A 212,129-nucleotide genomic window follows, 5' to 3' on the forward strand; every position below is an offset into this window, starting at 1 on the left:
GCACCACATGGTCGAACACCAACGCGGAGGCGAGACCACACCATCCAATCTTGGGTGGTTGTGCAAGTACCACAACTCCCAGGCCGCACGCGGCACAAGGGGCCATACGGAAAGACGCGACGGGCAGATCGTGTATGTCTCACCCTACGGCAACGTCACCGCCACCGGCACCGACCACAAAGCCCGCGCCGAACACCGAAAACCACCCGACTAAAACCCCAGGCAAAAGCCCGCGCGCCAGCAACAACTGGGGCGCGGGCAAGCATGCCTAAAAGTGGCTAGACGAGCTCGGCTTCCTTCATCACGTTGCGCAGGGTCTCTGCGGAGTGGGTGAACTTCGCCAGCTCCTCCTCGTTGAGGTGGAGTTCGATGGCTTCGCGGATGCCGTTGCGGTTGACCACGGCCGGGGTGCCGATGTAGATGTCGGACTGGCCGTACTGGCCGTCGAGCTTGGCGGAGACCGGCAGGACGACGTCCTCGTTCATGAAGATCGCGCGGGTAATGCGGGCGAGGCAGCCGCCGATGCCGAAGTCGGTCGAGCCCTTCGCCTGGATGATCTTGTACGCGGCGTCGCGGGTGGCGACGAACATCTCGTCGATTTCCTTGTAGACGTCCGGGTTTGTCTCGGCCTCCTTGGCCAGGCGGTTGCGCAGGGCGATGCCGGCGATGGAGCCGGTGGAGATGACGGGCAGCTCGGTGTCGCCGTGCTCGCCGATGATGTAGGAGTGGACCGAGGTGGCGGACACGTTGTACTTCTGGCTCAGGTTGTAGCGCCAGCGGGCAGTGTCGAGCACGGTGCCGGAGCCGAGCACCTGGGATTCCGGAAGGCCGGTCTGCTTTTGGGTGGCGTAGGTGAGCACGTCGACCGGGTTGGTGGCCACCAGGTAGATGCCGTTGAAGCCGTTGGCCATGACTTCGTTGTTGATGGACTCGAAGATCTTTACGTTGCGGCCGACCAGGTCGAGACGGGTTTCGCCCTCGCGCTGGGCAACGCCTGCGCAGTTGACGATCAGGGCAGCGTCGCGGCAGTCCTCGTAGGTGCCGACGGTGACCTTGGTGTTGTGCCCGGAGTAGGGCACGGAGTGGTTGAGGTCTTCGACCTCGCCCCAGGTCTTTTCTTCGTTGATGTCAATGATCGCGAGCTGGTCGCACAGGCCCTGGTTGATCAGTGCGTAGGCGTAGGCCATGCCAACCGAGCCGGCACCGATGAGGACAACCTTGTTGCCTGGGGTGATGTTGTGGTGCGGGGTGGACGGGTTCGTGATGCTCACTAGACTCTCCTTTTACTCCGGCGGGTTGCCGGTAGAAAAATGCTTCCGCCTCCCATCATTGCACAATGTTATGACCATTGCTTGGATAGTCGGGCAAATTCGGAAAGAATTCGGGCGGAAGCGGGCGGGTCTGTGCGCCAAATGTGCCTACGGTGCTTACTTGAAATCGTCCTCGGTGTGAGCGGCAGCCACGGCTTTTGGTCGACCGGTGGCGAAATACAGCGCGGTCATGATGACCAGGAACGCTACGCCCACGCCGAGGGCGAGGTGGTACTGCGGCTGCCAGACCATGATGCCGAAAGTAAAGAGGATGAACGCCACGGCGAACCACTGCCCGTAGGGCCAGAAGGGGACGGGGAAGGTGAGGGCTTGGGCTTCGGCGGGGGACATGTGGCGTCGAGAAGCAAGGTGGCTGAGAAGGATCATCAGCCACACGAAAACGGTGGCGAAGGTGGCGAGCGCGGCGATCGTCTCAAAGACGTTGGGGAAAGTTGCGTTCAGCACCACGCCGACGACGAGGACGATGAGCAGCGTCACTGTGGTCATTACGGGGATGTCGCGGATGGTGCGCGCCATTGCACGCGGGGCGAGCCCCTCGCGTGCCAGCCCGGTGAGCACGCGGCCGGTGCCGAAGAGGTCGGCGTTGATGGCGGAGAGTGCGGCGGTGATCACCACGAGGTTGAGCAGGCCCGCGGCCCAGTTCACGCCCAGGGTGGAGAAGATCTGCACAAATGGGGATTCCTCGCCGGTGATGCTGCGCCACGGGTTGATCATGAGGATGACCAGGATGGCCAGGACGTAGAAGAGCAGGATGCGCACCGGCACGGTGTTGACGGCTTTGGGGATGGAGTGGTCAGGGTCGTCGGCTTCGGTGCCGGCAACGCCGATGATTTCGGTGCCGCCGAAGGCGAAGAGCACGAGGATGAAGGCTGCGATCATGCCTTCTGGCCCGTTGGGGAAGAACCCGCCGTCGTTCCACAGGTTGGAAATGCCGGTGGCCTCGGGCTGCGTGCCGAGCCCGAAGGCGAGGATGGCGGCACCGCCGACGATCATGGCGACCACGGCGACGACCTTGATCAGGGTGAAGGCGAACTCCAGCTCGCCGAACCAGCGCACGCTGGCGAGGTTCGCCCCGCCGATAATCAGCAGCGTGGCGGTGATCCACACCCAGGCCGGGGTGTCGGGGAACCAGAATTTCATGTAGATGCCGATGGCGGTGAGGTCGGCCAGGCACACGATGATCATCTCGAAGGCGAACATCCAGCCGGTGATGTAGCCGCCGAGCCCGCCGAGGTGTTCGCGCGCGTAGACGGCGAAGGAGCCCCGGACGGGGTGGCGCACGCTCATTTCGCCGAGCGCGCGGAGCATGAAGTAGACGACCGCACCGCCGAGCAGGTACACCAACAGCACCGACGGTCCGGCGGCCTGGATCGCGCCGGCGGAGCCGTAGAACAGCCCGGTGCCGATGGCAGAGCCGAGCGCGATGAAGTGGATGTGGCGGTGGCTTAAGCCGCGAGTTTTTCGTGCGGCGGTTGTGGACATGGTGCGTGGGCCACCTTCCATGGGAATATTATGCGGTTCGAGTGATATTACTACCTATAGCACCACATAATCTCAGGTTCAGCAAAGAGGGCCTATGCTTTTCGACGCCTCGCCACCGCCGCCGCGCCAACCGCCACCACACACAGCACCGCGATGGCGAGCACGTACGGCGCGGTGGAAGTATCGTCGTCGTCCTTTTCGGTGATGGTGTTGTTGATCCACTCGGCGGCGTCGCCAAGCGGGGCGGCGGAGGCGGCCGAGTTGGTGTCCATCGCGATTTCCTCCGGGTCGTCCGGGTTCATAAACAGCCCTGCGCTGAGTACACCGGTGAGCTTGCCGTCGCGGAAGACTGGGCCGCCGGAGTCGCCGCCGTGGATGCCGGCGCCTTCGGGCAGGGTGACGGTGAGGGCTTGGTGGCCGTCGAAAAGCGCCATGGGGTTGGGGCCCTCGATGGTGGCCTCGGTCATGGGCAGGCGGGTGGTGCCGCCGGAGCCTTCCGAGGACCAGCCGTAGACCGTGCCGGGGGTCTCGGGCTCGGGCACCTCGGTATCGACGGTGGCGTAGTGGTCCAGACCCATGTCTTCAGCGGTGTGCAGCAGGGCGATGTCGCCCTGCGGGGCGGTCTGCCAGCGATCGACGGCGACGGTGCGCTGGTTGTCGCCCTCGCCGACGCGCACCGAGCCGCCCGGGGTGGGCAGGTGGTCCATGCAGTGGCGGGCGGTAACGACCCAGTGCGGGGCGACAGCGGTGCCGGTGCACACGCCTTCGGCGGGGTCGTCGTTGGCGGTGCGCACTGAGACGACGGACGAGCCCTCAGGGGAGCCGTCGGCGAAGTGGGTGGATTCGAGTGCACCCGCGGGCGCAGCGATCAGTAGCGCGGCGGCGGTGGCTGCGGTGGTGAGTCGGATAGTGTGCATGATTTAAGCTCCTTTTACAGCGTGTCGTTGGGGGAGGTCTTGACGGGAGGCGGCGTGGGTGAGGCTGCGAAGTGCCTGCTCGAGCGGGCCGCGCGGGTACAGCAGCAGCCACACGGACGCGAGCGCGCTGGCGGCGGCAATGCTCAAGGCGGCTGAGAGCGGGCCGGCGGGAAGCAGCACGGCGGTTGCCACGTGCAGGCAGTACACAGTCAGCGGCATCCGGCCCAGCGCCTGGATGGGGTACGGGCACCAGCGTGCAAACAGCAGCAGGCAGAGGCCGAGAACGGCGAGCGAGCAGCCGATTTCGCTGATGGTGGCGATGAGGCCGCCGGTGTGGCCGTTGGGGTTGAGGAAGGGAAACTGGTGGGCGTCGAGAAGCGGGCGGGCGATAACACCAAGGGCTGCGCACGCGGCGCCGATGGGGGCGACGAGCGGCAAGCGCGGCAGAAAACGCGCGGCGACGATACCTGCGACCATCAGTGCGGCCCACTCGAACAGCGGGTACGGCGGCGCGGTGACCGACAGCGGCAGCTGCAACGCGGAGACCACGGTGAGCCCGGCGCAGAGCATCGCGAGCGTGCGCGTGCGCCAGCGCGGGGCGCAGGCGAGCGCGAGGTAGCAGGCACCGAACGTGCCCAGCACGACGGTGATCGAACCCGAAAGCGGGGTGAGCACGACGTGCAGCGTGAGCAGGGCTGCGCCGCGCATCATCGCCTGGTGACGCTCACGGGCCAACGCCGCCCCGCCGGTGGCGCGCATGCTCAGCTGCATCGACACGCCCGCCAGAAACGCGAAGAGCGCGGAGGGGAAGCCGTAGAGCCACGGCGAGGTCGAATCGGTCAGATGCGCCCACATCATGGCGCCGAGCGCGACCGCGCGGGCGGCGTCGACGCCTGCGATGCGCGGCGGAAGTCTGGAAGCATTCGTCATGAGGGTGAGACTAAAAACCGCCGTGTTGCGAGAGCGTTAACACGCTTAACCGCAGCGCAGCGCCGGTCTAAAATGACCCGCATGTCCAACGTTGTAGTTGTTGAAGACGAGGTCTACCTCGCCGACGCCATCGCCGCCGCGCTCACCGCGCACGGGCGCAACACCCGCGTGGCCTACGACGGCGCGGCCGCGCTCGAGCTGCTCGAGGACGCCGACGTGGTGGTGCTCGACCGCGACCTGCCGCGCGTGCACGGCGACGAGGTCTGCGCCCGCATCCGCACCGAGCACCCGCACATCCGCGTGCTCATGCTCACCGCGGCCAGCGCGCTCGACGATCGGCTCGCCGGTTTCGCGAGCGGGGCGGACGATTACCTCACCAAGCCTTTCGAGGTGCCGGAGCTGCTCGCGCGCGTCGACGCGCTGCTGCGCCGTCACACCCCGCCGAAGTCCGAGGTGCTGCGGTGCGCGGATGTGCGCATGGACACCGCGCGTCGCATCGTCACGCGTGCGGGCGAGCCGATCTCGCTGAGTCCGAAGGAGTTCGCCGTGCTCGAGGTGCTGCTCGCCGCAGACGGGGCGGTGCTTTCGGCCGAAGCGCTTCTTGAGGAGGCCTGGGACGCTTTTGCCGACCCCTTTACCAACTCGCCGCGCGTGACCATCTCGCACCTGCGCCGCAAGCTCGGCGACCCCTGGATCATCCACACCCAGCCCGGTGCCGGCTACTACGCCGCGGAGGAGGCCCGCCCATGACGCTACGCCTGCGCCTGACCCTCGTGCTTGTCGCCACCGTCTTCGGTGCCGGCGCAGTACTCACCGCGCTCGTGTGCGCCTACCTCGCGCTGACTCCGGTGCCGCTGCACGTGTCGTTGCCGGGCCCCGAGGGCGTGCTTATCGACGCCGCCATGCCCATTCCCGCCTCCATCATCACCATCGTGCTCGCCACGATGCTCGTCGCGCTCGTCGGCTTGACCGCGCTCGCAGGTTTGGTGGGCTGGTTCGTCGCCGGCTACGCGCTTTCGCCCGTGCGCCGGATCGCCGCGGTGGCGCGCGAGGTTTCGGACGGGGACGTCGCCAAGCGTATGCACTACGAGGGCCCGGCCGACGACGTGGGCGATCTTGCGAACGCCTTCGATCAGATGCTGGACTCGCTTGCCGCCTCGCTGGACGCGCAGCGCCGTTTTGCCGCCAACGCCTCCCACGAGCTGAAGACGCCGATCGCCACGATCCAGACGGTTGCGGACGTCGCGCTCATGCAGGCCGACGCGGCTTCCGACGAACAGCTCGTCGGCGCGCTTCGCCGCATCCGCGAGGTCAACGCGCGAGCCGGGCAGACCGTTCAGCGCCTGCTCGCTTTCGCTCGCGCGGAGGCGGCCCAGCCCGGCAGCCTCACCGGCCAGCCGGTGGACATGGTCGCGCTATGCGCCGAGATCTGTGCGCAGTACGGCGTCCCGCTGCGCGTGAGCGGTGCACCTGCGGCCGCCGCCGGCGATGAGGTGCTGCTGCGCCAGGCGGTAAGCAACCTCGTGGCCAACGCCGTCGAGCACGGCGTTGCGGGGACTGCTGTGGTGACGGTTGAGGGCGGTGCGGTGGTCGTCGAAAATCAGGGCTCCACACTTGACCCGGGCGAGGTGGAGCGGCTCAAGGAGCCGTTCGTACGCGGCGCTGGGCGGGTGGCCGGCTCGCACGGGCTGGGGCTTTCGCTTGCCGACGCCATCGCGCGCGCCCACGGCGGCAACCTCCACCTCGCGGCGCGCGAGGGCGGAGGACTGCGCGCCGACTTGGCGCTGGGCTAAAAGCGACCGACCGCTCCGGAGCGCAGCGCGCAGGCAGCTGACAACTTGCGCACCGTTTTTGCAGAATAGTGTTGTCGTCGCGGGTGGCGTACGCTGGTGAAGCAATGAGCACTTCCGAAAACGCGACCGGCAGCGAGAATGGGCCGGATATGAACTTGTCGGAAAATCAGCACTCCCCGCAGGATGTCGCGGCCGAAGAGACGGCCGCAGAAGACACCAGGGATGCGGGCAACGCTGAGGACACCGGCGCTTCGCAGCAGACTGACGAAGCCACCGAGAACACAGAAAATGAAACTACTGAGCCGGCACACGGCTTCGACACCCTCGACCTGCCAGACAAGGTCGTCGAGGCGGTCAAGAAGGTCGGCTTTGAGCGGCCTTCCGCCATCCAGGCCGAGACCATCCCGCTGTTGATGCAGGACCGCGACGTCGTGGGTCTCGCGCAGACCGGTACGGGCAAGACGGCGGCGTTCGCGCTGCCGATCTTAAGCCGCATCGACACCTCGAAGCGCTACCCGCAGGCGCTCGTGCTTGCGCCGACACGCGAGTTGGCGCTGCAGGTCTCCGACTCCTTCCAGTCTTTTGCCGACCACCTCGGTGGCGTGCACATCCTGCCGATCTACGGCGGACAGGCCTACGGCATCCAGCTGTCCGGGCTGCGCCGCGGCGCACAGGTCATCGTCGGCACCCCGGGTCGTGTAATCGACCACCTGCAGAAGGGCTCGCTGGACATCTCCAACCTGCGCTTCCTTGTCCTGGACGAGGCCGACGAGATGCTGAACATGGGTTTCCAGGAAGACGTCGAGCGCATCCTGGAGGACACCCCGGAGGAGAAGCAGGTCGCGCTGTTTTCGGCGACGATGCCGCGCGCTATCCGCAAGATCTCCCGCGACTACCTCAACGACCCGGTCGAGGTGACCGTCAAGTCGGAGACGCGCACGAACACGAACATCACGCAGCGCTACCTGTTTACCGCGCACCGCAACAAGCTCGACGCGATCACCCGCATCCTCGAGGTCACCGAGTTCGAGGCGATGATCGTCTTCGTCCGCACGAAGAACGAAACCGAGGAGATCGCCGAAAAGCTGCGCGCCCGCGGGTTCTCGGCCGCCGCCATCAACGGCGATATCGCCCAGCAGCAGCGTGAGCGCACCGTCGACCAGCTTCGCGACGGACGCGTGGACATCCTGGTCGCCACCGACGTCGCCGCCCGCGGCCTGGATGTCGAGCGCATCTCGCACGTGCTCAACTATGACATCCCGAACGACACGGAGAGCTACGTCCACCGCATCGGCCGCACCGGCCGCGCGGGGCGTACCGGCGAGGCGATCCTCTTTGTCACCCCGCGTGAGCGCCGCATGCTGCGCTCGATCGAGCGCGTGACGAACGCGAAGATCGAAGAGATGGACCTGCCGAGTGTCGACGAGGTCAACGAGAGCCGCAAGGTGAAATTCATGGATTCCATCACCGAATCCCTGGAGGCCACCGAGCTGCAACTGTTTAAGTCGATGGTTCGCGAGTACTCGGCGGCCAACAACGTGCCGATGGACGACATCGCCGCGGCCCTGGCCACCCAGGCGCTGGCTGGCGACGAGTTCTTGATGAAGGAACCGCCGAAGGACAAGCGCGAGCGTCGGGATCGTCGTGAGCGGTGGGACCGCGACGACCGCGGCAGGGGTCGCGGCAAGCGCCGCCACAACGACAGCGCGGACTTCGATACCTACCGTTTGGACGTGGGCAAGCGCCAGCACGTCCGCCCGGGCGCGATCGTCGGTGCGCTGGCGAACGAGGGGGGCCTGAGCTCCAAGGACTTCGGGCGCATCACCATCGGCGGCGATTTCACCCTGGTGGAGCTGCCGAAGAAGCTGGATAGGAAGGTGCTCGACCGGCTCTCGGACACGCGCATCTCGGGTCAGCTGATTAACATTCAGCGCGACCACGGCGCACCGCCGCGCGATCGCGGCGGGCGTGGGCGCCGCGGCGGGTTTGACGACCACCGTGACCACCGTGGCCACCGTGGAAACCGTGGTCGCAGGGACGATCGTCGCGGTCGTGGGAACCGCAACTGGGACTAGCGGCGAGAGCGAAATAACGGGCCTTTGTGGGCCCGTTTTGCTTTTGTGCCCCCGCAGGTGCACAAGTACAGTGAGGTGAGCTTTCCCACACTGGCTGCAAGGAAGGATGCCATGCAACAACTCCACCGAACCCTGACGATGGGGGTGCTTGCCGCACTGCTCGCGGCGCTGATGGTGGCGGCGCCGTCCGCGTCGGCCGCACCCCGGGTGAGCCAAGGGTCGGTGGTGGCGACTGACGGAGGCATGTGCACCGTGGGCTTTAGCGACCCGGCCCGTCAGCGCAGCCTGATCGCCGCGCACTGTGGGCGCGAGGGCGGCAGGGTCTCGGTGGTCGACCCTGCGACCGGTGCGCTGAGCCGGCCGATGGGCACGTTTCACCGCTCCAAGGCTTACGACCAGCGTTTGGGCAATGACTGGGCGGCGATTCAGTGGGATACCGGGGTAGCGATGGGTGGGAACCCGCACTCCGGCAACCAGTGGATACACCCCAACGACATCGCGTTGGGAGAGACGGTGTGCTACCACGGCAACGCCAGCCACGGAGCGCGCGGCGCTACCTGCGGGAAGTTTGCGGGTGCGGTCGGCAACACTTTCTTTGTCGACGCCCCGCTCACCCGCGCCGGCGATTCCGGCGGGCCGCTGTGGGTGCCCGGCCGCGGCTTCGTGGGCGTGATTTCGAGCCAGTGGGCAGCGCGCCAGCTGCCGGTGGTGGGCGGCGCGAACTTTGTCGTGGGCGTCGTGCCGCACGATGGGCCCGCGGTTACCGAGGTGCAGTTGATGGGGCTGTACATGGAGAACCTAGTTGCGCCAGTTTCGCGCGGCGGTTCCTCCGTGGGGCCCGCGGGCGAGGGAGTACGCCGGGTTGTCAGTACCGTGTTCGGGTTTTTGTCTCGTCTGGGGCTCCCGAACCTGTCTGCCGTGCACTATTCTTAAAGGAGTACGACAGCTTTTTCTCACCAAAGGTGAAGACACGTGAATACTTCCCGCGCGCTAACCGCAGTTGCCCTCGCTTCCTCTCTGGGCCTTGCCCCGGTGGCGGCGCACGCAGCGCCCGCGCCAGTCCCGGAGCAGGGGCTGGCCTTTTCCACGAGCATCGGTTTGTGCACGTTAGGCTACGTCGATACGGAGCAGCGCATTAGCTATACGGCCGCGCACTGCGGTAGGGAAGGCGACCGAGTTCGGCTCATTGATCGGAAGACGAAGGCGCAGACCCGGGAGCTCGGCACCTTCCACCCATCGACGCGCTACGACGAGCTGTTTTCCAACGACTGGGGCTTTATTCAGTGGGACCGCGACGTCGTCCTCGGCGGTAACCCGTACTCGGGCGACACCATCGTCGACCCCACCGACGTCAAGCGTGGCGAGGAGGTCTGCTACCACGGCGAGACCTCCCACATGGGCACGAGCGACGAGACGTGCGGGACGTTCTACCGGGCTGTGGGGCAGAGCTTTACCATACGCGGCGCGCACTGGCGCCCGGGTGATTCCGGCGGCCCACTGTGGATTCCGGGGCGCGGTTTTCTCGGTGTGGCCTCGATCGGGCCTGCTACGCCGGGCAACGTCGGCACGGCCACGCTGGGCCGGGTTCGCGTTGACGGCAAGCCGATGGGCTGGGCCGCAGCGCCGCGCGACGGCCGTCTGATTGGCAACGAGGAAGGCTCCCGGGAATTCCTCGCGGCTGCGGGCTTGGACACTGCGGGGGTGTACGACGAGCTGATTGAGAGGAGCTCGGGGTCTTCGAAGAGTTCCTCTTCCTCCGAAAAGGAATCTTCGAGCACTGAGATGACTCCGGGCGAGATTCTCTCGATCGTCATCCCGATTTTGGTTGTGCTTCTGCCCCTACTTGCGCAGCTCGCACAGCAGTTTATGCGCTAAAAAGCCCCGCACCAGCTCACAGGCGGGGTGCAGGGCAAGAAACGTAGTGGCTTTAGGCCGGCGTCGGCAGGAACATCAGGATGAAGGTGAGCAGCCACAGCAGGTTGAAGACGCCGGACCCGGCAGCTGCTTTCGCCTTGGCCTTTTCAAAGTTCGACGCGGCGTCGGAAACATCGCCTTCAGCGGGGGAGAGTGCCCCGAGCGAGCCCATGATGGCGCGCTGCTGCGGGATGACCATGAAGAAGAGCAAGCCCCACGCGATCACGGACAGGATGATCGCGGTGTGCAGGAAGTAGTTGGTCTTGTAGGTGCCCCAGTCGGTGGCCATGACCAGGCCGCCGAGCAGCGGGACCAGCACGGAGAGCATGCCGTAGGTATTTGTCACCTTGTGCAGCACGGAGGCGCGGCCGGTGGCCTCCTCGCCGCCGGTGCGGGCCTCGACGGCTTGCTTGGGAAACATGGAGGTGGACACGACGACGGGGCCGAGCAGGATGATGGCTGCGACCACGTGCAAAGCAGTGAAAAAGGTAACCATGCTGCACCACCTTACGGCAAGCGTGCAATATCGTCACAGTTCACATGGAGCGAGCGCCCAACAGTCCGGTAACACCGCTGCAGGCGCGGCGCATCTCGCGCAGATCGGCGCGCGGCAAGGCGAGCTCGTAGGCGCGGGCGATGTCGGCGAGCCGGTGCGCGTACGCGCAGCGCTGCCAGCGTTTGGGAGGCATCCATTCGCTGGGCAGTTGGTCGGATTTTTCTTGGTTGGCGGCCGCGGCGACGACGATGAGGTTGCGCGGGTCGTTGGCGAAGGCTTCGCGGCGGGGTTGCTCCCATGCGTGGGCACCCAAGTCCCAGGCAGCGGCCAGCGGCAGGACGTGGTCAAGCTCGACGTCGTGCGGGGTGATGGGGGCACCGGTGTAGGGCCCGCGAATCGGATCGTTGCGGGGTGCCGGGCAGGGGTCCGGGGAACCCGCGGCGGCTGGAACCGCGCCGAAGGTTGAGTGGAGGGCTTTTGAGCGGGTGGTGCAGCCGTCGGCAAGCGAGGCCCAGCCGGTGCCGAAGGCCTCGCGGCTGTAGCCGAGCACTGTGGCGCGCGGCGGGCCTGCGCTGATGCCTAAGACGGCGCGCGGGGTGGGGATGGGTGCGACGAGGATCGTCGCGGCTGTGAGGAGAGTGAGGTAGGTACGCATACGTGTTTAGACGCACGCGGACCTGCCGCGGTTCCCTTACTTGTTGTGTTCGACGGCCTCGAGCGAGTCGTGGAAGCTCGCCTTGGGGTGAGCGAACGCATAGTTGGTCACGGCGACTGCGGTGTCGAACTCCTCGGCCACGCCAGGCTTGGGCTTGGTGGCCAGGGAGACAAGCACCATCGCCAGGGTGGCGAGGAGCACGCCCGGGACGATCTCGTAGATCATGCCGGAAAGCGCGTCGACGGAGCCCCATACGAACACGGTGATGGCGCCGACGACCATGCCGGCGACTGCGCCCGGCGCGGTGAGCCTGCGCCAGTACAGGGCGGCCACGATGACGGGGCCGAAGGCGGCACCGAAGCCTGCCCAGGCGAAGCCGACGAGCCCCAGGATGGTGTCGGAGGGGTTGAACGCCATGAGCATGGCGATCACGGCGATGAGCACGACCATGGTGCGGGAGGCGACCAGCAGGGTGGTCGGGCTCGCGTCCTTGCGGAAGATGCGGAACAGGTCTTCCACCAGCGCGGACGAGGTCACCAGCAGCTGAGACGACATGGTGGACATGATGGCCGCGAGGACGGCGGTGAGCACCAAGCCGGCGATCAGCGGGTGGAAGAGGATGCGCGCCAGGTCGAGGAAGATCGTCTCGAAGCCTTCCTGATCGGTCACCGAGTGCGTGGTCTGGGAGAAGAACAGGGTGCCGACCAGCGCGGTGAAGATCGCGCCGAGGAAGCAGAAGGCGACCCAGATGATGCCGGAGCGACGCGCGGCGGTCGCCTCCGAGGGTGAGCGCAGTGCCATGAAGCGGGTGACGATGTGGGGCTGGCCAAAGTAGCCCAGGCCCCAGGCGACGTTGCCAATGATGGTGGCGGCCGAGACACCGGCAACCAGGTTGAAGAAGTCGGGGTTGCCCTCCGGCCACGGACCGTAGGAGTGGTCGGTGGCGTAGGAGAAGAGATCGCCCGGGTTGTCCACGGCGATCAGCGCCATGATTGGGACGGTGATCAGGGCGAGGAACATCAGTACGCCCTGCACCACATCCGTGTAAGAGACGGCCAAGAAGCCGCCGATGAAGGTGTAGAGCACGGTGATCGAGCCGACGATGAGCATGCCGACGAGGTACTCGCCGCCGAAGGTCGACTCGTAGTAGCGCCCGCCGGAGACCATGCCGGAGGAGACGTAGAAGGTGAAGAAGAAGATGATGATCGCTGCGGCGACGACGCGCAGCACGCGCGAGGAGTCGCGGGTGCGGTTTTCAAAGAAGCTGGGCAGGGTGATCGAGTCGTTGGATACCTCGGAGTAGGCGCGCAGGCGCGGGGCGACCCACTTCCAGTTGCACCAGGAGCCGATGAGCAGGCCGATGGCGATCCACAGCTCACTCATACCGGACACGAACAGCGCGCCGGGCAGGCCCATCAGCAGCCAGCCGGACATGTCGGAGGCGCCGGCGGAGAGTCCGGCGACGAATGGGTGGAGGCCGCGGTCGCCGAGTACGTAGTCGTCATACTTCTGTGTCTGGAGCCAGGAATAAAACCCGATGGCCACCATGACACCGAAGTAGAGCACGATGGCGACGACGAGCCAGAAACTGTCAGACATCTGCATCTCCTTGCGGGTACGGTGTGAATTGAGTTACAAAATCCGTAGTGTAACAGGGGGGCGGGTACGTTTGGGCGGGATCCAATCAGATGCGGGAATTTTTGGCAGTGGTATAAGGGTGGGTATGCCTCAATACCTGCTCCACGGACTTTGGTTGCCGGAGTCCGGGCTCAACATCTGGGTTGAGCAGGTCTCCGGTCACCGGGTGGTCACCTTCGCGGATGTGCCCGAGGGCACGTTCCCGCCGCTGGTCGCCGAGCTGTTGGCGGGCAATCACTTCCGCGGCCGCGCGCCGATCACTCTGCAGACCCCGAAGGGCAAGCAGGTCACGCTGCGCGCCCCCACGGCCACCTTTTCGCCCGCGCGCACCGTTGCGGCTTTAGCCAAGCTTTCGCTTCTCGACGCCCACCAGCGCGATACAATCGCGCCCGACCTTGTCTGGCTGATCCACGCCTACCAGGGCCTTGCCCAGTTCGTGCGCGCCGGGCGCGTGTCCATCCACGTACCGAAGCGGGACGCGCACTTCTACGCGCAGTTCAAGCTGGGCACCGGGGTGAAAGAGCGCGGTTGGCTCGCGCAGATGGTGGCGGCGGCGCCGGGGGTGCTTGTGCTCAATGACCCGAATATCAGCGAGGATATGGCGCAGACGCTCACGCACTGGATCGCCACCGCCCGGCTTCACGAGTTGGAGGTGCCCGCGCGGGTGCGGCCGTATCCGTGGCACGACTTTGTGGCCTCGCTGGTCTTCGGTACACCGCTGCGTCGGGGTGGCGCGTCGCTGGTGTCCAAGATCAATGACTGGAGCGGTTCGATCACCGCGGTGAACCTCCAGCTGGTCTTTCTCGTCGAGGCGCCCGAGGACGAGCCGGAGGACGCGGAGTCGGCCGAGTCGGCCGAAGCTACCGGCGAGCTCACGTGGCCGGTGCGCGTGCAGGTGCGCGCGGGCACGGATGCGCCGCGGCCGGTGCGTCAGTCGGACTACGACGCGCAGACGTCGCAAACCTTGCGCGATGCTTTGCAACGTGCCATCGATATCAGCGAGCTGGTGGATTACCGCCGCCACGGCGGTGTGCGCGACATGCGCAGCGGCGACTGGGACTGCTACCTCTCCACCGAGGAGATCGTGCGCTTTGTGGAAACGGAGGCGGCGAAGCTGCAGCGCGAAGGGTTTACCGTCATGCTGCCGAAGGCCTGGTCGCGGGCGGTGACCTCGGCGAAGTTGAAGGTGAGCAAGCCGGACAACCCCTACGATTCCTCCACGGTGACCCGGATCGGCTTCGACCAGCTGGTGCAGTACGACTGGCGGGTCTCGGTGGGCGATACCGAGCTGACAGACGCGGAGATGAAGGAGCTTATCAACTCCAAGACGGGCCTGGTGAAGCTGCGCGGTCAGTGGGTGCTGGCCAACGGGAAGGACCTGTCGCGTACCCGCCAGTACATGAAGAAGCTGCAGCGCAGCGCCCTCGAGGAGGCGAAGGCGGAGGTCGATCGGGCGGCAAAGCTCGCCGAACTTGCCGAGGCCGCCGGCTCTGACGACGCGGAAGCGCTGCGCGAGGCGGCCAACGAAGCGCAGCGACACTACGACACGCTGCTGCACGACGAGGGTGAGGGCGTGGTCTCCGCTGCGGAGTTGCGCCAGCTCGCGCTCGAGTCGCTGGCCGAGGAGCCGATCGAGTTTACGGGCTCGACCTGGTTTACCTCGCTGGTGGGCGGGCAGGACCGCCCCGCGCCGGAGCGGGTGGCAATCCCGGATACGGTGCACGCGCACCTGCGCGAGTACCAGCGCCGCGGCGTGGATTGGCTCGACTACATGTCGCGCAACAATTTAGGGGCCGTGCTTGCCGACGACATGGGGCTGGGCAAAACGCTTCAACTGCTGACCCTGCTCGCAGTCGAGCGTGAGGCCGGGCGAGTCCAAGGCCCGACGCTGGTGGTCGCGCCGACCTCGGTGGTGGGCAACTGGGCGCGCGAGGCAGCCCGCTTCGTGCCCGATTTGGACGTGGTGGTCCACCACGGCGCAGGCCGCGCGAAGGGGAAGCAGCTTGTAGACAAGCTCTCGCAGGCAGACCTGGTGATTACCTCCTATGGCGTGGTGGGCCGCGATGCGCGTGAGCTGGCCTTGGTGCAGTGGGACCATGTGGTTTGTGACGAGGCACAGGCGATTAAGAATGCGGGCACGCAGGCGTCGAAAAGCGTGCGGGCAATACCCGCACGACACCGCATTGCGCTGACCGGCACCCCGATTGAAAATAAGCTGGCGGAGCTGCGCAGCCTGCTGGATTGGGTGAATCCGGGGATGCTGGGCTCGCAGGCCTTTTTCCGCAACCATTTCGCCAAGGCGATTGAGTCGCGGCGCGACGAAGCGCTGGCCGATGAGATGGGGCAGCGGCTCCAGCGGCTGACCGCGCCCTTTATTCTGCGGCGGGTGAAAACGGATGCCGCGATTATCGACGACCTGCCGGAAAAGCGCGAGCACGTCATCGCCGTCGACATGACCGACGAACAGGCGGCGCTGTATACCGCGCTGGTCAACGACACGACGCAGGAGCTTGAGCGGCGCGAGGGCATGGCGCGGCGCGGGCTCGTGCTGGCCACGATCACGCGCATTAAGCAGGTGTGTAACCACCCCGCGCACTTCCTCGGCGACGGCTCGCCGGTGACCGTGCAGGGCACACACCGCTCCGGCAAGGTGGCCAAGCTGATGGACCTGCTTTTCCAGGCGGTGGAGCAGGACGAGCGGGTGCTGATCTTTACCCAGTACAAGGCTTTCGGCGACCTGCTGCAGCCCTACCTGTCGGACCAGCTCGGCGAGATGATTCCCTTCCTGCACGGCGGGGTGGGCAAATCGGCGCGCGACGCGATGGTGGAACGCTTCCAGCGCGACGACGGGCCGCGCGCGATGATTCTGAGCCTGAAGGCGGGCGGCACCGGGCTGAATCTGACGGCGGCGTCAGTGGTGGTGCACATGGACCGCTGGTGGAACCCCGCGGTGGAAAACCAGGCCACCGACCGCGCCTTCCGCATCGGGCAGCGCAGGGACGTGACCGTGTACAAGATGATTACCAAGGGCACGATGGAGGAATCCATCCAGGACATTCTCGACGGCAAGATGCAGCTCGCCGGCACGGTCGTCGGCGAAGGCGAGGGCTGGATCACCGAGCTAGACACCGAAGATCTGTCGCGTCTGATTAGCTACCGAGGGAGGCAGGAGTGATGGCAGAGAAGAAGCGCCCGCGGGAGGGCAACGTCATTTACGCCAACTTTGGGCAGCGCAAGCGCGTGTCCTCGGCCTCCGAGACTGGCGAGCGGGTAATGGCGGCGCGCGCGATGAACCAGCCCGCAATGCGGATGGTCAACGCGGCGGTGCGGCAAACGGATCTCGGCCGGGCGACGCGCGGGCGAGAGTACGCCGCCGGCGGGCACGTTCATGACCTGCACTTCGACCGCGCGCGGATTACTGCCTCGGTGGTGGGCAGCCAGAACTACCCCTTCGAGGTCTCGATCCTCTTGCCGTTTCGCTCAGCAGGGGAGGTCCGCGAGGCGATCGGCGAGCTCGCCCGCGAGGCCGGCGCGGTTGACCGGGCGCTGAAGGGCGACATCCGCGACCGCGTGCTCGACGTGTTGCTCTTCGCCGCACCGGATGAGGTGTATTTCTCCTGCACCTGCCCCGACAGCGCGCGGGTGTGCAAGCACGTCGTGGCGGTGGCGCAGCAGGCCGCGGAGAAGCTGGACTCGACGCCCTCGCTGGTGTTCAGCGTGCGGGATGTGACGATCGCTCGTCTGGAGCAGGTCGTGCGCGAGGAAGCGGCCTCCATTGCGCACGAGAGCACGGTTCCTGGCTCCGAGTATTTTTGGACGGGCCGCGATCTGCCTGACCTGCCGAACCCAAAGATCGCGCCGATGATCGAGGACTCCGACATGGACCTGCTGCAGACCGCGATGCAGTCCATCTCTTTTACCAACATCGACCAGATGCGCGCGGTGGCCGACATTGAGGAGCTCTACGAGGACCTCACGCGCGAGGACTAGAACAGTTGTGCGAGTGTGGCCGGGCGTGTGTGAGGTCGGCCTGGTAGATGTAAAAGGCATGACGAAAACTACATTCATCCACAGTTCCGATCTGCAGATCGGGATGACCCGAAAATTCTTAAGCCCGGAGGCACAGTCGCGCTTCGACGAGGCACGCGAGCGCTCCATCGACGCGCTCGGCACTCTCGCAGCCGAGCGTGGCGCCGCCTTTATCGTGATCGCCGGCGACGTGTTCGAGCACAACGCCTTAGAACAGCGCACGCTCGGCCGCGCGCTTGAGGCACTGCGCCGCTTACCCGTGCCCGTCTACTTACTGCCAGGCAACCACGACCCGCTGGTGGCCGATTCGATTTTTCGCCACACCGAGGACATCCCCAATGTCACAGTGCTTGCCGACGAGGCACCGGTCGAGGCCGCCGCAGGAGTCGAGGTAGTCGGCGCGCCGCTGTTGACTAAGCACCCCTCCGAGGACCTTTGCGCCCGCGTGGTGCGCGGGCTCGAGCCCACCGACAACGTACGCATTTTAGTTGGCCACGGCCAGGTCCAGGGCTTTGGCAAGGAAGGCACTGAGGCGCTGATTCAGCTCGACGTGTTAGAAGACGCGCTGGACCGTGGGGTGGTTGACTACGTCGCGCTGGGGGATTCGCACTCGACTGCGTCTTTAGGGACGAGCGGGCAGGTGTGGTTTTCCGGGGCACCCGAGACCACCAACTTTGCCGAGCACACCGGCCCAGAGATCGGCGGCGAGGCCGACTCCGGCAACGCGCTGGTCGTAGAGATAGACAAACAGGACGGGCGCGCACAGGTGCAGGTGGATAAGGTCCGCACCGGCACCTGGACCTTTGATGCGCTGTTTTGGGAGGTCGCTGACGCGGACGACGTCGACGCTGTGATTGCCCAGCTGCGGGAGTACCCGGACAAAGACCGCACCGTGATCAAGTACACGTTCACCGGCACCCTCGGGCTGGAGGCTACCCGCACCCTGGAGCGGGAACTGGGCGAGCTCGAGCCGGTCTTCGCCGCGCTGTACCCGCGCGAGCGGCTCATGGACCTCCACCTCGAGCCGGGGGAAGACGAGCTGGACAACCTCCCTCTGAGCGGTTTTGCCAACCAGGCCATGCACGAACTCATCGGCCAGGCCACCGCGGGCGACGCCACCGCCCGCGACGCGGTCAACCTGTTGTTCCGACTCTCCCAGGAGGCGAACTAGCCCATGCGCATCCACTCCCTGACCATCACGAACTTCCGCGCTATCGAGCACCTCGAGCTTAAAGAGCTGCCCGAGACCGGCGTGATCATCGTCCACGGCCCCAACGAGGCAGGCAAGTCCACCATCCTGGAAGGCATCGACCTGGTGCTCAACGAGCGCTACTCCGCCAAGGGCAAAAAGATTGCCAAGTACGCCCCGGCGAACAAGGACGTCGGCCCGGAGGTGGAGCTTTCCGCCACCGTGGGAGAGGTGGAGTTCACCGTGCGCAAGCGCTGGCTGAAATCACCCCAGGCGGAACTTACCGTGCGCGCGCCGCGCCGGGAGAACTTCACCGGCCGCAACGCCGACGACGAGCTCACCCGCATCCTGGATGAGCACCTCGACCGCACCCTGATGGAGACGCTGTTTCTGCGCCAGGGCGAGCTCGACCCGGCCGTGCAGGCCGCCGGCGTGCCCACGATCGCCACCGCGCTCGACGAGGGCGAGGGTCCCGGCGACTCCGGCGCGGAAGACACCCAGCTCATGCAGGACGTGGACGCGGAATACGCCAAGTACTGGACCAACGCCGCAAACCCGAAGCCGAAGGCGGGCTTTAAGAAACTCGCGACGGATGTGGAACAGGCCCGCGAGGAGTACGAGGCGCGTGTAGCCGACGTCGAGAGCCTGAGTCGCTACGTCGACGAAGTCGCCCGCCGCGAAGAGGAGATCGCGCAGGTCGACGCCGAACTGCCCGGGGCAGAGGAGGCGTTGGCGGAACGCGAGCAGGAGGCTAAGGCGGCAGAAGAACTGGCGGAAAAGCTCGGGCAGGCGAACGCGAAGCGCGAGCAGGCGAACAACGAGCTCACGCGCGCGGAGCAGGACCTCGAGACGCGTACCGCGCTGGCTGAACGCGTCGCAGTGCTACGCAAGGAGGAGTCGGACCTTCGCGCGTCGTTGGAGCCTGCGCGCAAGGAAGCGGAGAACGAGGAGACACACGTCGCGCAGCTGCGTGAGGACCTGGCACAGGCCAAGGAAGCCGTGTCCGCTGCTCGCGGCGAGGTGAAAGAGGCCGAGCATCGCCGCGACTTCGCGCGCGCCACGCAGCGTTTTGCCACGGTTAAGGCGCACCTGAAGCGCGTGAACGAGGCGGAGAGGGCGTACCGTGAAGCGCTCGATGCGACACCGACAAAAGAGGTCACGGACGCCGATGTGCGCGCGGCAGAGACCGCGGAAAACGAGGTCGCGCTGCAGCGCAAGCTACGCGACGCGGCCTCGTCCAAGGTGGAGCTTACCGGTAAGGACGGCACGGTCACCGTCGACGGTGAGCCGCTGGATGTGCACGCCACCGCATCTACGGAAGTCAACGTCTTCGATGGCACCCGGATCGACATCGAAGGCTTTCAGCTGACCTACCGCGCCGCCCAAGGCGCCCAGGACCCGCGCGAGGCGGTCCGCGAGGCGGAAGCGGCGCTCGCCGAGCTGCTCGAGGCCGCCAGCTGCGAGAGCCTCGAAGAGCTGCGTGACCTGCGCGATGCGCACAAGGCGCAGGCCGCCGAGGTGGAGGCCGCGCGCCGCCGACGCGAGGACGTACTCGCCGGTGCCGACCGTGAGGAACTCGCCTCGGAGCGGGAGCGCCTCGCCGCAACTCTCGAGGAGCTCGCCGAGGCGCTGGGTGTGGATGACAAGGCCGAGAGCATCGACGAGGCGGAAGCCGAAAACGCGGTCAAGGACGCCCACACCGCACTCGGTGCGGCCGAGCGTGAGGTGGAGCAGGCGGAGGCGGCCCTGAAGCCCTACGCGGAGCTCAAGGCGGCGAAGGCGCTCGCGGTGTTGGAGGCGCGCGTGGAGGCCAAGGCCACCGAGGCAGCAGGCGCGGACAAGGAGTTCGCAGCTGCGGAAGAGGCACAGCCACGCGAGGCGCTCGAAGCCGCGCACAAGGAGGCAGAATCCGCGCTTGAAACAGCGACGCAGGAGGCGGACACGCTCGCAACCGCGGCTGACGAAGCCGACGTGGAGCTTGCCCACACACTTCTCGGGGCGGAGCAGGCGCGCGTCGCGAACATGCAGCAGCGCAAGAACGAGGCGACCATCCGCATTACCGAGCTGCGTGGCCGCATCGAGCAAGCCACCGGCGCCGCCGAGCAGGCCGACAAGGCAGAGGCGCGTCTGGAGAAGGCGGAAACTGAGTTGGCGAAGGCCACCCGCCGCGCCGAAGCGATCAAGCTGCTGCGTACCACGCTCTATGCCTGCCGCGAGGAGGCCCGCGCGAAGTACACCGCGCCCTTCAACGCGGCCATCCGCAAGCGCGCCCGCGTCATCTACGGCAAGGACGTCGACTTCAACTTCGGCGAAGGGCTGCAGATTACGGACCGCTCGCTTGGCGACGTCACCGTGCCCCTCGATTCGCTATCCGGCGGCGCCAAAGAACAGCTCGCCCTACTCACACGCTTCGCCATCGCGGACCTAGTTACCGAAAGCGGAGAGACAGCGCCGGTGCCGGTGGTCGTGGACGACGCGCTCGGAGCCACCGACCCAGAGCGACTCGCGCTGATGAATACGCTGTTTACCCAGGCGGGCAAGAACGCGCAGGTGCTCGTGCTGACGTGCTTCCCGCAGCGCTTCGACCGCGTCGCCGCAGCAAAGACGGTGCATATTGATGAGCTGAAGCATGCAGACGAGCAGTGAGAGGTTTTACCTAAGGCATTCATTTCAGGCACCGTGACACATCCACTAAGGTAAGTACGCATGACACATGATCCTCGCTGGCTCAACGATGATGAGCAGGAACTCTGGCGGCTCATGCTTGCGGCGAGCAGAAAGATCTCGCGTGTAATCGACGACACGCTGCAGGCCGAGTCCGATCTTTCTTCATCGGAGTTCGCCGTGCTCGTGAGCCTATCCGAAGCCGAGGAACACGCGCTCCGCCTCCGCGACCTCTGCAACGCCCTGGACTGGGACCGCTCGCGGACCTCGCACCAGGTCACCCGCATGGAAAAACGCGGACTCGTGACTAAGGAGAAAAGCCCCGGGGATGCCCGCGGCGTACTCGTCTGCCTCACTGACGAGGGGATGCGCCGGCTCGAGGCGGCCGCCCCGGAGCACGTGGAAAGCGTGCGTCGCCTCGTGTTCGATCACATGGACCCGGAGACTGCTGCGCCGCTGCGCGCGTTTTTCACCAGCGTCTTGGGCGTGACCAATGTGCCGGGGCACGCGGATTACCGTGGCGCACAGCCAATGACGGACTCTTCGCACCGCTGACCCCTAGGGGTGAAAGATCAGGGTAGAGATCCGGGGAAACCCCGTTGTCGGCGTATGCGTTTTTCCGTTTAATGGGAACCGTACACACCACAGCGGCACATAAGGAAGGGGAGTCACCGAGATGACTTACCAGAACTACGACCCGAACAACGCACCGAAGCGCCTGACCCGTTCCATGACGGACAAGATGATCGGCGGTGTCTGCGGCGGATTCGCCCAGTACTTCAACATCGACCCGGTGATCGTGCGCGTGATCGCTGTCTTCCTGCTCCTGTTCGGTATCTTCCCGATGTTCCTGGCATACCTTGCGGCCTGGGCTATCATGCCGGCGGAGTTCTAGCGGGCACTACGCAGACAGGGCCAGCCACGTGGAGGTGGCTGGCCCTTTTGACGTTTATTGCGGCGGTTGGGGCTGGTGCTCGACAATGTTGAGGCGAGATGTCCAGCCGCCGTAGTCGGTAACAGGACCAACGGAGACGTGGACTGAGTTGTCGTCGTATACGCCGCAGCCCAGGTAGCGCTGATCGCTTCCTATTGCACAAGAAATCTCGTAGGTTTCCTTGGTAATGGGGCTGGCTACCGTAAGCTCAGCGCCGTATGCGCCATTGATGTCTGGGCGGAGCTGCCGCCACCGGTACTCGGCGTTGATGCCCGCCTCGTACATCGCGCCGGCGAACTCGCATGAGGTTGCGTCCCCAGCGCTTAAGGTAAGCCCATCTGCGGTCGTGCCGCAGTCGCCGCCGATCTGGCCAGGGTTGATGGTGTATCTAGCAGTCTGAGCAGGGGAAGGGGGTGCTACTTCCTGTGTTTCCTTCTCTTCGCTCTCTGGCTGCTTCTCGACGGGATCTTGCTGTTCTTCCGGTGCCGGGGAATCAGTCGGCGTCGTCGTCTGCGTCACCGTGATGGTTTCGGGTTGCTCTTGAGATCCTGTATCACTGCTGCATCCGCTCAAAATAAGGCAGGGGATTGCAACAAGCGTGAGGGCAGGGGAGATTCGCATATTCTGAGCGTAGCGTATCTGCTGGCCGGTAGTTGTATGTGTTTGACATGTAAACGGTGGGCGGTAGCGTACACGAAAATCTAGTGTGAGGGGTGACACACGTCGGGTGATGAGGGAGAAGCACACGCAATTCGCAATGTGCCGCTCAGACCTCACGTGGCTGATAGCGGCGGCGCTCCGCGGCGCGTAAACCATGACAGGTCCTAAGGATCGACGATGCTCAAAAGACTATTTCGAAAACCCCTCGCCACATGTGCGCTCGGTGTTTGTGCCCTTGCGGCTACTTCGTGCACGCACGAGAGCACTGCGCCCTCGCCTGACTCCACTTCGTGGCAGTGGGGCGGGATCGCTCGCGCCGTCTCGGCCGCCCCTTCCGCAGACAACCACAACTATGTGTTTGGGGCGAACCCGGATGAGGCGGGATCTCTCGCGGAGCTTGCATCGGTGTACAACCCATCGATGCAAAAACTCGGCGAGGGCTTTGTTGCTCCGGATAGGGACCAGCTCGTTGTGTTTGATTCGCAGTTCAAGAGACACCACGTGAGACCGGTTGCGGATCTGGGACTGCCGACTCAGTCAACGTCAGCTGGATCGGCAAACGCTGAAACAGCAGTTTTCGTTTTCAACGAAAGCGGGAACTCGAGCGCGTACGCGAGCCGCATCGTCATTGCCACCGAGGGTGCGACAAGCGTGGTCACGCGGGATATGCGGCCGGTTGCGCTGAGGGCGTGCGATGACAAGACAGCGGTCTGGCTAGAACGCGATGAAGATGACGGCAGTGGACTCGCGATTGTGCGGATGGGCGAAAGCGGGCTGCTGTCCGAAGCACTTATCGACGGCGGCCCGTCCGGCGTCGTCGCGTCGGAATTCTTCTCCGCCCTCGGATGTGGGGAAGAGATCTCCTACATTGCATTTCCCGATGATGCTGGCGGCGCAGATGTGTTTGCTGTCGATGACGATAGCGCGCAACACGAAGGGAATCTGGATTCGCTGCCTGAACCGGGGCTCAACAGGTCCTCTCGCTACAGGCAAGGCAACGTGTCGTTCGTTTCCGACCACGGCACCGTGACGGAAGTAGACCTGGAGAACCAGGTTACGAGGGAATCTGAGCCGCTCATTGGCGCGGATCGACGGGTCGTGTCTGTCACCGTCGACGGTGAGCAAGCACATGTGGTCACTCAGCCGAGAGACGGCGCGGAAAGCCTCCGTGTGCATTCCTTTTCGTTTGCAGATCCCCGCGTTGATGCGGAAGGGAAACGTATTGCAAAGCTCAGCGAACTTACGCGCCGTGGGGGTTCAGGCGGGGCGTATGTGATCCCGATGTCGGTTTTTCCGTTTGATGGATAGAGACAACGGCCTCCTGCGAGGCTCCGGTTTGGGTCTTGCACGCATCGGAACCGAGGTGGACGGTTTGGTCACGGCGACGTGCTCTTGGCTTGGGCGTGCTCATTCCGTTCTGCAACGCACGCATCCATAGCGACGCCTCTTCCGGTAAGCCAACATGTCCGAAGTCACGACATAGTTGATACTGCGTGCCGGGGAGAGGGGTCCTGAGGGTAGGCATCTCAGCCGATTTGCAGCACGGCGCGAAGTTCCTCGAACAGCTTCGGGCGCAGCCGGTGTATGACCGTCCTGCCCTGGCGGCTCTTTTCTACGAGACCGGCCTCGGTAAGCTTTTTGAGGTGGTGGGAGACGGTCGGTTGGCTTAGCCCAGAGCGTTGCGTGAGTTCGCCCACGCTCATCGGCTCGCAGCCCTCTTCGGCGATCCTGGAGAGAAGTTGTAGTCGCCCGGGGTCCGCCAAAACTTTGAACAGGTCCGCGTAACGCGTCGCGTCGTCTTCGGAGAGCAATCCGGAGCCCAGCGAGCAGCAGTCGAGGCCAGTGTTTTCTGTGGCGGTGACGTAGTTGTTCATGCTTCCTATCATGTCATATTGACAGTGATGAATATGCCGCTTAGGGTTCGCATTGATTGCTGTCAATAGACAAGGATTCTAGATGGAAGACACAACCTCTCAGCCAGTAGAGCGTATGTCATTTCTTGACCGCTTCCTACCGGTGTGGATCATGCTCGCCATGGCGGCGGGCCTCGCCCTCGGTCGGGCGGTACCGGGCCTTTCGGGCGCACTCGATCGCCTCGAAGTCGGAAGCATCTCGCTTCCGATCGCGCTCGGCCTTCTGGTGATGATGTACCCGCCCTTGGCCAAGGTGCGCTACGACAAGACCCGCGAGATTGCCACCGACAAACGGTTAATGACCGTCTCAATCATCTTGAACTGGATTGTCGGTCCCACGTTCATGTTTGCGCTCGCCTGGATCTTCCTGCCGGACGCCCCGGAGCTGCGCACCGGTTTGGTCATCGTCGGTCTTGCTCGCTGCATCGCCATGGTGTTGGTGTGGTCCGATCTCGCCTGCGCCGACCGTGAAGCTACCGCGGTCTTAGTGGCCATCAACTCGGTGTTCCAAGTGGTCATGTTCGGTGTGTTGGGCTGGTTCTACCTGCAAATCCTGCCGAGCTGGTTGGGGTTGGAGACCACCTCGGTGGAGTTTTCCTTCTGGGCGATCGTGTCCTCCGTGCTGGTCTTTTTGGGCATCCCGCTGTTGGCCGGGCTGCTGTCTCGCATCATTGGCGAGCGCACCAAGGGCCGCGACTGGTACGAAAACACCTTCCTGCCCCGGATCTCTCCGCTCGCGCTGATCGGTCTGCTGTACACAATCGTCCTGCTCTTCTCGTTGCAAGGCGACCAGATTCTCTCTCAGCCGTGGACGGTGGCGCGGGTGGCGATCCCGCTGCTGTGCTACTTCGTCGGCATGTTCATTGTTGCGCTCGTGGTAGCCAAACTGTCCGGTATGGACTACGCCCAGTCGGCCTCAGTGGCATTCACGGCCGCTGGTAACAACTTTGAGTTGGCCATCGCAGTGGCCATCGGCACCTTCGGCGCCACCTCCGCCCAGGCGCTGGCGGGCACCATCGGGCCGCTTATCGAGATCCCCGTCCTCGTCGGCCTGGTCTACCTCATGCGGGGGATTGGCCCGAAATTGTTCCCGGGTGACCCAACCCTGCCCAGATTGTCCTAAGGAGACGTTGTGAAGCCCTCAGTCTTGTTTGTGTGCGTCGGCAACGGCGGAAAGTCCCAGATGGCGGCGGCGCTCGCCGAGAAGTATGCGGGTAGCCGGATTGGCATCCACTCCGCTGGCACGAAACCTGGCACGTCGCTGAACCAGGAATCGGTCGAGGCGATCGCAGAGGCTGGCGCCGACATGTCGCACGGCACGCCCAAACCCATCGATCCGGAACTGCTGTGCAGCGTTGATCGCGTCGTGGTGCTCGGCGAAGACGCGCAGGTGGAAATACCCGACGACGCCCGCGGCACGCTGGAGCGCTGGCGCACCGACGAACCGTCGCTCCGCGGCGTCGAAGGCATGCAGCGCATGCGCCTCGTACGCGACGACATTGACACTCGCGTGCGCTCGCTTATCGACGAACTCCTGTAGCAGACCTCTAATACGCTGGGATCATCGGGATTCGCTGCTTATTGCGGAACCTCGTCGCCTGTGTGCGTGCCGGCGACGTGCCGCGGTAGTGGGTGGTGGAGGGGGAGGTTGCGTACTTCGGATTACTGGACGGTTTTCGGGAGCGTTGCTTCTCGATCCTCACACTGCCGCATTGTGGCACGAATGACACGGATGTGCTTTGCGAGTGGTTGTTTGGCGACGATGCACCACGCGAGACGTGCCACAGTAGGCATTCTGGCTCATCTCCTTATGCGGGTGAGGTACCCATACACAAACCATCAGACACTCTCGCAGTTTCTTGTCGCGGTATGGAGTCGGCCAAACACATCGAGCTCATTTTTTCGAGAGCGGTAGCTACGCTGGGGTACATGTTCACTTCACTCCACCGAGCTCTGGGTCTATCCGCAGGTCCTATTACTGACGAGATGGTTACTCAAACCGTCACGAACAGCATCCCGGAGTCCGAGTCTCTGGACTTCAAACGTTCGCTGCCCCCAAAGGAGTCGCTCGTCCAATCAGATGTGAAGAAGGACTTGGCGGCCATGGCCAATTATGGAGGTGGCGTGCTCGTCTACGGTGTGACGGACAATAACAGTCAGGCGGGCGATCGCTACGACATCGGCGAAGTTGATGACAACTACATCCAGGCGTACAAGCGTGTTGCCTACAACCATGTCACGCCCCCACTCCACAACGTTGAGCTCATTCCCCTCGGTTCGGAGGACGGCCCAAGAGCCCTAGTGGTCGTAGTTCCGACAAGTCAGCAAGTTCCTCACATGCTCTTTGACAAGGACAGGAAGTTTCGTGTCCCGGTTCGCCATGGGGCGGACACCGGCTGGCTTTCTGAGTCGGAGATTGCCCGTCTTTACCAGCAGCGGTTTGCAACATCCCGAAAACAGCGCGAGATGCTGTTGGACCTCTATGAACGGACCAACGACATGGCTGCATCAGATGGTTACTGGGCAGTAGCCGTCGCGCGGCCCGCCACGGAGACCGTGACGGACTCTATGGAGAGCCGGAATGTGACCCAATTTATGAACCGACTGGTGAATCAACGGGAAAATCTATTGGACTACTCTCGCCCCGAGACTCCGTTTGGTGCATACTTCCAAAACACCTATCCACGCCGAGGGTTTCGTAGCTGGCGGTACGTCTCATTGGCGGACGAAACGAAGCGTCCGGAGTCGTACCTAGGTTTCCACGATGACGGCTCGGTATCCGCATTGGTGAGACTGCCGGTGACAGAGGAAAATGGAGTGGCGATTGCTGCGTTCTTTATCGAGGCGTTCGTGGCCGACTTTATGCTCGCCACCCGCGGCATGAGTAAACGAAATGGCAGTGGCGCATATGATCTGAGGGTCGGGATTGAGTGGGAATGTAGTGAGCCGCTGCGCCTGCACAGGCCGCATGAGTTCGCTACCTTCCCCCCACTGCCCGTGTCGAGATTTATTCCGGTTGACGCGACGGTCGATTTCTCGGATGACGGCGTCTTCTTCGATCATGTCGAGGCGATTGGTCAGGACTGTCTCAATCAGGCAGGCATTGTCTCGCTCAACGTCATCCCGCGTGGGCGCGAGCGCTTTGCCCAAGTTCTGGAGTGGTTCCCGGACCAGCTCAGTTCCGAGGAATAATTAGTCAGCTAATACTTACACCTTGTGGGGTTGGTTGGCACTGCTCTTCGAATTAGCTGCGCAATTCCGGGAGCTTCAGGACGAGTTTTCTAGGCGTTGTACAAAGCCACGAGCGGTCCCCATCCATTCTTCGTGGCCTTCGTCCATAAGTGGCTTGTCGCCATTTGCCCGAGAGGTTACGAGGGGATCTGAGCCGCTCATTGGCGCGGATGGACGGACCGTGTCTGTAACCGTCGACGGTGGGCAAGCACATGTGGTCACTCAGCCGAGAGACGGTGGGAAAGCCTCCGCGTGCATGCATTCCTCTTCGTTTGCAGATCCCCGCGTTGATGCGGAAGGGGACCGTCTTGCAAAGCTCAGCGAACTTACGCGCCGTGGGGCTTCAGGCGGGGCGTAGGTGATCCCGATGTCGATCTTTCCCTTTGGCGGATAAGGGCAATGGCCTCCTGGGCAACTCCGACTTACGCGTGTCCCGGGAACTTTTGCTCCCGTGCCGTTTACCGTGGATACATCACGCTTTACCTGCCTACAAGGAGGCACACCCGCATGAGCACAGCGGAACTCAATCAATCCGTCGTGTGGAACACCGCAGACCGATTCTTGCGGTCCATTGTCGAACCGGAGGACTACGGCGACTACATCTTGCCGATGACGGTGCTGCGCCGTCTCGAATGTATCCTCGCGCCGACAAAAGACGAGGTCCTCGACCTCGTCTGGGGTCTGAAAGAGGAGGGCGTGAGCGACGAGATGATTGACTGGGAGGTGCAGAACCGATTCGGTCTGTCCTTCTATAGCTCCTCGCGGCTCGACTTGACCACCATTGCGAAAACCGACGACCACGTCTACGAGGCACTCATGGACTATGTCGGCGCTTTTTCGGCCTCCGTGCGCGACGTCTGGGACGCCTTTGATTTCGCGGTGAAGATGAAAACGCTCGACACCGCGAACCGTCTGTGGCCGGTCGTGAAGCACTTTTCGACCATCGACATGAGCATGGAGGCGCTGCCCGACGCCCAGATGGGCGACCTGTTCGAGCACGTCATGTATAAGGCGTTCAACACGAAGGGGAAGGCAGCGGGCGCTTTCTACACCCCGCGTGACGCTATCCGTCTCATGGTGGACATCTTGTTCGCCTCCGATGACGTGGGGCTGACCTCCGACGGCGCCTCGCGTACCGTCTACGACCCCACGGCGGGTACCGGCGGCATGTTGCTCGTCGCCGAGCGTGCGCTGAAAGAACTCAACCCCGACATCGAGGTTGTGCTCGCGGGCCAGGAACTTATGCCGACCGGGTATGCGATTGGCAAGGCGGACCTGCTTATCCAGGGCGGTGAGCCGGACGCCATCCGCCACGGCGATACGCTGCTGACCGACCTCTACGAGGGCGAGCAGTTCGAGTACATCTTGTCCAACCCTCCGTTCGGCTCGGACTGGGAGGTGCAGCAGAAGTCGGTGAAAGAGCAGGCCAAGGTGCCCGGCTCGCGCTTTAGCCACGGCCTGCCGAGCAAGGACGACGGCCAAATGCTGTTCCTGTCTCACGTCGCGGCGAAACTCATGCCCGCGGGCGAAAATGGGTCTGGCGGCCGCGGCGCCGTGGTCTCCAACGGGTCGCCCTTGTTCACCGGCGGGCCCGGCTCCGGCCCCGACCAGATTCGCGCGTGGCTACTCGAAAACGACCTGGTAGACGCGATTATTCAACTCCCCACCAACATGTTCTACGGCACCGGGATTAGCACCTACGTCTGGATTCTCGACACGAACAAGGAGGAGCATCGCAAGGGCTTTGTGCAGTTAATCGACGCCTCCGAGTGTTGGTCTGTCCCGGACAAGGGCCTGGGCGATAAGCGCCGCGAGATGAAGGAGCCCGACCGTAAGCAGGTACTCCGGGCGTACGCGGCGTTCGAGGACTCCGCGATGTCGAGGGTGCTCGCGCCGAACGACCTGGGTTTCAGGGACGTGAAGGTGACCAAGCAGGCCCGGCTGCGCGTCGAGGTCACCCCGGAGACGGTGGCGACGGTGCTCGCGCACAAGTCCGCAGTCCCGGAGCACGCCGACGTCCTGGACGACGTGAAGAGCGTGGCGTTTAACGACTTGCCAGAGGCGATGAAGGTGGCTGCGAAAACCTACGGGGTGAAAATGCCCGCCGGTGTTATCGACGCCGCGTTAAAGGCCGTCGGTGTGCCGGACGAGACCGCGGAACCCGCGGTGGACCGCAAGGGCAGCCCGGTGCTTGACCCGGCGTTTACGATGACCGAGCGTATCCCGCTGACCGAAGACGTCGACGAGCACATGGCGCGCGAGGTCCTCCCATTCGCACCCGATGTGACCTGGGACGAGGCCGCGGCGAAGGTCGGCTACGAGATTCCGTTTAAGCGGGTGTTCTACACCCCGGAGCCGGTTCGTCCGTTGGAGGAGATTGACGCTGATGTGTCTGTGGTGATGGGGCGTCTGGCCGAGAAGTTTGCGGAGGTGCGGGAGTGATCACCAGTTATCGAACCTGGGCGGGACGTGTCCCGTCTAGTTGGGGTGTAATTCCAGCCGGGGTCGGATTTTCCGAGTCAAAGGAACTCGCCAGACCAGACGACCCACATCTCACCCCGTCGCAAAACTACGGCGTCGTGACGCAGGACGAGTACCGGGATATTACCGGTCATCAACTCGTGAAGAACACAAAGTCTGCCGCCAATATGAAGCACGTCGAACCCGACGACTTCATCATCAGTATGGCGAGTCACCTGTCCGGGTTGGAACGAAGCCCGGTAGCAGGAAAGGTAAGCGGTGACTACCGTGTTCTGCGACCAAGTCCGTTGTACTCACCGGATTACTTGGGTCATTTAATGAAGTCGCGCGATGTTATTCAAAACCTAAGTCTCTTGACAACCGAGATTCGGGTGGGACAGAGAATTAGTTTTGACCGGTTCTCCCTTCTAGACCTACCGCTGCCACCGCTCGAAACCCAGCGCGCCATTGCGGACTACCTCGACCGCGAGACCGCCGAAATCGACGCCATGAGCGCCGACCTGGACGAGATGGAGGCGCTGCTCACGGAGCGGCGAAACGCGGGGTTCTCCCGCGCATTGAATCGGGCAAGAAACCTCGGGGTCGCTGTACCTAACGTTCGAGTGAAGTTCCTTTGTGGCATCGGTACTGGTTACGGCGACACCCAGGACGCAACGGAGGACGGTGAGTATCCCTTCTACGTAAGGTCGAACAACATTTTACGTTCGTCCGGTTGGGACATAGAGGGGCCAGCCGTGCTCACCGCCGGGGACGGTGCGGGTGTGGGAAAGGTATTCCACTATGCAGAGGGGAGGATGAAAGTCCATCAGCGTGTCTATGCACTTACCAACTTTAGAGGTGTCAATCCGCGCTATTTCTTTGAGGCATTTACCCGGATTTTTCCCGACACGGTGCTTTACGGGGGCGCGAGTTCTACCGTTGCGTCCCTCCGTATGCACATGCTGGCCGACCTAGAACTTCCACTTCCTCCGCTCGAAGAACAACTCCGCATTGCCGACGAGATTGACCGCGAGACCGCCGAGATTGACGCCATGCTCGCCGACATCACCGAACTGCGCGACCTGCTCGCCGAGCGCCGCACCGCCGTCATTGCTGCCGCCGTGACCGGCCAAATCGACGTCCCCACCACCCAGGAGACCAACAATGGTTAAGCCAAGTATCACCAGCGAACACGCGCACGAAACCGCCATCTGCAACGCGCTTTCCGAGCGCGGATGGACTTTCGAGGAGGACAAGAAGGACGACGGGTGGGACCGCAGGCTTGCGCTCTACCCAGCCGACGTCCTGGAATGGCTGTCCACCCAGTACCCGGACGAGTATGAAAAGGCAGTCCCGGCGGACGCGACCGAACCCAGCCGCCAGGTAGCCGAGCGCAAACTCCTGGAGTACATCGCAGACCGCCTCGAAACGAGGACTCGCAAGGACCCGCAGACGGGACGAACCCTTGGCGGGCTGCTCGGCACCCTGCGCGAGGGCCTCAAGTACGCCCAGGTGGGAGCGCGCTCCGCGTCCTTCGGCCCAATGGTGGCGTTCCCACCGGCGAACCCGCTGGTGAAAACAGCGACTGAACGAGCCGAGAAGAATATCCTGCGTGTGCTCCGCCAGGTTCACTTCGACCCAAAGACGAACGAGACCGTCGACCTCGTGCTCACGGTCAACGGTATCCCGGTCGTCACGATGGAACTGAAAACCGACCACACCCAGTCGGTCGCCCAGGCGCGCAAGCAGTACCGCGAGGACCGTATCCCCAGCACCGCGCGCCGTCTCCTGCTACCGGGGCGGTGCCTGGTCCACTTCGCCGTCTCCAACGCGGAAGTCTACATGACCACCGCACTCAAGGGCGCAGACACCTACTTCCTGCCGTTCAACCGCGGCGTCGACGGCGGCGCGGGAAACCCGCCGATTCCGGGCAAGTCGGAGACCTCCTACCTGTGGGAGGACGTGCTGGAGCGCGAAGCCTTCCTGCGCATTTTGCGCGACTTTGCCGTGTGGGAGCCTGACGCAACACCGAAGCGGGGAACGCCTGGCGGCAAACTCATCTTCCCGCGATACCACCAACTCCGCGCTGTCGAGCGCGTCACCAGGGACGTGACGCAGCGGGGACCCGGTGGGCGTTACCTTATCGAGCACTCCGCGGGCTCCGGCAAGACCAAAACCATCGCGTGGCTCGCTCACCGACTTATCCGGCATGTGGGACCCGACGGCGAGAAAACGTTTGACTCGGTCATCGTGATTACCGACCGCACGGCGCTCGATACCAATATCCGCCAGGACATGCAGATGATGGACGCCTCGCTGGGGCTGGTGGTCTCGGTCGGCGAGAACTCCGGGGCCAAGTCACCGCAACTGCGCAAGGCCATTGAGGACGGCGACCACATCGTTACCTGCACGTTGCAGACGTTCCCGCATGTGCTGAAACTGCTCGACGAAACCGACGAACTCGCTGGGCGTCGGTGGTGCGTTATTGCAGACGAGGCCCACTCCTCCCAGACCGGGTCGAGCGCGTCCGCGCTGCGCGAACTGCTCACGGACGTCGAACTTGACGAGGACGAGGAGTACACAGCCGACGACCTTTTGGAACTGCGGCAGGAGGCCATAGCGGTCGCGGCGAACCTCACGTTCATCGCGCTCACGGCCACCCCCAAGGGCAAGACGCTGCGCCTGTTCGGTACCGAAACCCCGGACGGGCATTACGTGGCGTTCGATACCTACCCGATGGGGCAGGCCATTCAGGAGGGGTTCATTCTCGACGTGCTCGGCAACTACTCGACCTACCAGATGTGGGCCGAGGTGCGCGACGAGTTGGGACGAACCGAGGAGGTGGACCAGTCGGCAGCAGTGACCGACATGGTGCGCTTCGTCCGGCTCCACCCAACCTCGATTGCGCAAAAGGTGGAGGTGGTCATCGAGCACTTCCGCCGCAATGTTGCGCACCATCTCGGCGGGGAGGCCCGCGCGATGGTCGTGACCTCCTCGCGCAAGGCCGCGGTGCGGTGGTCCGACGAGATGAACAAGTACATCGCGGCCCGGGGATACGACTTCCGCTCGCTGGTGGCGTTCTCTGACGCGGTGCGCGTCGACGAGGATTCCGAACCGGTCACCGAGGTCCAACTCAACGGGGTCTCGGACGTTGAGCAGGCGTTTAAGAACGATGATTTCGACTACCGCGTCATCATTGTGGCGAATAAGTTCCAGACCGGTTTCAACGAGCCGAGGCTGTGCGCGATGTACGTGGACAAGCAACTCTCCGGTGTCACCACCGTGCAAACGCTTTCACGTCTCAACCGCATTTTCCCTGGTAAACCCACGCCGATGGTGGTTGATTTTGTCAACGACCCGGACTTAATCGTCAAGGACTTCCGGCGCTACTACGAGGGCGCGGAGATTGACACCGACATCGACCCGAACTCCCTTCACACGCTTGGGGACGAACTCGACACCGCCGGGTTCTACACGCCCGACGAGATGGAGAAGGTCGCCCAGGCGTACATGGCGGGGTCTGATTCGGAGGCGTTGCGCGGTGCCGCCGGTGACATCATCAAACGATGGCGCACGCGGCGCGACTCCGGAAAGGAGGGACGTGAGGCCGCGCGGGACTTCAAGGCCAACGCGGAGAAGTACCGGCACGCCTACGAGTTCCTAAGCCAGATTGTCGCGTACGCCGACGCGGAGGTATCCAAGCGCGCCATGCTCGCGGCGGTGTTGGAGCGCAATCTCCACTTATCCGAACACGACGACGAGGACGAGGACTTCATCACCGGAATCTCGCTCGCCGGTGTGGCGATTACCCAGGGCGAGACGGAGGTTGACCGTTCGCTTACCGAGGGCGGCGGCGAGGCGTTGAAAGTACCGACGTTCGAGGTCGCACTCGGTGGGGACTCGACCCCGCTGCGTGCGGCGTTCGACGAGGCGGTGGAGAAGGTCAACGACATCTTTTCGTTGGCCGGTGTCGATGTGACCTCTGGCGAGACTGCGCAGATGATTGTCGCGGCGTGGGGCACGTTGTCGGAGCAGACGGAGGCCCGAAAACTGGGACGGACCAACAACAAGGAACAGTTGAAGCGGTCCAAAAAGTTCCAGGGTGAGGCGACGCGGGCGATTTTCTCCGGTATCGAGGAGCGCAAGCAGCGCGACGCGCTGCTTTCGAGCGACCGTGACGTGCTGCGCGGGGTCATCGGTGCGTTGGCGGAACTCATGGCGGCGGCGAAGGAGATGGGGGAGTTGGACGAGTAGCCATGAGTCCGCGGCACGCAGACTCGTGCATCTAAAGATAAAGACGAAGCAGACCTGCAAGCCTTGCGATTCGTGCAGGTAAAGGATCCGTTTGTTGGGAATTTGAAAAGTTTCCCCGGGGCTTCACGGATCCTCATGACTGACCAGTTAAATGGAGTTCGAAGCTACATCCAGCCCGGTTAACGACCGATTGCCACCACCCTCAATTACACAATATCCGTTAATTCGCCGTGTTAGGGGTTCGTGCTGCTGCCGCTGTGACGCACTTGTTACGGCCTGTATGGTGACCTCCACTTTCTTGACGCTGCCTTAAGTGATCACTAGCTCGTGGCACACAAAAGAGCGTGCGGCGATTTTGTGGGTAGAGGGCACCTCGGGGGATAGTGGTGGGACACCCGTCGCGGCTGCCGCTTGCACGGTGATGCGATCACGGGAAAGGCTCCTCCGCTGGCAACTTGATCATCATTGTGGGCTGCCTGGGGTGTGCGTGGTTTGTTCTAGCAGAGGTCAATCCGAGTTTGTACTGGTTCTGGTGGCGGTAGTGGTGGAGGCTCTGCAACAGTAATGTGGTCTATCCCTTGAGCATTCTTTATGAGTTGGGCGTCGTGGGTGTACAAGAAATCGCACTCTGCTTCAACAGCCGAAGCCAGGATTGTTGCATCTGGTGGCTTCAGTAGATAGCGATTGCAATAGTCCTGAGCCCGCAACATCACTCTTCGGTTCACTTCAACCCAGAGTGCACCGCAGCTATCGAAATACTCTTTAGCCGAGTCGATGTAACGGTTGCTTACAGGAGCTATGTTAGATCCGTTACGCATGGAGGGGGTCCCGACGGTTTCGATACCTACAAAAGTGGGGAGAACTAATTGAACATCAGGGCTGTTTAGAACTGCCTGTGTGCGATCGTTCAAATCGTCATCCTGATCCAGAAAAATGCTCACCAGTAAGTTAGTGTCGACAGCGACGCGTAAGACGGGTTTGTTTGACAGCATCTCTTACTTTCGTTTCCAGTTCACTTCGTCGTAGCCTTCGACGCGTATTGCAGCCATCATGCTCTCGGTTGTGGCACCTTCGTTGGCGAGGTCCCGCCAAATTCCCCTGGGGTTGATCTTATGGGCTGGGCGATTAAGCGACTCAACTGATTTCGCGTCGATTTCTTCCGCTCGGTGAGATTCTGGATGCCGAGTTAGGATTCCAGAGATCTCGACCTCTTGTCGCAAGTGGCTACGGACCTCTTCGTCTAGATCTTCCTTGAAATTAACCTTGACTTCGTTGCCGGATAACGACTCCCGCAACTTTGCAACCAAACCTCTCTGGGTTACGTGGTAACTGTATAGCTCGCCAATGACAGAGCCGATGGTGATGGCGGTTCTGTCAAGCGTCTCATTCACCGCAGAAATCAACTCCGGATCTAGAGGGGTTCTTGTCGATTGATTCGATTGTAATAGTTCAACTGATTCCACCCCAGCGCGTTTCGACAGTTGTGCCAAATCGCGGACAATCTTAGCCTCTCTAGAGGTCCAGCCAGATGGCATTGTCCTCTGTGAGCGGATGTGCTCTATGCCAGTCGATATACGAGCGGAGAGGTGGCCGGAAACTAGGACTCCGGTGACCGAGCTTCCTTCTTCCAGTTTCCCCATTTTGATTGGAGAACCCTCTGGGCTGAGACCTGCGACCAGCTTCCGCAAAAGATCTAAGCCTCTTATTACGGTCGTGGCGTCGATAGAGTTAAGATCTCCATTCAACTTTAAATCCAAGCTCAAATCGTTAGATACTGCTTTGTGGTTCATGCTCACCTCCTTTGGTCACTGACTGCCGACTATATAGTGGCTAGCTGACATTCACTTCATGAAGAATCGAACGCATGGGCGAATCTGTTGAATATGTCTAAGTTAGATATTATCCCTTATCGGCGGCATACTGCGGATCAATTCGTTTCATTCCTCCACTTAGAGTTTGGCTCGAGCTTTTTACATTGTGGGTACAGGAATGACGCGGAGGTTTTTGAAGATCTTAAACAGAACCGATGTCTCGGGAAACAAAAATCGAGGCACCGGTTTGTCGTGTATGTCGCGACATAGTTGACACCAACCAGCCACCGCGTGGCGCAAAGCCAGTCGGGGATCAGTCAGGCAAGACACCAGGCGGCCTTAGCAGCTTGCAGCGCACGATTCGACACATGGCGAGCGCCTGAGGCCCCGCCACCGGCGCATGATCGCATCCCGCGCAAGCGTCAGCGAAACCTGCACCGAGCACTACATGACACACCCCGCAGTTACCCCAAAAACCATCCTGGCGAAAAGGCCACCCCCCACTGGCCTAAAACAAAACCGGCACCTCGGAGAAACAAAAACCGAGGCACCGGTTTGTCCACCATGTCGCGACTGAGTTGTCAACTATGTCGCGACTGATGACAACAGTGTCCCCGACAGTGTCCCCGACAGTGTCCCCGACAGTGTCCCCGACAGGACTCGAACCTGCGACCTTCGGTACCGGAAACCGATGCTCTAATCCACTGAGCTACGGAGACATCGTTGCACTTCTTCCGCGGAAGTGTCCGCATGTGAAGACAACAGGATAGAGCGTAGCACCCGCCGGTGGTGGGGAGTTAATCGGTGTGTAGGTGGCGTCGAGAAGCGAGCGTGGCGCGGGGGAGTCCGGGAGTTCCTAGACACATCCATGGGTTGGGCCAGGGAGTTTTCACGGATTTGCAGGGCTGGTATCGCATGATGATTGTGCGCCTTTGAGGAGGCGTGACACGGGAAACAATGACAGCAAAGTGGCCGGTACCAAACTCGGTACCGGCCACTTTGTGTGTGCAGTATTAGTGGACGACCATCACGATCAAATCGCGGGGGCCGTGCACGCCCTCGACGCGGACCAGCTCGATGTCGGAGGTCGCGGAACCACCGGAAATCATGGTGGCCGGCTTCTCCGGATCGATGCGGCTGATCATCTCAGGCACGCCGTAGACCAGGGAATCCGGGCGCACGATCACCACGTGGCGATCGGGCACGAGCGACAGCGCGCGGCGGCCGCACACATCACCGGACTCGAGCACGATTGAGCCCGTCTGGGCGGAGGTCACCTTGGAGTCGGTGACGACGGCACCGACGTCGCCAAGCTCGCGCGGGTCTGCGGCCGGGTCATCGGCGCGGGAGGAGCCGTCGAACTCGGCGAAGAGCGACTCGTCCAGACCGGGGGCGTAGACGATGTCCTTGGCGCCGCGCTCGGCGAGGATCTTGGCAATGTTGCTTGCCAGATCCGCCTCGGAGGTCTCCACCACGGTGGCCTTGTAGTCCAGCAGGCGATCGACGAGGATCTCGCGCAGTTGCTCAGGGGTGTGGTCCGAGGAGGTGTTGTACTCGCGGACCGGCTCGACGTAGGCGGGCGCGTTGGAGAGCTTCTGCGCATTGCGGATGCGGGTCAGGATCTCCTTCTTCGCGTCCGCGTTACGGGAGGAAACATTGGCTGCCATGATTACTTATCCTCTCCGGTGTTTGGGTCGACAAAGTCGGTCTTGTTGGCCTCGGAATCGCGGCCGGGTACGCCGCGCTTGCGCTCTGCGGCGAGCAGGTCGCGCGCTTCATCCGTCTCCCACCACTGGCGGAAGGACTTCTTCGGCGGGACTGCAACGTCGCGGTAGTCGGTCCAGCCATTGATCGGCGCAGGCATCGAGGAGATCTCGCCCTTGAAGCCGCCAAGTACGCGGCCGAGCGCGACCATGCGCACTGCCTTGTCCCAGAGCTTCGGCTTGCCCCACATCATGGCGATCAGGCCGAAGGCCTTGGATTCGAGCGGCGGGTTGTGCTGCTCCACCTTCTGGTGGCGCATCTCCAACAGGATGTCGGTGATCGGGATCTTCACCGGGCACACCTCGTTGCAGCGCCCGCACAGCGAAGAGGCGTACGGCAGCGAGGAGTTCGGGTCGTTGAGGTCCTCCATGCCCGTCAGCTGCGGGGTGAGGATCGCACCGATCGGGCCCGGGTAGGTCGAACCGTAGGAGTGGCCGCCGGCGCGCTCGTAGACCGGGCATACGTTCAGACAGGCCGAGCAGCGAATGCACTTGAGCGCTTCGCGGCCGATCTCGTTCGACAGTGCGGCGGTACGGCCGTTATCCAGCAGGACGATGTGGAAGTTCTGTGGGCCATCGCCCTCGGTGACACCGGACCACAGGGAGGTGTACGGGTTCATGCGCTCACCGGTGGAGGAGCGCGGCAGCAGCTGCAGGAAGACCTCCAGGTCCTGGAAGGTGGGCAGCAGCTTCTCAATGCCCATGACAGAAATCAGGGTCTCCGGCATGGTCAGGCACATGCGCCCGTTGCCCTCGGATTCCACGATGGACACCGTGCCGGTCTCCGCGACACCGAAGTTCACGCCCGAGATGGCCACCTTCGCCTTCATGAACTGCTCGCGCAGGTACTGGCGGGCAGCCTCGGCTAGCTCGGCCGGGTCGGTGGTCAACGACTCGTCCGTGTTCGGCATCTTGTCGACGAAGATATTGCGGATCTCGGAGCGGTTGCGGTGAATCGCCGGCACCAGAATGTGGGAGGGGAAGTCCTCGCCCAGCTGCACGATCAGCTCGGCCAGGTCGGTCTCCTGCGCGGTGATGCCGCGCTTTTCCAGCTCCTCGTTCAGTGCGATTTCCTGGGTGGCCATCGACTTGATCTTGACCACGTCGGTCTCGCCGGTCTCCTCGATGAGTCCTGCGATGATCTCGTTGGCCTCTTTCGCGTCGCGCGCCCAGTGGACATGGCCACCGCGGGCGGTGACGTTGCGCTCGAACTCCTCGAGCAGCTCGGGCATCCGCGCGCCGACGTCTTGCTTGATCGAGGAGCCGGCGTTGCGCAGCTGCTGCCAGTCATCCAGCTCGTCGACAACGTTCTGGCGCTTCACGCGAATCGCAGTGGTGGCGTAATTCAGGTTGCGGCGCTTGGTGACGTTGTCGAGCTCGTGGTGTGCAGCCTTTTGGAACTTCTCGCTGCCACGCAGATGGTTCGGGCCCTTCGCGTGGGGCGGCATTTGGGGTTTACCGAGTGCGACTTTCACAGCATGCTCTCCTTCGAGTAGGCGGCTGATTCAGGGGTCCACGGGTTCGCCTTGGTGGAGGCGAGGATTTCAGCCATGTGCAGGGCACGCACACCCGTGTGCTGGCGGCTCATGGCGCCAGCGATGTTCATCAGGCAGGAAGAGTCACCGGCGGTGACGTACTCCGCCTTCGTGTCCTTGATGTGGCGGGCCTTGTCAGAGACCATCGCCGCGGAAACCTCGGACATCTTCAGTGCGAAAGTGCCGCCGAATCCGCAGCATTCCTCGCGGTTGGGCAGCTCCACCAGTTCGAGGCCTTCGACTGCGCGCAGCAGCTTGTAGGGGCGCTCGCCGACCTCCAAGAAGCGGCGCGAGTGGCAGGACTCGTGGTAGGTCACGCGGTGGGGGAAGAACGCTCCGACATCCTCGGTGCCTGCGACATCGATGATGAACTCGGAGAGCTCGTAGGTTTTCTTGGCGGCCTGCTTCGCGCCGTCGACAAGCGCGGCGCTGCCGTAACGGTCGGCGATAGAGACGTGCTGTTCGCGCACGGCACCCGCGCACGAACCGGACGGGGCCACCACGTAATCGATGGAGGGGTCGGCAAAGGCGTCGACGTAGGACTCGATGATGGGCACGGCCTGCTTCTGGTAGCCAGTGTTGACATGCATCTGGCCGCAGCACGTCTGGCCTTCGGGGAATACGACCTCGTAGCCGAGACGGGACAACACAAGTGCGGAAGCCTTGTGCGCGTCAGGGAAAAGAGCGTCGCCGATACAAGTAGAAAACAGTGCTACTCGCAATGTGGACTCCTTATTGTGAATTGCTAGTGACGGATTGCTCCGACAACCGGGCACTACCTTAACTAGTTTACGACCGGTGCCATGAAGCTGAGAATGTTGGTCTGCAGGAAGACCATGATGCAGACGGCGAGCAAGAAGACGAAGGAATAACCGACGACCCGCTTGAAGATCTCGGACTCCTTACCCTCCATATCTACCGCCGTTGCGGCAATCGCGAGCGACTGCGGCGAGATCATCTTGCCCACGACACCACCGGTGGTGTTGGCCGCAAGCATGAGATCCGGGTTGAGATTCAGCTGCTGGGCTGCGGTGACCTGCAGGTTGCCGAACAGGGCGTTGGCAGAGGTATCCGAGCCGGTCACGGCAACGCCGACCCAGCCCAAAATGGGGGCAGTGAAGGCGAAGAAGCCGCCGAGGTTGGCAAAGAACTCGCCGATGGTCACGGTCTGGCCCGAGTAGTTCATCACGTAGGCCAGCGCAAGCACGAGGAAGATCGTGGCTGCGGACCAACGCATGCGGTACATCGTGTCGGTCAGCTCCTTGCCCACCTGGCCCCAGGTCAGTGTGTAGCGGCCGTTCTCGTCGAAGATGATGTAGAACAGCGCCACCAACAGGCCAGAGATGACCAGCAGCGTGCCCGGGTTGTTGATGTAGGCGAAGGAGTAGTCGGCGCTGACTTCGGCGCCGCTGGCGTCGAGAAGCGAGCCCTGCGGCAGAGCCGGCCAAGCGAACTCGAGCTTGAAGGAGTTGAGCCACTCGGGGATGGTGCTGCCCAGGTTGGCCACGCCGAAGATCACCACGACGACGGCGTAGGGCATGAGCGCCATCCACACGCGGTGGCCCGGAAGCTCCGCGGTATCGGTGTGGGGAGACAGTTCGAGGCGCTCGCGCATCTCCGCGACACCCTTCGGCTGCCAGAAACGCAGCAGCGCAAAGGCGGCGCCGAGTGCGACGATGCACGCGACGACGTCGGTGAGCTGGTAGGCGAAGTAGTGGGACGTTGCCCACTTAGCAATGCCGAAGGTCAGCCCGACGACGAAGGCCGCCGGTGCGGTCTCGCGCATGCCGCGCTTGCCGTCGATGATGGCGGCGATGATGAAGGGGATGAAAAACGCGAGCAGCGGCGTCATGTTACCGATGATCGCGGCGATGTTTTCGGTCTGCTCCACGGTGCGGCCGCCGACCTCACCTGCGGTGGTAATCGGAATGCCGACCGCGCCGAACGCGACGGGTGCCGTGTTGGCGATGAGCACGATCGTCGCGGCCTTCAGCGGCGTAATGCCGAGGGCGAGGATCATCGTGGCGGTAATGGCCACCGGTGCGCCGAAGCCGGCAAGGGCTTCAAGCAGGCCGCCGAAGCAGAACGCGATGAGGATGGCCTGGATGCGCACGTCGCCGTGCCCCATCTTGTCAAAGACCAGGCGCAGGTCTTCGAAGCGGCCCGAGGCGACCGTGATTTGGTAGAACCAGATCGCGGTGAGGATGACAAAGACAATGGGGAAGAGGCCGAACAAGCCGCCGCGGAACGCGGAGGAGATGGCCATCCCCACTGGCATGTTGAAGCCGAAGACGGCCACCAAAATTGCTGCGCCGAGGGCGACGAGGCCAGAGAGGTGTGCGCTGGCTTTGACGCCGAGCAGCATGACGAAGAAGGTCAACAGGGGCAGCGTGGACACGAGCGCCGAGAGGCCGACGCTCCCGCCGATCGCGTCAGTGAAGACTTGGAATTGATCCATATTTGCAGTCCTTGGTTGGAGAAAAGAATGGCGAAAAGGCACACGAGTACAGCCTGTGTATGCGCCGTCATTCTAAAGGTATTATGACATGTAGTTAACGGTATTCGCAGGAAGAACCCGGACAAAGTGCATCACAGATGTAGCGAATCTGACCTGCGGAAATCAGCGTGGCGGGGGTGGCAGACGAGTGTGGGTGGGGGAGCGCACGCGCGGTGAATTAGACTTGCTCCCCATGACGCCAGCAGATCTTTCACAGCTCATTAGGCAAGCAGCCGTTTCCGTACTTACCGCGCACGACCTCGACGCCTCCGTGGTGCCGGAGACCGTGACCGTGGAGCGGCCGCGCAACCCGGAGCACGGGGACTACGCCACCAACGTTGCGTTGCAGGTGGCCAAGAAGGCGGGCACGAACCCGCGCGAGCTGGCGGGCTGGCTCGCCGACGCGCTCGCCGCCGACGCGGCGATCGACACCGCCGAGGTTGCCGGGCCCGGCTTCCTCAACCTGCGCCTGGCCTCTGCCGCGCAGGGCCAGCTGGTGGGCGAGATCCTCGCTGCCGGGACTTCTTACGGCGGCTCCAAGCGCTACGACGGGCAGAAGGTCAACCTCGAGTTCGTCTCGGCCAACCCCACCGGCCCGATCCACCTGGGCGGCACCCGCTGGGCGGCCGTGGGCGACTCGCTCGGGCGCGTGCTGGAGGCCTCCGGCGCTGAAGTGACCCGTGAGTACTACTTCAACGACCACGGCGGGCAGATCGACCGTTTCGCTCGCTCCCTGGTGGCCGCGGCGAAGGGCGAGCCGACTCCCGAGGACGGCTACGGTGGGGAATACATTAAGGAGATCGCGGGCGCGGTCGTCGAAAAGCATTCGGATGCGCTTGCGGGGAGCGACGAGGAGGTCCAGGAGACCTTCCGCGCTGCCGGCGTGGAGATGATGTTTGCGCAGATCAAGCAGTCGTTGCACGAGTTCGGCGTGGATTTCGACGTCTTCTTCCACGAGAACTCCCTGTTCGAATCGGGCGCGGTGGATGCAGCGATCCAGACGCTGAAGGACAACGGCAACCTCTACGAGTCCGAGGGTGCCTGGTGGCTGCGCTCGAGCGACTTTGGCGACGACAAGGACCGCGTGGTGCTCAAGTCTGACGGCAATGCGGCCTACATTGCCGGTGACATCGCGTATGTGGCCGACAAGTTCGACCGCGGCCACAACCTGGCCATCTACATGCTGGGTGCGGATCACCACGGCTACATCGCGCGTCTGCGCGCTTCCGCACAGGCGCTGGGCTACGACCCGCAAGCGGTCGAGGTGCTCATCGGCCAGATGGTCAACCTGGTGCGCGAGGGCAAGCCGGTGAAGATGTCGAAGCGCGCCGGCACGATCATCACCCTCGACGACCTGGTGGATGCGATCGGCGTCGACGGAGCGCGCTACTCGCTCGTGCGCTCCTCGGTGGATTCCAGCCTGGATATCGACCTGGACCTGTGGACCAAGCAGTCGAGTGACAACCCTGTCTACTACGTGCAGTACGGGCACGCACGCCTGTGCTCGCTGGCGCGCAACGCCGAGACCGTGGGCCTGGACAGCGCCGAATTCGAGGGTGTGGACTACTCCCTGCTTGAGCACGAAAAGGAGGGCGACCTGATCCGCACGCTCGGCGAGTTCCCGGCCGTGGTCAAGGCCGCCGCCGAGCTGCGCGAGCCGCACCGCGTCGCCCGCTACGCAGAGGAGCTGGCCAGCGCCTTCCACAAGTTCTACGACTCCTGCCAGGTGCTGCCGAAGGCTGACGAGGAGGTCGCGCCGATCCACCGCGCGCGCTTCGCGCTGGCGATGGCCACCCGACAGGTGCTCGCCAACGCCCTTTCCATGGTCGGGGTGTCGGCCCCGGAGCGGATGTAGTTTTCTCCCAAGGAGGGGTTCTTCACTCTATGCACACTCCAGAAACTGCACTGTTTAACCAGCTTCCCGCCCATGTGTGGCCGCGCAACGCCGCGCGCACGGATGACGGCGTGATCACCATCGCCGGCGTCGCGCTGCCTGAAATCGCCGCGCAGTACGGCACGCCAGTGATGGTGGTCGACGAGGACGATTTCCGCTCCCGCTGCCGCGACATGGCAGAGGCCTTCGGCTCGCCGCGCAATGTCCACTACGCCTCCAAGGCGTTTTTGACCCGCCACATCGCACGCTGGGTGGACGAGGAAGGCCTGGCGCTGGACGTCGCGAGCGAGAACGAGCTGCGTATCGCGCTGGCCGCGGACTTCCCGCCGGAGCGCATCACCGTGCACGGCAATAACAAGTCCGAGAGCTTCTTGCGCCTGTGCCTAGAGTCCAAGGTGGGCCATGTGGTCATCGACTCGCGCCAGGAACTCACCGAGCTCGAGGCCTTAGCCAAAGAGGCTGGTCAAGTCCAGGACGTGTTCGTGCGGGCGAAGCCGGGTGTGGACGCGCACACCCACGAGTTCATCGCTACCAGCCACGAGGACCAGAAGTTCGGACTCTCTCTGGCCTCCGGCACCGCCTACGAGGCGGCCGTCGCCGCGATTGCATCCCCGCACCTGGAGTTGACAGGGCTGCACTGCCACGTTGGCTCCCAGGTCTTCGACGCTGAGGGTTTCAAGCTCGCCGCCGAGCGCGTACTGGGCCTGTACGCCCAGATTTGGAAGGAGCAGCACGTCGCGCTGCAGTACCTGGACTTGGGCGGCGGCTACGGCATCGCGTACACCGACGACGAGGCGCCCCTCGACGTCGCCGCGGTCGCCCGCGACCTGCTGCGTGAGGTCCAAGAGGTTGCCGATGATCTTGGCATCGCAGCGCCGACCGTCGTGGTCGAGCCGGGCCGCGCGATCGCGGGCCCGTCGACGGTGACGCTGTATCGGGTGGGCGTGGTCAAAGACGTCCACACCTCGTACACCTCCACGCGCCGCTACATCGCGGTCGACGGCGGGATGAGCGATAACATCCGACCTGCGCTCTACGCCTCGCTTTACGACGCCCGCGTGGCCAACCGCCTGACCCACGGCACCCCGGTGCAAACGCGCCTGGTGGGCTCGCACTGCGAGTCCGGCGACATCCTGGTCGAGGACGGCAGCTGGCCCGACGACATTGCCGCCGACGATCTGATCGCGCTCGCGGCGACGGGGGCGTACTGCTACTCCATGAGCTCGAACTACAACTCTTTCGGCCGACCGGCGGTTGTCGCAGTGCGCGACGGGGAGATTTACCCCATGGTCCGCCGGGAGACGGTCGAGGACATTTTGGCCCGCGAATATTAAAACGGGCGCGAACTACGCAGAAATAGACTAAGCGGTACACTGAGCCGGGTACGCGCCGGGGAAGCCGGCTCACACGCATCAGATAGGAAAAGGAACACGCATGACTGTCGCAAGCGCCGAAAGCCGCAACGGGAATTACCCGGGCAAGGGAATTGGGCAAGCCGTGGGCGTTGCCATTCTGGGAAAGGGCACCGTGGGTACCGAGGTGCTGCGCCTGATCCAGGAGTTTTCTGACAACCTCGAGCACCGCATCGGTGGCCCGCTTGAGGTCCGCGGTGTGGCCGTGTCCAACGTGGAAAAGCACAAGGACGCCCCCGAGGTGCAGGGTATTTACCTTACCGACGACGCGACCGAGCTGATCAACCGCGAGGACGTCGACGTGGTCGTCGAGGTGATCGGCGGCATCGACTACCCGCGCAAGCTCGTGCTTTCCGCGCTGCAGGCGGGCAAGTCGGTGGTTACCGCGAATAAGGCTCTGGTGGCCGCGCACGGCTCCGAGCTGGCCGACGCGGCCAACGAGGCCGGGGTTGACCTCTACTACGAGGCCGCCGTGGCCGCCGCCATCCCGGTCGTGGGCATGCTGCGCCGTTCCCTGGCGGGCGACCAGGTCCAGCGCATCTCTGGCATTGTCAACGGCACCACGAATTTCATCCTCGACGCTATGGCCTCCACCGGGGCGAGCTACGAGGACGCGCTCGCCGAGGCGACGCGCCTGGGCTACGCCGAGGCCGACCCGACCGCTGACGTGGAGGGCCACGACGCGGCTTCCAAGGCGGCGATTCTTGCGTCGATGGGCTTCCACACCCGCGTGACCTTCGACGACGTCTACTGCGAGGGCATCACCAAGATCACCGCAGAAGACATCGCCGCGGCGAAGAAGTCTAACCAGACCATCAAACTTTTGGCCATCTGCGAGCGGCTGTACGACGACAACGGCAACACCACCGCCGTCAACGCGCGCGTCCACCCGACCCTGGTGCCCAACGAGCACCCGCTGGCCACGGTGGACAAGTCCTACAACGCCATCTTCGTCGAGGCGGAGGCTGCGGGCCGGCTCATGTTCTACGGCAACGGCGCCGGCGGCGCGCCGACCGCCTCTGCCGTGCTGGGCGACCTGGTCGGTGCTGCCCGCAACAAGGTCCACGGTGGCCGCGCCCCGGCGGAGAACCCCTACGCCAACTACGAGGTCGTGGGCTTCGACGAGGTGCCCACCCGCTACCACGTGAACATGACGGTCGACGACCGCGTCGGCGTGCTGGCTGACCTGGCCCGCAACTTCGCCGACGACGGCGTGTCGCTCTCCGCCGTGCGCCAGGAGGAGTCCGGTGACGAGGCCCACCTCATCGTGGTCACCCACAGGGCGCTCGAGCGCGACCTGCGCGCGATCGTCGAGCGCCTGGAGGGCCACGACGCGGTCAAGTCGGTCAACTCGGTCATCCGCCTCGACGCCTAAATCGCATAAATAGGGAAGGGTTGCACATGCCTACGGATCTACAAGTCGGGCTCAAAGCCACGGTCACTGTTCCCGGTTCCTCGGCGAACCTGGGCCCGGGTTTTGACACGCTCGGCATCGCGCTGAGCATCTACGACACCGTCGAGGTGGAGGTCATCGCCTCCGGCCTTGAGGTGTACATCTTCGGCGAGGGTGCGGAGGACTTGCCGCGCGACAACTCTCACCTGGTGGTCAAGGCGATCCGCTCGGGGCTGAAAGCCGCCGACGTTCAGGCCCCCGGCCTGAAGGTGACGTGCACGAACAACATCCCGCAGTCGCGCGGGCTCGGCTCCTCGGCTGCCGCCGCGGTCGCCGGCGTGGTGGCCGCGAACACGCTCGCCGGCAGCCCCTTGAGCACCGAGGAAGTCGTCCAGCTGTCCAGTGAGTTCGAGGGCCACCCGGATAACGCGGGCGCCTCCGTGCTCGGCAACGCCGTGGTGTCCTGGACCGAGATCCCCGTCGACGGCCGCTCGCTGCCGGAGTACCGCGCCGTGGGCGTGCCGGTGGACCCGCGCATCCGCGCCTACGCGCTCGTGCCGGACTTCCACGCCTCGACGAACGCGGTGCGCAAGGTGTTGCCCAGCCACGTCACCCACACCGATGCGCGATTCAACGTCTCGCGTACCGCGGTGATGACGGTGGCCATCCAGCACCACCCGGAGCTTCTGTGGGAGGGCACTCGCGACCGCCTGCACCAGCCGTACCGCTCGGACGTGCTGCCTGTGACCGCGGAGTGGGTCAACCGCCTGCGCAACCGTGGCTACGCCGCCTACCTCTCCGGCGCTGGCCCGACCGCGCTCGTGCTGTGCACCGAGCCTGTCGACGCCGCGATCTTGGACGAGGCCCGCGACGCAGGCCTCCGCGTCATCGAGCTTGAAGTCGCAGGCCCGGTCGAAGCCGAGCTCACTGCAGACTAGGGCTGACTACCGAGCGACGCGCTCCATCCCGCCGCGCAGGCTGGCTACCCCGCGCACGCCACGCTCTGCGAGGGCGGCGACGGCCTGCGCGGAGCGCACGCCAGATGCGCAGATCACCACCCCGCCGTTTTCGAGCTCCGGCGGGGTGTAGCCGTTTATAATCGTGCCCAGCGGCACGTTGATCGCGCCCGGCAGGTGGGAGGTGGCGAACTCGGCGGGCTCGCGGACGTCGATAAGCGTGGCGCCTTCGGTGAGCTCTGCTACTTCCGCGGGACCTCGGGGCGGGTCCTCGGTGAGCAGGCGTTTCGCAACCGCTGGATCGGCGCACAGCGGCACGTACTCCCAGGTGCCGGCGAGCCCGTCGTAGTAGCCCAGCTGGCCCACCAGCGGGGCGCCCAGGCCGGTGATGCATTTCAGTGCCTCCATCGCCATGGATGAGCCGACCACGCCGACAAGCGGGCCGAGCACGCCTGCCTGCGAGCACGAGGGCACCGAGCCCGGCGGCGGCGGGGCAGGGAAGAGGTCCTCGTAGACCGGGCCGTGGCCGGCCCAGAACACCGACATTTGCGCCTCGAAACCCAAAATGGAGCCCCAGATGTGCGGGATGCCCAACCGGGCTGCCGCGTGGGAGGCGATGTGGCGGGTGGCGAAGTTGTCGCTGCCGTCGAGGATGACGTCCGCACCCGCCAGCTGCTCCAGCGCGGTGTCCCAGGTCAGGCGCTCGGTCACCGGCGTGACTACGGTGTCGGCGTTGAGGGCGGAAAGCTGCTCGATCGCCGAATCCACCTTCGGCTCGCCGACGCGGCCCGTGGTGTGGATGACTTGGCGGTGGAGGTTGGACAGGTCGACAACGTCGTCGTCGAAAAGCGTGATGCGCCCAATGCCTGCGGCCGCAAGATAAAGCAGGGCGGGTGAGCCGAGGCCGCCGGCGCCGATGACGGCGACGTGGGCCGCGCGCAGTGTTGCCTGCGCGGCATCGCCGATCAGGGTGGTTTGGCGCAGGTAGCGATCACTCATCGATGCCCACCCACTGCGTTGCACCGCTAGTCAGCCCTTGTTTCTTCCAAATTGGCACCTCGGCCTTGACCCGGTCGGCCACCTCGGCGCAGGCGCGAAAGGCGTCGCCGCGGTGGGCGCTGGCCACCAGCACCAAGAACGCGAGCTCGCCGATGGGCACGTCGCCGGTGCGGTGCGCGGCGTAGATGCGAACGGGGTGCGCCGCGGCGACTTCGGAGGCCACGCGTGCAAGCTCGCTGGAGGCCGAGGGGTGCGCCTCGTAGGCGAGGGTCGCAACAGACTGGCCGCCGTCGTGGTCGCGCACGATGCCTTCGAAGCGCACGAGCGCACCCATCGCGCGGGTAAGCGTGTCCTCGCTGGCCTGCGCCGCGAGCGCCTCGAGCGGTGCGTCGGTGATCAGGGTGCCGGTGACCACACCTGTCTGCTCGGCCACGTAGGCGGGATCGAGGTCTTTAGTGCTCATGGTGTCCTTCCAACTGGTCGAGGAGGTGGGGCAGTATGGGCTTGAGGACGGCGCAACCGTCGCGGACCCCGCCGCGGGAGCCCGGCAGCGTCATGAGGAATGTGCTGCCGCGGATGCCGGCCACGGCGCGCGAGAGGACCGCGGTGGGCACGTGTGCACGGCCCTGCTCGTAGAAGGCGTACACGATGCCGGGCAGCTCGCGCTCGAGGCTGCCGCGCACCACCTCGACGGTGCGGTCATCGCTGGTGATGCCGGTGCCGCCCGAGGTGAGGATCACAGCGGGTTCGCGCAGCAGCGCGGCGCGCAGGGCCGCCTCAACATCCGCATCGGCCACGACGGTCGCCTCCGGGGTCTCAAGGCCCATCTCGCGCAGGAATGCCACGGCGATCGGTCCGGACTCGTCGGCGTAGATGCCTTGGGCCGCACGCGTCGACGCCACAATTACTTCAGCTTTTCTCATAGATATTCCACTCTACAGCGGGTAGACAGAAACCAGCTCGTCTGCGCCCAGCCGGGTACCTGCGGGCACGCGGATGAGGCACTGCGCCCCGGCCGCCTGCGCCAACAGGTGGGAACCGGCGCCGCCGATGGGGTGGGCTCGGCCATCAACGACGCGGCCGCGCAGGAACTGCTCGCGCCCCTCGATCCCTGCTGCCGGGCACGCCAGCGGCACACGCAGCATCGCTGGCGCGTGTCCGAGCAGCGGCGCGACGTAGAGGCGAAAGCTGACCAAGGTGGAGATGGGGTTGCCCGGCAGGCTGATGACCGGCACACCGTTAACCGTGCTTAAGCCCTGCGGACCGCCCGGCTGTTGGCTGACGTGGCCGTACCATCCCGCGGGGAAGGCGAGCCGTACGACTTCGAACTTGCCGTGGCTGATTCCCCCGGATGTCACCACTGCGTCGGGCCGGTGGCGCTCGACCGCAGCGCGTACCTCATCGCGCAGCGCTTCTGGCTCGTCGCTGGTGCGCACGTGCCCGGCCACCTCGATGCCGTGGCGGGCTGCCAGCGCGCGCAGCATCGGCCCGTTCGCGTCCGGGATGCGCGCCACGCCTGCCTGCTGCGGGGCATGGGCGATCTCCGCGCCGCCGGTGACAATGACGATCCGGCCCTGTCGTACCACGCAGACCTCGTCAATACCTTGGCTGGCCAGCGCGCCGACCAGTGCCGGGGTAAGCGCTTCGCCTGCACGGGCGAGCACGTCGCCTGCCGCGATATCGCTGCCAGCGCGCCGCACAAAGGCACCGTCTGGGGTCGCCGGGAGCTGCACCGTCTCGCCCTGGGCACAAAATTCGCCGGGTGTGCAGGCCTCGACCGGGATGACCGCGCGCGTGCCGCGGGGCAGCTTCGCACCGGTCATGATTGGGGCGGCGAGCTCGCCGAGCCCATCAGGGTAGGCATGCGCCGGGTCGTCGCCTGCGGCGATGGTCGCGCCGACGCGCGCTGCACGCGCCTCGGTCGACCCCACCGCGTAGCCGTCCATCTGCGAGTTATCAAAGGACGGCTGCTCGCGCCTCGCGGCGACGTCCTGGCCGAGGATCGCGCCGCGCGCGGCCGCCTCGAGCGGGGGAATCGTTTCGTGCCCGCGCGAGCCGAGCGCGGCTTTGACAGCGGCGAAGTGGGCTTCGGGGGTTCGGGTCATGGGGCCATGGTACGGCTTGCGCGAGTCGGTATGGTGAGGGCATGCAGATCCACTACTTCGCCGCCGCACGGGCCGCCACCGGCACTGCACACGAGCAGGTCGGCGAGTTCGACACCCTCGAGCAGTTGCTTGCCGACGCCACGTCGCGCCACACCGGCACCACCGACGCAGGCCAAACGCTCGCCGACATCGTGCCGCGCTGCACCTTCCTCGTCGACGGTAAGCGGGCGGAGCCTACTGCCGCGCTTGCCGGCGCGCAGCGAGTGGACGTGCTTCCCCCGTTCGCTGGCGGCTAGCACGCAGTTACCCGCACCTGCGCTGGATCGAGCGCGCACGAAAGCTGCGCCCCCGGCGAGACACTCGCCTGCACCGCCGTTGCGTGGTCGACGAGCAGGGTGAGCCAATACTCGTTGCCGTTGTCCTGCGGCGGGCGCAGTACCACGCTGGCCTGCCCGCTCGGCAGCATGCTGACGTGTGCCACCTTTGCCTCAATAGCGCTCTCAATGGAACTGCCGTGTGCAGGCACGTGGTCCGGGCCGACGAGCGTGAGCGCTGCCGGGGCAAATGTCGCCCGCGCCCGCGTGCCTGGGCGACACGGCGAAGCGTTGAGGCCGTAAATCGGGCCGAAGGCTGAGTCCAGCACGCCGTGTTCGTCGAAAGTCCCCGCGAGCAGGTTGGCACCGACCAGGCGCGCTGCAAAGCGGGTGGCCGGCGCCGCCACCTCCTCGGTGGCCGGGCGGAAGGTGACCACGCGCCCGCGGCGCATGACCGCGACGAAGTCGGCGAGCGCTACCACGTCGAGCGCGTTGTGGGTAATCAGCACGGTGGTGCGGTCGTGGCGCGCCGCGTGCAACACCTGGCGCCACTGGGCGGCGACGTCGACGTCGAGCGCCGCGAGCGGCTCGTCCAAGATGAGCACGGCAGGCCGCGTGGCTAGCGCGCGGAGGAGCGCAACCTGCGCGGCCTGCCCGCCGGAGAGCGCACGGACGGGGACGTCGGCAAGCTCGCTGAGCCCGGCAGCGGCAAGGAGCGCGGATGTCCGTTGCGCATCGCGCGTGACCATCGTGATGGCGGACGCTGCCGTCGCAGTGGGTGGCAGGCCCGGGTTCTGGGTGAGTAGGACCACCCCACGCTGGAACGCGGGGACCGGGCGGGTGTCGGGGCCGTCGACAAGCCGCTCGCCAACACGCACCTGCGTGCCGCGTAGCCGGCCGGCGACGCGTCCGGCAAGCGTCGTCTTGCCCGCTCCGTTTGGGCCGATCAGGGTGGTCAGCGCGTTGGCGGGGAAGCGCACGCCGCCGACCTCGACCGCGCTCCCGCCATCCGCGGGCCGGGTGAGCTCGCGCAAGCGCTCGACGTCGATGGCGCCGGTGGCGCGAGCTTGCTGCTCCGGGGCGCGCCGGGTCCACAGCGCGGGCAGCGCGGTGGCGGCGAGCGTGAGCACCGCCAGGCCAATGAGGACGGCGGAGAGCCCGTAGGCCAGCGCGGCGTCGACCTCTCGGGCAAGGTAGATCCCCAGCGGCATCGTGCGGGTGGTGCCCGGCATGGAGCCGGCGAAGGTGAGCGTAGTGCCGAATTCCCCGAGTGAGCGGGCAAAGGCGAGCCCCGCGGCCGAGACGAGCGAAGGCGCGATAGCGGGCAGGATGATCTGCTGCACTGTCTTGGCCGGAGAGATTCCCACTGCAGCGGCCGAGTAGGTGACCTCGGGGTCGAGCTGGCGAAGCGCGGCATCGAGCGTGATCACCACAAAGGGCAGCGCGATGAAGACGTGGGCGGCCACCACGCCTGGGAAGGCGAAGGCGAACTGCCACCGGAACAGCTCCAGCAGCGGCGCGGCGAGGCCGCGGCGGCCGAGAAATGCGGTAAGCGCGAGACCCGCCACCACCGGCGGCAGCGCGAGCGGTAAGAGCACAAGCAGGCGCGCCAGCCGTGCGCCGCGCTCAAGGCGTTGCAGCCAGAGCGCGAGCGGGACGCCGAGCACCATGGCGAGCACCGTGGCGCACACCGCGGAGCGCAATGTGACGCCCAGTAGGTCCCGGGTCTCGGGCTGCGCCAGGATCGCGCCGAGTTGGTCGAAGGGCACGCGTATGCCGAGTGCGATCACGGGCAGGATGATCAGCGCCAACGCGGTAGCCGCTAGCACCGTCACGATTGGTGTGTTCGGCTGCTTCAGCGGCGCAACCGGTGAGGGTGGTGTTCGCGTCATGCCGCGGGTGTAAATCCGTACTTCTGCCACAGCGCTGCGGTCTCGCTGCTGCCCAACAGCGAGACTAACGCGGCGGCATCTTCTGGGTGCTCGGTCGTGATGACTACGCCCGCGACAAGTGTGTTGGGGAACTCCTGGGCGTGTGGGATGTCGATGACCTCGACTGCGTCGCCGGCGGCTGCTGCGTCAGTGCGGTAGACAAAGGCGGCGTCTGCCTCGCCAGTCACCACCTTGCCCAGGGTGTCCGCCACGTTGTGCTCCAGCGAGACCGGGGTGAGATTGAGCGAGTTCGCCTCGATCAGCTGTGCCGAGACTGCGCCGCACGGCACCTGTTCGTCGCACAGCACCAGGTTGGCGTTCCCGCTTTCCAGGTCGTGGACGTTCTTGATGCCTGCTGGGTTGCCCTTCGGCACGACCAGCACCATGGAGTTGGTTGCTACGACCTGCGGGTCGCGCACCAGGCCTGCTTCGACGGCGTCGTGCATGTGCTTGGCGTCGGCGGTGATGAGCACGTCGCCCGGCGCGCCGTCGGCAAGCTGTTGCACGAGCGCCGAGGAGCCTGCGTTGACGAAGGTCAGCGACTCGCCGCTGACACGCTCCACGTCCTCGTTGAGCACGCGCGTCGACGCTGCCCCCAGTACTGTGAGCTCGGTAGACGCGGATGCCACTGGGGACTCCGTAGTCTCCGTAGACCCCGTAGTCTCCGTAGACTCTGCACCGCCGCAGCCGGCCACCGTAAGCGTGAGGATGGCCGCCGCAGGCAGCGCGAGGGCGTGGGAACAACGCACGTGGACTCCTTCGCACTGGGGGAACGTAAAGTGCCTACAGCTTAGAGCATCTTCTCTCGCTTGAGCTGCGCCGCGTTGGAGCGCACCGGGCTCCACTGATCCTCGGTACGTCGGCTTTGTACCTCCGCCCCGCGGGAGCGGTAGACCACGTACGGGCGCGTGGAGTAGCCAACCGGTGCCGAAAACGCGTGCACCAGGCGGGTAAACGGCCACACAGCGATGAGCGTGAACCCTGCTAAGACGTGAACCTTGAACTGTCACGGTGCCTGCACCATCAGCTCGGGCTGTGCGTTGAAGATGAGCAGCTGGCGGATCCACGGGGAGATGGTCTCTCGGTAGTCATACCCGCCGGGCTCGCCGAAAACCTGCGTGGACACGGTGGCGATGAAGCCGGAGAACAGGGCCGCGACCAGCAGGATGTACATCACCTTGTCAGAGGTGGCGGTGGACAGGAACACCGAACGGTTCACCACGCGGCGGTACAGCAGGCCGAGGATGCCGAGTACGACGGCGACGCCGGCGATGGTGCCGGGAATGGTGGCGATCAGGTGGTAGGCGTGGTCGCTGATCCCGATTGCGCGGGTCCAGCCCTTCGGGATCGCCAGGCCCATGAGGTGGCCGATGACCACGAAGACCATGCCCCAGTGGAACAGCGGGGAGGAGAGGCGCAAGAGTTTCGATTCGTAGATTTGCGAGGAGTGCGTCGTCCAGCCCATCTGGTCGTAGCGCCAGCGCCAGATGATGCCGATGACAAATGCGGCGATGGCCAGCCAGGGGAAGGCCACCCACAGGAATGCTTCAATGCCGGTCATGATGTAGAAGTCCTAACTGTGTTCGGGGACTGCGGTGGGAAAGGGAAGGGGTTGCGTTTCGATACCAACGAGCTCGGCGGGCGGGCCCTGCCGGATCAGGTTGATGTAGCTTTGCACCGTCTCCGGGGCCATCTCAGGCAGCGCCATGCACAGCGCGGTAATCACGTGCGCGTACGGCGAGCCCAGGTCGCTCAGCGCGCGGCGGAGCACCTCGATGCCGTCGCGGTGGCTGGCCACCATGGCGATGGCGTTGTCGGTCACGGAGGCGTCGGCAAGCGCGAGTGCCTCGAGCACGACACACAGGTGGTCTGGTAGCTCATCGGAGAGCTCCTCGACGCCGAGCGCGGCCAGCTGCTGGCGAAACGCCAGGATGGCGGCACCGCGCTGGCGGGTATCGCCCACGGCGTAGTAGCTCAGGTGCAGCGAGCAGCGCCGGCGCTGGTCGAAGGTCTCGACGTAGTGCTCCTCGGAACCGAGCTGGCCCAGCCTCACCGAGTGGGTGGGCTAACTAGAGCTCAACCTCACCCAGGGCGCGGAGTTGTTCGGGGGTGTCGTAGTCCTGCTCGTTGCCGTCGCCAAGCACCTGCACGATGCGGGAGGGCGGGGCGAGCAGGCGTTTGGCCGCGATATCGCGCGTGCCGGTGCGCGCAAGCGTTTCGACCAGCGCTGCGCGGCGCCATACCGCGCAGAGGGGCTGGAGGTAGCCGTCGGTTGCGAGGGTGACGGCGGCGTGCGCGCCGGATTCGCGAAGCAGCGCCTGTGAGAGCTCAGGCAGCAGTGCCCCGGACCGCGGCGCGTCCACGGCGATGATGCCGACCAGCTCGGTGTCGAGGGCGCGGACTCCGGCGTTGATGCCGGCCACCGGCCCGCCGAAGGGCGGATCCTCGGTGGTTTGCCTAAGGCGCGCCATCTCGGGGAGGCGCAGCGGGAAAGGGGAGACCACGACGGCCGCCTCGTACGGAGGAAGTGCGGCCAGGGTGCGGTCGATCAGCCGCCTGCCGTCGACTTTGACCTGGGCCTTTTCCGCGCCCATCCGAGTCGAGCGGCCGCCCGCAAGGATGACGACACCGAGTGTTGGGGGCTGCACGGGCTTAGGCACCCGGCAGCGTGCGCGACCAGTCGCCGGAGCGGCCGCCGGACTTGGCGGTGATACCGCAGCGGCGAATGTAGGCAGAGCGGTCCACGCCCTTGACCATGTCCACCACCGACAGCGCTGCCACGTTGACCGCGGTCAGCGCCTCCATCTCCACGCCCGTGCGGTCGGCCGTGCGGACGGTCGCCTCGATGAACACGTGGTCCGGCTGCAGCGAAAGATCGACCTTGCAGCCGTGCACGCCGATGGTGTGCGCTAGCGGCAAAAGCTCCGGCACGCGCTTCGCGGCGGCGATGCCGGCCACGCGCGCGACTGCGAGCACGTCACCCTTGGGCACGGTGCCGTTGGCGAGCGCCTCAAGCACCTCGCGCGAGCAGGCAACCTCGCACTGCGCCGTCGCGGTGCGTACCGTCGGCTGTTTTTCTGTGACATCGACCATGTAGGCCGCGCCGGAGTCGTCCAGGTGGGTAAAACGCATTGTTGCTCCTTAGAAGTAAACCTTGACGGGGCCTTGGGGCGCATCCACGATCGCCAGCCCGTCTATTCCCGTCAACGATGCCACGAAACTCGACCCGATTGCCGGGGCGAAGGATTCGGCGACCGTGCGGCCATCGGCGTGGTGCAGCCGAACCGGCACGGCGTAGGTCACACCCGGCTTCGCCGTGTTGACAAAATCTGCGGCGCGCTCGGCGAGTATGTGCGGCCGCTCCGAGAAGCGCAGGCCTCGCGAAATTCCTGCTTGCGCCGCGATGAGTGGGGCCCCGTAGAGCAAGAAGGAGACGAAAGCCGCAACCGGATTGCCGGGCAGGCACACAAGCGGCGTGCCGGCGAACGTCCCGGCACCTTGCGGGCTGCCGGGGCGCTGGGCCACCTTGCCAAACCACATGCCCGCATCTGTCGAGCTCACCGCGCGGACGATGTCGAAGGCACCGGCACTGACCCCACCCGAAGTAATGACCAGGTCGGCCTCGGCGGCGGCGCGGCGCAGCGTCGCCTCGGCCGCCTGATCGTCGTCGACGTGGTAGCGCACCACGCGGGCGCGCTGCTCGCTTGCCGACGCCGCGAGCTCGGCCACCATAGGCAAATTCGAATCCGGGATCTGCGCACCGGAAATCTCGCCGGGCCAGGCCCTAAGCTCGCTGCCGGTCGACACCACGGCGACGGTGGGGTGCGCGTACACGTCTACTGTGCGCACCCCGGTCGACACGCACGCGGCGAGCGTGCCCGCGTCAACGCGGAGGCCAGGGGTGGCAATGGTATCGCCAGGCTGGGCGTTTTCGCCGGCGGTCCGGATGTGGGTGCGGCCCGCCTCGACGCGCGTGATAGTCACCTCGGTGGGCAGCGGGTACGGTCCGCGGGGGATGTTTGTCTGCTCGACGGGAACAACGACGAGGTCGCCGTCGCTGTCGGCGATCGGCGCGCCCGTCATCACCCGAATCGCGCATCCCGCTGGGCAGTCAAGCGCCGCTGATCCCGCGGGCACGTCGCCGGCGACCGGGAGCGTCCACGGGCCCTCGCCGCGCACGTCGGCTGCGTGGACGGCAAAACCATCAACGGCAGAATTGGCAAAGGGCGGGACTGCGAGTCGCCCCCGCACCGGTGCGGCAAGGACGTGGCCGGTTGCCTGATCCAGCGGCACCTCGCGCTCGATGCGCGGGGAGGCGAGCGCGAGCACCCGGTCGAGGTGCTCGGCAATGCTCGGGCGTGCTGTTGGTTGCTCAGGTGCGTGCATGCTAGCCGCCGATCTCGCTCATGGTGCGCTCCGGTTGCAAAAAGCCGACGTCGTTAATGCCGTGCCCCGGCTTCTTCAACCACATCGCCTCCGCCCACGCGTCGGCGAGTGCTGCGTCGCTTGCGCCCGCGCGCATGAGGTCGCGCAGCGAGACCTCGTCGGCGGTCTTGGAGAAGAGGCAGGCGCGGATAGCGCCATCGGTGGTGAGACGAGTCCGATCGCACGCACCGCAGAAGGGGTGCGTGACCGAGGCGATCACGCCGAGTGTGCCCTCGCGCGTACCGTCAGTGATCTTCCACAGTGCCGCGGGCGCGGAGCCGCGCGGTTTTTCCGCCGGGGTAAGCCGGAAGCGAGTTTCCACCTGCGCAAGAATCTCGCTCGCGGTGACCATGTCGCCGCGCTTCCATTTCTCGCGGGGACCAAGCGGCATCTGCTCGATAAAGCGCAGCTGAAGGCCCTTGTCTAACGCGAAGTCGACGAGGTCAAGGATGCCATGCTCGTTGACGCCGGGCATCACCACCGCGTTGACTTTCACCGGGGTCAGCCCCGCGGCGAGCGCGGCGTCGATGCCGGCGAACACGTCCTGAATGCGGTCCCGACGGGTCAAGCGCGCGAAAAGGTCCGGGCTGGTGGTGTCTAAAGAGACGTTAATGCGGTCCAGGCCCGCCGCCGCAAGGGCGTCGGCGCGCTTGGCCAACCCGAGCGCATTTGTGGTCAGCGCAGTGGTCGGAGCGGTGTCGCCACCGTCGATACGCAGCTGCTTCGTGGCTGCAACGATGTCTTCGAGCGATTTGCGTAGCAGCGGCTCGCCCCCGGTAAATCGCACCTGGTGGATACCCAGTGATTCCACCGCAAGGCGAATGAGGCGGATCGTCTCTTCGTCGCTCAACGCCTGCTCCGTCGGCATCCACTCAAGCCCCTCTGCGGGCATGCAATACGTGCAGCGCAGGTTACACCGGTCGGTGAGGCTGACCCGCAGGTCGCGGGCGGTGCGGCCGTATTGATCATCCAGCGTGCGTGTGTTGGGCATAGTGTCCCCACTATAAGGGTTTGCCCCGCGCTTTCCGAATAATCACGAGAAGATGGGGCAAAAATTAGGAACGTTGACTTTCGCCGTCTGCCGGGTGGGCTGCCTCCACCTCGGCCGTCGAGGGGTTGCCATGCGAACGGTTGCCTGGCCCCGGCAGCGCGATGATGTCGTACTCTTCGCGCGCCAAGTGCTTGCGCAGGTCCTTCTTGTCAAACTTGCCCACCGAGGTCTTGTCAATGGATTCCACAAACGTCCAGTACTCCGGTGCCATCCATTTCGGCAGCACCGAGGACAAGCCCTCGCGCAGCCGCTCAGCCGTCCGGGCTGAGCCCTCGATCCCCTTGATCAGCTTGGTCACCGCGAGCGGACGCTCGCCCCACTTCTTGTCAGGGATGCCGATGACGGCGCACTCGATGACAACATCCGATTCCATAATGAGGTTTTCCACCTGGGCCGAGTAAATCCACTCGCCGCCGGAACGGATAACGTCACGGGCACGGTCGTAGAGCGTCATAAACCCGTCGTGGGTCACCGTGCCCACATCGCCGGTGCGCAACCACCCATCGGCCGTGAAGTGCTTCCTTGCGTCCGTGATGGTCTCGCCACGGAACTCAGACGCAAGCTCGCCTGCTTCCTGCGTCGGCGAGTGGTAGTAACCCTTCGCGACGATGTTGCCCCGCACCTGGATCTCGCCCTGTGTGAGGTCAGTAGATGCCATCACCTCGCCGTCGTTGACCACCCGGTACTCCAGGGCGGGGGAGAAGCGTCCCTGCGAAATGCGGTAGGCCCAGCGTGCCTCACCGGAGGCACCCGAAGGCGGGCGCGCGACCGTGCCCACCGTCGAGGTCTCCGTCATACCCCAGACGTGGACCACGTCCACGCCATAGCGTTCCTCCCACATCTTGATCAGCGCTGGCGGGGCCGGCGAGCCTCCCACAAACAGCTCCTGCAAACTCATGCGCTCCGGCGGATTGTGCAGGTAGTGCACCATGAGCTGAATCCACAGCGTGGGCACGCCGTGGGCGACACGCGGGTGCGTCGACGCGATGAGCTTGGCGAGCGTCGGCGCAGACATGTCAGAATCCGGCAGCACCAACGGCGCACCCGCGAGGAACGCGGCAAAAGGCACGCCCCAACTCAGCACGTGATAAATCGGAATGCAGCACAGGAAGGACTCGCCGTGCGTGACCGCCAGCGAGTCCATCGCGCGCAGGCTGGTTGCCTCCAGCCACAGCGAGCGGTGCGAGTACGCCACGCCCTTCGGCGCACCGGTCGTCGCAGTCGAGTACACCAGCGCCGCGGCCGTGTTCTCGGGCAGGGTGGGCCAGGGGAAGACGGTGCTGCGGCCGTCGAGAAGCATTTCATAGCTTTCCAACTTCACCCACTCGGGCATCGGCGCGGCATCCGCGGTGACCTCTGCGAGCGGATCCGCACCGGTGAAGACGACCGTTTCTACCAGCGGGCAATGCTGGAGCAAACGGCCCAGCTTGGGGGCAAGCCGTGGATCGGCGACGATGATCTTCGCCTCCGAGTGGTTGACAATGTAGGCGATCTGATCCTCCATCAGCTGGATATTCAGCGGGGTAAACACCGCACCCTTGGCCGCCACCGCGAACATCACCTCGAGGTGCTCGGCGCAGTTGTACATAAAGGTGGCCACCCGCTGATCGCCGTCGATGCCCAAATCATCGTGCAACGCATTGGCGAACGCACTTGCGCGAGCGCCGATATCTGCGAAGGTGCACTCCTCCGCACCGCTGGCGCGCCACGTGGTGCACTTCGTCGAGCCGTGCGTCTGCGCCCCATAGCGCAAAATCTGAGCGACAGAGAACGGCACTTCCTGCATCGTTGAAAGCATGCGCCTAAGTCTAGCCCGTGGCGCGCCGGGCGAAAGCGGGGCCAAATTCTCGCCGCGGCCAACGAGAAACGCGCGGCCCAACATTACGATCTGGCGAAGATGCGTTACACTAATTGCCGGGTTTGCAACCGTGCCCACATCGTGCCGTAGCACCACTAGAGTCATTCGTGGCTGTCTCGTGTGTGCTGCATGGCCGCACCGCAGATTCGCGGCGCTGGGCAATGCTGTAACGGGCGCGCCCACATACCCCGCTATCTCCCGAGACTTCAAGGCTTCAGGCACTGAAGCTGCGACGGGCCGCGAAGGGCTGTCGCCAGGAGCACAGGCCAGTACATCACCACAGTGCACGGCCATGGTGAGGGGTGCGAGTGTGGCGGCATCGCCCGTCATCAACAGCTTCACAGTTTTTCATACTGCACACGCAAGGCTTCCAGTACGCCCGCGCGGGAACACACCGCAGGGCGCGTAGACAACACTGGTCAAGCGACGAAAGGACATTCGTGACCGACACGGGTAACGCGGCAGCTAGCGGCAACACTGCCGAACTTTCCGCACTGAAAATCCCTGAGCTGCGCAAGATTGCTGCGGCACAGGGCCTCAAGGGCGTCTCCGCGCTGCGCAAGGGCGACCTCATCCAGGCGATCGTGACCGGCGAGGTGCCGCGCAAGGCACGCGCCGCCGCTGCGGAGGCCGCAGCGGCCAACGAGGGCAGCAACGACGCGCCTGCTTCCGAGGAGAAGGCCGGTCAGCGGCGTCGCGCCTCGCGTCGCGCCGCTGGGCCAGCAGAGGGGGAGCACGCTGCGCCCAACGCGGAGGAGAAGAAGGCCGAGAAGCAGGATCGCGAGCAGGGCGACAAAGCCGACCAGCACGGTGACGGCGACCAGGGCGGGCAGAAGTACGAGTCCCGTTCCGCAGCTCGCCGCGCACGTCGGAACCGGGCCCGCCACGAGGAAGAGCGCCGCGAGCACGGTAACGACCAGCACGGCAACAATCAGCACGGTGACGGCGAGCAGGGCTCCGACCGCGACGGCAAGCAACGCAACCGCGGCGAGAGGAACAACGGCGACGAGCAGGACAATCACGGCGGCCGCAACAACAAGCAGCACAACCGCGGTGGGCGCAACAACAACCGAGACAACAACGACGACGGTAACCAGGGCGGCCGCCGCGGCCGTCGCAACCGCCGGAACCGGAACCGCAACCGCGATAACCAGCACAACCAGCAGGACAACAACCAGCAGTTTGACCCGGAGGAGCTGCAGGAAGTCGCCGGCATTGTCGACATCGTGGACAACAACGCGGCGTTTATTCGTACGACCGGCTACCGCAAGAACAGCGCTGACGTCTACGTCAACCAGAAGCTTGTGCGCCAGAATGGCTTGCGCGCAGGCGACGCCGTGATCGGCCAGGTCCGCCAGAACGGGCAGGGCCACTCGCACGGTTCCGGACGCAACCGGCAGCGCTACAACCAGCTGGTCCGCGTCGACTCCGTCAACGGTATGAACCCGGAGGAAGCCAAGCAGCGCGCTGAGTTCCACAAGCTCACCCCGCTGTACCCCAACAAGCGCTTGCGCTTAGAAACCGAGCCGAAGATCCTGACCACGCGCGTGATCGACTTGGTCATGCCGATTGGTAAGGGCCAGCGCGCGCTGATCGTCTCCCCGCCGAAGGCTGGTAAGACGACGATCCTGCAGAACATCGCGAACGCGATCGCCACGAACAACCCCGAGTGCTACCTCATGGTGGTGCTGGTGGACGAGCGCCCCGAGGAAGTCACGGACATGCAGCGCAGCGTCAAGGGCGAGGTCATTGCTTCGACCTTCGACCGTCCGCCCTCAGAGCACACCGCCGTGGCGGAGCTGGCCATCGAGCGCGCGAAGCGTCTGGTGGAGATGGGCCAGGACGTCGTCGTCCTGCTGGACTCGATTACCCGCCTGGGCCGCGCGTACAACAACTCCTCTCCGGCGTCGGGCCGCATTCTCTCCGGCGGCGTGGACTCCAACGCGCTGTACCCGCCGAAGCGCTTCCTGGGTGCCGCCCGCAACATCGAAGAGGGGGGCTCGTTGACGATCATCGCCACCGCGATGGTGGAGACTGGTTCCGCCGGCGACACCGTGATCTTCGAGGAGTTCAAGGGCACGGGTAACGCGGAGTTGAAGCTGGACCGCAAGATCGCCGAGCGCCGCGTCTTCCCGGCCGTGGATGTCAACCCGTCCGGCACCCGCAAGGATGACCTGTTGATGAGCCCGGAGGAGACGCGCGTGATGCACAAGCTGCGCCGAATCCTGTCGGCGCTGGACCCGCAGCAGTCGATCGATATGCTGATTAAGCAGCTGAAGAAGACGAAATCCAACGGTGAGTTCCTCATGGGCGTAGCGAATTCTGCGCCGATGGTCGCTGACCAGGACTCGGAGGAGTACAAGTAAATGGCAAACGAAGTCTCACTGGTTGATGACTACGTCGCTGAGTACCAGGGCATCCAGGCGCAGATGAGCGATCCGGAGGTGACCTCCAACCAGCAGCTCTTCCGCAAGCTGTCCAAGCGCTACGCGGAGCTGCAGCCGATCATCAAGGCCAACGACGCCCTTCAGCAGGCGAAGGATGACCACGAGGCGGCCGCCGAGATGGCGAGCGAGGACAAGGAGTTCGCAGAGGAAGCCGAGCGCCTCGCCGCAGAGATCGTGCAGCTGGAGGAGCAGCTCGCGGACTTGCTCGCCCCGCGCGACGAGCACGATGGCGACGACGTCATCATGGAGCTGAAGGCTGGCGCGGGCGGCGAGGAGGCCGCACTCTTTGCCGGCGACCTGGCCCGCATGTACCAGAAGTACTGCGAAAAGCACGGCCTGAAGTGGGACGTGCTCGACGCAGCGGAAACCGACCTGGGCGGCATCAAGGACATGACGGTCTCGGTCAAGGCGAAGAACCCTTCGCGCGACGGAGCCTGGTCGAAGCTGAAGTTCGAGGGTGGCGTGCACCGCGTCCAGCGCGTGCCGGTCACCGAGTCGCAGGGGCGTATCCAGACCTCAGCGGCGGGCGTGTACGTATTCCCGGAGGCCGACGAGGTCGAAAGCGTCAACATCGATGAAAAGGACATTCGCGTGGATGTCTACCGTTCCTCCGGTAAGGGCGGCCAGGGTGTGAACACCACCGACTCGGCGGTGCGCATCACTCACCTGCCCACAAACATCGTGGTGACCTGCCAGAACGAGCGTTCGCAGATTCAAAACCGTGCGCGTGCGATGCAGGTGCTCCAGGCCCGCCTTGAGCAGCTGGAGCGCGAGAAGCTCGAGGCTGCGGAGGCCGAGGGCCGCGCGTCCCAGGTGCGCACCATGGACCGCTCCGAGCGCATCCGCACCTACAACTGGCCGGAAAACCGCATCTCCGATCACCGCATCAACTTCAAGGCGAACAACCTGGATTCGGTGCTCGACGGCAATCTGGACGATCTCATCACCGCGCTGCAGACGCACGAGCGCCAGGAGCGCCTTGAAGCAGAGTAGGCCCGCTATGCGCGAGGTGCTCTCGCGGGCGGCGGCCACGCTTGCCGACGCCGGCGTGCCCACCCCCGAGGTCGACGCCCGTCTCATCGCCGCCCACTTCCTGGGCACGAGCCCGATGGGCATGGCCTTCGCCGAGCCAAGCGACGAGTTTGCCCCGGCTTTCGAGGCCGCCATTGCACGACGCGCGACTCGAGAGCCGCTACAGCACATCACCGGCACCGCGCCTTTCGGCCCACTCGAGTTGGAGGTCGGCCCCGGCGTGTTTATCCCGCGACCGGAAACCGAGGTACTCGCCGATTGGGCGGTGCGCAGGCTCGCAGGCACGCCACGCCCGACCGTGGTGGACCTAGGCACCGGCTCGGGTGCGCTGGCGATCTACATCGGCCACCACATCCCAACCGCGCAGGTCACCGCGGTGGAGCTTTCGCCGATCGCGCGCGAATACGCCGCGCGCAATGCGGCCACCAACAACGTGCGCCTCACGCTTGTCGACGCCTCCATGACCGATCCCGAACTCCTGCCGGAGCTGCGAGGACGGGTCGACCTGGTCGTGGCCAACCCGCCGTACGTACCGGAGACACCCGACCTCGACCCGGAGGTCTACCACGACCCGCACGAGGCCGTCTTCTCTGGCGCCGACGGGATGGACGCCATCCGCGGGCTCGTGCCGGTCGCAGCGCGGCTTTTGCGTCCTGGTGGCTGGTTGGGCGTGGAACACGACGACGCGACGTCGGAAAGCACGCGCGCGGTGATCAGTGCCAACGGTGCCTTTGACCGCCCCGAGCCCTTGCGCGATCTCGCTGGGCGAGAGCGGTTTGTCTGTGCGAGTAAGCTGTAGCCGATAAGGGAGTAAAGGAGCCCAATGGGGAGCAAGATTTATCACTGTCTCGATCCGCAAGAGCGGGAAGCAGGGCTGAGCGCCGCGGTGGACGCGGTGCAGGCAGGGCGATGCATCGTGCTGCCGACCGATACGGTCTACGGCATCGGCGCAGACGCGTTTAACAACGACGCGGTGGCGAGCCTGCTTGCCACCAAGCGGCGGGGCCCAGATATGCCGGTGCCGGTGCTCGTCGGATCCTGGACCACGATTCAGGGACTCGTGCGAGAGTTTTCGGATACCGCGAAGACTCTGGTTGAGGCGTTCTGGCCGGGCGGGCTTTCCATCGTCGTGCCGGAGGCACCGAGCCTGCCGTGGAACCTCGGCGATACCCGCGGCACGGTGTTACTGCGCATGCCAAATCAGCCGCTCGCCCTTGAATTGCTACAGCGTACCGGCCCGATGGCTGTATCCTCGGCCAACATTTCAGGCAATCCGCCTGCGCTCAACGCCGCAAACGCCAAGCAGCAGTTTGGAGACGCCGTCGGTATCTACCTTGACGGCGGGGATGCGAAGGTGGGGGAACCCTCCACCATCGTGGACATCTCCGGGCCGCAGCCGGTCATTCTGCGCGAGGCGGCGATCAGCGCTGAGCGCATCGGTGAAGTCTTAAACCTTGACCCGGAGCAGTTGCGGAGGCGCTAGGAGATGACGGGAGCGGGAGTGCCGCTGCGCGAGCTCGGACTGGTGCTCCTGGTCGCGGCGGCAATTACCTATCTGGCCACGGGCCCGGTTCGCTCGCTGCTCGTGCGGACCGGGCGGGTCGCGGAGATTCGCAAGCGTGACGTCCACACGCAGCCCACCCCCTCGGTGGGCGGGCTCGCGATGTTCACCGGCTTCGTGTGCGCCGTCTTTCTCGCCGAACAGCTGCCCGCCCTGACCCGCGGGTTCGCGCCGATCACCCCGGAAATGACTGCTGTGCTTGCAGGGGCGTTCGCCATCGTGGTCGTCGGCATTATCGACGACCTCTACGAGCTCGGGGCACTAGCGAAGCTGATAGGGCAGTTTTTCGCCGCAATCATCATGAGCGTGTTGGGCATCTCCTTCACGGTGTTTTTCCTGCCTTTCGGCGAGGGCACAACGCTGATCCTGGATCAAGTGCAAGGGATGGCACTCGGGGCGGTGTTTACCGTGCTCCTGGTCAATGCCGTGAACTTTGTCGACGGCATCGACGGGTTGGCTGCTGGCATCGGCATGATCGCCGGCAGCGCGATTCTCGTCTTTTCGCTCACCGTCCTCCACGAGCAGGGCGGCGCGGTCTCGGCCTACCCGCCAGCGATTATTTGCGCTGCGCTCGTGGGCATTTGCGCAGGGTTTTTGCCGCATAACTTTGAGCCAGCGCGGATTTTCATGGGGGACTCCGGGGCGATGCTTATTGGGTTGCTGCTCGCCGCAGCGTCGATTTCGGCGTCGGGCAAGATCAACATGTCGCTGTATGGCACAGCAGACCTGGTCGCGCTGGTGAGCCCGATCATCGTGGTGCTGGCGGCGATCGCGTTGCCGGTGGCGGATCTCCTGTGGGCTGTCGTGCGCCGCACGGCGCGCGGCCAGAGCCCATTCGCTGCGGATTCCGGGCACATTCACCACCGGCTGCTACGCCTGGGGCACACGCACCGACGCACGGTTGTGGTGCTTTACCTGTGGGTGGCGGCAGTCGCCTTCGGCGCCGTGAGCTTTTCCGTGGTGCCGCCCCAGGTGGCAGTGGTGTTCACGCTCGCGTTGCTGCTCGCGGCCTTCTTGCTCACGCTCGTGCCCCTGCGGGCGGGCAAGATCGGACCGACGAGGGCACCAAAGTAGGCGAGTGGGCGCATAAGCGCCGGCTCAGGTTGGGTAAGATGGCGCAGCGTGAGTACTTCCACGCCGGACCCAAGCAACGCCAGCACTTCCAAGCCTGACCTGAACGTACGCGATACCGACGAGTTCACCGACCAGCGCTTGCCCATTATCCGCGCGCTGAAGATCGCGGCAGGTGCGCTTCTTGCGCTCACAGTTCTCAGCCTTATGGGGTGGGGCGCGGCGCGCGAGCTGCCGGGCATTTGGGGCGTGCTGATGGGCGTGGCCATTGGCGGCGGCTTCGTGCTTGCCACCGCAGCGTCGGTGCTGGCGACATCGAATTCCACGCCCAGTATGACCATGGCAGTGGTGCTCGGCGGGTGGCTAGTCAAGATGGTGGTCTTGATTTTGCTCTTCGTCTGGTTGCGTGGCTTCGAGTTTTATGACAACACCGCCTTTGCCGTCACGACGCTCGCAGCCCTCGTGGTCGCGCTGACTGCAGAGGCATGGGGCGTGATCACCTCGCGCACTGCCTACTTGGGGTAGCGCGCCGGTCGTCGACGATTGTCTGCGGCGTGCGGATGGTGCCTGAAAGTGCGAAAAACACTACCCCTGTTCGCGGTTGTGTGACAGACATTACAGGGGTGAAAACATGCCGTTTGTAGTGCAGCTTTACCCCGAAATCGGGTAGTGGTGTGCGCTGCATGTGTGACGCGGCCCCCAAAGTCCAGGAAACTCACGATGACCTGTTAAAGTATCCGACGGGCTTACTTGAGGCAGGGGACTGCCCAGCGCATGCTGGCTCACGCTGCCTTAAAGAGACTCCCCTGTCCCCGCGGTAGCAGATGTGCGACGGAGTCCGCCGTGGGAGACAGCCTTGATGAAGACGTCCATCGCACCGCATTCACCCGAATGCGGCCCGAGAACGGGAGAGAACGCTGAGCGTTACAACTTTGGCCATGAAGGGTAGTTTCCACGCACCCGAACTTGGTCCAGAAATTTTCCCGGGGCACACGTACGGCCAGTTCATTGGTGAAGACTTTGCCAATGGATGGTTCGCGCTGGATCGCATCATGATCGTCCGCCTTTTCGTGGCAGCGATCCTTGCGATCCTCTTTGTTATTGCCTTTAGGAAGCCTCAGCTGGTTCCTAAGGGTCTGCAAAACTTCGCAGAAATGGGTGTGGACTTTGTCCGCATCCACATCGCAGAAGACACGCTGGGGAAGAAGGACGGCAAGCGGTTCCTGCCGGTCATCGCCACCATCTTCTTCACCGTGCTGTTCATGAATGCTGCGACGATCATTCCTTTCCTCAACATCTCGCCTAACGCGCGCATCGGTATGCCGATCGTGCTGGCTGCTGTTGCATACATCGCGATGATCTACGCAGGCGTGCAGCGCTACGGAATTGCTTACTTCAAGCACTCCACCGTCATTCCTGGACTGCCGTGGTTCCTCCACATCCTGGTGGTACCGATCGAGATCTTCTCGACGTTCATTCTGCGTCCGGTCACCCTGGCAATTCGTCTCATGGCGAACTTCCTGGCCGGCCACATCATTCTAGTTCTGCTGTACTCTGCCACGAACTTCTTCTTCTGGCAGCTCAACGCATGGACTGGTTTCAGTGGCCTGACCATCATTGCAGCGATCCTGTTTACGCTCTATGAGCTGATCGTCATCTTCCTGCAGGCATACATTTTTGCGCTGCTGACGGCGGTCTACATTGAGCTTTCGTTGCATGCGGATGCGCACTAACAATGGCGCGACCACACGGCCTAACTGAATAACCCCTCCACATTGTCACTCGTTCTCCCGCACCAAGGACGCGGGGGAGCACCTAGAAAGGGAACGACTTTCACATGAACGACATCATCCTCGCCCAGGCAAACGAGACTGTCACCGCGTTCGACGGCCTGCAGTCCATCGGCTACGGCATCGCAACCATCGGCCCTGGCATCGGTATCGGCATGCTCGTCGGCAAGACCGTCGAGGGTATGGCTCGTCAGCCGGAGATGGCTGGCCAGCTGCGTACCACCATGTTCCTGGGTATCGCCTTCGTCGAGGCACTTGCCCTCATCGGCCTTGTTGCCGGCTTCCTGTTCTAAGAAGAGCTAGCGAACCTAGCGTTAAGAGTCCATTTTTTAGAACAGGAGCAACCAATGACTAACGTCAACGAATTTCTCGTGGCGGCTGAAGGGTCGGAGGACATTCCGTTTACGTCGGAGCCTTCCATTCTCTTCCCCGCTCCGTACGACGTGGTTTGGTCGCTTGTCGTCTTCATCATTATCTTCCTCCTCTTCTGGAAGTACGTGCTTCCGAAGTTCCAGGAAGTGTTGGCGGAGCGCGAAGACCAAATCAAGGGTGGCATTGAGCGCGCTCAGGCTGCCCAGGCTGAAGCGTCGGCTGCCCTGGAAAAGAACAATGCAGAGCTCGCTGAGGCACGCGCCGAGGCCGCTGCGATCCGTGAAGCTGCCCGTGCAAAGGGCAAGGAGATCGAGGCGGAATCTCGCGACCGTGCCGAGGCTGAGTCCAAGCGCATTGTAGAAGCTGGAGAGAAGCAGCTTCTGGCTTCCCGTGAGCAGGTCGTTGCCGAGCTGCGCAACGATCTAGGCCAGAACTCGATCAACCTTGCCGAGCGCCTGCTGGGCACCGAGCTGTCGGATTCGACCCGCCGCTCGAACACGATCGATTCCTTCCTCTCTGAGCTCGACAACGTCTCGACGAGAAAGTAGGCGAGATGAAGGCAGCGAGTCGCGAAGCACAAGCAAAGGTCTCGGAACAGCTCGATCAGCTGATCCAGAATTCCGACAACGCCGTCGCCACTGCGATGAACATCGGCGCGGAACTGTTCCTCATCGTCGACCAGCTCGACGGGGAGCGCGCGCTGCGCATCGCCGTTGCCGACAGCTCGGTAAGCGGCGCTCAGCGCACCGGCGTTATGCGCGACGTGTTTGGCGGAAAAGTCGCGGAGCCGACCCTGCAGATTCTGCTGGCAGCAGCGGAGCAGGAGTGGTCCACCCCGCGCGAATTCCGCACCGGGCTTGTCAACCTTGGCCGTCGTGCTATTGCGCGCGGCGCCGAGAAGGACGGCAAGCTCGAGCAGGTGGAGGAGGAGCTCTACCAGCTTTCCACCCTGCTGGAGCGCGAGAAGGATCTGACCCAGCTGTTGTCGGACCGCACTGCGGTATCCGAGAAGAAGCGAGGGCTGCTGGCTAACGTGATTTACGGCAAGGTGACGATGTTCACCGAGGCTTTGGCTTTGCAGGTCATCGGCCGCCCGCAGCACAACCCGGTGGACGATCTGGTGGCGCTGGCCACCGAGCTCGCCGGTCTGCGGGGCAAGACCGTGGCACGTGTCGCCACTGCTGAGGGGCTTTCTGACTCCCAGCGTGACGTCCTGACGCAGAAGCTTGAGAAGATTTACGGTCGTGAGATTGCTATCCACTCCGAGGTTGACCCCAGCCTCCTCGGTGGGTTGGTAATCCGTGTTGGCGATGAGGTAATTGACGGTTCCACGCGCGGCAAGCTAGCCCGCCTGCGTACCGACGTTGCCGCGAACGCGACCCTTTGAGAACGAAGATAATGCTGGAAGAAACTACCGAGAGCAGGAAGAACATGGCGGAGCTGACGATCTCCTCCGATGAGATCCGTAGCGCGATAGCGAACTACACCTCGAGCTACTCCGCGGAGGCCTCCCGTGAGGAGGTCGGCGTGGTGACTTCGGCTGCAGATGGTATTGCCCAGGTTTCCGGGCTGCCAGGGTGCATGACGAACGAGCTGCTCGAGTTCCCGAATGGCGTCATTGGCGTCGCACAGAACCTCGACACCGATTCCATCGGTGTGGTGGTCCTGGGTAACTTTGAGTCCCTGACAGAAGGCGACGAAGTCAAGCGGACGGGCGAGGTCCTGTCCATCCCCGTTGGGGAGGACTTCCTTGGTCGCGTAATCAACCCCCTGGGTCAGCCGATCGACGGCCTTGGCCCAATCGAGTCCAAAGAAGAGCGTGCCCTGGAACTCCAGGCCGCAGGCGTGCTTGACCGCCAGCCGGTCGAGGAGCCGCTGCAGACGGGTATGAAGGCGATTGACGCCATGACCCCGATCGGCCGTGGCCAGCGTCAGCTCATCATTGGTGACCGTAAGACCGGTAAGACCGCGGTCTGCATCGACACCATCCTCAACCAGAAGCCGTTCTGGGAGACCGGTGACCCGTCGAAGCAGGTGCGCTGCATCTACGTGGCAGTGGGCCAGAAGGGTTCCACCATCGCTGGTGTGCGCAAGACCCTGGAGGACCACGGCGCGCTCGAGTACACCACGATCGTGGCTGCACCGGCGTCTGACTCCGCAGGCTTCAAGTGGCTCGCGCCGTTCTCCGGCGCTGCCCTGGGCCAGCACTGGATGTACCAGGGCAAGCACGTCCTGGTCATCTACGATGATCTGACCAAGCAGGCTGAGGCCTACCGTGCGATCTCGCTGCTGCTGCGCCGTCCGCCGGGCCGCGAGGCATACCCGGGTGACGTGTTCTACCTGCACTCCCGTCTGCTGGAGCGTGCAGCGAAGCTGAACGACGAGCTGGGTGCCGGCTCGCTCACCGCGCTGCCGATCATCGAGACCAAGGCAAACGACGTGGGCGCGTTCATTCCGACCAACGTCATCTCCATTACGGACGGCCAGGTCTTCCTGCAGTCCGACCTGTTCAACCAGGGCGTGCGTCCGGCTATCGACGTGGGTATTTCCGTCTCCCGTGTCGGTGGTGCCGCACAGACCAAGGGCATGAAGAAGGTCGCAGGTAACCTGCGTCTGGACCTTGCTGCTTACCGCGATCTCGAGGCATTCGCTGCCTTCGCGTCCGACCTGGATGCTGCTTCCAAGAAGCAGCTGGAGCGCGGCCAGCGCCTCGTCGAGCTGCTCAAGCAGTCCGAGAACGCACCGCAGGCAGTCGAGTACCAGATTGTTTCTATCTGGGCTGCGAACGAGGGCCTCTTCGACGTCGTTCCCGTCGAGGATGTGCGCCGTTACGAGACCGAGCTGCAGGAAGCGATCCGCTCCTCTGCACCTGAGGTCTTCTCGCAGATCGAAGGCGGCAAGCCGCTGGACGATGCTTCGAAGGACGCCATCAAGCGCGTCAACGAAGAGTTCGCTCGCACCTTCCAGGCTTCGTCCGGTGAGCGCATCGTGCGCGAGCCGGAGGTCAAGCCCCTGGATGCCGGCGAAGTATCCAAGAACAAGCTCAACGTCAGCCAGTCCTAATTTCTGCCACAAGCGGAACTTTTAGGACCTACATAAAGGAAGGGAGGAACACACACCATGGCAACACTTCGCGAATTGCGTGACCGCATTAGGTCAGTCAACTCCACGAAGAAAATCACCAAGGCCCAGGAGCTGATCGCGACTTCGCAGATCACCAAGGCCCAGGCTCGCGTCGCTGCGGCAAAGCCGTACGCAGACGAGATGCAAGACGTCATGGAACGCCTCGCGGCTGCGAGCTCCCTCGACCACCCCATGCTCCGCGAGCGTGAGAACGGTCGAGTCGCAGCAATCCTCGTGGTCACCTCCGACCGCGGTATGGCTGGCGGCTACAACCACAACGTATTGAAGAAGGCGGCAGAGCTCGAGCGCATGCTTAGCGACGCCGGCTACGAGGTGGTTCGCTACGTCACCGGAAACAAGGGCGTGACCCACTACCGTTTCCGTGACATGGATGTCGCTGGTACATGGACCGGATGGTCGCAGAAACCGTCGTGGGAGGAGACGCACGACGTGCGTCGCCACATCATTGACGGCTTCATGGCGAGCTCCGAAGGCAACGCAAAGTGGCGCGAGGGGCTCAACGCCCCGGAGGGCCAGGCAGTGCGTGGTTTCGACCAGGTACACGTTGTCTACACCGAGTTCGTGTCCATGCTGTCGCAGGAAGCACGCGTCCACCAGCTGCTCCCGATCGAGCCCGTCCTCGAGGAATTCGAGTACGAGCAGGAGAGCATGCTGGAGCAGACCGGCACTGTGAGCCCGGATATGAGCTTTGAGCCGGATCCGGACACCCTGCTGGCAGAGCTGCTTCCGGCATATGTTTCCAGGTCGCTCTACTCGATCTTCTTGGAAGCATCGGCTTCGGAGTCCGCTTCTCGCCGTACGGCGATGAAGAACGCGACGGATAACGCCACCGACCTGGCGAACAACCTGTCGCGAGAGGCAAACCAAGCCCGTCAGGCAAAAATCACCCAGGAAATCACCGAGATTATCGGCGGCGCTGGCGCGCTGTCCGGTAGTGGAGAAAGTGACTAAATCATGACTACTGCTCAATCTTTTGATGAGCGCAACGATGAGCCAACGGGCGAGGCCGACACCCAGGCACAAGCCCGCGAGGCACAGTCCGCGCAGAACCCGGCGGGTTCTGACAACGGACGCGTCGTTCGCGTAATCGGTGCAGTCGTCGACGTGGAGTTCCCGCGCGGCGAGCTGCCCGCTCTGTACAACGCTCTCGAGGTAGACATCGATCTCGAGGGCATGTCCCGCACGATCATCCTCGAGGTTGCCCAGTTCCTGGGCGACAACCTCCTGCGTACCATCGCCATGGCCCCGACCGACGGCCTGGTGCGTGGCGCAAAGGTGCGCGACACCGGCAACCCGATCTCCGTTCCGGTCGGCGACCAGGTCAAGGGCCACGTGTTCAACGCACTCGGCCAGTGCCTGGACGACCCGAGCGTGGGCGAAAACGGCGAGCGCTGGGGCATCCACCGCGAGCCGCCGGCGTTCAAGGACCTCGAGGGTAAGACCGAGATCCTGGAGACCGGTATTAAGGTCATCGACCTGCTCACCCCGTACGTGAAGGGCGGCAAGATCGGCCTCTTCGGTGGTGCTGGTGTGGGTAAGACGGTGCTCATCCAGGAGATGATTACCCGTATTGCTCGCGAGTTCTCCGGTACCTCCGTGTTCGCCGGCGTCGGCGAGCGTACCCGTGAGGGCACCGACCTCTTCCTCGAGATGGAAGACATGGGCGTCCTTCCCGATACCGCACTTGTCTTCGGCCAGATGGATGAGCCGCCGGGGGTGCGTATGCGCGTCGCCCTGTCCGGTCTGACCATGGCGGAGTACTTCCGCGATGTGCAGAACCAGGACGTGCTGCTGTTCATCGACAACATCTTCCGTTTCACCCAGGCTGGTTCCGAGGTTTCGACCCTGCTGGGCCGCATGCCTTCGGCTGTGGGCTACCAGCCCACCCTGGCAGACGAGATGGGTGTGCTGCAGGAGCGTATTACCTCGACCAAGGGTCGCTCGATTACCTCGCTGCAGGCTGTGTACGTGCCGGCCGATGACTACACCGACCCGGCACCGGCAACGACCTTCGCGCACCTGGATGCGACGACCGAGCTGTCGCGTTCCATTGCCTCCAAGGGTATTTACCCGGCAGTGGACCCGCTGACCTCCACGTCCCGCATCCTGGAGCCGGGCATCGTCGGCGAGCGCCACTACGCAGTTGCGCAGAAGGTGATCGGTATCCTGCAGAAGAACAAGGAGCTGCAGGACATCATCGCCATCCTCGGTATGGACGAGCTGTCCGAAGAGGACAAGATCACCGTCATGCGTGCACGTAAGCTGCAGCGCTTCCTCGGCCAGAACTTCTTCGTTGCGAAGAAGTTCACCGGCGATGAGGGCTCCTACGTGCCGCTCGAGGAGACCATCGAGGCCTTCGACAAGCTCTGCGAGGGCGAGTTCGACGCCTACCCGGAGCAGGCCTTCAGCAACCTCGGTGGCCTTGACGACGTCGAGGCTGCTTACCAGAAGCTGCAGGGCTAGGAGGCAGACATGGCTGAACTTACCGCTCAACTGGTGTCGGTAGATCGAATGCTCTGGTCGGGTCCGGCCAGCATCGTCACCGCCCAGACCATCGAAGGTGAGATCGGCGTGCTGCCAGGTCACGAGCCGTTCCTTGGCCAGCTCAAGGAAAACGGTGTGGTGACCATCCGTCCCACCAGCGGCGACCGCATCGTTGCCGCTGTGCAGGGCGGGTTCCTCTCCGTGCAAGGCGACAAGGTGACTATCCTCGCCGACTACGCGATCTTCGCAGACGAGGTCGACTCCGCTGAGGCAGAGTCCGGCCTTCAGGCTCAGGACGAAGACGTGAAGCACCGGTCCGAGGCTGAGCTCGCTGCGGTGCGCCGCAGCGCGTCTCGCTAGGCAGACCCGCCTTTGAAGGAGGGGCGTCACACGCCCGTACCACCACAAGCGCCCCCGCGTACCGCAAGGTAGGCGGGGGCGCTTGGCATCTTGTGCACGCGGTTGGCAACCTTTGCACTGCGAAGTAGAATGTCAGCTAAGCGACGGAGCCTTGGGCGGCATCCAAGCACAATAACGGGATTTTGCAGGGAGGTTGGTTTGGATATCATCCTTTCTGCGCTGCTGCTCGTGATCATTGGTATCGCAGGTATTGCGTTGTGGCGTTTTGTCATGTTCCGCAACGCAGGGGCGCGCGGCCTGATTCGCAAATTGCCAGCGGCAGGGGTGCACGGCTGGCGCCATGGGGTGGTCAAATACACGGGTGAAGAGCTGCAGTTTTACAAGCTTCGCTCGTTGTCGTCGAATTACGACGTCTCTTTCGACCGTCGTGACCTTACATTCAATGGCGTGCGAGAGCTTTCCCCGGATGAGCAAGTGATTATGCCCGGGGTGACGACGGTACTGCAGCTTTCTTCGCCAATGGGGGATTTTGAGTTCGCCGCTGAGCGGCATGTGGAGATGGCGCTGATTTCCTGGGTGGAGTCGGCTCCGGACCGCAGGCAGGAGCGGGTGGATTTTCGCGCACTCGCCCAGCGGGTGCAGCGCGGTAAGGCCTAGCCTTCTTGTCACCTCGTGCTGCCCGGGCGGTAGTCTGTGGGGCATGCGTCTTGTCATAGCTCGTTGCTCTGTCGACTACGTTGGCCGTCTTGCGGCACACTTGCCGTCCGCGCTGCGCTTGATCCTGCTGAAGTCGGATGGTTCGGTCTCCGTCCACGCCGACGACCGCGCCTATAAGCCGCTGAATTGGATGACGCCGCCATGCACGTTGAAGGAAGAACCAGTATTGGACATTGACGGCGAAGACACCGGGGAAGCGCTCTGGATCGTGGAGAACCCCAAGGGCGAGCAGCTGCGTATCACCGTCGAAGAGATAGTGGCGGACTCTACCTACGAGCTCGGCGAAGATCCAGGGCTGGTCAAAGACGGGGTGGAGACCCACCTGCAGGAGTTACTGGCTGAGCACATCACCACGCTGGGCGAGGGGTACAGCCTGGTGCGCCGCGAGTACCCCACTGCAATTGGCCCAGTTGATCTGCTCGCCCGCGACGCCGAGGGCAAGACGGTGGCGGTGGAGATCAAACGCCGCGGTGGGATTGACGGCGTGGAGCAGCTCACGCGCTACGTCGAGCTACTGAACCGGGATGAGTTGTTGCGCCCGGTTGAAGGCGTGTTTGCCGCCCAGCAGATCAAACCGCAGGCGCGTACTTTGGCCGAGGATCGGGGGTTCCGTTGCCTGACCCTGGACTACGACGAGCTGCGCGGCATCGAATCCGACGAGCTGCGCTTGTTTTAAGGGGCGAGCGGCATGCCGAGGAGAAACCGTCGCCGCAACGTCACCCCGTCGTATGTGCTGCCACGCGACGGCTCAACCTTTATTGGCACCCAAGAGGAGGAAGGGCCGAGCTGGAGTAACGGGGAGGTGTACCTCGTGCGCCAGATTGGGTCGGGCGCAGCGAAGAAATTCTATGTGTGCCCCCGCTGTAACCAAAACATCCCGCCGGGTGTGGCCCACGTGGTGGCCTGGCCGCGCGATACCGGGGGTCGAGGTGATGACCGTCGGCATTGGCACAAGCACTGCTGGAAGAAGCGGTAGCCCAAGGTAGGCTGGGCGCATGATTGCTGCATTCTCAGTCGCGCCGACCGTCACCAACAACGCCACCGCAGAGATGTCCGAGGCAGTGTCGCGCGCCGTGCGCGTGGTGCGCGAATCTGGTTTACCCCATGAGACGACGGCCATGTTTACCACGATTGAGGGGGAGTGGGACGAGGTCATGGACGTGATTAAACGCGCGACGCAGGCAGTCGAAGCCGTGTCGCCGCGGGTATCGTTGGTCATCAAAGCGGATATCCGTCCCGGATACACCGACATGATGCACCAAAAGGTAGCGTCGCTGGAGAAACACTTTTCCGAAGAGCATGAGAAGCGATGAAAAGGAGAACACGCTATGCCGGATTTCGGCCCTGGGGCAGTAGATCTGAACAAGCTGGTCGAGCAGAAGGAAGCACAGCAGCAACTCAAGGAAGGCGGCTTCGAGCCCTTTATCACCGTCGATGAGAAAGACATCGAGGCGCGTGCGTTCCAGCGTTCGATGCAAGTGCCGGTTGTGCTGATGTTCGGCACGCAGCGCTCGGAGGACTCTGAGACGCTCAAGGAGACGTTCAAGACGCTCTCCGCCAACCAACGCAAGTTCATGGTCGCCTACGTTGACGCGGACGCGACGCCACAGGTGGCCCAGATGTTCGGCCTGCGCGCGCTGCCAACCGTTGTCGCGCTTGCGGCCGGGCAGCCGGTGACTAACTTCGAAGGCAACCAGCCTGTAGAGCAGCTCAAGCAGTGGGTTGATGCCTTGGTCACTAACGTGGGCCCGCAGCTGCAGGGGCTTGGCGAAGAGCCTGCGGCGGAGGACGCAGCCGCGGAGGACCCGCGCCTGGATGAGGCAACTGCGGCACTCAACCGCGGCGACTTCGACGCAGCCACCGCCATCTACGACGCGATTCTGACTGAGGAGCCGGACAACCAGCCGGTCAAGCAAGCAAAGGCGACGGTTGCAGTGCTGCGTCGTCTTGACCCGCAGAACCGCACGACTGACCCGATCGCTGAAGCGGAGCAGGCCCCTGAAGACGTGGACAAGCAACTCGCCGCCGCGGACGCGGAGGTCGTCGCGGGAGCACCGGAGAAAGCTTTCGATCGCCTGCTGCGCTACGTGAAGGCGGCACCGGAGGCGAAGGCACGCCTGCTTGAGCTGTTCACCCTGTTTGCACCCGATGACCCGCGCGTGATCCAGGCGCGTACCAACCTGGCCAGCGCGCTGTTTTAGCCTGGCTGACCGTTTGGGCGGGCGGAGTACGTGTTGCCCCGCTGCTGATTGCCCAGCTAACTCCCAGACTAATTCCGCAGGGGCGGAAAACGGCGCGCCGCGCACCCCGCCCCGCGGCACCGCTTCGCACAAACCAAGCCCGCCGCGCTACTCGAGCACGGCGGGCCAGTGATATTGGCTACTTCACTTACCTAGCCGCGCAGTGTGTACAGCTGCACACTCATAGCTGGGATGTGCAGGCTGAGCGACTGGTCGAACTGGTCCCAGACCGTGGGCTCGGTGTGCACCTCGCTGGCGAGCGGGTTATCGGCACCGCCGTAAATACCGGCGTCGGTATTGATCAAGAGCTCCCACGTGCCAGCCTTGGGCGAGCCGAGGCGGTAGTCCGGCTGCGAGGTGCCGGAGAGGTTGACTACGGCGAGCACCGCGGAGCCGTCCGCGCCCCAGCGGATGTAGGACAAAATGTTGTGTTGCGCGTCGTCGCCCTTGATCCACTGGAAGCCCATCGGGGTGTTGTCCTGGGAGAACAGCGCCGGGGTGTCGCGGTAGACCATGTTGAGGTCGCGCACGAGGCGCTGGATGCCGCGGTGGTACTCGTGGCCCCACCCGCTGTCGACGTTGTCCCAGTTGATCGAGTGCGACTCGTCCCATTCCGTGGTTTGGCCCCACTCGCAGCCCATGAACAGCAGCTGCTTGCCCGGGTGGGAGAACATGTAGCCGTAGAGGGCGCGTAGGCCGGCGGCCTTGTTCCAATCGTCGCCAGGCATGCGGGACCACAGCGAGCCCTTGCCATGGACAACCTCGTCGTGGCTGAAGGGGAGGACGTACTTCTCGCTAAAGGCGTAGACCAGCGAGAAGGTAATCTCGTTGTGGTGGTACGAGCGGTGCACCGGGTCGAGTGAGAAGTACTCCAAGGTGTCGTTCATCCAGCCCATGTTCCACTTGAGGGAGAAGCCCAGGCCGTCCGACTCGGTCAGGGCGGTGACCCCGGGCCAGGCGGTGGATTCCTCTGCGACCGTGACCACGCCCGGGTGGGTGCGGTGCACCGTGGCGTTCATCTCCTGGAGGAACTGCACGGCGTCCCAGTGCTCGCGCCCGCCGAATTGGTTCGGCAGCCACTCGCCGGGCTCGCGCGAGTAATCGAGGTAGAGCATGGACGCGACCGCATCGACGCGGAGCCCGTCGAGGTGGAACTCCTCGCACCAGTAGAGAGCGTTTGCCACGAGGAAGTTACGAACCTCGTTGCGGCCAAAGTTGAAGACGTAGGTGCCCCAGTCCTTCTGCTCGCCGCGGCGCCAGTCCGGGTGCTCGTAGAGCGCGGTGCCGTCGAAGCGTGCGAGAGCGAAGTCGTCCTTGGGGAAGTGCGCGGGGACCCAGTCGACGATGACGCCGATGTTGTTGGCGTGCAGCTCGTCGACAAGCGCGCGGAATTCATCCGGGGTGCCCCAGCGCGCGGTCGGTGCGTAGTAGCCGGTGACCTGGTAACCCCAGGAGCCGCCGAAGGGGTGCTCGGCGACGGGGAGGAACTCGACGTGGGTGAAGCCGTTGTCCACCAGGTACGGCACGAGCTCTTCGCGCAGCGTGTTGTAGTTCGCGCCCTGCTTCCAGGACCCGATGTGGCACTCGTAGACGCTCATCGCCGAGTTCGTCGGGTCGATGCCCTGGCGTTTCTGCATCCACTCGGCGTCTCGCCATTCGTACTCGCTCGGCCCTGCGACCACGGAGACTGTCTCCGGAGGAGCGAGGGTGGCCTTCGCCAAGGGGTCTGCCTTGTCCTTGCGGCCGCCGTCGGACGTCTGCACGGCGAACTTGTAGTGCGCGCCGGCGTTGATGCCGGGGATGAAGATCTCCCACACACCCGTAGAGCCGAGAGAGCGCATCGGGTACTGGTTCGGGTTCCAACCGCAGAAATCGCCCACGACGGCCACACCGAGCGCGTTGGGCGCCCACACCGCAAAGGCGGTGCCGGTGACCTGGCCCAGGTCGGTGGTGTAGGTCTTCGTATTCGCGCCGAGTACCTCCCAGAGGCGCTCGTGGCGGCCCTCGCCAATGAGGTGGAGGTCGAGGGAGCCGACCGAAGGCAGGAAGTAATACGGGTCCGCGATAATCTGCGGTTCGGCTTCGGGGTAGGTCACTCGGAGCCGGTAATCGCTTGCGTGCTCGCCTTCGAGCTCGGCGATCCAGATGTCGTCGCCGGTATCAACCATCTGGATCTTCTCGTTATGGATAAGCAGTTGCACGTCCGTCGCGCCGAGCAGGCGGGTGCGCACCACCGTGTTGCCTGCCACCAGGTGGCGGCCGTAAAAGTCGTGCGGCGCGTGATGCTTGCACTGGAGCAAGCGCGCGCGGTCGTGCTCCGGGATCAGTGCTGCGGGGGAGAGGTCGTGGCCGGTCATAATCGTCTTTCTTATCAGTATCCAGGTTGAGCTTTTTAGGGGCGGTAATCGTGGTCAGAGATCTGGCGGTAGGCCAATGCTTCTCGACGCTCCGTTGCCACCTCTGGCAGGCGGAAAATGTGCGCCACGTTATTTTGCGGTGTAAGCCGGACGTAGTTGTGCGAACCCCAGTTGTAGCGTTCGCCGGTGATCAGGTCGTGTACCTGGAAGGGCTCGCCTTCGTCGAGGCCGACCGCGCCGGCGTCGATGTGCACCATGCCCTCCTGGGTGTGCCAGGGATCCAGGTTCACCACGACGACGATGGCGTTACCGGTGACGGCGTCGACCTTGGAGTAGGCCAGAATCTGATCGTTGGTCACGTCGTGGAAGCGGATCTGGCGGAGCTGCTGGAGCGCCGGCTGCTGGCGGCGGATCGAGTTGAGCAAGGTGAGGTAGGGCTCGAGGGACTCGCCACGTTCCAGCGCCGCCTCGAAGTCGCGTGGGCGCAACTCGTACTTTTCGGAGTCCAGGTATTCTTCCGAGCCGCCGCGCACGGGGATGGACTCGTAGAGCTCGAAGCCCGAGTACACGCCCCACAGCGGGCTCATCGTCGCGGCGAGGGTCGCGCGGATCGCGAAGGCCGCGGGCCCGCCCTGCTGCAGCGAGGCGTGCAGAATATCCGGGGTGTTGACGAACAGGTTCGGCCGGGAGACGTCGGCCACGTCGACGCACAGTTGCGCAAAATCGGTGAGCTCTTCCTTGCTTACCTTCCACGTGAAGTGCGTGTAGGACTGGGAAAAGCCCGCCTTGGACAGGCCGTACATGCGCGGCGGGCGCGTAAACGCCTCGGCGAGGAAGATGACGTCTGGGTGGGTCTCGTGCACCTTCGCGATGAGCCAGTGCCAGAAGTTCACCGGCTTGGTGTGCGGGTTGTCGACGCGGAATGTGGAAATGCCCAGCTCCACCCAGTACATGATCACCGAATAGACCTCGTTGTAGAGCGTCTCAGGGTCATTATCAAAGTTGATGGGGTAGATATCCTGGTACTTCTTCGGAGGGTTCTCCGCGTACGCGATTGTCCCGTCGGCGAGCACCGTGAAGAATTCGGGGTGCGCCTTGGCCCACGGGTGATCGGGGGCGGCCTGTAGTGCGAAGTCTAAGGCGACCTCCAGCCCGAGCTGCTCGGCGTGGCGCAGCATCTCGAGGAACTCCGCCTCGCCGCCGAGCTCGGGGTGGAACGCGTCGTGGCCGCCGTGGTGCGAGCCGATGGCCCACGGCGAGCCGACGTCGCCGGGCTCGGCCGTGACCGAGTTGTTCCGCCCCTTGCGGTTGACCTCGCCGATGGGGTGGATCGGCGGGAAGTAGACGGTGTCAAAGCCCATCGCGGCGACTCGGTCCAGTGCGGCCGCGGTGGTCTCCCACGTGCCGTGCACCGGGCGGCCGTCCTCGTCCCAGCCGCCGGTGGAGCGGGGGAACAGCTCGTACCAGGAGTTGACCAGTGCCTCTCGGCGTTCGACGGCGACGTCGCAGGTCGGGCCGTGGGTGACGAGTTCGCGCAGCGGGTAGGCCGCCAGTACATCGAGGACATCCTCGTTGAGCCCGGCGTGGATGCGCTCGGCAAGTGGCAAGGTGTCGTCGGCAAGCGCGGTGGCGACATCGCGAAGCACCTCGCTGTCGGGGGCGGGGGTTTGGTCCGCGGCAGCGTCGAAAAGCTCGATGCCGTGGGCGATGTCGTTGGCCATCTCGGCGGCGGATTGGCCCGCATCGAGCTTCTTGGTCACGGCGTTGCGCCAGGTGGCCATGACATCGGACCACGCGTCGATGCGGTAGTTCCACAGCCCTTGCTCATCGGGTACGAACACGGAGTGGACGTAGTCCGGGCGGAAGGGCTCCGGGTGCATGTGCACCGAGTACTGGTCGCCGTCCGGGGAGGTGATCACGAGCGTGGCCGCGACCGCATCGTGGCCCTCGCGCCAGACGAGCGCGGAGACAGGGACCACTTCGCCGACGACCGCCTTAGCGGGGAGTGTCCGCCCGGAGACCTGGGGGCGAACGTCATCTATTCCGAACCTTGCAACCATGCTGTATCTTTACCTCGTCCGTCGCGTGTATGTCGTCGCGTGTATATCCGTGTATATCACTGCCAAGAGTAGCGAAAGACGCGGCGTTCTACTTGGCTAAGTTGCGCCTAACCTTTGGGGTACCTTTGGGGCACCTTTGGCACGCCGAATGCAACTTCCCCACGCGAGCGAGAAAATAGGACAGAATGGGAACCGTGAATGATGCACAAGCGACTGAACCAGGAACGGACCCGGACCTTCTGATCGACTTCCGCGGGGTGGAATTTTCGCGCGGCGGCGCGCGCCTCGTCGGCCCGGTCGACTGGCAGGTGGAGCTCGACGAACGCTGGGTCGTGATCGGCCCAAACGGGGCCGGCAAGACGACCCTGATTCGGATGGCCTCGGCGCTGGAGTTTCCCTCCAAGGGGACCGCGTTTGTGCTTGGCGAGCAGTTGGGGCGTACCGACATGCGCGACCTGCGCGCGGCCATCGGACTGACCTCCTCGGCGATCGCGACGCGCATCCCCGACGACGAGAAGGTCGGCGACCTGGTTGTTTCCGCCGGCTACGCCATCGTCGGGCGCTGGCGCGAGGACTACGACGAGATGGACTACGCCCAGGCGATGGACGTGCTCGAGCAGGTCGGCGCCATCCACCTGATCGACCGCAGGTGGGGCACACTCTCGGACGGCGAGAAGAAGCGGGTACTTATCGCCCGCGCGGTGATGATCAACCCGGAGCTGCTCATTATGGACGAGCCTGCCGCCGGCATGGACCTGGGCGGCCGCGAGGATCTCATCGCCTACCTCGGCGAGCTCGCCTTGGACCCGGACGCCCCGGCGATGGTGATGATCACCCACCACTTAGAGGAGATCCCGTACGGGTTCACCCACGCTATGCTCCTGGATGAGGGGGAAATCATCGCGCAAGGCCTCATCGACGACGTGCTCACCAGTGAGAACGTGTCCAAGGCCTACCACCAGCCCATCGAGGTGACCCGTGACGAGGGGCGCTTCTTCGCGCGCCGGGCCCGCGCAGCCCGTGCGGGGGCGCACAGGAAGTAGGGGCGGCGGGGCGTCGACAAGCAGAAGATGCCCCGTAGTCTTGAAAAGTATGGGTCAAGACATGCAGCGAAGCGTTGGGGCGTTTTCTGCTGACCGCGGCGACGAGATCGATGTCACCGAGGTCAGTGGCTTCCACGGTGCGCGCATGTCGGCCACGGTACTCCTGCTGCGCGATACCGCCGCAGGCATCGAAGTATGGATGCAAGAGCGCGTGCTCAGCATGAAAAACTACCCCGGGGTCACCGTCTTTCCCGGCGGTGGGGTAGACAGCCGCGATTTCCCGGGCCGCGCCTGGAACGACGGCGACCTGTGGCTCGGCCGCAGCGCGATCTCCATGGCCCGCCAACTCGGCGTGACCAAGTACAAGGCGCACGCACTCGTGTTCGCCGCGGTGCGCGAGCTCTTCGAGGAGACCGGCACGCTGCTCGCCGTCGACGACGAGGGCAAGCTGCTTGGCGACGCCCGCCCGTTCCACCACCAGCGCCTCCTTCTGGAATCCCACGACATCTCGCTGACCGACGTGCTGCGCGCCCACGACCTCAACGTCTGCGCCGACCTGCTCAAGCCTTTCGGCAGGTGGGTCGGGCAGTCCGAGCGCGGCAATTGGTTCGACACCTTCAGTTTCCTCGCCGCGAATCCGACCGGGCAGGAGCCCGACGGCAATACCGGGGAGGCCGACGACGCCAACTGGTTCCCGCCGTCGCTCTTGCTGGACGGCTGGCGCCACGGGCTGGTGCGCTTTGCGCCCGCGACCTGGGCGCAGCTGCGGTTGATCGAAGGTTTTCACACCGTCGACGAGGTGCTGGAGTCTGCGAAAAACGCCACGATTTCCCCGGTGATTGGTGACCCTGTGGACGACGAGCGCTTCACCGAGTTTTTCACCTTCACCCCGAAAGATCGGATTGGACGCCGCTATGGCATTTCACGCGACTGAGGTGGACTACCTCGCCGCCAACGCCGACCGCATCCGGGCGCTTGCCCCGGAACTCGAGCTGAGCAAGGCGAGCGTGTTCGCCGACCGCGCGCGCCTCGACGCCGAATTCGGAGAATACGCCCGCGCTGTCTCAGCACTGATTGCCGCACAGCGTCAGGCGGCGGGGAAGTTCCCCGATTGGTGGTTGACCGACTCGGACGCGGCCCAGCAGGCAACGCCCGCGCCGGTGGCTGCCCACCGCGCCCGCACGCTCGCCGCTGCGGGAGCCACATGCGTCCACGACGTGACGTGCTCGGTCGGCTCAGAGGCACCGCACATGATTGACGCGGGCCTTGGCTGGCTCGGCTCGGACCTCTCAGCCGCCCGGCTGCGCATGGCCAGATTCAATCTGGGCGACGACGCCTGGCTCCTGCGCGCCGATGCGCTCGCTCCCGCCACCACGGTCGGCAGGCTGCCCGGCGGGGTGATCGTGGCGGATCCTGCACGGCGCAGCAAGGGGCGCCGCATCACCGACCCAGCACAGCTGGAACCACCCCTGCCTGACCTGGTCGCGGCGTACCCGGGTACCGAGCTTGCCGTCAAGTGCGCGCCGGGCATCGACTACAGCGAGTGGGAGGGCTTCGTGAGCGTGGTATCGCTCGACGGCGGGGTGAAAGAGACCTGCCTGTACACCCCCGGGATCGGCCGCGGGCGGGAGGCGGTCGTGCTGCGCAGCGACGGTTTTAGCGAGACGGTGCGCGGCCACGGTGACGAGCATGCTGCTGAACCGGCCGAGGTTCGCCAGCCGGGCGAGTGGATCATCGAGCCCGATGGGGCGATCATTCGCGCAGGCCTTGTGCGTGCGTGGGCAGAAGCGCACGGGCTGTGGCAGCTCGACCCGCACCTAGCGTTCTTGAGTGGCGATACGATCCCGCCGGGCTACAGCGGTTTCCGCGTGCTTGATGCAGTCCCGCTTAAAAAGCTCAAGGCCGCGCTGCGAAACCACGATGCGGGCGCGGTAGAAATCCTTGTGCGCGGGGTCAATGTGGACCCGGATGCGCTGCGCAAGAAGCTGAAGTTGAAGGGGGCACAGCAGCGCGGCGTCGTCATCGCGCGTATTGGCGACGACGCGGTCGCCTACGTCTGCGGTGCCCGGGAGCACCGACCGCTACCATAAGCGGCATGGTGTATCTCGATCACGCAGCAACGACCCCCATGCGCCAGGCGGCTATCGACGCCTGGGTCGAACACGCCGGCGCGGTGAACCCGGGTGGCCAGTACGCCTCGGGGAGGGCCGCAGGCGCGGTGCTCTCGCAGGCGCGCGAGGATATTGCCGAGCTGCTCGGTGCCGACCCGGTCGAGGTCGTCTTTACCGGCTCCGGCACAGAGGCGGACAATATCGCGGTGCGTGGGCTTTACCGGGCGCGCCGCGAAGAGGCGGGCACGAACCGGGTTGTGGCGAGCACCATCGAGCATTCTGCCGTGCTGGAGACAGTCAAGTCCCTGGGCCAGACTGAAGGGGCCGAGCTCGCGTGGTTGGAACCGGATCGGGGTGGGCATCTCCGGAACTTGAGCGCCTTGGATACCCCGGCCGCGGTAGCCACGATGATGTGGGCGAATAACGAGACCGGCGCGGTACAACCCGTGCGCGAGGCCGCCGAGCGTGCCGCGGCGGTTGGCACACCACTACACATTGATGCGGTGCAGGCGGTGGGGAAAGAGGACGTCAACTTCCACGACAGCGGCGCGACCACGCTGGCCGCCAGCGCGCACAAGTTCGGTGGCCCGCGCGGCAGCGGCATTTTGCTCGCCCGTCGCTCGCCAGTGCCGCAACCGGTACTGCTCGGTGGTGGGCAGGAACGCGGGCTGCGGCCAGGCACAGTCGACGTGGCGGCGGCTGCCGCTACTGCCGCGGCGCTGCGCGAGGCGCTGGCTGAACGCGAGGCGGAAAATGCGCGCGTGTCGCAGCTGCGCGACGAGCTCATCGAGCGCATCGTCGCCGCCGTGCCGAACACGCTGGTTACCACCCCGGAACCGCGCCTGCCGGGGCACGCGCACCTGATGTTCCCGGGCGCGGAGGCCGAATCCATGCTCATGCTGCTCGACTCGCTCGGCATCGAGGCCTCGGCCGGATCCGCCTGTTCGGCAGGCGTGCACCGCTTGTCGCACGTGCTTGAGGCGATGGGCGTGCCTACCGGGGAAGGGATGGGCGCGCTGCGGCTGACGCTCGGCCGCACCTCCACCGCCGCGGACATTGACACGGTTGTTGCCGAGCTTCCCGCGGTGATCGAGCGCGCGCGCCTCGCCGGCTCACTGTAAATTCGGCCGAGCTTTTCGACGCCCACCGGTGTGTCTGGTGTGAAAGGTGTGACTCGAGTGCGCTAAAGTGCCGGATATGTACGCACCTCGGACGCTTAAGCACGCGCGCACCGCGCGCCAGAACACACTCAAGGCGCTGACCGCCGCAGTTGTTACCGCCGCCCTGACCTTCACGCTGCTGGTAGCCAGCCCGTTTGGGCAAAAGCCCGCCGACGCTCAGGCCTTGCCCGGCCTGATCAACGGTGTCGACGTCGCCGCGCACCAGCATCCCGGAGGCGGGCCGATCGACTGGCGTATGGTTGCCGGCCCGGGCGGCCAGCAGTTTGCCTTTATCAAGGCGACCGAGGGCACCGACTACGTCAACGACTTCTACGCCCAGGACGCGCAGGCGGCGAGCGAGGCCGGCGTCAAGATTGGCGCCTACCACTACGCACGCCCGGCAACCGACCCGATCGCGCAGGCACGCCACTTCGCCGACACCATCAACGCGGGCCCGCGCAACCAGCTGCCGCCGGTGCTCGACCTCGAGGTCAATGAAGGGCTCGGCCCGACCCAGCTCGCGGCGTGGACTCAGCTGTTTATGGGCGAGCTCGAGGCGTGCACCGGGCGCACACCGATGCTGTATACCTACCGCTATTTCTGGTACGAGCGCATGGACAACACCAACGCGTTCACGCGCTACCCGCTGTGGCTGGCCGCGTACCAGAACCAGCCGCCAGCCCCGGTCGGTGGCTGGGACCACCTGAGCTTCTGGCAGCGCTCTGATTCCGGGCGTGTAGCCGGTATCAACGCCGCAGTGGACATGAACCTGTTCAACGGCAACGCGGGCCAGTTCATGAGCTTCGCCGCCGGCAACCTCAATGCGGGCGGCGGCGTGCTGGAGAAGTTCCAGGCGTCCGACTCCGGCGAGTTGGCCGTCCTGGAGCAGGACAACACCGCGCTCGTGGTGGCCATCCTCGCGCTCGCCGGCGGTGCGCTCGGGGTCGCGGGCCTGGCCGATGCTGCAGATCAGGCCGGCTTTAGCGAGCAGGACGCGCGCAATATCGCCGCGCTGGTCGGCCAACTTGCTGCCGAGGGCGAGCTGCCGGTTGAGGACCTGCGCAACATGATGATCGGTGATTACCAGATCGGCGACCTGCTGATCTTACTGGACAACGCGACGAAGTAACGCGCGTTAGCGCTCCGAGCACCGGCACCCCACGTGGGGTGCCGGTTTTGCGTATGTGTACTAATCGTGGCGCGGGGTCGTGGCTAAGTTCCGGGCCCACTGCTCGCCTTTGAAGTGCGCGGGAACTGCGCCCTTGAGCAGGTCGCGCGTGAGCTGTGGGCTCGCCTCAAGCGGGGTGTTCGCCCCGATGAGCACGATGTTGCCGTAGCGCCGTCCTTTGAGCATCGGCGGGTCGGCGATCGCCGCGACGTACGGGAACACCTCGCACATCCCGGCCAGCTCCTCTTTCGCCTCTTTCAGGTCGGCGTGCGAGCCGCAGTTGGCGACGTAGACGCCGTTCTCGCTCAAGCACGTGCGCACCTGCTGGTAGAACTCCACGGTGGTGAGCTCGCGCGGGGTCAGGGCCTGCGCGAACACGTCGCGGATCAACACGTCGCGGGTTGCCGGTTTAAACGAGTCCGTGACTTCGCGCGCGTCGCCGACGCGGATCTTGACGGCGGGGGAGCGCGGGACGTCGAAAAGCTCGCGTGCGAGTTCGGCGAGACGGCTGTCGATCTCCACGACGGTGTTGCGCGAGCCGGGCCACGCGGCGGCGAAGTAGCGCGGCAGTGAGCAGGCTGCTCCGCCCAGATGGGTGAGGCGCGGCTTCAGCCAGCGGGGTGTATCGCCGAGCTGGAGCGAGTTGAGGAAGTCAGCGATCCAGCGCATGTATTCGAAGTCAAGTCGCTGCGGCTCGCCGGGCACGATGTGCGAGCTGGGCACCCCGTTGACCAACAGCACCATCGAGCCGTCGGGTTCGTGGTGGACCTCGGCTTCACCGGTATCGATCGGGTACGTCTCGCTTTTCGCAGCCATGCCTTGGCAGGGTACTCGCTAGGCTTTCACATCGACGAAGCGTAGGTACGCGAGTGATGCGAGCCAGCCTGCTGCGGCCAAGAAGAGGGCACTCGTGGTGAGATTGGTCAGCGTGCCCAGCGAGAGCGCGTTTGCATCCGCGACCGCGGTGCTGCCCATCCAGAGCGCCTTGGACACCCCGACGGGCGGAAGAAGGAACTGCGCAGCTGGGAAACCCGCGGCGATCGTGCCGAATGCAAGGATGCTCGCCACTACACCGATGGCGACTGGCATAGCGAAGCTGCGAATCACCATCGAGACGAAGCTCTGCCACGCGGCGACCGCCGCTGCCGGAACCACAGCGAAGAGCGCAGAGGCGAGTAGTGCTCGCGGAGGCAGACCGGGCAGTCCCACGAGCCATCCGCCGACGGTGCTGAAGAGGATGAAGACGAACTGCATGATCGCTGTAAGCGCCACAATGACGCCGAGCTTGGCGGTGACCAGGCTTGCCGCCGAACGGGCTGACGTAAGCAGGGTGTGCCAATTGCCGCCGCGGTGTTCCACGCGCCACGCCGCCGAGGCGAGAATCGCGATGCCGGCGACCATGAAAAGCATGCCGTAGAACAACGTTGCCTGGGACCAGTAAGAGTGCCAGCCGGAGTCCAGCGTCTCGGCATTTGCGGTGTAGTTGCCCGCGCCGAAAACGACTGCGATCAACGGCAGCGCAAGGGGGACGATAGCGACGTGTGCGCGTCGGAGTTTCATGAACTCGTTGAATAGCATGGCTAGATTTCCTTTCTGTTGAGCGCGCGCGTCGAAGCGAAAAAGCCCGCGCCAAGCAGCGCGACGTAGACGCACCACAGCGCCCACCCTGGCTGCGCCGGTACGGGTCCTGCATCCGCGAAGGTGTAGGGGAGCAGCACTGCGAAATACCCGAAGGGGTTGATTGCGGCGAGCCAGGCGGGAGACAACAGCGAGACGATGCCGCAGAACCCGCCGACCACGCCGCACGCGAGTACCCCGATCTGCGACTCGCTCACCGCTGCAAGCACGAGCATGGCGCTGGCGAGCGCGACGCTCGTAACGACAGCTGCGATTGCGAAGAGCGCCCAAGCCCTGGCGGTGCTTCCGCTCGGCAGCGGTGCCCCGAGCAGGATCGGGAACGCGATGCACCCGCCGAACTCGAGCAGCTTGAGCGCGGCAATCAGGGGCGCGAGCACGCACAGCTTGCGGCGCAGCAGTGATCCTTGCCGGGTGCCCGCTACCGCGTTGAGCAGCCAGCCACCGCTTGCGTGCTCGTTATCTACCGCGCGACTGGCAAGCAGCGCCATTTGCAACGGGGTGAGAAACGCAAGCGACATTGCAACACCGATGAGCTGCCCGGACCACGCCGCGGCTGGATCGGTGACAAACGTGTCCACCTGCCCGTCGGCGAACAAGTTCATGGAGGCGAACAGTACGATGCCGAGCGAGAGCGCACCGCCGAGCAGCAAGATGTGCGTGCGCCGCAGTTTCAGTATTTCGATGTTCATGCGCTTAATCCTTCCCGCCCCGTCATACCGATGAAGATCTCTTCGAGGCTGCGGCGCGCCCGCACCACCTGGTGGATCGGGACCCCGCGGGCGACAAGGTGTGCGCACACGGCGGCGACGTCGTCGTCGCTCAGCCCGGGCAGCTCCACGCCGCCGGACACGATGCGCGGCTGCCGCTCGCGTAAAACCGAAGCGGCCGCGGTGGCAGAAGGCGTTTGGATGAAGAGGTCGGGCAGGTGGGCGTCGAAAAGCTCTTGCTGCGAGCCCTGAAAGACCAGCTTGCCCTGGTTGATGATGCTCAGGCTGGTGGCCATTTTTTCAATCTCGGAAAGCAGGTGGCTTGAGACGAGAACGGTGCGGCCCTCGTCGCGCGCGAGGCTGATGATCAGTTCGCGGATCTCCTCGATCCCGGCCGGGTCGAGGCCGTTGGTCGGCTCGTCGAGGATAAGCAGCTGCGGGTCTCGCACGAGTGCGAACGCGATGCCGAGGCGCTGCTTCATGCCGAGCGAAAAGTTTTTCACTTGCTTGTCCATGTGACGTTCAAGCCGCACGAGGCGCACCGCGCGCTGGGCATGTGCTGGATCGGCCTTGAACAGCCTTGTGACGATCCGAATGTTCTCGGCACCTGTGAGGTGCGGGTACGCCGCCGGCGATTCAATGAGCGAGCCGATGCCGCTCAGCACCTCGCCGCGCGTGGCCCGCGTCATCGGCCGGCCCATGACGGTGATCTCGCCGGCGGTGGGGGTGGTCAGGCCGAGCAGCATCTTCATTGTTGTCGATTTGCCGGAGCCATTCGGCCCCAGCAGCCCGTGCACCGCTCCCTTGGGTACTTCGAGCGAAAGCTTATCGACGACCGTGTGTGTACCGTAGGCCTTCGTCAGACCCCGCGTAGTAATGATTGGTGTGTCCATGGCCTCTACTTTCGCGGGACGCGGCTGCGAAAGCATCGGAGCTGGGTACCATCTTTCGCGTCATACCTCGGGATGAGTGAGCAGATCGGCGCGGTCGACAAGGCTGGTGCGGTAGGCAAAGAGTGCCGCGTGGACGCGGTCGCGCGAGTGCGTCTTCGCCAGGATTCGTCCCACATGTGTCTTTACGGTGGGCATGGAGATGAACATGCGCTCGGCGATCTCCGCGTTGGACCAGCCGCGACCGATCGCGACCAGGACTTCGCGCTCGCGGGCGGTGAGCTCGTCTAGCGCGAGGCGGTCCTCTTTCGGGATGGTGTGTGCTATCTCCGTGTGGTTGGCCAGCCGGCCGATGATGCGTTTGGTGGCGCGTGGGGAGATGACGGCGTCGCCGGCGGCGACGGTGCGGATTGCGTCGAGAAGCGCTTCGGGCTCGGCGTCTTTGAGGAGGAATCCGCTCGCGCCGGCGGTGAGCGCGTTGACCACGTAGTCCTCGTCGTCGAATGTGGTGAGGATGACCACCTTGGCCGCGGGGAAGCGGCGGGCATACTCGGCGGTGGCGGTGATGCCGTCGAGCACCGGCATCTGCACGTCCATGAGCACGAGGTCGACCGGGCGCTGCGCGTGTTGTTCGAGCGCCTCGGCACCGTTGGCAGCCAGCCACTCCACAGACAGATCCGGCTGAGAGTCGATCACACGCTGGATCCCGTGGAGGAACAACGCCTGGTCATCGACGATACCGACGTGGATTGTGCTCATTTCTGCTCCATCGTGTCGGGTGCGGGGTAGGGGACGCGCAGCGCAGTGGTCCAGCGCTGCGGGCCGCTCGGTCCCGCTTGCACCGACCCGCCGATGAGCGAGGCGCGCTCGCGCATCCCCCGCAGCCCGTGGCCCGCGTGTGTCGCTGGCTTGCCGGAGACGGGGTTGTCCACGGTGACCACCAGCGCGTCACTGTGCCACGCTACATCGAGCGTGGCGGTGCCGTCGCCGTGCTTGAGCGCATTCGTGAGCGCCTCCTGCACCACGCGACTCACAGCAAGGGAGGTGGCCAGCGGCAGCTGCGCCGGGGCCGTGCCGGTGACCGTGTACTCCACTTCGAGGCCACCAAGCTGGCTCGTGCGGACGAGCTCGTCGAGATCAAGCGAGGAAGGCGAAGGCTCGACCGGCCGCGACTCGGGCGCACGCAACAGCGCGACGACCTCACGCATCTGGGTCAGCGACTCCCGGCCGACCTCGCCGATGGTGCGCAGCGCCTCGTCCTTGGCCGCTGGCTCGCCGTAACGCCCGCCGTCGGCTTGCGCGACGATGACAGCAAGGGAGTGAGTGACTACGTCGTGGATCTCGCGGGCAAGAAACGCCCGCTGCTCGGCCATCGTGCGCTCGAACTCAGCTTGTTGTTGCTGCAGCGCGTGCTCGATCTCGCGTGTTGCAGCTTCCTCCGCCCGGCGACGCAATTCACCCAGGAGTCCGGCAGAGACGAGTAGCGTGGCGCTCCACGCGAGGTAGGGGAGGCGCTCGTCGAGAGGCAGGCTCCGCAATGCTGGCGAGACGAGCGAAAGCGCGAGAATATCGCCCGCGACGAGCGCTGCAGCCATGGCGTCACGCACCCCGGGGCGCACATTGCGTCGAGTGATGTAGGCGGCGAACGTCGCCACCACGATCTCGGCGACAGAAAGCATGGGGCTGAAGGCCCTCACCGCCAACAACGCCACCGCGACAAGGACCGTGGACAGCGGCCACCGCCAGCGTGCGAAGGGCGCAATAGCCACCCAGGCAACGCACAGCAGTAACGGCCACACGGGGCCCGCGGCACTGATCACCCCGATTAAGGCGCATGCCACCAAAATAACGGCGACGCCCACGTCACGCGCGCGCAGCGGCGAGGGAAGGGAAGGAAGCGACATACGCCTCAACCTAGCCAAGAGGGACCGCGCACGCGTCATGCCACAGTATGATCCGGCATGATCCGGTCAGCGCTTTCCTCCGTTCGCACGCGAAGGGTACACTTCCGCCACATGCGAGTACTAGCAGCGATGAGTGGGGGCGTGGACAGCTCAGTGGCGGCTGCGCGCCTGGTAGAGCAGGGCCACGACGTCGTCGGCGTGCACCTCGCGCTGTCCAAAGACGCGCAGCAGACCCGCGAGTCGGCCCGCGGCTGCTGCTCGCTCGAGGATTCCGCGGACGCGCGCCGGGTGTGCGACAAGCTGGGTATCCCTTTCTACGTGTGGGACTTCTCGGATCGCTTCAAAGAAGACGTGATTGATAACTTCGTCTGGTCCTACGAGCACGGCGAGACCCCCAACCCGTGCCTGCGTTGCAACGAGAAGATCAAGTTCGCGGCGCTGCTCGAACGCGCCGTCACGCTTGGCTTCGACGCCGTTGCCACCGGGCACTACGCAATTATCGACGAGGACGGCAATCTGCGGCGCTCCACCGACCCCAACAAGGACCAGTCCTACGTCCTCGGCGTGCTCACCCGTGATGAGCTCAACCGCTGCCTCTTCCCGGTCGGCGATACGGAGAAGCCGCAGATCCGGGAGGAGGCCGCCGCGCACGGCTTTTCGACGGCCACGAAACCGGATTCCTACGACATCTGCTTCATCCCGGACGGCAACACGCAGGCCTTCCTCGGCCGCTCGATTGGCATGCGGCCCGGGCTGATCAAGGATCAGGACGGCACGGAGCTCAAGGAGCACGACGGGGCGTTCCAATACACGATCGGCCAGCGCCGCGGGCTGGATCTGCGGGTGCCGGCTGCCGACGGCAAGCCGCGTTACGTCACCGACGTCGATACCTCAACCGGCACCGTGACGGTGGGCCCGCGCGAGGCGCTCAAGGTCCACCAGATCACCGCAGACCGGCTCAAGGTGCTTCACCCAGCCATGGAGGGCGAGTTTGAGGCGAATGTGCAGATTCGGGCGCACGGTGGCGTCGTCAAGTGCACCGCGCGCATCGACGACGACTCGATGACCCTTGATCTGCACACCCCGCTCGAGGGCGTGGCGCGCGGCCAGGCCGCGGTGCTCTACCTGCCCGACCCGGACGGGCTTGGCGACATAGTGCTCGGCTCCGGCACGATCTGCGCGACCGCCTAGGAGACGCCGAACACGCAGGAGGCGATCAAGCGGTCGATGCCGCGGATATCGATCTCCTTGCCCAGGTTGATCTTGAAGTGGCCGACGTTGGTCCACAGCTCAAGCTCTGCGTTCCAGTCGAGCATCCTGCCGGCGTTTTCGGTCGACCACATGGTCACCGCTTTGAAGGGGATGGAATACATCTCGACCTTCTTGCCTGTCATGCCCTGCGCGTCGCGGATAATCAGGCGCTTGGTGGTAAACACGGCCGCGTCGCGGATTGTTTTGAACGCTTGGATCGGCTGTTCGCCGTGGGCGAGGATGTCCTGAATGTCGCTGGGGACAGGGCAGGGGGAGATGAAGGTCCAGCCCGTGAATTGTTCGAGAGCCATGCGCATAGCTTAACCGCACGTCCGTATCATCGGTGCCGTGAATGCAACTGCTTTTGGGCTTGGGCCCTTGCCCGGCACAGACCTCGCGCAGGCCGCCGACGTGGTGCGCTCCGAGTCGCCCCTGCCGCACATCCCGCAGCTGCCGGAGCGCGGCGTGGGCTCGGACGCGATCGGTCGCACGGCCGCGCTGTTGGAAATCCCGATCGCGCCCGGGCCCCGAGGTTGGCGCGTCGCAGCCCGCAAACGCGCCGACGCCGACCGCATGGCCCGCGACCTGGACGTGCTCGAGGAGGCGTGGCACGGCAAAGCGGATGCAGTCAAGGTGCAGCTGGTCGGCCCGTTTACGCTTGCCGCCGAGGTGGAGATGCCCAACGGGCACCGCATGATCACCGACGACGGCGCGCTGCGCGATCTCACCGACGCGCTGCTCGAAGCTTGTGATGAGCACCGCCGCGATGTCGCCTCCCGCTTCGGTTCAACCGTGCTGCAGCTTGACGAGCCGCTGCTGCCGGAAGTCACCGCAGGCACGCTTGAAGGCACGACCGATTACGAGACCATCCGCGCCATCCCCGAGCCGCAGGAAACCTTGCAGCGCTTCGGGGAGCACCTATTGCACACGCCGCAGCTTCTCGACGACACCCCGTGGCTCACCGTCGACCCCCGCGCTTGCGACAAGGACGCGCTGGCTCGCCTGCTGGATCAGGGCAGCCGCATCGCGATCCCGACGATGGCACCGCGCGAGCTCTACCGCGTCTTTGATGAGCTACAGATTGATCCGGCGCGCACCACTATCGACGTGTACGCGGAGCCAGCCGCCACGCTTGTGGACACCGCGGCGAACTACCGCGCCGCCCGCGAGATGGCGGAAGAACTTAGCGCGGAGCTTTAGCCCACCATCGGCCAGCCCATACTCACGGTGGAGGCATCGCGCCCGCGCGACTCCAGCCACTTCTTCAAATCCGTCTGGATGCGGTAGTTTTCCACGGCCTGGTACTCCATGAGCTCGTCGGTGTCCATCTCCGCGAGCTCCGGCCACACCTTGCGCACCTGCTTCCAGGCGATGCGCGCCGCGGCCATCGCGTCCGAGGTGGCCTCGTGCGCGTTGTCGAGCCGCACCCCGTAATGCTCGCACAGCGCGCCCAGGTTGCGCTTGCCCTTGCGGTATCGGTCGCGCGCCCGGTCGATGAGCAGCGGGTCGAACACCGGACCGGTGACGGTGAAATCACCAGTCAGCGCGCGCAGCACGCTCAAGTCGTATGGGGCGTTAAACACGATGAGTGTGAGCCCGTCCTCCCAGCCCTGTTTGATCGCGTTCACCGTCTCGCGCAGCACCTCGTCGTGGTCGCGGCCCTCAGCGCGCGCCTTTTCCGTGCTGATCCCGTGGACCGCGGCGGCCGCTTCGGGGATCTCCACGCCGGGGTCTGCCAGGGTCTCGTTGGCGGTGACCTCGCGCCCGTCGATACGCACGAGCGCGGAGGTGACAATGCGGGCCTCGCGCGGGTTGACCGAGGTAGTTTCCAGGTCGAAGGAGAGCATGCGGGACGCGTCGAAGAAAGCCATGACTGCATGATAGCGGGGGAGGCGAACACGCCGGGGCGAAAAGCTATGCTGGCAGGTTGTGAGCGATATTTCTGCAGATTTGCACCGTGAATGGACCGAGCTGGCAAACGAGGTGCGCACGCACCGCGACCTGTACTACAACGGGCAGCCGGTAATCACCGACGGCGAGTTCGACGCGCTCTTCGAACGCCTTAAGGCACTCGAGGCTAAGCACCCGGAGCTTGCCGTGCCGGATTCGCCGACCAAGGAGGTTGGCGCGCCGACCGCCGCCACCTCCGCGTTCGCCGACGTGACCCACCTCGAGCGTATGTACAGCCTGGACAACGTATTTTCTCCCGAGGAACTTGCTGAGTGGCTAGACAAAACGCCGGGGCCGTACCTCACCGAGCTGAAGATCGACGGGCTGTCCATCGACCTGATCTACCGCAACGGCGTGCTCGAGCGCGCCGCCACCCGCGGCGACGGCACTGTCGGCGAAGACATCACCGCCAACGCGCGCGTGATCGAGGACATCCCGCATAAGCTTTCCGGCGACGCGCCCGCGCTGCTGGAGGTCCGCGGCGAGGTGTTCATCCGCCCGGAGGACTTCCCCGAGCTCAACGAGCAGCGCATCAAGGAGGGTGGTAAGCCCTTCGCCAACCCGCGCAATACCGCTGCCGGCGGGCTGCGCCAAAAGGACCCCGCGGATGTGAAGAAGCGCAAGCTGCGCATGATCTGCCACGGCATCGGCGCCCGTGAGGGCTTCGAGCCGGAAACGCAGCACGAGGCCTACCTCAAGCTCGCCGAGTGGGGCTTGCCGGTCTCCGAGTACACAAAGCAGGCCGCAACGTCCAAGGACGTGCAAGACGCGGTGAAGTACTGGGCGGAGCACCGCCACGACGCGATCCATGAGATGGATGGTTTGGTGGTGAAGGTCGATAGCGTCGCGAAGCAGCGCCAACTCGGCTCCACCTCGCGTGCCCCGCGCTGGGCGATCGCGTACAAGTACCCGCCGGAAGAGGTCACGACCAAGCTCAAAGACATCCAGGTCTCGGTCGGTCGCACCGGCCGCGCGACCCCGTACGCGGTGCTCGAGCCGGTCTTCGTCTCCGGCTCCACGGTCTCCATGGCCACCCTGCACAACCAGCACGAGGTCAAGCGTAAGGGCGTGCTCATCGGCGACACTGTGGTGGTGCGTAAGGCCGGCGAGATCATCCCCGAGGTCCTCGGTCCGGTCGCGGACCTGCGCGACGGCACCGAGCGCGAGTTCGTCTACCCGAAGGAATGCCCGTCGTGCGGCACCACACTCGCCCCGGCGAAGGAGGGCGACGCCGACTGGCGCTGCCCGAACACGCGCTCCTGCCCGGCGCAGCTTGCGACCCGCCTGGAATACCTCGCCTCCCGCGGTGCCTTCGACATCGAAGCCCTCGGCGAGAAGGGTGCCCAGGACCTCATCGCCTCGGGCGTGCTTGTCGACGAAGCCGCGCTCTTCGACCTCACCGAAGAGGACCTGAAGAAGTCCACCGCCTACACGCGCAAAGACGGCCAGGTCAACGCCGCCGGCAAGAAGCTCTTGGCCAACCTCGAGACCGCGAAGCAGGTCGACTTCTGGCGCGTGCTCGTCGCCCTGTCCATCCGCCACGTCGGGCCGACCGCCGCCCGCGCGCTCGCCGCCCGCTACAAGAGCATGCAAGCGCTTCTCGACGCTCCGTTGACCGACCTCGCCGAAACCGACGGCGTCGGCGACATCATCGCCGAATCCTTCAAAGACTGGTTCACCGTGGACTGGCACCGCGCCATCGTCGACGCGTGGACAAAGGCCGGCGTGCGCATGGAGGACGACCAGGACCAAGATGCGACCCCGCAGACCCTCGAGGGGCTCACCGTCGTGGTCACCGGCACGCTCGAGGGCTTCAGCCGCGACTCGGCGAAGGAGGCGATCCTCGCCCGCGGGGGCAAGGCCTCAGGCTCGGTGTCGAAGAAGACCGATTACGTGGTGGTGGGGGAGAACGCCGGTTCCAAGGAACAGAAGGCGCGCGATCTGGGCCGCCCCATCCTCAACGAGGAGCAGTTTGTGACCTTGCTGGAGCAAGGGCCGGACGCGCTCTAGTGTGCCTCCGCCGCCGTGATAATCGCCATCAGCGGAATCACGCGCGCCGGGCGGAGCACGAATGCGCCGTGTTCTTTGTCCACCCAGCCGGCCGCCTGCAGCGCGTTGAGGTGGTGATACGCCGTGCCCGTGGAGGTGACCACCTCGGCGGCGACCAAGTTGGCGGCAGTCGCGGGTGCGGCGAGCAAGTGCCGCAGGATCTCGCCACGCACGGGGTGGGCGAGCGCTGCGAGTCGCTCGATTTGCTCCGACCAGTCGTGTGCTGACACCCACTCCGTCGGGCGGGCCCACTGGTAGTCATAGGTCCCGGAGCCTGTGGTCACCGATCCGCCGAAGGTCACCGCGCCGTTGTCGCAGCCCTCGAGCGCGCGCATTGCCGTGGGCAGGTCCGGCAGGTTCATGTCTCGTGAAGGGGTGTCCGAGCTGCCTGCGAGCGCTGATTCCAGGGCTGCCACGCGCGCTTCGAGTGCGTCGAGTCGTGATACATCAGAGGTCATGCATGTCTTCTTTCGAGAATGCTAAACACGCCGAAGTGCCAATCGCCCGGCGGCAACGCCCACAAGCACCGACGCCCACGCTACGATCGCCCACCACAGCAAAATCGGCAGCTCAGCGCTAAAGTCCAGCGGACTGGTCAGCAACCACACCACAACTGCGGTGAGGACCACGCTGAGCAGCGCGCGCCCGGGGCGCTTCGGTCCCCGCGTAAGTTTGATCGTTTCCCACGCCAACAGGGCGATGGAGACAACAATGAACGCGATCATTCTTCCTCCTTAAGCAGTTCGATGCCGATCTCATCGACCCAGGCTTCTGTGTCGCCGGCGACGTAGACCGCGCGGTGCGGCTTGTCCGGATCCCACACGAGCATGGTGCGAAAACCGCCGGTCCCGCCGTTGTGGAAGGTGTATTCGTCGAGAGTTGCCCAGCCGTAGTCGGGTCGGCCGTGCTCGTCGACCCATTCGATGTAGCGCGCCATGTCGGCCGCAGTCGAGCGGATAGCGCCCGCCGGTGCCCAGCCGTTCATGTCCCAGGGTTCGGCCGCGCGCCCGTTGCTGGCTAGGCCGCGCCCGAGCTGCTGCTTGTCGACGCCCCCTGGCCCCGCCACGTACGTATTCTTCATCCCCGGCGGCTCGAGGATCCGAGTGCGCACGAGTTCCTCGTAGGGCGTGTCAGTCGTGCGCGCTAGCAGCTGGCCGAGCAGCGCGTGCCCGTAGTTGGAGTAGGCTTCCTTGCCACGGTCCTTAAGCTCCATGTCCGGCGCAGCGGCGAGGATGTCTTCGGGGGAGTCGTTGCGGTACGCGTTGCCGCCTTCGGTGAGGTTGGCCCAGAGAATGTCGCCAATACCAAGCGGGCCCATCGCCTCAAGCCCGGCGGTGTGGTTGAGCAGCTCCTCGATGGTCACTGTATCGATCGGTGCCCCGGATTCGTCGAGAATGTCGCCGACGGTGGTGTCGAGAGCGAGCACATCCTCGTCGGTAAGCTGGCGCACCAGCTCCGCGTTGAATGTCTTAGTTACCGAGCCGATCTCGAACTCGGTGTGCTCGTCGGCCCCGAGCCCGCCGAAGGTGACCTCGCCTTGGTCGTAGACCAGTGCGGAGAGCGTGTGGTGGCCCGGCTCCGCCCTGGCTAAGCGTTCGAGGGCGGCGGCAAGCTGCGCATTGCCTGTGTGTTCTTCGGCCAGGGTGATCTGGCGAGGGCCGAAACCCAGCATGAGTGCAGCCGTGGCGAGCGCCGCGAGTGTGCCGACGCCGAGGGCACCGTATATGGAATTCCGCATGAATTCCATAATTCCAGAATTCTAAAATCCAAACAAGGCTCTAGCTCAAGATCGCGCCAATAATGCTGCCGAGGTCTCCGATCTGCGCGACCTCGGAGGCTAAGAAGTCCGGCCCGCCCACGCGTCCGACCACCAGCACCAGGTCGGTGCTGGGCAGGCGGGTGATCGACAGCGCGGTGTCGAGCAGCCACCAGGCCTCGGGGACCCACGTGTCGGCGTCGGGAAGCAAGATGCGCGCCTCGTCGACGTTGGCCATCTCGGGGTGGGACCCGTCGTCCTCCGGCGCGGCCTGTGACGCCGCGACCCTGACCAGACCCTCCTCGGTCTCGCGCAGGGCGACCGCCCACGACGAGGTCATCGAGCGCGGGATCGCGCCAACGAGTTCCTCCATGGCGCGCTGCTCGTCGCCGGCGGCGGACACGATGCGTGAGAGCATCTGGATCTGGCCGCGCCGATCCACGCGCCCGGTAAACGGCCGGATCGAATCGACTTCCGCGCCCTGCACCGAGGCGGCAGCGGTAATCAGCGTGTCCACCATCGTGCCCGTGGGCAGTTCCACGACGATGTCGTCGGTGACGAAGCCGCCTTCCCCTGACCCCGCCGCAGCCACGGTGTCCACAATGTCCACGGACTGGATATTGGCGTCAACCATGCCGAAGGCCTCCGCGAGCTCGCCGAGGCTGCCCGGGACGTCCGGAAGGGAAACGCGAATAAGGTAAGACATGCACCCAGTTATATCAGCCAGCCCGCACATTCTGGCCAGAAATGCACCGTATGCTGGCGAATCTTTACAGAAGGAAAGGGTTGAACGCATGGACACGAAGAACCTGCCATCCGCACCAACCGCCGATACCGACCCGCGAGCGTACGGCGACACCCAGCTCGCCGCAGGCCACCGGCTTGTACGCAGCGGCGACGAGGTCGTCGTGCTTGGCAATGCGCAAGCCCGCGCCGTCGCCGAGGATCCGGCCCACTATTCCTCCGGGGTGTCCCGCTTCATGCAGCTGCCCAACGGCCTCGACGGTGCGCAGCACGAGCAATTTCGCTCGCTTATCGACGCCTACCTCACCCCCGACGCACTCGAACCCTTCGAACCAGCGTTTCGGAAAGCCGCCCGCAGCGTGGCGGCCGATATTCGCGCCGGCAGGGCAGAAGGCATCTCACTGAGAGAGCCCGTCGACGCGGTCGCCGACATCGGCGCGCCGTTCGCGGTGCGCGCCATGCTCGCGTGGCTCGGATGGCCGGAGCAGATGGAAACGCGCCTTATCGAATGGGTAGCGGAAAACAACGCCGCGACCCGCTCCGGCGAGCTTCAGTGCACCGCAGCGGTTGCAGAGGCCTTCGACGACATGATCCGCGAAGTCGTCGAGCCCTTGAAGTCGGGTACAAGCAGCGTCACTACAGAAGCGCGTGAAGCGCTTTCCCCGTTGCTGGGCAAAGACCACGCCTTCCCGGCACCAAGTGTGACCGAGCAACTGGTCAACGACAGAAGCCTCGGTCGCCCCCTCGAATTCGAAGAGCTCGTCTCCATACTGCGTAACTGGACCGCTGGGGACTTAAGCTCGATGGCGTACTGCATCGGCGTGTTGATCCACGCGCTTGCCGGCAACGAGCCAGTGCGGCGTCGTCTACAAGCCGGGGTATCACACGAAGAGTTCACTGCCATCGCGGATGAGATTCTGCGCCAAGACTCGCCCTTTGTGAGCAACCGGCGCGTGACCACCTGCCCGGTCAACTTAGATGGTGTGGAACTGGACGAGGGCCAGCGCGTGCGCATTCACTGGACGGCTGCAAACCGCGACCCACAGGCGGTTGGCGATCGGACGCATTCGCACCAGGGGAAAGCGGCAACACGGGTGCAAACCTTGTTTGGGGCGCGGGCCCGCACGCCTGCCCGGGCAAATACTTGTCGATGCTTGAACTGAAGTGTTTTACCGAAGAACTGCTCGCTGTGTTTGAGCTGGTGCAGGTCGACGAAGGCGGAGCGCGCCGGGAAACCTACCCGGTCGGTGGCTGGGCCGAGCTACCGACCTACCTTAAAGTGCGGGAGTAGCGGTGCTCGCAGCTACCTCAGCGCAGTGACGTAAGATGAGTGTCGTTTTACTCACCACGTACATAAGAGATTGGAACCGTTTTGGCTGAGATTTCCCGCGAGGAGGTCGCCCGCATCGCCCGGCTTGCCCGGATCGCGCTGCAGGACGACGAGCTCGAGCAGATTTCCCAACAGCTCGACCAGATCGTCGACGCTGTCTCGAAGGTGCAGAGCGTCGACACGGAGGGCGTGGAGCCGATGAGCCACCCGCACTCCATCGAGGCGGGCATGCGCCCGGACGTGGAAAAGAAGACACTGACGCAGGCACAGGCGCTCGACCAGGCACCCGAGGTCGAAGAGGAGCGCTTCGTCGTGCCGCAGATCCTGGGGGAGGCTGACGAATAAATGACCCAGCAGACGAACTACACCATTCCCAGCGAGGGCCTTGTCTCCAAGCCCGCCCACGAGCTGGCGCGCATGATTCAGGCCGGCGAGGTCACCTCTCGCGAGGTCACCCAGGCGTTCTTGGACCGCATCGCCGAGACCGACGAGACGCTTGGTGCCTTCCTCCACGTCGGCGCGGAGGAGGCGCTTGCCGCCGCCGACGCAGTCGACGCGCAGGTCAAGGCGGGCGAGGAGCCGGCTTCTGCACTCGCCGGCGTGCCGCTTGCGCTCAAGGATCTCCTGGTCACCACGGATGCGCCGACGACCGCCGCGTCGAAGATGCTTGAGGGCTACATGAGTCCCTATGACGCGACCGTCGTGAAGCACTTGCGCGAGGCGGGCATCCCGATTCTGGGAAAGACGAACCTCGACGAGTTCGCGATGGGCTCTTCCACCGAGAATTCCGCCTACAAGGTCACCCGCAACCCGCACGACACCGAGCGCGTGCCGGGCGGCTCCGGCGGCGGCACTGCGGCAGCGCTCGCAGCGGGCCAGGCACCGCTGGGCATCGGCACGGACACCGGCGGCTCGATCCGCCAGCCGGCGTCGCTGACCGGTACTGTCGGCGTGAAGCCGACCTACGGCGGCGTGTCCCGCTACGGCGTCGTGGCCTGCGCTTCTTCGCTGGATCAGGTCGGCCCCTGCGCCAACACAGTGCTGGATACTGCACTGCTGCACGAGATCATCGGTGGCCACGACGAGTTCGACGCCACGAGCGTTGATCGCCCCGTGGGCTCGCTTGCCGACGCCGCCCGCGAGGGCGCATCCGGCGACCTCAGCGGCGTGAAGATCGGGCGTATCAAGCAGTTCGCCCGTCCGGGCACCCAGGACGGGGTCAACGCGCGTATCGACGCCGCGTTCGCCCAGCTCGAGGAGCAGGGCGCGGAAATCGTCGAGGTCGATTGCCCCCACTTCGACGACGTGATGGGTGCCTACTACATCATCCAGATGTCCGAGGTGTCCTCCAACCTCGCGCGCTTCGACGGCATGCGCTACGGCCTGCGCGAGGGCGATGACGGCAAGCACTCCGCCGAGCAGGTCATGGCCGCCTCCCGCGGCGCCGGCTTTGGCGACGAGGTCAAGCGCCGCATCATCCTGGGAACCTACGCGCTGTCCGTGGGCTACTACGACGCCTACTACCTGCAGGCGCAGCGCGTGCGCACGCTGATCGCGCAGGATTTCGCCCGCGCCTTCGAGCAGGTTGATGTGATCGCGGCACCAACCGTGCCGACCACCGCGTTCAAGATCGGTGAAAAGGTCGACGACCCGCTGGCCATGTACAACTTCGACCTGTTCACGCTGCCGCTGAACCTCGCCGGCCTGCCGGGCATGTCCGTGCCCGCTGGGAAGACCGAGGACACCGGCCTGCCGGTCGGTCTGCAGCTGATCGCCCCGGCCTTCGAGGACGCGCGCTTGTACCGCGTGGGTGCTGCTTTTGAAGCCGGCCGTTAATCCCTGGAATACCCTCGCAGCCCTGGCTGCGGGGTATTTTCTTGTCCTGATCGATCAGGGCTTCATGCCCGTGATCACGCCGCTTTTGCCTTTCGACGTCGGCTCCGCCGTGTGGCTCACCAGCATCTACCTGCTGTGCACGGTGGCCCCGATGCCGGCGACGGGCAAGCTTGGCGATACGTTCGGGCAACGCGGGGTTTTCCTCGTCGGCCTTGCTATTTATGTGGTCGCGCTGGTGTTCGCGGGCGTGTCCTGGTCGTTTGTGTCCCTGGTGGTCGCTCGCGGCCTGCAGGGCGTGGGTGCGGCGGTGTTCTTGCCGCAGGCGTTCGGGCTGATCCCGCGCGTGTTCTCGCAGGACACGCAGGGCCGGGCGTTCGCCGCTTGGGGCGTGATCGGCTCGGTGGCGTCGCTGATCGGACCGGTGGTCGGCGGGGCGGTGGCTGAAAGCTTCGGCTGGCGCGCAGCGTTTTTCGCCCAAGCCGTACTCGGGGCGCTGGCGCTCGTCGCCGGACTCGTTGCGCTGCCGCGTCTGCCGCGCAGCGGAGAGCGGGTCACCCTGCTGCCCGTGCTGCTTTCCTTCGGGGGGCTTGGGCTGCTTGTCTACGGCATCCAGTTCGGGCAGTGGCCCTCGATCCTCTTCGGCGCATTGCTGATCGGCGTGTTGGTGCTCTCAGCCCGCAACGGCACCGACAACGGGTTTTTGCCCGTGGAGCTCATGTTGGATCGTTCCTTCGCGCTCGGTGCCCTGGGTGTCGCCGCGATGGGCTTTACCGTGGCGTCGATGTTCATCCCGCTGATGTACTGGATGCAGACCGTCGCCGGCATCTCGCCGACGGCATCCGGCGCGATCACCGCGCCCATGTCCGTGTTCGCGCTTGTGCTGACCCCGGTCGCTGGGTACCTGACGGACCGGAGCGACCCGGGCAAGCTCTGCGCTGTGGGATTTAGCGTTTCCGCGGCCGGGCTAGCGCTCGCTATCGCGCTGATCCACACCGGGGCGGGTGTGTGGTGGTTTACCGCCGTGACCTCGCTGCTCGGCATCGGTGGCGCGTTCGTCTGGGCACCGAATGCGGCAGTGACCATGCGCGGCATCCCCGAGCACGAAACCGGTGCGGCCTCGGGGCTGTACAACACCGTGCGCCAAGTCGGCAGCGTGCTCGGCGTGGCGCTCGTCGGCGCGACGCTGGCGCGCGGCGACATCGAGCAGACCGTGCGCGCAGCCATGCTGCTGCCGCTGGCGGCGATGCTCATCGGCGCGGTGAGCTCTGTCGCTTTGCGACGCGACGTCTGAGTACCGAGCGGATCAGCCTCGCAGCCGCGAACGCGCTAGGGTGGACGGTATGCGACTTGCGACACTGACTTCCGGCGGCGACTGCCCAGGCTTGAACGCCGTCATTCGTGGAATTGTCCGCACTGCCAGCGCCGAGTACGGCTCGACCGTTGTCGGCTACCAGGACGGCTGGGTCGGTCTCATGGAGGACCGGCGCGTCGACCTGTACGACGACGCCTTCATCGACTCGATCCTGCTGCGCGGCGGCACCATTTTGGGCACCGGCCGACTTCACCCGGACAAGTTCAAGGCGGGACTGGACACTATCAAGGCCAATCTGGCAGACGCGGAGATCGACGCCCTGATCGCAATTGGCGGCGAGGGTACCCTGAAGGGCGCGAAGTGGCTCTCGGACAACGGGATTCCGGTCGTCGGCGTGCCCAAGACCATTGACAACGATGTCGCCGCCACCGACTACACCTTCGGCTTCGACACCGCGGTGTCCGTAGCCACCGACGCGATTGACCGGCTGCACACCACCGCAGAATCGCACAACCGCATCCTCATCGTCGAGGTGATGGGCCGCCACGTCGGCTGGATCGCCTTGCATGCGGGCATGGCCGGCGGCGCACATTACACCGTCATCCCGGAGGAGCCCTTCGACATCGCCGATATCTGTAAGGCGATGGAGCGGCGTTTCCAGATGGGGGAGAAGTACGGCATCGTCGTCGTCGCTGAGGGTGCCATTCCGAAGGAAGGCACCATGGACGGCAGCCTGGGCGAGGAGGACGAGTTCGGCCACATCACCTTCAACGGCATGGGCCAGATCGTCGCCGACGAGATCAAGAAGCGCCTCGGCTACGACGTGCGCACCACCGTGCTCGGCCACATCCAGCGCGGCGGCACGCCGACTGCATACGACCGCGTCTTGGCCACCCGCTACGGCGTGCACGCGGCGCGCGCGGCCCACGACAACAACTTCGACACCTGCGTGGCACTGCACGGCGAGAACATTGAGCTCGTGCCGCTGGAGTCCGCCGTTGCGCACCTGAAGTCGGTGCCGGAGCACCGCTACACCACCGCGAAGGCGATGTTTGGCTAGATGCGCGACCGCATCCCCGATCCCTGCCGCCTGCTGGTGGTGGGGATCAACCCAGGTCGCTTGAGCGACGCCTGCGACGCCCCCTTCGCACACCCCGGCAACCGTTTCTGGCCCGCCCTTGCACGCGCGGGCATCACCCCGCACCGCGTCGTTGCCACGAAGGGGATCTCTGAGGCGGATGCCACAATGCTCGCCGAGCTCGGCATCGGCTTTACCAACTTCGTTGACCGCATGACGCCGCGCGCTGCGGACCTGACGCGCGAGGAGCTCATTGCGGGCGGTGAGAAGGTTCGGGTGTGCGTCGAAAAGCATGAGCCCAACGCGGTGATGGTGGTGGGCATTGGGGCTTACCGCGATGCCTATCGACGGCCGAAGGCTACCCGCGGGCTGCAACCTGAACGCCTCGGCGGGGCACCCGTGTGGGTGGTGGGCAACCCGAGCGGGCTCAACGCGCACGAAACGGTCGACACGCTGGCGGAAAGTTACCGCGAGGTGTGGGAGGCGAGCGTCGGGAAGTAGGATGGAGCGCATGACTGCCTACGACTTGATGGATTACGACGAAGTACTGCAAAAGTACGACCCCGTGATGGGCCTGGAAGTGCACGTGGAGCTGGCGACGGAGACCAAGATGTTCTCCACTGCATCCGCGCACTTCGGTGCCGCGCCCAACACGAATATCGACCCTGTCTCGCTCGGTCTGCCGGGCGCGCTGCCCGTGGTCAACGCGAAGGGCGTCGAGTGGGCGATCAAGATTGGCCTGGCGCTGAACTGCAACATCGCCGAGAGCTCGCGGTTCGCGCGCAAGAACTACTTTTACCCGGACCAGCCGAAGAACTACCAGATCTCGCAGTACGACGAGCCGATTGCCTACGACGGTTACCTCGACGTGCAGCTGGAGGACGGCACCGAGTGGCGCGTCGAGATCGAGCGCGCGCACATGGAGGAGGACACCGGCAAGCTCACCCACCTCGGCTCGAGCTCCGGGCGCATCACTGGTGCGACCGCCTCGCTGGTGGACTGCAACCGCGCGGGCGTGCCGCTCATTGAGATCGTGACGAAGCCGATCATCGGTGCCGGCGAGCGCGCGCCCGAGGTGGCCAAGGCCTACGGCGGCGCGCTGCGCGAGCTGGTCAAGGCGCTCGGCGTCTCGGACGCGCGCATGGACCAAGGCTCGATGCGCTGCGACGCGAACGTTTCACTGCGTCCCGTCGGCCAGGAGGAATTCGGCACCCGTACCGAGACGAAGAACATCAACTCGCTGAAGTCCGTCGAGCAGGCCGTCCGCTTCGAGATGCAGCGCCAGGCCGCCGTGCTTGCCGACGGCGGCGAAGTCGTCCAGGAAACCCGCCACTACCAAGAGAAGGACGGCTCCACCTCGAAGGGCCGCCCGAAGGAGGAGGCCAGCGAGTACCGCTACTTCAATGACCCGGACCTGCCGCCGGTAATCGCGAAGCCGGAGTGGGTCGAAGAGATCCGCCAGACCCTGCCGGAGCTGCCGTGGGTGCGCCGCGCGCGTATCCAGGAGGAGTGGCAGCTGCCGGAGAAGGAGTTCCGCGACCTGGTTAACGCGGGCGCGCTCGACCTCGTTGTCGACACCGTCGAGGCCGGCACCACGCCGGACGAGGCGCGCGCGTGGTGGGTCTCCTACATCCAGGCGAAGGCGAACGAAGCTGGTAAGGATCTCGACGCGCTCGGCGTGCTGCCCGCAGACGTGGCCCGCGTGGTCGAGCTGGTCAAGGACGGAAAGCTGACTACCAAGCTGGGCCGCCAGGCGATCGACGGCGTCATCGCCGGCGAAGGCCGCGTCGACGAGGTCGTCGCCGCGCGCGGGCTCGAGGTTGTGCGCGATGACGGCGCGATCGAGAAGGCCATCGACGATGCGCTCGCTGCCAACCCGGACATCGTGGAGAAGTACCGGGCGGGCAATAAGAAGGTCACCGGCGCGATCGTCGGTGCGGTGATGAAGGCGACTCAGGGCAAGGCTGACCCGGGTGAGGTCAACAAGCTGATTGCGCAGAAGCTCGCTTAGCGACGAGAAAAAGGGCGCTCCCGGCCGGGAGCGCCCTTTTTGTGTGCGCGCGTTACTTCTTTACCGCGGTGCTGCCGCCGTCAGACGTATCGTCCGGCTTGACTGCGGGGAAGCTGCCGGTCTCGTAGATCTCCTTGTACGCGTCCCAGTCGATGCCGTCGCTGTCGGAGTCCGGCGAGCCGCTGTAGTCAGCGTGCTCGGGGTCGAGGGACGGGGCGTCCTCGAGGTTGAACTCGCTGTCGTCGTCGGCGTCGAGGTCGGCGGCGACTTCCTCCTGGACGGAGTGCCACAGGTTGGCGTCCTCGACGTGCGAGTCGGCGACGAGGGATTCGACCTCCTTGCGCTGCTTGGCAGAAAGGCGATCCTCGGTCGGGTCGAGCGCGGTCTCGGCCAGCTCGGCGAGGCGCTCGCGGCGCTGCGTCTCTTCCTTGATGTTGCTGCGGTCGCGGAACCAGCCGATGAGGATCGCGATCGTGAGGATAATACCCAGGTAGCCGATGGCCGGGTAGACCCAGCTGATCAGGTCGGCGAAGCCGACGAAGGAGAGGACAAAGCCGATGCCCACGACGGTGAAGTACACCAGGCGGAAGCGCTCCGGGTGCTTGTGGGTGAGGCGGCGCGCCATGGCGTAGAACATGCCGACGGCGGTGTTGTAGATCATCATGTAGATGATGATCGACACGATCACGCCGACGGTGGGGTGCATCGAGTCGAACACGGCCAGAAGCGGCATGTCCGCGCCAGCGACCTTGTCCATGTTGAAGAACAAGATGAAGTTCAAGATGACGAGCAAGATGGCGAAGATGAGGCCGCCGAGCAGGCCGCCGACGCCAGCGGTGCGCGGGTTCATCTGCGAACCGGCGATGACGAGCATCATGGACACCGCCATAATGTTGACCAGGGTGCCGTAGTTGACGGCGGCGAGCAGCCAGTTGTTAAACACGCCGTCGGCGGGGGATTGCTGCAGGGCGATCTCGTTCATCTCGTTCAGGCTGTCGGGCATGTTCATGATGGTGATGCCGAATGCCACGATGATTGCCACGATGAGGAACGGCGTGATCGTGGAGATAACGTCGGTGATGCGATCGACGTTGAGGAAGCCAGACAGGACCAAGAACACGGTCATGATCGTCGCGCCGACCCACGGCGCGAAGCCGAACTGTTGGTTCAGATTAGAGCCTGCGCCGGCAACCATGACGAAGCCGAAGGCGAAGAGGCTGAACATCGTGGCGTAGTCCATGTATTTGGACACGAGCGGGCTGGAGACGCGGTTGAACACCGCGGAGTGGTCGTCGGCAAGGTAGTAGGAGCCGAGCTGGAAAATGGTGGTGCCCACCACGAAGATGATGACGCCGGACACAACGGCACCAACAATGCCGATGTAGCCGAAGGACAGGAAGTACTGGATGACCTCCTGGCCCGAGGCGAAGCCCGCGCCGACCAGAAGGCCGACGAGCGCCATCGCCACTTTGATTGTTTGTCTCATAACGTTAATCCTTGAAGTTTCGATAATGTAAGAAAATGAACCGGAGGCGATGGTAACAAAGCGGGACACCGCCCGCGAACACGCATTCTTCGTGAGTACAGGGTATTTTTGCGCGTCAGACCGGGTGAAACACCAGCGTATCCACCCCACGTGCGCACCCAGACTGGCGTCAGTTTTGCACTCTGTTACTCAGCAAAACGTTATACGGTTGTGACATCGCGTGTCCGGATGTGTGGGTTTGGCGGCCCGTCCTTTAGACTTTCCACCCATGACCAAGATTCGCGCAGCCGTCGAGGCCGACACTCCCGTGATCTACGAAATGATCAAGGAACTCGCCCTCTACGAAAAGGAACCGGACTCCGTCACCTCCACGGAAGAGGACGTGCGCACCCACCTCTTCGGCGAAAACCCCAGCGTCTTCGCCCTGGTCGCTGACAATGACGGCGTACTCGAGGGCATGGCCCTGTGGTTTTTGAGCTACTCCACCTGGGAGGGCCGCCACGGCATCTGGCTCGAAGACCTCTACGTGCGCGAGGAACACCGCGGCAAGGGCCTGGGAACCGCGCTGCTGCAGGAACTTGCCCGCATCGCCGTAGAAAACGACTACCGACGCGTCGAGTGGACGGTGCTGAAGTGGAACACGCCGTCCATCGGCTTTTACCAGGCGATGGGTGCCGGCGACATGGGCGAGTGGTCCACGATGCGCCTCGACGGACCGGCGCTGCGCGTGTTGGGCACCGCCAAGGCATAAAGTCTCAGGGCGCGCCGAGGCAACTCACGGCTCAAGTGCCGCGTGTCGCATACATTGGCAGGTATGGACAAGAAGAATGCACGCGACGTCACCCCTGAGGATTTCGACCCTATCGACGGACTGCCGTACGCTCCGCTCGGCGACAAGGATGCTGCTGGCGGGAGCACGGCGGTGGGCGGGGCGTCGAGAAGCGAGAGCCCCTCGACGCTGACCGGCAAAGCGACGCCAACCGAGGTCTTCCCCGAAACGCAGACCGCGAGCCTCGCCGCGGAGCCAGCGCCGGCCCCTGCGCCGGTCGAGGCCGAGCCGGAGCCGGTCGCCGTGGAACCGCCCGCGAAGCGCGGCACGATGGATTTCGGCCTGTTGCTTTTGCGCCTGCTGCTCGGCGGGTGGCTTATCGTCGAATCCCTGACCACGCTGTTTAGGCTCGGCGGCTCCGAGGGCATCAGCGGGCTTCGCGACGCCTTCGACGCCTACGTCTTCGCCGGCGGGCTGTCCGTGGTCGTGCCGGTGCTGCAGCTGACCGCGGGCGTCTTCCTGGTGCTCGGCCTGCTCGCGCCGATCGCCTCGCTGGTCGCGGTCGTGGTCACAGGCTTTATGGCGCTGCACGGCATCGTCGACGGCACTGACAGCTGGAACGCCTTCGCATGGGAGGCAGATGTGTGGCTGCCGATCGTGATCTTCGGCCTGGCACTCGGGCTGCAGTTCACCGGTCCCGGCTTCTACGGCGTCGACGCGAAGCGCACCTGGGCGCGCCGCCCGCTCGGCTGGGCGTGGACGTGCGCGCTGCTCGGGCTGGTCATCGCCGGCGCCGTGTGGTGGTTCGGCACCGGCGTCAACCCGCTCGCTTAGTCGACCTGGCGGACAGCGCCCTTGTCGGCGCTGGTCGCCATCTTCGCGTACGCGCGCAGCGCCTTCGACACCTCGCGCACACGGTTCGGCGTCCACGGGCGTTCGGAGGCTTCCATCGCTTCTCGACGCCGCTCTAACTCCGCTTCCGGCACATCAAGCTTGAGCTCGCGGTTGGCCACCGAGATCGCGATCGTGTCGCCGTTCTCGATCAGGCCGATGAGCCCGCCGTGTGCAGCCTCGGGGGAGATGTGGCCGATGGAAAGGCCGGAGGTACCGCCGGAGAAGCGGCCGTCGGTAATCAGCGCGCACTTTTTGCCCAGGCCAGCGCCCTTGAGGAAGGAGGTCGGGTGCAACATTTCCTGCATCCCCGGCCCGCCGGCAGGGCCCTCGTAGCGGATGACCACGACCTCGCCCTCGAGCACCTCGCGGTTGAGAATCATCGAGACCGCCTGCTCCTGCGAATCGACCACGCGGGCCGGGCCGGTGAACTCCCACAGGCCTTCTTCGACGCCAGCGGTTTTCAGGATCGCGCCGTCGGGGGCGAGGTTGCCGCGCAAAACGACGAGGCCGCCGTCGGAGGTAATCGGGTGCTCCACGTCGTGGATGACGCCGTTCGCGCTGTCCGTATCGAGGGAGTCCCATCGCGCAGACTGGGAAAAGGCCTCGGTGGTGCGGGTGCCGCCCGGGGCCGCGTAGTAAAGCTCGATCGCCTCATCGCTCGGGTTCTCGCCACGGATGTCCCAGTCACCGAGCCATTCCTTGAGGGATGGGTAGGCGACCGAGTGGACGTCGTCAAGCAGCAGGCCCCCACGGTGCAGCTCGCCGAGGATGGCCGGGATGCCGCCGGCGCGGTGGACATCCTCGACGTGTGCCTCGCCGTTGGGTGCGACCTTGGACAGGCAGGGGATGACGTGCGAGAGCTCGTCGATGTCGTGGAGGTCGAAGTCGACCTCGCCTTCCTGTGCTGCCGCGAGGATGTGCAGAATGGTGTTCGTGGACCCGCCCATGGCCATATCTAGCGCCATCGCGTTGCGGAAGGCGCTCTTGGTGGCGATGTTGCGCGGCAGCACGGACTCGTCGCCCTCGCCGTAGTAGCGCTTGCACATCTCGACGATCGTCTCGCCGGCCTGCGTGAACAGCGCGCGGCGCGCGGTGTGGGTGGCCAGCGTCGTACCGTTGCCGGGCAGCGACAAACCGAGCGCCTCCGTGAGACAGTTCATCGAGTTCGCGGTAAACATGCCGGAACAGGAGCCGCAGGTCGGGCAGGCGTTGTTGGCGATGTCGTCGAGCTGCGCGTCGCTGACTGCGTCGTTGGCGGACAGCGCGATGGCGTCGATAAGATCCGACTTCGGCTTTGTCACGCCGTCGACGGCGAAGGCTTTCCCGGCCTCCATCGGGCCACCGGAGACGAAGACGGCCGGGATGTTCAGGCGCATCGCGGCGTTGAGCATGCCGGGGGTGATCTTGTCGCAGTTGGAGATGCACACCATCGCATCGACCGTGTGCGCGTTGGCCATGTACTCCACCGAGTCTGAGATAATCTCGCGGCTGGGCAGCGAATACAGCATGCCGGAGTGCCCCATCGCGATGCCGTCGTCCACGGCGATCGTGTTGAACTCCTTCGGCACACCGCCTGCTTGACGTACCGCATCTGCGACGATGTCGCCGACGTGTTTCAGGTGCACGTGACCCGGCACGAACTGCGTGTACGAGTTCACGATGGCCACGAGCGGCTTGCCAAATTCGTCCTCGCCGGTGCCCGTCGCACGCCAGAGCGCGCGAGCGCCAGCGGCTTGGCGGCCAACGGTGGTGACTCGTGAGCGGAGGGGGATCAACGGGTGCTCCTTTACGTATTGTCTTGCGACGGGCGCGGGCCCGGCGTATCTGGGTGTTCTCGAAGGTACTCCTCGTACTCCTCGCGCGAGAGCAAAACGTGATGATTGTTCTTGTCGATAATCTCGTACTTGCCGTCTGCAGCTTCCTGAGCACCAGTGATCACGTCGGTAATGCGACCGCGCGAAGCCTCGGCGAGATCGGGCAGTGAATTAAATGACACGCCCGGCATCATGTACTCCTTGCCGGCGGTGGTGGTGGCAAGCGCCCGCGCGCCTTTGAAGCCGATGCCCTTGAGCTCGTCCCAGCCGATGCGGGTGTTGCGGCGTGCGACGTAGCGCAGGCTGATGCCGCGCTCGTCCACGGTCGTCGACGCGAAGAGTACCCACACGAGCCATGCGAGCGGAATGAGGAGGAGCCAGCCGAGCACCAGCGGCGCCCAGGAAATGCCGATCAGCGCGATGCCGACCATGAGGACAACCCCCACGACGTGCTCACGGGACGGTCGAAATACTTTCTGCTGATCATCGGGCTGTGCAGTCATGCACCACATGCTAGTCAACGCGCATGCGTGACGGCGCCAGGGGTGCTGGCGCTTTTCGACGCTCCGCTTACCCCGGTGGTCCTGTTGCTGGGGTGTGTGCAAGCCGGGCGTGTCGGCGTGCGGGGTCGGTGTGGTGTGTGCCTCTGGGTGAGAGGTAGCCTTTGGGGCTTTGCCACATGATTTGTCCGCCGACGCGCTGCATCCGCCCGCGTTTCGGCCGCCCGTTTTGCCGATTGTGATACGTACACAACCAGCACATATTCCCAATCTCGGTCGCCCCGCCTTTCGACCACTCCGTGATGTGGTGCGCCTCGGAGAACTCCGCCGGCTGGTTGCACCCCGGCCACGCACACGTGGTGCCATCCGCGCTCATCAACGCGCGCAACTCACCGCTCGCGCGGCGCTCAAGACGCACCGGGTAGAGGTTCACCGGCCCATCCGTGGCGGAGATCAAAGCGATATAGCCGGTCGCGTGCAGCTTCCGGTTGACCAACTGCGCACCAGAAAGCCACTCACCATTAGTCAGCTCCACCTCGACTTCGCCGTCGCCGCGCATGCGCCACTGGGCGAAGTCGCCGATGTCCATATTCAGCACCGTGGTCAACGCAGCGTCCCCACCCGTGCTGCGGGTGTTGTTGAGCCAGGCTTGCGGGTCGTTGTTGGCAGCCCGGTAGACCGCCAGCACATCCGTGGTACGCCCGGTGATGTGCACCGTCGACCACCCTTGGTCGTGGAAGGTCACCGTGGCCTTCGGTACGCGCGGGGCCGCAGGTGTGAGTTGCTTTTTCAACGCTTTCGCCCGGTTGATCACGCGGCGCATGTCGCCTTGGGTTTCGCATAAGGTTTGGCGGTAGTGCCACCGGTCTGTATCCGTATCCAGTGAGCGTGAGGAGCGTGCGATGTAGGCCAGGGTGTCGAGGCGGTGCTCGTTGTTGCGTGCTGCGGCCACACACGCCGCCTGCGCCGCTTTGTTGCGCACCGGGCCGAAGAAGACTTCAGCGGCACCACAAAGTTGTTCGGCGCGGTCTGGGTCCATGCCGCGGGCAACGAGTTCGTCGACGCTTGCCGAGGCCGCGTCGGCAACGATGGCGATGCCGGCGCGGTCCTGTGCGATCAATGCGTCTACGAGTGTCATGCCACCCACGATAACCACCCGTGAGCTGCACAAACAAGCACATGTGAGAAGTATTGCACTTTCAGCCCAAAACGGAACCGACAGCGCAAAACGTGCGTCTAATAGAGATCGGTTGTTTTAGCGGCTGGCTCAGTGGGCTGTGATTCTGCGCTTTGCGGGGTTGCCTCGGAAGAAACCTCGGTCGTGCTGGGGACAGGAGCGTTGGTGGACGGAGGGGCCGAGTACGTGGGTTGCTCAGTTGCCTGCTCGCTGGGGTAGTTGGTCTCGCTGGCGTACGTCGGCGTTTCTGGCGCGTAGCTCGGTGCCACGGGGGGCTCGGTTGCGGAGGAAGTGGTACGGGCTGGCGGCGCAAGGAACCCGCTGTTGGCGTCGCTGTCCTCGCCTGGCTGGACCATAAAACCCCGGACGATGAGCAGTACAGCGAAGACCACAAGCAGTGCGAAGGTCGAGACGCGCATGAGCCCCTCGAGTAGGCCCTTGGGCTGGGGGTCGGCAGTGCTTTCCTCCACGACTTCCTCTGTTTCCTCCGTCTCTTCGGGGGCGAAGACGCGGGTGGCTGGTTGCTGTGCCGCTGGGTCTTCCTCCGGAGGCCGAGTCGGGTGTTCGGCGGGTTCTACCGCCGGTAGTACTGTCGTGGCTGTTGTGCGGGTGGTCAGCTCGGGGGTGAGCGTGCCGTCGATAGCCGCGGCGGAGCCGTACTCATCCCAGAACTCGTTGAGGATAGCGAGGCGGATGGCGCGCTCGACCATCCATTGGCTCAAGGGCTCAACCTGGACCATAAACCGCATGTCCACGGTCCACGGCGATCCGACGGTGGCGGGAGGGTGGATGTCCACAGCGGGGTGGACCTGCAGTTCTGCCTGCACCTTCGGGGCGATCTCCGGGGCGGCGAGCGCCTTTCTGGTGGCGCGCTCCGAGCGGGCAACCGCTTCTTCGGCTGACGACGAGCCAAGCAGCGGCACGGGGATGACTACGAGTGCGTTGGACCAGTAGTTGGACTGGTTGATGCAGACGCGCGCCGTAGAGTTGGGGATCGAGATCGTTGCCTGCTCGATGGTGCGGATTTGCGTGGCGCGCATGGTTAGCTGGATCACGTCGCCGGAGACATCGACACCGTTGCCTTGGAAGGTGACGTAGTCGCCGACGCCGTACTGCTTTTCGGTGAGGATGAAGAACCCTGCGAGGAAGTCCGCAATGATGTTCTGCGCGCCGAAACCGATGGCAGCAGAGACAACGGTGGCGGGGATCGCCGCGCCGGCGAGCGAGAAGCCAATCTGCTGAAGCGCGAAGATGAGCAGCAAGAAGTAGGCGAGGATCTCGCCGACGTAGACAGCCGCACCGACCAGCGCGAGGCGCGTCTTGCCCTCTTCGGGGTCGGCGCTTTTCGCGACTTGGCGCTCGAAGTAGCGGTTGATGAACCTGCCGGCGCGCGGAACGAGCAGCGCGGCCACGAGAAGGAGCGCGAGGTTGATGCCGGTCTCGGCAATCCAGTGCCACCACTGGAGGAGGATGTACTTGAAGGGCATAGTCCAGTCGAGTGTAGTCCTTCGGCCCGTTGAGGCTCCCGCGAAAAGCCTGCCAAATCGCCCCATGGAGTGAGACGTGAATTTTAATCAGTGAAATCGCCCCTCACGCCGCGGTCGTTGTGTAAGGTGAGCCACATGATCAATCGGCGACTAGTAGTACGAATTCCCACGCGGCGCTTGCCGTAGCGGGTTCGTTTTTCTACGCCGCTGACAACAAGCGCCCTCGACAGCACTCGTGCTGGTTCGGGGGCTTTTGTTTTGATCGACCCTCTGACCGACATCTTTCACCCAAGGAGCTTGGAATCGTGGCAGCCTCACAGGAGCCCCCGACAAAGAACTCGCAACCGGCCTCGCCAGTCGCGCCGGAGCGTATGACAGGCGCGGACGCGGTAGTGCGGAGCCTCGAGGAACTAGGGACCCGGGTGGTCTTCGGGTTGCCGGGTGGTGCGGTGCTGCCGCTTTACGACGCCCTGTTTGCCGCCAAGAAACTGCGCCACGTCCTCGTGCGCCACGAGCAGGGCGCCGGCCACGCCGCCGAGGGCTACGCGGTTGCCTCCGGCGAGGTCGGCGTCTGCCTGGCCACCTCGGGGCCGGGTGCGACGAACCTGGTCACCGCCATCGCGGATGCCTACCTGGACTCGGTGCCGATGATCGCGATCACCGGCCAGGTCGGCTCGCCCCTGATCGGCACCGATGCCTTCCAGGAGGCCGATATCCGCGGCATCACCATGCCAATTACGAAGCACAACGTCATGGTGACCAACGTCGAGGACATCCCGCGCGCCATCGCTGCTGCGCACCACCTGGCTACCACGGGCCGACCCGGCCCGGTGCTCGTGGACATCCCGAAGGACGTCCAGTCCGCGGAGTTCGAGTTCTCCTGGCCGCCGGAGGTCGACCTGCCCGGCTACAAGCCGAACGTCAAGCCGCACAACCGGCAGATCGCGCAGGCTGCAAAGATGATCGCGGCCGCAAAGCGCCCCGTGCTCTACATCGGCGGCGGCGTGGTCAAGGCGGGTGCCCACGAGGAACTGCTCGCGTTCGCGGAGCGGACCGGCGTGCCGGTGGTGACCACCTTGATGGCGCTCGGCGCGTTCCCGCAGTCGCACCCGCTGTACATGGGCATGCCGGGTATGCACGGCTCGGTGCCGGCGGTCGGCGCGCTGCAGGAATCCGACCTGCTCATCGCGATCGGCACGCGTTTCGACGACCGCGTCACCGGCGACACCTCGACGTTCGCCCCGCACGCAAAGACGATTCACGCCGATATTGACCCGGCGGAGGTGGGCAAGATTCGTGAGACGGATGTGCCGATCGTGGGAGATGCGAAGCGAGTCCTGGCGCAGCTGACTGAGGCGTTTCGGGATGAAAAGAGGAATGCGCCGCCGTCGATAAGCGAATGGCTCACGCGCTTGAATTCGCTGAAGGAGCGCTTTCCCCGCGGCTACGACCCGCAGCATGACGGTAAGCTGTCGCCGCAGTACGTCATTGAGACGCTGTCGAAGACGGTTGGGCCGGACGCGATTTATGTCTCTGGCGTGGGCCAGCACCAGATGTGGTCGGCGCAGTTTATCGACTTTGAGAAGCCGCGGCACTGGATCAACTCTGGTGGCCTGGGCACGATGGGCTTCTCCATCCCTGCTGCGCTCGGCGCGAAGGCGGGCTGCCCGGACAAGGAAGTCTGGGCGATCGACGGTGACGGCTGCTTCCAGATGACCAACCAGGAGCTGACCACTGCCGCGATGGAGGGCTTCCCCTTCAAGGTCGCGCTGATTAACAACGGCAACCTCGGCATGGTGCGCCAGTGGCAGACGCTGTTCTACGACGGCAACTACTCCCACACCAAGCTCGGTGGGGAAGAGGTCTACGTGCCGGACTTTGTCAAGCTTTCGCAGGCGCTGGGTGCGGAGGCGATCCGCGTGACGAAAGAGGAAGAGGTCGTGCCCGCGATCGAGAGGGCGCGTGCGATCAATGACCGCCCGGTCGTCGTCGAGTTCATCGTCGGCGAGGACGCGCAGGTGTGGCCGATGATTTCGGCCGGCGCGTCGAATTCGGACATGCAGTACGCGCTCGGCATGCGCCCCTTCTTCGATATGGAGGAATCCGCGGGCGAGACCCCGGAGGCGATCAGCGAGACCATCGACACGCTCGACAACCAGCCCGCAAAGCAGCCCGCACAGGAGGAAAAGTAAATGCCACAGCAAGATCCCATTACCCGCAATACGCTTTCGGTGCTGGTGCAGGACGTCGACGGCATTATCACCCGCGTGTCGGCGCTGTTTACGCGCCGTGGCTACAACCTGGTCTCGCTGGTGTCCGCGAAGACGGAGACCGAGGGGATTAACCGCTTGACCATCGTGGTGGATGCATCCGAGTACGCCATCGAGCAGATCACCAAGCAGCTGCACAAGCTAATCCAGGTGATCAAGGTGCTGCGCTTGGAGGATGACTCGACGGTAGCGCGCCAGCTCTTGCTGGTAAAAGTTGCCACGACGAATCAGAACCGTCCGCAGGTGGTGGACGCGGCGAATATTTTCCGCGCTCATATCGTGGACGTGTCGCCGGAGTCGGTAGTCATCGAGGCTACTGGGTCCTCGGAGAAGCTCAAGGCCTTCCTTGAGCTGATGGACACCTTCGGCATCAAGGAGCTGGCGCGTTCCGGCAACATCGCGCTGAACCGCGGTCCGAAGACAATGGCACCCTCGAAGGGCTAGTCGCTCGCTTTTCGACGCCACGTTTACCCCACAACCCACGGCACTTGTGCCATAATATGAAATAGCTGTCTCATAGAATAGGAAAGGTGAGTGTTTCACTCATGGCTATTGACGTCTTTTACGACAACGACGCAGACCTGTCCATCATCCAGAGCAAGAAGGTCGCCATCATCGGCTACGGCTCCCAGGGCCACGCCCACGCGCAGAACCTGCGCGAGTCCGGTGTTGAGGTCGTCGTCGGCCTGCGCGAAGGCTCCAAGTCTGCGGCGAAGGCGGAGGAAGCCGGCTTTGAGGTCAAGACCAACGCGGAGGCCGCGAAGTGGGCAGATGTAATCATGCTGCTGGCCCCGGACACCTCCCAGGCCGAGATCTTCCGCAACGACATTGAGCCGAACCTGAAGGACGGCGACGCCCTGTTCTTCGGCCACGGCCTGAATATCCACTTCAAGCTGATCGAGCCGGCAGACACCGTCACCATCGGCATGGTCGCACCGAAGGGGCCGGGTCACCTGGTGCGCCGCACTTACGTTGACGGCAAGGGCGTGCCCTGCCTGATCGCCATCGAGCAGGACCCGCAGGGCAGCGGCCGCGAGCTCGCCCTGTCTTACGCCACTGCCATCGGCGGTGCCCGCGCCGGCGTTATCCCCACCACCTTCGAGGCCGAGACTGTCACCGACCTCTTCGGAGAGCAGGCCGTGCTCTGTGGTGGCCTGGAAGACCTCATCATGAAGGGCTTTGAGGTGCTCACCGAGGCCGGCTACGAGCCGGAGATGGCCTACTTCGAGTGCCTGCACGAGATCAAGCTCATCGTCGACCTCATCTACGAAGGCGGCCTCGCCAACATGAACTACTCGGTGTCCGACACCGCGGAGTTTGGTGGCTACCTCTCCGGCCCGCGCGTGATCGACGAGGGCGCGAAGGACCGCATGCGCGACATCCTCAAGGATATCCAGTCCGGCGAATTTACCAAGCGCCTTGTCGCCAACGTTGAGGGCGGCAACAAGGAGCTCGAGGACCTGCGTGCCAAGGTTGCTCAGCACCCGATCGAGAAGACCGGTGCGCAGCTGCGCGACATGATGAGCTGGGTGAAGAACCCGCTCAACGAGACCGCGTAAGTGGTGTAAGCGGCAAAACGGCCGCCGCGAGGAGCAAATTCCTCGCGGCGGCCGTTTACGTGGTGGGAAGGCGGCTTAGTTCTCGCCGTTGACTGCGTCGGCAGCCTCGCCAGCCTTGTCGCCGACAGCGTCGGTCGCGCTCTCGACGGCATCGCCCGCCTGCTCGGTGAGGTCTGCACCCTCCGCGTCCTCAGCGTCCTCGGTACCTTCAGCGTCCTCTGCGCCCTCAGCCGGGGTTTCCGCGGCCTCGCCGTCGTTGCCCACGGTGACGGTCTCTTCGCTGGTCTCGGTGGCGACCGTCGAGGTTTCGGTGACCGCTGCGTCGTCGCCATCGCTGTCGCTGTCGCTGTTGAACAGGCCAAGCAGCAGCCAGACCAGCAGCAGCGCGACCAGGATACCCAGCAGCCACTTCCACCAGCCGCCGCCGTTGCCGCCTGCGGCAGCCTCGGTCTCATCCGCGGTCACAGCGGTCGAACCGGCGGTCTCGCCGGGGGTGGTTGCCGGCGTAGCCGGTGCCTTGTCGTGCCTCGGGTCGTTCGGGTTCGGCTGGGAAGTGGTCATGTGCGTGTCCTTTCATCTATGTCGTCTCTGCGCGGCTGCGCCTTTGCGTGTGTACACGAAAAAGCGTACCAATTTGGCCGCGCGGGCATTGTGCAGCCTCCCAGACTAACAAACTTTGCCCGACTATGCCCGAACCCGCCCGCTGAGAACCGTTTTCATTTAGTTGTCATTAGCGGACGACGGCCGTACGCTGGACACATGGCACACGAGCACCATCACGACCACGATCACTCACGTACCCCGCTGGGTGCGCTGGTTGGCGCGCTCACCATTACCGGCACCGTCTTTTTCGCGGAGCTCATCGGTGGCTGGCTGGCGGGATCGATGGCGCTGATGGCCGATGCGATGCACATGCTTTCCGACGCTGCGGGGCTGATTATTGCGGTGATCGCGGTGTTGGTTGGGCGTCGTCAAGCTTCTGCGCAGGCCACCTACGGCTACCGCCGCGTTGAGGTGCTGGCGGCGCTGGTCAACGCAGTGTTGGTGCTTGGCATCTCGGTGTGGATCGTCGTTGAGGCGGTGCGCCGCCTGCGCAGTCCGGCCGACGTGCAAGGCCAGACGATGCTGGTCATCGCGGTGATCGGCCTGGTTGCGAACGCGCTGTCCGCCTGGGTGCTGCACCGGCATCGCGATGCGTCGATCAACGTCGAGGGCGCGTTTTTGCATGTCCTGGTGGACCTGCTCGGTTCGGTGGCGGTGATTGTGGCGAGCATCGTGGTACTAACAACCGGTTTCGTCGCTGCGGATGTGATCGCCTCGCTGGTGATCGCGGCCCTGGTGCTCCCGCGGGCATGGCAGCTGATGCGGCTGTCGGCAGGCGTGCTGCTCGAGCAGGTTCCGGCAGACTTCGACGCGAGCACGATAGGCCCGACCCTGCGGGCATTACCGGGGGTGGCCGACATCCACGACCTGCACCTGTGGAGCCTGGACGGCGTCAGCGTGCTCGCCACCGTGCACCTTGTCCGCGATGGCAGCGTCGCCGAAGGCCCGCTTCTCGACGCCGCGCAGCAGGCCCTCCGCGGCCACGGCATCGAGCACTCGACCATCCAGATCGAACACCCGGAGCACGAATCCCACGAGAAGGTTTGCTGATTCTGCTCTAGTGTTGGAGCCATGGGATTTACCACGCCGAGCTATTCCTTAAAAGACCTCTTCGCCCGCGCTGAGCGCGGCGAATTGCAACTGCCCGATTTCCAACGCGAATACATCTGGGACGTCGACCGCGTCCGCACCCTCGTGACCTCTGTACTGCGCGGCTACCCGGTCGGTTCCTTCCTCGCCCTCGACACCCGCAACGCGCCGATGCGTTTTCGCCCGCGCCCGCTCGAGGGGCTGCGCCCTGATGATTGCGAGCCGGGCCTGCTGCTTCTCGACGGACAGCAGCGCCTTACCTCCCTCTACCACGCCTTCAAGGGCGACGGGGTCATTCCGGCCGTCGACTACCTCGGCCGGCGCATCGAGCGCCGCTTCTTCGTCGACGTGCGCGCGGCGGTGTCTGCGGATCCGATGCCAGTGGAATCCGTGTTTGCGGTAGACCTCGATGGCAAGGTCCGGTCCCACTTCGGTCCACAGATCGAAGGCGGGATCACCTCGCGCGAAGACATGCTCGCCCACGGCGTGGTGCCGATTTCAACGCTGCTCTGGAAGGAGGGGGCCGACCTGCTTATCGACCTGGCCGCGGAATCGGATGACCTGGAGATGCGGGAGGCGGTCAAGGCGTTCCAGCACGGCGTGCTGCGTTGGCTGCCGGCCTATGACGTACCGGTGATCCGTATCGACCGCGAAACCTCGCAGATCGGCGTCGGCCAGATTTTTGCGCACGCGAATTCCGCCGGGGTGCAGATGGACGTTTTCGAGCTGCTCACGGCCGTGTTTGCCTCGGAGGATCCGGAGTTTCACTTAAGCGAGCACTTCGCGCGTCAGGAGGCGCGCCTGCGTGAGTATCCGGCGCTGGATAACATCGGCCGAATTGAGTACTTGCGTGCGCTTTCCCTGCTGCTTACCTGCAGGAAGGGGCACGCGGTGGGGCACCGCGGCGACATTTTGAACATCTCGCTCGACGAATACCTCGGGCACGCAGCGGAGCTGACCGACGCGTTCGTTGCTGCGGCAGAGTTTTTGGCAGAGCGGCGGATTCTCGCGGTCGACCAGGTGCCCTACGCTGCCCAGATCGTGCCCCTGGCGACCATCCTGGCTCGGCTTGCTGAAGACCCGGAGGTGCTGGAACGGCAAGAGGCAAAGGACCGGCTCAACCGGTGGTTCTGGTCGGGGGTCTTCGGCGAACTCTACGGCGCGCACGCGCCGTCGATCCGCGCAGGTTTAGACGTCACCCAGGTCACCCCGTGGGTGCGGGGAGAGACCGACGAGGTGCCGCGCACGGTTACCGACGCCACCTTCGCCGAGTCCCGCCTGCTCACTGCGACCGCGGAAAGCGGGGTGTACCGCGGCCTTTACGCGCTGCTGATGGCCCGCGGTGCGCTGGATTGGCGCACCGGGAAGCCATTCACGCGTGAGACGATCGGCGAGCTGCTCCCACGCTTCCACACCGTCTTCCCACGCGAGTTCTGCCTGGCCGCGGGCGCGGACGAACAGCTGGCGGATTCGGTGCTCAACCGCACACCAATGGGCAGGCGCACGGACGTGGTGATGGAAAACAACGAGCCGAAGCGTTACCTGCCGCGCCTGCAATCAAAATCGCTGATGGACGACGCGGAGTTCGACGCGATGCTGCAGGGGCACGAAATCCGCCCGGCAGACCTCTTGCACTCCGACTGGGAAGGCTTCATTGACTACCGGCGCGAGCGCTTCGTCGGCATTATTGAGTACGCGCTGGATAAGGCCGTTGTGCGGGACCTTTGCGAGGGCGATGGCGGCACGGATTAGGGCGCGCGGCGTCATCGGAGTGCTGTGCGCGTGCGCGCTCGCGCTAGGCGGGTGCGCCGAGGACGCGACGGAATCGCCGCTGGAAAAGGCGCGCACCGCGAACCAATCGCGGCACGTCGCCGCGTCCTTCGACGACCGTCCGGTCGTGCTCGACGACACCAATGGGTTGGTCAGCTCCGAGTATTTCTTTGAGACATCGGAAACGCTGGTGGTGACGGATCCTACGCCGGAGGCGCAGCTGCGCGCGGCTTCGATAGCTGCATACGCGCACGCGCCGCTGCTGGTGTACGACGCGCAGCACCACGCGCAGGTGATTCAGGAGATTCAGCGGCTCAAGGCACACACCGTGCTCACCGTCGGTGACGTGCCTCTCGCCCCACTTTCCGGCGCCGTGCGGATCAATCGCGACCCGGGTGGGTTGGAGGCGCTTGGGGCGATGACATCGGTGCGCTTCCGCGAACGCGCGGTACAGGATCCGGCGCGAGCGCAGCGCGCGGTGGCGGAGCTTGACACTTCGCGCCCGACCTGGCTGAACGCCTCGTGGGCGCAGCCAGTGGTCAAGCCGAACGCGAAGGCGAGGCCTTTCCCCGTGCATTCGCGTCGGGACGCGGGCATGGCACCGCAGGTGGTGGCGACGGGGGAGTCCTCCATTGCCGCGATTGCGAATGCGCGCTCGTTTGGGGCCGCGGTGGTATACGTGGACGATCCGGACCCGCGGGCGTCGGAAAGCACTTTGCTCGCGATGGCTGGGTTGGAGGACGCTCCGCTGGTGCTGCTTGGCACGCAGTTTGGCCGGGCGATTGATATTCCGGGGCGTATTATGCAGGCCGAGGAAAATTATTAATCGAGATTGGCAGACAGCGGCGGTTTTTCGGGCTACACTGACGCGCGTACCTATTGAGATATTGAAATGCACAGGAGTCGATCCCAGTGTCCAAACCGGTCGTGCTGATCGCTGACAAACTGTCCCAATCCACCGTTGAAGCGCTCGGAGACGCAGTCGAGGTCCGCTGGGTCGACGGGCCGAATCGCGAAGAACTCCTCGCCGCGGTCCCGGAGGCTGACGCGCTGCTCGTTCGCTCCGCAACGACCGTCGATAGCGAGGTGATTGCGGCCGCCAAGAACCTCAAGATCATCGGCCGTGCGGGCGTGGGGCTGGACAACGTGGGCATCCCCGCCGCCACCGAACGCGGCGTGATGGTGGCGAACGCCCCGACCTCGAATATCCACTCCGCCTGCGAGCACGCCATCGCGCTGCTGCTTTCCACCGCGCGCCAGATTCCCGCGGCGGATGCGACGCTGCGCGAAGGTGAGTGGAAGCGCTCCTCGTTCAAGGGCGTGGAGATCTTTGGCAAGACCGTCGGCATCGTCGGCTTCGGCCACATCGGCCAGCTGTTTGCCCAGCGCCTGAGCGCGTTCGAGACCACCGTTATTGCGTACGACCCCTACGCCAACCCCGCGCGCGCCGCGCAGCTTGGCGTGGAGCTCGTCGAGCTGGAGGAGCTCATGGGCCGCGCCGACTTTGTCACCATCCACCTGCCGAAGACGAAGGAAACCGCGGGCATGTTCAACGCGGACCTGCTGTCGAAGGCCAAGGAGGGGCAGATCCTGATTAACGCCGCGCGCGGTGGTCTGGTGGATGAGCAGGCGCTTGCCGACGCCATCGTGAACGGCCCGATCCGCGGCGCCGGCTTCGACGTTTACGCTTCCGAGCCGTGCACCGACTCGCCACTGTTCGCCCTCGACGAAGTTGTGGTGACCCCGCACCTGGGTGCCTCCACTGTTGAGGCGCAGGACCGCGCGGGCACGGACGTGGCCGACTCGGTGCTCAAGGCGCTGGCGGGCGAGTTCGTCGCGGACGCGGTCAACATCACTGGTGGTCGCGTTGGTGAAGAGGTGGCTCGCTGGCTGGACCTGGCCCGCAAGCTCGGCCTGATTGCGGGCGAGCTGCTGGACGAGGCCCCGGTCTCGCTGAAGGTCACCGCCCGCGGCGAGCTGTCGACCGAGCAGATCGACTCGCTCGGCCTGTCTGCGGTGCGCGGTTTGTTCTCCGGCATCATCGATGAGCCGGTGACCTTCGTCAATGCTCCGCAGATTGCCGAGTCCCGTGGCCTGACCTACTCGGTGGAGACCCAGACCGAGGCGCGAGCGCATCGTAGCGCACTCGAGGTGCAGATCGTTTCCAGCAGCGGCGAGACCGTGACCGTGACCGGCGCGCTGACCGGCCTGGAGGGCGTGGAGAAGATTGTCCGTATCAACGGCCGCGGCCTGGACATGCGCGCCGAGGGCCGCAACCTCTTCTTCCGCTACACCGATGCGCCGGGCGCGCTGGGCACTGTGGGCTCCAAGCTGGGCGCGAAGGGCATCAACATCGAGGCTGCGGCGCTGACCCAGGCGTCGAAGGGCGATGGCGCGATCTTGATCCTGCGCGTCGAGTCCGAGGTACCGGACGAGCTCGTTGATGAGATCGCTGACGCACTCGGGGCATCTGCGTTGCAGGTGGTGCTGGACTAGGACCACTGGCGATTTCGCCACGCCCCCGCGCCAAAAAATGTGGTGCGGGGGCGCACTTTTGCCTGCGTGTGCTGCTACACTCACAGGCAAGTCCAACAGGTGAGAAAGGAATCTCAAAAATGAAGATCGCAGTGATTGGCGGCGACGGCATCGGCACCGAGGTTATGGCAGAGGGCCTAAAGGTGCTGTCCGCGGTGCGCGACGACGTGGAAACCACCGATTACGACCTCGGCGCGCGCCGCTACCTGCGCAACGGCGAGCTGCTTACCGACGCCGACCTGGACAGCCTGAAGGAACACGACGCAATTTTGCTGGGCGCGATCGGCGACCCGGCCAACGTCCCCGCAGGCGTGCTCGAACGCGGCCTGCTGCTGCCGCTGCGTTTCAAGCTGGACCACTACGTTAACCTGCGGCCCTCGCGGTTGTACCCGACGTCGACAAGCCCGCTGGCCAACCCCGGCGACATCGATTTCGTGGTGGTTCGCGAGGGCACCGAGGGCCTCTACGCCGGCAACGGCGGCACCCTGCGCCAAGGCACGGTGCACGAGGTGGCCTCCGAGGTCAGCCAGAACACCTACTTCGGTGCCGAGCGGGTGGTGCGCTACGCCTTCGAGCTGGCGATGACGCGGCGCAAGAAGCTCACCCTCGTACACAAGACGAATGTGCTGGTCAACGCTGGTGGCCTGTGGAAGCGAGTCGTTGACGAGCTGTCGCAGGAGTTCCCTGAGGTGGACGTAGACTACAACCACATCGACGCGGCGACGATCTACATGGTCGACGACCCGGCCCGCTACGACGTGATCGTGACCGACAACCTCTTCGGCGACATTCTTACCGATCTTGCCGGCGCGGTCACCGGCGGCGTCGGCCAGGCGTGCTCGGGCAACATCAACGCGGTAGGCGAGTTTCCCTCCATGTTCGAGCCGGTGCACGGTTCGGCACCGGACATCGCTGGCCAAGGCGTCGCCGACCCGTCGGCGATGATCCTTTCCGTGGCCATGATGCTGCGCTTCTTGGGCGACGAGACCAATGCCGCGCGCATCGAGGAAGCGGTCGAAGCTGACGTGGCCTCGCGCGGCGACGGCCCGATTTCGACGCCCGAGGTCGGCGACCGGATTGTTGCCGCGCTGGCGTAGGCGCTGACCCAGCATGCCCCGCGAAATGCGGGGCATTTTGTGTTCTTAGGGAAGTCGGACGACGTCTCGCGGCGGCGGCACCGTAGACTTGTGAAAATCATGTGACCGCAAAGAAAGGTGCCCGACAGTATGCGATTGCACACCACCCGCGCCAGGGTCGTGAGTGTTTGCGCGTTGATTGCCGCGCTCATCATGGCCGTCCTCGGTTTCAGCGGCGCGCTCGGCGGCCTCAAGGGCGTGACCGGCGCATCCGTGGCCGAAGGGCAAGGCCAGCGGCTCGAGACCGAGGGCTCCGAGGTCATCGCGGATGCAGACGGCACCGGAGTCGAGGTGTCGAAACGGCTCTTTGCATCCGCCGACGCGGTCGTGGTGGCGGGCCCACAGCGCGAGGATCAACTCAGGGGTGCGGCAGTCGCGACAGAGCGCGGGGTGCCGATGCTGACGCGGTGGCCGAACACCGAGGCGGCCGTCGATGCGGAAATCGAGCGCCTCGGAGCCTCGACTGTGATCGAGGTTCCGAGCGAGGACCCGGAGGTCGCCGACACCGAGCCCGCGGCAAGCGACGCACCAGAGCGCGACGTCGCGGCGATCGCCGGCCTCGAGGCAGCACAGCCGCTCGACCTTGCGCTGCCCCCGATGCTGGCGAGCCCCCAGACTTCCCGGGCAGCGGCGGCGACCGCCCGCGCGGCCGGCGCCGATATCGAGGTGGTGGCGGCGCCGGACCCGCGGGCGACGTCGGCAAGCATGCGCACAGTGGCTGAACAGGACACGCTCGCGCTGGGCCGCCAGTGGGGCACGACTGAGAAGTTTCAGTCGCGCATCGCGCTTGCAGACAATGGCGAGCTGCCCGGTGGCGGTGGCCTGGTGTTTCCGGGCCGACGGATGATTGCGCTGTACGGGCACTCTTTTGCACCCGAGCTCGGTGTGATGGGTGAGCAGCCACCGGCGGAGGCCGCCGCGCTGGCGAAGGAGTACGCGGGGAAGTACCAGGCGTTTTCCGAGGAACCGGTGGTCCCCGCGTTCGAGATCATCGTGACGGTCGCATCGAACTCGCCGGGCGAGGACGGGGACTACTCCAACGAAGCCGACGTGGCTTCAGTCGTGCCGTATATCGACGCCATCACGGAGGCGGGTGGTTACGCGGTGATCGACCTGCAACCGGGCCAAGGCGACTTTATGCACCAGGTCAAGCTGTACGAGGAGCTGCTGAAGCGGCCCAACGTCGGGCTCGCGCTCGATGCCGAGTGGAAGCTTAACCCGGGAGAGGAGCCGCTTTCGCGCGTCGGCTCCGCAACCGCCGAGGAGATCAACGTGGTGGCCGACTGGCTCGCCGCCTTTACCCGCGAGCACAACCTGCCCCAGAAGGCGTTCGTGCTGCACCAGTTCCAGCTGGGGATGTTCCCTGACCGGGAGAATATTCGCACCGACCACGACGAGCTGGCGTACATCCTGCACGCGGACGGGCACGGCTCCCCGGGCCAGAAGTTTGAGACCTGGGACCTGTTGCGCAAGGACCTCGACCCTGGTTTCCACATGGCGTGGAAGAACTTTATCGACGAGGACGAGCCGACCTTTACCCCCGAGCAGACGTTCAACGACGTTGCACCCAAGCCCTGGTTTGTGAGTTATCAGTAAAAACGCCACGCGTGTGGGACGTCTCACGCTAGTGTTGGGGCATGAGCGTCGAACTTGAAGAGCTAAGCGGCTTTCTCGCCCAGCACGAGCCCTTCTCGCATCTGCCGGCCGAGGAGCTGAGCGCTCTGCCGGCGCAGATGCGCCTCACCTACGTGCGGCGCGGCACGACTGTCGTGGGGTTGGGGGAGGCCAACGATACGCTGCACATTATCCGTTCCGGCGCGGTCGACATCATCGCTGCGGACGGGCTGTTGCTCGACCGTCGAGACGCGGGCAAGAACTTTGGCTTCTCCACGCTCGTCGGCGCGCGCGAGTCGCAGTACACCATGACTGCGGTGGAGGATTGCGTGCTGCTTCTTTTGCCTCGCGAGCCGTTTACGGCGTTGCTTGCCGCGCACCCAGACCTCGAGCGTTTCTTCCAGACGGCCTCGCGCCGCGTGGCAGCCGCCGCGGAGGACGTGCGCGACTCCGGCTCGGGCCAGGTGCTGCGCACGAAACTGGCGGAGATTATCCGTGGCCGCAAGCTGCACACTATTGCGCGAGCGACGCCGATCGCGGAGGCTGCGGCGGCGATGGATCGCCACCGAGTGACCTGCCTGGTTGTCGAAGCGGGGGAGAACGAGGTGGGCATTGTCACCGACCGCGACTTGCGCTCGCGCGTCGTCGCCGCGCGCGTGGACCCGGATCGGCCGGTGTCCGAGATTATGACCTCGCCGGTGCGTACTCTCGCTGCCTCCGCGCTGGTCTTCGAGGCAATGCTGCTGATGGGCGAGGTGGGCATCCACCATTTGCCGGTGGAAGACGATGACGGCATCGTCGGGGTGGTGACGTCTTCGGACATTATGCGTCTGCTCCAGGCGGACCCGATCTACCTGGCCGCCGACGTTGAGCGCGCCAGCTATGCAGAACTCGAGGGCGCTTTTGGGCGGGCCGCCCAAGTAGCTGCGCGTTTCTTCGAACGTGGAGCCTCGGCGAGCGAGGCGCAGCGCATCCTCACCTCTATTGCCGACGGCGTGGCGAAACGCTTGTGCACGCTTGCGGTGGAGCAGCTGGGGCCCGCACCTGTGCCCTTCGCATTCGTGGCGGTCGGCTCCCAGGCGCGACGGGAGATGGGGCCGGCCTCTGACCAGGACAACGCGCTCGTGCTTGATAACAGGTACGACCCAGCTGCGCATGGGGAGTATTTCGCAGCGCTGGGGACCTTCGTCTGCGAGGGACTCGCGCACGCCGGCCAGGCGCTGTGCCCCGGCGGAATGATGGCCGCCAACGACGCGTGGCGTATGACGCAGGCGCAGTGGGAGCGCACCTTCCACCACTGGGTCACGGCGCCGGAGCCGGACGCGCTGCTGCACGCGCAGGTATTTTTCGATTTCCGTACCATCTTCGCCTCCGACGCCGCGGCGAAGCACGCAGCGCGCGAGGTACACCACAGCGCGCTGGCCTCGGCGCGCGGCTCGCGGCGCCTGCACACGCATCTTGCGGCTTTGGCGACCTTCCGCGAGCCGCCGATCGGGTTCTTCCGTGGCCTCGTCGTCGAGCGCAGCGGGGATTATGCGTCCACCCTCGACATCAAGCGCGGCGGCACCGCGGCGGTGGTGCAGATGGCGCGCCTGTACGCCATCGTTGCGGGGGTGGGGGAGGTGGATACTGTGGCGCGCATTGGGGCGTCGCAGAGCGTGCCGGGCGCAATTGTTTCTGCGAAGGGTGCGGAGGACCTGCTCGGCGCGTACGAGTACCTGTCTGACCTGGTGATGAAGCACCAGTCGCACCAGCTGCGCGCCGGTGAGCGGCCAAACTACCACATCGATCCGAAGCAGCTGTCCGAGCGTGACCGCGCGGCGCTACGGGATAGTTTCCGCGTGATCAAGTCGCTGCAGAACGCGCTGGCGAACACGTATCCCGTGCAGGCGGTGTGAGATGTTTGGCTTCGGCTCGCGCGCGACGCGCAGATCGCTTGACGACGGGGCGCTGCTGGCCGTCGACGTCGAAACCACCGGCCTGAAACCGGGCCGCGACGCGCTCGTCGCCGTCGGCTGGGTGCCGGTCAATGGCAAGGAGATCGACCTGTCTGGCGCACAGTACCACGTGCTCGCTGGCGCGCAGGTCGGGGAGTCGGCCACCGTCCACGGCATCACCGACGACGAGGTCGCCGCCCGCGGCGAAGACCCGGCGGCGGTGTGGGAAGCGTTTGCGCAGGCTATCGAGGGAAGACGGCTGCTTGCGCACTTCGCGCAGATGGAGACGGGCTTCCTCGGCCAATTGCGCGCCCAGGTGCAGGGAAAGCGTTGGAAGATTCACGATTCCGAGGTTGTGGATACGATGACGATGGAGCGGCGCCACATGGAGCGCATGGGCACGTATCCGCGCGGCGAGGACCTGCGGTTGCCGCGGGTGCGAGAGCGCTATCGGCTGCCGCGCTACACCAATCACGGCGCGCTCACAGACGCGATAGCATGTGCTGAACTTTACCTAGCGCTGGTCAGTGAGTGATGTATCACTTGCCGATACGCTTCGGTATGCTCTTGCCTATGCGTTTTGGACGAATTGCAACACCTGAAGGGATGACGTTCGCCGTCATCGACGACGAGGGAACGGTGGCCAAGGCGATTGCCGGCACACCGTACACCGAACCCGAGTACACCGGAAAAGAATACAAGCTCGAGGACGTGCGCCTGCTCGCGCCGACGCTGCCCAGCAAGATCGTGGCGGTGGGGCGCAACTACGCGGACCACGTGGCGGAGGTGTTCAAGGAGTCGGCTGAGCACCTGCCGCCGACCATCTTTATCAAGCCGCCAACAGCGGTGGTCGGCCCGGGCGCGCCGATCCGTATCCCGGATTTTGCCACCGGCGTGGAGTTCGAGGGCGAGCTGGCCGTCGTCATCGGGGTGCCGTGCAAAAACGTCAAGGCGAAGGACTGGAAGTCGGTGGTCCGCGGCGTGACCATCATCAACGACGTGTCGTCTCGGGACCTGCAGTTTTCCGACGGGCAGTGGGCGCGCGCCAAAGGCATCGACACGTTTGCCCCGCTCGGCCCCTGGATCGAGACGGACCTGGACAAGTTCGACTTCTCCGACCTGCCGATCAAGGCGCACCTGACCCACGATGGGACAACCGAGACGAAGCAGGACTCCAACTCCAAGCAGATGATCATGAACATCGGGGAGATGATCGAGTGGGTCACCCAGTCGTTCACGCTGCTGCCAGGCGACGTGATGGCCACCGGCTCCCCGGCCGGCACTGCTGAGATGGTGCCGGGCGACTTCATCGAGGTGGAGATCCCGGGCATCGGCCGTTTGGGCAACCCGGTGGCCCGCGCCTAAGCGGCTACGGGCCGAAGCGTTAGAGGCCAAGCGCACGCATGATCGTGCGCAGCTTGGCGCTCGTTTCGTCGAGCTCTGTTTGGGGGGCGGAGCCGAGGACGAGGCCGCCGCCCGCCCACGTGCGGGCGCTTTCGCCGGAGGCATCGACCTCGGCGCAGCGGATTGCCACCATGTACTCGCCGTCGCCGTTCGCTTCGGTGTAGCCGACTGCGCCGGCGTAGAAGCCGCGGTCAGTTTCCGCTGTGGTAATGAGCGCCTCGGCGGCCTCCGGCGGGGTGCCGCAGACGGCCGGGGTGGGGTAGAGGCGCATCGCAAGATCAAGCGCGGTGGGCGCGGGGTCCTTCAGTTCGCCCCGGATGGGCGTGGCCAGGTGCCACATTTCGCTGGTTTTTTCCAGCTCGGGGCGCTGCGGGATCTCCAACCTGGTGCATAGCGGGGCGAGGATGCCGCGAATGTGGTCGACGACGTAGGCGTGCTCGTCAAGGTCCTTCGCCGAGTGGTACAGCGCCTTGGCCGCGGCCTCGTCGGCCTCCCGGTCGTGGGGGATGCGCGCGGCGGAGCCAGCCATGGGACGGGAGGTCACCTGCGTGCCGCGGCGCTTGACCAGGACTTCGGGGGAGGAACCCACGAAGAAGTTGCCGGGGCGGCCCGCAGGGGTGAGGTCGGCGATGAACCCGTCGCGCGTGTACGACAGATCAATCAGGCGTGCGGCAACGAGCCGCGGGTCGACCGGCGGGTCGAAAGCGACGTCGACCGCGCGGGCAAGGACGACTTTGTTCAGCTTCGATGCCTCGATCGTGCCGAGCGCGGCCTCGATCCTGCGCAGGTGTTCTTGCGGGGAGGGATCGTAGCTGGTCACCGAGGCGGAAAGCTGCGAGCCCGGGCCAACGCGGTAGTAGGGGTGCGGCTCGAGCGTGCCGGATTCGCGCACGATGGTTGCTGGCACCGTCAGTGCGGCAGGGCAGTCCTGGTCGAAGGGAAGGGCACCGACGACCATGTCCACCTCGCCGGCTTCGATGGCGTCGATGGCGGCGAAGGCGTCGGAAAACTGGCGCACTGCGCCTTGGGTGCGCACCGAGCCGTGTGCACGGGACAACAGGAAGTCCGGGGCGCTCGAGGGGCGTCCAGGTTCCGGGGAATAAGGCGCGGGGGTTTGCGGCATAAGGGATGACTTTAGCAACCGCGAAGTATGCGGCAAATGTGGGGCAGTTCCATACGAAATGCCAGCCGCCTATAAGGCGGAGTAGTGTGACAGGAGTGAAAAATGTGAAATCGCTTGCTGGGTGCATGGCCGCGCTCATGCTGGCCGGCCAAGCCACTCCAGCTGCCGCACAAGACTTGTCCTCTACCATCGACGGCCACGTCAACGCCGCCGTGGAAAACGCGCACAACGCCGTTTAGGACGCGACACGCAACGCAAACGCGGAATGGAACAAGTTCGTGCGCATGGCTAACGAATCGTTGCCTGCCGGTTCCTCGCTTCTGCACAACCCGCTTCCCGCCCCGGCTCCGAAGGTGCCCGGTGCGCGCGGGTGGGCACCGCAGGCAAAGGCTCCGGTCGCCCCGGGCCGCAATGGTGAGATCGTCGGCGCCGGCCGCAGCTACCTTGTGTGGGTGCCCGCCAACTACAATCCGGCTCGACCCACCCCGGTGATGGTGGGCTACTCGGCGTACCAGGACTCCACCGAGAACTTCCGCAACTACTCGCGGCTGCGTGAGTCCGCGGTGGGGCAGAACGCCATCATCGTCTACCCGCGCGCGATCGGGGCGTCGTGGGAGGGCTCGCCGACAGCGGTGACCCGACCCGGCCAAGACATCCGCTTTGTCCGGGCCATGATTGACGACGTGCAGCGCTATTACAACATCGACCGCCGCCGCATCTACGCCACCGGTATGTCCACGGGCGGCGGCATGGCGGCGGTCTCTGCGTGCCACATGGCCGACCTCTTTGCAGGCGTGGCCGGCGTGTCCGGCGCGTACTATGCGCCGGTCAACCGCGGATGCCGGCCAATCCCGGTCGCCTTTATGGCCGTCCACGGCACGGGGGATACGCTCACCCCCTACCACGGCACGATCCGCCGCGGGGAACGCGTCCTGCCGGTACCGGCGATGTTTGCCTCCTACGAGCGTCGCAACCGTTGTGCTGGCGGCGTCGACCGCGCCCCGGTTGGGCCGGGTGCGACCCGCGTGTCCGCTCGCGGCTGCGCCAAGGGTGTGCAGGTGATCCAGGTGCACGGCTCGAACCACTACTGGTGGTACTCGCCGTCCGCCGCCGATGAGCTGTGGTGGTTCCTGTCGCGGCATTCAAAGTAGGCGGTGGTAGGCGGGGCGGTGGGCGTCGAAAAACGACTGCCCGCACGTAGGGGCTAGGATTTACCCCATGACTGAATCTGCAATGCGCGTACGTTTCTGCCCATCGCCAACTGGTACCCCGCACGTCGGGATGGTGCGCACCGCCCTGTTCAACTGGGCGCAGGCGCGGCACAGCGGCGGCACGTTTGTCTTCCGCATCGAGGACACCGACGCCGCCCGCGACTCCGAGGAGTCTTACCAGGCCATCATCGAGTCGCTTGAGTGGCTCGGCCTGAACTGGGACGAGGGGATCAACGTGGGCGGCCCGCACGAGCCCTATCGCCAGTCGCAGCGCATGGACATTTACAAAGAGGTCCTGGACAAACTGATCGAAGCAGGCGAGGTCTACCCCGCGTACTCCACCAACGAGGAAGTGCAGGCGCGTCACAAGGCAGCCGGGCGCGACCCGCAGCTGGGCTACGACAACTTCGACCGCGACCTCACCCAGGAGCAGATCGACGCATTCGAGGCCGAGGGCCGCAAGCCCGTGTGGCGTCTCCGCATGCCCGACCAGGACTGGACCTGGAACGACCTCGTGCGTGGCGAGGTGACCTTCAAGTCGGAGACGCAGCCGGACTTCGTGGTCGCCCGCTCGAACGGGGCCCCGCTCTACACCCTGGTTAACCCCGTCGACGACGCGCTGATGGGGATTACCCACGTGCTGCGCGGCGAGGACCTGCTTTCCTCCACCCCGCGCCAGATCGCCCTGTACGCGGCGTTGCAGCGCATTGGCGTCGCTGAATTCACCCCGCAGTTTGCGCACCTGCCGTTCGTGATGGGGCAGGGCAACAAGAAGCTGTCCAAGCGCGACCCGGAATCGAACCTGTTCAACCACCGCGATGCGGGCATCATCCCGGAGGGCATGATCAACTACCTCGCGCTGTTGGGATGGTCGCTGTCTGCGGATCAGGACATCTTCTCCGTCGAGGAGTTCGTCAAGGCCTTCGACGTGTCCGACGTGCTGGGCAACCCCGCCCGCTTCGACCAGAAGAAGCTCGAGGCCATCAACGCCGATCACATCCGCCTGCTCGCGCCCGAGGACTTCCGCGAGCGCCTGCGCGCCTACCTCACCGAGTACACCGATTTCCCCGCCGACTACCCGGCCGAGAAGTTCGCGCTGGCGGCCGAACTTGTGCAGACCCGCATCAAGATGCTTGGCGACGCCTACGGGCTCCTGAAGTTCCTCGTCACCCCCGACGCGCAGCTCGAGCTCAACGAGAAGGCTGCCCGCAAGAACCTCAAGGAGGATGTGGTCGAGGCGCTCGATGAGGGCATCGCCGCGCTCGAGGCCATCGACGACTCCGCGTGGGCCACCGATGCCATCGACGCCGCGCTGAACGAAGCGCTCATTCAGAAGCTCGAGCTCAAGCCGCGCAAGGCCTTCGGCGCGCTGCGCGTCGGCATCTCCGGCGAGCAGGTCTCCCCGCCGCTGTTCGAGTCCATGGAGCTGCTGGGCAAGGAATCCACGCTCGCGCGCCTGCGCGCCGCCCGCGCGGTCACGCCTTTCGCCACCGAGTAAGGAACCCTCCGTTTTCGACCGCTTTTCGACGCCCGCGTGCCCGTGTTGGCACGCGGGTTTCTTCATATCCGTACACACTTACAACCGCGTTATTCTCACGCTTGAAAACGCGCGATACGCAGGCGATTTGGTATGTATTGTGCGTTCTGGTTATAGTAATCATCGTTGTTCAGAGCGAGCACGGAAAAACTTCACAAAGAGTTTACTCCGGTAAGCACTGGAAAACGATGGCCTATGGTGTAATTGGCAACACAGCGGTTTCTGGTACCGCCATTCTTGGTTCGAGTCCAGGTAGGCCAGCAACAGAACTCCACATCGTTGTTCTGTGTCCTTGAGCCCCGTTCGTCTAGTGGCCTAGGACGCCGCCCTCTCACGGCGGTAACACGGGTTCAAATCCCGTACGGGGTACCACATACCGAGGCGGTCAGCTGAGAAGCTGGCCGCCTCGTTTTTTGTGTGTGGCTTCTGTGCTCCGTTTCGGGCCCGTCTCGGTCCTCTCGCGGCCTGGGGTGTTCACCGGTTGGGGTTCTCGCGGGGCGGGTCTAAATGGAGCTAGCTCCGTTTGGGAGATCTCGCGAGTGGCGACCTGGGGTTTCTCCGGTGGGGTGGCTGCAAATGGAGCTAGCTCCGTTTGGAAGGGCCTCCGGCACTGATGTGGGGATGCGCAGTCCGTGAAGCCCCGATCGCGCCAGTGGGGGAGAGACAGGGGTCCGAAATCCAGGACCACACCCGTCAGCCCCTCATCTGTCGTCGCGTTGCCGTGCCGGGACAATTTGGGTAATGCAGCAGGGACAATTTGGGTAATTCAGATGGGGCAAATTGGGTAATACACGCTTTTACCTGGTGTTATTGTGGTGCCGAATCAGGTGAAACGAGTGCCGTCTATGCGCCTCTTTCCAGGGCCGCTTTCGCGCGGCGAAGCGACTGTGCTTTTGCTACGGTCGGGTGCGAAGTGCCTGCTCGCCGCGGTCGCGTCACCATGCCACCGCTCGTCTTCGCCACCGAAAGTTAAGGACAGCGCATGGAAGCCACCGCACAACCGACCAACCGCGGAAGCGCCGCTGAGGTGTTCGGCGCCTTTCTCAAACTCGGCTGCACGTCCTTCGGCGGGCCGGTCGCGCACCTCGGTTTCTTTCGCGAGGAGTTTGTGAACCGCCGGAAGTGGCTTTCCGACGCCGAGTACGCCGACCTCGTCGCCCTGTGCCAGTTCCTGCCCGGCCCAGCGTCGAGCCAGGTTGGCATGGCGCTTGGTCTGCGCCGGGCGGGCGTGGCTGGGATGGTGGCGGCGTGGGTGGCGTTTACGGTGCCGTCGGCAATCGCTCTGGTCTGCTTCGCGCTCGGGGTGAGCAAGCTTGGCAACGTCGCCGACGCCGGTTGGCTGATCGGTATGAAAGCCGCGGCGGTCGCCGTGGTGGCGCACGCGCTGATCGGTATGGCGAGCTCGCTTGTCACGGACAAGTGGCGCGCACTCATCGCGGTGGTGGCGATGGTGCTCGTGCTGCTTGTGCCGAGTGCCTTCGTGCAGGTCGCCGCGATCCTCATTGGCGCGGCGGCAGGGTATGCGCTGCTGCGAGAAGCGGTCCCGGCCAGCGAGACCACACCGGGGCTGACCCTGCCGAGGAGCGCAGGCCTGGCTAGCTTAGGCGTGTTCGCCGGTCTGCTAGTTGCGTTGCCAATCATCGCCCGGGGCAGCAACGTGGGGCTCATGCTTGTCGACGGCTTCTACCGCGCCGGTGCCCTCGTCTTCGGCGGCGGACACGTCGTGCTTCCACTGTTGGAACAGGTCGTTGTGCCGACAGGGCTGGTCGATGCTGATGTATTCCTCGCCGGCTACGGGGCAGCCCAGGCGGTGCCTGGCCCACTGTTTACCTTCGCGTCCTTCCTCGGCGCGAGCGCGAACGGTGTGCACTGGGCGCTCGGTGCGGTGCTCGCCACGGTGGCGATTTTCCTGCCGGCTGCGCTGTTGGTCGTCGGCGCGATGCCGTTCTGGGACGCGCTGCGGGCGCATCCCGCGAGCCGGGGAGTGCTCGCCGGTGCCAACGCGGCGGTCGTGGGGATCCTCGCCGCCGCGCTGTACACACCAGTGTTTACGGCTGGTATCGCAGGCCCGGCGACGATGGCGCTCGCGGCGGTGGCCTTCGTGGCATTGCGGTCGTGGAAGGTGCCCGCCTGGGCGGTTGTGCTCGCAGCAGCGGCTGTGGGACTCGTGGCGCTCTAGAACACCCCATACCGGTGTGATGGGTCACACGTTGTCGCCTGCAATGTTGTCTCTGGCGGGGTTAGGACCAGTGGCTGATTTGCGGGGAGGTCTTCCTTTGCATCCGTGCCCGGCCTAGGGTGGGATGTAGCAGGTCAGACGCCCTCCCCGCACACTAGAACGCAAGGGGAGCCGAGCCAAAGACACGCTGGAAGTGAAGCGCCGACAGGAAGGAGACCGGATGACAGCAAGTGATACTGAGCATCACGACGGTGCCTCCGGCGCGGGCGAAACGCCACACGCGGCATAGCCATAATCCGACTTCCCAATCGCTAGGGATGCGAGAAGCGGAGCTGACAGCGTATTGGCTCGCGTCGAGCAGTGCACCACCAGCGATAAGCTGGACGCGACGTATGAAAGGCGCACCTACCGAGGGTGCGCCTTTCAGCATGTGACGTCCCGAAAAATGCGTTCTGTACTGGTGATTTGTGTGTTTATGGTGATGCCCTCTATTGTTTACAAAGTCGCAAGGAACGCGAACGCGCCCCGTTCGTCTAGTGGCCTAGGACGCCGCCCTCTCACGGCGGTAACACGGGTTCAAATCCCGTACGGGGTACCACATGAAGTGGCCAGCATCAGCAAAGATGCTGGCCACTTCTTCGTTTCTCAAAATCACCACCACTGCGCGCCGGCGCTGTCGAATGGGATATTCCACCTCTTCGCCATCTGTGCGAAGACGGCGCGCTCCTGGGCTCCCGAAAGGTCGATGGTGAGCGACCCCTGATCGATGGGCTTGCCATAGGGCACCATGTACAGGGCCCAACCGTTGTTGTGTTCTGGGTCGACGCGGGCTTCTTCTGAGTTATTGACCACGAGGAAGTCCTTTTCTCTGGGTCCGTCCGCGGGCACTTCCGTGTCGTAGCCGAACCTGAAATGCTGTTCTGGCAGTGGAATCCACTCGCCGTTTGGGTTCATTAACAGGCACAGCGCGGAGTATTTGACCACTTTCAGGTCCTGGTTGTTTTTCGCATATACCTGTCCGCGTTTGATCAGGTCTCCAACAAGTACGGGGTAGAGCCGTAGCCACCCGTTTTTCCAGGCCGTCTGAATGCGGTTTCTTTGTCGAATCTCGCGTACCCCGCGGTATAGAACCAGCGTAGCCCCGGCATAGAACACTACGGCGAGACACAAGAAGATAGCGGTGACGTGGGCCAAGTTGGCGTCGAACGCCGAGAGCGATGCGTTGCCCATGATTAGAAGGCCAAGTGAAAGGATGACGGTGAAGATTATCTGCTGCGCGCGGCTAACCAGAGTCGGGCGCCCCTCTCGCTGGATGAGCTCCGCGATCCCGCTCGTATCCTGGTCCAGATTCTTCTTGTTAACGGGGACGCTTTGCAGGGCGTCTCGGAGCCGGGTGGAGTCGGCCTCGTAAAAGGGGAGCCTGGCGGAGGTGAAGTCTTCCCGGTTGATCATGTGACCCAGACTACGTTGATCAATGGCAAGTGTCAGTGCTTTTCCCACCAGCGCTCGTCTGTGTCCTGCCCCGGCAGCTGCCAGGTGCGTGCGATGTGGGAGAAGATGCGCGCCTCATCGTCCGCGGACAGGTTCACAGCGATTGCGCCCTGGTCGACGGGTTCGCTGTAGGGTGCTAAGTAGAGGACCCACCCGTTGTTGTGCTGTGGGTCGACGGCAGGAACCGCTCCGGATTCGGCGATGCGCAACCCCTGCGGACCAGAGGTGCGGTTGAGCCTGAGTAGTTGCTCCTTTACCGGTATCCATTCGCCTTTGGGACTCAGTACGAGCGCTGGTGCGGTGCATGTGGCGTGCTGACCCTTGGCAATGTGTTTCGCTGCGGTGTCCCCCTTCGGTACGAGGTCGCCGATGAGCGCTGGAGCCACGCGCAGCCAGCCGTTTGCCCACGCCTGCTGGATCCGCTGTCGGCGCCTACGTTCCCGGAACGCGTACGAGCCCCAGCCAAAGACCATCATGAGCACCATCACGATCGTGAAGAAGGTATTGCCCGAGACCACTTGGGCAACAATCACAAAACCGGCCATAAAGAGGTAGGCGTATGCGGTTTGCGGCTCGGGTTGGAACAGGCCCTTCTGGATGGGCAGGGAAATCCCCTCTCGCTGAATCAGCTCTGCGACGCCGGTGGGGTCACGCTGCGGATTGGGTGCCGTCACAGGCTCGTCCTGGATGGCGAGGGTCAGGCGTGTGTAATCCGTGTCATAGATAGGCAGCCTGGAGGCGGTGAGGTCTTCCCGGTTGATCATGCGGCCCAGCGTACGTGCCCGACGCACACGTGTGCCGCCGGTTGGGCCACAGAATTACTGCGTCAACCGGCGGCCGGTGCGTGGTTTAGATATTGAAGTAGTCTCGGATCTGCTGCACCAGCTGCGGGTGCAGGTAGGTCAGCGCTGCAGCAATGACGGCGAGCAGTGCTGCGAGCACGCCAAGCACCGTGAAGATGATGCCCGCGGTGCTGCTTCCAGCCTGCTTCGGGTCGTCGGCCGGTTGCGCCCCGGTCGTGAGCTTCTCGGCAGTCTTGGTGATGGTGGTCGGAACCTCAACCTTCGAGGTGCTGGTCAGTGTCTTCTCCACCGTGGTGGGCACGGTTGTGGTTACCTCAACTTCTTTCGTGGTCGGTGAGGTCTGCGTCGACGTGGACGTGACTACCGCGTCCTGGACCGTTGTCACGGTCGAAGTGACCTTCTTCTCCGAGGTCACCGTGGAGGTGACTACCTCGGGCTCCGGCTTTTCAGTCGTCGTTGCGGTTGCGGTGACGGTTGCTGCAGAAGACTCTGCGGGCTCCGAAGGTTTCGCCGGCGTCGTCTCGGCCGCGGATTCTGTCGGCGTTGCCGCAGGCGTCGTCGTTTCCTCCTCCGGCTGCTGTGCGTCCTTCTTCTGCAGCGTCACCTGATCCACTACGTATGGGGTGTTGATGTTGTAGGTGGTCAGCTTGAGCGTTTCCGGGTTGACCTCAACGCTGGTGTAGTCCGGGTTGTAGTCCTGGCGCCAGCGGGCGGTGGAGTCGTGCGCGATATCGGTTGCGCGCTCTTCGCGGATCCGCGGGTACTTCTGGCCGTCGGTGCCCTGGAAGTCGTAGTACTTGCCGCCGGTGGCGGTGGTGGAAGTGACGTAGAGGACCTGGTTCTCGTCCGGGATGAGCACGTCGCCGGCCTTTGCGGCACCTTCGGGGATGACAGGCTCGGCACCCTCCATAAGGTGGCTGCGGGTGTAGATGTGGTCGTGGCCGCTCAGGACGAGGTCAACACCGGCGTCGGAAAGCTTCGGGGTGAGCTCTTCGCGCAGGCGCACCACGTCGTCGTCCGTGTAGTGGGTGCCCTGCGAGAACGGCGCGTGGTGGAAGCCTACGATGACCCAGTCCGCCTCTGCTCCGTGCTCGTCGATGGCGTTTTGGACGAACTCGGCGTGTTGCACGATCTCATCGGACTTGGAGGCGTTGCTGTCCAGGCCGATGAAGAGCACGTTGTTGTAGTTAAAGAAGTAGTTTCCCGAGTCGTTTTCCTCATTGGGCAGGTAGAACGCGTCGTTGAAGTGGCGCTTGGTGGTGTAGGTCTCGTGGTTGCCGCGCAGCACGCCGAGGCGGTAGCTGCGCAGCTTCTCCGGGGCGGTAAACGCCTTGGTCTGCGCGGTGGCGGAGCCCCAGCCTTCAATCTGGTCGCCCAAGTGCATGATGAAGGAGGCGTCCGGGTGCTCAGAAGTCGCGGTGTTTACGGCCTTATCCCATGCGGCGGCCTGCTCTTTCACCTTGGCGTCAACACCGATCTGAGCGTCCGCGAAGGCGAGGAAGCTCCAGCTCTCCGATTGCGCGTCGGTGGTGAAGGTGTATTCGTCGGTCCATCCGATGCGATCGTTGCCCACGCGGTAGGCGTACTCGGTGTCCGGCTCGAGACCGGTCATCAAGGCCTCGTGGGGGCCGCGCTCAGATTCCACCCGCTGCTTGTCATCCGGTGCCGAGGTCTTCCAGTACTCGAGGTACTGGCTGCCCAAAGTCGGTGATTGCCAAGCGACGTTGGCCTGGGTCTCGTCCGCGCCGATGCCAAAGGTGAGGCGATCGACCTTATCCGTGGCGGCCTGTGCGGTGGGGACCGTCAACGTCGAGACAGACAGTGCAGCGCTCAGCGTCACGGCTATGGCGGGTCGCAGAAGTGAAGTGGGGCGGTGTGAAGTACGCGTGAGGGTCATGGTCTGCTACCTAACCTGAACGTTTTAAACAGCCGGTTACATGCAAAGTGCCCGAAAGCTGAATAGAAGGTGAACTTTTGCCAACATCGTGCTGTTCGCCTTGCGGGACGCGTTGTGCTGGTTGAAAGTAAGCGGCATGAGCTCAGAAATCCGTGTGAATCGTCGTGTCCTCCTGCAAGCTGGCGCAGCATCGGCTGCGGCCGTGGCCATTGGGGCCGGGGGCGCGTACGCCGCGCGCACCTCTACGGTGTCCACCCCAGAAGGTCCGACCACGGCGGGGGAATGGGGCTTGCCGTTTTTGCACGGGGTGGCCTCAGGCGACCCGCTTCCGGACCGCGTGGTGCTCTGGACCCGTGTGACACCTTCGCGCGACGCGCTGCCCGGATCTGGTCTGGGTGAGGACGTGGAGCTTGAGTGGCAGATCGATACCTCGGAGGACTTCGACAACCCGCGCACCGGCACGGTCGTGGCGATTGCCTCGGCCGACCACACGGTGCATGTGGACCCGACCGGTCTTTCACCGGATACGGAGTACTTCTACCGCTTCATCGTGCAGGGTGGAGAGCACGCGGGGGCGACCTCCCCGGTCGGTCGCACCCTGACCGCGCCTGCGGAGGATGCGGAGCTGGATCAGCTCAACCTCGCCATCGCCTCGTGTGCCAACTGGGAGTCCGGGTTTTTCAGCGCGTATGGCGACATGGCGCAGCGGGCACGCAACCGCGAGATCGACCACGTGGTGTTCTTGGGCGACTACATTTACGAGTATCCGACCGGCGAGTACGCGGGCAAGAGCGGCGTGGCGCGCATGCACCACCCGGAGTGGGAGATCACCACGCTCGAGGACTACCGCCAGCGCTACGGACGCTACCGTACCGACCTCAACCTGCAGGCCGCTCACGGCGCGTGCCCGTGGATTGTGGTGTGGGATGACCACGAGGTTGCGAACAACAACTGGCGTGACGGCGCGGAAAACCATACGGATGGTCGCGTTGAAGGTGAGTGGGCGCAGCGTCGAGAAGCGGCGATGCAGGCGTACTTCGAGTGGCTGCCGGTGCGCGCCGAGTCGCTTTCCGAGGAGCGCCGCATCTACCGCCGCTTCACTTTCGGCACGCTCGCGCAGCTGACGGTGATGGACCTGCGTACCTACCGCGACGAGGAGACCACGGGCGCGCAGTTCGACGACCCGGATCGCACGATGCTGGGCTCCGAGCAGTTCGACTGGCTGGCCGAGCAGCTGAAAACTTCCAATGCCCGCTGGGATGTGCTGGGCAACTCGGTGATGATTTCGCCGATGCGTTTCGCCACGATCGCGGGCAACGACAAGGCGAATGAGGCGATCGGCTACATCCGGGAACGCTCGACCGGTATCGCCGTCAATTCGGACCAGTGGGACGGCTACACCGCCGAACGGGACCGACTCCTCACCGTGCTGGACGAGCAGGGGAGCAACGCGCTGTTTCTTACCGGCGACATCCACTCCGAGTGGGCGAACTCGATATCTGCAACCTACGGTGAGATCGGCTGCGAGATGGTCACCACTTCGATCTCCGCGCCCAATGTGGACGAGATTCTCACCAGCGCGTTCGGCACCTACCACCCGGAGGACAACTCCACCTCGCTGCTGGTAGAGAAGGTCATCCGCGACAATAACCCGTGGGTCAACCACATCGATTTCGACGCGCACGGCTACGGCGTCGCCAGCATCCACCACGATTTCGTGGACATGCTCTACTACCGCGTCTCTGACGTCGAGGACCCGGAGGCCACGGTCGCGCTCGGCGAGCAGCGCCAGTGGCGCATCGGTGAGGGCTTCGTCTAGGCCTTTGCTTATCGACGCCTACAGCGCCGCCTCCAAACGCTCACGCGCGGCGAGCAGCGCCTCGCCCCATTTCGCGGCGGGGCTGGGGGATAAACGCTCCGCCGGGCCGGAGACGGAGAGGACGGCGATGACGCTGCCGTCGCGCTCCCGGACGGGGGTGGAGACAGAGGCGAGCCCGACTTCGCGTTCGGCGACCGATTCTGCAAGTCCGGTCTCGCGGACTTTACGGAGTTCGGAGGCGGGGAAGGGCGTGGCGTCGATAAGCGAGAAAGCGGCGTAGACTCGCGCGGCCGAGCCTGCTGCGAGCGAGAGCTGCGATCCCACGGGCACGGTGTAGGTTAGGCCGGCGGCTGGCTCCTCGGCCGCGATGCATGTGCGGGTCTCGCCGGTGAGCTCGTAGAGTTGCACGGCCTCGCCGGTGGTGGTGACGAGCTCGCGCATGATCGGAGATGCGGCGCTGAGCAGCAGCGGGGAGGTGCCCGAGGTGAAGCTTGCGAGCGCGGGACCGATTGTCCACGCGCCGGATTCGGTGCGGGCGAGGATGTGGTGGACCTCGAGCGCTGTGGCGATGCGGTGGGTGGTCGCGCGCGGGAGGCCGGTGTCCTCGCTGAGCTGTGCGAGCGTCTTTTCCCCGCGGGCGACGGCGCGCACGATTGCAACGGAGCGGTCAAGCACTTTGATGCCGGAATCTTCGCTATACTGTCTCACGTAATGGATGATACCATCCCGCATCTTGGGAAGCAGAGTCGTTTCCGAGGCGTGGGGACGGAGGAGGAACAGTATGGCACGCACGCCACAAACCCTGGCAGAAAAGGTCTGGAACGACCACGTCGTCAAAGCCGGCGAAAACGGTGAACCCGACCTTATTTACATCGACTTCCAGCTGCTGCACGAGGTGACCTCCCCGCAAGCCTTCGACGGGCTGCGCATGGCCGGGCGCGCAATGCGGCACCCGGAACTGCACCTGGCCACCGAAGACCACAACGTGCCCACCGAGGGCATCGTCAGCGGCAACCTGCTCGAGATTCACGAGCCGACCTCGCGCACCCAGGTGGAAACCCTGCGGAAAAACTGCGAAGAGTTCGGCGTGACACTGCACCCGATGGGGGACGTCAAGCAGGGCATCGTGCACACGGTCGGCCCGCAACTGGGCATCACCCAGCCTGGCATGACGATTGTTTGCGGAGACTCGCACACCTCCACCCACGGCGCGTTCGGCTCTATCGCCATGGGCATCGGCACCTCCGAGGTCGAGCACGTCATGGCTACCCAGACGCTGTCGCTCAAACCCTTCAAGACGATGGCGGTGGAGGTCACGGGCGAGCTCGCGGAAGGCGTGAGCGCCAAGGACCTCATTTTGGCCATCATCGCGAAGATTGGCACCGGCGGCGGCCAGGGCCACATCATTGAGTACCGCGGCGAGGCCATTGAGAAGCTGTCCATGGAAGCGCGCATGACGATTTGCAACATGTCGATCGAGGCAGGTGCCCGCGCCGGCATGGTCGCACCGGACGAGAAGACCTTCGAGTACGTCAAGGGCCGTGAGTACGCCCCGACCGGCGCCGACTGGGATGCTGCCGTTGAGTACTGGAAGACGCTGCCCACCGACGAGGGCGCCGAGTTCGACACCGTCGTGGAAATCGACGGCTCGAGCCTCACCCCCTTCGTCACCTGGGGCACCAACCCGGGCCAGGGGCTCCCGCTGGCGAGCGACGTGCCCGACCCCGAGGACTTCACCGACGAGAGCTCCAAGCAGGCCGCCGAGAAGGCGCTGGCCTACATGGATCTGACCCCGGGCACGCCGCTGCGCGAGATCGCCATCGACACCGTCTTCCTCGGCTCCTGCACCAACGCGCGAATCGAAGACCTGCGCGCCGCCGCATCCGTGGTGCGCGGCCGCCACATCGCGGACAACACCCGCATGCTGGTCGTGCCTTCCTCCACGCTGGTCAAACAGCAAGCGGAAGAGGAAGGCCTGGACAAAATTTTCACCGAGTTCGGTGCCGAGTGGCGCACCGCCGGTTGCTCCATGTGCCTGGGCATGAACCCAGACCAGTTGGCGCCGGGGGAGCGGTCGGCGTCGACAAGCAACCGCAACTTCGAGGGCCGCCAGGGCCCGGGCGGGCGCACCCACCTCGTCTCGCCGCTGGTCGCCGCCGCTACCGCGGTCACCGGCCACCTCGCCAGCCCCGCCGACCTGTAAAAGGAGAAAGCATCATGGAGAAATTCACCACCCACACCGGCGTCGGCGTGCCGCTGACCCGCTCAAACGTCGATACCGACCAGATCATCCCCGCCCGCTACCTCAAGCGCGTTTCGCGCACCGGCTTCGAAGACGGCCTATTTTCCAACTGGCGCGAAAACCAGCCGGACTTCGTGCTCAACCAGGACGAGTACGCCGACGGCTCCGTGCTCTTTGCCGGACCGGATTTCGGTACTGGCTCCTCCCGCGAGCACGCAGTCTGGGCGCTGATGGACTACGGCTTCAAGGCCGTGTTCAGCCCGCGTTTCGCGGATATCTTCCGCGGTAACTCCGGCAAGGCCGGCCTGCTCGCGGGCATTATGAGCGAGTCCGACATCGAGCTGATCTGGAAGCAGCTCGAGCAGCAGCCCGGCCTCGAAGCCACCGTCTCGCTCGCGGACCGCACCGTCACCGTGGGCGAAAACACCTACACCTTCGAGATCGACGACTACACCCGCTGGCGGCTCATGGAAGGCCTCGACGACATCGGGCTTACGCTTCGCGACGACGCCGCCATCGCCGACTACGAATCCGCCCGACCCGCATTCAAGCCGGCGGTGCGATAACACGCTCCCGTGCTGCGCGGGCTACTCCGGTAGCTTGCGCAGCACCTCGGGTGCGAACTCGGACAAAAACGCCTTCGCGGTGTTTACCAGGCCGAGCACGCCGCGGTCGACGAAGTCCCGGAACTGCTCGTCGGTGTGCTGCCACTGGCACGGCAGCGCATAGGAGATTCCGAGGGCGGCAAGGTCGCGCTCCGGCTCCTCAATCGCAATTGCGGTGGGGAAGGAGCGGGCGTTGTTGAACTGCTCGCAAAACTCGAGCACGTCTTCAAAACGGGAGGCGGGAATCTCGCTCACACCGATCGTGGTAAACAGCACGATCGTATTCGACGTATAGGAGATATCCATCGCGATGCCGGAAAAGACCGTCCGGATCGTGTCTTGTGCTTCGGACTCGCTGTACTTCCACCCCTGCGCAGCGAAGTAGTCGCGCACGCGTGCCAGGTCAGACTGCTTCACACCGGTAGCGCTCATCGTTTAGGCCTCCTTCTCAGCGGATCCGTCGCGCAGCTGCGGCAGCTGCTCGTTCAGCGTATCCGTGGCGTAGCGCAGCATAGCGAAGCTGAAGTCCAGGATCTTCTGCAGCTGCTCGTCGTCGGCGCCGCCGACCGGGAAATACGGGGCGTCGATAAAAGCGAGCATCGCGCCGTCGTCCCAATCCACCCGGTGCGCGCGCAGTCGGGGAAGGGAGCGGTTGAGGTGGTTGACCGCCCGGCGCAGCGCCGCCTTGTCCTCATCGCTGCGCGCCTTGCCCAGCCAGCGCGACACGATGTTGAGCATGTCGCCCTCGATCCGGAAGAAACACACGGCGCTGGGGAACGCGGTGACCGTCAACCCATCGGTCTCGCTGCGGTAGTGCTTGAGGCCTAGCGCATCCAGGGTGGCCTCAATGCGCTCCTGCGTGACGGGAGCGAAAGCCATAAACTTCTTCGTCCTTTCTTACTGCACTGGCAGTGCCGACGGAAGGTAATCCGCGCCGGTGAGCTGACCATCGTGGAAGGTCAGCGACCATACGGATCCCTTCTTCGCCTTGATCTCTGAATCGATCGGCAACGTACCGTTTGCTGCCAACCACGCTATCAGCCCGGGGATGGCCTCGCCCTGGCTGCACACGACGCTCGTGCCGCCGGCGTCGATGATGTCCTGAAAAGCGCGCTTGGCGCCCACCATGTCTTCCAGCCACGCCTGATCGCCGAAGCGGGAATCGACGGTGATGTCGAGGCCCAGCTCGTCGGCAAGCGGCTCTACCGTGGAGCGGCAGCGATCCGGGCGCGCCGAGTAGATCCGCTCTGGCGCAAATGGCGCGAGCAGCGGCACGAGCATTTCCGCCTGCCGACGCCCCTTCTTATCCAACGGACGCAGATTATCGTCGCCTGACCACTTTTGCCGCTCGTGCGCGCGGGCGTGGCGCACCAGCAGGATGCGCGTGTGCGCGGGGCGCGAGAAGCGCTTCTCGGCCTTTTCGAGTACCTTGCGGTCGAGCGCGTAGCTCATCAACTCCTTTGCCTGGGAGATAGGCAGCCAGCGGATTTCGTCGACCTCGTCGTTCGAGGTGAACTCGCCGCCGGTGACCTCCCCGGTCCAGTAATAGACCACCTTGGTGGTGTTTTTCACGGGGTAGACCGTCTTGCCCAAGAGCTTGCCCAAGCGGACGTGGTAGCCGGTCTCCTCGCGGATTTCGCGCACGGCGGTGGCAATCAGCGACTCACCCGGGTCGAGCTTGCCTTTCGCCAGCGACCAATCGTCGTAATGCGGGCGGTGGATGCAAGCAACCTCAATCGAGGAGGCATCGCTGTTATCGCCGCGCCACAGCACCGCGCCGGCGGCCAGCGTGGTGCGGGTGAACTCGTCCTGCGGGCGCTTCGGCACTTCTTGATGGCGGCCGGTCAAAAACATCTCCCCGGCGATGTCCTTGTGCTGCTCGTGCAGTTTCCCCTTATGCGATTTCTTTTCAGCCATACCCGCTATCTTTGCCTACCTTGCCTCAGTGCGCCACGCGCGGCACGCCCCTGGGCGGTGTCGATTGTGGAAAAGGGTGCAATTCGCTGCTGCGGGTGCCGCCGGGCTCGGGACGGTACAACGGCCGTGCGGGTGATAGGTTGAAACAACGTTTGGTGGCAGATGGATCAGGAAGGCATGCAAACCGATGGTGAATGTGGCAGTGCTCGGTGCCGGTTCGTGGGGGACAACGCTTGCGAAGGTCTTTGCCGACGCCGGCAACACCGTCGACCTGTGGGCGCGCCGGCCCGAACTCGCGCGCCAGCTGGCCGACACTCGGGAAAATCCCGACTACCTGCCTGGAATTAGGCTGCCCGAGACGGTGCGCCCCACCGCCGATGCGACAGAGGCCTTGGACGCCGATATCGTCGTCTTTGCGGTGCCCAGCCAGACCATGCGTGAAAACCTCAAGGCATGGGCGCCCCACCTGCGCGTTGACTCCACGCTGCTTTCCATCTCAAAAGGCATTGAGACGGATACCCACCTGCGGATGTCGCAGATCATTGGCGAGGTCACTGGGGCCGAGGACGACCGCATCGCCGTGCTCTCTGGCCCGAACCTGGCCCGGGAGGTTGCGCTCGAGCAGCCCGCCGCCACCGTGATTGCCTGCAGCGATCTCAACCGGGCCAAGCTGGTCCAGGCCGCGTGCGCCACGAGCTATCTGCGCCCGTACACCAACGAAGACGTGATCGGCTGCGAGATCGGCGGCGCGACCAAGAACGTGATCGCGCTGGCCTGCGGCATGGCTTCCGGCCAGGGGCTGGGGGAGAACACGCTCGCTACGCTCATTACCCGCGGCTTGGCGGAGATTACCCGCCTCGGTACCGAACTGGGCGCGGATGCGCGTACCTTTTCCGGGCTGGCCGGCCTGGGCGACCTGGTGGCGACCTGTTCTTCGCCGCTGTCGCGTAACCGCACGTTCGGCTCCGCCCTCGGCAAGGGCGCGACGATCGAGGAGGCGAAGGCCGCGACGCGCGGGCAGGTCGCGGAGGGCGTGGTGTCGTCGAGAAGCATTTTTCAGCTCGCGCAAGAACGCGGCGTCGACATGCCGCTGACCCAGGCGGTGTACGCGGTCTGCCATAAGGGTGTGAAGGTTCCGGAGACTATTGCGGCGCTGATGGGGCGGAGCAAGAAATCCGAGTAAGTTCCTGGTGTAGTCTCGTCATGTGATTCGTATAGCCGTTATTTACGGTGGCCAGTCCACCGAGCACTCAATTTCCTGCATCTCGGCAGGCGCCGTCATGGCGCACCTTTCGCCCGAGCGTTACGAGGTCTACCCCGTCGGCATTACGCGCGAGGGAGCCTGGGTAGAGGGCAGCCACGACCCGGTGGCGGGTGCCACGCTGCCCGAGGTTGCGGGCGAGCGCGAGGTGGCGCTCTCGCTCAACCCGGATCGCCGCGGGCAGCTTATCGACGTCGCGACAGGCGAGGTTCGCGCCACCGTCGATGTGGCCTTCCCCGTCCTGCACGGCAAGTTCGGAGAAGACGGCACAATCCAGGGCCTGCTGGAGCTGGCTGGGTTGCCCTACGTCGGCCCAGGCGTATTGGCCTCGGCCTGCGGGATGGATAAGGAATACACCAAGACACTCGTGCGCGCCGCTGGCGTCGCGGTTGCGGGCGAGGTGGTGCTGGGCAGAGGCGAGTCGCTGGATGAAGCGCAGCGCGCGGAGCTTGGCCTTCCGGTGTTTGTGAAACCCGCCTCGGGCGGTTCCTCGATCGGCGTGTCCAAGGTGGAAAGCTGGGAGGCGCTCGACGAGGCGCTTGCACTCGCCTTTGATTCGGACGAGAAAGTGCTGGTGGAATCCGAGCTGGTCGGCGACGAAGTCGAGGTCGGCGTCATCGAGCACCCGGACGGGCGGATCGAGGCGAGTGTGCCAGCCCGCCTCAACGGCACCGAGGACTCGGCCGAAGGCTTCTACGGGTTCGAGACAAAGTACTTGGAAGATGGGGTGACGGCGACGATCCCCGCGCCCTACGACGACGCGGTGATCGAGCAGCTTCAGCAGCTTGCGTTGCGGTGTTTCCGGGCGCTGAACTGCAAGTCGCTCGCGCGCATCGACTTCTTCGTCACCGCAGAGGGCCCGGTGCTCAACGAGATCAACACGATGCCCGGCTTCACCCCGATTTCCATGTACCCCCAGGTGTGGCAAGCCAGCGGGCTTGACTACCCGGAGATGCTGGACCTGCTCGTCACCACCGCGCTGGCCCGCGCCTAACGCTCGGGCAGCGTGTCCGCGATCAACTTCGACAGGTTGGTCACGGCCTCGTTGCCCTCGGACTGTGGCAGCGACGCGGCTACATCGGTGACCCGCCCGAGCGCGTACCAGGTCGACGTGGTCGTGCCGTTGGCGAGCGTGGTGTCCTCGAACCAGGGGATGTCATTGACCTGCGAAAGTTGCGCGCCCGCAGCGTAGTGCTCCGGTTCCGCTACGCCGCACCGCACGACGATCGGTTCCTTGCCCTCGGCAATCCAGGCCACCGTGTGTTCGGTTGCTGGCTCCACCCGGCGGTAGCCGGTGGCGATGTCCTGCGGCGCGGCGTCGATAAGCGAGCTGCATGCCGCGGCATCTTCCGGATTGGCCGCGCGCTGGAGCTGCGTCAGGGGTGCTTCGCCCACCGGCTGCTCGCCGGCCGGCAGCGCAGCCAAGTCCAGGCCCTCGAGGGGAGTGTCGGCCTTGCCCAGGGAAGCCTCGTCCGCGGTCACGGCGACGGCCGGCTCGCGATCCACGCTGAACCAGGTAGCAAGCGTGGACCCCGGGGTCGCATCGTCGACGCGCAGCCAACGCGCGCCCGCGGCCTCGAAGACGAGGGGCTCGGAGTACGCCGTGTACTGCGCGGGCATGTGCACCCCGCAGCGTAGGGTGATGCGTTCGGTGGAGGAGGACTGCCAGGCGGCCGCGCCCGCGGGTGCCGGATCCGCGAGCTCGGCGCGCCGGTGGCCGTTGAGTTTTTCCGGCAGGGAAGCGACGAGCGCGGCGCACTCGGGCGAGTCCGCTGCGGGCGAGTCGAGCTGCGACATCGCGACCGGCTGCTGCGCTGCCTGCTTCACGAAGTAGCGCGCGCCACCGAGGACTACCGCGACGAACGCCAGCGCGAGCCCAAGGCTCACAATTACTGTGGTTCGGTTAATCTGTGAATCGTTCGCCGCGGAATCAGTCATGGCGTCACAGTCTATCGAAAGGTGCGTGCCCCTCGTGATCACTACCGGGTTCCCCACCGTGGGTCCCTCGCTCGCCGAGGTGGGGGAGCGCGCCGTCATCGACGCCATCGTGGCGGCCTCGCCCTCGCCAATCAACGGCGACGACGCCGCGGTGCTTACCCCGTCAACCCCCAATTCGCGCGTGGTCGCCGCCACCGACATGCTCGTCGAGGGCCGCCACTTCCGCGCCGACGTCACCACCCCGGAAAGCGTCGGACGCAAGGCAGTGATACAGAACTTCGCCGACATCGAGGCGATGGGGGCGCGCCCAATCGCCGCGCTGTTGGCCATCGCCGCCCCGCCGACGACCCCGCTGTCGGTCATCGAAGGCCTCGCGCGCGGCGTCGGCGCGGCGACCGAGGCGTACTCCACCGAGCTCGTCGGCGGTGACGTTACGCAGTCGCGGCAGCTGGTCATCTCTGTGGCCGCGATCGGCTCGCTCGGCGGCAACCGGGAGCCGCTGACCATGGCCGCGGCCCGCCCGGGGCAGCGGGTGGTGGCGCACGGCACCATCGGCTATTCGGCCGCGGGCTTCGCGCTTCTCGACGCCCGCGTGGACATCCCCGAAGCCCTCGAACCACTCGTCCGCGCCCACCAGGTCCCGCAACTGACCCCGGGCCGCGGTGTGGTCGCGCGCGCAGCAGGGGCGACGGCGATGACGGACAACTCGGACGGGCTCATCCGCGACCTCACCCGGCTCGCGGAGCGCTCCGGGGTAGGCTTGGACCTCTCCGCGCTGGCGATCGCGCCCGATGATCTACTCAGACAGGCCGGGAAGCTGCTCGGTGTCGACCCGTGGCAGTGGGTGCTCACTGGGGGAGAGGACCACACGCTGCTGGGCACGTGCGACGGCTCAGCACCGGTGGGGTTCCGCTCCATCGGCACCGTCACCCGCGCCCCGGGCGTGCGCATCGACGGCGAAGCGCCGGCCTACACCGAAGGATGGGAGAGTTTCGGATGAACCTACCGGTACACGAAAGCTGGCAGGAACCGCTGCGCGGCGTGGAGGAGCAGATCCACGCCATGGGGGATTTCCTGCGCGCAGAGCAGGCCTACCTGCCGCGCGGCAACGATATCCTGCGCGCTTTCGCCGACCCCTTTGACCAGGTGCGCGTGCTGATCGTCGGCCAGGACCCGTATCCCACGCCCGGCCACCCCATGGGCTTGGCCTTTTCCACCCAACCCGGGGTGAAGCCACCGCGCAGCCTGGTCAATATCTATAAGGAGCTCCACGACGACCTCGGAATACCCCCGCGCGCGGACGGCGACCTCTCGTCCTGGTCGCGCCAGGGCATCTTGCTGCTCAACCGCGTGTTGACCGTGCGGCCGGGCGCACCCGCCTCACATCGCGGGAAGGGCTGGGAGCAGGTCACCGAGGCCGCGATCACCGCCCTTGCGCAGCGCGAGACGCCACTCGTCGCCATTCTGTGGGGCCGCGACGCCCAAAGCGCGGCCCGCTTCCTTGGCGACACCCCACGAATCGAATCGCCGCACCCCTCGCCGCTGTCCGCCAGCCGTGGTTTCTTCGGCTCGCGGCCCTTTTCGCGCGCAAACCAGGCCTTGGTCGACCAAGGTGGGCAGCCGGTGGACTGGGGCCTGTAAGATATCCGCTCATGGTGACTCCTCCCCGCTTCGACGGTGCCCGCCTGCGTGCCTGGGCGCAGCGCGCTGCAGCTGAACTCGACCGTCGGCGGGTGGAGATTAACGAGCTCAACGTCTTTCCCGTCCCGGACGCGGACACCGGCTCGAACATGGCGCACACGATGGCCGCCGCCGTCGCCGCCACCGAGGCACTTCCCGCAGACGCGAGCGCCTCGCAAGTCGCCGAAGCGCTCGCGCAGGGCGCGGTGCACGGGGCGCGCGGGAATTCCGGGGTGGTCCTCTCTCAGGTGTTGCGCGGGCTCGCGCAGTCCATGGTGGAGGAAACCGCCGGCGGGGTCGTGGTCGCCGAGGCGCTCGCCGCGGCAGTGCGCTTCGCTGACCGCGCGATTGCAGAGCCCGTCGAGGGTACCGTGATCACGGTGCTGCGCGCCGCTGCGGTTGCCGCCCAGGAAGCGGTGGCAGAGGCGGGCGGTGCGCCGTCGATAAGCAGGGTGGCGGCTGCGGCGACGGAGGCAGCGCGCATCGCGCTGGCGAATACCCCCTCCCAGCTCGCCGCGCTGCGCGAGGCCGGGGTCGTCGATGCCGGCGGCACTGGCCTGGTGATTTTGCTCGAAGCGCTTGTCGACGAAACCGCGCAGACAACCACGGGAACGGCCGCAGCAGCGACGGGGGTCCTGCTCGAGCTGCACGACACGGACACGGCTGCGGCAGCGACACATTCGCAGCACGGGGTGCCGGGGAACCTGGAGGTGATGTACTTCTTCCGCGGGGACCTCGACGCGCTGGAGACCACGCTGCGCGAGCTCGGCGACAGCCTCGTGATCGCGCGCGCAGGCGACACCGAGGGCACCGTGCACATCCACTCCACGCGCGCCGGCGCCGTCATCGAGGCCGCCTACGCCGCAGGCGAGGTCAGCGACCTGCGGCTAGAAGTTCTGCCCGCAGAACCCGTCACTGACACCCCCGGACGCACGATTATCGCCGTCACACCACCCGGCTCGTTGACCGAGCTCTACACGCAGGCCGGCGCGATTACCGTCGCCCCGGACGAGGATGTGGTGGCTGACGTGCTCGCAGCGATTCGCCGCTCCGGCGCGCAGGAGATCATCTTGCTGCCCAACGGTTTGCTGGACAGCCGCAACCTGGTCGCGGTGGAGAAGGCAGCGCGCGCCTTCGAGCAATCCATCACGCTTTTGCCGACCGTCCGCCTGGTCTCCGGCATCGCAGCGCTGACCGTGCACGATGCGGCACAGCCGCTGGCCACGGCCGCGTTTACCATGTCGGAGGCGGCCGGCGAGATGCGCACCGCCGTGGCGCACCGTGCGGAGAAAGCCGGGCTGATCCAGGGCGGGCCCGTGGGCAAGGGTGACATCATCGTCAGCGCGCATGGAGAAACTGTACTTATTGCCGACACCGCCGCAGAGGCGTTGAGCGGTGCCTGTGCACGCCTGCTCGAGCACGGGGGTGAGCAGGTCACCGTGCTTTACGACCCGCTCGCCATCGACGCGTCGCAGCTGGCTGGCCTTGAGGAGACACTTGGCGTGGACGTGATGATCTACCCCGCCGATGGCCTCGGTGCGGTGGCGGAGATCGGGGTAGAGTAGCGGCCATGCTTGGGTTTGAAGATACGCGCCCGCTGAACCTGGTTATCCCCTTAAAACAGGCTCGGGCGCTGTCCAAACACCTCGGCATCGACACGTGCGGTCAGCTTTTGCAGCACTACCCGCGCCGCTACCTGCAATACGGCAAGGGCACCGACCTGCGCGAGATGGAAGAAGGCACCACCGCCACCGTCATCGGCTGGGTGGAAAGCGCCACGCCGATCTCGAACAAGAAGAACCCGCGCCGCCCGATCTACCGCATCGAAGTCGACGACGGCTACCAGCGCGTCGCCGCCACCTTCTTCGGCTCCACGTATGCGCAGCGCGTGCTCAAACCAGGTCGCCGCGTCATGCTCAACGGCAAGCTCAGCTTCTTTCGCGACTCCCCGCAGCTACAGCACCCGGACTTCGTGCTTCTCGACGGGCCCACCCAGGCCACTGGCTCCCTCAAACAACTCATGCATTTCGGCCAGCTCGAGGACATCCTCGCCGGGCGCGAATGGCTCCCGCTCTACCCGGCGAAGAAGGGTGTGAGTACGTGGACCATCATGGGCGCAGTGCACGCGGTGCTGCGCGACCTACCGCAGATTGAGGAGCCGCTCGGCTTTACGCCCATCGGGATGCTGCCGCTCAACGCGGCGGTCCGCCAGATCCACGAGCCCGGCCCGGACGGCCCCGCCCGCGCGCTGGAGCGCCTGAAGTACGACGAGGCGCTTTCTGTCGCACTCGCGATGGGTGTGCGACGCGCAGACGTCGCACACCGGCGCGCACCGGCCTTGCCCCGCGTGCCCGGCCGCGACCAGGAGACGCTGCTGGAGCGCCTGCCCTTCGAGCTCACGCACGGTCAGTCGCAGGTGTTTCACGAGATCTCCGCAGACATGTCCGCGGTCAAACCCATGAGCCGCCTACTGCAGGGCGAGGTCGGCTCCGGCAAGACCGTCATCGCCGCCCTTGCGATGCTGCAGGCCGTGGACAACGGTGCGCAGGCGGCGCTGCTTGCCCCGACAGAGGTGCTCGCGCTCCAGCACGCCCGCTCGTTGACCGAGCTGATGATGCGTGCCGGCCTGCCCACGAGAGTCGTCGCGCTGACGGGGTCCATGTCGGCCGCCCAAAAGCAGGAGGCGCTTTTGCACATCGTCTCGGGCGAGGCCGACATCGTGGTGGGCACCCACGCCCTGATCCAGGATTCGGTGGAGTTTTTCCGCCTGGGCGCGGTTGTCGTCGATGAGCAGCACCGCTTCGGCGTGGAGCAGCGCGATCAACTGCGCGCGAAGGCGGGGGAGACCACCCCGCACCTGTTGGTCATGACCGCGACCCCGATCCCGCGCACCATCGCGATCACGGTCTTCGGGGACCTAAGCGTTTCCACGCTCAAGGAGCTGCCGGGCGGGCGCAAGCCGATCCGCTCATCGGTGGTCCCAGAATTTAAGCCAGCCTGGGTGGCCCGCGCCTGGGAGAAGATACGCGAGGAAATCGCGCAGGGCCGCCAGGCCTACGTGGTGTGCCCGCGGATTGAGGGCGAGGGTGGCGTGGAGGAGGTCGCCGCCTACCTCTCCGCCGAGGAGTTTCCGGACAGCGAGGTTGCCGTGCTCCACGGACGGATGAAGGGCGAGGTAAAAGACGCGGTGATGGCCGATTTTGCCGCGGGCGCGATCGACGTCCTGGTCTCCACCACGGTCATCGAGGTCGGCGTCGACGTGCCTAATGCGAGCGTGATGATGGTACGCGAGGCCGAACACTTCGGTGTGTCCCAGCTCCACCAGTTGCGAGGGCGCGTCGGGCGCGGCGGCTACGAGTCGTGGTGTCTGTTCCACACGCTGGCGGAGCAGTCATCCCCGTCATTTACCCGCGTGCAGCAGGTCGCGGCGACCACGGACGGTTTCGCGCTCGCCGAGTTGGACCTGCTCAACCGGCGCGAGGGCGACGTGCTCGGCACCGACCAGTCGGGCCTGCACCGCACGTTGCGCCTGATCAACCTGGTCGACGATCTCGAGCTCGTCGAGCGCGCCTACCGCGACGCCGGCAGCATTGTCGCCGACAACATCGAGTTCGCCCGCCGCGCCACCGCCAACTTCGTCGCCGAGGATTTCGAGTACCTGGATAAGAGCTAGGCCGGGAGCGCGCGTTAGAGTGTGTGGCATGAACCGCATCATTTCCGGCGAAGCCCGCGGCCGAAAAATCAAGGTCCCGCCCGAAGGCACCCGCCCGACGTCCGACCGTGCCCGCGAAGGCCTCTTTTCCTCCCTGCAGGTGCGTTTCGGTTTTGCGGGGGCGAACGTGTTGGATCTGTTCGCCGGCTCGGGCGCACTCGGACTGGAGGCGGCCTCGCGCGGCGCGCAGCAGGTAGTCCTCGTGGAGAACGATCCGCGCGCTGTCGCCGTCATCGAGCACAACGCGAAGGTGGTTGGCCACCCGGACGTGCGCGTCGAGCCGGTCAAGGCGTCGACCTACGTCGCCCGCGCGCCGCGGAACCACTTCCACATGGTGCTCGCCGACCCGCCCTACGAACTCGCCGATGAGGCGGTGGCCGAAATGGTGTCCGCGCTTGAGCCCCTGCTTGTCGACGGCGCCGTGGTCGTCGTCGAGCGCCACCGCGAAAGCCCCGAGACCGCCTGGCCCGAGTCGTTTACCCCGACGGGTCAGAAGCTGAAGAAGCGCACCTACGGCATTGCGCGCATGGACATGGCCGTCTATTCAACCAGCACAGAAAAGGAAAACGCATGACGATCGCAGTCTGCCCCGGCTCCTTCGACCCGATCACCAACGGGCACTTAGACATTGTGCGCCGCGCCTCCCGCAGCTTCGACGAGGTCGTCGTCCTCGTTACCGGCAACCCGGCGAAGTCCTCGGGGCTGTTTAGCGTCGACGAGCGCATGGAGCTCATTCGCGAGGTCACCGCCGACCTCGTCGGTGTGCGCGTGGATTCTTGGGCGGGCCTGTTGGTGGACTACACCAACGAGCACCACGTCACAGCACTGGTCAAGGGCTTGCGCTCCTCTCTCGACTACGACTACGAGCTGCCGATGGCGCAGATGAACCGGCGGCTTTCCGGCATCGACACCTACTTCCTCATGACCGACGAGAAGTACGGCTACGTCTCCTCCTCACTGTGCAAGGAGGTGGCGAAGTACGGCGGCGACGTCACCGGGCTGGTGCCGCCTGCCGTGCGCGCGGCGATGGAGGCGAAGTTTCGTTGATCTGGCTCGCGATCGGCGTCGCGCTCGTTGTGGCCGCCGGCGCCATTTCGCAGCGCGTCTCCGGCATGGGCCTCGGGCTGATTTCCGCGCCTGCGCTCTCGCTCATGTTGGGCCCTGTCGTGGGCATCATCTTGATCAACGTGCTGGCCACCTTCAACGCGGTGGCCAACACGTGGTCCATGCGCGCTGATATCGACTGGAAGAAGTGGGCCCCGATCGCCGCCGGACTCATCTTCGGAGCGGTGCCGGGGGCCTTTGTCATCCGCGCAGTCTCACCCTCGGTCCTGCTGGTCGTGGTGGGGGTGCTGCTGATTCTGGCGCTAAGCGTCGTCACGATCGGCAAGCGCTACGTGCCCCGGGTCGAGGGTGTGCTGCCCGCAGCCCTGTCCGGCGCGGTTGGCGGGTTTATGAACACGCTCGCCGGCGTAGCGGGGCCCGCGATCACCGTCTACTCCCAGGCTGCGCGGTGGCCGCAGCGCACTTATGCGGCCACCCTCCAACCCATCTTCTTGTGCTCCGGGGCGATCTCTTTCCTGATCAAGGAGGTCACCGGGGCGGCGAACCTCGCTTCCATCCCAGTCGCGTTCTGGGTGGCCGCCGCAATCGGGCTGGTCGTCGGTCAGGTCGTTGGCACGAGGCTCGCCCCGCGTGTGCCCGCCGCCAAGGCGCACAAGGTCGCGCTTGGCCTGGCATTCTTCGGGGGCTTCACAGCGCTGCTGCGCGGACTGATTGCTTAAAAGAGGGTAGACAAAAACGCCTTCGTGCGTTCTTCCTGCGGGTTGTCCAGCACCTCGGCGGGCGTGCCGTACTCGATGATTTGGCCGTTCGCCATGAAAGCCACGTGGTCGGCAACCTCGTGCGCGAACGCCATCTCGTGGGTGACCACCATCATGGTCATACCGCCGGCCGCCAGGTCCTTCATCACGCGAAGCACCTCGCCGACGAGTTCAGGGTCGAGGGCGGAGGTTGGCTCGTCGAAAAGCATGAGCTTCGGGTCCATCGCCACCGCGCGCGCGATTGCGACGCGCTGCTGCTGCCCGCCCGAAAGCTGGATCGGGAATGCCTCGGCTTTCGACGCAAGCCCGACCATCTCGAGCAACTCCATCGCGCGGGCCTTCGCCTTTGTCGGGTTCTCGCCCTTGACGTGGATCGGTGCCTCGATGATGTTTTCCAGCACGGTGCGGTGGCCGAAGAGGTTGAAGTTCTGGAAGACCATGCCGATGTCGCGGCGCTGCTTCGCCGCGTCCTTCTCGCTCATCTCGTAGAGCACACCGCCGCGCTCGCGATAGCCGATGAGGTCGCCGTCGACGTAGAGCCGACCGGCGTTGACCTTCTCGAGGTGGTTCACGCAGCGCAAAAAGGTGGATTTACCCGAACCCGACGGGCCGATCAGACAGGTGACGCTCCCGGGCATCACCTCCAGATTGATGCCCTTGAGCACATCGAGCTGCCCAAAGGACTTCCACACGTCCACCGCTTGAATCATCGGCGTAGTTTTCACCGTCATGGGTTAGCGCCCTTTCTTCTCGGGAGTGTTGATGACTTCCACGTTCGACGGGATCGTGCCTTCCGCGTCCGCGAGGCTGGCCAGCTGGCGTGCAGTGAGCTGGCGCGTCGCGCCGCGCTCAAAGTAGCGCTCCAAGTAATGCTGGCCGACCATGAGCAGCGAGGTGATCACTAAGTACCAAGTCGCCGCGACCAGCAGCATCGGTACCGGCTCGAACAGGGCCGCAGCGATATCCATCGACCGGCCGTAGAGCTCGAGCGAGTAAGGGACTGCAACGACAAGCGAAGAGGTCTTGAGCAGCGAAATGAACTCGTTGCCAGTCGGCGGGATGATAATCCGCATCGCCTGCGGCAGCACCGTGCGCGACATGGTCTGGCGCCAGCTCATGCCGAGCGCCTTCGACGCCTCAATTTGTCCCTCCGGCACCGAGGAGACGCCGGAGCGGACGATCTCGGCCATGTAGGCGGCCTCGTTCAAGCCGAGGCCGACTACAGCCAAGGCGAAAGCGGAGGATGTAAACGGCTCGAGCGAGATCTGTGTGAACCCGAGGTTGATCGAGTCATAGATTGCGCCGATCAGCCCCCAGAACATGAGCTGCACGTAGATTGGGGTGCCGCGGAAAATCCACAGAAAGACCCACGACACCGCGTTGAACACCGGATTCGGGCTCATACGCATCACCGCCAGCAGCACGCCGCCGACGACGCCGATGAGCATGCCCAGCAGCGTAATCGCGAGCGTATGCAGGCCAGCAATAGCGATGCGGGTGTCAAAGAGGTACTGGAAGTAGGTGTCCCAGCCGTAGGCCTCGTTGCGGGCTGCACCGATGACAAACCACGCCACAAGCAGCAGCAGGATCGTGGCGAGCACCCACCGGCCCGGGTGGCGCAGCGGCTTCGCCTCAATGCGTTCCGGCTGGGAGCGCCGATTGTCTACCTTGTTACTCATTGTGTGTTCTACCCCAGCTCTTCTAGTGGTTGTTCGTTCAGCATCCCTTGCTCCAACAGCCCCGTATCGACGTTCCACTGCGCCAGAATGCGCGCGTAGTCTCCGGTGTCAATGAGGTGCTGCAAGGCCTGCGCCATCGCGGGGCCCAGCGCCGAGTCTTTGGGCACAGCAAAGCCGTAGGGCGCCGCGTCAAACATGTCGCCGACGAGCTCGAGTTTGCCGTCGGAGCGCTCGACCGCCCACGCGGTGACGGGGGAGTCCGCGCTGTACGCGTCGGCGCGGCCGACAAGGGCGGCAAGCGCGGCGTTATCTGCTGTGTCGAAGGACAACACGGTGATTGGGTCCTCGCCTGCTTCCACGCAGGCTTCTGACTTGGGGCGCACGTCGTCGGTCTCGGACACCGTCGTGCGCTGGACGGAGACAGTTAGCCCGCAAGGGTGCGCGGGATCAACGCCGGCACCGGGCTGTTGCGCCCACTGGATGCCCGCGTAGAGGAAGTTGACGAAGTCGAAGGACTCGCGGCGCTCCGGGTTATCGGTGAACCCGGACATGCCGGCGTCGAGGCTGCCCGACTGCACCGCAGGCAGGATCATGGCGAAGTCCATGTCCTGCGGGTCGAAGTCGAGGCCCATCACCGCGGCGACAGCGCGGCCGAGGTCCATTTCCAGGCCAACCAGCGCGCCTGCCGAGTCCTTGAACTCAAACGGTGCAAAAGGTGGGTTGGCGCCGATGGAAAGCGTGCCGTCGGCAGCGACCTCTTCCGGTACGAGCGCCGCGATTTCCGGCACTTCGTCGGGAACGATCGGCTCCCAGCCCTCGGGGTTGCCGCCTTCGGCGTTGGTCACGCAGCCGCCGAGCAGTGTCGCCGCGGCGAGGCAGGTGGCGAAAACGCCGGCGCTGCGCGTGTGGGGTGTAGCGTGCATGGGACTTCCAAAAACGTTGAAATATACTAACCACTGTATATTAATCGTTTTCCCGTCTGCTGGGAAGTCGCCACGTGCAGGTGCTTTTACTGCTGTGCCATGCGGATGCCGCGCATAATCAGCTCAATGGTCTGGCCGATGACCAGCAGCCCAATCAGCGTGGGAATGAGCGCGGAAGCCGCCTGGCTCGAACCCGCGGAGCTTTGTGCAAAGTCGCCGGTGAAGAAGCCGGAGGACATCTTCGCGGAGCCCTGCGCTTCCTGCTTCCACAGTTCTACCGGGTTGGCGGTGTCAGGCACGGAGGAATTCTCGGCCCACGCCTGCACGAATTCCTTCCCCTCGCCTTCCTCCATGTCTTTGGTCCAGTCCAGGAACATGTCGGAGCTGGACACCTTCTTTACCGGGTTCTTCTCCGGGTCGAGGTGCATGGGGTCGTTCTCCGCGTCGTAATCCAGCGACCCAAGGGCATCGCTTTCCGACGCCCCCTCTTCCGCGCCAGCAAACGGCGCAGATGGGACAACGGACAGTACAAGGGTCGCGGCAACGATGCCGGCAAGAGTGGTCTGACGCATGCGGACATCCTAACCGGAAGGCTGGCCCGTTGTCTCACCGATAGGTGCCTAACCCTTATTAGACGCAGCTTTTGGGTCGTTGGTTCCGTTTCGGGTTGATATTGGGTTCATTCTCACATGTGCTTGTTTGCGCAGGTAAGCGTGGTTTATCCTCGGGTGCATGACAGATTTGGATGCACTCGCCATGTTCGACCGTTGCGGTTTCGACTTCATCGCCGCAGCGGCCGGACACACGCCTGCGCAGCTACAGGCACACGGCATCCAAAAAGACCGCGCAAAACAACTACACGCCACCGCTTCCGTATTGTGCGGTGCGACCTCGCACACGAAATACCAAACGCGCGCCCAAGAAGGCGCGCGCGAGCAGGGCCACCGGTTGGAGACGTTGGCCTATATCGTGAGGTCTTCCCGCGCGCTGCGCGATGCCACCGCGCGCTGGCGCTACATCGAGCAGTTGTGTAACACGGCAGGGGATCTGGTGCGCATCCGCCATGTCGCCGCCGACTTGAAGGCTGAGCTGCAAATACCGGAGGCGCGTGTTCCGCGGGCGAGGGTGACCCACCACGGCGACGGGCTAGCCACCCTGCGGCTGACCGGCCCGGCAGCAGATGTGCAAGGCGTGTATGACGCGGCGAAGCACGATGTGACCGGGTGGCTGGGTGGTGGCTGCCCGAAGGCAGACTATGTGGTGCGGGTGACCGCGAACCTGGATTTGGGGGACTATGTGCGCATCATGGCCGGCGAAGGCGATGACGTGCGTGTCCACTTCGATAATGGGGTGATTGTCACCGGTGAGGAGTTTGTGCGCATGCAGCTCGAAGAGTTGGGCTCGATCATTTTGGTTGGGGTGATGGATGGGCCGGTCAACGCGTATCATGCGCGGTTTGCCCACCCGAAGCACCGGGAAGTCATGCTGGCGGACTCCACCACCTGCACGTGGAAGGGCTGCACACGTCCCGCGTCCGAGTGCGATGCGCACCACATGGAAGAGCACCAGCACGGAGGCGAGACCACACCATCCAATCTTGGGTGGTTGTGCAAGTATCACAACTCCCAGGCCGCACGCGGTACCCGCGGGCACACCGAACGGCGCGACGGGCAGATCGTGTATGTCTCACCCTACGGGAACGTCACCGCCACCGGCACCGACCACAAAGCCCGCGCCGAACACCGCAAACCACCCGACTAAAACCCCACGCAAAAACCCGCGCGCCAGTGAACCCGGCGCGCGCACAGGCATGCGCTAAACAATATGGCCGAGGTTTCGTTTGCCACCGAAGAGAATCATTAGCGAGACACACAGGCTGGTATGCCCCAAACCAGTAGGGCATACCAGCGCCAAAGGAGGCCGCGAGGGGCCAGAAACGGCGGGCGCAATCGCTCCGCCAAGAAAGCGCAGGCCGGAGTAAGTGGAGGAGGCGACATTGCGCGGCAGAGGTGTGGCCTCCATGACGGCCTCGGTGAGTACGGTGTTGAAGACGCCGATGAACAGGCCTGCGAGGATCACCAAAACGATGACAGCCGTGAGGTGCTCTGCTGCAAAGCCTAGCCCGGCGAGCAGAACGCCGAAGCCACTCAGAATGATGATCAGCACTGGGAAGAGACCAAAGCCCTGCACGAGACGGGGTGCGAGGAAAACGGAAGAAATCGCGAGCGTGAGCCCCCAGCCGAAGAAGACGAACCCCAGCTCGATCGCGCCGAAGTCTCTGCCCGCCGCCGCTGCTGCCCCGTCGATTGGGTAGGGGGAGTAGGCGAGCAGAGTGAAGAAGCCGAAGTTGTAAAAGAAGGCCACGAGCCCCAGCGTCAGTAGTGCGGGTTCCCTGAGTGCCGTCAATCCCGCGGTGAAGCCGACCGACTCAGGTGTGTGCGAGCGCGAGTGGAGCAACGTGGCGATAGCGAGAAAACCGATCGCCATGAGGGCGGCGGTGCCGTAGAAGGGCGCTCGCCAGGAGATTTCGCCAAGCAGGCCGCCGGCGAGCGGGCCGACTGCGAGGCCGACGCCCATAGCGGCTTCGTACAGGATGATGGCCTGCCCCGCGCTGCCGGCTGCCGCGCCGACGATAGCGGCGAGCGCGGTGGAGATGAACAGCGCGTTGCCCAGGCCCCAGCCCGCGCGGAAGCCGATGATCGCGTCCACCGAACCAGCAGCGCCGGAAAGAAAGGAGAAGAGCACAATGAGCGCGAGCCCGATCAAGAGTGTGACCTTGACCCCGATGCGGGAGGAGATGAACGCGCTGAAGAACATCGCGAGCGCGGTAATCAGTAGATAGCTGGTAAACAGCAGCATCGTCTGGGTTGGCGACGCGTGCAGCTCCCGGCTAATCGCCGGCAGGATCGGGTCGACGAGCCCGGTTCCCATGAACGAGACGGTGCAGGCAAAGGCGAGCGCCCAGACGGCGACGGGTTGCCTGAATATGGAGTTTGGTTCGTTGTTGTGCAAGAGTGTGGCCGCTTTCGGGGGTCGTTAGCGGTTCTGGGCAAGTTCCTCGGTGATGTGCTGGAGAAGTTCGGAGGCGCGCTTCAATACGGCGATGTCGTCGTCGTCAAGCGTGTCGAGCACGGGCACGATCTGCGCGGCAGAGTCGGCGCGGTACTTTTGGAGGATGTCGCGGCCCTTGTCGGTGATCATGAGGTCGGTGGCGCGCGCGTCTTCGGGGGAGGGGTGGCGGGTGATGAGGTTGTCGTCGACAAGCTTTTTTATTGCCTGGCTCATCGACGGCTGCGTGATGCCTTCTAGGCGGGCGAGTTCGCCGACGCGCAGGCCTGGCTCGCGGTTGATCGCGGCCATCGCACGCAGCGAGACGTAGGAGAGCTGGACCGGGGTGGCCTGGTATGCGGTGCGCGCGAAGCGGCTGCTGGCCCAGACGAGGTCGTTGGCGAGTTGTGTTTTGGGGTCGTTATCCATAGGGGGTATATATATACAGGCTATGGATAACGCAAGCGCGAAAAAGCCCCGCTGTGAAACGGGGCTAGAGCGTGCCCCAGGTGAGACTCGAACTCACACTGGACGGGTTTTGAATCCGTTGCCTCTGCCAATTGGGCTACTGGGGCTCGCGGGAAAGTGTAGCCCATGGGCGGCGCGATCCGGAAATTGCGTGCCGCGGGCGGCGGCTAGACTGGTGCACCGTGACTGATCAAAAACGCCTTCTGCTCATCGACGGACACTCCATGGCCTTCCGAGCCTTCTACGCGCTGCCGGCGGAAAACTTCTCCACCACGGGCGGCCAGCATACGAATGCGGTCTACGGCTTCCTCTCCATGTTTGCCAACATCCTCGCCGACGAGGCGCCAACGCACGTCGCAGTGGCCTTCGACGTGGGGCGCAAGACCTTCCGCACGGAGCGCTTCCCGGAGTACAAGGCGCAGCGCGAGTCCGCGCCGCCGGAATTTAAGGGCCAGGTGCCGATTATCGAGGACGTACTCCACAGCCTCGGCATCGTCACGCTGTCGAAGGAAAATTTCGAGGCTGACGATATCGTCGCCACACTGGTCACGCAGGCACGCGGCGACTTCGAGATCGTCATCGTCACCGGTGACCGCGACTACCTGCAGCTTGTCGACGCCACCACCACCGTCCTCTACCCAACCCGCGGCGTGTCCACGCTCACCCGATTTACGCCGGAGGAAGTCGAGCGCAAGTACGGGCTCACCCCCGTGCAGTACCCGGACTACGCGGCGCTGCGCGGCGACCCTTCGGACAACCTGCCGAGCGTGCCGAAGGTGGGGGAGAAGACCGCGACGAAGTGGATCGTCAAATACGGTTCGCTGGCGGAGCTAGTCGCGCACGCCGACGAGATCAAGGGCGTGGCGGGCAACAACTTCCGCGAGCGCATCGAGCAGGTGCAGCTCAACCGCGAACTCACCCAAATGGTCACTGACGTCGAGCTGCCCGTCGGCCCGGAAGACCTGGAGCTCAAGACTGCCGACGTGAGCGAGGTGTCCAAGGCCTTCGACGACCTGCAGTTCGGGGCCAACCTGCGCGAGCGCGTACTCGCCGCTGTGCCCACCGACGGCGAGGACGCGAGTGCGCAGCCGCCAGTGGAGCTGCCGGAGGTGGAGGTGGCCGACGAGCCGCTCGACACTTGGCTCAAGGCGCGCCGCGGCGAGGGCCTCGCCCTCTACCTGTCCGGTACGGCGGTACCGGCGGGTGGTGATGTGACGGGTCTGGGGATCGTCGATAAGCAGCGGCACGGCATCCAGCGCGACACCGCGGACCTTTCCCCGGCCGAGGACGCGGCGCTCAAGGAATGGCTGGAATCGACAGACCCGAAATACTGCCACGATGCGAAGGCGGCCTACCACATGCTGCGCGGGCGCGAGATCACGCTGCGCGGCATCGCGCACGACACGGCGATCGCGGCCTACCTGCTGCGGCCCGGGCAGCGCACCTACGGGCTGGCGGACGTCTACCAGCGCCACCTGCAGCGCCAGCTCACCGTCGGCGGCGACCAGTTAAGCCTGCTCGGCGACACCTCGCTTCTCGACGCCGCCGCTGCCGTCCTTGAACTCGCCGAAGCGCTCACCGCGCAGCTGCGCGAGATCGACGAGTACGAGCTCTACGCTGACCTCGAACTGCCGCTGGTAACGATCCTCGCCGAGATGGAGCACACCGGCATCGCCGTCGACCGCGACGTGCTCGAGGCACAGCGCAAGGACTGTGCCGACAAAGTCGCACAGGTTGAAGAGAAGGCCCGCGCGCTTGTCGACGAGCCCGACCTGAACCTGTCCAGCCCAAAGCAGCTGTCTGTCGTGCTCTTTGACAAGCTTGCGCTGCCGAAGACGAAGAAGACGAAGACCGGGTATTCGACGGCCGCGGCCGAGATCGAATCGCTGGCCGAGAAGCATCCGCACGAATTCCTTGACTACCTGCTGCTGCACCGCGAGTACCAAAAGATGAAGTCTACGATTGAGGGCCTCATTAAAGCGGTGCGCGACGACGGGCGCATCCACACCACTTTCAACCAGACCGTCGCCTCGACCGGTCGCTTAAGCTCTGCGGACCCGAACCTGCAAAATATCCCGGTGCGCACCGACGCCGGGCGCGAAATCCGCTCGGCGTTTACCGTGGGGAAGGGCTACGAGTGCCTGTTGACGGCGGACTACTCGCAAATCGAAATGCGCGTGATGGCGCACCTCTCCCGCGACGAAGGGCTGATCGAGGCCTACAAAGCGGGGGAGGACCTGCACAACTTCGTCGGGTCCCGCGTCTTTGACGTGCCGATCGATGACGTCACCCCGGAGCTGCGCCGCCGCGTCAAGGCGATGAGCTACGGCCTGGTCTACGGGCTTTCCGCCTACGGGCTGTCGAACCAGCTCGGTATTTCGGCGGGCGAGGCGAAGCAGATCATGGAAAGCTACTTCGAGCGCTTCGGCGGAGTGAAACGCTACCTGGACGAGGTGGTCGAGCAGGCGCGCCGCGACGGCTACACGTCCACTGTGTTCGGCCGGCGCCGCTACCTGCCGGAGCTCAACAGCGATAATCGGGTGGCGCGCGAGAACGCCGAGCGAGCCGCGTTGAACGCGCCGATCCAGGGCACTGCGGCCGACATTATTAAGGTGGCCATGGTGCGCGTCGACCGCGAGCTGGAAAGCTACGACTCGCGGGTGCTGCTGCAGGTCCACGATGAGCTGGTGGTGGAAGTCGCCGAGGGCGAGCTCGACGCGGTGCGCGCTATTGTCGAGCGGGAGATGGACGAGGCGATCACGCTGCGCGTCCCGCTCGAGGTGTCCGCAGGCACTGGCACGAACTGGAACGAAGCGGCCCACTAGCGCGCAATCTCTGGCCGTCGGAGGGCGCGGGGCATTGCTTATGCACCCGGCCCCGCGCCCCCCTCCGATACAACGGGGGAGGGCCGTGTGCCCGTCCCCCGCCCGTAGCTCTTCCTAGTGCGGAAGAACTACGCCCCCGCCCCCTTGGTGAGGTATCCCCCAATACCTCGGTGATCTTCCCTTTTCTTTTATTACCCCCGGTGGGAAGAGGTTCTCGGCGTGGCGTTTGTTCGCCGCTTCGAAAACCAAGGTCGACTTTAACAGTTCGTGAGCATGCTGACAGCGGACGTTCACCGGAGCTTCAGTCATGAGGCATCTTTTATATTTTTCGGCAGATTTCACGATATGGGATTCCCGTGACCTGCGACACTCTCGCGCGGCCGAAATGGTCGAATTTGAAGTCCGCATTTAGCGCCTATGTTCCCAAACCTTTCACTTACCCCATGCGGGGGCGTGTCGGTTTTCCTGGACCGCGACACAGTGTGCTAAGTCGCGCGGGTGGAGAAAATCGCGGTGCCCGGGAACACCGCGCCGCGCGCGGGCGACCACTGCCCCCAGGTGGTGTCGAGGTTGGCCGGCCAGGTGGGCTCGGTGACGTCGAGAAGCGAAAAGCCCGCGCCGCGCAGCGCGCGCACCCAATCGCCGAAGGTGCGGTGGTATTCCGCATAGGTGAGCTCGCCGTGGGCGTCGCGCTCCTCGTAGGCGCGGTCGAAGTAGCTGATGGCGGCCGTGAAAACCTCCGGGTCGTCGGGAAAGACCCAGCGCATCGGGTGAGTGACGCTGAAGACGAAACGGCCGCCGGGACGCAGCACCCGGTGAATCTCGGCCAGTGCGACATCGAGCTCAGCCACGAAGGGAAGCGCACCGAACGCGGAGAAGGCGATGTCGAAGGCGTTGTCTCGGTAGGGGATCGCCAACACGTCGGCTTGGCTCAGCGGCAGGCTGGGGTTCGCGCGCGAGAGCATGCCGGCGGAAATGTCAAAGCCGGTAGCAAGGCGCGCACCCTGCTTGCTCAGCCACTCAGTGCAGGCGGCTGAGCCGCAACCGACTTCGAGGATGGAGGAACCGGAGACGTCGCCAAGCAGGCGCGCGTCGGCTTCGTGGAGCATCTCCGGGCACCAATAGAAGCTGGACAGATACACGGCGTGGTCGGCGTGGTAGCGCGGCGCGTCGGCGTCCCAAAAGCGACGGTTGGCTTGCGAGGCGGTACGGCTTTCGCGCATGGGGCCTTTCGGGGTTGGGGAAGCGGCGGTGACGTGCGTATATGATTTGCCCGCGCAGGTGTCAAGCACTAGTGTGTTTGGGGCGTATCGCAGTATCGGGGCGACACCAGCCGTAATAGGAGGGCTCGGGTCGATCCTCGCGCGAGATCCACCCTGAAGTCAAACACATGTGGGTGCGAGAGATACGCCCCTGTCCAATCACGATCTCCTATTCAATTCGGAGCACATACACTTATGCGCACTACTAACGCACCGCAGGTAGCCATCAACGACATCGGTGGCCCTGAGGAATTTCTCGCTGCAGTCGACGCCACCATCAAGTACTTCAATGATGGCGACATCGTCAGCGGCAAGGTGGTCAAGGTTGACCACGACGAGGTTCTGCTTGACATCGGGTACAAGACCGAAGGTGTCATCCCGACCCGCGAACTGTCCATCAAGCACGACGTCGACCCGGACGATGTGGTCGAGGTCGGCGACGAGATCGACGCGCTTGTCCTGACCAAGGAGGACAAGGAAGGCCGCCTCATCCTGTCCAAGAAGCGTGCTCAGTACGAGCGTGCTTGGGGCACCATCGAGGAGCTGCAGAACAACGACCAGCCGGTTACCGGTACGGTCATCGAGGTTGTCAAGGGCGGCCTCATTCTGGACATCGGGCTGCGCGGCTTCCTGCCGGCATCCCTGGTTGAGATGCGTCGCGTCCGCGACCTGGAGCCGTACATCGGCCAGGAGCTCGAGGCGAAGATCATCGAGCTGGACAAGCACCGCAACAACGTCGTCCTGTCCCGCCGCGCGTACCTGGAGGAGACCCAGTCCGCGGTTCGCTCCGACTTCCTGCACCAGCTGCAGAAGGGCCAGGTGCGCAAGGGTGTCGTGTCCTCCATCGTCAACTTCGGCGCCTTCGTCGATCTCGGCGGTGTCGACGGCCTGGTCCACGTGTCCGAGCTGTCCTGGAAGCACATTGACCACCCGTCCGAGGTTGTCACCGTTGGCGACGAGGTCACCGTCGAGGTGCTCGACGTCGATCTCGACCGCGAGCGCGTCTCCCTGTCGCTGAAGGCGACCCAGGAGGATCCGTGGCGCGTCTTCGCCCGCACCCACGCTGTGGGCCAGATCGTGCCGGGCAAGGTCACCAAGCTCGTTCCCTTCGGTGCGTTCGTGCGCGTCGAGGAGGGCATCGAGGGCCTCGTCCACATCTCCGAGCTGGCACAGCGCCACGTCGAGGTGCCGGACCAGGTTGTCAACGTCGGCGAAGAGGTCATGGTCAAGGTCATCGACATCGATCTGGACCGTCGCCGCATCTCCCTGTCGCTCAAGCAGGCTGACGAGGACTTCACCGAGGAGTTCGATCCGTCCCGCTACGGCATGGCCGACTCCTACGACGAGCAGGGCAACTACATCTTCCCGGAGGGCTTCGACCCGGAGACCAACGAGTGGATGGAAGGCTACGACGAGGCTCGCCAGGAGTGGGAGGCACGCTACGCCGAGGCAGAGCGTCGCCACCAGGCACACGCCGCCCAGGTGGAGCGTCACCGCGCCGCTGCCGCAGAGGCCGCGGACCAGGCAGCAGACCAGGCAAACTACTCTTCCGACTCCAGCGCTGCAGCTCCGGCAGCCGATTCGGCAGAGTCGTCCATGGGCTCCCTGGCTTCCGATGAGCAACTCGCCGCACTGCGCGACAAGCTCACCGGCAACTAAGTTCGCTTAGAAAAGGCCCGCGCTGATGTCGCTTAGCGACGTTCGGCGCGGGCCCTTTTGTGTTCTATCATCGGCTCTATGTACATGATCGGACTCACCGGCGGCATCGGTAGCGGCAAATCCACCGTCGCCGAGATGCTGCGCTCCCACGGCTTTCCAGTAGTCGACGCCGACCAGATCGCCCGCGACATCATGGAACCGGGCTCGCCGGTGCTGGATGAGGTCGCCGCCGAGTTTGGCGCGGATCTCATCGGCGAAGACGGGACGCTCGACCGGGCTGGATTGGCCAGTCGTGCCTTCGCCTCCGAGGACGCGACACAAAAGCTCAATGCCATCACGCATCCCGCAATTCGAAAGGAGTCCGAGCGCCGTTTCGCAGCGCTGGCTCAGGCGGGTGAGAAGGCTGCAGTCTACGACATGCCGCTGCTCATCGAGCTTGGCATGCACAAATCCATGGACTTGACCGTGGTGGTGGACGTGGATGCAGAAGAGCGTGTGCGCCGGCTCGTCGCAAAGCGCGGCCTCGACGCAGCGGATGCGCGAAACCGGATCGAGCGACAGATCCCGGACGCAGAGCGTCGCGCTGCTGCAGACGTGATCTTGGATAACAATGGCACGCGCGAGGAGCTAGAACCGCAGGTTGATGCGCTCGTCGCCACGATTACCAACATATTGCTTGGTGTTTAACCACTGTTTGCTTTGCCGACAACCTCGGTAAACTTCACTGCCTTAGATTCGTTACTCATGGGTACGTGGAACTATGGGCCGTTTGACAACGATCACGCGCGCGATGCCGTGCGCGCGCTCGCAGATGGCACGTTCAATATGGATAAGTTCCGCTTCCAATGCCGGGAATTACCCCTCGACTCCGCGCAGGCGGAAGTGGTGATCGCGCTTGTCGCCGTGCTGAACGGGCACCTGCCCTCGGAGGAATTTCGGGAGGCCCTGGCCTTCGAGTTTTCCTTCCGCGACCGCCGCTGGCTCGAGCAACACGTGCGGGAGCTGCTGAACTCTCACGACTCAGATCTCTACGAGCAGTGGCGCGAGGCCGGCGAACTGGAAGAGTGGCTTACGGCCACACGGCGCGTGACCGGCCTGAGCGGACCGTCGACCCCTAGCCTTCGAGCTCGCCGCAGAATTGCCAAAGCAGCTCGGAAGCGCGCGCAAGGTGAGCTATGAACGCTTGGGCATCCTGCGCGGTGTCGGCGTTGTAGGACACGCAGTACTCGGTGGCGTTCGCGAGTGGGGTGTAGTTGATGCCAAACCCCTCTGACATCGTCGGCGCGAAGCTATAGCGGACGATCTGTTCAGCGCTGCCGACGGAGGTCGTAGACAGGAAGTCTTTGCGCGCGGCGTTGACAACGGCATCGGTGAAAAACGCAGCGCCAGGTGTGTCGGGATCCTGGGCCTCGAGGTGCTCCAGCATCTGGAGGTGGCGGTCGAAACCGTTGCCGGATTTGCAGCGCTTCACCCATGCCCTGTGCGCTTCAGCGGCTGCGACCAACTGCTCGCGAGTGGCGCTGCCAGCGACGAGGTTGCTCGCGAATGTGGCAGCCTCCGGGGTGAGCGCGCGCAGACACTCGGTCCGGCCGGCACGGTATTCTCGCATGTCTACCGCTTCGTACACGGCGCGGACGCGGCCGTACGTGAGCTGTTGCGCGATCGTCATAATGAGCTGGGCGCTCGCGTCCCGGCTGAATTTGAAGGGCAGATCCGCAGGCTGTGCGATGTCTACGGTGTGCAGCGTTGCCGTGTAGGGCGCGGCCTGCGCGGCGCAGGCGTCGGCGCGATCGCGGAGCTTGCGCGCAAGGGCGTCGTCGACATCCCAGGACAGCTCCTCGGCTGTGTGTTCGCCGAGGGCAGAGGACTCCTGGACCTCGACCGTCTGCATACGCGCGACCGCGGTGACCAAGGTGCCGCCGTCTTGGCAGGAGTGCTCGACGTGCACTGCGGTCCAATCGGAGTCCAGTCCCAGCTGGTAGCTTAGGGGTTTGTAGACCCAGGCGCCGCGGGGGCGGAAGGCGTGGTCGGCAAGCAGCTCAGCATCCGAACGATCCTCGGTATTGAGCAAGTCGACGGTAAACAGGAAGTCGCTCAGCCGTTGGTAGGTGCGCGGGTTGCGCTCGACAAGCCCGGCGAGCTCGTCGGTAAGCTGCGCGGAGCCGGTGAGTGAGGCCGCGTTGAAGTCGGTGCCCGAGGGGGCTTCGGTGCGCGCGGCGGTGGTGAGGATTTCGTGGAGATTCGCTGCGAGGAAGTCGCGCGGGGCGACGTTGCCTGCTTCGTCACTGATGGGCAGCGCGAAGAGTCGGCCGTCGACGAAGACGCCGATTTCGCGGTGGGCCACAGGCTGCGTGCACACTACGATCTCGTCCATTTCCGGGTGCGGGTGGCGTAGCCCGCCGTTGAAGACGAACCATTGGTTGAGCGTGATGCGGTTGCCGCGTGCGTCGACATCTTCGGGCAGCGTTTCGCCCGCCGCCTGCAGGTGGACCGCCGCGATGCGCTGAATGGCCTCGGCCACGCGCTGCATCCCGGTGGCCTCTCCGGGGAAGGGGGCGAGTTGGAATCCGACGTTGGTGCTCAGCTGAAGCGGCTCGCGAACAGTGAGGTAGCCCTCGTACCACTCGTCATGCAGCCAGTTTGTGCCTTCTTGCTCGCGGGAGGCGGCACGTGTGCGCAACGCGGCGTCGAGAAGCGGGCCCTGGCTCTGCGCGAAGTCCTCGATCACGCGGGAGGCGTGGGCTTGCTGCTCGGCATCAAGGACCGCGGACAACGCGGTGCTGTACTCGTTGAGCGTCTGCTCGAGTGGGGGCAGCGGCAGCGGTTTGAGATCGACGGTGGCGGGGTGAGGGGAAAGGGAGTGGGCACCACGGGTGTGCTGGGTTTCGGGCACGGCTGCTCGCTTCCTTGGGCTGGTGGGCAATGATATCCACCAGCCTAGCGAGTCGCTACAGCGCAGGGATATCCGCCAGCAGGTGCTTGGTGTAGTCGTGCTGGGGGTTTTGCAGGACCTCGTCGACCGGGCCGGAGTCGACGATGACGCCCTTGTTTAGCACCGCGATTCGCGTGGCGACGTGGCGCGCCAACGCGATGTTGTGGGTGACAAAGAGCATGGACAGGCCGCGCTCACGCCGGAGCTTCGCCAAGAGGCGGAGGATCGAAGCCTGCACCGAGACGTCGAGGGCCGAGGTGATTTCGTCGCACACCAACACCGAAGGCGCGTTGACGAGTGCGCGCCCGATAGCGGCGCGCTGGCGCTCGCCGCCGGACAAGTCGCCGGGGCGGCGGTCGTAGAAGCTGGGGTCGAGCTGGACCGCCTGGAGGACCTCGTGGACTACCTCGCGCTGCTTGGCACGCGGTAGGCGCTTCGACATCTCCATCGGCACGCTCAGGGACTCGCCGATGGTGCGGCGCGGGTTGAGCGAGGAAAACGGGGACTGGAAGATGTACTGCACGCCCTGGCGCTGGTCGAGCGTGCGCTGCCGGCTGCCGTGCTCCAGCTCCTCGCCATTGAAACGGACCGAGCCTGTGTAACCGGGGTTGAGCCCGGCGATGGAGCGGGCCAACGTGGTCTTACCGGAGCCCGACTCGCCCAGCAGGAGAATCGACTCGCCCTGCTCCAGCTCGAGGTCGATGCCGTGGAGCACCTTGTTGTCGCCGTAGGCCATTTCCAGGTTGCGCACCTCGAGGAGTGGCGTTCCCTCCGCGGCGGCAGGCTCGACCTCTTTGAGGCCGGCGATGTTCTTTTTGCCCTCCAAGTCCGGGATGGAAGCCAAGAGCTTCTTGGTGTAGCGGTGGCGGGGCGAGTACAGCACCTCGCGGGTGGTGCCGACCTCCACGATGTCGCCGCGCAGCATCACGATCACGCGATCAACCAACTCGGCCACCACAGCCAGGTCGTGGGTGATGTAGAGCGAAGCGACGCTGTGGCGTTGGGTCATCTCGCGGATGGTTTCCAGCACGTGCGCCTGCGTCGAGACGTCGAGACCGGTCGTGGGCTCGTCGAGGATGAGCACGTCGGGGTGCAAAGCGAAGGCCATCGCGATGCCCACGCGTTGCTGCTGGCCACCGGAGAGCTGGTGGGGCCAGCGGGAGAGGTATTCGTCCGTGTCGGGCAGGTCGACGTCGCGCATGACCTCGCGGATGCGGTCTTGCTTCTCGCCGTCGTAGTTGTGCTCATCGAGGACCTCGCGGATCTGCTCACCGATGCGCATCGCTGGGTTGAGGCTCAGCGCGGGATCCTGCGGGACGTATGCCACCCGCGAGCCGCGCATGTCGCGCAGCTCTTCCTCGTCGAGGCCGAGCACGTCGACGGTTTCGCCGTTGCGGGTGTGGAGGGTGATGGTGCCGTCGGTAAGCGAGAGCCCCGAGCGGCAGTGACCGAGGGCCGCGAGCCCGGCCGTGGTCTTGCCGGAGCCGGACTCGCCGACCAGGCCGACGATTTCGCCGCGGTGCAGCTGGAAGTCGATGCCGTGGAGGATCTCGGTGCCGTCGTTGGCGCGGATGCGCAGGTCGCGGACGTCGAGTACGACTTCGTTCTCAGCCGCGTGCTCGGCGGAGGCGGAAGGGGTATAAGCGGTCGTCATGGTGTTACGCCTCCTCGGTGTGGCGGATCGGTTCGTGCTTCGGCTGGCGGGCAGCCTCCAACTCTTCCTCGGTCGGCTTCGCGGGCATTGCGGTGGAGGCCGTGGCGCGGGCGGTGGCGTCGGCAAGCATGTTGGTGCCGATGGTCAGCAGCGCAATCGCAAGCACCGGGAGCAGGACGCCCCAGGGCTGCAAGGAGAGCGCGATACGGTTCTCGTTGATCATCAGGCCCCAGTCCGCGGCAGGGGGCTGGATGCCCAGGCCGAGGAAGGACAGCGAGGCGATCGAGCCGATGGAATAGGTCAGGCGCAGGCCGGCCTCGACGGCGAGCGGGCCAGTGATGTTGGGCAAGATCTCGCGGGTCAGGATACGGCTGTGCGGCATCGAGTACATCTGGGCGGCGCGGATGTAGTCCTCGTTGGTGACTGCCATGGTGGAGGCGCGTGCCACACGCGCAATACGCGGGGCGTGCGTGAGGCCGATGACCAGCACCAAGACGGTCGCGGAAGGGCCGAAGATGACGATAGCCAGCATGGCGAAGATCAGCTGCGGGAACGCGAGGAGAACGTCGTTGAGCCGCATGAGCACCGAATCAACCCAGCCGCCGGCGTAGCCAGCGACCATGCCGAGGATGGTGCCCACGACCATGCCGAGCGCGGTGGCGAGGAACGCCGTCACGAGCAGCACGAGACCGCCGGCGATGAAGCGCGAGAACACAGAGCGGCCGAGGTTGTCCGTGCCGAAGGTGCCTTCCTTGGTAAAGGGCAGGCCGAGGAACTCCGTGGTGGAGTAGCCGGTGATCTGCTCGGCAAACAAGTAGCCGATGACAGTGCAGACGATGATCAGGGAGGTCAGCACGAGCCCGACCTTGCCCTCGGGCTGCGCCCAAATGCGAGCGAGCACGGGGGCCGGCTTGGACAGGGAGACCTTGAGCTCGTCGTCCGGGGCGCTGTCGACGTCTGTGCCAGGGGTATCCGGGGTGTTGTGGGGCAGTGTCATCAGTTGCTCCTCAGCTTCGGGTTGGCCATGATGCTCACGATGTCGGCGATGAGGTTCACCACGACGTAGACCACGGCGATCAGGAGGGAAACGGCTTGCACGACTTGGACGTCGCGGTAGTTCACGGCGTCGATGAGCGCGACGCCGAGGCCCGGGTATCTAAACAGGTACTCGACGACCACGATGCCGCCGGCGAGCCAGGCGAGCTGGATCGCGACGACCTGCGCGATCGGGCCGACAGCGTGCGGAAGCGCGTGTCGGAAGATCACGCGGCGCTCCGGTACGCCCTTGAGCCGCGCCATCTCGACGTAGCCCGAGTCCAGCGTTTCTACCATTGTCGCGCGCGTCATGCGGGCGATGTAGGGGCTGACCACGAGCGCCAGTGTGAGGGTGGGCAGGATGAGCTGCGAGGGGAACTCCCACACGTGGCTACCGGGCGGAGACATGGTCACTGCCGGCAGGATCTGGAAGACCGAGGTGGCAAAGAGCGTGATCAGGGCGATACCGATGACAAACTCCGGCATCGCGGCGAGGATCAGGGTGATCCAGGTGATCGCCTGGTCGCGCTTGTAGCCGCGCCACCACGCCGCGTAAATGCCGACGAGAATGCCGATCGGGATCGACACCACCGCGGCAAGCAGCATGAGCACCAGCGAGTTCGCCAGTGGCTCGCCGAGCAGCTCCGCGACGGGGCCACCGGTCGATGTGGATGTGCCCAGGTCGCCGGTAAAGAGGCCGCCCAGCCACAGGAAGTAGCGCTGCAGCGGCGGTTTGTCCAAATTCATCTCCGCTTCGAGGGCGGCGATGCGCTCGGGCGTGGCCTGCTGGCCGAGGATGGCGGTCGCGGGAGAACCCGGCAACAGCAGCGTCGCGCAAAAGATGATGATGGAGACCGCGATGAGGATGAAGATGCTCACCGAGAGCCGTCGTAGAATAAATTTCCCCATTGCTGTTACGCCTCCGCAATCCAGATTTTGTGGAACATGGCCTGTGACAGTGGCACACCGCTCGGGTGAGGGGTGAGGCCAACGACGTACTTGTGGTAGGCATCGATCTGGTTGGCAAAGCCCCAGATGATGTAGCCGCCTTCGTCGTAGAGCTCTTCTTGCAGCTGCCGGATGCGCGCTTCGCGCTCTTGCTTATCGACGATCGCGCGTGCCTCGTGCACCCGTTGGGTGAAGTCCTCACGCACCCAGTGCGTCTCGTTGAAGGGCGAGTCCGCGGTCGCACATTGGTTGACCTGCTGCAGGAAATTGCGGGTATACCAGAAGGACTGCGCGAACGGATACTCCAGGTAGTTGCCGGAGGCGTAGAAGGTCGAGGCGTCCACCTGCTTGATCTTGACCTTGATGCCGGCTTCTTGCGCTTGTTCGGCAAAGACCTGGGCGGTGCGCACCGAGCCCGACTGGATCTCCGAGGTCACAAGCTCGACCTCGATGCCATCCGGGTAGCCGGCCTCGGCGAGTAGCGCCTTCGCCTGTTGCACATCCTGCTCGCGTTGCGGCAGGTCTGCGGGGTAGGCGTCGTCGTAAAGCGCGAACATGTCGTTGCCCAGCTGACCTTGCCCCGAATAGACTTGGTCGACCATTTGCTGGCGGTTCACAGCGAGGCGCATCGCTTGGCGGACGCGTACGTCGTCGAAAGGAGCGACATCCACGCGCATGGTCAGTGGCAGCCACATGCCGGTTTCGGAGACCAGCGTGTTCAAGCGCGGATCCTCGTCGATCACGCGGGCCAGGGCGTGGTTCAAGCTGCCGATCGCGTCGACCTGGGAAGACAACAACGCGTTGAGCATGGCGTCCTCCTCCTGAAAGTCGATGATGCGAACTTGATCCAAGTGGGCGGGACCGGCCCAGTAATTCTCGTTGCGCACCAAGGTGGTGGACTGGCCTGCGGTAAAACTCTCGAGCTTGAAGGCGCCGGCGCCGATCGGGTGCTTCGGGTCGTAATCTTCCGGAACGATGCCCATCTGGTACTCGGCGAGCGAGTCGACGAGCGCGGCGTCTGGGATAGAGAGGCGGATGAGCAGCCGGCGGTTATCAAGCACCTCCATGTCCTCGATGTGGGAGATGGAGGCTGCGCCAGACTTCGGATCCTCCGGGTCGAGGATGCGGTTGTAGGAGAAGATGACGTCCTCGGGGCGCACCGGGCGGCCGTCAGAAAATTGCACGCCCTCGCGAAGCGTGATGAACCACTCGGTGGCGTCCTCGTTCGGCTCGATCGATTCGGCGAGGCGGTACTCCAGGTTGTAGTCGTCGTCGCGCCAGGCGAGCGAGTCATACATATTGATGACGCGGGCGGCGTCGCTCGTACTCGTTGGGATGTGTGCGTCAATGGTGTCGGTGGACGAGCCGCCGACGAGTCCGACGCGCAGCGTGCCGCCCTTGCGTGGGGGGCCGGAGGTATCGATTTCTTCCACGGGGGCGGTTGAACACGACGCGAGCGCGAGTGTCGCACCTCCCATCACCGTGGCACGCAGGAGCTGCCTGCGGCTCAGCTGCAACATATCTTCACACCGTGCTTTCGTATTCTCTGGCTTCATGGACTGGCAAATCATTCGTGGCGAGCCCGTGCCCGCCGCTGTCGCTCCGCGCAATCCAGCCGCGGATACTGGCGGCTACGACGTTGCGTACGTCGGTGGGGCGGAGGTCTCCTTGGAGCATGCGTATCCCGAGGCCGTCGATAAGCGCAGTGAGTACGGTGACCATCATATTTGGGTCCGTTGCGTGGAACGCGCCAGCGGCGATGCCGTCTTGCACCAGAGGCAGGAGCTCGTCGCGCCAGCGTGCGTAGGCAATTTCCGTCGCTGCATGTGCATCAGTGAAGGCCGGGGAGGAGGACCAGAATTGCGCCCAGGTGGCCCACTCCCGGTACGATTCCGGGGATCCGTCGAGCTGGATTTCAAAGAGCGCGCAGAGTCGTTCTACGGGGTCTGCGATTGCGTAGGCCGCCGCCCGGCGCGTGACGCCTTGGCGTGAGCACGCGTCCAACGTGGCAAGGAAGATGTCGCGCTTAGTGGGGAAGTAATAGTGGACCGCTGAGGGGGACATGCCCGCGGCAGCGGCGATGTCCGCGACAGTGACAGGCTGGTATCCATGTGCAGCGAACAGGGGCCAGGCTGCGTTGACGATGGTGCGCCGGCGGGTGGAACGAGCGTGCTGCACCGTGGTTTTGCCGGCTTTGCGGGCATCGTCTTTGGAACCCTCTGGTTGGTGAGCGGTGGTGCGCTCCGCAAGTTGGTGGACGGGCACGCCGGTGAGACTGGACAGCCGGGAGAGTTCCGTTGCGGTGAACCGGCGTACGCCCGAAAGCGATTTGGAGAGCTTGCTTGCGTCGATACCCAGGTACTCTGCAACCTCCCGCTGGCGCAGCCCGGAGGCGGCGATGGCGGCGCGGGCCGCGTCGTAGCGTTGGGTAGAGGTCATAGCAAAGACCTTATAAACACCTGACAATCATCGCAACAGTATGACGTTGGATCAGATTACCTATCGCAACTTTTCCTCATGTGACGGAAGTGCGGCGTGGACCTGACGGAAGACTTCAGCGCCGTGGAGGTAGATGCCGTCGTGTTGGTACGTCGGATGAGTGGTGACTGCGAGGTTCGGGATTCGCGCTGCCTGAGAGCTGGCGTAGTCGAAGGGAACGTAGAGGTCGTCCTCGTAGAGCAGGACAGCGGCTGGAGTTTGGTTCCTGCACAATTCGTCCGCGTCCACACTTGGCTGCCAACTCTCCCTTTGCGCGATCTCGACGACCGCGTCGCGGAAGGGGAGAAGCGCAGGATCCTGGTCGAAGTGGAAAGGGAAGAACGCGTTTCCTAGCAGGTAGAAAGGGTCTTCGCTCTGAGGATCCGCGTGCACCGAAAACCCGGGAGCATTTTCGTATGCGCTCGCTCCTGCCCAGTTGGTTGGGCCAGGTTCGAGACCGGCGAAGATCTGCTCGTGTACGACGGCCCAGAGTGGGTTCGGCGCGAGGCTTACGACCGCGCCAACGCCGGCGAGGAAGTCCGTGCGCAGCCGCGTGTCCGCGCCCCGGTGAAACGGTTCTTCCAAGAGCATGGCGAGGGAATCGGCTCCCGTCTCCTCCCCGAGCCGCACTCCGATAAAGCGAAAGCGCTCTGGGGTGAGGCGCTCGCCGGTAGGCAGGCGCTCCTCTGTGTCGGCCAGGTGGGTGCACACCTCGCGAATCCGCTCTTCGGCCCACGGAACTTGAGCGTAAAAGCGTTCCATTCGCTGCGCCATCAGGCCAAGCGATTGGCGGTTGAATTCCTCTGGAGAAGTGCCAAAGGGAGGGACGACGCCGGTCATCATGGCGCGTCCTACTCCTTCGGGGAAATAGGAGAGGTAGGCACCGACGCAGATCCCGCCGAAGGAGTTGCCCAGCACGTCCCAGGTGTCAAAGCCGAGGTGGCGGCGCAAGTCCTCGGCGTCGGCGGCAATGTCGGGAGGGCGGAGGAGGGAGAGGTGCGCGGCGTCGATAAGCGAGCTTTGCGTGCCGTCGATGCGTGTCGAGCGGCCGGTTCCGCGCTCATCGATAAGGAAGACGCGGTAGTGCTTGAGGGCTTCCGGAATCCACCCCATGAGCATGCGCGGCCCGGGGTTGCCGGGACCGCCCTGAAAGTAGGCGAGAGGCGGCGCGTCGGGGTCGGTGTACAGCTCGCGGGCGAAGAGCTCGAGTGTGCCCAGCGACGGGTCCGCGCGGTCCCAGGGGACCTCGATTCGATGCTCGCGGATACGAAAGCCATGGGGGATAAGCGTGGAAAGCATGTGCCCCATTGTGACACGTGACGGTATTTCTGCGCAGGTGGTCGCGTATGCTGGCGACTATGGCTTTTGCTGCAGAACACCCGGTCCTGGCGCACTCAGAGTTTCGGCCCGTTGGCGAAATTGAGCGTCGTGAAAAGCCCTTCGAGGTTGTTTCGGAATTCGAGCCTTCCGGCGACCAACCCGCAGCGATCGCGGAGCTGGATGCGCGCTTGCGCCGCGGGGAAGAAGACGTGGTGCTCATGGGTGCCACGGGTACCGGTAAATCTGCCACGGCTGCCTGGCTCATTGAACAGCAGCAGCGTCCCACCCTGGTCATGGCACCGAACAAGACGCTAGCCGCGCAGCTGGCCAACGAGTTGCGCCAGCTACTGCCCAATAACGCGGTTGAGTACTTCGTGTCGTATTACGACTACTACCAGCCGGAGGCCTACATCGCGCAGACCGATACATACATTGAAAAAGACTCGTCGATCAATGACGACGTGGAGCGGCTGCGCCACTCGGCGACCTCGGCGCTGCTCTCACGACGCGACGTGGTCGTGGTGTCATCGGTGTCTTGCATCTACGGCCTGGGTACTCCGCAGTCCTACCTGGACCGCTCGATCGTGCTGCGCGTGGGCGAGGAGGTTGAGCGCGACCGCTTCCTTCGTTTGCTGGTGGATGTGCAGTACGAACGCAACGACGTCGATTTCAAACGCGGCACCTTCCGGGTCAAGGGTGACACGGTGGACATTATTCCCGCCTACGAGGAAGTTGCTGTGCGCGTCGAATTCTTCGGCGACGAGGTCGACGAGCTCTACTACATCCACCCGCTGACCGGCGATGTGCTCAGCCAGGAAGACGAGGTCCGGATTTTCCCGGCCACGCACTACGTCGCCACCGACGAGCGCATGGAAAAGGCGATCGAGGCGATTAAGGAGGAGCTGGCGGACCGGCTCGAGGAGCTGGAAAACAAGGGCAAGCTGCTCGAGGCGCAGCGCCTACGTATGCGCACCGAGTACGACCTGGAGATGATTCAACAGGTGGGCTTTTGCTCCGGCATTGAGAACTACTCGCGGCACATGGATGGCCGCGGCCCTGGCTCCGCACCGGCGACGCTCATTGATTACTTCCCCGAGGACTTCCTCACCATCATCGACGAGTCGCACGTCACGGTTCCGCAGATCGGCGGCATGTTTGAGGGCGATATGTCGCGTAAGCGTAACTTGGTGGAGTTCGGGTTCCGCCTGCCGAGTGCCGTCGATAATCGGCCCCTGACCTTTGACGAATTTGAAGCTCGCGTGGGCCAGACTGTGTACATGTCAGCGACGCCGGGCGATTACGAGCTCGAGGCCGCGCACGGCGAGTTCGTCGAGCAGGTGATCCGTCCGACCGGGCTGGTAGATCCGAAGGTGACGGTCAAACCCACCAAGGGGCAGATCGACGACCTCATCGAAGAGGTGCGTCAGCGCGTGGAGAAGCAAGAGCGAGTGCTGGTGACCACGCTGACAAAGCGGATGGCCGAGGACCTCACCGATTACCTGCTCGACCACGGCATCAAGGTGCGCTACCTGCACTCTGATATTGACACCCTGCAGCGCGTCGAGCTGTTGCGCCAGCTGCGCCTCGGCGAGTTCGACGTGCTCGTCGGCATCAACCTCTTGCGCGAGGGCCTTGACCTGCCGGAGGTCTCGCTCGTGGCCATTTTGGATGCGGATAAGGAGGGCTTTTTGCGCTCGACGAAGTCGCTGATCCAGACGATCGGACGCGCGGCCCGCAACGTGTCGGGCGAGGTGATCATGTACGCCGACCAGATCACCGAATCGATGCAGGAAGCGATCGACGAGACGGAGCGCCGCCGCGAGAAGCAGCTCGCCTACAACAAGGAGCACGGCATCGACCCGCAGCCGCTGCGCAAGAAGATCGCCGACATCCTGGATCAGGTCTACGAAAACGCCGACGCAGAAGAGACGGGCGGAGGAGAGGCCGCGGTGGTGGCCAAGCCGGATACCTCCACCATGGCCTCCGACGAGGTGCAATCGCTTATCGACGAGCTGACGAAACAGATGGGTGACGCCGCCCGTGAGCTGAAGTTTGAGCTGGCGGGGCGCCTCCGCGATGAGATAGCGGACCTGAAGAAGGAACTCCGTGGTATGAAAGACACAGGTAACTAACACTAGAAAGGCGCATTGACGCACCATGCACACCTATAACTCGATCGCTGTGGGCACAGACGGCTCCCCGACTTCACTCGTCGCTGTACGCGCGGCCGCGAGCCTCGCCCGCGTGTACGATGCGCAGCTGACTGTCATCTGCGCGCACTACACAGCCTCCGGCTCGATGCTCAACTCCACCAACGCGGAGCTGAGCAAAATCGACATTGTCACCGAGACCGGTTCGCAGGACATCCTCGCCCGTGCCCGCGCCATCGCCGAGGAGGAGCAGGCCCCGAGGATCAACGTCGTCTCCAAGGCAGGACAGCCGGCGAATGTGCTGCTTGAGTCTGTTGCTGAGTACGAGGTTGACCTGCTTGTCGTGGGTAACAAGGGCATGCGTTCGCTGGCCGGGCGGATCTTCGGCAACATCCCAGGAAGCGTGGCGAAGAAGGCACCGGTAGACGTTATGCTTGTAGACACCAGGGCTGAGGGGCACGACTAACCTTTAGGCCCGGACTCGGAGTATCATAAATACAGATTCCCCAACTTGATGAAAGGTCATCCACTACACCATGGCTGATTACTACAACACCATCGTCGTCGGCTCTGACGGATCCAAGTCCTCCTTGCTTGCGGTCGAGCGTGCAGCGAAGATGGCAAAGGCATTCGGCGCGACGCTGGTCATCGGCACGGCCTACTACCGCTCCGAGGAGGATGCGTCCAAGGCGCTCCGTCAGGATTCAGTAACCATTCTGGGTGATGACCAGGCGTTGACGAACCTGGAAGCGGCCGCGGAGCACGCGCGAAGCTTCGGTGCCCCGGACGTCCAGACGGCAACGCGCCCCGGCACCCCGGTTGAGGCTCTGATGGCTATCGTCAACGACAACAAGGCAGAGTTGCTTGTGGTGGGCAACCGTGGCATTAACTCGTTGACCGGCCGCCTGCTCGGCTCTGTCCCGGCGGACGTGGCACGTCAGTCTGACTGCGACGTGATGATCGTCCACACCGTCAAGTAAAAGGCTTGCAGTAACAAAAGCCGACCGCCCCACGCTGGGGCGGTCGGCTTTTCCCTTTGCGCGAGGCGCTACAGTGCCCCGATGACCGTCAGGCTCTGCGTCGCACGGGTGGCGGCGACGTACAGGTCCTGCAGGCCCTGCGGCGAGGCGTCGACGATGCCGCGCGGGTCGACCAAGACAACGTGGTCGAACTCTAACCCTTTCATCTCCGTGACGTTGTCCGCGTCGATGACGGCGACCATCCGGTCGTCGCCTTGCAGTGCGGCGCGCACCTCCTGAGGGTCCGTGCCCTCTGGCAGGTGCCGCACCGAGACGCCCGTCTCGCGAATCGCCACGGAGGCGCTTGCCTCCGGATCGATCTCGGCAAGGAGACCCTCGGCGTACTCCATCACCTCCGCCGGCGTCCGGTAGTTGACGGTGAGGTGGTGGGTGCGGAAGCGTTTGCCCACGAAGGGTTCGAGCGCTACCTCCCAGTCGTCGCTGCCGGCGGGGGAAGAGGTTTGCGCGGTATCGCCAACCAACGTCATCCACCGCGAAGGGCAGCGTCGGAAGACCATCCGCCACTCCATCGGCGTGAGCTCCTGCGCCTCGTCCACGATGACGTGGCCATAGGCCCAGGTGTGATCCTCTCGTGCACGCTGCGCGGTGGAGCGAATGTCGGTGACCCGCTGACGGCTCGCGAGCGTTTCCGCGTCGATAACATCGGCAGCGGAGAGGATTTCCGCCTCGAACTGGTCATCGTCGTTATCGGTCGACTCCGAGGACGCCAACACATCGAGCGCGTCTTCGGCTTCTTCCACGAGCTGGCGCCACTGCGCCTCTTCCTTCTCCTTGCGTTCGGTGGGGTCGGAGACACCGATGAGGACAGACAGCTCGTCGTAAAGCGCGGTGTCCGAGGCGAAAAACCCGGTGCCCGGCGCGCGGTAGAGTGCGTCCTGGGTGTAGGCGTCGTAGTCGCCGGCGACCGTCTCGATGCGGGCGCGGTCCGTGAGAGTGTCCTCGAGTACTTTCGCCGGGTCCAGCTCGGGGAAGAAGCGGTCGATCAGGTCACGCACTTGCTGCTCTTCTGCGAGATCGTCGTGCAGCTGGTCGACATCGGCGGTGGACAGCAGGTTGTCGCCGCCGAGCGGGTCGCGCCCGATGCGCTCGGCGAGCGCCTCTGCGAGCGACTGGGTGAGGTGTTCGGCGAAGAATTCGCGCGCCTGATTGTGCGGCTTTCGGGAGCGGCGCGCGCGGGTCCGCGCAGCCTTGATCATGGCAGGGGTGGCCGCAATGTCGACCGAGCCGATCTTGAGCGCGACCGGCGCATCCGGCACCGTCTCGTACGCCTGCACCGCGCGTTTGAGAATCGTGACCATCTCCTCGGACCCTTTCACTTCCCGCGCCGCCATGGACTCCCCGCGAGCGGTCGGGCGGAACACGGGGACAAGGTTTTCGACGGTGGACAGCACCACGCCAGTCTCACCGAGCTCTGGGAGCACCCGCGAGATGTAGTCGAGGAACGTCGGGTTCGGCCCGATGATGAGCACGCCGGTGCGCGAAAGCTGTTCGCGCCACGTGTACAGCAAGTACGCCACGCGGTGCAGCGCGACCGCGGTCTTTCCCGTGCCCGGCCCGCCTTGGACCACCATGACGCCCCGCGTTGGGTCGCGAATGATCTCGTCCTGCTCGCGCTGGATGGTTTCCACGATCGAGCGCATGTGCCCCGTGCGTGCGGCATTCATGGCGTGCCGCAGGGCTGCCTCGGAGCCGACGTTGCCGGCCGCATCCCCAGCGTCAAGGAGCTCGCCTGAGAGCACCTCGTCGTCGACCGCGGTGACCGTGCGGCCGCGCATGCGGATGTTGCGGCGCTGCTCCACGCCCTCCGGGTGGGCGGTAGTAGCGAGGTAGAAGGGTCGCGCGAGCGGTGCACGCCAATCGAGCAGCAGGGTGCGGTAATTGTCCTCGCGGTCGTCGATGCCCATGCGCCCGATGTAGCGCCGTTCTAGGCCCTCGCGGCCGGGGACCGGGTTTTCCACGTCGTCGTCTGCAACATCGATGCGGCCGAAGACCAGGCCAACCTCGGCGATGTTTAAGGCATCGAGCTTGGCGTTGAGCCCGTGGTACTCGGTTTCGCGCCGCACGAGCGCATCCGAGTCGGGGTTATCAGGGTCGACGTCGCGTTGGACCGCGGCAAGTTTGTCCTGCGCTGCCGCGACTTCGGCATCGAGGTGCGCAAAAAGCGTGTCCACGTACGCCTGCTCGGCTGCGATGTGTTCGGGGCTTCCCACCCGGTCATTCCTCCTCACGGTTGGTTGCGGGGTGTACCGCTGTAGCAAGAAACGGCCCCGCCGCCCGGATTATTCCGGACTGGCGGGGCCGCACGTACAGGGGCGTTAGCCCAGCTTCTTCTGCAGCTTCTTCACGGACTGCTTGGCGCGCTTCTCGGCCTTCTTCGCCTTGCGCTTCCACTTCAGTTTGGTCAAGAAGGAAGGATCGGTGTCGAGCTTGTCAAAAGCCTGCTGCAGCTTATCGACGGAAGCCTGCGCCTTCTTTTCCAACTGCTTGTGGTTCTTCTTCACCTTGTGCTTGGCGGACAGCTTGTCCAGCGTGCTCGGGCGCAGCTCATCGATGGAGCTCTGCAGGTCTCCGACAAGCGCATTGACCTTGCGCTTCGCCTTGAACTGCTCGAGCTTGGACGGGGTGGCCTGGTCGATGAGCTTCTCCGCGTCGAAGTCCGCGTAGGCGTCCTGCGCGCGGTCCGCGGTCTCAGACAGGAACTTCGAGGTCTGCTTCTTCGCATCCTCGAACCAATCGCCGGCGACCTCGGTGGCGTGCGCCGCGTTCTTCTTCCAGTCATCCTTGTTGTCGTCGACGTAGTCGGTGACCGTCTCCGTGGCGTCGCTGAACCAGTTGCTGGCCTTGTTCATCGCCTTTTCGGTCTCAGACTGAGTCGGCAGGGCCTGCTGCACGTTCTTCTTGGCCACCTTGGCGGCGTTCTGCGCACGCCACTGCAGACCGGGCTTGCCGTCGGTGTCGACGGTAGCGAGTAGGACACCGCCCGCGAGCGCGACATCGGTGAGCGCGCCGGTACGGCGGCGAGCCTTATCGTCCTCGTCCTCTGCCTCCCAGAAGGCGTTGCGGCCGATAAGCGACGGCACAGTCGTCAGCGCGAGCAGTGACGCGGAGGTACGCGGCATCTTGCCGATGGCGAAGAGGCTGCCGGCACCTGCCTTCACACCGCCAACGACCTGCGCAGCGGTCTCCGGATCCTTCGGCAGCAGGCCCCGGTACTCGCGCGGAACGACGGAGCGTACCTTCTTCAGCGCGGACGCTGCAGCCTCCTTGTGGCCGGCCGGGTTCAACACGGTTTCAACACCGTCGATGATGTACACGGACGCCAGCATCGGGCGAGCGATCTTGCGAATCATCTCTTACCAATCCTTTTCACTGTATTTTGTGGGATCTTTCGAGCGGAGCCCGAAACGGGCTCGTCTGGCAACAACTGTACTTGCGTTTGCATCACGCCGGTGGAATTCGGGGCAAACGCGCCGGTCTTACTCGGCAGTTACCAGCGTCGCTGCCACCATTCGTCGAGGTGCGGGCGCTCGGCACCAAGCGTGGTCGGCTTCCCGTGGCCCGGCCAGACGATCGCCTCGTCGGGGTAGACGGCGAAAAGCTTGTCTTTGACCTCCTTGTAGAGCCGCACAAAGTCGCCTTCAGAGGCAGTCTTGCCCAGCCCGCCGGGGAACAGGGAATCGCCGACGAAAAGGTTGGGTACCCCGTCGATGTCTACCGCGAGCGCGGCACCGCCGGGGGTGTGGCCCCGGAGGATGCACACGGGGAAGCGGTGCCCGGCGAATTCGAGGACGTCGTCGTCGCGCAGCTCGTGGTCAACAGGGGCGGGCAGCGCCGGTGCATCCAGGAAAGGGGCCCAGTGCTGCGCCCCGGTCGCCTCGAGCACCTCGACGAGCGCGCGGGTGTGATCGTGGTGGCGGTGGGTGGTGAGCACGTCGGTGATCTGCACGCCGGCGTCGCGGGCGAGCCCGAGGAGTGCCTGTGGGTCCGCAGCGGCGTCGATAAGCAGCCCCTTGTCCCCGGCACAAATGAGGTAGCAGTTGTTGTCCATCTCGGACACGGAAATGTGGTGCAAGGTGAAAGCCATGTGCCCCAGCGTAGACATCAATGGAATAGGCCGGGGCGCGGTGGAGTTGGTAGGTGTTGGTAGCTTCGAGGATTGAAGAAGAATCAACGTAACCGGGAAGGGACGTGGTGACGTGGCTGAATGGCTCACGGTGCGCGGCGCGCGCGAACACAACCTCAAGGGCGTCGACATTGCCCTGCCGCGCGACAAGATGGCCGTGTTTACTGGGCTTTCCGGCTCCGGCAAATCCTCGCTCGCCTTTGACACGATCTTCGCTGAGGGCCAGCGGCGCTACGTGGAATCGCTGTCCTCCTACGCCCGCATGTTCCTCGGGCAGATGGATAAGCCTGACGTGGAGTACATCGACGGGCTGAGCCCCGCGGTGTCCATCGACCAGAAGTCCACGAACCGTAACCCGCGCTCCACCGTGGGCACGATCACCGAAATCTACGACTACCTGCGCCTGCTCTACTCGCGCGCGGGTACGCCGCACTGCCCGCAGTGCGACGCGGTGATCCAGCGGCAGACCCCGCAGCAGATCGTGGACCAGATCCTCGAATACGAGGAGCGCACGAAGTTCCAGGTGCTCGCACCGATTGTGCGCAAGCGCAAGGGCGAGTTCCAAGACCTGTTCGCAGATCTCGCGGCGCAGGGCTACTCGCGTGTGAACGTTGACGGTGAGACCTACCAGCTGACGGATCCGCCGAAGTTGGAGAAGCAGATTAAGCACACGATCGACGTAGTGGTCGACCGACTACAGGTCAAGGCGAGCCAGAAGCAGCGCCTCACCGACTCCGTCGAGACCGCGCTCAAGCTTGCCGACGGGCTGGTCGGCTTCGATTTCGTCGGTCTGGAGCCCGATGACCCGGAGCGCGTACAGATCTTCTCCGAGAAGATGGCTTGCCCCAACGGGCACAAGCTGGACGTGGAGGAGTACGAGCCGCGCGCCTTTTCCTTCAACTCGCCCTTCGGCGCCTGCCGAGCCTGCGATGGCCTGGGCGTGCGCAAGGAGATCGACACGGACCTGGTCATTCCGGACCCGGACGCCCCGGCCGTCGATGCGTTCCAGCCGTGGAACTCGAGCCCAAACAAGAAGTACTTTGTGCGGCTGATCGAGGCGCTTGCCAAGGAGGAAGGCTTCGACGCGCACGCGCCGTTTTCTTCGCTGACCAAGACGCAGCAGAAGCACCTTGTACAGGGCTCACGCACGAAGGTGAGTGTGCGCTACAAGAACCGCTACGGCAGGCAGCGATCCTTCAACGCTGCCTACGAGGGCGTGATCGGATACCTCGAGCGCAAGCTCGAGCAAGCAGAGACGGACACGCAGAAAGACCGCCTGCTGGCGTACACGCGCGAGGTGCCGTGCCCAACATGCAAGGGCGCGCGCCTGAAACCGGAGATTCTGGCAGTGCGGCTCGACTCGACCACGCACGGAGAGCGCTCGATCGCCGGGCTCACCGAGCTGTCCATCGAGGATGCCTCCGAGTACCTGGACAACCTCGTGCTTGGCTACCGCGAGGAGATGATCGCTGGTGCGGTGCTGCGCGAAATCCAGGCGCGCCTGCACTTCCTGCTCGACGTGGGCTTAAACTATCTCACTCTGGCGCGGTCCGCGGGCACCCTGTCCGGTGGCGAGGCGCAGCGTATCCGCTTGGCCACGCAGATTGGTTCCGGGTTGGCCGGCGTGCTCTATGTCCTAGACGAGCCGTCGATTGGCCTGCACCAGCGCGACAACAACCGTTTGATCGCCACGCTGAAGAAGCTACGCGACCTCGGCAACACCCTGGTCGTGGTGGAACACGATGAGGATACGATCCGCGAGGCCGATTGGCTCATCGACATCGGGCCGCGCGCCGGCGAGTACGGCGGGGAAGTGGTCTACCAAGGCGAGCCGGAGGGGCTCAAAGAGGCCGAGAACTCCATCACTGGTGACTACCTCGCAGGGCGGAAAAAGATCGAGGTCCCGGCGACCCGGCGACCGGTGGACGGGGAACGGACGATCAAGGTTGTCGGCGCACGGGAGAACAACCTGCAAAACGTCGACGTGGAGATCCCGCTTGGCCTGCTCGTTGCCGTCACCGGTGTCTCAGGCTCCGGCAAGTCCACGCTGGTCAACGAGATTCTGGCGAAGACGCTGCAAAACGAGCTCAACGGCGCGCGCCAGGTACCGGGGCGCGTGAAGCGCGTCGAGGGGCTCGACTCGCTGGACAAGCTTGTGCAGGTGGACCAGAGTCCGATCGGGCGCACCCCGCGCTCGAACCCGGCGACCTACACCGGCGTCTTCGACAAGATCCGCAACCTCTTCGCCGAGACCCAGGAGGCGAAAGTGCGCGGCTACAAGGCCGGGCGTTTCTCCTTCAACGTCAAGGGCGGGCGCTGTGAGGCCTGCCGCGGTGACGGCACCATCAAGATCGAGATGAACTTCCTGCCTGACGTGTACGTGCCCTGCGAAGTATGCGGGGGAGCGCGCTACAACCGTGAAACGCTCGAAGTGCGCTACAAGGGCAAGACCATCGCCGAGGTCCTCGACATGCCCATTGCCGAGGCGGCGGAGTTCTTCGAACCGATCTCGTCGATTCACCGCTACCTCGCCACGCTTGTCGACGTCGGCTTGGGCTACGTACGCCTCGGCCAGTCCGCGACGACGTTGTCGGGCGGAGAGGCGCAGCGCGTGAAGCTCGCCACCGAGCTGCAGAAGCGCTCCAACGGGCGCACGATTTACATTCTCGACGAGCCCACGACGGGCCTGCACTTCGAGGACATCCGCAAGCTCATGCTGGTACTCAACGGCCTGGTAGAGAAGGGCAACACGGTGCTGGTGATCGAGCACAATCTGGACGTGGTCAAGTCTGCGGATTGGATCATCGATATGGGCCCGGAGGGCGGTTCCGGCGGCGGCACGGTCGTTGCACAGGGCACGCCCGAGGACGTGGCGACGGTCGAGGGCTCCTTTACCGGTGAGTACCTACAGCGCGTGCTCGTCTAAAAGCCTTTGGTGGGCGGTGATTTTGACTTTCCTGGCGTAGGTGATAATGTGTCGAAGCACTACCGCCCAGTGCTCCTTTTCTAGGTGTACGGGCCGCAAGTGGAGTTACTCCCACCCCAAGCCGCGCGGCACGACTGCTGCGTAGGATACGGGTCAACGGTACGTCGTCAGGTGTCACGCCTGTCTATGTGCCTGTATGGATGAACTCCCGCTAGTCTGCAAGGCCTAGCGGGTTTTTCGTGTGGGACGAGCATCGCTTGGGGTTTGGTAGCGATCACATTGTAATTCTCGTCTTTAGGAGTTCTCATCAGCGCTGAAGCTCGAATCAACGAACGCATTCGCGTTCCGGAAGTTCGCCTTGTCGGTCCGTCCGGCGAGCAGGTGGGCATCGTCCGCACGGATGACGCCCGCAAGTTGGCATACGACGCCGACCTCGATCTCGTCGAGGTAGCGCCGAAGGCTAAGCCGCCCGTAGCCAAGATTATGGACTACGGCAAGTACAAGTACGAGCAGGATCAGAAGGCCCGCGAAGCGCGCAAGAACCAGCAGCAGACCGTGGTCAAGGAACAGAAGTTCCGCCCGAAGATCGATGAGCACGACTACCAGACGAAGAAGAACAACGTCGAACGCTTCCTGGAGAAGGGCAACAAGGTCAAGGTCACCATCATGTTCCGCGGCCGCGAGCAGTCCCGTCCGGAGCTCGGCTTCCGTCTGCTTGAGCGTCTCGCCGACGACATCGGCGAGCTGGGCGTGGTTGAGTCCCGCCCGAAGCAGGACGGTCGCAACATGACGATGGTCTTTGGGCCGGCTCGCAAGGGCAAGAAGTAGCACACATTTTTCAACTCTGAAGGGCTTTTACCATGAAGCAGAAGACCCACAAGGGCACCGCAAAGCGCATCAAGGTTAACGGCAAGGGCAAGCTGCGTCGTGAGCAGGCCGGTAAGCGCCACCTCAACGAGTCGATGACCTCGAAGCGTCGTCGCAAGTTGTCCGGCACCACCGACGTGGCCCGCGCAGACCAGAAGCGCGTCAAGCGCCTGCTGGGCAAGGCCTAAGTCGCCAGCGCACCCAAATACCGCACATATACCTCAAAACGTAAAGGAAGTTTGACTCATGGCACGTGTGAAGCGTTCAGTCAACGCCAAGAAGAAGCGCCGCGCGATTCTCAAGTCTGCGAAGGGCTACCGTGGCCAGCGCTCCCGCCTGTACCGCAAGGCGAAGGAGCAGTGGCTGCACTCCCAGACCTACGCGTACCGCGACCGTCGTAAGCGCAAGAGCGAGTTCCGCAAGCTGTGGATCCAGCGCATCAACGCTGCTGCTCGTCTCAACGACATCACCTACAACCGCCTCATCCACGGCCTGAAGCTGGCCGAGGTCGAGGTCGACCGCAAGATCCTTGCCGAGCTTGCCGTCAACGATTTCGCTGCCTTCTCCGCTATCTGCGAGATCGCCAAGAACGCCCTCCCGGAGGACGTGAACGCTCCGAAGGCCGCGTAACTCGCCTTCGCTTCTCGACGCCCACCTGCACCGCGGGTGGGCGTTTCGCGTTTTCTCGAGGCCCATCGCAGCGCTGTGTATCCTGTGTGCCATGACGAACCCCTACAGCAACTGGAGCCGTGAGGCCAGCGAGAGACCGTCGCCATACGCCTTCGACGCACAAGACGGCTTGGTGAATAATGGCGCACCGGCCCCCGCGTGGCAGCAGCCCCAACCAACCGTGCAGCCGCGGTCGTGGGTGATCACTGTGCTGCTGTGCTTGTTCTTGGGCGGCTTCGGCGCGCACAGTTTCTACACCGGCTACACCAAGCGCGGACTTATCCAACTCGGCCTGTATGCGGCGGGCTGGCTGACGACAGCTGTGCTTCTCGGGTTTGTATTTTGGTTTGCGCTGGCGCTGTGGGTCATCGTGGACCTGTGCATGGTGTGCACACGCAGCGGTACTTTTAGGGAGGACGCAGACGGCGTGCCGTTGTTGCGCTAGAGGTGAGTAGAGTGTGAGGGCATGGCACTCGATTTCTCCCAACCCTTTACTGAGCGCACCCCGCGAGTCGTCAACGCGGCGAAGTTGCACCGTGCGCAGGCCCGTAGGAAAGCGAAGCAATTCCTCGTCGAGGGGGAGAACTCCGTCGAAGCAGCGGTGGCCACAGGAGCGGCCACAGACCTGTTTGTCACTGAACGCGCCGCCGATGAGTTCGCGGAGATCGTCACTACGGCGGAATACATGGACGTGTACACGCACGCGATCACGGACCAGGCAGCGAAGCACTTGTCGGATATGGTCAGCACCACTGGCATCTTTGCCGTGTGCACACCTGCGCTGTGGACGGTGGGTGCGGCGCTGCGCGGCAAGCCGCAGTTTGTCGCGGTGGGCGTCGAGACGAACGATCCCGGCAACGCGGGGACGATCGTGCGTATCGCCGACGCGACTGGTGCGAACGCCGTGATTTTTGCCGGCGACACGGTGGATCCGGAGTCCTCGAAGGTGGTGCGCGCCTCGGCCGGCTCGCTGTTCCACTTGCCAGTGGCCCGGGAGCGCAACATTAAGGATGTCATTGGGCAGCTGCGGGCGCAGGGGCTGCAGATCGTCGCCACGGCGATGGACGGCGAAGTGCCGCTGGATCAAGCAAGCGAGGTACTGCAGCGCCCGACGGCGTGGCTGTTCGGCAACGAGGCCCACGGGCTATCTGCGGAGCTGTTGGAGTTGGCGGATCACCGCGTGTCCATTCCGATCAAAGGCAGCGCCGAGTCGCTCAACCTCGCTACCGCCGCTGCAATGTGCATGTGGGAGTCTTCGAAGGCGCTTTAAGCACACGGGCAGTCGCGGGCCCGTGTCCCGGCGGTGCACGGCAACGCAGGTATGCTGGTGTGCGCTTTAACTATCACCTGAGAAGTGGAAGGGACGAGAGTGTCCGAGACTCCCGAGATCCAACTGACCGAGGAGGCGCTCGACGCCGCTGCCGCGGCGGCCATCGAGGCCTTTGAGCATGCAGCCGACTTGCCCGCGCTGGAGGAGGCGCACCGGCAGCATTTGGGGGAGAAAGCCTTTATTCCGCAGGCACGCCGCTCGCTCGGCACGCTGCCGAAGGACCAGCGCAAGGACGCGGGGCGGATGGTGAATATGGCGCGGGGGCGCGTCGAAAAGCGCTATGCCCAGCTGCGCAAGCTGCGCGAGGCGGAGTACCGCGAGCAGCAGCTCAAGGAAGAGGCCGTCGACGTTACCTTGCCCACCACTCGCCGCCAGGTGGGGGCGATGCACCCAATTACCACCCTCAGCGAGCAAATTGCGGACATTTTTGTCGGCATGGGCTGGGAGATCGCGGACGGGCCGGAGATTGAGGCGGAGTATTTCAACTTCGACGCGCTGAACTTCATCCCGGACCACCCGGCGCGCACGCTGCAGGACACCTTCTACATTGGTGAGGCGGACTCGAAGCAGGTCATGCGCACGCACACATCTCCGGTGCAGGTGCGCTCGCTATTGGAGCGGGACGTGCCGCTGTATATCGCGTGCCCCGGCCGCGTGTTCCGCACCGACGAGCTTGATGCCACGCACACTCCGGTCTTCCACCAGATCGAGGGGCTTGCGGTGGACAAGGGGCTGACGATGGCGCACCTGCGCGGGACGCTGGATCACCTGGCGAAGACGCTGTTTGGCCCAAACGCGAAGACCCGTATGCGGACGAACTATTTCCCCTTCACCGAGCCGAGCGCTGAGGTTGACGTGTGGTTTGAAAACAAGAAGGGCGGGGCCGGCTGGATCGAGTGGGGCGGCTGCGGCATGGTCAACCCGAACGTGCTGCGCGCTGTCGGCGTGGACCCGGCCGAGTACCAGGGCTTCGCCTTCGGCATGGGGCTTGAGCGCACGCTGCAGTTCCGCAACGGGCTGACGGACATGCGCGACATGGTCGAGGGTGATGTGCGCTTCACCCTGCCGTTCGGTGTACAGGCATAACAGCAGGCGCAAGGTAGCGAGAAGGAGTTTTGAGTAAAGCATGCTGATTTCTAAGAACTGGCTCACCCGCCTGCTGCGCGGCGCTGGCAACGAGGGCTGGAGTGTGACCGACGAGGAGCTCGACGCCGGTTTCGTGCGCGTTGGGTTCGAGACCGAGGGTTACGCGCCGATCGAGGAAACGACCGGTCCGTTGGTGCTCGGCCGCGTTGCCGAAATTGAAGAGCTCACCGGGTTTAAGAAGCCGATCCGCTACTGCCAGGTGGACGTGGGCGATGCCAATGGCACCGGCGAGTTGCAGGGCATCATCTGCGGCGCGCGCAACTTCGCGCTGGGTGATTTCGTCGTGGTCGCGCTTCCGGGCGCGGTGCTGCCCGGCGGGTTCGAGATTTCCGCGCGCAAGACTTACGACCACATCTCCAACGGCATGATGGCTTCGGCGGCCGAGCTGGGGATGACACAGAAGAGCGACGGCATCATCACGCTGCCCGAGGGCCTTGGTCAGCCCGGCGACGATGCGCGCGAGATCCTGCAGCTCGCCGACACGATCTTCGACGTCAACATCACGCCGGATCGCGGCTATGCGCTCTCTGCGCGCGGTCTGATGCGCGAGCTTGCCTCTGCCTTCGACCTCACGTTCGCCGACCCCGCGCAGGACCCGCACATCGCCGGCATCGACACCTCGGCAGTGCCCGCGGCCCAGGGCTCGCTTATCGACGTCACACTCGATCCCGCCACCCGTGCCTCCCGCTTCGGACTGGCAAAGGTCGAGGGCATCGACCCGGAGGTAAAGGCGCCGTTCTGGATGCAGCGCGAGCTCATGCTCTCGGGGATTCGCTCGGTCAATGCCGCTACCGATGTCACCAACTACGTTATGCTGCTGCTCGGCCAGCCGATGCACGCTTTCGACGCGGACAAGATCACGGGCAACCTCACTGTGCGCAATGCGCAGGCGGGCGAGGAGTTCGAGACGCTGGACCACACCACCCGCACGCTGCGGGACAGCGACGTGGTCATTGCAGACGAGGCCGGTATCCAGTCGCTCGCCGGCGTGATGGGCGGTGTGACCTCCGAGATCTCCGAGACCACGACGAACGTCTACTTTGAGGCGGCGTCGTGGGACGAGCTGACCGTGGCGAAGACGGCGCGCCACCACAAGCTCAGCTCCGAGTCCTCACGTCGTTTCGAGCGTGGTGTCGACCCGGCGCTCGTGGAGGTTGCCCTCGACGTGGCCTGCGCGCTGCTCGCGGACATCGCCGGTGGCACCATTGCTGCTGGACGCACGCTGGTGGGCGAGGTGCCGCAACGCAGCCAAATCGCGCTTGGGGCTCAGCACCCCTCGCAGCTGATCGGCGTGGATTACAGCGCGGAGACGATCACTCGCCGGCTGAAGGAGGTCGGCTGCGACGTCGTGCCGGAAGACGCGCGCTTCCTGGTCACCCCGCCGACATGGCGCGGGGATTTGAACGAGGACGTGGAGTTGATCGAAGAGATCGTGCGACTCGAGGGGCTTGACGCTATCCCGTCGATCTTGCCGACGCCGCGCGGTGGGCGTGGGCTCAGCCCGGCGCAAAAGCGCCGCCGCGCGGTGACGCACGCGCTGGCGTACGCGGGCTACGCGGAGATCATCCCGACTCCGTTCATTGCTAACGACACCTTCGACACCTGGGGACTGGATGCGCAAGATCCGCGCCGCAACACGGTGCGTGTGCAAAATCCCTTGGACAGTGATTACGGCGTCCTCGCGACGACCTTGCTGCCGTCCATGCTGGAGGCCGTGGGTAAGAACGTCGCGCGCGGCAAGGCGAACCTGGCGCTGTACTCGGTCGCGCAGACCAGCTTCAAGCGTGCCGAATCTTCGCCGTTGCCGAGCGTCGCTGCACGCCCGGACGAGGCAACGATCGCTGAGCTTGTTGCCTCTGTGCCCGAGCAACCGCTGCACGCGGCGACGGTGGCGGTCGGTGCTGCCGAGGCGGCAGGCCCACTCGGCGAGGCCCGCGCGTACACCTGGGCGGATGCCGTTGAGTCCGCGCGCGTGGTCGCCCGCGCGGCTGGCGTGGAGCTGGAGGTCGCTGCGGCGCAGCACCTGCCGTGGCACCCCGGCCGCTGCGCGGAACTCCGCGTCGGCGGCACGGTGGTTGGCCACGCCGGCGAGCTGCATCCACAGATCCTCGAGGCCCTTGAGCTGCCGGCGCGCGTGTGCGCCATGGAGCTCGATCTCTCGGCGCTGCCTTTCGTCACGGAGCTGCCGGCACCGAAGCTGTCGGCGTATCCGGCGCTGCACCAGGACATCGCACTGGTCGTCGATGATGCGGTGCCCGCAGAGCAGGTGCGTGAGGTCGTCGCGCAGGGTGCGGGGGCGTTGCTCGAGTCGGTGACGCTTTTCGACGTCTACCGTTCCGAGCAGCTCGGCGCGGACAAGAAGTCCTTGGCCTTCGGCTTGGTCTTCCGTGCGCCGGATCGCACGCTGACCGAGGACGAGGCTTCGGAGGGCCGCCTCGCGGCGGCGGAGGCTGCGAAGGAGCGTTTCGGTGCGGAGATGCGCGCCTAAGACGATGGGTGAATAATTTGCATTCGGCTGCATAAAAGCGTAGGGTGTCGGTATGACACTGAACGTTGCAGTTGCCGGGGCGACCGGGTACGCAGGCGGAGAAATCCTCCGCCTGCTTTTGCGTCACCCGGCCTATGAATCAGGCGCGCTGGCCATCGGCGCACTTACCGGAAACTCGAACGCGGGCCAACGGGTCGGCGAGCTCATGCCGCATTTGCCGGAGCTGGCTGATCGCGTGATCGAGCGCACGACGCCCGAGATTCTCAGCGGCCACGACGTGGTCTTTTTGGGCCTCCCACACGGCTTTTCCGCCGAGATCGGCAAGGCGCTCCCGGCGGACACAGTCGTGATCGACTGCGCCGCCGACTTCCGCTTGCGCGATGCGGACGCGTGGCAGCACTACTACGGCAGCGAACACGCGGGTTCCTGGCCGTACGGCATTCCAGAGATGCCTGGTCACCGGGAAGCGCTGCAGCAGGCGACCCGGATCGCGGTGCCCGGCTGTTTCCCGACGGGTGCAACGTTGGCGGCGCTACCGGCGGTGGCTGCGGGCGTATGTGCCCCGGATTTGCGCATCGTGTCGATCACAGGCGTCTCTGGTGGGGGCAAGAAGGCGTCGGTAGGCATGCTCGGCGCTGAGACTATGGGCTCGCTCAAGGCATATAAGACCGCCGGCACGCACCGGCACACGCCGGAAATTATGCAGAATATTGCGGAGGTGACCGACGCGCCGGTCAACGTGAGCTTTACGCCGGTGCTTGCGCCGCTGCCGCGCGGCATCCTCACCACGGTGACGGCCCCGCTTGCGCAGGGCGCGACGCAGGAATCGGTCCGCGCGGCGTACGAGGACGCGTACAAGGACGAGCCCTTCGTCCACCTGCTGCCGGAGGGCGCACAGCCGCAGACCCAAAACGTCGTTGGCTCGAACATGTGCCACGTGCAGGTCGAGGTGGATACGCGGGCAGGCGTGGTGTTGATGACCTCGGCGATTGACAACCTCACCAAGGGCACCGGCGGCGCAGCCGTGCAGTGCATGAACCTCGCGCTCGGGTTTGCGGAAACGGACGGGCTCCCGCGACAGGGGGTGGCCCCCTAAGGCCCCCGAAAAGGGACGATTCCCTATAAACCCACTCCGACAGCACCCGAGAAAGAGAACAATAGAACTATGACTACGCACATTGCACAGGGCGTGACCGCCCCGCAGGGATTCACCGCAGCCGCAGCACAGGCCGGAATCAAGCCCTCCGGTAAGCCGGATATGGCGCTGGTGGTGAACAACGGGCCGCGCTTCGACGCGGCGGCGGTGTTTACGCGCAACCGCGTGAAGGCCTCGCCGGTCAAGCTGACGCAGCAGGCGGTGGCTGACGGCGCGCTGTGCGCTGTGCTGTTCAACTCGGGGAACGCGAACGCCTGCAACGGCGCGCAAGGCGACGCCGATGCCCGCGAGGCGCAGACCTACGCTGCCGCGGCCCTCGACGTGGAGCCAGCCCAAGTTGCTGTGTGTTCCACGGGGCTGATCGGCGAGCTGTTGGACATGAACAAGGTCAAAGGGGGAGTGGACGCGCTCGTTCCCGCACTCGATGCGGCTCACGGGCAGGCCGCTGCCGACGCGATCTTGACCACGGACCTGGTGCGCAAGGAGGCCGTGTACTCCGGCGATGGCTTCACGGTCGGCGCGATGGGCAAAGGCGTAGGCATGCTGGCACCGTCGCTGGCCACCATGCTCGTTTGCATTACCACCGACGCGCAGGCGACGCCGGAGGCGCTTGACGCAGCGCTGCGCAAGGCCACCAAGGTCACCTTCGACACCGTGGACATCGACGGGTCGACCTCGACAAACGACACGGTGATCGTTATGGCCAACGGGGCCAGTGGGACGACCCCCGATCAGGCGGAGCTGGATGCCGCCATCCTGGACGTCTGTGACTCGCTTGCCCGCCAAATGCAGGCCGATGCGGAGGGCGTGACCAAGCGGGTCAACATTACCGTGACCGGTACCGCCGACGACGAGCAGGCGCTCAACGCCGCGCGCACGCTCGGCCGTGACAACCTCTTTAAGTGCGCGATGTTCGGCTCCGACCCGAACTGGGGCCGCACACTTGCCGCGGTCGGCATGGCTGACGCGGAGATGGACCCGGATAAAATCTCCGTCTCCTTTAACGGCGAGGCAGTCTGCATCGACTCGACCGGTACCCCCGGCGCGCGCGACGTGGACTTAAGCGGTGCTGACATCGACGTGCTCGTTGACCTAGGCACCGGCGGGCCTGGTACCGCCACGGTGCACACCACCGACCTGTCGCACGACTACGTGGAGATCAACTCCGCGTACAGCTCTTAAGCGACGGAGAGCGCAGGAATAGAGGATGAATATGGATAGCGCATTGCAATCGCTGACGAGCGAGGCGCGCGCCCACGTACTGGCCGAGGCGCTGCCCTGGCTGCAGCACTACCGGGACAAGATCGTGGTGGTGAAGTACGGCGGCAACGCCATGATTGACGAGTCGCTCAAGGCCGCGTTCGCTGCCGATATGGTCTTTCTCCGCACCGTCGGCGCGAAGCCGGTGGTGGTGCACGGAGGTGGGCCGCAGATCTCCGCGATGCTCAAGCGGCTGGACTTGGACGGCGGTGATTTCGTCGGCGGCTTCCGTGTGACCACCCCGGAGATTCTGGACGTGGTGCGTATGGTGCTCTTCGGCCAGGTGGGCCGCGACCTCCTCGGCAAAATCAACTCGCACGGGCCGTACGCGGTCGGCACCTCCGGCGAGGACGCGGGCCTGTTCACCGCCGAGCGCCGCTTCGTCGACGTCGACGGCACGCCTACCGATATTGGCCTGGTCGGCACGATCACTGACGTCAACCCTTCTGCGGTCATGGACATCATCGAGGCCGGCCGCATCCCGGTGGTCTCTGGCATCGCCCCTGGCACGGACGGCAACGTCTACAACATCAACGCGGACGAAGCCGCCGGTGCGCTGGCCGCGGCTATCGGCGCCGAGCGCCTGGTCGTGCTCACCAACGTCGAGGGCCTCTATACCGACTGGCCTGACAAGGATTCGCTGCTCTCTAAAATCAAGGCCGACGATTTGGCCGCGATGATGCCGAAGCTGGATACAGGCATGATCCCGAAGATGGGCGCGTGCTTGACCGCCGTGAACGGTGGAGTCAAGGCTGCACACGTCATCGACGGGCGAATCGCGCACTCGGTACTGCTGGAGCTGCTCACAATCGGGGGCATCGGCACGATGGTGCTGCCGGAAACCTACGACGTCAACGAGTACCCCGAAGGCACCGTCTTTAGGAAGGATGAAACCGCATGACCCAGGAAGCAACGCAACACGCGTGGAACGCCACGCTGATGAATACCTACGGCACGCCGCCGGTGACGCTTATCGGCGGCAAGGGCGCTCACGTCACTGGAGAGGACGGGAATGACTACATCGACCTGCTCGCGGGCATTGCCGTGAACTCCTTGGGGCATGCGCACCCCGCCATCGTTGAGGCCGTGAGCAGCCAGATCAACACGCTCGGGCACGTGTCGAACCTCTTTGGTTCGACCCCGGTCGTCGCCGCCGCTGCGAAGCTGAAGGAGCGCTTTGGCGACGAGAGCGCGCGCCTGTTCTTCTGCAACTCCGGCGCCGAGGCCAACGAGGCCGCGTTCAAGCTTGCTCGCTTGACCGGCCGTTCCCGGGTCCTCGCCGCGGTCCACGGCTTCCACGGCCGCACGATGGGGTCGCTGGCGCTGACCGGCCAGCCGGAAAAGCGCGCGCCCTTCGAGCCGCTGCCGGCGGGCGTCGAGTACTTCGACTTCGGCGACCTCGACGCGGTGCGCGCGCTCGTGGCGAAGGACCCATCGGAGACCGCGGCGATCATCGTCGAGCCGATCCAGGGCGAAACAGGCGTGATCCCCGCCCCGGAGGGCTTCCTGCGCGGCCTGCGCGAGATCTGCGATGAAAGCGGCGCGCTTTTGCTTATCGACGAAGTACAAACCGGCGTTGGACGCACCGGCGAGTTCTTTGCCTTCCAGCACGAGGGCATCCTCCCTGACGTCGTCACCATGGCAAAGGGGCTCGGCGGCGGCCTGCCGATCGGCGCGGTGCTCGCTCGCGGCAAGGCGGCACAGCTGTTTACTCCGGGCAGCCACGGCACCACCTTCGGCGGCAACCCGGTCGCATGTGCTGCCGCCAACGCCGTCTTGGAGACGATCGACGACGCCTTCCTCGCTGAGGTGCGCCGCAAAGGCGAGAAGCTTGCCGAAGGGCTCGCGTCGATTGACGGGGTAGGCGAAGTCCGCGGCCGCGGACTTATGCTTGGGGCCGTTCTCGAGCAGCCGGTGGCGAAGGAGACCGTGGCGGCAGGGCTGAAGCACGGGGTGATTGTCAACGCCCCGTCGGCAAGCGTGCTGCGCTTGACGCCGCCGCTGGTGATCACGGATGAAGACATAGACGCCGCGCTTGAGGCGCTCACGCTCGCGCTGCGGGACGCGACTGACCAGCAGCAGAAAGGAAACTAGGATGACCAGGCACTTTTTAGCCGACGACGATCTGACCCCGGCAGAACAGGCCGAGGTACTCGCGCTGGCAGCAGACATGAAGCGCGACCGCTTTGCACACCGGCCGCTCGCGGGACCGAAGTCAGTCGCAGTGCTCTTTGACAAGACGTCGACGCGCACTCGTTTTTCTTTCGACGTGGGCATCACGCAGCTTGGCGGGCACGCGATTATCACCGATACCTCGAACTCGCAGATGGGCAAGGGGGAGACCTATCAGGACACCGCAGCGGTGCTTTCGCGGTTCGTCGACGCAATCGTGTGGCGCACCTACGCCCACGACAACCTCCACGCGATGGCTGAGACCGCGACGGTGCCGCTGGTCAACGCGCTCTCGGACGATTTGCACCCCTGCCAGATTCTCGCGGACCTGCAGACGATCGAGGAGAACTTCGGCAAGCTGCACGGCCTTCGCGCTGCCTACCTCGGCGACGGCGACAACAACATGGCGAACTCCTACATGCTCGGCTTCGCCACCGCAGGGGTAGACATCGCGATCGTGGCACCGCAGGGTTTCCACCCGAAGGAGGAGTTTGTCGCCCGGGCGCGCACGCGCGCGGCCGAAACCGGTGCCGAGGTCACCGTGACGGATGACCTCGCGGCGGTCGACGGCGTCGACGTCGTGATTACGGACACGTGGGTATCGATGGGGCAGGAGGACGACGGCAAGGACCGCCGCACCCCGTTTGTGCCGTACCAGGTCAACGCGGAGCTCATGTCCCGCGCCGGCGACAACGCCATCTTCCTGCACTGCCTGCCTGCGTACCGCGGCAACGAGGTGACCGCGGAAGTCATTGACGGGCCGGCCTCCCGCGTGTTCGACGAGGCGGAAAACCGCTTGCACGCGCAGAAGGCGCTGCTGGCCTGGCTGATGGCACACCAGGAGGAACGCGCATGACCCAACCCGTCTCTCGTACCGCGCGGCAGGCGCGCATCCTCGAAATCATTGGCTCGACGCGTGTGTCCTCGCAGGCGCAACTCTCCGAGATTCTGCAATCCGACGGCATCGAGATCACCCAGGCCACACTCTCGCGCGACTTGGATGAGCTCGGGGCGAAGAAGATCCGCCCACTGGGCGGCGGCCGTGCCTACTACACCGTGACCTCGGATACCGGTGCGATCAACGTGGTGCAGTCCGGGCCGCGGGAGAAGCTGCGCCGCATGATTGAGGAGCTCGTCGTCTCCGTTGACTACACGGGCAACACCACCGTGTTGCGCACGCCCCCAGGGGCGGCGCAGTACCTGGCCAGCTACATCGACCGCGTCGGCTTGGACGAGGTGGTCGGCTGCATCGCTGGCGACGACACCATCTTCGTGCTCGCACGCGAGCCACTGACCGGCAAAGACCTGGGCGTGAAAGTCTTCGGGCACGTCCACCCGGCAAACGAATAGACCACTGACGCCGGTTACCCCGGGGGCGAGTGCGCCGGGGTACGCTTAGCCAAGCGTCATTTATTGAACTTTATGCACACCAAAAGCAAAGGAGCTTTCTTCTCATGAGCAATCGCGTTGTTCTCGCGTACTCCGGCGGTCTGGATACTTCCGTCGCCATTCCTTACCTGGGCGAAATGCTTGACGCTGACGTGGTCGCTGTTTCGCTCGACCTGGGGCAGGGCGGCGAGGACATGGATTCGGTGCGCCAGCGTGCGCTCGACTGTGGCGCGGTCGAATCCGTCGTCGTCGATGCGAAGGACGAGTTCGCTGAGGAGTACTGCCTGCCCACCATTAAGGCCAACGGCATGTACCAGGGGGAATACCCGTTGGTCTCTGCCATTTCACGCCCGCTGATTGTCAAGCACCTGGTGCAGGCAGCTCAGCAGCACGGTGGTACCCACGTTGCCCACGGCTGCACCGGCAAGGGCAATGACCAGGTCCGTTTTGAGGTCGGCTTCCTCAACCAGGACCCTGACCTGGAGATCGTGGCGCCTGCGCGCGACTTCGCGTGGACCCGCGACAAGGCCATCGAGTTCGCTGAGGGCAAGGATCTGCCGATCGAGCAGTCCGCCGCATCCCCGTTCTCCATCGACCAGAACGTGTGGGGCCGCGCCGTCGAAACCGGCTTCCTGGAGGACCTGTGGAACCCGCCGACAAAGGACCTCTACGCCTACACCGAGGACCCGGCGCTTGGTAACGCCCCGGACGAGGTCATCATCTCTTTCGAGGCCGGCAAGCCCGTGGCTATCGACGGCCGCAAGGTGACCGTGCTCGAGGCCATCGAGGAGCTCAACCGCCGCGCCGGCGCGCAGGGTATCGGCCGCCTCGACATGGTGGAGGACCGCCTGGTGGGCATTAAGTCCCGCGAGGTATACGAGGCACCGGGCGCAATCGCCCTGATTACTGCCCACAAGGCGCTGGAGGACGTCACCGTCGAGCGTGAGCTCGCACGCTACAAGCGGCTTATCGACGCCCGCTGGTCCGAAGAGGTCTACGACGGCCTGTGGTTCGGCCCGCTGAAGCGCTCCCTCGACGCGTTCATCGAGTCCACCCAGGAGCACGTCACCGGCGATATCCGCATGGAGCTGCACGCCGGCAAGGCGACGGTCAACGGCCGCCGCTCCAACCACTCGCTTTACGACTTCAACCTGGCCACCTACGACACCGGCGACACCTTCGACCAGACTCTGGCGAAGGGCTTCGTGCGCCTGCACGGCCTGAGCTCGCAGATCGCCAACAAGCGTGACCGCGAAGCGGGCGCGCAGAAGTAGGAGCCGGATAGGTATGGAGCAGCACAAGACGAACGAAGGCGCGCTGTGGGGCGGCCGTTTCTCGGGTGGACCCTCGGAAGCGATGTTCGCCCTGAGCGTGTCCACCCACTTCGACTGGGTGCTCGCACCTTATGACGTGCTGGCCTCGAAGGCCCACGCCAAGGTGCTGCACAAGGCGGGCCTGCTTTCCGACGCCGACTTGGACACCATGCTTGCCGGCCTGGATCAGCTGGGCAAAGACGTCGCCGACGGCACTTTCGCTCCGGCGCCGACGGACGAGGACGTCCACGGCGCGATGGAGCGCGGTCTCATTGAGCGCGTCGGCCCCGAGGTTGGCGGCCGCCTGCGCGCGGGCCGCTCCCGCAACGACCAGGTCGCCGCGATGTTCCGCATGTGGTGCCGTGATGCGCTGCGTGGTGTGGCTGTCGAAGTCAGCAGCCTCATCGACGCCCTTGTGGAGCAGGCCGCGGCACACCCGGACGCCATCATGCCGGGCAAGACGCACTTCCAGGCGGCGCAGCCGATCTTGCTCGCGCACTCCCTGCTCGCGCACGCGCAGCCGTTGCTGCGCGACCTTGAGCGCATCCAAGATGCGGACAAACGCCTCGCGGTTTCGCCCTACGGCTCCGGCGCATTGGCCGGGTCTTCGCTCCACCTGGACCCGGAGGCGATTGCCACCGAGCTGGGCTTTGCTTCCGCGACCGACAATTCCCTCGACGGGACCGCGTCGCGCGATTTCGCGGCGGAGACCGCCTACGTACTGGCGCAGATCGCCGTGGATATCTCCCGCCTGTCCGAGGAGCTCATCGCGTGGTCGACGCCGGAGTTTGGCTACATCACGCTTGACGACGCGTGGTCGACCGGTTCGTCGATCATGCCGCAGAAGAAGAACCCGGACGTACCGGAGCTCGCCCGCGGCAAGACCGGGCGCCTGTTGGGCAACCTCACCGGTCTGCTGGCCACGCTCAAGGCGATGCCGCTGGCGTACAACCGCGACCTCCAGGAAGATAAGGAGCCGGTGATCGACTCTGTCAACCAGCTCCGTATCCTCCTGCCAGCGATGACAGGTTTGGTCTCCACGCTGGTGTTCCACGAGGACCGGATGCGCGAGCTCGCCCCGGCCGGGTTCACCCTGGCGACGGACTTGGCTGAGTGGATGGTGCGCCAGGGCGTGCCCTTCCGCGAAGCCCACGAGGCCTCCGGTGCCTGTGTCCGTATCGCCGAGCAGCGCGGCGTGGATCTGGTGGATTTGACGGACGAGGAACTCGCGGGCGTCGATAAGCGGCTGAAGCCCGAGGTGCGCGAGGTGCTCACCATCGATGGGGCAGTGGCCTCCCGAGACACGCGTGGCGGCACCGCCAAGGTGCGAGTAGTAGAGCAGCGCGAGCGTGTGGCGGAAGCCAACGCAGCCTTCCGCGCATGGGCTGAGAAGCCCGTGCGTGGCTAGGTGACACTCCTTTCCCCTGCGAAGTGACTTAGCGCACTCTATGCTGGGTGCATGACTGTTTCGAACGGCAACAACCGAAAGCAGCGCGGATCTCGCGTGCTTTCGGTTGTTTTGGGTTGCATCCTGCTCGGGCTGGCTGGCTATGCGGTCTACAGCGCGCGAGACTCCCAGTCTTCTGGAGGGTTTTTCGGGCTTGGGGGAGGCTCGGGTACGACCACTGTGCGCGGCGTGATCGGCTCGGAAAAGCGGGACTACTTCGAAGACCCGGAAGTCAAAGAGCGGCTGGAGAAGCTCGGCTACACCGTCGAGTTTTCAACCGCGGGCTCGCGACAGATCGCCACGAGTACTGACTTAGAGAAGCAGGACTTTGTCTTTCCCTCGTCCGGCCCGGCTGCGCAGAAGGTGAAGAGTCTGGGATCCAACTACTCGGTGGACTATCCCTTCTTTACCCCGATGGCCATTGCGAGCTGGAAGCCGCTGGCGGAGATGCTCGAGCGGGAAGGCGTGGTTCACAGCACCGATGGCGGCTATGCCTTCGACATGGCTGCCTACATCAAGCTGGTGGAAGAGGGGAAACGCTGGCGCGACCTCGGCGATGGCTACGCCTCGCCCCGCCAGGTGCAAGTGAACACCACGGATATTCGTACTTCCAACTCAGCGGCGATGTACCTGTCGCTGCTGGCGTGGCAGTTTCAGGAGGAAGAGCCCGGCATCTCGCCTGATGCGCTGGTGGACAAGATTGCCCCGTTCTTCGTGGGCCAGGGATACTCCGAATCCTCCTCCTCGGCACCGTTCCGGGATTACCTGAGCCAGGGGATGGGCTCCATGCCACTGGTGCTGGTGTACGAGGCGCAGTTCCTCGGCGAACAGATGAAGGAGCGCTCGCGAATCCGCGAGGACATGGTGCTCATGCGACTTGAACCCACTGTGGTGGCCAACCACGGCATCGTCGGGATCTCCGACGGAGGCAAAGAGCTTGGACGCCTGCTGAGCACGGACCCGGAGCTGCAGCAGCTGGCCGCCAAGCACGGCTTCCGCCCGGCTGAAAGTGGCTCGCTGGCAGAAGAGCTTGAAGCACACGGCCTGCCCGCGCCGTCCGATTACGTCAACAGCGTCGACCCACCCACCTTCGACCAGCTCGAGCAGCTGCTTGACGGGGTGGGCGAGCGCTACGGCGGCCAACCGCCCGCCAACGAGGAGGCAACCCTATGAAGAGAATCTTTGCCCTCTGCACCACGCTGATGCTGGCGCTGGTCGCATCCGGGTGCTCGGCGCTAGACCAGCTCCCGCAGCTGGGAGAAAACAAGCCGCTGCACATCGTGGCGGCCACTGAGCTGCAAGACCTCGAACCGCTAATTCAGCAGGCCGGCGAGGAGCTGGGCACCGACATCGAGGTGACCTACCTTGGCGGCACCCTGGAGAACTCGCAGGCGCTCAAGGCCGGTGAGCTGGACGGGGCGTACGACGCGACCTGGTTCGCAACGAACCGCTACGCCAACCTGATCGGTGCGGCGGATGCGCTGGGGGAGGAGTACCCGCTGGCGAGCTCGCCGATCGCGATTGGGCTGCGCAGCCAAATCGCTCGCTCCAACGGCTGGGTTGACAACCCGCCCACCTGGGAAGACCTTGCCCAGGCCGCGAAGGACGGCGAGTTTACCTTCGGCATGACGGACCCCACAGCTTCGAACTCCGGGTTTTCCACCGTGGTCTCCGCCGCTACCTCGCTCGCGGACACAGGCGTGGCGCTTTCCCAGCAGGACCTTGACGCGGTGGGCCCGCAGCTGGCGGAGTTCTTTTCCGCCCAGACCCTGTCCTCGGGCTCGTCTGGGTGGCTCGCGGACACCTTCCGCGCCGACCCGTCGAAAGCCGACGGCATTTTCAACTACGAGTCCACGCTGCACCAGCTGAAGAAGGACGGGCTCGACCTTGAGGTGATTGTGCCCGCAGACGGCACGATCACAGCCGACTACCCGCTGAGTACGCTGCGCACGCCGCAGCACGAAGACTCCGCAGACACAGTGCGGGAGCTGGCCGAGTGGTTCGAGGAGCACCAGCAGGAAGTCGCAGACACCTACCGTCGCCCGGTCTTCCCGGTAGACGCTCTGCCAGCGGAGCTGTCTGACCAGAATCCGATCGACCTGCAATACCCAGCCAATGAGGCCGTGGCGCGCACCCTGCTGGAGCGCTACAACGACGACTTCCGCCGCCCGGGTCAGTCCATCTTCCTGCTGGATACCTCCGGGTCAATGCAGGGGGAGCGCATGGATTCGCTGAAGGCCATCATGGGCCAGCTCATTGGGGGCTCTGCCGCGACGTCGACAGGCGATGTTTCCTTCCGCAACCGGGAATCGGTGAGCCTACGGCCCTTCAACAGCGAACTGCTCGACGGCGTGACCGCGACGCTTTCCGAAGATGATCCAGAAAGCCGCGCCACGCTAAGCGGGTTCGTCGACGGCCTCGAAGCCGACGGCTACACCGCCACCTACGGAGCCCTGAAGGGCGTGCTGGAACAGCAGTCTGAGCTGCGCCGCAACGAGGAGGGCGGCGAGTTCCGTGCGCCGACGATCGTGCTGCTTTCCGACGGTGAGGCGACCGTGCCGCCGTTTTACGATGAGTTCGCAGCCGAGTATGCCCAGCACGACGAGTGGGCAGGCATCCCCGTGTTCGTCATTCTGTACGGCGAGGCGAAACGCGCTGAAATGGACAAGCTTGCGGAGCTGACGGGGGGTAAAGTTTTCGACGCGCAGCAGGCAGAGTTGGCCGAGATGTTTAAGGAGATCCGTGGCTACCAATAAGTGGGAGTATTTCAGCTCGCGCAAGAACCAGGTCGGCATGATTGCCGCGGCGCTGATGACGGGCCTCTTCATTGTGCTTGGTCTGGTTGGTGCTGCGGGCGTGATCCCGTGGCTGGTCGCCACCACCGCGGCGTACGGCGCGGGTGCGCTGCTGACCCCTTCGCGCGAGCAGAAGGCCCTGGAGCCGAGTGTCCCGACGCAGGCTCTCATCGACGCCGAGGTGCAGGAGAACCTGACGAAGCTGCACCGGGCAAATGTCCCGCCCCCGGTGTACAACGAGGCGCTCGCCCTGCAAGGTGCGGTCCGCTTCGTGCTCTCTCGCTGGGACGATCTGAATGCGACACCGGAACACCAGCAAACGGTGTACAACGTGTCGAAAATTTACTTCCCCGAGGTCGTGACCACCTACCTCAACTCCCCGCTGTACCGCGGGGAGGATGCCTCCCTGTGGTGCATGGAGTCCCTCGACACCATGACGAAGGCCGTCGACCGGGTCAAGCAGGGCATTTTGGACAACAATTTGCGCGCGCTCGAATCGCAGGCCACCTACCTCAAAGAGGCGCTCAAAGGGCCAATCTCGCTTGACGACGCAGCGTTGGACCCACCAACCGATCCCGACACTCCATCCACGAACCCGTACCAGTAAGCTTGAGTACCATGAGTCTCGATCCGAAACTCCTTGACGTACTGGCCTGCCCACAGGACAAGGGCCCGCTGACGTACAAGGAAGATGAACAGTTGCTGGTGAACGAGCGCCTCAACATTGCCTATCGCATCGACGACGGCATCCCGGTGCTCCTTATCGACGAGGCGCAGGACTATCCGGCCGCACCGTCCGCGTAGCCACGCGCTGCGTCCAGCCCTGTTACACCACGAAAGAATCGAGAGAAACTACCTATGAGCACGAACATTGTTGATGAGCTTGAATGGCGCGGACTGATCAACCAGTCCACCGACCTGGAGGCACTGCGGACCGTGACCGAGGCACCGATCAGCCTGTACTGCGGCTTTGATCCGACGGGCCCGTCGCTGCACGCGGGACACCTCGTCCCGCTGCTCATGCTCCGCCGCTTCCAGGAAGCTGGCCACCGTCCGATCGTGCTGGCCGGCGGCGCTACCGGCATGATCGGCGACCCGCGAGACGTGGGGGAGCGCACGATGAACTCCTCCGACACGGTCGCTGATTGGGCAGATCGCATTTCGAGCCAGCTCGAGCGCTTCGTCTCCTTTGAGGGCGAAAACGCCGCGCTGCTAGTGAACAACAATGACTGGATCAAGGACATGACCGTCATTGATTTCCTGCGCGACGTGGGCAAACACTTCTCCCTGTCCACCATGCTCAGCCGCGACACTGTCAAGCGCCGCCTGGAAAACGATGGCATCTCCTACACCGAGTTCTCCTACATGCTGCTGCAGGCAAACGACTACGTGCAGTTGCGTCGCAACCACGACTGCGTACTGCAAGTAGGCGGCGGCGACCAGTGGGGCAACCTTGTCGCTGGCGTTGACCTCAACCGTCGTATGGACGGCGAACAGGTCCACGCACTGACCGTGCCGCTTGTCACGGATTCCGAAGGCAAGAAGTTTGGCAAGTCCACTGGTGGCGGCTCCTTGTGGCTCGACCCCGAGATGACCAGCCCGTACACCTGGTACCAGTACTTTGTAAACACCGCTGACGCAGACGTCATCCGTTACCTGCGTTGGTTTACCTTCCTAGATCAGGAGGAGCTCGATCGCCTCGCGGTGGAGGTCGAAGAACGTCCCTTCAAACGTGAGGCCCAGAAGCGGCTCGCGCAGGAAATGACGGACCTGGTCCACGGTGTGAAGGCCCGCGAAGGCGTAGAGCTCGCCTCGCAGGCGTTGTTCGGCCGGGCTGAAATTCGCGACCTAGACGAGCAAACGCTCGCCTCCGCAGTTTCCGCGACCGAAGTGTTCGAATTCAGCGACGCCGAGACCTCCATCGTCGACCTGCTTGTAGGCGCTGGTTTGTCGGAGTCGAAGGGCGCGGCCCGCCGGTCCATCAAGGAAGGCGGCATCTACGTGAACAATGAGCGTGTCGAGTCCGAAGAGTGGACACCGTCGGACGATGACCTGTTGCATGGTGCCTGGCTTGTACTGCGCCGCGGCAAGAAGAACTTCGCTGGGGCCAAGAAGATTTAGGGCTGTAGCGCTGCAACGCCGTTGCTTCTCGTGTAAGAGAGGCAACGGCGTTTTTCTTTTGCGTGAAAACCTGGGTTGTGCTGCTGGTTTGCGTGTGTGTTGTGGAGGTGGTTAAGTATTTTCTCGTTGCCGCGAGCGATTA

Annotated in this window: 189 protein-coding genes, 5 tRNA genes and 3 pseudogenes; 121 read left to right on the forward strand and 76 right to left on the reverse strand. The window is 64.6% G+C overall.

Annotated elements, in window-relative coordinates; translation table 11 throughout:
* Positions 1 to 214: pseudogene (locus tag M3G14_RS04520) on the forward strand (hypothetical protein); the annotation flags it as partial.
* A gap of 64 nt (positions 215 to 278) precedes the next feature.
* Here M3G14_RS04520 and M3G14_RS04525 read toward each other — a convergent pair.
* From M3G14_RS04525 to M3G14_RS04540, 4 genes are all read right to left on the reverse strand, one after another.
* Positions 279 to 1,271: an L-lactate dehydrogenase gene (locus tag M3G14_RS04525; RefSeq protein ID WP_259924977.1), complete on the reverse strand. Its 993-nt coding sequence runs from the start codon at positions 1,269 to 1,271 to the stop codon at positions 279 to 281.
* Between the two features lie 156 nt (positions 1,272 to 1,427).
* A complete protein-coding gene (locus M3G14_RS04530) occupies positions 1,428 to 2,813 on the reverse strand; it encodes an amino acid permease (RefSeq protein ID WP_259924978.1) in 1,386 nt (461 codons plus the stop codon).
* 92 nt (positions 2,814 to 2,905) lie between these two features.
* Complete coding sequence (locus M3G14_RS04535; protein ID WP_259924980.1) at positions 2,906 to 3,730, reverse strand: S1 family peptidase; 825 nt, start codon at positions 3,728 to 3,730, stop codon at positions 2,906 to 2,908.
* 3 nt (positions 3,731 to 3,733) lie between these two features.
* Positions 3,734 to 4,660, reverse strand: coding sequence for a DUF1624 domain-containing protein (locus M3G14_RS04540; protein WP_259924981.1), 927 nt, complete (start codon positions 4,658 to 4,660; stop codon positions 3,734 to 3,736).
* Between the two features lie 81 nt (positions 4,661 to 4,741).
* Between M3G14_RS04540 and M3G14_RS04545 the strand changes: the two genes are divergently transcribed.
* The 5 genes from M3G14_RS04545 to M3G14_RS04565 all read left to right on the forward strand — a co-directional run bounded on the left by M3G14_RS04545 (position 4,742) and on the right by M3G14_RS04565 (position 10,403).
* Positions 4,742 to 5,410 carry a response regulator transcription factor gene (locus tag M3G14_RS04545; RefSeq protein ID WP_259924983.1) on the forward strand — a complete coding sequence of 223 codons (669 nt, stop codon included), beginning with the start codon at positions 4,742 to 4,744 and terminating at the stop codon, positions 5,408 to 5,410.
* Entirely contained in the window at positions 5,407 to 6,453 is a 1,047-nt protein-coding gene (locus tag M3G14_RS04550; protein WP_259924984.1) for a HAMP domain-containing sensor histidine kinase, read from the forward strand. The genes M3G14_RS04545 and M3G14_RS04550 overlap by 4 nt, the downstream gene beginning before the upstream one ends.
* A 104-nt stretch (positions 6,454 to 6,557) precedes the next feature.
* A complete protein-coding gene (locus M3G14_RS04555) occupies positions 6,558 to 8,528 on the forward strand; it encodes a DEAD/DEAH box helicase (protein WP_259924985.1) in 1,971 nt (656 codons plus the stop codon).
* 111 nt (positions 8,529 to 8,639) lie between these two features.
* Positions 8,640 to 9,461, forward strand: a complete 822-nt coding sequence (locus M3G14_RS04560; RefSeq protein WP_259924986.1) for a S1 family peptidase — start codon at positions 8,640 to 8,642, stop codon at positions 9,459 to 9,461.
* A gap of 39 nt (positions 9,462 to 9,500) precedes the next feature.
* Complete coding sequence (locus M3G14_RS04565) at positions 9,501 to 10,403, forward strand: S1 family peptidase (RefSeq protein WP_259924987.1); 903 nt, start codon at positions 9,501 to 9,503, stop codon at positions 10,401 to 10,403.
* A 52-nt stretch (positions 10,404 to 10,455) separates the two neighbouring features.
* On the opposite strand, the gene M3G14_RS04570 is transcribed toward M3G14_RS04565, so the two are convergent.
* From M3G14_RS04570 to putP, 3 genes are read right to left on the reverse strand one after another with little or no spacing between them, the layout of a single operon-like run.
* Positions 10,456 to 10,938: a DUF2269 domain-containing protein gene (locus tag M3G14_RS04570; protein WP_259924988.1), complete on the reverse strand. Its 483-nt coding sequence runs from the start codon at positions 10,936 to 10,938 to the stop codon at positions 10,456 to 10,458.
* 40 nt (positions 10,939 to 10,978) lie between these two features.
* Positions 10,979 to 11,593, reverse strand: coding sequence for an HNH endonuclease family protein (locus M3G14_RS04575; protein ID WP_259924989.1), 615 nt, complete (start codon positions 11,591 to 11,593; stop codon positions 10,979 to 10,981).
* A 36-nt stretch (positions 11,594 to 11,629) separates the two neighbouring features.
* Positions 11,630 to 13,192, reverse strand: coding sequence for a sodium/proline symporter PutP (putP, locus tag M3G14_RS04580; protein ID WP_259924991.1), 1,563 nt, complete (start codon positions 13,190 to 13,192; stop codon positions 11,630 to 11,632).
* 124 nt (positions 13,193 to 13,316) lie between these two features.
* Between putP and M3G14_RS04585 the strand changes: the two genes are divergently transcribed.
* From M3G14_RS04585 to M3G14_RS04610, 6 genes are all read left to right on the forward strand, one after another.
* Positions 13,317 to 16,406 (forward strand): DEAD/DEAH box helicase, encoded by a 3,090-nt coding sequence (locus M3G14_RS04585; RefSeq protein WP_259924992.1) that lies wholly within the window; start codon positions 13,317 to 13,319, stop codon positions 16,404 to 16,406.
* Positions 16,406 to 17,221, forward strand: a complete 816-nt coding sequence (locus M3G14_RS04590; RefSeq protein WP_259924994.1) for an SWIM zinc finger family protein — start codon at positions 16,406 to 16,408, stop codon at positions 17,219 to 17,221. Before M3G14_RS04585 ends, M3G14_RS04590 begins: the two co-directional genes overlap by 1 nt.
* Positions 17,222 to 17,279: 58 nt before the next feature.
* Positions 17,280 to 18,431: a metallophosphoesterase gene (locus M3G14_RS04595; RefSeq protein ID WP_259924996.1), complete on the forward strand. Its 1,152-nt coding sequence runs from the start codon at positions 17,280 to 17,282 to the stop codon at positions 18,429 to 18,431.
* A 3-nt stretch (positions 18,432 to 18,434) separates the two neighbouring features.
* Positions 18,435 to 21,095, forward strand: a complete 2,661-nt coding sequence (locus M3G14_RS04600; protein WP_259924997.1) for an AAA family ATPase — start codon at positions 18,435 to 18,437, stop codon at positions 21,093 to 21,095.
* A gap of 60 nt (positions 21,096 to 21,155) precedes the next feature.
* Positions 21,156 to 21,668: a MarR family winged helix-turn-helix transcriptional regulator gene (locus tag M3G14_RS04605; protein WP_259924998.1), complete on the forward strand. Its 513-nt coding sequence runs from the start codon at positions 21,156 to 21,158 to the stop codon at positions 21,666 to 21,668.
* 121 nt (positions 21,669 to 21,789) lie between these two features.
* The gene (locus M3G14_RS04610; RefSeq protein WP_259925000.1) at positions 21,790 to 22,008 is read left to right on the forward strand and encodes a PspC domain-containing protein; all 219 of its coding nucleotides are present in this window, start codon (positions 21,790 to 21,792) and stop codon (positions 22,006 to 22,008) included.
* A 54-nt stretch (positions 22,009 to 22,062) separates the two neighbouring features.
* On the opposite strand, the gene M3G14_RS04615 is transcribed toward M3G14_RS04610, so the two are convergent.
* Complete coding sequence (locus tag M3G14_RS04615) at positions 22,063 to 22,566, reverse strand: hypothetical protein (protein ID WP_259925001.1); 504 nt, start codon at positions 22,564 to 22,566, stop codon at positions 22,063 to 22,065.
* Positions 22,567 to 23,127: 561 nt separating this feature from the next.
* Here M3G14_RS04615 and M3G14_RS04620 point away from each other — a divergent pair.
* Positions 23,128 to 24,015 carry a hypothetical protein gene (locus tag M3G14_RS04620; RefSeq protein ID WP_259925002.1) on the forward strand — a complete coding sequence of 296 codons (888 nt, stop codon included), beginning with the start codon at positions 23,128 to 23,130 and terminating at the stop codon, positions 24,013 to 24,015.
* A gap of 218 nt (positions 24,016 to 24,233) precedes the next feature.
* On the opposite strand, the gene M3G14_RS04625 is transcribed toward M3G14_RS04620, so the two are convergent.
* The gene (locus tag M3G14_RS04625) at positions 24,234 to 24,581 is read right to left on the reverse strand and encodes a helix-turn-helix transcriptional regulator (protein ID WP_259925004.1); all 348 of its coding nucleotides are present in this window, start codon (positions 24,579 to 24,581) and stop codon (positions 24,234 to 24,236) included.
* 82 nt (positions 24,582 to 24,663) lie between these two features.
* On the opposite strand from M3G14_RS04625, the gene arsB reads away from it, so the two are divergent.
* The 6 genes from arsB to M3G14_RS04655 all read left to right on the forward strand — a co-directional run bounded on the left by arsB (position 24,664) and on the right by M3G14_RS04655 (position 34,565).
* Positions 24,664 to 25,743 (forward strand): ACR3 family arsenite efflux transporter, encoded by a 1,080-nt coding sequence (gene arsB / locus M3G14_RS04630; RefSeq protein ID WP_259925005.1) that lies wholly within the window; start codon positions 24,664 to 24,666, stop codon positions 25,741 to 25,743.
* A gap of 9 nt (positions 25,744 to 25,752) precedes the next feature.
* On the forward strand, positions 25,753 to 26,160 hold the full coding sequence (locus M3G14_RS04635; RefSeq protein ID WP_259925006.1) for a low molecular weight phosphatase family protein: 408 nt from the start codon (positions 25,753 to 25,755) through the stop codon (positions 26,158 to 26,160).
* A gap of 389 nt (positions 26,161 to 26,549) precedes the next feature.
* Complete coding sequence (locus tag M3G14_RS04640) at positions 26,550 to 27,812, forward strand: helix-turn-helix domain-containing protein (RefSeq protein WP_259925007.1); 1,263 nt, start codon at positions 26,550 to 26,552, stop codon at positions 27,810 to 27,812.
* Positions 27,813 to 28,358: 546 nt separating this feature from the next.
* Positions 28,359 to 30,293 carry a class I SAM-dependent DNA methyltransferase gene (locus M3G14_RS04645; protein ID WP_259925008.1) on the forward strand — a complete coding sequence of 645 codons (1,935 nt, stop codon included), beginning with the start codon at positions 28,359 to 28,361 and terminating at the stop codon, positions 30,291 to 30,293.
* Between the two features lie 137 nt (positions 30,294 to 30,430).
* Entirely contained in the window at positions 30,431 to 31,483 is a 1,053-nt protein-coding gene (locus M3G14_RS04650; RefSeq protein ID WP_259925010.1) for a restriction endonuclease subunit S, read from the forward strand.
* Complete coding sequence (locus M3G14_RS04655) at positions 31,476 to 34,565, forward strand: type I restriction endonuclease subunit R (protein WP_259925011.1); 3,090 nt, start codon at positions 31,476 to 31,478, stop codon at positions 34,563 to 34,565. The genes M3G14_RS04650 and M3G14_RS04655 overlap by 8 nt, the downstream gene beginning before the upstream one ends.
* Before the next feature lie 497 nt (positions 34,566 to 35,062).
* Here the strand turns inward: M3G14_RS04655 and M3G14_RS04660 are convergent, their stop codons facing one another.
* The 7 genes from M3G14_RS04660 to M3G14_RS04690 all read right to left on the reverse strand — a co-directional run bounded on the left by M3G14_RS04660 (position 35,063) and on the right by M3G14_RS04690 (position 42,132).
* Positions 35,063 to 35,557: a PIN domain-containing protein gene (locus M3G14_RS04660; RefSeq protein WP_259925014.1), complete on the reverse strand. Its 495-nt coding sequence runs from the start codon at positions 35,555 to 35,557 to the stop codon at positions 35,063 to 35,065.
* A 3-nt stretch (positions 35,558 to 35,560) separates the two neighbouring features.
* On the reverse strand, positions 35,561 to 36,355 hold the full coding sequence (locus M3G14_RS04665) for a hypothetical protein (protein WP_259925015.1): 795 nt from the start codon (positions 36,353 to 36,355) through the stop codon (positions 35,561 to 35,563).
* A gap of 666 nt (positions 36,356 to 37,021) precedes the next feature.
* A tRNA-Arg gene (locus tag M3G14_RS04670) sits at positions 37,022 to 37,095 on the reverse strand.
* Between the two features lie 294 nt (positions 37,096 to 37,389).
* A complete protein-coding gene (locus M3G14_RS04675) occupies positions 37,390 to 38,043 on the reverse strand; it encodes an LUD domain-containing protein (RefSeq protein WP_239244314.1) in 654 nt (217 codons plus the stop codon).
* A 2-nt stretch (positions 38,044 to 38,045) separates the two neighbouring features.
* Complete coding sequence (locus tag M3G14_RS04680) at positions 38,046 to 39,587, reverse strand: LutB/LldF family L-lactate oxidation iron-sulfur protein (protein WP_396122195.1); 1,542 nt, start codon at positions 39,585 to 39,587, stop codon at positions 38,046 to 38,048.
* Between the two features lie 23 nt (positions 39,588 to 39,610).
* Positions 39,611 to 40,396, reverse strand: a complete 786-nt coding sequence (locus M3G14_RS04685) for a (Fe-S)-binding protein (protein ID WP_259925021.1) — start codon at positions 40,394 to 40,396, stop codon at positions 39,611 to 39,613.
* Positions 40,397 to 40,458: 62 nt separating this feature from the next.
* Positions 40,459 to 42,132 carry an L-lactate permease gene (locus M3G14_RS04690; RefSeq protein ID WP_259925022.1) on the reverse strand — a complete coding sequence of 558 codons (1,674 nt, stop codon included), beginning with the start codon at positions 42,130 to 42,132 and terminating at the stop codon, positions 40,459 to 40,461.
* Positions 42,133 to 42,364: 232 nt separating this feature from the next.
* On the opposite strand from M3G14_RS04690, the gene argS reads away from it, so the two are divergent.
* The 4 genes from argS (at position 42,365) to thrB (ending at position 47,808) form a co-directional block, all read left to right on the forward strand.
* Positions 42,365 to 44,026: an arginine--tRNA ligase gene (gene argS / locus M3G14_RS04695; protein WP_259925024.1), complete on the forward strand. Its 1,662-nt coding sequence runs from the start codon at positions 42,365 to 42,367 to the stop codon at positions 44,024 to 44,026.
* A 29-nt stretch (positions 44,027 to 44,055) separates the two neighbouring features.
* Positions 44,056 to 45,399, forward strand: a complete 1,344-nt coding sequence (gene lysA, locus M3G14_RS04700; protein ID WP_259925027.1) for a diaminopimelate decarboxylase — start codon at positions 44,056 to 44,058, stop codon at positions 45,397 to 45,399.
* A gap of 100 nt (positions 45,400 to 45,499) precedes the next feature.
* On the forward strand, positions 45,500 to 46,852 hold the full coding sequence (locus M3G14_RS04705) for a homoserine dehydrogenase (RefSeq protein WP_259925028.1): 1,353 nt from the start codon (positions 45,500 to 45,502) through the stop codon (positions 46,850 to 46,852).
* Between the two features lie 26 nt (positions 46,853 to 46,878).
* Positions 46,879 to 47,808 carry a homoserine kinase gene (gene thrB / locus M3G14_RS04710; RefSeq protein WP_259925029.1) on the forward strand — a complete coding sequence of 310 codons (930 nt, stop codon included), beginning with the start codon at positions 46,879 to 46,881 and terminating at the stop codon, positions 47,806 to 47,808.
* A 6-nt stretch (positions 47,809 to 47,814) separates the two neighbouring features.
* On the opposite strand, the gene M3G14_RS04715 is transcribed toward thrB, so the two are convergent.
* The 4 genes from M3G14_RS04715 to M3G14_RS04730 are packed head-to-tail and all read right to left on the reverse strand — an operon-like array spanning position 47,815 to position 50,930.
* A complete protein-coding gene (locus tag M3G14_RS04715; RefSeq protein WP_259925032.1) occupies positions 47,815 to 48,825 on the reverse strand; it encodes a ThiF family adenylyltransferase in 1,011 nt (336 codons plus the stop codon).
* On the reverse strand, positions 48,818 to 49,288 hold the full coding sequence (locus tag M3G14_RS04720) for a molybdenum cofactor biosynthesis protein MoaE (RefSeq protein WP_259925033.1): 471 nt from the start codon (positions 49,286 to 49,288) through the stop codon (positions 48,818 to 48,820). Before M3G14_RS04720 ends, M3G14_RS04715 begins: the two co-directional genes overlap by 8 nt.
* Positions 49,278 to 49,748, reverse strand: coding sequence for a MogA/MoaB family molybdenum cofactor biosynthesis protein (locus M3G14_RS04725; RefSeq protein WP_259925035.1), 471 nt, complete (start codon positions 49,746 to 49,748; stop codon positions 49,278 to 49,280). Before M3G14_RS04725 ends, M3G14_RS04720 begins: the two co-directional genes overlap by 11 nt.
* Before the next feature lie 12 nt (positions 49,749 to 49,760).
* Positions 49,761 to 50,930 carry a molybdopterin molybdotransferase MoeA gene (locus M3G14_RS04730; RefSeq protein WP_259925036.1) on the reverse strand — a complete coding sequence of 390 codons (1,170 nt, stop codon included), beginning with the start codon at positions 50,928 to 50,930 and terminating at the stop codon, positions 49,761 to 49,763.
* Between the two features lie 41 nt (positions 50,931 to 50,971).
* On the opposite strand from M3G14_RS04730, the gene M3G14_RS04735 reads away from it, so the two are divergent.
* A complete protein-coding gene (locus tag M3G14_RS04735) occupies positions 50,972 to 51,226 on the forward strand; it encodes a MoaD/ThiS family protein (protein ID WP_259925038.1) in 255 nt (84 codons plus the stop codon).
* On the opposite strand, the gene M3G14_RS04740 is transcribed toward M3G14_RS04735, so the two are convergent.
* From M3G14_RS04740 to M3G14_RS04780, 9 genes and pseudogenes are all read right to left on the reverse strand, one after another.
* On the reverse strand, positions 51,223 to 53,136 hold the full coding sequence (locus M3G14_RS04740; protein ID WP_259925043.1) for an ATP-binding cassette domain-containing protein: 1,914 nt from the start codon (positions 53,134 to 53,136) through the stop codon (positions 51,223 to 51,225). The genes M3G14_RS04735 and M3G14_RS04740 overlap by 4 nt on opposite strands.
* Positions 53,133 to 53,924 (reverse strand): molybdate ABC transporter substrate-binding protein, encoded by a 792-nt coding sequence (modA, locus tag M3G14_RS04745; RefSeq protein ID WP_311201351.1) that lies wholly within the window; start codon positions 53,922 to 53,924, stop codon positions 53,133 to 53,135. Before modA ends, M3G14_RS04740 begins: the two co-directional genes overlap by 4 nt.
* Before the next feature lie 41 nt (positions 53,925 to 53,965).
* A pseudogene (narI, locus tag M3G14_RS04750) lies at positions 53,966 to 54,736 on the reverse strand (respiratory nitrate reductase subunit gamma).
* A 12-nt stretch (positions 54,737 to 54,748) separates the two neighbouring features.
* Positions 54,749 to 55,201, reverse strand: a pseudogene (gene narJ / locus M3G14_RS04755) (nitrate reductase molybdenum cofactor assembly chaperone); the annotation flags it as partial.
* A 43-nt stretch (positions 55,202 to 55,244) separates the two neighbouring features.
* Entirely contained in the window at positions 55,245 to 55,823 is a 579-nt protein-coding gene (locus M3G14_RS04760; protein ID WP_259925045.1) for a molybdenum cofactor guanylyltransferase, read from the reverse strand.
* Between the two features lie 4 nt (positions 55,824 to 55,827).
* Positions 55,828 to 56,307, reverse strand: coding sequence for a cyclic pyranopterin monophosphate synthase MoaC (gene moaC, locus M3G14_RS04765; RefSeq protein WP_259925048.1), 480 nt, complete (start codon positions 56,305 to 56,307; stop codon positions 55,828 to 55,830).
* A gap of 9 nt (positions 56,308 to 56,316) precedes the next feature.
* Positions 56,317 to 57,561, reverse strand: a complete 1,245-nt coding sequence (locus tag M3G14_RS04770; RefSeq protein ID WP_259925049.1) for a molybdopterin molybdotransferase MoeA — start codon at positions 57,559 to 57,561, stop codon at positions 56,317 to 56,319.
* A gap of 1 nt (position 57,562) precedes the next feature.
* The gene (gene moaA, locus M3G14_RS04775) at positions 57,563 to 58,591 is read right to left on the reverse strand and encodes a GTP 3',8-cyclase MoaA (RefSeq protein ID WP_259925051.1); all 1,029 of its coding nucleotides are present in this window, start codon (positions 58,589 to 58,591) and stop codon (positions 57,563 to 57,565) included.
* Between the two features lie 64 nt (positions 58,592 to 58,655).
* On the reverse strand, positions 58,656 to 60,449 hold the full coding sequence (locus M3G14_RS04780) for a long-chain fatty-acid--CoA ligase (RefSeq protein WP_259925052.1): 1,794 nt from the start codon (positions 60,447 to 60,449) through the stop codon (positions 58,656 to 58,658).
* Positions 60,450 to 60,949: 500 nt separating this feature from the next.
* Between M3G14_RS04780 and rho the strand changes: the two genes are divergently transcribed.
* The 19 genes from rho (at position 60,950) to M3G14_RS04875 (ending at position 77,688) form a co-directional block, all read left to right on the forward strand.
* Complete coding sequence (gene rho / locus M3G14_RS04785) at positions 60,950 to 62,875, forward strand: transcription termination factor Rho (RefSeq protein WP_259925055.1); 1,926 nt, start codon at positions 60,950 to 60,952, stop codon at positions 62,873 to 62,875.
* Entirely contained in the window at positions 62,876 to 63,949 is a 1,074-nt protein-coding gene (prfA, locus tag M3G14_RS04790) for a peptide chain release factor 1 (RefSeq protein WP_259925056.1), read from the forward strand.
* 7 nt (positions 63,950 to 63,956) lie between these two features.
* The gene (gene prmC, locus M3G14_RS04795; RefSeq protein WP_259925057.1) at positions 63,957 to 64,787 is read left to right on the forward strand and encodes a peptide chain release factor N(5)-glutamine methyltransferase; all 831 of its coding nucleotides are present in this window, start codon (positions 63,957 to 63,959) and stop codon (positions 64,785 to 64,787) included.
* Positions 64,788 to 64,811: 24 nt separating this feature from the next.
* Complete coding sequence (locus M3G14_RS04800; RefSeq protein ID WP_259925063.1) at positions 64,812 to 65,471, forward strand: L-threonylcarbamoyladenylate synthase; 660 nt, start codon at positions 64,812 to 64,814, stop codon at positions 65,469 to 65,471.
* Between the two features lie 3 nt (positions 65,472 to 65,474).
* On the forward strand, positions 65,475 to 66,623 hold the full coding sequence (locus M3G14_RS04805) for an MraY family glycosyltransferase (RefSeq protein ID WP_259925065.1): 1,149 nt from the start codon (positions 65,475 to 65,477) through the stop codon (positions 66,621 to 66,623).
* Positions 66,624 to 66,722: 99 nt separating this feature from the next.
* Complete coding sequence (locus M3G14_RS04810; RefSeq protein ID WP_259925297.1) at positions 66,723 to 67,145, forward strand: hypothetical protein; 423 nt, start codon at positions 66,723 to 66,725, stop codon at positions 67,143 to 67,145.
* 413 nt (positions 67,146 to 67,558) lie between these two features.
* A complete protein-coding gene (atpB, locus tag M3G14_RS04815) occupies positions 67,559 to 68,353 on the forward strand; it encodes a F0F1 ATP synthase subunit A (RefSeq protein ID WP_259925069.1) in 795 nt (264 codons plus the stop codon).
* A gap of 104 nt (positions 68,354 to 68,457) precedes the next feature.
* Entirely contained in the window at positions 68,458 to 68,703 is a 246-nt protein-coding gene (locus M3G14_RS04820) for an ATP synthase F0 subunit C (RefSeq protein WP_038589976.1), read from the forward strand.
* Positions 68,704 to 68,757: 54 nt separating this feature from the next.
* Positions 68,758 to 69,330, forward strand: coding sequence for a F0F1 ATP synthase subunit B (locus M3G14_RS04825; protein ID WP_259925070.1), 573 nt, complete (start codon positions 68,758 to 68,760; stop codon positions 69,328 to 69,330).
* A 5-nt stretch (positions 69,331 to 69,335) separates the two neighbouring features.
* On the forward strand, positions 69,336 to 70,169 hold the full coding sequence (locus M3G14_RS04830; protein ID WP_259925071.1) for a F0F1 ATP synthase subunit delta: 834 nt from the start codon (positions 69,336 to 69,338) through the stop codon (positions 70,167 to 70,169).
* Between the two features lie 11 nt (positions 70,170 to 70,180).
* On the forward strand, positions 70,181 to 71,845 hold the full coding sequence (gene atpA / locus M3G14_RS04835) for a F0F1 ATP synthase subunit alpha (protein WP_259925074.1): 1,665 nt from the start codon (positions 70,181 to 70,183) through the stop codon (positions 71,843 to 71,845).
* A gap of 57 nt (positions 71,846 to 71,902) precedes the next feature.
* Positions 71,903 to 72,877, forward strand: coding sequence for a F0F1 ATP synthase subunit gamma (locus tag M3G14_RS04840; protein WP_259925075.1), 975 nt, complete (start codon positions 71,903 to 71,905; stop codon positions 72,875 to 72,877).
* A gap of 3 nt (positions 72,878 to 72,880) precedes the next feature.
* On the forward strand, positions 72,881 to 74,389 hold the full coding sequence (gene atpD, locus M3G14_RS04845; RefSeq protein ID WP_259925079.1) for a F0F1 ATP synthase subunit beta: 1,509 nt from the start codon (positions 72,881 to 72,883) through the stop codon (positions 74,387 to 74,389).
* A 9-nt stretch (positions 74,390 to 74,398) separates the two neighbouring features.
* Entirely contained in the window at positions 74,399 to 74,770 is a 372-nt protein-coding gene (locus tag M3G14_RS04850; RefSeq protein WP_259925082.1) for a F0F1 ATP synthase subunit epsilon, read from the forward strand.
* A 198-nt stretch (positions 74,771 to 74,968) separates the two neighbouring features.
* Positions 74,969 to 75,427 carry a DUF2550 domain-containing protein gene (locus tag M3G14_RS04855; protein ID WP_259925084.1) on the forward strand — a complete coding sequence of 153 codons (459 nt, stop codon included), beginning with the start codon at positions 74,969 to 74,971 and terminating at the stop codon, positions 75,425 to 75,427.
* A 43-nt stretch (positions 75,428 to 75,470) separates the two neighbouring features.
* Positions 75,471 to 76,163 carry an endonuclease NucS gene (gene nucS, locus M3G14_RS04860; protein ID WP_259925085.1) on the forward strand — a complete coding sequence of 231 codons (693 nt, stop codon included), beginning with the start codon at positions 75,471 to 75,473 and terminating at the stop codon, positions 76,161 to 76,163.
* Between the two features lie 12 nt (positions 76,164 to 76,175).
* Positions 76,176 to 76,463 (forward strand): hypothetical protein, encoded by a 288-nt coding sequence (locus tag M3G14_RS04865; protein WP_259925086.1) that lies wholly within the window; start codon positions 76,176 to 76,178, stop codon positions 76,461 to 76,463.
* A gap of 19 nt (positions 76,464 to 76,482) precedes the next feature.
* Complete coding sequence (locus tag M3G14_RS04870) at positions 76,483 to 76,800, forward strand: thiamine-binding protein (protein ID WP_259925087.1); 318 nt, start codon at positions 76,483 to 76,485, stop codon at positions 76,798 to 76,800.
* A gap of 15 nt (positions 76,801 to 76,815) precedes the next feature.
* Positions 76,816 to 77,688, forward strand: a complete 873-nt coding sequence (locus M3G14_RS04875) for a tetratricopeptide repeat protein (RefSeq protein ID WP_259925089.1) — start codon at positions 76,816 to 76,818, stop codon at positions 77,686 to 77,688.
* Positions 77,689 to 77,879: 191 nt separating this feature from the next.
* On the opposite strand, the gene glgB is transcribed toward M3G14_RS04875, so the two are convergent.
* Positions 77,880 to 80,084, reverse strand: coding sequence for a 1,4-alpha-glucan branching protein GlgB (gene glgB, locus M3G14_RS04880; RefSeq protein ID WP_259925090.1), 2,205 nt, complete (start codon positions 80,082 to 80,084; stop codon positions 77,880 to 77,882).
* A gap of 35 nt (positions 80,085 to 80,119) precedes the next feature.
* Positions 80,120 to 82,144 (reverse strand): maltotransferase domain-containing protein, encoded by a 2,025-nt coding sequence (locus M3G14_RS04885; RefSeq protein WP_259925091.1) that lies wholly within the window; start codon positions 82,142 to 82,144, stop codon positions 80,120 to 80,122.
* A 194-nt stretch (positions 82,145 to 82,338) separates the two neighbouring features.
* Between M3G14_RS04885 and M3G14_RS04890 the strand changes: the two genes are divergently transcribed.
* The 5 genes from M3G14_RS04890 (at position 82,339) to M3G14_RS04910 (ending at position 87,587) form a co-directional block, all read left to right on the forward strand.
* The gene (locus M3G14_RS04890) at positions 82,339 to 83,187 is read left to right on the forward strand and encodes an ABC transporter ATP-binding protein (protein WP_396122191.1); all 849 of its coding nucleotides are present in this window, start codon (positions 82,339 to 82,341) and stop codon (positions 83,185 to 83,187) included.
* A gap of 61 nt (positions 83,188 to 83,248) precedes the next feature.
* Positions 83,249 to 84,121, forward strand: coding sequence for an NUDIX domain-containing protein (locus M3G14_RS04895; RefSeq protein ID WP_259925093.1), 873 nt, complete (start codon positions 83,249 to 83,251; stop codon positions 84,119 to 84,121).
* Positions 84,102 to 85,277, forward strand: a complete 1,176-nt coding sequence (locus M3G14_RS04900) for a THUMP-like domain-containing protein (RefSeq protein ID WP_259925094.1) — start codon at positions 84,102 to 84,104, stop codon at positions 85,275 to 85,277. The genes M3G14_RS04895 and M3G14_RS04900 overlap by 20 nt, the downstream gene beginning before the upstream one ends.
* A 5-nt stretch (positions 85,278 to 85,282) precedes the next feature.
* Positions 85,283 to 86,419, forward strand: coding sequence for a cysteine desulfurase family protein (locus M3G14_RS04905; RefSeq protein ID WP_259925095.1), 1,137 nt, complete (start codon positions 85,283 to 85,285; stop codon positions 86,417 to 86,419).
* 76 nt (positions 86,420 to 86,495) lie between these two features.
* Positions 86,496 to 87,587: a glycoside hydrolase family 25 protein gene (locus M3G14_RS04910; protein WP_259925096.1), complete on the forward strand. Its 1,092-nt coding sequence runs from the start codon at positions 86,496 to 86,498 to the stop codon at positions 87,585 to 87,587.
* A 60-nt stretch (positions 87,588 to 87,647) separates the two neighbouring features.
* On the opposite strand, the gene M3G14_RS04915 is transcribed toward M3G14_RS04910, so the two are convergent.
* From M3G14_RS04915 to M3G14_RS04940, 6 genes are read right to left on the reverse strand one after another with little or no spacing between them, the layout of a single operon-like run.
* Entirely contained in the window at positions 87,648 to 88,442 is a 795-nt protein-coding gene (locus tag M3G14_RS04915; protein ID WP_259925097.1) for a spermidine synthase, read from the reverse strand.
* A gap of 18 nt (positions 88,443 to 88,460) precedes the next feature.
* Complete coding sequence (locus tag M3G14_RS04920; protein WP_259925098.1) at positions 88,461 to 89,204, reverse strand: ABC transporter permease; 744 nt, start codon at positions 89,202 to 89,204, stop codon at positions 88,461 to 88,463.
* A 2-nt stretch (positions 89,205 to 89,206) separates the two neighbouring features.
* Complete coding sequence (locus tag M3G14_RS04925) at positions 89,207 to 89,953, reverse strand: ABC transporter permease (RefSeq protein WP_259925099.1); 747 nt, start codon at positions 89,951 to 89,953, stop codon at positions 89,207 to 89,209.
* Entirely contained in the window at positions 89,950 to 90,864 is a 915-nt protein-coding gene (locus M3G14_RS04930; RefSeq protein ID WP_259925100.1) for an ABC transporter ATP-binding protein, read from the reverse strand. The genes M3G14_RS04925 and M3G14_RS04930 overlap by 4 nt, the downstream gene beginning before the upstream one ends.
* A gap of 60 nt (positions 90,865 to 90,924) precedes the next feature.
* Entirely contained in the window at positions 90,925 to 91,620 is a 696-nt protein-coding gene (locus tag M3G14_RS04935) for a response regulator transcription factor (protein WP_259925102.1), read from the reverse strand.
* Positions 91,617 to 92,765: a sensor histidine kinase gene (locus M3G14_RS04940; RefSeq protein WP_259925107.1), complete on the reverse strand. Its 1,149-nt coding sequence runs from the start codon at positions 92,763 to 92,765 to the stop codon at positions 91,617 to 91,619. The genes M3G14_RS04935 and M3G14_RS04940 overlap by 4 nt, the downstream gene beginning before the upstream one ends.
* Positions 92,766 to 92,876: 111 nt before the next feature.
* On the opposite strand from M3G14_RS04940, the gene mnmA reads away from it, so the two are divergent.
* Positions 92,877 to 93,956, forward strand: a complete 1,080-nt coding sequence (gene mnmA, locus M3G14_RS04945) for a tRNA 2-thiouridine(34) synthase MnmA (protein WP_259925111.1) — start codon at positions 92,877 to 92,879, stop codon at positions 93,954 to 93,956.
* Here the strand turns inward: mnmA and M3G14_RS04950 are convergent.
* On the reverse strand, positions 93,953 to 94,327 hold the full coding sequence (locus M3G14_RS04950; protein WP_259925112.1) for a PH domain-containing protein: 375 nt from the start codon (positions 94,325 to 94,327) through the stop codon (positions 93,953 to 93,955). The two genes, mnmA and M3G14_RS04950, sit on opposite strands and share 4 nt — an antisense overlap.
* A 37-nt stretch (positions 94,328 to 94,364) precedes the next feature.
* Between M3G14_RS04950 and M3G14_RS04955 the strand changes: the two genes are divergently transcribed.
* Entirely contained in the window at positions 94,365 to 95,216 is an 852-nt protein-coding gene (locus tag M3G14_RS04955; RefSeq protein WP_259925113.1) for a methionine synthase, read from the forward strand.
* On the opposite strand, the gene M3G14_RS04960 is transcribed toward M3G14_RS04955, so the two are convergent.
* The gene (locus tag M3G14_RS04960) at positions 95,213 to 95,887 is read right to left on the reverse strand and encodes a 3'-5' exonuclease (protein ID WP_259925114.1); all 675 of its coding nucleotides are present in this window, start codon (positions 95,885 to 95,887) and stop codon (positions 95,213 to 95,215) included. The genes M3G14_RS04955 and M3G14_RS04960 overlap by 4 nt on opposite strands.
* Positions 95,888 to 95,945: 58 nt before the next feature.
* Here M3G14_RS04960 and ligA point away from each other — a divergent pair, with 58 nt between their 5' ends.
* A complete protein-coding gene (gene ligA / locus M3G14_RS04965; RefSeq protein WP_259925117.1) occupies positions 95,946 to 97,976 on the forward strand; it encodes an NAD-dependent DNA ligase LigA in 2,031 nt (676 codons plus the stop codon).
* Here ligA and M3G14_RS04970 read toward each other — a convergent pair.
* Genes M3G14_RS04970 through M3G14_RS04985 form a run of 4 tightly spaced genes read right to left on the reverse strand, consistent with a single transcriptional unit; the run spans position 97,973 to position 100,477 of the window.
* The gene (locus M3G14_RS04970) at positions 97,973 to 98,473 is read right to left on the reverse strand and encodes a helix-turn-helix transcriptional regulator (protein ID WP_259925118.1); all 501 of its coding nucleotides are present in this window, start codon (positions 98,471 to 98,473) and stop codon (positions 97,973 to 97,975) included. The genes ligA and M3G14_RS04970 overlap by 4 nt on opposite strands.
* Positions 98,474 to 98,494: 21 nt before the next feature.
* Positions 98,495 to 98,740: a hypothetical protein gene (locus M3G14_RS04975; protein ID WP_259925119.1), complete on the reverse strand. Its 246-nt coding sequence runs from the start codon at positions 98,738 to 98,740 to the stop codon at positions 98,495 to 98,497.
* Positions 98,737 to 99,753 carry a serine hydrolase gene (locus tag M3G14_RS04980; RefSeq protein ID WP_259925120.1) on the reverse strand — a complete coding sequence of 339 codons (1,017 nt, stop codon included), beginning with the start codon at positions 99,751 to 99,753 and terminating at the stop codon, positions 98,737 to 98,739. Before M3G14_RS04980 ends, M3G14_RS04975 begins: the two co-directional genes overlap by 4 nt.
* A 40-nt stretch (positions 99,754 to 99,793) precedes the next feature.
* Positions 99,794 to 100,477 (reverse strand): amino acid-binding ACT domain protein, encoded by a 684-nt coding sequence (locus tag M3G14_RS04985; RefSeq protein WP_259925121.1) that lies wholly within the window; start codon positions 100,475 to 100,477, stop codon positions 99,794 to 99,796.
* Positions 100,478 to 100,565: 88 nt separating this feature from the next.
* Between M3G14_RS04985 and M3G14_RS04990 the strand changes: the two genes are divergently transcribed.
* The 8 genes from M3G14_RS04990 (at position 100,566) to gatB (ending at position 108,082) form a co-directional block, all read left to right on the forward strand.
* Positions 100,566 to 101,678 (forward strand): cytochrome P450, encoded by a 1,113-nt coding sequence (locus tag M3G14_RS04990; protein WP_259925122.1) that lies wholly within the window; start codon positions 100,566 to 100,568, stop codon positions 101,676 to 101,678.
* Positions 101,660 to 101,806 carry a hypothetical protein gene (locus M3G14_RS04995; protein ID WP_259925123.1) on the forward strand — a complete coding sequence of 49 codons (147 nt, stop codon included), beginning with the start codon at positions 101,660 to 101,662 and terminating at the stop codon, positions 101,804 to 101,806. Before M3G14_RS04990 ends, M3G14_RS04995 begins: the two co-directional genes overlap by 19 nt.
* Before the next feature lie 81 nt (positions 101,807 to 101,887).
* Positions 101,888 to 102,190, forward strand: a complete 303-nt coding sequence (gene gatC, locus M3G14_RS05000) for an Asp-tRNA(Asn)/Glu-tRNA(Gln) amidotransferase subunit GatC (protein ID WP_259925125.1) — start codon at positions 101,888 to 101,890, stop codon at positions 102,188 to 102,190.
* The gene (gene gatA / locus M3G14_RS05005) at positions 102,191 to 103,681 is read left to right on the forward strand and encodes an Asp-tRNA(Asn)/Glu-tRNA(Gln) amidotransferase subunit GatA (RefSeq protein WP_259925128.1); all 1,491 of its coding nucleotides are present in this window, start codon (positions 102,191 to 102,193) and stop codon (positions 103,679 to 103,681) included.
* Positions 103,665 to 104,972 (forward strand): MFS transporter, encoded by a 1,308-nt coding sequence (locus tag M3G14_RS05010; RefSeq protein WP_259925129.1) that lies wholly within the window; start codon positions 103,665 to 103,667, stop codon positions 104,970 to 104,972. The genes gatA and M3G14_RS05010 overlap by 17 nt, the downstream gene beginning before the upstream one ends.
* Positions 104,973 to 105,021: 49 nt before the next feature.
* Positions 105,022 to 106,053 (forward strand): 6-phosphofructokinase, encoded by a 1,032-nt coding sequence (locus M3G14_RS05015; protein ID WP_259925130.1) that lies wholly within the window; start codon positions 105,022 to 105,024, stop codon positions 106,051 to 106,053.
* The gene (locus M3G14_RS05020) at positions 106,054 to 106,572 is read left to right on the forward strand and encodes a mismatch-specific DNA-glycosylase (protein ID WP_259925131.1); all 519 of its coding nucleotides are present in this window, start codon (positions 106,054 to 106,056) and stop codon (positions 106,570 to 106,572) included.
* Positions 106,573 to 106,582: 10 nt separating this feature from the next.
* Entirely contained in the window at positions 106,583 to 108,082 is a 1,500-nt protein-coding gene (gatB, locus tag M3G14_RS05025; protein WP_259925132.1) for an Asp-tRNA(Asn)/Glu-tRNA(Gln) amidotransferase subunit GatB, read from the forward strand.
* 52 nt (positions 108,083 to 108,134) lie between these two features.
* Here gatB and M3G14_RS05030 read toward each other — a convergent pair whose 3' ends face one another.
* The gene (locus M3G14_RS05030; protein WP_259925133.1) at positions 108,135 to 109,568 is read right to left on the reverse strand and encodes a hypothetical protein; all 1,434 of its coding nucleotides are present in this window, start codon (positions 109,566 to 109,568) and stop codon (positions 108,135 to 108,137) included.
* Positions 109,569 to 109,836: 268 nt separating this feature from the next.
* Between M3G14_RS05030 and M3G14_RS05035 the strand changes: the two genes are divergently transcribed.
* Both M3G14_RS05035 and M3G14_RS05040 read left to right on the forward strand, forming a co-directional pair.
* Positions 109,837 to 110,319: a GNAT family N-acetyltransferase gene (locus tag M3G14_RS05035; protein WP_259925134.1), complete on the forward strand. Its 483-nt coding sequence runs from the start codon at positions 109,837 to 109,839 to the stop codon at positions 110,317 to 110,319.
* A gap of 63 nt (positions 110,320 to 110,382) precedes the next feature.
* On the forward strand, positions 110,383 to 111,171 hold the full coding sequence (locus M3G14_RS05040; RefSeq protein ID WP_259925135.1) for a DoxX family protein: 789 nt from the start codon (positions 110,383 to 110,385) through the stop codon (positions 111,169 to 111,171).
* Here the strand turns inward: M3G14_RS05040 and ilvD are convergent.
* From ilvD to M3G14_RS05060, 4 genes are all read right to left on the reverse strand, one after another.
* Positions 111,168 to 113,006, reverse strand: a complete 1,839-nt coding sequence (ilvD, locus tag M3G14_RS05045; RefSeq protein ID WP_259925136.1) for a dihydroxy-acid dehydratase — start codon at positions 113,004 to 113,006, stop codon at positions 111,168 to 111,170. The two genes, M3G14_RS05040 and ilvD, sit on opposite strands and share 4 nt — an antisense overlap.
* An 11-nt stretch (positions 113,007 to 113,017) precedes the next feature.
* Positions 113,018 to 113,548: a PH domain-containing protein gene (locus M3G14_RS05050; protein WP_259925138.1), complete on the reverse strand. Its 531-nt coding sequence runs from the start codon at positions 113,546 to 113,548 to the stop codon at positions 113,018 to 113,020.
* 67 nt (positions 113,549 to 113,615) lie between these two features.
* A complete protein-coding gene (locus tag M3G14_RS05055; protein ID WP_259925139.1) occupies positions 113,616 to 114,683 on the reverse strand; it encodes an HNH endonuclease signature motif containing protein in 1,068 nt (355 codons plus the stop codon).
* A 98-nt stretch (positions 114,684 to 114,781) separates the two neighbouring features.
* On the reverse strand, positions 114,782 to 116,209 hold the full coding sequence (locus M3G14_RS05060; protein WP_259925142.1) for a mechanosensitive ion channel domain-containing protein: 1,428 nt from the start codon (positions 116,207 to 116,209) through the stop codon (positions 114,782 to 114,784).
* A gap of 371 nt (positions 116,210 to 116,580) precedes the next feature.
* Between M3G14_RS05060 and M3G14_RS05065 the strand changes: the two genes are divergently transcribed.
* The 3 genes from M3G14_RS05065 (at position 116,581) to ilvC (ending at position 120,038) form a co-directional block, all read left to right on the forward strand.
* Positions 116,581 to 118,401 carry an acetolactate synthase large subunit gene (locus M3G14_RS05065; protein WP_396122196.1) on the forward strand — a complete coding sequence of 607 codons (1,821 nt, stop codon included), beginning with the start codon at positions 116,581 to 116,583 and terminating at the stop codon, positions 118,399 to 118,401.
* Complete coding sequence (gene ilvN / locus M3G14_RS05070) at positions 118,402 to 118,923, forward strand: acetolactate synthase small subunit (RefSeq protein ID WP_259925148.1); 522 nt, start codon at positions 118,402 to 118,404, stop codon at positions 118,921 to 118,923.
* 101 nt (positions 118,924 to 119,024) lie between these two features.
* Positions 119,025 to 120,038 carry a ketol-acid reductoisomerase gene (ilvC, locus tag M3G14_RS05075; RefSeq protein ID WP_259925298.1) on the forward strand — a complete coding sequence of 338 codons (1,014 nt, stop codon included), beginning with the start codon at positions 119,025 to 119,027 and terminating at the stop codon, positions 120,036 to 120,038.
* 75 nt (positions 120,039 to 120,113) lie between these two features.
* Here the strand turns inward: ilvC and M3G14_RS05080 are convergent, their stop codons facing one another.
* Positions 120,114 to 120,599 (reverse strand): hypothetical protein, encoded by a 486-nt coding sequence (locus M3G14_RS05080; protein ID WP_259925150.1) that lies wholly within the window; start codon positions 120,597 to 120,599, stop codon positions 120,114 to 120,116.
* Positions 120,600 to 120,797: 198 nt separating this feature from the next.
* On the opposite strand from M3G14_RS05080, the gene M3G14_RS05085 reads away from it, so the two are divergent.
* The 9 genes from M3G14_RS05085 (at position 120,798) to M3G14_RS05125 (ending at position 132,087) form a co-directional block, all read left to right on the forward strand.
* The gene (locus tag M3G14_RS05085) at positions 120,798 to 121,691 is read left to right on the forward strand and encodes a cation diffusion facilitator family transporter (protein WP_259925151.1); all 894 of its coding nucleotides are present in this window, start codon (positions 120,798 to 120,800) and stop codon (positions 121,689 to 121,691) included.
* Between the two features lie 21 nt (positions 121,692 to 121,712).
* On the forward strand, positions 121,713 to 123,482 hold the full coding sequence (locus M3G14_RS05090; protein WP_259925152.1) for a DUF262 domain-containing protein: 1,770 nt from the start codon (positions 121,713 to 121,715) through the stop codon (positions 123,480 to 123,482).
* Positions 123,466 to 124,326 carry a hypothetical protein gene (locus tag M3G14_RS05095; RefSeq protein ID WP_259925153.1) on the forward strand — a complete coding sequence of 287 codons (861 nt, stop codon included), beginning with the start codon at positions 123,466 to 123,468 and terminating at the stop codon, positions 124,324 to 124,326. The genes M3G14_RS05090 and M3G14_RS05095 overlap by 17 nt, the downstream gene beginning before the upstream one ends.
* Positions 124,327 to 124,412: 86 nt before the next feature.
* Positions 124,413 to 125,996, forward strand: a complete 1,584-nt coding sequence (gene serA / locus M3G14_RS05100; protein WP_259925154.1) for a phosphoglycerate dehydrogenase — start codon at positions 124,413 to 124,415, stop codon at positions 125,994 to 125,996.
* A gap of 119 nt (positions 125,997 to 126,115) precedes the next feature.
* On the forward strand, positions 126,116 to 127,132 hold the full coding sequence (locus tag M3G14_RS05105) for a 3-isopropylmalate dehydrogenase (RefSeq protein ID WP_259925159.1): 1,017 nt from the start codon (positions 126,116 to 126,118) through the stop codon (positions 127,130 to 127,132).
* A gap of 129 nt (positions 127,133 to 127,261) precedes the next feature.
* Positions 127,262 to 128,767, forward strand: coding sequence for a cell wall-binding repeat-containing protein (locus M3G14_RS05110; protein WP_259925161.1), 1,506 nt, complete (start codon positions 127,262 to 127,264; stop codon positions 128,765 to 128,767).
* A 41-nt stretch (positions 128,768 to 128,808) separates the two neighbouring features.
* The gene (locus tag M3G14_RS05115) at positions 128,809 to 130,683 is read left to right on the forward strand and encodes a DUF294 nucleotidyltransferase-like domain-containing protein (protein ID WP_259925162.1); all 1,875 of its coding nucleotides are present in this window, start codon (positions 128,809 to 128,811) and stop codon (positions 130,681 to 130,683) included.
* A 1-nt stretch (position 130,684) separates the two neighbouring features.
* Complete coding sequence (locus M3G14_RS05120; protein WP_259925163.1) at positions 130,685 to 131,257, forward strand: exonuclease domain-containing protein; 573 nt, start codon at positions 130,685 to 130,687, stop codon at positions 131,255 to 131,257.
* 38 nt (positions 131,258 to 131,295) lie between these two features.
* Entirely contained in the window at positions 131,296 to 132,087 is a 792-nt protein-coding gene (locus tag M3G14_RS05125; protein ID WP_259925164.1) for a fumarylacetoacetate hydrolase family protein, read from the forward strand.
* Between the two features lie 19 nt (positions 132,088 to 132,106).
* On the opposite strand, the gene M3G14_RS05130 is transcribed toward M3G14_RS05125, so the two are convergent.
* Positions 132,107 to 133,249: an isochorismate synthase MenF gene (locus tag M3G14_RS05130; RefSeq protein ID WP_259925166.1), complete on the reverse strand. Its 1,143-nt coding sequence runs from the start codon at positions 133,247 to 133,249 to the stop codon at positions 132,107 to 132,109.
* An 86-nt stretch (positions 133,250 to 133,335) separates the two neighbouring features.
* Between M3G14_RS05130 and M3G14_RS05135 the strand changes: the two genes are divergently transcribed.
* The 7 genes from M3G14_RS05135 to M3G14_RS05165 all read left to right on the forward strand — a co-directional run bounded on the left by M3G14_RS05135 (position 133,336) and on the right by M3G14_RS05165 (position 138,774).
* Positions 133,336 to 133,488 carry a hypothetical protein gene (locus tag M3G14_RS05135; protein ID WP_259925168.1) on the forward strand — a complete coding sequence of 51 codons (153 nt, stop codon included), beginning with the start codon at positions 133,336 to 133,338 and terminating at the stop codon, positions 133,486 to 133,488.
* Positions 133,489 to 133,533: 45 nt separating this feature from the next.
* On the forward strand, positions 133,534 to 134,400 hold the full coding sequence (locus M3G14_RS05140) for a PHB depolymerase family esterase (RefSeq protein ID WP_259925169.1): 867 nt from the start codon (positions 133,534 to 133,536) through the stop codon (positions 134,398 to 134,400).
* 67 nt (positions 134,401 to 134,467) lie between these two features.
* Complete coding sequence (gene gltX, locus M3G14_RS05145; RefSeq protein WP_396122192.1) at positions 134,468 to 135,958, forward strand: glutamate--tRNA ligase; 1,491 nt, start codon at positions 134,468 to 134,470, stop codon at positions 135,956 to 135,958.
* Positions 135,959 to 136,186: 228 nt separating this feature from the next.
* Positions 136,187 to 136,258 (forward strand) — tRNA-Gln (locus M3G14_RS05150).
* 35 nt (positions 136,259 to 136,293) lie between these two features.
* Positions 136,294 to 136,369 (forward strand) — tRNA-Glu (locus M3G14_RS05155).
* A 610-nt stretch (positions 136,370 to 136,979) separates the two neighbouring features.
* Positions 136,980 to 138,176 (forward strand): chromate efflux transporter, encoded by a 1,197-nt coding sequence (chrA, locus tag M3G14_RS05160; protein ID WP_259925174.1) that lies wholly within the window; start codon positions 136,980 to 136,982, stop codon positions 138,174 to 138,176.
* A 522-nt stretch (positions 138,177 to 138,698) separates the two neighbouring features.
* A tRNA-Glu gene (locus M3G14_RS05165) sits at positions 138,699 to 138,774 on the forward strand.
* 53 nt (positions 138,775 to 138,827) lie between these two features.
* Here M3G14_RS05165 and M3G14_RS05170 read toward each other — a convergent pair.
* The 3 genes from M3G14_RS05170 to M3G14_RS05180 all read right to left on the reverse strand — a co-directional run bounded on the left by M3G14_RS05170 (position 138,828) and on the right by M3G14_RS05180 (position 142,310).
* Complete coding sequence (locus M3G14_RS05170; RefSeq protein WP_259925175.1) at positions 138,828 to 139,628, reverse strand: hypothetical protein; 801 nt, start codon at positions 139,626 to 139,628, stop codon at positions 138,828 to 138,830.
* Between the two features lie 32 nt (positions 139,629 to 139,660).
* Positions 139,661 to 140,431 carry a hypothetical protein gene (locus M3G14_RS05175; RefSeq protein ID WP_259925177.1) on the reverse strand — a complete coding sequence of 257 codons (771 nt, stop codon included), beginning with the start codon at positions 140,429 to 140,431 and terminating at the stop codon, positions 139,661 to 139,663.
* A gap of 85 nt (positions 140,432 to 140,516) precedes the next feature.
* Positions 140,517 to 142,310, reverse strand: a complete 1,794-nt coding sequence (locus M3G14_RS05180; RefSeq protein WP_259925180.1) for a fibronectin type III domain-containing protein — start codon at positions 142,308 to 142,310, stop codon at positions 140,517 to 140,519.
* Positions 142,311 to 142,503: 193 nt separating this feature from the next.
* Here M3G14_RS05180 and M3G14_RS05185 point away from each other — a divergent pair, with 193 nt between their 5' ends.
* The gene (locus tag M3G14_RS05185) at positions 142,504 to 144,186 is read left to right on the forward strand and encodes an alkaline phosphatase (RefSeq protein WP_259925182.1); all 1,683 of its coding nucleotides are present in this window, start codon (positions 142,504 to 142,506) and stop codon (positions 144,184 to 144,186) included.
* A gap of 18 nt (positions 144,187 to 144,204) precedes the next feature.
* Here M3G14_RS05185 and M3G14_RS05190 read toward each other — a convergent pair whose 3' ends face one another.
* Complete coding sequence (locus tag M3G14_RS05190) at positions 144,205 to 144,918, reverse strand: IclR family transcriptional regulator (RefSeq protein WP_259925183.1); 714 nt, start codon at positions 144,916 to 144,918, stop codon at positions 144,205 to 144,207.
* Between the two features lie 49 nt (positions 144,919 to 144,967).
* Here M3G14_RS05190 and leuC point away from each other — a divergent pair, with 49 nt between their 5' ends.
* A complete protein-coding gene (leuC, locus tag M3G14_RS05195) occupies positions 144,968 to 146,389 on the forward strand; it encodes a 3-isopropylmalate dehydratase large subunit (RefSeq protein ID WP_259925184.1) in 1,422 nt (473 codons plus the stop codon).
* A 14-nt stretch (positions 146,390 to 146,403) separates the two neighbouring features.
* Entirely contained in the window at positions 146,404 to 146,994 is a 591-nt protein-coding gene (gene leuD, locus M3G14_RS05200; protein WP_259925186.1) for a 3-isopropylmalate dehydratase small subunit, read from the forward strand.
* Positions 146,995 to 147,015: 21 nt separating this feature from the next.
* Here leuD and M3G14_RS05205 read toward each other — a convergent pair whose 3' ends face one another.
* Genes M3G14_RS05205 through M3G14_RS05215 form a run of 3 tightly spaced genes read right to left on the reverse strand, consistent with a single transcriptional unit; the run spans position 147,016 to position 148,950 of the window.
* Positions 147,016 to 147,465, reverse strand: a complete 450-nt coding sequence (locus tag M3G14_RS05205; RefSeq protein ID WP_259925187.1) for a YbjN domain-containing protein — start codon at positions 147,463 to 147,465, stop codon at positions 147,016 to 147,018.
* A 3-nt stretch (positions 147,466 to 147,468) separates the two neighbouring features.
* Positions 147,469 to 147,912 (reverse strand): YbjN domain-containing protein, encoded by a 444-nt coding sequence (locus M3G14_RS05210; RefSeq protein ID WP_259925188.1) that lies wholly within the window; start codon positions 147,910 to 147,912, stop codon positions 147,469 to 147,471.
* 18 nt (positions 147,913 to 147,930) lie between these two features.
* Entirely contained in the window at positions 147,931 to 148,950 is a 1,020-nt protein-coding gene (locus tag M3G14_RS05215) for a bifunctional NUDIX hydrolase/histidine phosphatase family protein (protein ID WP_259925190.1), read from the reverse strand.
* Between the two features lie 187 nt (positions 148,951 to 149,137).
* On the opposite strand from M3G14_RS05215, the gene M3G14_RS05220 reads away from it, so the two are divergent.
* The gene (locus tag M3G14_RS05220; protein ID WP_259925191.1) at positions 149,138 to 150,133 is read left to right on the forward strand and encodes an NAD(P)H-dependent glycerol-3-phosphate dehydrogenase; all 996 of its coding nucleotides are present in this window, start codon (positions 149,138 to 149,140) and stop codon (positions 150,131 to 150,133) included.
* Positions 150,134 to 150,155: 22 nt separating this feature from the next.
* Positions 150,156 to 151,205, forward strand: a complete 1,050-nt coding sequence (locus M3G14_RS05225; RefSeq protein ID WP_259925192.1) for a D-alanine--D-alanine ligase family protein — start codon at positions 150,156 to 150,158, stop codon at positions 151,203 to 151,205.
* Here M3G14_RS05225 and M3G14_RS05230 read toward each other — a convergent pair.
* On the reverse strand, positions 151,202 to 152,149 hold the full coding sequence (locus M3G14_RS05230) for a DUF3515 domain-containing protein (protein WP_259925193.1): 948 nt from the start codon (positions 152,147 to 152,149) through the stop codon (positions 151,202 to 151,204). The genes M3G14_RS05225 and M3G14_RS05230 overlap by 4 nt on opposite strands.
* A gap of 34 nt (positions 152,150 to 152,183) precedes the next feature.
* Between M3G14_RS05230 and M3G14_RS05235 the strand changes: the two genes are divergently transcribed.
* The 7 genes from M3G14_RS05235 to M3G14_RS05265 are packed head-to-tail and all read left to right on the forward strand — an operon-like array spanning position 152,184 to position 159,325.
* Complete coding sequence (locus M3G14_RS05235; RefSeq protein WP_259925198.1) at positions 152,184 to 153,149, forward strand: thiamine-phosphate kinase; 966 nt, start codon at positions 152,184 to 152,186, stop codon at positions 153,147 to 153,149.
* Positions 153,146 to 153,790 (forward strand): uracil-DNA glycosylase, encoded by a 645-nt coding sequence (locus tag M3G14_RS05240; protein ID WP_259925199.1) that lies wholly within the window; start codon positions 153,146 to 153,148, stop codon positions 153,788 to 153,790. Before M3G14_RS05235 ends, M3G14_RS05240 begins: the two co-directional genes overlap by 4 nt.
* Positions 153,791 to 153,801: 11 nt before the next feature.
* On the forward strand, positions 153,802 to 155,394 hold the full coding sequence (locus tag M3G14_RS05245) for a DAK2 domain-containing protein (protein ID WP_259925201.1): 1,593 nt from the start codon (positions 153,802 to 153,804) through the stop codon (positions 155,392 to 155,394).
* Between the two features lie 5 nt (positions 155,395 to 155,399).
* Positions 155,400 to 157,502, forward strand: coding sequence for an ATP-dependent DNA helicase RecG (locus M3G14_RS05250; protein WP_259925203.1), 2,103 nt, complete (start codon positions 155,400 to 155,402; stop codon positions 157,500 to 157,502).
* A 28-nt stretch (positions 157,503 to 157,530) separates the two neighbouring features.
* Positions 157,531 to 158,115 carry a 16S rRNA (guanine(966)-N(2))-methyltransferase RsmD gene (gene rsmD, locus M3G14_RS05255; protein ID WP_259925208.1) on the forward strand — a complete coding sequence of 195 codons (585 nt, stop codon included), beginning with the start codon at positions 157,531 to 157,533 and terminating at the stop codon, positions 158,113 to 158,115.
* Positions 158,112 to 158,588, forward strand: coding sequence for a pantetheine-phosphate adenylyltransferase (gene coaD, locus M3G14_RS05260; protein WP_259925215.1), 477 nt, complete (start codon positions 158,112 to 158,114; stop codon positions 158,586 to 158,588). Before rsmD ends, coaD begins: the two co-directional genes overlap by 4 nt.
* Positions 158,585 to 159,325: a sulfite exporter TauE/SafE family protein gene (locus M3G14_RS05265; protein ID WP_311201352.1), complete on the forward strand. Its 741-nt coding sequence runs from the start codon at positions 158,585 to 158,587 to the stop codon at positions 159,323 to 159,325. The genes coaD and M3G14_RS05265 overlap by 4 nt, the downstream gene beginning before the upstream one ends.
* On the opposite strand, the gene M3G14_RS05270 is transcribed toward M3G14_RS05265, so the two are convergent.
* The 4 genes from M3G14_RS05270 to M3G14_RS05285 all read right to left on the reverse strand — a co-directional run bounded on the left by M3G14_RS05270 (position 159,322) and on the right by M3G14_RS05285 (position 162,538).
* Positions 159,322 to 160,095, reverse strand: a complete 774-nt coding sequence (locus M3G14_RS05270; protein ID WP_311201353.1) for an amino acid ABC transporter ATP-binding protein — start codon at positions 160,093 to 160,095, stop codon at positions 159,322 to 159,324. The genes M3G14_RS05265 and M3G14_RS05270 overlap by 4 nt on opposite strands.
* A gap of 3 nt (positions 160,096 to 160,098) precedes the next feature.
* The gene (locus M3G14_RS05275; RefSeq protein ID WP_259925216.1) at positions 160,099 to 161,043 is read right to left on the reverse strand and encodes an amino acid ABC transporter permease; all 945 of its coding nucleotides are present in this window, start codon (positions 161,041 to 161,043) and stop codon (positions 160,099 to 160,101) included.
* Positions 161,044 to 161,051: 8 nt separating this feature from the next.
* Complete coding sequence (locus M3G14_RS05280; RefSeq protein ID WP_259925217.1) at positions 161,052 to 161,966, reverse strand: ABC transporter substrate-binding protein; 915 nt, start codon at positions 161,964 to 161,966, stop codon at positions 161,052 to 161,054.
* A gap of 86 nt (positions 161,967 to 162,052) precedes the next feature.
* Positions 162,053 to 162,538, reverse strand: a complete 486-nt coding sequence (locus M3G14_RS05285; protein WP_259925219.1) for a hypothetical protein — start codon at positions 162,536 to 162,538, stop codon at positions 162,053 to 162,055.
* A 160-nt stretch (positions 162,539 to 162,698) separates the two neighbouring features.
* On the opposite strand from M3G14_RS05285, the gene M3G14_RS05290 reads away from it, so the two are divergent.
* Positions 162,699 to 163,727: an HNH endonuclease signature motif containing protein gene (locus M3G14_RS05290; protein ID WP_259925221.1), complete on the forward strand. Its 1,029-nt coding sequence runs from the start codon at positions 162,699 to 162,701 to the stop codon at positions 163,725 to 163,727.
* 54 nt (positions 163,728 to 163,781) lie between these two features.
* Here the strand turns inward: M3G14_RS05290 and M3G14_RS05295 are convergent, their stop codons facing one another.
* The 3 genes from M3G14_RS05295 to M3G14_RS05305 form a co-directional block, all read right to left on the reverse strand.
* Entirely contained in the window at positions 163,782 to 164,978 is a 1,197-nt protein-coding gene (locus M3G14_RS05295) for an MFS transporter (RefSeq protein ID WP_259925222.1), read from the reverse strand.
* Positions 164,979 to 165,002: 24 nt separating this feature from the next.
* Positions 165,003 to 165,443 carry a MarR family winged helix-turn-helix transcriptional regulator gene (locus M3G14_RS05300; RefSeq protein ID WP_259925226.1) on the reverse strand — a complete coding sequence of 147 codons (441 nt, stop codon included), beginning with the start codon at positions 165,441 to 165,443 and terminating at the stop codon, positions 165,003 to 165,005.
* A 72-nt stretch (positions 165,444 to 165,515) separates the two neighbouring features.
* A tRNA-Leu gene (locus M3G14_RS05305) sits at positions 165,516 to 165,589 on the reverse strand.
* Between the two features lie 117 nt (positions 165,590 to 165,706).
* Between M3G14_RS05305 and polA the strand changes: the two genes are divergently transcribed.
* Positions 165,707 to 168,307: a DNA polymerase I gene (gene polA, locus M3G14_RS05310; RefSeq protein WP_396122197.1), complete on the forward strand. Its 2,601-nt coding sequence runs from the start codon at positions 165,707 to 165,709 to the stop codon at positions 168,305 to 168,307.
* Positions 168,308 to 168,792: 485 nt separating this feature from the next.
* Here the strand turns inward: polA and M3G14_RS05315 are convergent, their stop codons facing one another.
* Positions 168,793 to 169,530, reverse strand: coding sequence for a class I SAM-dependent methyltransferase (locus tag M3G14_RS05315; RefSeq protein WP_259925230.1), 738 nt, complete (start codon positions 169,528 to 169,530; stop codon positions 168,793 to 168,795).
* 234 nt (positions 169,531 to 169,764) lie between these two features.
* Between M3G14_RS05315 and rpsA the strand changes: the two genes are divergently transcribed.
* The 3 genes from rpsA to M3G14_RS05330 all read left to right on the forward strand — a co-directional run bounded on the left by rpsA (position 169,765) and on the right by M3G14_RS05330 (position 172,407).
* Positions 169,765 to 171,228: a 30S ribosomal protein S1 gene (gene rpsA / locus M3G14_RS05320; RefSeq protein WP_259925231.1), complete on the forward strand. Its 1,464-nt coding sequence runs from the start codon at positions 169,765 to 169,767 to the stop codon at positions 171,226 to 171,228.
* Positions 171,229 to 171,306: 78 nt separating this feature from the next.
* Positions 171,307 to 171,915 carry a dephospho-CoA kinase gene (coaE, locus tag M3G14_RS05325; protein WP_259925232.1) on the forward strand — a complete coding sequence of 203 codons (609 nt, stop codon included), beginning with the start codon at positions 171,307 to 171,309 and terminating at the stop codon, positions 171,913 to 171,915.
* A gap of 57 nt (positions 171,916 to 171,972) precedes the next feature.
* Positions 171,973 to 172,407: a DUF4259 domain-containing protein gene (locus M3G14_RS05330; RefSeq protein WP_259925233.1), complete on the forward strand. Its 435-nt coding sequence runs from the start codon at positions 171,973 to 171,975 to the stop codon at positions 172,405 to 172,407.
* On the opposite strand, the gene M3G14_RS05335 is transcribed toward M3G14_RS05330, so the two are convergent.
* Genes M3G14_RS05335 through M3G14_RS05365 form a run of 7 tightly spaced genes read right to left on the reverse strand, consistent with a single transcriptional unit; the run spans position 172,343 to position 181,574 of the window.
* Positions 172,343 to 174,121, reverse strand: a complete 1,779-nt coding sequence (locus tag M3G14_RS05335) for a choline/carnitine O-acyltransferase (RefSeq protein WP_259925234.1) — start codon at positions 174,119 to 174,121, stop codon at positions 172,343 to 172,345. The two genes, M3G14_RS05330 and M3G14_RS05335, sit on opposite strands and share 65 nt — an antisense overlap.
* A 55-nt stretch (positions 174,122 to 174,176) precedes the next feature.
* Positions 174,177 to 175,814, reverse strand: a complete 1,638-nt coding sequence (locus M3G14_RS05340; RefSeq protein WP_259925239.1) for an ABC transporter ATP-binding protein — start codon at positions 175,812 to 175,814, stop codon at positions 174,177 to 174,179.
* A gap of 4 nt (positions 175,815 to 175,818) precedes the next feature.
* The gene (locus tag M3G14_RS05345) at positions 175,819 to 176,811 is read right to left on the reverse strand and encodes an ABC transporter permease (protein WP_259925240.1); all 993 of its coding nucleotides are present in this window, start codon (positions 176,809 to 176,811) and stop codon (positions 175,819 to 175,821) included.
* Complete coding sequence (locus M3G14_RS05350; protein ID WP_259925242.1) at positions 176,811 to 177,758, reverse strand: ABC transporter permease; 948 nt, start codon at positions 177,756 to 177,758, stop codon at positions 176,811 to 176,813. The genes M3G14_RS05345 and M3G14_RS05350 overlap by 1 nt, the downstream gene beginning before the upstream one ends.
* Positions 177,759 to 177,763: 5 nt before the next feature.
* Positions 177,764 to 179,317 (reverse strand): ABC transporter substrate-binding protein, encoded by a 1,554-nt coding sequence (locus tag M3G14_RS05355; protein ID WP_259925243.1) that lies wholly within the window; start codon positions 179,315 to 179,317, stop codon positions 177,764 to 177,766.
* Between the two features lie 4 nt (positions 179,318 to 179,321).
* A complete protein-coding gene (locus M3G14_RS05360) occupies positions 179,322 to 180,236 on the reverse strand; it encodes a TetR family transcriptional regulator C-terminal domain-containing protein (RefSeq protein WP_259925246.1) in 915 nt (304 codons plus the stop codon).
* Positions 180,237 to 180,296: 60 nt separating this feature from the next.
* Positions 180,297 to 181,574 carry an alpha/beta hydrolase gene (locus M3G14_RS05365; protein ID WP_259925247.1) on the reverse strand — a complete coding sequence of 426 codons (1,278 nt, stop codon included), beginning with the start codon at positions 181,572 to 181,574 and terminating at the stop codon, positions 180,297 to 180,299.
* A 59-nt stretch (positions 181,575 to 181,633) separates the two neighbouring features.
* On the opposite strand from M3G14_RS05365, the gene uvrB reads away from it, so the two are divergent.
* The 3 genes from uvrB to M3G14_RS05380 all read left to right on the forward strand — a co-directional run bounded on the left by uvrB (position 181,634) and on the right by M3G14_RS05380 (position 184,725).
* Positions 181,634 to 183,727 carry an excinuclease ABC subunit UvrB gene (uvrB, locus tag M3G14_RS05370; protein ID WP_259925251.1) on the forward strand — a complete coding sequence of 698 codons (2,094 nt, stop codon included), beginning with the start codon at positions 181,634 to 181,636 and terminating at the stop codon, positions 183,725 to 183,727.
* Between the two features lie 25 nt (positions 183,728 to 183,752).
* Positions 183,753 to 184,211, forward strand: a complete 459-nt coding sequence (locus M3G14_RS05375) for a universal stress protein (protein ID WP_259925252.1) — start codon at positions 183,753 to 183,755, stop codon at positions 184,209 to 184,211.
* Positions 184,212 to 184,281: 70 nt separating this feature from the next.
* Positions 184,282 to 184,725 carry a universal stress protein gene (locus tag M3G14_RS05380; RefSeq protein ID WP_259925253.1) on the forward strand — a complete coding sequence of 148 codons (444 nt, stop codon included), beginning with the start codon at positions 184,282 to 184,284 and terminating at the stop codon, positions 184,723 to 184,725.
* 68 nt (positions 184,726 to 184,793) lie between these two features.
* Here the strand turns inward: M3G14_RS05380 and M3G14_RS05385 are convergent, their stop codons facing one another.
* From M3G14_RS05385 to M3G14_RS05395, 3 genes are all read right to left on the reverse strand, one after another.
* The gene (locus M3G14_RS05385; protein WP_259925254.1) at positions 184,794 to 186,995 is read right to left on the reverse strand and encodes an ATP-binding domain-containing protein; all 2,202 of its coding nucleotides are present in this window, start codon (positions 186,993 to 186,995) and stop codon (positions 184,794 to 184,796) included.
* A 105-nt stretch (positions 186,996 to 187,100) separates the two neighbouring features.
* Entirely contained in the window at positions 187,101 to 188,135 is a 1,035-nt protein-coding gene (locus M3G14_RS05390) for a DoxX family membrane protein (RefSeq protein ID WP_259925255.1), read from the reverse strand.
* Positions 188,136 to 188,272: 137 nt separating this feature from the next.
* Positions 188,273 to 188,869, reverse strand: a complete 597-nt coding sequence (locus tag M3G14_RS05395) for an MBL fold metallo-hydrolase (protein ID WP_259925256.1) — start codon at positions 188,867 to 188,869, stop codon at positions 188,273 to 188,275.
* 112 nt (positions 188,870 to 188,981) lie between these two features.
* On the opposite strand from M3G14_RS05395, the gene uvrA reads away from it, so the two are divergent.
* From uvrA to tyrS, 21 genes are all read left to right on the forward strand, one after another.
* Entirely contained in the window at positions 188,982 to 191,834 is a 2,853-nt protein-coding gene (gene uvrA, locus M3G14_RS05400) for an excinuclease ABC subunit UvrA (RefSeq protein WP_259925261.1), read from the forward strand.
* Between the two features lie 306 nt (positions 191,835 to 192,140).
* Positions 192,141 to 192,662: a translation initiation factor IF-3 gene (infC, locus tag M3G14_RS05405; protein WP_083317190.1), complete on the forward strand. Its 522-nt coding sequence runs from the start codon at positions 192,141 to 192,143 to the stop codon at positions 192,660 to 192,662.
* Positions 192,663 to 192,694: 32 nt separating this feature from the next.
* On the forward strand, positions 192,695 to 192,889 hold the full coding sequence (gene rpmI / locus M3G14_RS05410; RefSeq protein ID WP_259925263.1) for a 50S ribosomal protein L35: 195 nt from the start codon (positions 192,695 to 192,697) through the stop codon (positions 192,887 to 192,889).
* A gap of 58 nt (positions 192,890 to 192,947) precedes the next feature.
* The gene (gene rplT / locus M3G14_RS05415) at positions 192,948 to 193,331 is read left to right on the forward strand and encodes a 50S ribosomal protein L20 (RefSeq protein WP_038590394.1); all 384 of its coding nucleotides are present in this window, start codon (positions 192,948 to 192,950) and stop codon (positions 193,329 to 193,331) included.
* Positions 193,332 to 193,422: 91 nt separating this feature from the next.
* Positions 193,423 to 193,815, forward strand: coding sequence for a TM2 domain-containing protein (locus M3G14_RS05420; protein ID WP_259925265.1), 393 nt, complete (start codon positions 193,423 to 193,425; stop codon positions 193,813 to 193,815).
* A 21-nt stretch (positions 193,816 to 193,836) separates the two neighbouring features.
* Positions 193,837 to 194,640, forward strand: a complete 804-nt coding sequence (locus tag M3G14_RS05425; RefSeq protein WP_259925266.1) for an RNA methyltransferase — start codon at positions 193,837 to 193,839, stop codon at positions 194,638 to 194,640.
* A gap of 99 nt (positions 194,641 to 194,739) precedes the next feature.
* Positions 194,740 to 195,786 (forward strand): phenylalanine--tRNA ligase subunit alpha, encoded by a 1,047-nt coding sequence (gene pheS, locus M3G14_RS05430; RefSeq protein ID WP_259925269.1) that lies wholly within the window; start codon positions 194,740 to 194,742, stop codon positions 195,784 to 195,786.
* 40 nt (positions 195,787 to 195,826) lie between these two features.
* Entirely contained in the window at positions 195,827 to 198,334 is a 2,508-nt protein-coding gene (gene pheT, locus M3G14_RS05435; RefSeq protein ID WP_259925270.1) for a phenylalanine--tRNA ligase subunit beta, read from the forward strand.
* Between the two features lie 52 nt (positions 198,335 to 198,386).
* Positions 198,387 to 199,430 (forward strand): N-acetyl-gamma-glutamyl-phosphate reductase, encoded by a 1,044-nt coding sequence (gene argC / locus M3G14_RS05440; RefSeq protein WP_259925271.1) that lies wholly within the window; start codon positions 198,387 to 198,389, stop codon positions 199,428 to 199,430.
* Positions 199,431 to 199,499: 69 nt separating this feature from the next.
* Positions 199,500 to 200,672, forward strand: coding sequence for a bifunctional glutamate N-acetyltransferase/amino-acid acetyltransferase ArgJ (gene argJ / locus M3G14_RS05445; RefSeq protein WP_259925272.1), 1,173 nt, complete (start codon positions 199,500 to 199,502; stop codon positions 200,670 to 200,672).
* Between the two features lie 31 nt (positions 200,673 to 200,703).
* Positions 200,704 to 201,651: an acetylglutamate kinase gene (argB, locus tag M3G14_RS05450; RefSeq protein WP_259925273.1), complete on the forward strand. Its 948-nt coding sequence runs from the start codon at positions 200,704 to 200,706 to the stop codon at positions 201,649 to 201,651.
* Entirely contained in the window at positions 201,648 to 202,844 is a 1,197-nt protein-coding gene (locus M3G14_RS05455; RefSeq protein ID WP_259925274.1) for an acetylornithine transaminase, read from the forward strand. The genes argB and M3G14_RS05455 overlap by 4 nt, the downstream gene beginning before the upstream one ends.
* A 1-nt stretch (position 202,845) precedes the next feature.
* Entirely contained in the window at positions 202,846 to 203,778 is a 933-nt protein-coding gene (argF, locus tag M3G14_RS05460) for an ornithine carbamoyltransferase (RefSeq protein WP_259925275.1), read from the forward strand.
* Positions 203,775 to 204,272 (forward strand): arginine repressor, encoded by a 498-nt coding sequence (locus M3G14_RS05465; protein ID WP_259925276.1) that lies wholly within the window; start codon positions 203,775 to 203,777, stop codon positions 204,270 to 204,272. The genes argF and M3G14_RS05465 overlap by 4 nt, the downstream gene beginning before the upstream one ends.
* 104 nt (positions 204,273 to 204,376) lie before the next feature.
* Positions 204,377 to 205,585: an argininosuccinate synthase gene (locus M3G14_RS05470; protein ID WP_259925278.1), complete on the forward strand. Its 1,209-nt coding sequence runs from the start codon at positions 204,377 to 204,379 to the stop codon at positions 205,583 to 205,585.
* Positions 205,586 to 205,598: 13 nt separating this feature from the next.
* The gene (gene argH, locus M3G14_RS05475) at positions 205,599 to 207,032 is read left to right on the forward strand and encodes an argininosuccinate lyase (protein WP_259925279.1); all 1,434 of its coding nucleotides are present in this window, start codon (positions 205,599 to 205,601) and stop codon (positions 207,030 to 207,032) included.
* 51 nt (positions 207,033 to 207,083) lie between these two features.
* Entirely contained in the window at positions 207,084 to 208,244 is a 1,161-nt protein-coding gene (locus M3G14_RS05480) for a hypothetical protein (protein ID WP_259925280.1), read from the forward strand.
* Entirely contained in the window at positions 208,241 to 209,827 is a 1,587-nt protein-coding gene (locus tag M3G14_RS05485; RefSeq protein ID WP_259925281.1) for a VWA domain-containing protein, read from the forward strand. The genes M3G14_RS05480 and M3G14_RS05485 overlap by 4 nt, the downstream gene beginning before the upstream one ends.
* Positions 209,814 to 210,473 carry a hypothetical protein gene (locus M3G14_RS05490; RefSeq protein ID WP_259925286.1) on the forward strand — a complete coding sequence of 220 codons (660 nt, stop codon included), beginning with the start codon at positions 209,814 to 209,816 and terminating at the stop codon, positions 210,471 to 210,473. The genes M3G14_RS05485 and M3G14_RS05490 overlap by 14 nt, the downstream gene beginning before the upstream one ends.
* 11 nt (positions 210,474 to 210,484) lie before the next feature.
* Positions 210,485 to 210,670 (forward strand): Trm112 family protein, encoded by a 186-nt coding sequence (locus M3G14_RS05495; RefSeq protein WP_239244071.1) that lies wholly within the window; start codon positions 210,485 to 210,487, stop codon positions 210,668 to 210,670.
* A 54-nt stretch (positions 210,671 to 210,724) separates the two neighbouring features.
* Positions 210,725 to 211,987, forward strand: a complete 1,263-nt coding sequence (gene tyrS, locus M3G14_RS05500; RefSeq protein ID WP_259925290.1) for a tyrosine--tRNA ligase — start codon at positions 210,725 to 210,727, stop codon at positions 211,985 to 211,987.
* The last annotated feature ends 142 nt before the right edge of the window (positions 211,988 to 212,129 follow it).

This window comes from Corynebacterium sp. p3-SID1056 (assembly GCF_025152525.1).
Classification (GTDB): domain Bacteria; phylum Actinomycetota; class Actinomycetes; order Mycobacteriales; family Mycobacteriaceae; genus Corynebacterium.

Coding starts and splice junctions, on each gene's coding strand:
- M3G14_RS04530 (WP_259924978.1), bottom strand. CDS start 2,813: ATGTCCACAACCGCCGCACGAAAAACTCGCGGCTTAAGCCACCGCCAC.
- M3G14_RS04535 (WP_259924980.1), bottom strand. CDS start 3,730: ATGCACACTATCCGACTCACCACCGCAGCCACCGCCGCCGCGCTACTG.
- M3G14_RS04540 (WP_259924981.1), bottom strand. CDS start 4,660: ATGACGAATGCTTCCAGACTTCCGCCGCGCATCGCAGGCGTCGACGCC.
- M3G14_RS04545 (WP_259924983.1), top strand. CDS start 4,742: ATGTCCAACGTTGTAGTTGTTGAAGACGAGGTCTACCTCGCCGACGCC.
- M3G14_RS04550 (WP_259924984.1), top strand. CDS start 5,407: ATGACGCTACGCCTGCGCCTGACCCTCGTGCTTGTCGCCACCGTCTTC.
- M3G14_RS04555 (WP_259924985.1), top strand. CDS start 6,558: ATGAGCACTTCCGAAAACGCGACCGGCAGCGAGAATGGGCCGGATATG.
- M3G14_RS04560 (WP_259924986.1), top strand. CDS start 8,640: ATGCAACAACTCCACCGAACCCTGACGATGGGGGTGCTTGCCGCACTG.
- M3G14_RS04570 (WP_259924988.1), bottom strand. CDS start 10,938: ATGGTTACCTTTTTCACTGCTTTGCACGTGGTCGCAGCCATCATCCTG.
- M3G14_RS04575 (WP_259924989.1), bottom strand. CDS start 11,593: ATGCGTACCTACCTCACTCTCCTCACAGCCGCGACGATCCTCGTCGCA.
- putP (WP_259924991.1), bottom strand. CDS start 13,192: ATGTCTGACAGTTTCTGGCTCGTCGTCGCCATCGTGCTCTACTTCGGT.
- M3G14_RS04585 (WP_259924992.1), top strand. CDS start 13,317: ATGCCTCAATACCTGCTCCACGGACTTTGGTTGCCGGAGTCCGGGCTC.
- M3G14_RS04590 (WP_259924994.1), top strand. CDS start 16,406: ATGGCAGAGAAGAAGCGCCCGCGGGAGGGCAACGTCATTTACGCCAAC.
- M3G14_RS04595 (WP_259924996.1), top strand. CDS start 17,280: ATGACGAAAACTACATTCATCCACAGTTCCGATCTGCAGATCGGGATG.
- M3G14_RS04600 (WP_259924997.1), top strand. CDS start 18,435: ATGCGCATCCACTCCCTGACCATCACGAACTTCCGCGCTATCGAGCAC.
- M3G14_RS04605 (WP_259924998.1), top strand. CDS start 21,156: ATGACACATGATCCTCGCTGGCTCAACGATGATGAGCAGGAACTCTGG.
- M3G14_RS04610 (WP_259925000.1), top strand. CDS start 21,790: ATGACTTACCAGAACTACGACCCGAACAACGCACCGAAGCGCCTGACC.
- M3G14_RS04620 (WP_259925002.1), top strand. CDS start 23,128: ATGCAAAAACTCGGCGAGGGCTTTGTTGCTCCGGATAGGGACCAGCTC.
- M3G14_RS04625 (WP_259925004.1), bottom strand. CDS start 24,581: ATGAACAACTACGTCACCGCCACAGAAAACACTGGCCTCGACTGCTGC.
- arsB (WP_259925005.1), top strand. CDS start 24,664: ATGGAAGACACAACCTCTCAGCCAGTAGAGCGTATGTCATTTCTTGAC.
- M3G14_RS04640 (WP_259925007.1), top strand. CDS start 26,550: ATGTTCACTTCACTCCACCGAGCTCTGGGTCTATCCGCAGGTCCTATT.
- M3G14_RS04645 (WP_259925008.1), top strand. CDS start 28,359: ATGAGCACAGCGGAACTCAATCAATCCGTCGTGTGGAACACCGCAGAC.
- M3G14_RS04655 (WP_259925011.1), top strand. CDS start 31,476: ATGGTTAAGCCAAGTATCACCAGCGAACACGCGCACGAAACCGCCATC.
- M3G14_RS04660 (WP_259925014.1), bottom strand. CDS start 35,557: ATGCTGTCAAACAAACCCGTCTTACGCGTCGCTGTCGACACTAACTTA.
- M3G14_RS04665 (WP_259925015.1), bottom strand. CDS start 36,355: ATGAACCACAAAGCAGTATCTAACGATTTGAGCTTGGATTTAAAGTTG.
- M3G14_RS04675 (WP_239244314.1), bottom strand. CDS start 38,043: ATGGCAGCCAATGTTTCCTCCCGTAACGCGGACGCGAAGAAGGAGATC.
- M3G14_RS04680 (WP_396122195.1), bottom strand. CDS start 39,587: ATGCCGCCCCACGCGAAGGGCCCGAACCATCTGCGTGGCAGCGAGAAG.
- M3G14_RS04690 (WP_259925022.1), bottom strand. CDS start 42,132: ATGGATCAATTCCAAGTCTTCACTGACGCGATCGGCGGGAGCGTCGGC.
- argS (WP_259925024.1), top strand. CDS start 42,365: ATGACGCCAGCAGATCTTTCACAGCTCATTAGGCAAGCAGCCGTTTCC.
- lysA (WP_259925027.1), top strand. CDS start 44,056: ATGCACACTCCAGAAACTGCACTGTTTAACCAGCTTCCCGCCCATGTG.
- M3G14_RS04705 (WP_259925028.1), top strand. CDS start 45,500: ATGACTGTCGCAAGCGCCGAAAGCCGCAACGGGAATTACCCGGGCAAG.
- thrB (WP_259925029.1), top strand. CDS start 46,879: ATGCCTACGGATCTACAAGTCGGGCTCAAAGCCACGGTCACTGTTCCC.
- M3G14_RS04715 (WP_259925032.1), bottom strand. CDS start 48,825: ATGAGTGATCGCTACCTGCGCCAAACCACCCTGATCGGCGATGCCGCG.
- M3G14_RS04720 (WP_259925033.1), bottom strand. CDS start 49,288: ATGAGCACTAAAGACCTCGATCCCGCCTACGTGGCCGAGCAGACAGGT.
- M3G14_RS04725 (WP_259925035.1), bottom strand. CDS start 49,748: ATGAGAAAAGCTGAAGTAATTGTGGCGTCGACGCGTGCGGCCCAAGGC.
- M3G14_RS04730 (WP_259925036.1), bottom strand. CDS start 50,930: ATGACCCGAACCCCCGAAGCCCACTTCGCCGCTGTCAAAGCCGCGCTC.
- M3G14_RS04735 (WP_259925038.1), top strand. CDS start 50,972: ATGCAGATCCACTACTTCGCCGCCGCACGGGCCGCCACCGGCACTGCA.
- M3G14_RS04740 (WP_259925043.1), bottom strand. CDS start 53,136: ATGACGCGAACACCACCCTCACCGGTTGCGCCGCTGAAGCAGCCGAAC.
- moaC (WP_259925048.1), bottom strand. CDS start 56,307: ATGCGTTTTACCCACCTGGACGACTCCGGCGCGGCCTACATGGTCGAT.
- M3G14_RS04770 (WP_259925049.1), bottom strand. CDS start 57,561: ATGCACGCACCTGAGCAACCAACAGCACGCCCGAGCATTGCCGAGCAC.
- moaA (WP_259925051.1), bottom strand. CDS start 58,591: ATGCCCAACACACGCACGCTGGATGATCAATACGGCCGCACCGCCCGC.
- M3G14_RS04780 (WP_259925052.1), bottom strand. CDS start 60,449: ATGCTTTCAACGATGCAGGAAGTGCCGTTCTCTGTCGCTCAGATTTTG.
- prfA (WP_259925056.1), top strand. CDS start 62,876: ATGGCAAACGAAGTCTCACTGGTTGATGACTACGTCGCTGAGTACCAG.
- prmC (WP_259925057.1), top strand. CDS start 63,957: ATGCGCGAGGTGCTCTCGCGGGCGGCGGCCACGCTTGCCGACGCCGGC.
- M3G14_RS04800 (WP_259925063.1), top strand. CDS start 64,812: ATGGGGAGCAAGATTTATCACTGTCTCGATCCGCAAGAGCGGGAAGCA.
- M3G14_RS04805 (WP_259925065.1), top strand. CDS start 65,475: ATGACGGGAGCGGGAGTGCCGCTGCGCGAGCTCGGACTGGTGCTCCTG.
- atpB (WP_259925069.1), top strand. CDS start 67,559: ATGAAGGGTAGTTTCCACGCACCCGAACTTGGTCCAGAAATTTTCCCG.
- M3G14_RS04820 (WP_038589976.1), top strand. CDS start 68,458: ATGAACGACATCATCCTCGCCCAGGCAAACGAGACTGTCACCGCGTTC.
- M3G14_RS04825 (WP_259925070.1), top strand. CDS start 68,758: ATGACTAACGTCAACGAATTTCTCGTGGCGGCTGAAGGGTCGGAGGAC.
- M3G14_RS04830 (WP_259925071.1), top strand. CDS start 69,336: ATGAAGGCAGCGAGTCGCGAAGCACAAGCAAAGGTCTCGGAACAGCTC.
- atpA (WP_259925074.1), top strand. CDS start 70,181: ATGCTGGAAGAAACTACCGAGAGCAGGAAGAACATGGCGGAGCTGACG.
- M3G14_RS04840 (WP_259925075.1), top strand. CDS start 71,903: ATGGCAACACTTCGCGAATTGCGTGACCGCATTAGGTCAGTCAACTCC.
- atpD (WP_259925079.1), top strand. CDS start 72,881: ATGACTACTGCTCAATCTTTTGATGAGCGCAACGATGAGCCAACGGGC.
- M3G14_RS04850 (WP_259925082.1), top strand. CDS start 74,399: ATGGCTGAACTTACCGCTCAACTGGTGTCGGTAGATCGAATGCTCTGG.
- nucS (WP_259925085.1), top strand. CDS start 75,471: ATGCGTCTTGTCATAGCTCGTTGCTCTGTCGACTACGTTGGCCGTCTT.
- M3G14_RS04865 (WP_259925086.1), top strand. CDS start 76,176: ATGCCGAGGAGAAACCGTCGCCGCAACGTCACCCCGTCGTATGTGCTG.
- M3G14_RS04870 (WP_259925087.1), top strand. CDS start 76,483: ATGATTGCTGCATTCTCAGTCGCGCCGACCGTCACCAACAACGCCACC.
- M3G14_RS04875 (WP_259925089.1), top strand. CDS start 76,816: ATGCCGGATTTCGGCCCTGGGGCAGTAGATCTGAACAAGCTGGTCGAG.
- glgB (WP_259925090.1), bottom strand. CDS start 80,084: ATGACCGGCCACGACCTCTCCCCCGCAGCACTGATCCCGGAGCACGAC.
- M3G14_RS04885 (WP_259925091.1), bottom strand. CDS start 82,144: ATGGTTGCAAGGTTCGGAATAGATGACGTTCGCCCCCAGGTCTCCGGG.
- M3G14_RS04895 (WP_259925093.1), top strand. CDS start 83,249: ATGCAGCGAAGCGTTGGGGCGTTTTCTGCTGACCGCGGCGACGAGATC.
- M3G14_RS04900 (WP_259925094.1), top strand. CDS start 84,102: ATGGCATTTCACGCGACTGAGGTGGACTACCTCGCCGCCAACGCCGAC.
- M3G14_RS04905 (WP_259925095.1), top strand. CDS start 85,283: ATGGTGTATCTCGATCACGCAGCAACGACCCCCATGCGCCAGGCGGCT.
- M3G14_RS04910 (WP_259925096.1), top strand. CDS start 86,496: ATGTACGCACCTCGGACGCTTAAGCACGCGCGCACCGCGCGCCAGAAC.
- M3G14_RS04915 (WP_259925097.1), bottom strand. CDS start 88,442: ATGGCTGCGAAAAGCGAGACGTACCCGATCGATACCGGTGAAGCCGAG.
- M3G14_RS04920 (WP_259925098.1), bottom strand. CDS start 89,204: ATGCTATTCAACGAGTTCATGAAACTCCGACGCGCACACGTCGCTATC.
- M3G14_RS04925 (WP_259925099.1), bottom strand. CDS start 89,953: ATGAACATCGAAATACTGAAACTGCGGCGCACGCACATCTTGCTGCTC.
- M3G14_RS04930 (WP_259925100.1), bottom strand. CDS start 90,864: ATGGACACACCAATCATTACTACGCGGGGTCTGACGAAGGCCTACGGT.
- M3G14_RS04935 (WP_259925102.1), bottom strand. CDS start 91,620: ATGAGCACAATCCACGTCGGTATCGTCGATGACCAGGCGTTGTTCCTC.
- M3G14_RS04940 (WP_259925107.1), bottom strand. CDS start 92,765: ATGTCGCTTCCTTCCCTTCCCTCGCCGCTGCGCGCGCGTGACGTGGGC.
- mnmA (WP_259925111.1), top strand. CDS start 92,877: ATGCGAGTACTAGCAGCGATGAGTGGGGGCGTGGACAGCTCAGTGGCG.
- M3G14_RS04950 (WP_259925112.1), bottom strand. CDS start 94,327: ATGGCTCTCGAACAATTCACGGGCTGGACCTTCATCTCCCCCTGCCCT.
- M3G14_RS04960 (WP_259925114.1), bottom strand. CDS start 95,887: ATGGCTTTCTTCGACGCGTCCCGCATGCTCTCCTTCGACCTGGAAACT.
- M3G14_RS04970 (WP_259925118.1), bottom strand. CDS start 98,473: ATGACCTCTGATGTATCACGACTCGACGCACTCGAAGCGCGCGTGGCA.
- M3G14_RS04975 (WP_259925119.1), bottom strand. CDS start 98,740: ATGATCGCGTTCATTGTTGTCTCCATCGCCCTGTTGGCGTGGGAAACG.
- M3G14_RS04980 (WP_259925120.1), bottom strand. CDS start 99,753: ATGCGGAATTCCATATACGGTGCCCTCGGCGTCGGCACACTCGCGGCG.
- M3G14_RS04985 (WP_259925121.1), bottom strand. CDS start 100,477: ATGTCTTACCTTATTCGCGTTTCCCTTCCGGACGTCCCGGGCAGCCTC.
- M3G14_RS04990 (WP_259925122.1), top strand. CDS start 100,566: ATGGACACGAAGAACCTGCCATCCGCACCAACCGCCGATACCGACCCG.
- gatA (WP_259925128.1), top strand. CDS start 102,191: ATGACCCAGCAGACGAACTACACCATTCCCAGCGAGGGCCTTGTCTCC.
- M3G14_RS05015 (WP_259925130.1), top strand. CDS start 105,022: ATGCGACTTGCGACACTGACTTCCGGCGGCGACTGCCCAGGCTTGAAC.
- M3G14_RS05020 (WP_259925131.1), top strand. CDS start 106,054: ATGCGCGACCGCATCCCCGATCCCTGCCGCCTGCTGGTGGTGGGGATC.
- gatB (WP_259925132.1), top strand. CDS start 106,583: ATGACTGCCTACGACTTGATGGATTACGACGAAGTACTGCAAAAGTAC.
- M3G14_RS05030 (WP_259925133.1), bottom strand. CDS start 109,568: ATGAGACAAACAATCAAAGTGGCGATGGCGCTCGTCGGCCTTCTGGTC.
- M3G14_RS05035 (WP_259925134.1), top strand. CDS start 109,837: ATGACCAAGATTCGCGCAGCCGTCGAGGCCGACACTCCCGTGATCTAC.
- M3G14_RS05040 (WP_259925135.1), top strand. CDS start 110,383: ATGGACAAGAAGAATGCACGCGACGTCACCCCTGAGGATTTCGACCCT.
- M3G14_RS05050 (WP_259925138.1), bottom strand. CDS start 113,548: ATGACTGCACAGCCCGATGATCAGCAGAAAGTATTTCGACCGTCCCGT.
- M3G14_RS05055 (WP_259925139.1), bottom strand. CDS start 114,683: ATGACACTCGTAGACGCATTGATCGCACAGGACCGCGCCGGCATCGCC.
- M3G14_RS05060 (WP_259925142.1), bottom strand. CDS start 116,209: ATGCCCTTCAAGTACATCCTCCTCCAGTGGTGGCACTGGATTGCCGAG.
- M3G14_RS05065 (WP_396122196.1), top strand. CDS start 116,581: ATGACAGGCGCGGACGCGGTAGTGCGGAGCCTCGAGGAACTAGGGACC.
- ilvN (WP_259925148.1), top strand. CDS start 118,402: ATGCCACAGCAAGATCCCATTACCCGCAATACGCTTTCGGTGCTGGTG.
- ilvC (WP_259925298.1), top strand. CDS start 119,025: ATGGCTATTGACGTCTTTTACGACAACGACGCAGACCTGTCCATCATC.
- M3G14_RS05080 (WP_259925150.1), bottom strand. CDS start 120,599: ATGACCACTTCCCAGCCGAACCCGAACGACCCGAGGCACGACAAGGCA.
- M3G14_RS05085 (WP_259925151.1), top strand. CDS start 120,798: ATGGCACACGAGCACCATCACGACCACGATCACTCACGTACCCCGCTG.
- M3G14_RS05090 (WP_259925152.1), top strand. CDS start 121,713: ATGGGATTTACCACGCCGAGCTATTCCTTAAAAGACCTCTTCGCCCGC.
- M3G14_RS05095 (WP_259925153.1), top strand. CDS start 123,466: ATGGCGGCACGGATTAGGGCGCGCGGCGTCATCGGAGTGCTGTGCGCG.
- M3G14_RS05105 (WP_259925159.1), top strand. CDS start 126,116: ATGAAGATCGCAGTGATTGGCGGCGACGGCATCGGCACCGAGGTTATG.
- M3G14_RS05110 (WP_259925161.1), top strand. CDS start 127,262: ATGCGATTGCACACCACCCGCGCCAGGGTCGTGAGTGTTTGCGCGTTG.
- M3G14_RS05115 (WP_259925162.1), top strand. CDS start 128,809: ATGAGCGTCGAACTTGAAGAGCTAAGCGGCTTTCTCGCCCAGCACGAG.
- M3G14_RS05120 (WP_259925163.1), top strand. CDS start 130,685: ATGTTTGGCTTCGGCTCGCGCGCGACGCGCAGATCGCTTGACGACGGG.
- M3G14_RS05125 (WP_259925164.1), top strand. CDS start 131,296: ATGCGTTTTGGACGAATTGCAACACCTGAAGGGATGACGTTCGCCGTC.
- M3G14_RS05130 (WP_259925166.1), bottom strand. CDS start 133,249: ATGCCGCAAACCCCCGCGCCTTATTCCCCGGAACCTGGACGCCCCTCG.
- M3G14_RS05140 (WP_259925169.1), top strand. CDS start 133,534: ATGGCTAACGAATCGTTGCCTGCCGGTTCCTCGCTTCTGCACAACCCG.
- gltX (WP_396122192.1), top strand. CDS start 134,468: ATGACTGAATCTGCAATGCGCGTACGTTTCTGCCCATCGCCAACTGGT.
- chrA (WP_259925174.1), top strand. CDS start 136,980: ATGGAAGCCACCGCACAACCGACCAACCGCGGAAGCGCCGCTGAGGTG.
- M3G14_RS05170 (WP_259925175.1), bottom strand. CDS start 139,628: ATGATCAACCGGGAAGACTTCACCTCCGCCAGGCTCCCCTTTTACGAG.
- M3G14_RS05175 (WP_259925177.1), bottom strand. CDS start 140,431: ATGATCAACCGGGAAGACCTCACCGCCTCCAGGCTGCCTATCTATGAC.
- M3G14_RS05185 (WP_259925182.1), top strand. CDS start 142,504: ATGAGCTCAGAAATCCGTGTGAATCGTCGTGTCCTCCTGCAAGCTGGC.
- M3G14_RS05190 (WP_259925183.1), bottom strand. CDS start 144,918: ATGCGGGATGGTATCATCCATTACGTGAGACAGTATAGCGAAGATTCC.
- leuC (WP_259925184.1), top strand. CDS start 144,968: ATGGCACGCACGCCACAAACCCTGGCAGAAAAGGTCTGGAACGACCAC.
- leuD (WP_259925186.1), top strand. CDS start 146,404: ATGGAGAAATTCACCACCCACACCGGCGTCGGCGTGCCGCTGACCCGC.
- M3G14_RS05205 (WP_259925187.1), bottom strand. CDS start 147,465: ATGAGCGCTACCGGTGTGAAGCAGTCTGACCTGGCACGCGTGCGCGAC.
- M3G14_RS05210 (WP_259925188.1), bottom strand. CDS start 147,912: ATGGCTTTCGCTCCCGTCACGCAGGAGCGCATTGAGGCCACCCTGGAT.
- M3G14_RS05215 (WP_259925190.1), bottom strand. CDS start 148,950: ATGGCTGAAAAGAAATCGCATAAGGGGAAACTGCACGAGCAGCACAAG.
- M3G14_RS05220 (WP_259925191.1), top strand. CDS start 149,138: ATGGTGAATGTGGCAGTGCTCGGTGCCGGTTCGTGGGGGACAACGCTT.
- M3G14_RS05230 (WP_259925193.1), bottom strand. CDS start 152,149: ATGACTGATTCCGCGGCGAACGATTCACAGATTAACCGAACCACAGTA.
- M3G14_RS05240 (WP_259925199.1), top strand. CDS start 153,146: ATGAACCTACCGGTACACGAAAGCTGGCAGGAACCGCTGCGCGGCGTG.
- M3G14_RS05245 (WP_259925201.1), top strand. CDS start 153,802: ATGGTGACTCCTCCCCGCTTCGACGGTGCCCGCCTGCGTGCCTGGGCG.
- M3G14_RS05250 (WP_259925203.1), top strand. CDS start 155,400: ATGCTTGGGTTTGAAGATACGCGCCCGCTGAACCTGGTTATCCCCTTA.
- rsmD (WP_259925208.1), top strand. CDS start 157,531: ATGAACCGCATCATTTCCGGCGAAGCCCGCGGCCGAAAAATCAAGGTC.
- coaD (WP_259925215.1), top strand. CDS start 158,112: ATGACGATCGCAGTCTGCCCCGGCTCCTTCGACCCGATCACCAACGGG.
- M3G14_RS05270 (WP_311201353.1), bottom strand. CDS start 160,095: ATGACGGTGAAAACTACGCCGATGATTCAAGCGGTGGACGTGTGGAAG.
- M3G14_RS05275 (WP_259925216.1), bottom strand. CDS start 161,043: ATGAGTAACAAGGTAGACAATCGGCGCTCCCAGCCGGAACGCATTGAG.
- M3G14_RS05280 (WP_259925217.1), bottom strand. CDS start 161,966: ATGCACGCTACACCCCACACGCGCAGCGCCGGCGTTTTCGCCACCTGC.
- M3G14_RS05285 (WP_259925219.1), bottom strand. CDS start 162,538: ATGCGTCAGACCACTCTTGCCGGCATCGTTGCCGCGACCCTTGTACTG.
- M3G14_RS05290 (WP_259925221.1), top strand. CDS start 162,699: ATGACAGATTTGGATGCACTCGCCATGTTCGACCGTTGCGGTTTCGAC.
- M3G14_RS05300 (WP_259925226.1), bottom strand. CDS start 165,443: ATGGATAACGACCCCAAAACACAACTCGCCAACGACCTCGTCTGGGCC.
- polA (WP_396122197.1), top strand. CDS start 165,707: ATGGCCTTCCGAGCCTTCTACGCGCTGCCGGCGGAAAACTTCTCCACC.
- M3G14_RS05315 (WP_259925230.1), bottom strand. CDS start 169,530: ATGCGCGAAAGCCGTACCGCCTCGCAAGCCAACCGTCGCTTTTGGGAC.
- rpsA (WP_259925231.1), top strand. CDS start 169,765: ATGCGCACTACTAACGCACCGCAGGTAGCCATCAACGACATCGGTGGC.
- coaE (WP_259925232.1), top strand. CDS start 171,307: ATGTACATGATCGGACTCACCGGCGGCATCGGTAGCGGCAAATCCACC.
- M3G14_RS05330 (WP_259925233.1), top strand. CDS start 171,973: ATGGGTACGTGGAACTATGGGCCGTTTGACAACGATCACGCGCGCGAT.
- M3G14_RS05340 (WP_259925239.1), bottom strand. CDS start 175,814: ATGACGACCGCTTATACCCCTTCCGCCTCCGCCGAGCACGCGGCTGAG.
- M3G14_RS05345 (WP_259925240.1), bottom strand. CDS start 176,811: ATGACACTGCCCCACAACACCCCGGATACCCCTGGCACAGACGTCGAC.
- M3G14_RS05350 (WP_259925242.1), bottom strand. CDS start 177,758: ATGGGGAAATTTATTCTACGACGGCTCTCGGTGAGCATCTTCATCCTC.
- M3G14_RS05355 (WP_259925243.1), bottom strand. CDS start 179,317: ATGTTGCAGCTGAGCCGCAGGCAGCTCCTGCGTGCCACGGTGATGGGA.
- M3G14_RS05360 (WP_259925246.1), bottom strand. CDS start 180,236: ATGACCTCTACCCAACGCTACGACGCGGCCCGCGCCGCCATCGCCGCC.
- M3G14_RS05365 (WP_259925247.1), bottom strand. CDS start 181,574: ATGCTTTCCACGCTTATCCCCCATGGCTTTCGTATCCGCGAGCATCGA.
- uvrB (WP_259925251.1), top strand. CDS start 181,634: ATGGCTTTTGCTGCAGAACACCCGGTCCTGGCGCACTCAGAGTTTCGG.
- M3G14_RS05375 (WP_259925252.1), top strand. CDS start 183,753: ATGCACACCTATAACTCGATCGCTGTGGGCACAGACGGCTCCCCGACT.
- M3G14_RS05380 (WP_259925253.1), top strand. CDS start 184,282: ATGGCTGATTACTACAACACCATCGTCGTCGGCTCTGACGGATCCAAG.
- M3G14_RS05390 (WP_259925255.1), bottom strand. CDS start 188,135: ATGATTCGCAAGATCGCTCGCCCGATGCTGGCGTCCGTGTACATCATC.
- M3G14_RS05395 (WP_259925256.1), bottom strand. CDS start 188,869: ATGGCTTTCACCTTGCACCACATTTCCGTGTCCGAGATGGACAACAAC.
- rpmI (WP_259925263.1), top strand. CDS start 192,695: ATGAAGCAGAAGACCCACAAGGGCACCGCAAAGCGCATCAAGGTTAAC.
- rplT (WP_038590394.1), top strand. CDS start 192,948: ATGGCACGTGTGAAGCGTTCAGTCAACGCCAAGAAGAAGCGCCGCGCG.
- M3G14_RS05420 (WP_259925265.1), top strand. CDS start 193,423: ATGACGAACCCCTACAGCAACTGGAGCCGTGAGGCCAGCGAGAGACCG.
- M3G14_RS05425 (WP_259925266.1), top strand. CDS start 193,837: ATGGCACTCGATTTCTCCCAACCCTTTACTGAGCGCACCCCGCGAGTC.
- pheT (WP_259925270.1), top strand. CDS start 195,827: ATGCTGATTTCTAAGAACTGGCTCACCCGCCTGCTGCGCGGCGCTGGC.
- argC (WP_259925271.1), top strand. CDS start 198,387: ATGACACTGAACGTTGCAGTTGCCGGGGCGACCGGGTACGCAGGCGGA.
- argJ (WP_259925272.1), top strand. CDS start 199,500: ATGACTACGCACATTGCACAGGGCGTGACCGCCCCGCAGGGATTCACC.
- argB (WP_259925273.1), top strand. CDS start 200,704: ATGGATAGCGCATTGCAATCGCTGACGAGCGAGGCGCGCGCCCACGTA.
- M3G14_RS05455 (WP_259925274.1), top strand. CDS start 201,648: ATGACCCAGGAAGCAACGCAACACGCGTGGAACGCCACGCTGATGAAT.
- argF (WP_259925275.1), top strand. CDS start 202,846: ATGACCAGGCACTTTTTAGCCGACGACGATCTGACCCCGGCAGAACAG.
- M3G14_RS05465 (WP_259925276.1), top strand. CDS start 203,775: ATGACCCAACCCGTCTCTCGTACCGCGCGGCAGGCGCGCATCCTCGAA.
- M3G14_RS05470 (WP_259925278.1), top strand. CDS start 204,377: ATGAGCAATCGCGTTGTTCTCGCGTACTCCGGCGGTCTGGATACTTCC.
- argH (WP_259925279.1), top strand. CDS start 205,599: ATGGAGCAGCACAAGACGAACGAAGGCGCGCTGTGGGGCGGCCGTTTC.
- M3G14_RS05480 (WP_259925280.1), top strand. CDS start 207,084: ATGACTGTTTCGAACGGCAACAACCGAAAGCAGCGCGGATCTCGCGTG.
- M3G14_RS05485 (WP_259925281.1), top strand. CDS start 208,241: ATGAAGAGAATCTTTGCCCTCTGCACCACGCTGATGCTGGCGCTGGTC.
- M3G14_RS05495 (WP_239244071.1), top strand. CDS start 210,485: ATGAGTCTCGATCCGAAACTCCTTGACGTACTGGCCTGCCCACAGGAC.
- tyrS (WP_259925290.1), top strand. CDS start 210,725: ATGAGCACGAACATTGTTGATGAGCTTGAATGGCGCGGACTGATCAAC.